Origin of the sequence: Streptomyces sp. NBC_00094, from assembly GCF_026343125.1 — a bacterium.
In the GTDB taxonomy this organism is placed as follows: domain Bacteria; phylum Actinomycetota; class Actinomycetes; order Streptomycetales; family Streptomycetaceae; genus Streptomyces.
On record NZ_JAPEMB010000001.1, the window covers coordinates 2178917 to 2403795 of the forward strand.

The 224879-nt window shown below is 72.5% G+C and carries 204 protein-coding genes, 1 tRNA gene, 1 other RNA gene, 4 pseudogenes and 1 riboswitch (2 of these 211 running past the window's edge); of the genes and pseudogenes, 112 read left to right on the forward strand and 98 right to left on the reverse strand.

The window, feature by feature from the left end:
- The 5 genes from OG580_RS09440 to OG580_RS09460 form a co-directional block, all read right to left on the reverse strand.
- On the reverse strand, nt 1–2684 hold the 5' portion of the coding sequence (locus OG580_RS09440) for an efflux RND transporter permease subunit (RefSeq protein WP_267043193.1). It extends 445 nt beyond the left edge of the window; only the first 2684 of its 3129 coding nucleotides appear in the window; its start codon is at nt 2682–2684; its stop codon lies off the left edge, out of view.
- A 178-nt stretch (nt 2685–2862) separates the two neighbouring features.
- Nucleotides 2863–3552 carry a response regulator transcription factor gene (locus OG580_RS09445; protein WP_267043194.1) on the reverse strand — a complete coding sequence of 230 codons (690 nt, stop codon included), beginning with the start codon at nt 3550–3552 and terminating at the stop codon, nt 2863–2865.
- A complete protein-coding gene (locus tag OG580_RS09450) occupies nt 3549–4793 on the reverse strand; it encodes a sensor histidine kinase (RefSeq protein ID WP_267043195.1) in 1245 nt (414 codons plus the stop codon). The genes OG580_RS09445 and OG580_RS09450 overlap by 4 nt, the downstream gene beginning before the upstream one ends.
- Before the next feature lie 223 nt (nt 4794–5016).
- The gene (locus OG580_RS09455; protein ID WP_267043196.1) at nt 5017–5295 is read right to left on the reverse strand and encodes a hypothetical protein; all 279 of its coding nucleotides are present in this window, start codon (nt 5293–5295) and stop codon (nt 5017–5019) included.
- A gap of 30 nt (nt 5296–5325) precedes the next feature.
- Entirely contained in the window at nt 5326–6120 is a 795-nt protein-coding gene (locus tag OG580_RS09460) for a PspA/IM30 family protein (RefSeq protein ID WP_267043197.1), read from the reverse strand.
- Nucleotides 6121–6393: 273 nt separating this feature from the next.
- On the opposite strand from OG580_RS09460, the gene OG580_RS09465 reads away from it, so the two are divergent.
- The 3 genes from OG580_RS09465 (at nt 6394) to OG580_RS09475 (ending at nt 9089) form a co-directional block, all read left to right on the forward strand.
- Nucleotides 6394–6999, forward strand: coding sequence for a DUF3043 domain-containing protein (locus OG580_RS09465; protein WP_267043198.1), 606 nt, complete (start codon nt 6394–6396; stop codon nt 6997–6999).
- Nucleotides 7000–7064: 65 nt separating this feature from the next.
- Nucleotides 7065–7841: a bifunctional 2-polyprenyl-6-hydroxyphenol methylase/3-demethylubiquinol 3-O-methyltransferase UbiG gene (locus tag OG580_RS09470; RefSeq protein WP_267047947.1), complete on the forward strand. Its 777-nt coding sequence runs from the start codon at nt 7065–7067 to the stop codon at nt 7839–7841.
- Nucleotides 7842–8021: 180 nt separating this feature from the next.
- Nucleotides 8022–9089 (forward strand): S1C family serine protease, encoded by a 1068-nt coding sequence (locus tag OG580_RS09475; RefSeq protein ID WP_267043199.1) that lies wholly within the window; start codon nt 8022–8024, stop codon nt 9087–9089.
- 77 nt (nt 9090–9166) lie between these two features.
- On the opposite strand, the gene OG580_RS09480 is transcribed toward OG580_RS09475, so the two are convergent.
- Nucleotides 9167–9373: a hypothetical protein gene (locus tag OG580_RS09480; protein ID WP_267043200.1), complete on the reverse strand. Its 207-nt coding sequence runs from the start codon at nt 9371–9373 to the stop codon at nt 9167–9169.
- A 91-nt stretch (nt 9374–9464) separates the two neighbouring features.
- Here OG580_RS09480 and OG580_RS09485 point away from each other — a divergent pair, with 91 nt between their 5' ends.
- The 4 genes from OG580_RS09485 to OG580_RS09500 all read left to right on the forward strand — a co-directional run bounded on the left by OG580_RS09485 (nt 9465) and on the right by OG580_RS09500 (nt 14452).
- Complete coding sequence (locus OG580_RS09485; RefSeq protein WP_267043201.1) at nt 9465–10667, forward strand: bifunctional adenosylcobinamide kinase/adenosylcobinamide-phosphate guanylyltransferase; 1203 nt, start codon at nt 9465–9467, stop codon at nt 10665–10667.
- Nucleotides 10668–10713: 46 nt separating this feature from the next.
- Nucleotides 10714–11844 carry a nicotinate-nucleotide--dimethylbenzimidazole phosphoribosyltransferase gene (gene cobT, locus OG580_RS09490; protein ID WP_267043202.1) on the forward strand — a complete coding sequence of 377 codons (1131 nt, stop codon included), beginning with the start codon at nt 10714–10716 and terminating at the stop codon, nt 11842–11844.
- 107 nt (nt 11845–11951) lie between these two features.
- Nucleotides 11952–13742: a phosphatidylglycerol lysyltransferase domain-containing protein gene (locus OG580_RS09495; RefSeq protein WP_267043203.1), complete on the forward strand. Its 1791-nt coding sequence runs from the start codon at nt 11952–11954 to the stop codon at nt 13740–13742.
- Nucleotides 13739–14452 (forward strand): hypothetical protein, encoded by a 714-nt coding sequence (locus OG580_RS09500; RefSeq protein WP_267043204.1) that lies wholly within the window; start codon nt 13739–13741, stop codon nt 14450–14452. Before OG580_RS09495 ends, OG580_RS09500 begins: the two co-directional genes overlap by 4 nt.
- Here the strand turns inward: OG580_RS09500 and OG580_RS09505 are convergent.
- Nucleotides 14389–15156, reverse strand: a complete 768-nt coding sequence (locus tag OG580_RS09505; RefSeq protein WP_267043205.1) for a hypothetical protein — start codon at nt 15154–15156, stop codon at nt 14389–14391. The genes OG580_RS09500 and OG580_RS09505 overlap by 64 nt on opposite strands.
- A 25-nt stretch (nt 15157–15181) precedes the next feature.
- Here OG580_RS09505 and OG580_RS09510 point away from each other — a divergent pair, with 25 nt between their 5' ends.
- Together OG580_RS09510 and OG580_RS09515 are read left to right on the forward strand one after the other, a co-directional pair.
- Nucleotides 15182–15988, forward strand: coding sequence for an adenosylcobinamide-GDP ribazoletransferase (locus OG580_RS09510; RefSeq protein WP_267043206.1), 807 nt, complete (start codon nt 15182–15184; stop codon nt 15986–15988).
- 56 nt (nt 15989–16044) lie between these two features.
- Complete coding sequence (locus tag OG580_RS09515) at nt 16045–17259, forward strand: hypothetical protein (RefSeq protein WP_267043207.1); 1215 nt, start codon at nt 16045–16047, stop codon at nt 17257–17259.
- A gap of 9 nt (nt 17260–17268) precedes the next feature.
- On the opposite strand, the gene OG580_RS09520 is transcribed toward OG580_RS09515, so the two are convergent.
- The 5 genes from OG580_RS09520 to OG580_RS09540 are packed head-to-tail and all read right to left on the reverse strand — an operon-like array spanning nt 17269 to nt 23965.
- On the reverse strand, nt 17269–18063 hold the full coding sequence (locus tag OG580_RS09520) for an endo alpha-1,4 polygalactosaminidase (protein ID WP_267043208.1): 795 nt from the start codon (nt 18061–18063) through the stop codon (nt 17269–17271).
- On the reverse strand, nt 18060–18677 hold the full coding sequence (locus OG580_RS09525) for a spherulation-specific family 4 protein (protein WP_267043209.1): 618 nt from the start codon (nt 18675–18677) through the stop codon (nt 18060–18062). The genes OG580_RS09520 and OG580_RS09525 overlap by 4 nt, the downstream gene beginning before the upstream one ends.
- 10 nt (nt 18678–18687) lie before the next feature.
- Nucleotides 18688–20232 carry a hypothetical protein gene (locus tag OG580_RS09530; RefSeq protein WP_267043210.1) on the reverse strand — a complete coding sequence of 515 codons (1545 nt, stop codon included), beginning with the start codon at nt 20230–20232 and terminating at the stop codon, nt 18688–18690.
- A complete protein-coding gene (pelF, locus tag OG580_RS09535) occupies nt 20229–21782 on the reverse strand; it encodes a GT4 family glycosyltransferase PelF (protein WP_267043211.1) in 1554 nt (517 codons plus the stop codon). The genes OG580_RS09530 and pelF overlap by 4 nt, the downstream gene beginning before the upstream one ends.
- A 26-nt stretch (nt 21783–21808) precedes the next feature.
- Nucleotides 21809–23965, reverse strand: a complete 2157-nt coding sequence (locus OG580_RS09540; RefSeq protein WP_267043212.1) for a hypothetical protein — start codon at nt 23963–23965, stop codon at nt 21809–21811.
- A 314-nt stretch (nt 23966–24279) separates the two neighbouring features.
- On the opposite strand from OG580_RS09540, the gene OG580_RS09545 reads away from it, so the two are divergent.
- The 6 genes from OG580_RS09545 to OG580_RS09570 all read left to right on the forward strand — a co-directional run bounded on the left by OG580_RS09545 (nt 24280) and on the right by OG580_RS09570 (nt 34131).
- The gene (locus OG580_RS09545) at nt 24280–25788 is read left to right on the forward strand and encodes a leucyl aminopeptidase (RefSeq protein ID WP_267043213.1); all 1509 of its coding nucleotides are present in this window, start codon (nt 24280–24282) and stop codon (nt 25786–25788) included.
- 312 nt (nt 25789–26100) lie between these two features.
- A complete protein-coding gene (gene lpdA, locus OG580_RS09550; protein ID WP_267043214.1) occupies nt 26101–27489 on the forward strand; it encodes a dihydrolipoyl dehydrogenase in 1389 nt (462 codons plus the stop codon).
- Nucleotides 27490–27551: 62 nt separating this feature from the next.
- Nucleotides 27552–29282, forward strand: a complete 1731-nt coding sequence (gene sucB / locus OG580_RS09555) for a 2-oxoglutarate dehydrogenase, E2 component, dihydrolipoamide succinyltransferase (protein ID WP_267043215.1) — start codon at nt 27552–27554, stop codon at nt 29280–29282.
- 129 nt (nt 29283–29411) lie between these two features.
- The gene (locus OG580_RS09560; RefSeq protein WP_150271015.1) at nt 29412–30035 is read left to right on the forward strand and encodes a GntR family transcriptional regulator; all 624 of its coding nucleotides are present in this window, start codon (nt 29412–29414) and stop codon (nt 30033–30035) included.
- 297 nt (nt 30036–30332) lie between these two features.
- Nucleotides 30333–33038, forward strand: a complete 2706-nt coding sequence (gene aceE / locus OG580_RS09565) for a pyruvate dehydrogenase (acetyl-transferring), homodimeric type (RefSeq protein WP_267043216.1) — start codon at nt 30333–30335, stop codon at nt 33036–33038.
- 124 nt (nt 33039–33162) lie between these two features.
- Nucleotides 33163–34131 (forward strand): YafY family protein, encoded by a 969-nt coding sequence (locus OG580_RS09570; protein WP_267043217.1) that lies wholly within the window; start codon nt 33163–33165, stop codon nt 34129–34131.
- Here OG580_RS09570 and OG580_RS09575 read toward each other — a convergent pair.
- Nucleotides 34122–35072, reverse strand: a complete 951-nt coding sequence (locus OG580_RS09575; RefSeq protein WP_267047948.1) for an SDR family oxidoreductase — start codon at nt 35070–35072, stop codon at nt 34122–34124. The two genes, OG580_RS09570 and OG580_RS09575, sit on opposite strands and share 10 nt — an antisense overlap.
- 104 nt (nt 35073–35176) lie before the next feature.
- Here OG580_RS09575 and OG580_RS09580 point away from each other — a divergent pair, with 104 nt between their 5' ends.
- A complete protein-coding gene (locus OG580_RS09580) occupies nt 35177–35698 on the forward strand; it encodes a DUF4240 domain-containing protein (protein WP_267047949.1) in 522 nt (173 codons plus the stop codon).
- Nucleotides 35699–35776: 78 nt separating this feature from the next.
- Here the strand turns inward: OG580_RS09580 and OG580_RS09585 are convergent, their stop codons facing one another.
- On the reverse strand, nt 35777–36616 hold the full coding sequence (locus OG580_RS09585) for an SDR family NAD(P)-dependent oxidoreductase (protein WP_267043218.1): 840 nt from the start codon (nt 36614–36616) through the stop codon (nt 35777–35779).
- The gene (locus OG580_RS09590) at nt 36616–37410 is read right to left on the reverse strand and encodes an SDR family NAD(P)-dependent oxidoreductase (RefSeq protein WP_267043219.1); all 795 of its coding nucleotides are present in this window, start codon (nt 37408–37410) and stop codon (nt 36616–36618) included. The genes OG580_RS09585 and OG580_RS09590 overlap by 1 nt, the downstream gene beginning before the upstream one ends.
- 119 nt (nt 37411–37529) lie before the next feature.
- On the opposite strand from OG580_RS09590, the gene OG580_RS09595 reads away from it, so the two are divergent.
- Nucleotides 37530–38171, forward strand: coding sequence for a TetR/AcrR family transcriptional regulator (locus tag OG580_RS09595; RefSeq protein ID WP_267043220.1), 642 nt, complete (start codon nt 37530–37532; stop codon nt 38169–38171).
- A 184-nt stretch (nt 38172–38355) separates the two neighbouring features.
- Here the strand turns inward: OG580_RS09595 and OG580_RS09600 are convergent, their stop codons facing one another.
- Nucleotides 38356–38856, reverse strand: a complete 501-nt coding sequence (locus OG580_RS09600; protein WP_267043221.1) for a GNAT family N-acetyltransferase — start codon at nt 38854–38856, stop codon at nt 38356–38358.
- Nucleotides 38857–38902: 46 nt separating this feature from the next.
- Between OG580_RS09600 and OG580_RS09605 the strand changes: the two genes are divergently transcribed.
- Together OG580_RS09605 and OG580_RS09610 are read left to right on the forward strand one after the other, a co-directional pair.
- Entirely contained in the window at nt 38903–39814 is a 912-nt protein-coding gene (locus OG580_RS09605; protein WP_267043222.1) for a TIGR01777 family oxidoreductase, read from the forward strand.
- 346 nt (nt 39815–40160) lie between these two features.
- Nucleotides 40161–41531: an NAD(P)/FAD-dependent oxidoreductase gene (locus OG580_RS09610; RefSeq protein ID WP_267043223.1), complete on the forward strand. Its 1371-nt coding sequence runs from the start codon at nt 40161–40163 to the stop codon at nt 41529–41531.
- 13 nt (nt 41532–41544) lie between these two features.
- Here OG580_RS09610 and OG580_RS09615 read toward each other — a convergent pair whose 3' ends face one another.
- A complete protein-coding gene (locus OG580_RS09615) occupies nt 41545–43095 on the reverse strand; it encodes a regulator (RefSeq protein WP_267043224.1) in 1551 nt (516 codons plus the stop codon).
- 358 nt (nt 43096–43453) lie between these two features.
- On the opposite strand from OG580_RS09615, the gene lipB reads away from it, so the two are divergent.
- The 4 genes from lipB to OG580_RS09635 all read left to right on the forward strand — a co-directional run bounded on the left by lipB (nt 43454) and on the right by OG580_RS09635 (nt 46530).
- Nucleotides 43454–44263: a lipoyl(octanoyl) transferase LipB gene (gene lipB, locus OG580_RS09620; protein WP_267043225.1), complete on the forward strand. Its 810-nt coding sequence runs from the start codon at nt 43454–43456 to the stop codon at nt 44261–44263.
- A gap of 112 nt (nt 44264–44375) precedes the next feature.
- Entirely contained in the window at nt 44376–45344 is a 969-nt protein-coding gene (lipA, locus tag OG580_RS09625) for a lipoyl synthase (RefSeq protein WP_267043226.1), read from the forward strand.
- Nucleotides 45345–45599: 255 nt separating this feature from the next.
- Nucleotides 45600–45815: a hypothetical protein gene (locus tag OG580_RS09630; RefSeq protein ID WP_267043227.1), complete on the forward strand. Its 216-nt coding sequence runs from the start codon at nt 45600–45602 to the stop codon at nt 45813–45815.
- Nucleotides 45816–45825: 10 nt separating this feature from the next.
- On the forward strand, nt 45826–46530 hold the full coding sequence (locus OG580_RS09635; protein ID WP_267043228.1) for a DUF4191 domain-containing protein: 705 nt from the start codon (nt 45826–45828) through the stop codon (nt 46528–46530).
- An 89-nt stretch (nt 46531–46619) separates the two neighbouring features.
- Here OG580_RS09635 and OG580_RS09640 read toward each other — a convergent pair whose 3' ends face one another.
- Entirely contained in the window at nt 46620–47087 is a 468-nt protein-coding gene (locus OG580_RS09640) for an RDD family protein (protein ID WP_267043229.1), read from the reverse strand.
- 221 nt (nt 47088–47308) lie between these two features.
- Between OG580_RS09640 and glnA the strand changes: the two genes are divergently transcribed.
- Nucleotides 47309–48733, forward strand: coding sequence for a type I glutamate--ammonia ligase (gene glnA, locus OG580_RS09645; protein ID WP_267043230.1), 1425 nt, complete (start codon nt 47309–47311; stop codon nt 48731–48733).
- A 103-nt stretch (nt 48734–48836) separates the two neighbouring features.
- On the opposite strand, the gene OG580_RS09650 is transcribed toward glnA, so the two are convergent.
- Nucleotides 48837–49112: a hypothetical protein gene (locus OG580_RS09650; RefSeq protein ID WP_267043231.1), complete on the reverse strand. Its 276-nt coding sequence runs from the start codon at nt 49110–49112 to the stop codon at nt 48837–48839.
- A 149-nt stretch (nt 49113–49261) separates the two neighbouring features.
- Between OG580_RS09650 and OG580_RS09655 the strand changes: the two genes are divergently transcribed.
- Together OG580_RS09655 and OG580_RS09660 are read left to right on the forward strand one after the other, a co-directional pair.
- Nucleotides 49262–49621 (forward strand): ArsC/Spx/MgsR family protein, encoded by a 360-nt coding sequence (locus OG580_RS09655; protein WP_267043232.1) that lies wholly within the window; start codon nt 49262–49264, stop codon nt 49619–49621.
- A 47-nt stretch (nt 49622–49668) separates the two neighbouring features.
- Entirely contained in the window at nt 49669–51123 is a 1455-nt protein-coding gene (locus OG580_RS09660; RefSeq protein WP_267043233.1) for a PLP-dependent aminotransferase family protein, read from the forward strand.
- Between the two features lie 214 nt (nt 51124–51337).
- On the opposite strand, the gene OG580_RS09665 is transcribed toward OG580_RS09660, so the two are convergent.
- Nucleotides 51338–52243: a Gfo/Idh/MocA family protein gene (locus tag OG580_RS09665; protein ID WP_267043234.1), complete on the reverse strand. Its 906-nt coding sequence runs from the start codon at nt 52241–52243 to the stop codon at nt 51338–51340.
- A 76-nt stretch (nt 52244–52319) separates the two neighbouring features.
- On the opposite strand from OG580_RS09665, the pseudogene OG580_RS09670 reads away from it, so the two are divergent.
- From OG580_RS09670 to OG580_RS09680, 3 genes and pseudogenes are all read left to right on the forward strand, one after another.
- Nucleotides 52320–52538: pseudogene (locus tag OG580_RS09670) on the forward strand (hypothetical protein); the annotation flags it as partial.
- A gap of 137 nt (nt 52539–52675) precedes the next feature.
- Entirely contained in the window at nt 52676–53707 is a 1032-nt protein-coding gene (gene glnII, locus OG580_RS09675) for a glutamine synthetase (protein ID WP_267043235.1), read from the forward strand.
- A 390-nt stretch (nt 53708–54097) separates the two neighbouring features.
- Nucleotides 54098–54697, forward strand: a complete 600-nt coding sequence (locus OG580_RS09680; protein ID WP_267043236.1) for a winged helix-turn-helix domain-containing protein — start codon at nt 54098–54100, stop codon at nt 54695–54697.
- Here OG580_RS09680 and OG580_RS09685 read toward each other — a convergent pair whose 3' ends face one another.
- Together OG580_RS09685 and OG580_RS09690 are read right to left on the reverse strand one after the other, a co-directional pair.
- Nucleotides 54698–56155 carry a PepSY domain-containing protein gene (locus OG580_RS09685; protein ID WP_267043237.1) on the reverse strand — a complete coding sequence of 486 codons (1458 nt, stop codon included), beginning with the start codon at nt 56153–56155 and terminating at the stop codon, nt 54698–54700.
- 51 nt (nt 56156–56206) lie between these two features.
- A complete protein-coding gene (locus OG580_RS09690; protein WP_267043238.1) occupies nt 56207–56818 on the reverse strand; it encodes a hypothetical protein in 612 nt (203 codons plus the stop codon).
- A gap of 393 nt (nt 56819–57211) precedes the next feature.
- Between OG580_RS09690 and OG580_RS09695 the strand changes: the two genes are divergently transcribed.
- From OG580_RS09695 to OG580_RS09715, 5 genes are all read left to right on the forward strand, one after another.
- Nucleotides 57212–58222, forward strand: a complete 1011-nt coding sequence (locus OG580_RS09695) for an NAD-dependent epimerase/dehydratase family protein (protein ID WP_267043239.1) — start codon at nt 57212–57214, stop codon at nt 58220–58222.
- A gap of 69 nt (nt 58223–58291) precedes the next feature.
- Nucleotides 58292–59092: a tyrosine-protein phosphatase gene (locus OG580_RS09700; RefSeq protein WP_267043240.1), complete on the forward strand. Its 801-nt coding sequence runs from the start codon at nt 58292–58294 to the stop codon at nt 59090–59092.
- A gap of 247 nt (nt 59093–59339) precedes the next feature.
- Entirely contained in the window at nt 59340–61607 is a 2268-nt protein-coding gene (locus tag OG580_RS09705) for a hypothetical protein (RefSeq protein ID WP_267043241.1), read from the forward strand.
- A 176-nt stretch (nt 61608–61783) separates the two neighbouring features.
- Entirely contained in the window at nt 61784–62668 is an 885-nt protein-coding gene (locus tag OG580_RS09710; protein WP_267043242.1) for a metal-dependent hydrolase, read from the forward strand.
- Nucleotides 62668–63765 carry a PDR/VanB family oxidoreductase gene (locus OG580_RS09715; RefSeq protein ID WP_267043243.1) on the forward strand — a complete coding sequence of 366 codons (1098 nt, stop codon included), beginning with the start codon at nt 62668–62670 and terminating at the stop codon, nt 63763–63765. Before OG580_RS09710 ends, OG580_RS09715 begins: the two co-directional genes overlap by 1 nt.
- Before the next feature lie 16 nt (nt 63766–63781).
- Here the strand turns inward: OG580_RS09715 and OG580_RS09720 are convergent, their stop codons facing one another.
- Nucleotides 63782–64075: a hypothetical protein gene (locus tag OG580_RS09720; RefSeq protein ID WP_267047950.1), complete on the reverse strand. Its 294-nt coding sequence runs from the start codon at nt 64073–64075 to the stop codon at nt 63782–63784.
- 193 nt (nt 64076–64268) lie between these two features.
- Between OG580_RS09720 and OG580_RS09725 the strand changes: the two genes are divergently transcribed.
- Nucleotides 64269–65030 (forward strand): TetR/AcrR family transcriptional regulator, encoded by a 762-nt coding sequence (locus OG580_RS09725; protein WP_267043244.1) that lies wholly within the window; start codon nt 64269–64271, stop codon nt 65028–65030.
- On the opposite strand, the gene OG580_RS09730 is transcribed toward OG580_RS09725, so the two are convergent.
- Nucleotides 65015–65347, reverse strand: coding sequence for a 5-carboxymethyl-2-hydroxymuconate Delta-isomerase (locus tag OG580_RS09730; RefSeq protein ID WP_267043245.1), 333 nt, complete (start codon nt 65345–65347; stop codon nt 65015–65017). The genes OG580_RS09725 and OG580_RS09730 overlap by 16 nt on opposite strands.
- 64 nt (nt 65348–65411) lie before the next feature.
- On the opposite strand from OG580_RS09730, the gene OG580_RS09735 reads away from it, so the two are divergent.
- Nucleotides 65412–65930, forward strand: a complete 519-nt coding sequence (locus OG580_RS09735) for a GNAT family N-acetyltransferase (RefSeq protein WP_267043246.1) — start codon at nt 65412–65414, stop codon at nt 65928–65930.
- Here OG580_RS09735 and pulA read toward each other — a convergent pair.
- From pulA to OG580_RS09770, 7 genes are all read right to left on the reverse strand, one after another.
- Nucleotides 65917–71208, reverse strand: coding sequence for a pullulanase-type alpha-1,6-glucosidase (gene pulA, locus OG580_RS09740; RefSeq protein ID WP_267043247.1), 5292 nt, complete (start codon nt 71206–71208; stop codon nt 65917–65919). The two genes, OG580_RS09735 and pulA, sit on opposite strands and share 14 nt — an antisense overlap.
- An 89-nt stretch (nt 71209–71297) precedes the next feature.
- Nucleotides 71298–73025 (reverse strand): carbohydrate-binding module family 20 domain-containing protein, encoded by a 1728-nt coding sequence (locus tag OG580_RS09745; protein WP_267043248.1) that lies wholly within the window; start codon nt 73023–73025, stop codon nt 71298–71300.
- 134 nt (nt 73026–73159) lie between these two features.
- On the reverse strand, nt 73160–74239 hold the full coding sequence (locus tag OG580_RS09750; RefSeq protein WP_267043249.1) for a LacI family DNA-binding transcriptional regulator: 1080 nt from the start codon (nt 74237–74239) through the stop codon (nt 73160–73162).
- Nucleotides 74227–75894, reverse strand: a complete 1668-nt coding sequence (locus tag OG580_RS09755) for a glycoside hydrolase family 13 protein (protein ID WP_267043250.1) — start codon at nt 75892–75894, stop codon at nt 74227–74229. Before OG580_RS09755 ends, OG580_RS09750 begins: the two co-directional genes overlap by 13 nt.
- Nucleotides 75895–75986: 92 nt before the next feature.
- Nucleotides 75987–76859: a sugar ABC transporter permease gene (locus tag OG580_RS09760; RefSeq protein WP_267043251.1), complete on the reverse strand. Its 873-nt coding sequence runs from the start codon at nt 76857–76859 to the stop codon at nt 75987–75989.
- Nucleotides 76856–77869 (reverse strand): carbohydrate ABC transporter permease, encoded by a 1014-nt coding sequence (locus OG580_RS09765; protein WP_267043252.1) that lies wholly within the window; start codon nt 77867–77869, stop codon nt 76856–76858. Before OG580_RS09765 ends, OG580_RS09760 begins: the two co-directional genes overlap by 4 nt.
- A gap of 49 nt (nt 77870–77918) precedes the next feature.
- Complete coding sequence (locus OG580_RS09770) at nt 77919–79196, reverse strand: extracellular solute-binding protein (RefSeq protein WP_267043253.1); 1278 nt, start codon at nt 79194–79196, stop codon at nt 77919–77921.
- 400 nt (nt 79197–79596) lie between these two features.
- On the opposite strand from OG580_RS09770, the gene OG580_RS09775 reads away from it, so the two are divergent.
- Nucleotides 79597–80640 carry a LacI family DNA-binding transcriptional regulator gene (locus OG580_RS09775; protein ID WP_267043254.1) on the forward strand — a complete coding sequence of 348 codons (1044 nt, stop codon included), beginning with the start codon at nt 79597–79599 and terminating at the stop codon, nt 80638–80640.
- Between the two features lie 75 nt (nt 80641–80715).
- Entirely contained in the window at nt 80716–81621 is a 906-nt protein-coding gene (locus OG580_RS09780; protein WP_267043255.1) for a phosphatase PAP2 family protein, read from the forward strand.
- A gap of 51 nt (nt 81622–81672) precedes the next feature.
- Here the strand turns inward: OG580_RS09780 and OG580_RS09785 are convergent, their stop codons facing one another.
- The gene (locus tag OG580_RS09785) at nt 81673–84660 is read right to left on the reverse strand and encodes a bifunctional [glutamine synthetase] adenylyltransferase/[glutamine synthetase]-adenylyl-L-tyrosine phosphorylase (RefSeq protein ID WP_267043256.1); all 2988 of its coding nucleotides are present in this window, start codon (nt 84658–84660) and stop codon (nt 81673–81675) included.
- A gap of 283 nt (nt 84661–84943) precedes the next feature.
- Between OG580_RS09785 and OG580_RS09790 the strand changes: the two genes are divergently transcribed.
- Together OG580_RS09790 and OG580_RS09795 are read left to right on the forward strand one after the other, a co-directional pair.
- Complete coding sequence (locus OG580_RS09790) at nt 84944–87136, forward strand: PIG-L family deacetylase (protein ID WP_267043257.1); 2193 nt, start codon at nt 84944–84946, stop codon at nt 87134–87136.
- A 163-nt stretch (nt 87137–87299) separates the two neighbouring features.
- Nucleotides 87300–87731: a VOC family protein gene (locus tag OG580_RS09795; protein ID WP_267043258.1), complete on the forward strand. Its 432-nt coding sequence runs from the start codon at nt 87300–87302 to the stop codon at nt 87729–87731.
- Here OG580_RS09795 and OG580_RS09800 read toward each other — a convergent pair.
- The 4 genes from OG580_RS09800 to OG580_RS09815 form a co-directional block, all read right to left on the reverse strand.
- Complete coding sequence (locus OG580_RS09800; protein ID WP_267043259.1) at nt 87658–88371, reverse strand: histone deacetylase; 714 nt, start codon at nt 88369–88371, stop codon at nt 87658–87660. The genes OG580_RS09795 and OG580_RS09800 overlap by 74 nt on opposite strands.
- A gap of 35 nt (nt 88372–88406) precedes the next feature.
- Complete coding sequence (locus OG580_RS09805; RefSeq protein ID WP_267043260.1) at nt 88407–88901, reverse strand: GNAT family N-acetyltransferase; 495 nt, start codon at nt 88899–88901, stop codon at nt 88407–88409.
- Nucleotides 88902–88982: 81 nt separating this feature from the next.
- On the reverse strand, nt 88983–89789 hold the full coding sequence (locus OG580_RS09810; RefSeq protein ID WP_267043261.1) for a hypothetical protein: 807 nt from the start codon (nt 89787–89789) through the stop codon (nt 88983–88985).
- A gap of 246 nt (nt 89790–90035) precedes the next feature.
- The gene (locus OG580_RS09815; protein ID WP_015033133.1) at nt 90036–91397 is read right to left on the reverse strand and encodes a glutamine synthetase family protein; all 1362 of its coding nucleotides are present in this window, start codon (nt 91395–91397) and stop codon (nt 90036–90038) included.
- A gap of 290 nt (nt 91398–91687) precedes the next feature.
- Between OG580_RS09815 and OG580_RS09820 the strand changes: the two genes are divergently transcribed.
- The 4 genes from OG580_RS09820 (at nt 91688) to OG580_RS09835 (ending at nt 94017) form a co-directional block, all read left to right on the forward strand.
- Nucleotides 91688–92029, forward strand: coding sequence for a hypothetical protein (locus OG580_RS09820; RefSeq protein WP_267043262.1), 342 nt, complete (start codon nt 91688–91690; stop codon nt 92027–92029).
- A gap of 75 nt (nt 92030–92104) precedes the next feature.
- Nucleotides 92105–92752 carry a DUF3105 domain-containing protein gene (locus OG580_RS09825; RefSeq protein WP_267043263.1) on the forward strand — a complete coding sequence of 216 codons (648 nt, stop codon included), beginning with the start codon at nt 92105–92107 and terminating at the stop codon, nt 92750–92752.
- A gap of 5 nt (nt 92753–92757) precedes the next feature.
- Complete coding sequence (locus OG580_RS09830; protein ID WP_267043264.1) at nt 92758–93429, forward strand: DUF305 domain-containing protein; 672 nt, start codon at nt 92758–92760, stop codon at nt 93427–93429.
- A 168-nt stretch (nt 93430–93597) separates the two neighbouring features.
- Entirely contained in the window at nt 93598–94017 is a 420-nt protein-coding gene (locus OG580_RS09835; protein WP_267043265.1) for a CBS domain-containing protein, read from the forward strand.
- On the opposite strand, the gene OG580_RS09840 is transcribed toward OG580_RS09835, so the two are convergent.
- Genes OG580_RS09840 through OG580_RS09850 form a run of 3 tightly spaced genes read right to left on the reverse strand, consistent with a single transcriptional unit; the run spans nt 94002 to nt 96990 of the window.
- Nucleotides 94002–94814 carry an alpha/beta fold hydrolase gene (locus OG580_RS09840; protein ID WP_267043266.1) on the reverse strand — a complete coding sequence of 271 codons (813 nt, stop codon included), beginning with the start codon at nt 94812–94814 and terminating at the stop codon, nt 94002–94004. The genes OG580_RS09835 and OG580_RS09840 overlap by 16 nt on opposite strands.
- Entirely contained in the window at nt 94811–95497 is a 687-nt protein-coding gene (locus OG580_RS09845) for a DUF998 domain-containing protein (RefSeq protein WP_267043267.1), read from the reverse strand. The genes OG580_RS09840 and OG580_RS09845 overlap by 4 nt, the downstream gene beginning before the upstream one ends.
- Nucleotides 95498–95511: 14 nt before the next feature.
- On the reverse strand, nt 95512–96990 hold the full coding sequence (locus tag OG580_RS09850) for an APC family permease (protein ID WP_267043268.1): 1479 nt from the start codon (nt 96988–96990) through the stop codon (nt 95512–95514).
- A gap of 140 nt (nt 96991–97130) precedes the next feature.
- On the opposite strand from OG580_RS09850, the gene OG580_RS09855 reads away from it, so the two are divergent.
- Nucleotides 97131–98894, forward strand: coding sequence for an NAD+ synthase (locus OG580_RS09855; RefSeq protein WP_267043269.1), 1764 nt, complete (start codon nt 97131–97133; stop codon nt 98892–98894).
- Here the strand turns inward: OG580_RS09855 and OG580_RS09860 are convergent.
- The 4 genes from OG580_RS09860 to OG580_RS09875 all read right to left on the reverse strand — a co-directional run bounded on the left by OG580_RS09860 (nt 98857) and on the right by OG580_RS09875 (nt 104166).
- The gene (locus OG580_RS09860) at nt 98857–100095 is read right to left on the reverse strand and encodes an MFS transporter (protein ID WP_267043270.1); all 1239 of its coding nucleotides are present in this window, start codon (nt 100093–100095) and stop codon (nt 98857–98859) included. The two genes, OG580_RS09855 and OG580_RS09860, sit on opposite strands and share 38 nt — an antisense overlap.
- A 197-nt stretch (nt 100096–100292) precedes the next feature.
- Nucleotides 100293–101321, reverse strand: a complete 1029-nt coding sequence (locus OG580_RS09865) for an endonuclease/exonuclease/phosphatase family protein (protein WP_267043271.1) — start codon at nt 101319–101321, stop codon at nt 100293–100295.
- Between the two features lie 183 nt (nt 101322–101504).
- Complete coding sequence (locus OG580_RS09870; protein WP_267047951.1) at nt 101505–102098, reverse strand: TetR/AcrR family transcriptional regulator; 594 nt, start codon at nt 102096–102098, stop codon at nt 101505–101507.
- A 235-nt stretch (nt 102099–102333) separates the two neighbouring features.
- The gene (locus OG580_RS09875) at nt 102334–104166 is read right to left on the reverse strand and encodes a DHA2 family efflux MFS transporter permease subunit (RefSeq protein ID WP_267043272.1); all 1833 of its coding nucleotides are present in this window, start codon (nt 104164–104166) and stop codon (nt 102334–102336) included.
- A gap of 189 nt (nt 104167–104355) precedes the next feature.
- Between OG580_RS09875 and panB the strand changes: the two genes are divergently transcribed.
- From panB to OG580_RS09890, 3 genes are all read left to right on the forward strand, one after another.
- Nucleotides 104356–105219 (forward strand): 3-methyl-2-oxobutanoate hydroxymethyltransferase, encoded by an 864-nt coding sequence (gene panB / locus OG580_RS09880; protein WP_267043273.1) that lies wholly within the window; start codon nt 104356–104358, stop codon nt 105217–105219.
- 153 nt (nt 105220–105372) lie between these two features.
- Entirely contained in the window at nt 105373–106365 is a 993-nt protein-coding gene (locus tag OG580_RS09885) for an ATP-binding cassette domain-containing protein (RefSeq protein ID WP_267043274.1), read from the forward strand.
- A complete protein-coding gene (locus OG580_RS09890) occupies nt 106362–107231 on the forward strand; it encodes an ABC transporter permease (RefSeq protein ID WP_267043275.1) in 870 nt (289 codons plus the stop codon). The genes OG580_RS09885 and OG580_RS09890 overlap by 4 nt, the downstream gene beginning before the upstream one ends.
- 21 nt (nt 107232–107252) lie before the next feature.
- Here the strand turns inward: OG580_RS09890 and OG580_RS09895 are convergent, their stop codons facing one another.
- Entirely contained in the window at nt 107253–110621 is a 3369-nt protein-coding gene (locus tag OG580_RS09895) for a BTAD domain-containing putative transcriptional regulator (RefSeq protein ID WP_267043276.1), read from the reverse strand.
- Nucleotides 110622–110735: 114 nt separating this feature from the next.
- Between OG580_RS09895 and OG580_RS09900 the strand changes: the two genes are divergently transcribed.
- Entirely contained in the window at nt 110736–111530 is a 795-nt protein-coding gene (locus OG580_RS09900; RefSeq protein ID WP_267043277.1) for a site-2 protease family protein, read from the forward strand.
- A 22-nt stretch (nt 111531–111552) separates the two neighbouring features.
- Here the strand turns inward: OG580_RS09900 and OG580_RS09905 are convergent, their stop codons facing one another.
- Both OG580_RS09905 and npdG read right to left on the reverse strand, forming a co-directional pair.
- On the reverse strand, nt 111553–111738 hold the full coding sequence (locus tag OG580_RS09905) for a hypothetical protein (protein WP_267043278.1): 186 nt from the start codon (nt 111736–111738) through the stop codon (nt 111553–111555).
- An 80-nt stretch (nt 111739–111818) separates the two neighbouring features.
- Entirely contained in the window at nt 111819–112559 is a 741-nt protein-coding gene (npdG, locus tag OG580_RS09910; protein ID WP_267043279.1) for an NADPH-dependent F420 reductase, read from the reverse strand.
- A gap of 106 nt (nt 112560–112665) precedes the next feature.
- Between npdG and OG580_RS09915 the strand changes: the two genes are divergently transcribed.
- Both OG580_RS09915 and OG580_RS09920 read left to right on the forward strand, forming a co-directional pair.
- The gene (locus OG580_RS09915) at nt 112666–113268 is read left to right on the forward strand and encodes a hypothetical protein (protein ID WP_267043280.1); all 603 of its coding nucleotides are present in this window, start codon (nt 112666–112668) and stop codon (nt 113266–113268) included.
- 88 nt (nt 113269–113356) lie between these two features.
- Nucleotides 113357–114670, forward strand: a complete 1314-nt coding sequence (locus tag OG580_RS09920; RefSeq protein WP_267043281.1) for an MFS transporter — start codon at nt 113357–113359, stop codon at nt 114668–114670.
- Between the two features lie 23 nt (nt 114671–114693).
- Here OG580_RS09920 and OG580_RS09925 read toward each other — a convergent pair whose 3' ends face one another.
- On the reverse strand, nt 114694–114927 hold the full coding sequence (locus tag OG580_RS09925; protein ID WP_267043282.1) for a hypothetical protein: 234 nt from the start codon (nt 114925–114927) through the stop codon (nt 114694–114696).
- A gap of 61 nt (nt 114928–114988) precedes the next feature.
- On the opposite strand from OG580_RS09925, the gene map reads away from it, so the two are divergent.
- Nucleotides 114989–115846, forward strand: a complete 858-nt coding sequence (gene map / locus OG580_RS09930; RefSeq protein ID WP_267043283.1) for a type I methionyl aminopeptidase — start codon at nt 114989–114991, stop codon at nt 115844–115846.
- 114 nt (nt 115847–115960) lie between these two features.
- Nucleotides 115961–116611, forward strand: coding sequence for a heme oxygenase (biliverdin-producing) (locus OG580_RS09935; RefSeq protein ID WP_267043284.1), 651 nt, complete (start codon nt 115961–115963; stop codon nt 116609–116611).
- A 21-nt stretch (nt 116612–116632) separates the two neighbouring features.
- On the opposite strand, the gene OG580_RS09940 is transcribed toward OG580_RS09935, so the two are convergent.
- The 3 genes from OG580_RS09940 to OG580_RS09950 form a co-directional block, all read right to left on the reverse strand.
- A complete protein-coding gene (locus tag OG580_RS09940) occupies nt 116633–117301 on the reverse strand; it encodes a PhzF family phenazine biosynthesis protein (protein WP_267043285.1) in 669 nt (222 codons plus the stop codon).
- 91 nt (nt 117302–117392) lie between these two features.
- Nucleotides 117393–119066, reverse strand: a complete 1674-nt coding sequence (locus OG580_RS09945) for an HtaA domain-containing protein (protein ID WP_267043286.1) — start codon at nt 119064–119066, stop codon at nt 117393–117395.
- Nucleotides 119067–119162: 96 nt separating this feature from the next.
- Nucleotides 119163–120629, reverse strand: coding sequence for an HtaA domain-containing protein (locus OG580_RS09950; protein WP_267043287.1), 1467 nt, complete (start codon nt 120627–120629; stop codon nt 119163–119165).
- Between the two features lie 115 nt (nt 120630–120744).
- Between OG580_RS09950 and OG580_RS09955 the strand changes: the two genes are divergently transcribed.
- The 7 genes from OG580_RS09955 to OG580_RS09985 all read left to right on the forward strand — a co-directional run bounded on the left by OG580_RS09955 (nt 120745) and on the right by OG580_RS09985 (nt 128396).
- Entirely contained in the window at nt 120745–121749 is a 1005-nt protein-coding gene (locus tag OG580_RS09955) for a hemin ABC transporter substrate-binding protein (protein WP_267043288.1), read from the forward strand.
- A gap of 113 nt (nt 121750–121862) precedes the next feature.
- Nucleotides 121863–122891, forward strand: a complete 1029-nt coding sequence (locus OG580_RS09960) for an iron ABC transporter permease (RefSeq protein WP_267047952.1) — start codon at nt 121863–121865, stop codon at nt 122889–122891.
- Nucleotides 122888–123808 carry a heme ABC transporter ATP-binding protein gene (locus OG580_RS09965; protein WP_267043289.1) on the forward strand — a complete coding sequence of 307 codons (921 nt, stop codon included), beginning with the start codon at nt 122888–122890 and terminating at the stop codon, nt 123806–123808. Before OG580_RS09960 ends, OG580_RS09965 begins: the two co-directional genes overlap by 4 nt.
- A gap of 194 nt (nt 123809–124002) precedes the next feature.
- A complete protein-coding gene (efeO, locus tag OG580_RS09970) occupies nt 124003–125160 on the forward strand; it encodes an iron uptake system protein EfeO (RefSeq protein WP_267043290.1) in 1158 nt (385 codons plus the stop codon).
- A 28-nt stretch (nt 125161–125188) separates the two neighbouring features.
- Nucleotides 125189–126457 (forward strand): iron uptake transporter deferrochelatase/peroxidase subunit, encoded by a 1269-nt coding sequence (gene efeB / locus OG580_RS09975; protein ID WP_267043291.1) that lies wholly within the window; start codon nt 125189–125191, stop codon nt 126455–126457.
- A 54-nt stretch (nt 126458–126511) separates the two neighbouring features.
- Complete coding sequence (gene efeU / locus OG580_RS09980) at nt 126512–127393, forward strand: iron uptake transporter permease EfeU (RefSeq protein WP_267043292.1); 882 nt, start codon at nt 126512–126514, stop codon at nt 127391–127393.
- Entirely contained in the window at nt 127350–128396 is a 1047-nt protein-coding gene (locus OG580_RS09985; RefSeq protein ID WP_267043293.1) for a hypothetical protein, read from the forward strand. The genes efeU and OG580_RS09985 overlap by 44 nt, the downstream gene beginning before the upstream one ends.
- 183 nt (nt 128397–128579) lie before the next feature.
- Here the strand turns inward: OG580_RS09985 and OG580_RS09990 are convergent, their stop codons facing one another.
- Both OG580_RS09990 and OG580_RS09995 read right to left on the reverse strand, forming a co-directional pair.
- Entirely contained in the window at nt 128580–129359 is a 780-nt protein-coding gene (locus tag OG580_RS09990) for a bifunctional DNA primase/polymerase (protein WP_267043294.1), read from the reverse strand.
- Between the two features lie 102 nt (nt 129360–129461).
- Nucleotides 129462–130082: a TetR/AcrR family transcriptional regulator gene (locus OG580_RS09995; RefSeq protein WP_267043295.1), complete on the reverse strand. Its 621-nt coding sequence runs from the start codon at nt 130080–130082 to the stop codon at nt 129462–129464.
- A 154-nt stretch (nt 130083–130236) separates the two neighbouring features.
- Between OG580_RS09995 and ddaH the strand changes: the two genes are divergently transcribed.
- Entirely contained in the window at nt 130237–131067 is an 831-nt protein-coding gene (ddaH, locus tag OG580_RS10000) for a dimethylargininase (RefSeq protein ID WP_354006206.1), read from the forward strand.
- On the opposite strand, the gene OG580_RS10005 is transcribed toward ddaH, so the two are convergent.
- A complete protein-coding gene (locus OG580_RS10005) occupies nt 131064–132053 on the reverse strand; it encodes a small ribosomal subunit Rsm22 family protein (RefSeq protein WP_267043296.1) in 990 nt (329 codons plus the stop codon). The two genes, ddaH and OG580_RS10005, sit on opposite strands and share 4 nt — an antisense overlap.
- A 183-nt stretch (nt 132054–132236) precedes the next feature.
- Here OG580_RS10005 and OG580_RS10010 point away from each other — a divergent pair, with 183 nt between their 5' ends.
- Nucleotides 132237–132887 carry a hypothetical protein gene (locus OG580_RS10010; protein ID WP_267043297.1) on the forward strand — a complete coding sequence of 217 codons (651 nt, stop codon included), beginning with the start codon at nt 132237–132239 and terminating at the stop codon, nt 132885–132887.
- Between the two features lie 47 nt (nt 132888–132934).
- Here the strand turns inward: OG580_RS10010 and OG580_RS10015 are convergent, their stop codons facing one another.
- Nucleotides 132935–134266 (reverse strand): multidrug effflux MFS transporter, encoded by a 1332-nt coding sequence (locus tag OG580_RS10015; RefSeq protein WP_267047954.1) that lies wholly within the window; start codon nt 134264–134266, stop codon nt 132935–132937.
- Between the two features lie 93 nt (nt 134267–134359).
- Between OG580_RS10015 and OG580_RS10020 the strand changes: the two genes are divergently transcribed.
- Both OG580_RS10020 and OG580_RS10025 read left to right on the forward strand, forming a co-directional pair.
- A complete protein-coding gene (locus tag OG580_RS10020; protein WP_267043298.1) occupies nt 134360–135370 on the forward strand; it encodes a Gfo/Idh/MocA family protein in 1011 nt (336 codons plus the stop codon).
- Nucleotides 135371–135573: 203 nt separating this feature from the next.
- Nucleotides 135574–136317, forward strand: a complete 744-nt coding sequence (locus OG580_RS10025) for an SDR family oxidoreductase (RefSeq protein ID WP_267043299.1) — start codon at nt 135574–135576, stop codon at nt 136315–136317.
- Between the two features lie 98 nt (nt 136318–136415).
- Here the strand turns inward: OG580_RS10025 and OG580_RS10030 are convergent, their stop codons facing one another.
- Entirely contained in the window at nt 136416–136739 is a 324-nt protein-coding gene (locus OG580_RS10030; RefSeq protein WP_267043300.1) for a nuclear transport factor 2 family protein, read from the reverse strand.
- A 161-nt stretch (nt 136740–136900) separates the two neighbouring features.
- Here OG580_RS10030 and OG580_RS10035 point away from each other — a divergent pair, with 161 nt between their 5' ends.
- Both OG580_RS10035 and OG580_RS10040 read left to right on the forward strand, forming a co-directional pair.
- Nucleotides 136901–137335 (forward strand): hypothetical protein, encoded by a 435-nt coding sequence (locus tag OG580_RS10035; protein WP_267043301.1) that lies wholly within the window; start codon nt 136901–136903, stop codon nt 137333–137335.
- A gap of 146 nt (nt 137336–137481) precedes the next feature.
- The gene (locus OG580_RS10040; RefSeq protein WP_267043302.1) at nt 137482–137823 is read left to right on the forward strand and encodes a YrdB family protein; all 342 of its coding nucleotides are present in this window, start codon (nt 137482–137484) and stop codon (nt 137821–137823) included.
- A gap of 67 nt (nt 137824–137890) precedes the next feature.
- On the opposite strand, the gene rnpB is transcribed toward OG580_RS10040, so the two are convergent.
- Nucleotides 137891–138289: RNase P RNA component class A (gene rnpB, locus OG580_RS10045), an RNA gene on the reverse strand.
- Between the two features lie 78 nt (nt 138290–138367).
- Here rnpB and OG580_RS10050 point away from each other — a divergent pair.
- Both OG580_RS10050 and OG580_RS10055 read left to right on the forward strand, forming a co-directional pair.
- Nucleotides 138368–139117, forward strand: a complete 750-nt coding sequence (locus OG580_RS10050; protein ID WP_267043303.1) for a MerR family transcriptional regulator — start codon at nt 138368–138370, stop codon at nt 139115–139117.
- Nucleotides 139114–140031 (forward strand): hypothetical protein, encoded by a 918-nt coding sequence (locus tag OG580_RS10055; RefSeq protein ID WP_267043304.1) that lies wholly within the window; start codon nt 139114–139116, stop codon nt 140029–140031. The genes OG580_RS10050 and OG580_RS10055 overlap by 4 nt, the downstream gene beginning before the upstream one ends.
- Here OG580_RS10055 and OG580_RS10060 read toward each other — a convergent pair.
- Complete coding sequence (locus OG580_RS10060; protein WP_267043305.1) at nt 139976–141418, reverse strand: RNB domain-containing ribonuclease; 1443 nt, start codon at nt 141416–141418, stop codon at nt 139976–139978. The genes OG580_RS10055 and OG580_RS10060 overlap by 56 nt on opposite strands.
- A 93-nt stretch (nt 141419–141511) precedes the next feature.
- Here OG580_RS10060 and yaaA point away from each other — a divergent pair, with 93 nt between their 5' ends.
- Nucleotides 141512–142279: a peroxide stress protein YaaA gene (gene yaaA, locus OG580_RS10065; RefSeq protein WP_267043306.1), complete on the forward strand. Its 768-nt coding sequence runs from the start codon at nt 141512–141514 to the stop codon at nt 142277–142279.
- 73 nt (nt 142280–142352) lie between these two features.
- Nucleotides 142353–143003 (forward strand): bifunctional 4-hydroxy-2-oxoglutarate aldolase/2-dehydro-3-deoxy-phosphogluconate aldolase, encoded by a 651-nt coding sequence (eda, locus tag OG580_RS10070; RefSeq protein ID WP_267043307.1) that lies wholly within the window; start codon nt 142353–142355, stop codon nt 143001–143003.
- On the opposite strand, the gene OG580_RS10075 is transcribed toward eda, so the two are convergent.
- The 5 genes from OG580_RS10075 to OG580_RS10095 all read right to left on the reverse strand — a co-directional run bounded on the left by OG580_RS10075 (nt 142993) and on the right by OG580_RS10095 (nt 148116).
- On the reverse strand, nt 142993–143814 hold the full coding sequence (locus OG580_RS10075) for a GNAT family N-acetyltransferase (protein WP_267043308.1): 822 nt from the start codon (nt 143812–143814) through the stop codon (nt 142993–142995). The two genes, eda and OG580_RS10075, sit on opposite strands and share 11 nt — an antisense overlap.
- A gap of 44 nt (nt 143815–143858) precedes the next feature.
- The gene (locus OG580_RS10080) at nt 143859–145364 is read right to left on the reverse strand and encodes a bifunctional RNase H/acid phosphatase (RefSeq protein ID WP_267043309.1); all 1506 of its coding nucleotides are present in this window, start codon (nt 145362–145364) and stop codon (nt 143859–143861) included.
- Complete coding sequence (locus OG580_RS10085; protein WP_267047955.1) at nt 145364–146104, reverse strand: zinc ribbon domain-containing protein; 741 nt, start codon at nt 146102–146104, stop codon at nt 145364–145366. Before OG580_RS10085 ends, OG580_RS10080 begins: the two co-directional genes overlap by 1 nt.
- The gene (locus OG580_RS10090; RefSeq protein ID WP_267043310.1) at nt 146101–146919 is read right to left on the reverse strand and encodes a Nif3-like dinuclear metal center hexameric protein; all 819 of its coding nucleotides are present in this window, start codon (nt 146917–146919) and stop codon (nt 146101–146103) included. The genes OG580_RS10085 and OG580_RS10090 overlap by 4 nt, the downstream gene beginning before the upstream one ends.
- A gap of 159 nt (nt 146920–147078) precedes the next feature.
- A complete protein-coding gene (locus OG580_RS10095; protein ID WP_267043311.1) occupies nt 147079–148116 on the reverse strand; it encodes an ABC transporter substrate-binding protein in 1038 nt (345 codons plus the stop codon).
- Between the two features lie 219 nt (nt 148117–148335).
- Between OG580_RS10095 and OG580_RS10100 the strand changes: the two genes are divergently transcribed.
- Entirely contained in the window at nt 148336–149523 is a 1188-nt protein-coding gene (locus OG580_RS10100) for a hypothetical protein (RefSeq protein WP_267043312.1), read from the forward strand.
- 311 nt (nt 149524–149834) lie between these two features.
- On the opposite strand, the gene OG580_RS10105 is transcribed toward OG580_RS10100, so the two are convergent.
- The 5 genes from OG580_RS10105 to OG580_RS10125 all read right to left on the reverse strand — a co-directional run bounded on the left by OG580_RS10105 (nt 149835) and on the right by OG580_RS10125 (nt 154483).
- The gene (locus tag OG580_RS10105) at nt 149835–150779 is read right to left on the reverse strand and encodes a 3-oxoacyl-ACP reductase (RefSeq protein ID WP_267043313.1); all 945 of its coding nucleotides are present in this window, start codon (nt 150777–150779) and stop codon (nt 149835–149837) included.
- Between the two features lie 29 nt (nt 150780–150808).
- Nucleotides 150809–151885 carry a Zn-dependent alcohol dehydrogenase gene (locus OG580_RS10110; RefSeq protein ID WP_267043314.1) on the reverse strand — a complete coding sequence of 359 codons (1077 nt, stop codon included), beginning with the start codon at nt 151883–151885 and terminating at the stop codon, nt 150809–150811.
- Nucleotides 151886–151926: 41 nt separating this feature from the next.
- Nucleotides 151927–152781 (reverse strand): MaoC/PaaZ C-terminal domain-containing protein, encoded by an 855-nt coding sequence (locus OG580_RS10115; protein ID WP_267043315.1) that lies wholly within the window; start codon nt 152779–152781, stop codon nt 151927–151929.
- 196 nt (nt 152782–152977) lie between these two features.
- Complete coding sequence (locus OG580_RS10120; protein WP_267043316.1) at nt 152978–153442, reverse strand: GNAT family N-acetyltransferase; 465 nt, start codon at nt 153440–153442, stop codon at nt 152978–152980.
- A 102-nt stretch (nt 153443–153544) separates the two neighbouring features.
- The gene (locus OG580_RS10125) at nt 153545–154483 is read right to left on the reverse strand and encodes an AraC family transcriptional regulator (RefSeq protein WP_267043317.1); all 939 of its coding nucleotides are present in this window, start codon (nt 154481–154483) and stop codon (nt 153545–153547) included.
- Nucleotides 154484–154572: 89 nt separating this feature from the next.
- On the opposite strand from OG580_RS10125, the gene OG580_RS10130 reads away from it, so the two are divergent.
- The 3 genes and pseudogenes from OG580_RS10130 (at nt 154573) to OG580_RS10140 (ending at nt 157395) form a co-directional block, all read left to right on the forward strand.
- Nucleotides 154573–155505, forward strand: coding sequence for an NADP-dependent oxidoreductase (locus OG580_RS10130; RefSeq protein WP_267043318.1), 933 nt, complete (start codon nt 154573–154575; stop codon nt 155503–155505).
- A 358-nt stretch (nt 155506–155863) separates the two neighbouring features.
- Nucleotides 155864–156496: a hypothetical protein gene (locus tag OG580_RS10135; protein WP_267043319.1), complete on the forward strand. Its 633-nt coding sequence runs from the start codon at nt 155864–155866 to the stop codon at nt 156494–156496.
- Nucleotides 156497–156631: 135 nt separating this feature from the next.
- A pseudogene (locus OG580_RS10140) lies at nt 156632–157395 on the forward strand (transposase family protein).
- Nucleotides 157396–157412: 17 nt separating this feature from the next.
- Here the strand turns inward: OG580_RS10140 and OG580_RS10145 are convergent.
- Complete coding sequence (locus tag OG580_RS10145; protein ID WP_267043320.1) at nt 157413–157994, reverse strand: hypothetical protein; 582 nt, start codon at nt 157992–157994, stop codon at nt 157413–157415.
- A gap of 126 nt (nt 157995–158120) precedes the next feature.
- Nucleotides 158121–158264: a hypothetical protein gene (locus tag OG580_RS10150; RefSeq protein ID WP_267043321.1), complete on the reverse strand. Its 144-nt coding sequence runs from the start codon at nt 158262–158264 to the stop codon at nt 158121–158123.
- Between the two features lie 360 nt (nt 158265–158624).
- On the opposite strand from OG580_RS10150, the pseudogene OG580_RS10155 reads away from it, so the two are divergent.
- Nucleotides 158625–159087: pseudogene (locus tag OG580_RS10155) on the forward strand (response regulator transcription factor); the annotation flags it as partial.
- A 15-nt stretch (nt 159088–159102) separates the two neighbouring features.
- Here OG580_RS10155 and OG580_RS10160 read toward each other — a convergent pair.
- Genes OG580_RS10160 through OG580_RS10170 form a run of 3 tightly spaced genes read right to left on the reverse strand, consistent with a single transcriptional unit; the run spans nt 159103 to nt 163999 of the window.
- Complete coding sequence (locus OG580_RS10160; protein ID WP_267043322.1) at nt 159103–160572, reverse strand: MFS transporter; 1470 nt, start codon at nt 160570–160572, stop codon at nt 159103–159105.
- Between the two features lie 40 nt (nt 160573–160612).
- Nucleotides 160613–161812 (reverse strand): lipid-transfer protein, encoded by a 1200-nt coding sequence (locus OG580_RS10165; RefSeq protein WP_267043323.1) that lies wholly within the window; start codon nt 161810–161812, stop codon nt 160613–160615.
- Between the two features lie 24 nt (nt 161813–161836).
- The gene (locus OG580_RS10170; protein ID WP_267043324.1) at nt 161837–163999 is read right to left on the reverse strand and encodes an acyl-CoA dehydrogenase; all 2163 of its coding nucleotides are present in this window, start codon (nt 163997–163999) and stop codon (nt 161837–161839) included.
- Nucleotides 164000–164161: 162 nt separating this feature from the next.
- Between OG580_RS10170 and OG580_RS10175 the strand changes: the two genes are divergently transcribed.
- The 3 genes from OG580_RS10175 to OG580_RS10185 all read left to right on the forward strand — a co-directional run bounded on the left by OG580_RS10175 (nt 164162) and on the right by OG580_RS10185 (nt 167587).
- Nucleotides 164162–164566 (forward strand): DUF4259 domain-containing protein, encoded by a 405-nt coding sequence (locus OG580_RS10175; protein ID WP_267043325.1) that lies wholly within the window; start codon nt 164162–164164, stop codon nt 164564–164566.
- Between the two features lie 175 nt (nt 164567–164741).
- Complete coding sequence (locus OG580_RS10180; protein WP_267043326.1) at nt 164742–166817, forward strand: hypothetical protein; 2076 nt, start codon at nt 164742–164744, stop codon at nt 166815–166817.
- Nucleotides 166818–167104: 287 nt separating this feature from the next.
- Complete coding sequence (locus OG580_RS10185; protein ID WP_267043327.1) at nt 167105–167587, forward strand: DedA family protein; 483 nt, start codon at nt 167105–167107, stop codon at nt 167585–167587.
- Nucleotides 167588–167738: 151 nt separating this feature from the next.
- Here the strand turns inward: OG580_RS10185 and OG580_RS10190 are convergent, their stop codons facing one another.
- Nucleotides 167739–167945, reverse strand: coding sequence for a DUF397 domain-containing protein (locus tag OG580_RS10190; protein WP_267043328.1), 207 nt, complete (start codon nt 167943–167945; stop codon nt 167739–167741).
- Complete coding sequence (locus OG580_RS10195) at nt 167905–168753, reverse strand: helix-turn-helix transcriptional regulator (RefSeq protein ID WP_267043329.1); 849 nt, start codon at nt 168751–168753, stop codon at nt 167905–167907. The genes OG580_RS10190 and OG580_RS10195 overlap by 41 nt, the downstream gene beginning before the upstream one ends.
- Nucleotides 168754–168837: 84 nt before the next feature.
- On the opposite strand from OG580_RS10195, the gene OG580_RS10200 reads away from it, so the two are divergent.
- Nucleotides 168838–169245, forward strand: coding sequence for an ATP-binding protein (locus OG580_RS10200; protein WP_267043330.1), 408 nt, complete (start codon nt 168838–168840; stop codon nt 169243–169245).
- A gap of 47 nt (nt 169246–169292) precedes the next feature.
- Nucleotides 169293–169925, forward strand: a complete 633-nt coding sequence (locus OG580_RS10205) for a class I SAM-dependent methyltransferase (protein WP_267043331.1) — start codon at nt 169293–169295, stop codon at nt 169923–169925.
- Between the two features lie 92 nt (nt 169926–170017).
- Here the strand turns inward: OG580_RS10205 and OG580_RS10210 are convergent, their stop codons facing one another.
- The gene (locus OG580_RS10210; RefSeq protein WP_267043332.1) at nt 170018–171382 is read right to left on the reverse strand and encodes a hypothetical protein; all 1365 of its coding nucleotides are present in this window, start codon (nt 171380–171382) and stop codon (nt 170018–170020) included.
- Between the two features lie 939 nt (nt 171383–172321).
- Here OG580_RS10210 and OG580_RS10215 point away from each other — a divergent pair.
- The 5 genes and pseudogenes from OG580_RS10215 to OG580_RS10235 all read left to right on the forward strand — a co-directional run bounded on the left by OG580_RS10215 (nt 172322) and on the right by OG580_RS10235 (nt 177028).
- A complete protein-coding gene (locus OG580_RS10215) occupies nt 172322–173275 on the forward strand; it encodes an N-acetylmuramoyl-L-alanine amidase (protein ID WP_267043333.1) in 954 nt (317 codons plus the stop codon).
- A gap of 101 nt (nt 173276–173376) precedes the next feature.
- The gene (locus OG580_RS10220) at nt 173377–174276 is read left to right on the forward strand and encodes a DUF5336 domain-containing protein (protein ID WP_267043334.1); all 900 of its coding nucleotides are present in this window, start codon (nt 173377–173379) and stop codon (nt 174274–174276) included.
- 112 nt (nt 174277–174388) lie between these two features.
- On the forward strand, nt 174389–175399 hold the full coding sequence (locus OG580_RS10225; RefSeq protein ID WP_267043335.1) for an LLM class F420-dependent oxidoreductase: 1011 nt from the start codon (nt 174389–174391) through the stop codon (nt 175397–175399).
- 200 nt (nt 175400–175599) lie between these two features.
- The gene (locus OG580_RS10230; RefSeq protein WP_267043336.1) at nt 175600–176088 is read left to right on the forward strand and encodes a peptidase inhibitor family I36 protein; all 489 of its coding nucleotides are present in this window, start codon (nt 175600–175602) and stop codon (nt 176086–176088) included.
- A 53-nt stretch (nt 176089–176141) separates the two neighbouring features.
- Nucleotides 176142–177028: pseudogene (locus OG580_RS10235) on the forward strand (IS5 family transposase).
- A gap of 106 nt (nt 177029–177134) precedes the next feature.
- Here the strand turns inward: OG580_RS10235 and OG580_RS10240 are convergent.
- From OG580_RS10240 to OG580_RS10260, 5 genes are all read right to left on the reverse strand, one after another.
- Complete coding sequence (locus OG580_RS10240; protein ID WP_030556548.1) at nt 177135–177584, reverse strand: hypothetical protein; 450 nt, start codon at nt 177582–177584, stop codon at nt 177135–177137.
- Nucleotides 177585–177819: 235 nt separating this feature from the next.
- Entirely contained in the window at nt 177820–178407 is a 588-nt protein-coding gene (locus tag OG580_RS10245; RefSeq protein ID WP_267047956.1) for a hypothetical protein, read from the reverse strand.
- Between the two features lie 131 nt (nt 178408–178538).
- Nucleotides 178539–179618: a prenyltransferase gene (locus OG580_RS10250; RefSeq protein WP_267043337.1), complete on the reverse strand. Its 1080-nt coding sequence runs from the start codon at nt 179616–179618 to the stop codon at nt 178539–178541.
- The gene (locus OG580_RS10255; RefSeq protein WP_267043338.1) at nt 179615–180427 is read right to left on the reverse strand and encodes a class I SAM-dependent methyltransferase; all 813 of its coding nucleotides are present in this window, start codon (nt 180425–180427) and stop codon (nt 179615–179617) included. The genes OG580_RS10250 and OG580_RS10255 overlap by 4 nt, the downstream gene beginning before the upstream one ends.
- A gap of 133 nt (nt 180428–180560) precedes the next feature.
- The gene (locus OG580_RS10260; protein ID WP_267043339.1) at nt 180561–181889 is read right to left on the reverse strand and encodes a glycosyltransferase family 4 protein; all 1329 of its coding nucleotides are present in this window, start codon (nt 181887–181889) and stop codon (nt 180561–180563) included.
- Nucleotides 181890–182163: 274 nt separating this feature from the next.
- Here OG580_RS10260 and OG580_RS10265 point away from each other — a divergent pair, with 274 nt between their 5' ends.
- Complete coding sequence (locus OG580_RS10265; RefSeq protein WP_267043340.1) at nt 182164–182829, forward strand: TetR family transcriptional regulator; 666 nt, start codon at nt 182164–182166, stop codon at nt 182827–182829.
- A gap of 52 nt (nt 182830–182881) precedes the next feature.
- On the opposite strand, the gene OG580_RS10270 is transcribed toward OG580_RS10265, so the two are convergent.
- The 5 genes from OG580_RS10270 to OG580_RS10290 form a co-directional block, all read right to left on the reverse strand.
- Nucleotides 182882–183331 carry a hypothetical protein gene (locus OG580_RS10270; protein WP_267043341.1) on the reverse strand — a complete coding sequence of 150 codons (450 nt, stop codon included), beginning with the start codon at nt 183329–183331 and terminating at the stop codon, nt 182882–182884.
- A gap of 120 nt (nt 183332–183451) precedes the next feature.
- Nucleotides 183452–184009 carry a hypothetical protein gene (locus tag OG580_RS10275; RefSeq protein WP_267043342.1) on the reverse strand — a complete coding sequence of 186 codons (558 nt, stop codon included), beginning with the start codon at nt 184007–184009 and terminating at the stop codon, nt 183452–183454.
- 2 nt (nt 184010–184011) lie between these two features.
- Nucleotides 184012–184533: a hypothetical protein gene (locus tag OG580_RS10280; protein WP_267043343.1), complete on the reverse strand. Its 522-nt coding sequence runs from the start codon at nt 184531–184533 to the stop codon at nt 184012–184014.
- A 99-nt stretch (nt 184534–184632) separates the two neighbouring features.
- On the reverse strand, nt 184633–184866 hold the full coding sequence (locus OG580_RS10285) for a ferredoxin (RefSeq protein ID WP_267043344.1): 234 nt from the start codon (nt 184864–184866) through the stop codon (nt 184633–184635).
- Complete coding sequence (locus OG580_RS10290; protein ID WP_267043345.1) at nt 184866–186335, reverse strand: aldehyde dehydrogenase; 1470 nt, start codon at nt 186333–186335, stop codon at nt 184866–184868. Before OG580_RS10290 ends, OG580_RS10285 begins: the two co-directional genes overlap by 1 nt.
- Before the next feature lie 887 nt (nt 186336–187222).
- Between OG580_RS10290 and OG580_RS10295 the strand changes: the two genes are divergently transcribed.
- The 9 genes from OG580_RS10295 to OG580_RS10335 all read left to right on the forward strand — a co-directional run bounded on the left by OG580_RS10295 (nt 187223) and on the right by OG580_RS10335 (nt 198183).
- Nucleotides 187223–188629, forward strand: a complete 1407-nt coding sequence (locus tag OG580_RS10295; protein WP_267043346.1) for a cytochrome P450 — start codon at nt 187223–187225, stop codon at nt 188627–188629.
- Between the two features lie 72 nt (nt 188630–188701).
- Complete coding sequence (locus tag OG580_RS10300; RefSeq protein ID WP_267043347.1) at nt 188702–189739, forward strand: MBL fold metallo-hydrolase; 1038 nt, start codon at nt 188702–188704, stop codon at nt 189737–189739.
- Between the two features lie 214 nt (nt 189740–189953).
- A riboswitch (cobalamin riboswitch) is annotated at nt 189954–190029 on the forward strand.
- A gap of 95 nt (nt 190030–190124) precedes the next feature.
- A complete protein-coding gene (locus OG580_RS10305; RefSeq protein WP_267043348.1) occupies nt 190125–191375 on the forward strand; it encodes a prenyltransferase/squalene oxidase repeat-containing protein in 1251 nt (416 codons plus the stop codon).
- A gap of 140 nt (nt 191376–191515) precedes the next feature.
- Nucleotides 191516–192181 carry an SCO2322 family protein gene (locus tag OG580_RS10310; protein ID WP_267047957.1) on the forward strand — a complete coding sequence of 222 codons (666 nt, stop codon included), beginning with the start codon at nt 191516–191518 and terminating at the stop codon, nt 192179–192181.
- Nucleotides 192178–193443, forward strand: a complete 1266-nt coding sequence (locus OG580_RS10315; protein ID WP_267043349.1) for an energy-coupling factor transporter transmembrane component T — start codon at nt 192178–192180, stop codon at nt 193441–193443. Before OG580_RS10310 ends, OG580_RS10315 begins: the two co-directional genes overlap by 4 nt.
- Nucleotides 193440–195344, forward strand: a complete 1905-nt coding sequence (locus OG580_RS10320; protein ID WP_267043350.1) for an ABC transporter ATP-binding protein — start codon at nt 193440–193442, stop codon at nt 195342–195344. The genes OG580_RS10315 and OG580_RS10320 overlap by 4 nt, the downstream gene beginning before the upstream one ends.
- Entirely contained in the window at nt 195341–196213 is an 873-nt protein-coding gene (locus OG580_RS10325) for an ECF transporter S component (protein WP_267043351.1), read from the forward strand. The genes OG580_RS10320 and OG580_RS10325 overlap by 4 nt, the downstream gene beginning before the upstream one ends.
- Nucleotides 196214–196499: 286 nt before the next feature.
- Nucleotides 196500–196901 (forward strand): transglycosylase SLT domain-containing protein, encoded by a 402-nt coding sequence (locus OG580_RS10330; RefSeq protein ID WP_267043352.1) that lies wholly within the window; start codon nt 196500–196502, stop codon nt 196899–196901.
- A gap of 160 nt (nt 196902–197061) precedes the next feature.
- Nucleotides 197062–198183: a nitronate monooxygenase family protein gene (locus OG580_RS10335; RefSeq protein WP_267043353.1), complete on the forward strand. Its 1122-nt coding sequence runs from the start codon at nt 197062–197064 to the stop codon at nt 198181–198183.
- Nucleotides 198184–198250: 67 nt separating this feature from the next.
- On the opposite strand, the gene OG580_RS10340 is transcribed toward OG580_RS10335, so the two are convergent.
- Nucleotides 198251–199420 (reverse strand): steroid 3-ketoacyl-CoA thiolase, encoded by a 1170-nt coding sequence (locus tag OG580_RS10340; RefSeq protein ID WP_267043354.1) that lies wholly within the window; start codon nt 199418–199420, stop codon nt 198251–198253.
- A gap of 241 nt (nt 199421–199661) precedes the next feature.
- Here OG580_RS10340 and OG580_RS10345 point away from each other — a divergent pair, with 241 nt between their 5' ends.
- From OG580_RS10345 to OG580_RS10355, 3 genes are all read left to right on the forward strand, one after another.
- Entirely contained in the window at nt 199662–200909 is a 1248-nt protein-coding gene (locus tag OG580_RS10345) for a cytochrome P450 (protein ID WP_267043355.1), read from the forward strand.
- Between the two features lie 90 nt (nt 200910–200999).
- Entirely contained in the window at nt 201000–202166 is a 1167-nt protein-coding gene (locus tag OG580_RS10350; protein WP_267043356.1) for a DUF2330 domain-containing protein, read from the forward strand.
- Nucleotides 202163–202837 carry an O-methyltransferase gene (locus OG580_RS10355; RefSeq protein WP_267043357.1) on the forward strand — a complete coding sequence of 225 codons (675 nt, stop codon included), beginning with the start codon at nt 202163–202165 and terminating at the stop codon, nt 202835–202837. The genes OG580_RS10350 and OG580_RS10355 overlap by 4 nt, the downstream gene beginning before the upstream one ends.
- Nucleotides 202838–202893: 56 nt before the next feature.
- Here the strand turns inward: OG580_RS10355 and OG580_RS10360 are convergent, their stop codons facing one another.
- Nucleotides 202894–204036 (reverse strand): serpin family protein, encoded by a 1143-nt coding sequence (locus OG580_RS10360; protein WP_267043358.1) that lies wholly within the window; start codon nt 204034–204036, stop codon nt 202894–202896.
- A gap of 337 nt (nt 204037–204373) precedes the next feature.
- Here OG580_RS10360 and OG580_RS10365 point away from each other — a divergent pair, with 337 nt between their 5' ends.
- On the forward strand, nt 204374–204700 hold the full coding sequence (locus OG580_RS10365; RefSeq protein ID WP_267043359.1) for an antibiotic biosynthesis monooxygenase: 327 nt from the start codon (nt 204374–204376) through the stop codon (nt 204698–204700).
- A gap of 29 nt (nt 204701–204729) precedes the next feature.
- On the forward strand, nt 204730–205215 hold the full coding sequence (locus OG580_RS10370) for a GNAT family N-acetyltransferase (RefSeq protein WP_267043360.1): 486 nt from the start codon (nt 204730–204732) through the stop codon (nt 205213–205215).
- Nucleotides 205216–205267: 52 nt separating this feature from the next.
- Here OG580_RS10370 and OG580_RS10375 read toward each other — a convergent pair whose 3' ends face one another.
- Together OG580_RS10375 and OG580_RS10380 are read right to left on the reverse strand one after the other, a co-directional pair.
- The gene (locus tag OG580_RS10375) at nt 205268–206065 is read right to left on the reverse strand and encodes a hypothetical protein (RefSeq protein ID WP_267043361.1); all 798 of its coding nucleotides are present in this window, start codon (nt 206063–206065) and stop codon (nt 205268–205270) included.
- Nucleotides 206066–206205: 140 nt separating this feature from the next.
- Nucleotides 206206–208275: an MFS transporter gene (locus OG580_RS10380; protein ID WP_267043362.1), complete on the reverse strand. Its 2070-nt coding sequence runs from the start codon at nt 208273–208275 to the stop codon at nt 206206–206208.
- A gap of 148 nt (nt 208276–208423) precedes the next feature.
- Here OG580_RS10380 and OG580_RS10385 point away from each other — a divergent pair, with 148 nt between their 5' ends.
- Nucleotides 208424–209686 (forward strand): peptidoglycan-binding protein, encoded by a 1263-nt coding sequence (locus tag OG580_RS10385; RefSeq protein WP_267043363.1) that lies wholly within the window; start codon nt 208424–208426, stop codon nt 209684–209686.
- A 154-nt stretch (nt 209687–209840) separates the two neighbouring features.
- A complete protein-coding gene (locus tag OG580_RS10390) occupies nt 209841–210509 on the forward strand; it encodes an HAD-IA family hydrolase (RefSeq protein WP_267043364.1) in 669 nt (222 codons plus the stop codon).
- A gap of 92 nt (nt 210510–210601) precedes the next feature.
- Here the strand turns inward: OG580_RS10390 and OG580_RS10395 are convergent, their stop codons facing one another.
- Nucleotides 210602–211378, reverse strand: a complete 777-nt coding sequence (locus OG580_RS10395) for an ABC transporter permease (protein ID WP_267043365.1) — start codon at nt 211376–211378, stop codon at nt 210602–210604.
- Nucleotides 211379–211597: 219 nt separating this feature from the next.
- Between OG580_RS10395 and OG580_RS10400 the strand changes: the two genes are divergently transcribed.
- The gene (locus tag OG580_RS10400; RefSeq protein WP_267043366.1) at nt 211598–212248 is read left to right on the forward strand and encodes an HNH endonuclease family protein; all 651 of its coding nucleotides are present in this window, start codon (nt 211598–211600) and stop codon (nt 212246–212248) included.
- 346 nt (nt 212249–212594) lie between these two features.
- Nucleotides 212595–213218, forward strand: a complete 624-nt coding sequence (locus OG580_RS10405) for a DedA family protein (protein ID WP_267047958.1) — start codon at nt 212595–212597, stop codon at nt 213216–213218.
- On the opposite strand, the gene OG580_RS10410 is transcribed toward OG580_RS10405, so the two are convergent.
- A complete protein-coding gene (locus OG580_RS10410; protein WP_267043367.1) occupies nt 213178–213438 on the reverse strand; it encodes a DUF2277 domain-containing protein in 261 nt (86 codons plus the stop codon). The two genes, OG580_RS10405 and OG580_RS10410, sit on opposite strands and share 41 nt — an antisense overlap.
- 71 nt (nt 213439–213509) lie before the next feature.
- Nucleotides 213510–213734, reverse strand: coding sequence for a hypothetical protein (locus tag OG580_RS10415; protein ID WP_267043368.1), 225 nt, complete (start codon nt 213732–213734; stop codon nt 213510–213512).
- Nucleotides 213735–213922: 188 nt separating this feature from the next.
- On the opposite strand from OG580_RS10415, the gene OG580_RS10420 reads away from it, so the two are divergent.
- The gene (locus OG580_RS10420; RefSeq protein ID WP_267043369.1) at nt 213923–214681 is read left to right on the forward strand and encodes a GntR family transcriptional regulator; all 759 of its coding nucleotides are present in this window, start codon (nt 213923–213925) and stop codon (nt 214679–214681) included.
- A 168-nt stretch (nt 214682–214849) separates the two neighbouring features.
- Nucleotides 214850–215299 (forward strand): lamin tail domain-containing protein, encoded by a 450-nt coding sequence (locus tag OG580_RS10425; protein WP_267043370.1) that lies wholly within the window; start codon nt 214850–214852, stop codon nt 215297–215299.
- Nucleotides 215300–215382: 83 nt separating this feature from the next.
- Here the strand turns inward: OG580_RS10425 and OG580_RS10430 are convergent, their stop codons facing one another.
- The 3 genes from OG580_RS10430 to OG580_RS10440 form a co-directional block, all read right to left on the reverse strand.
- The gene (locus tag OG580_RS10430) at nt 215383–215925 is read right to left on the reverse strand and encodes a DUF4231 domain-containing protein (protein ID WP_267043371.1); all 543 of its coding nucleotides are present in this window, start codon (nt 215923–215925) and stop codon (nt 215383–215385) included.
- A 118-nt stretch (nt 215926–216043) separates the two neighbouring features.
- Nucleotides 216044–216364 carry a 4a-hydroxytetrahydrobiopterin dehydratase gene (locus OG580_RS10435; RefSeq protein WP_267043372.1) on the reverse strand — a complete coding sequence of 107 codons (321 nt, stop codon included), beginning with the start codon at nt 216362–216364 and terminating at the stop codon, nt 216044–216046.
- A 1-nt stretch (nt 216365) separates the two neighbouring features.
- Nucleotides 216366–217607, reverse strand: a complete 1242-nt coding sequence (locus OG580_RS10440) for a Twin-arginine translocation pathway signal (RefSeq protein ID WP_267043373.1) — start codon at nt 217605–217607, stop codon at nt 216366–216368.
- Nucleotides 217608–217783: 176 nt separating this feature from the next.
- Here OG580_RS10440 and OG580_RS10445 point away from each other — a divergent pair, with 176 nt between their 5' ends.
- The 3 genes from OG580_RS10445 to OG580_RS10455 all read left to right on the forward strand — a co-directional run bounded on the left by OG580_RS10445 (nt 217784) and on the right by OG580_RS10455 (nt 219179).
- Nucleotides 217784–218248, forward strand: coding sequence for a hypothetical protein (locus tag OG580_RS10445; protein WP_267043374.1), 465 nt, complete (start codon nt 217784–217786; stop codon nt 218246–218248).
- Nucleotides 218249–218387: 139 nt separating this feature from the next.
- A complete protein-coding gene (locus OG580_RS10450) occupies nt 218388–218888 on the forward strand; it encodes a hypothetical protein (RefSeq protein WP_267043375.1) in 501 nt (166 codons plus the stop codon).
- 81 nt (nt 218889–218969) lie between these two features.
- Nucleotides 218970–219179: a hypothetical protein gene (locus tag OG580_RS10455; protein WP_267043376.1), complete on the forward strand. Its 210-nt coding sequence runs from the start codon at nt 218970–218972 to the stop codon at nt 219177–219179.
- A gap of 88 nt (nt 219180–219267) precedes the next feature.
- On the opposite strand, the gene OG580_RS10460 is transcribed toward OG580_RS10455, so the two are convergent.
- A tRNA-Val gene (locus OG580_RS10460) sits at nt 219268–219342 on the reverse strand.
- A gap of 179 nt (nt 219343–219521) precedes the next feature.
- Between OG580_RS10460 and OG580_RS10465 the strand changes: the two genes are divergently transcribed.
- The 3 genes from OG580_RS10465 (at nt 219522) to OG580_RS10475 (ending at nt 222038) form a co-directional block, all read left to right on the forward strand.
- Nucleotides 219522–220280 carry a DUF4097 family beta strand repeat-containing protein gene (locus OG580_RS10465; protein WP_267043377.1) on the forward strand — a complete coding sequence of 253 codons (759 nt, stop codon included), beginning with the start codon at nt 219522–219524 and terminating at the stop codon, nt 220278–220280.
- Nucleotides 220281–220353: 73 nt separating this feature from the next.
- Nucleotides 220354–221733: a hypothetical protein gene (locus OG580_RS10470; protein WP_267043378.1), complete on the forward strand. Its 1380-nt coding sequence runs from the start codon at nt 220354–220356 to the stop codon at nt 221731–221733.
- A gap of 80 nt (nt 221734–221813) precedes the next feature.
- A complete protein-coding gene (locus OG580_RS10475) occupies nt 221814–222038 on the forward strand; it encodes a zinc ribbon domain-containing protein (RefSeq protein WP_267043379.1) in 225 nt (74 codons plus the stop codon).
- A 69-nt stretch (nt 222039–222107) separates the two neighbouring features.
- On the opposite strand, the gene OG580_RS10480 is transcribed toward OG580_RS10475, so the two are convergent.
- Both OG580_RS10480 and OG580_RS10485 read right to left on the reverse strand, forming a co-directional pair.
- Nucleotides 222108–222917: an HAD family hydrolase gene (locus OG580_RS10480; protein WP_267043380.1), complete on the reverse strand. Its 810-nt coding sequence runs from the start codon at nt 222915–222917 to the stop codon at nt 222108–222110.
- A protein-coding gene (locus OG580_RS10485; RefSeq protein ID WP_267043381.1) for a phosphoribosyltransferase crosses the window boundary here: on the reverse strand, nt 222914–224879 show its 3' portion. The gene runs 542 nt beyond the window's last position; only the last 1966 of its 2508 coding nucleotides appear in the window; the start codon falls outside the window, past its right edge; its stop codon occupies nt 222914–222916. Before OG580_RS10485 ends, OG580_RS10480 begins: the two co-directional genes overlap by 4 nt.

A 224879-nucleotide genomic window follows, 5' to 3' on the forward strand; every position in this document is an offset into this window, starting at 1 on the left:
AGCAGACCGATCGCGCCGGTCGCCGCGAACGGGATCGAGACCAGCAGGATCAGCGGCTGGATCAGCGACCGGAAGGTCGCGACGAGCAGCATGAAGACGATCGCGACGGCCGCGAGCATCGCCAGGAACAGGTTGGTGAAGGCCTCGCTCTGGTCCTCGGAGACCCCGCCGATGGTGGCGGTGGCACCCGCGGGCAGGTCGAGCGCGTCGATCTTCGACTGGAGCGAGGCGCTCACCGCGCCGGTGTTGTCACCGGTCGGCTTGGCCGAGATCGTCGCCGCGCGCGCCCCGTCGATCCGGGTCATGGAGACCGGACCGGGGACCAGCTCGACGGTGGCGATGTCGCCCAGCCTCACCGGGCCGAGGGGCAGGGCCTTCAGCTCGGCGAGGGTGGTGGCCGGCTTCGCCGAGGTGATGAGGACGTCCCGCTCGCTGTCGTCGAGGATCGCCTTGGCGGCCGGGGTGCCCCGGACGGCCTGGGCGACGATCATGCCGAGCGAGCCGGAGTCGAAGCCCGCGTCGGCCGCCTTGGCGTCGGCCGTGACGGAGATGCGCGGGACGGACTGCGACAGGTCGCTCTGGACGTCGGTGACGTCCTTCATCCCGGCGATCGCCGTACGGACCTGCTCGGAGGCCTTCTTGAGGACCTCCGAGTCGGCGGCCTTCACGACGACGCTCAGGTCCTGGCTGCCGAAGCCGTCACCGGCCGCGATGGTGGTGTCGCCGATGCCGTCGAGGCCGGCAAGCGCCTTCTCGATGGACGCGCGGGTCTTCTCGTACGCGTCGGAGTCCTCCAGGCTGATCTTGTACGAGGCCTGGTTGGAGCCGGTGCCGCCGCCGAAGGCCGCCATGAAGCCGGAGGAGCCGACGGTGACCTGGTAGTCCTTGACGCCCTCGGTCTCCGCGAGGACCTTCTCGATCTTCTTCGCGGCCTCGTCGGAGGCGCTCAGGCTGGTGCCGGGCGCCAGCTCCTGCCGGATGCTGAGCACCTCCTGCTCGCCCTGGTCGAAGAAGTTCGTCTTCAGGAGCGGGGCCATGCCGAAGGTGACGACGAGGACGACGAGCGCGATGGCGAGGCTCATGATCCGGCGCCGGGTCGCGAACCGCAGGACGGGCACGTACAGGCGCTGGAGGCGGCTCTTCTCCTCCTTCTCCTCGGCGAGCCTGCGGGCCTCCTCCAGGTCCTCGGAGGTGCCCTTGGGGGCGCGGAGGAACCAGTACGAGAGGACGGGGACCACGGTCAGGGAGACGAGCAGCGAGGCGAGCAGGGCCGCCGTGACCGTCAGCGAGAACGAACCGAACAGCTCGCCGATCATGCCGCCGGTCAGACCGATCGGCAGGAAGACGGCGACGGTGGTGAGCGTCGAGGAGGTGACCGCGCCGGCCACCTCGCGGACCGCGGTGATGATCGCGGTCTGACGCTCCTCGCCGTAGCCCAGGTGACGCTTGATGTTCTCCAGGACCACGATCGAGTCGTCGACGACCCGGCCGATGGCGATGGTGAGCGCGCCCAGGGTGAGCATGTTGAGCGAGAGGTCGCGGGTCCACAGCACGATCAGGGCCAGGACGACCGAGAGCGGGATGGAGACCGCGGTCACCAGGGTCGAGCGGATCGAGGTCAGGAAGACCAGGATCACCAGGACGGCCATGACGAGACCGAGCGCACCCTCCGTGGTGAGGCCCGAGATGGCCTTGGCGACGGCCGGGCCCTGGTCCGACACGACGGTCAGCTCGGCGCCCGCGCCGAGGTCGCGGCGCAGGTCGGGCAGCTTCTCCTCGACGGCGTCGGAGATGGCGACGGCGCTGCCGTCCTTGTCCATCGTGGCCATGACGGCGAGGCTGGGCTTGCCGTTGGTGCGGGTGAGGGAGACGCTCGGCGACTCCTCCTGCCGGACGGTGGCGACGTCACCGAGGCGGACCGCCTTGCCCTTGCCGGGGATGGCCGAGGGGATGCGCAGGTCCTCGATCTGCTTCAGGGAGGTGTAGCCGCCGCCGACCTGGATCGTGCGGCTCTTGCCGGCCTCCGAGAAGGAGCCCGCCGGGATCGTGGCACCGCCGGAACGGAGGGCCTCGGCGAGCTTCATGGAGCCGATTCCGGCCGCGGCGAGCTTCCGCTCGTCCGGGACGACGGAGATCTGGAGGTCCTGGACGCCGCTGACGGAGACCTGGCCGACGCCCTCGATCCCTTCGAGGGCGGGCACGACGGTCCGCTCCAGGAGGTCGGCGAGGGCCTGCGGGTCCTTGTCCGAGGCGGCGGCGAGGACGACGGTCGGCATGTCGTCCGTCGAGCCGGCCACGACCTGCGGGTCGACGCCGTCGGGCAGCTGGGCGCGGGCCCGGTTCACGGCCTGCTGGACGTCGGCGACGAGCTGCTTCGTCGACTCGTCGCCGTAGTCGAAGGAGGCCATGACGACGGCCATGCCCTCGGAGGCGGTGGAGGTGACGCCCTTCAGACCGTCGACGGCCTTGAGGTTGTTCTCCAGCGGTTCGACGACCTGCTTCTCGACCACATCGGGAGAGGCGCCCTGGTACGGGGCGAGGATCGAGACCATCGGCAGCTCGATCGAGGGGAACAACTGCTGCTTCAGCTGCGGTATCGCGATCGCCCCGAACACGATCGCGACGATGGACATCAGCCCGATCAGGGCCCGTTGCGCGAGGCTGAATCTCGACAGCCAGGACATGGGGTCTCTCTTCTGTGGCGTACTCGTCGGCAGGCGGGAGCAGCCAAGACCCCGGCCGTGATCCGCCGGAGGTGCCCCCCGCCTATACGATCTGCCATCCGCGGCCGGAAATCCTCGCCCCCCGGGCTCACTTCCTTATCCCGCGCATACCGCGTCTGGAGTACGCCGGAGCCCCGGATCACTCCACCCTCGGACGTACCAGTCCCGATTCGTACGCCGTGACCACCAGCTGGGCCCTGTCGCGGGCGCCGAGCTTGGCCATGGCCCGGTTGACATGTGTCTTCACCGTGAGCGGGCTGACGTCGAGCCGCTCGGCGATCTCGTCGTTGGAGAGTCCGCCGCCGACGAGGACGAGGACCTCGCGCTCGCGTGCGGTGAGCGCGGCGAGCCGCTCGGAGTAGGCCCGGTCGCCGTCCCCCGCGGGGTCGAAACCGGCGCCCTGCGCGAGGAAGGTGGCGATCAGCCCCTTCGTGGCGGCCGGGGAGAGCAGCGCCTCGCCGGCGTGGGCGATCCGGATCGCGCCGAGCAGCTCCTCCGGTTCGGCGCCCTTGCCGAGGAAACCGGAGGCCCCGGCGCGCAGCGACTGCACGACGTACTCGTCGACCTCGAAGGTGGTCAGCATGACGATCCGTACGGCGGACAGCTCGGGGTCGGCGGTGATCGTCCGGGTCGCGGCGAGACCGTCCGTGCCCGGCATCCGGATGTCCATCAGGACGACGTCCGGGCGCTCGGAGCGGGCCAGGGCGACGGCCTGGGCGCCGTCGGCGGCCTCGCCGACGACCTCCATGTCGGGTTCGGAGTCGACCAGGACCTTGAAGGCGCTGCGGAGCAGGGCCTGGTCGTCGGCGAGCAGCACTCGGATCGTCATGCGTCCTCCCCCGTACGGGTCGTCACGGGAAGTATCGCCTGCACCCGGAAGCCGCCGCCGTAGCGGGGTGCGGTGGTCAGGGTGCCGCCGAGCGCACCGACCCGCTCGCGCATGCCGAGCAGGCCGTGGCCGCCGGAGTCGGCGGGGGCCCCGGTCTGCGGGGCGCCGTTGTCGAGGACGGTGATCTCGACCGTACGGCCCACCCTGACGACGCTCACCTCCGCCTCGGCGTCCGGTCCCGCGTGCTTGCGGACGTTGGTGAGGGCCTCCTGCACGATCCGGTACGCGGCGAGGTCGACGGTCGCGGGCAGGGGTCGGGGCTGGTCGCCGTCGCAGCGGGCCAGGGTGACGGGGAGGCCGGCCTTGCGGAAGCTGTCGAGGAGTCCGTCGAGGACGGCGAGGCCGGGGGCGGGCTCGGTGGGTGCCTCGGGATCGCCGGACTGGCGCAGCAGGCCGACGGTGGCACGGAGCTCGTCGAGCGCGGAGCGGCTGGCCTCACGGACGTGCGCGAGGGCCTCCTTGGCCTGGTCGGGGCGCTTGTCCATGACGTGGGCGGCGACGCCGGCCTGGACGTTCACCAGGGCGATGTGGTGGGCGACGACGTCGTGGAGGTCGCGGGCGATCCGCAGCCGCTCCTCGGCGACCCGGCGGCCCGCCTCCTCCTCACGGGTGCGTTCGGCCCGCTCGGCGCGCTCGCGTATGGCGTCGACGAAGGCCCGGCGGCTGCGGACGGCGTCCCCGGCGGCGGCGGCCATGCCGGTCCAGGCGAAGACGCCGAGGTTCTCCTGCGCGTACCAGTGCGTGGGGCCGAAGATCATGGCGGCGGCGGTGAGCATCGCCATCGTGACGAGTCCGACGCGCCAGGTGGTGGGGCGGTCGGTGCGGGAGGCGACCGTGTAGAGCGCGACGACCGCGCTCATCGCGATGGGGGCGGGCCGGTTGTCGTTGACGAGTTCGACGAGGCAGATCGTCACCGTGAAGCAGAGCACCGCGAAGGGTCTGCGGCGGCGCAGTACCAGCGCGGCGGCCCCGGCGACCATGATCAGCACGCTCCACAGGTCGGGCGCGTGGTCGCCGAAGGTCGGTCCCTCCCGGCTCCCGTGCGGGTCGGTGAAGGACCCGGCGATCATGCAGACCAGCGTGCCGCTCGCGATCACCGCGTCGAAGGCGAGCGGGTGCGCGCGGAACCAGTCGCGGAGACGGGCGGGGAAGGTGCCGGTGGCGGGGCCGGTGGAGGTCACGTCGAGCAACGGTACGGGGCGGGCGGCGATACGGGGCGGGGCGGGCGACCCTCGTACGGGGGCCGGGCTGCCGACGTCGCCGGGACCGATGGCGGGTCCGGCACGGGAAGACGGGAAGCACGAGGTCCCGCCACCCCCGGAGGGGCGGCGGGACCTTGCGTACGGAAGGACTGTCCGGAGCCGGCCCGGGATCGGGCCGAGGTCAGCCGGGATCAGGCCGAGGTCAGCCCGGGATCAGGCCGTCGTCGGAGAGCATCTGCCGGACCTCGTCCAGACTCGCGTCCGGGGCCGGAAGGATCAGCTCCGAGGGTTCCAGGGCGGCGTCCGGAAGCGGCTCGCCGAGCCTCCGGACGGCGTCGAGCAAGGCTCCCAGCGTCCTGCGGAAGCCCTCGGTGTCCCCCGACTCCATCTCTTCGAGCAGCTCGTCGTCGAGCCTGTTCAGCTCCACGAAGTGGCTGTCGGCCAGCTTCCACTGGCCCTCCCCCATGATCCGTACGATCATGACGCGTCCTGTCTGTCGCCTGGCTTTCGCCTACTTCTCGAAGCGCGGGTGGGACTGCTGGTTGCGGTCCTGCGGGGCGGCCTCGCCGCCGCCTTCGAGCGCCTGCTGCTGCGCCGACGGGCCTCCGGCCAGCTCGGCCTTCATCCGCTGGAGCTCCAGCTCGACGTCCGTACCGCCCGAGAGCCGGTCCAGTTCAGCCTGGATGTCGTCCTTCGCGAGCCCGGACTGGTCGTCGAGGGCTCCCGAGGCGAGCAGCTCGTCGATCGCGCCGGCGCGCGCCTGGAGCTGGGCGGTCTTGTCCTCGGCCCGCTGGATCGCCAGACCGACGTCGCTCATCTCCTCCGAGATACCGGAGAAGGACTCGGCGATCCGGGTCTGGGCCTGGGCCGCCGTGTAGGTCGCCTTGATGGTCTCCTTCTTCGTGCGGAAGGCGTCGACCTTGGCCTGGAGGCGCTGCGCGGCGAGCGTCAGCTTCTCCTCCTCGCCCTGCAGCGTCTGGTGCTGCACCTCCAGGTCGCTGACCTGCTGCTGGAGCGCGGCCCGCCGGGACAGCGCCTCGCGCGCCAGGTCCTCGCGGCCGAGGGCCAGCGCCTTGCGGCCCTGGTCCTCCAGCTTGGAGGACTGGCCCTGCAGCTGGTTCAGCTGGAGTTCGAGCCGCTTGCGGGAGGTGGCGACGTCGGCCACGCCGCGCCGCACCTTCTGCAGCAGTTCCAGCTGCTTCTGGTAGGAGTAATCGAGCGTCTCGCGCGGATCCTCGGCCCGGTCAAGGGCCTTGTTCGCCTTCGCGCGGAAGATCATCCCCATACGCTTCATGACACCGCTCATGGGCTTCGCGCGCCCCCTTCTGACGGACTTCGGCTCCAGCTCTCCAACAGGATCCACAGTACGGGCCCTGTCTCCATTACCGCACTGTTCGGAGCGGGATGCGCTCCTCCCCAAGGACGACTGCGGGTGATCTCTCCTCCCGCCCAGGGTGTAGATCGATCTCGGGGAGACCCCTGCCCGTCCTCCGTACGTACCGCCGTAGACGCAGTCCGTTAGCGGATCGTTCCCGCCCGGGCTGGGGTCCATGCCCACCACCCCGTACCCTTGGGTTTTGTGTTCCGTAGCCGTTCGAAGGACGAGAAGGCCCCCACCGACAAGGTGACGGCGGACCTCTCCACCAAGCAGCCCCGCGACCCCGAGGCCCCCAAGGGCCGCCCGACACCGAAGCGGAGTGAGGCGCAGACCCAGCGTCGGCGCGCCGTGACGGTGCCGACCGACCGCAAGGAGGCCGCCAAGCGCCAGCGCGAGGCGCGTCGCTCGGACCTGTCCCGGCAGCGCGAGGCGCTGGCGAGCGGTGACGAGCGTTATCTGCCGGCCCGCGACAAGGGTCCGGTGCGCAGGTTCGTGCGCGACTTCGTCGACTCGCGCTTCGCGATCGCCGAGTTCTTCCTGCCGATGGCCGTGGTGATCCTCGTGCTGTCGCTGTTCGGGAACGCCAACCGCGCCCTGCAGAACATCTCGCTGCTCCTCTGGCTCGGTGTGATCATCCTGATCGTCATCGACTCGATCGGCATCTGGATCCGGCTGCGCAAGCAGCTGAACGAGCGCTTCCCGAACGAGCCGAAGCGTGGCGCCATCGCCTACGGCCTGATGCGCACGCTCCAGATGCGCCGACTGCGGCTGCCGAAGCCGCAGGTCAAGCGCGGAGAGCGGCCCTGAGCGCCGAAAGCTCGGGCTTCGGCGGGCACGTCTTCGGCGTGGACGCCTCGGCGACGGGCGGCGCCGTGCTGCCCGCCGTCGCGCACTGGCCCGCCGGGCACGGCGGGCTGCGCGACACCATCCGGCAGGAGATCATCGCCCGCCAGGTGGACGAGCAGATATCCGCTCGCTACCCCGTGGGGCAGCGGCTGCGGATCCTCGACGCCGGCATGGGGCAGGGCACGCAGGCGCTGCGCCTGGCCCGCGCCGGGCACACGGTGACCGGTCTCGAGGCCGATCCCGACCTGCTGAAGGCGGCGCGTGAGTCGCTGGCGACCGAGCCCGCCGGGATCCGCGAGCGGGTCCGGCTGATCGAGGGCGACGGCCGCGAGACCGGCGTCCACTTCCTGCCGGGCAGCTTCGACGTGGTCCTCTGCCACGGCGTTCTCATGTACGCGGACGAGCCGGACGCGCTGCTCGCGGGTCTGGCCCGGATGCTGGCCCCCGGCGGCCTGCTCTCCCTCGTCGTACGGAACGCGGAGGCGCTCTCCATGCGTCCGGGGCTCGCCGGCGACTGGTCCGGGGCCCTCGCGGGCTTCGACAGCGATGTCTACACGGACGACAACGGCGTGAAGGTGCGGGCCGACCGGCTCGACGCGCTGACGTCGACGCTCGCGGGGATCGCCGCGCCGCTGCACGCCTGGTACGGGGTGCGGGTCTTCACGGACGGCGTCCCGGCCGAGACGGGCCTGCCGGCCGCCGAGGAGCTGGACCGGCTGCTCGCCGCCGAGGAGCGGGCCGGCCGCTCGGAGCCGTACCGTCGGATCGCCGCGCTGCTGCACCTGTGCGGTGTACGGGGCTGAGCGGCGGAAGCCGTACCCGTTTCCCTCCCCTTCCCCGCACCGTTCGCGCGACCTCGTTCTCCCCGCCGTCCACGCGACGCCCGAACCGTCGCACCCGCGCCTGATCAGGTTCCGTCGCCTCCCTACCTGATCGGGTGCGCTCACCGGGCCGGGTGCCGGGGCCGCGCCGATACTCCGGACATGGACGTATCCCGTGCCCGCGCCCGACGCCTCCTGCCGCCCCTGACCGCCGGGGCCTGTGCCGTCGCGCTCGTCTGCGGGTGTTCCGCCGCGGGCGACGCGGCCGCGCCCGAGCGCTCCACGCAGGCGGCGGCTCCCCGCGCCGCCAACGACCTCCAGGACGACTACCAGGCCGTCATCAAGGACGTCCTGCCGTCGGTCGTGCAGATCGACGCGGCGCGCAGCCTCGGCTCCGGGGTCGTCTACGACGACAAGGGGCACGTCGTCACGAACGCGCACGTCGTCGGCGAGGAGAAGACCTTCCGGGTCACGGCCGCGACGGGCGGGCAGCCGGTGACGGCCCGGCTCGTCGCCTCGTACCCGGAGCAGGACCTGGCGGTGATCAAGCTGGACACCGTGCCGCAGGGGCTGAAGGCGGCGAAGTTCGGCGACTCGGCCGCCGTCGACATGGGGCAGATCGTGCTCGCGATGGGCTCCCCGCTGGGGCTCTCCGGCAGCGTGACGCAGGGCATCGTCTCGGCGACCGGTCGCACGGTCAGCGAGGGGCAGACCGGCGGGGGCACGGGCGCGACCATCGGGAACATGGTCCAGACGTCGGCCGCGATCAACCCGGGCAACAGCGGGGGCGCGCTGGTCAACCTGGACAGCGAGGTCATCGGCATCCCGACGCTCGCGGCGGTGGACCCGGAGATGGGCGGCGGTTCGGCGCCCGGCATCGGCTTCGCGATCCCCGCGTCCATGGTGCGGACGGTCGCGGACCAGATCGTCAAGGACGGCAAGGTGACGGACTCGGGCCGGGCCGCGCTCGGCATCACCGGCCGTACGGTCCTGAACGACGACTCCGAGCCGGCGGGCGTCGCGGTGGTCGAGGCGCCCGCGGACGGGGCTGCCGGGAAGGCCGGGCTGAAGCCGGGTGACGTGATCACACGGCTCGACGACACGGACATCACGACGATCACCTCGCTGTCGGAGGCACTGGCCTCGCATCAGCCGGGCGACACGGTGACGATCACGTACGTCCGGGGCACCGAGACCCGCAAGACGGAGGTCACGCTCGGCGAGATGTGACCCGCCGGGCCGGTACTCCCCCACGGACCAGGGGATGCGGGGGCCGTGGCTCCCGCATCCCGTGGTCGCCGGGCGGTCTAGCCCTCCGCGTCCAGCGGCATCGGGCCGTAGATCTTGGTGCCGTCCTCCGAGAGCGTCACCTGGTCCGCGCCACCGCCCAGGAGGTCACGCCAGTGCTCGCCGATCCAGCTTTCGGCGTCGCCCTGGGTGGTGAACTCCTCGGGGGTCACCACCGGCTCGACCTCCGAGCCGTCGGACTTCTCGAACCGCCACGTCCATGCCATGTAAGCCTCCTGGCGCTCACCGGATGATCGGTTTCCTGCCCGCAGCGTAGCCGGGCGCGCACGCCTCGCGGTGGCGCGGGAGGATCTGAGGGTGGAACTGACTCTGCTCGGCACCGGCGCCCCCCTCGGGCTCCCCCGCCCCGACTGCCCCTGCGCCGTCTGCGCGCTCTCCCGCGGTACCCGGGCCCGGGCGGCCACCGCGCTGCTCGTGGACGGGGCCCTGCTGCTCGATCTGACCCCTGGGGCCGCGCTGGCGGCAGCCCGTTCGGGCCATTCGCTCGTGGGCGTGCGGCAGGTGCTGCTCACGCATCCGCACGACGGGCCCGCCGTGGAGGTGCCGGCCGGGCTGCCGACGGCGGGCCGGGTGCCGGACGGCCGGGAGTTGACGCTGATCAGCGGGCACCGGGTGCGGGCGGTACCGATGGACTCCCCCGGCACCGGGTACGAGGTGACCTCCCCGGAGGGTGAGCGGCTGCTCTACCTGCCGCCGGGCGGGGCTCCGGCGGGGCTGCCGGAGGACCCCGGGACGCCGTACGACATGGTCGTCGCCGATGTGACGGGCCGTCCGGACGGGCTCGCGCGGCTGCGGGCGACCGGGGCCGTCGGCCCGGCGACCGAGGTGATCGCCGTGCACCTGGACCACGACGTGCCGACGGGCCCGGCGCTGGACCGGCAGCTCGCGTCCGCGGGGGCGCGGGCGGTGCCGGACGGGACGACCCTGTACGTGGGCGAGTACCACGAGGTGCCGGACGTGCCGCGGCGGACGCTGGTGACCGGCGGGGCCCGGTCGGGGAAGTCGGTGGAGGCCGAGCGGCGCCTGGAGACCTTCCCCGAGGTGCTGTACGTGGCGACGGGCGGGACCCGGGAGGGCGACCCGGAGTGGGCGCAGCGGGTGGGGCTGCACCGGGAGCGGCGGCCGGGTGCGTGGCGTACCGCCGAGACCTGTGACCTCGTACCGCTGCTCGCGGAGGACGGGCCCGCGCTGCTCATCGACTGTCTTTCGCTGTGGCTGACGGACGCCATGGACCGGGTGGGCGCCTGGGACGACGAGCGGTGGGAGGACGGCGGGCGGACGGCGCTGCGGAAGCGGACGGCGGAGCTGGTCGCGGCGGTACGGGCCACGCGCCGCACGGTCGTCGCGGTGACCAACGAGGTCGGCTCGGGGGTCGTGCCGGGTACGGCGGCGGGGCGGCGTTTCCGGGACGAGCTGGGCCGGCTGAACGCCGCCGTGGCCGACCAGTGCGAGGAGGTGCTCCTCGTGGTCGCCGGTCAGGCGCTGGTACTGCGCGGGTAGGGTTCCCCCATCGATGGCCCTCGCTGATTGTCACAAGGCGGAACCCTTGAACCTGGACGACTTCTCCGATCTGATCGAGCGCGCCGACGGTGGTATCCGTCGCGACGCCGAGGAGCGCCGCGAGCGGCTCGTCGTGCCGCCGGGAGCGCTCGGGCGCCTCGACGAGCTGGGTGAATGGCTGTCGGCCGCGCAGGCGACGGTCAAGGTGCGGGCGATCGAGCAGCCGAAGGTCGTGCTCTTCGCGGGCGACCACGGGGTGGCCTCCCGCGACGTGTCGGGCCGCGCGCCCGGCACCACGCACGAGCTGGTCCGCGCGGTCCTGGACGGGGCGAGCCCGCTCGCCGTACTGGCCCGCTCGATGAACGTGCCAGTACGGGTCGTGGACGCCGGTCTGGACTGCGAGCCGGAGCTGCTGCCCGCCGAGGTGGTGCGCCACCGGGTGCGGCGCGGCAGCGGCCGGATCGACGTGGAGAACGCGCTGACGGTCGAGGAGACCGAGGCGGCGGTCCGGCTCGGCATCGCGATCGCCGACGAGGAGGCGGACTCGGGCACCGATCTGGTGGTGCTCGGCGATCTGAGCGTGGGCGGTACGACTCCGGCGTCGACGCTGATCGCGGCGCTGTGCGGGACGGACGCCTCCGTGGTGACGGGCCGGGGCGGTGCCGGGATCGACGACCTCGCGTGGATGCGCAAGTGCGCGGCGGTCCGGGACTCGCTGCGGCGGGCCCGGCCGGTCCTGGGCGACCAGCTGGAGCTGCTCGCGGCGGTCGGCGGCGCGGACCTGGCGGCGATGACCGGCTTCCTGCTGCAGGCCTCGGTCCGGCGGATGCCGGTGATCCTGGACGGGGTGGTCGGGGCGGCCTGCGCGCTGGTGGCGCAGCGGGCGGCGTTCCGCGCGCCGGACTGGTGGCTGGCGGGTCAGGTGAGCGGGGAGCCGGCGCAGGCGAAGGCGCTGGACCGGATGGCGCTCAACCCTCTGCTCGACCACGGCGTCCATGTGGGTGAGGGAACCGGGGCACTGCTCGCACTTCCCCTCGTCCAGGCCGCGGCGGCCTTCGCCGCGGAGCTGCCCGAACGTCCGGATCCGACCGCTCCGGACGCGCAGGGCACGCCGGACGCCGAGGTCACGCCGGACGCCGAGAGCGCCCCGGCGGCCGAGGGCGCTCCGGAGGCCTGACGGGGAGCGGTACGGATCGTCGACTTCGGAGACGGCCGGGCGCCACGCGCGCCCGGCCGTCTCCGGCGTCTCCGCACGGCAAGTGACGCCCCATATGATCGCTTTTCATGGGAGAAGTCCGCTTGTCTGCCGAAGCAACACCCCGAGGCTCCACCGTCCGTTCGCGGCGCGCTGCCGCGTTCGCCGTCTGGTACCTGCGCGTCGTCACGTTCATCAACTTCCTGAGCGCCGTCTGGGTCTCGTTCGGACAGGACCTGCGCCGGCACAACGAGGACGACTACTTCACCCCGTACATGCTCACCGCGGGCTTCGCCTCGGGCGTCTTCACGCTCTTCCTGGCGATCACCATGCGCCGCCGCAAGCGGGCCGCGTGGATCCTCAACATGGTGCTCGGCGGGCTGTTCCTGCTCCTCTTCGCCCTCGTCATGGTCTTCCCGGAGGTCCGGCAGCACGCCCAGAACTGGATCTCGCTCGCGCTGACCGCCGCCTTCGTCCTGGCGCTGCTCCTGGGCCGCAAGGAGTTCTACGCCAAGGGCGACCGCTCCAACCCGCTGCTCGCCGCGGCCGTGGCGGTCGGCGGACTGCTCGTCACCTCGCTGCTCGCCGCCGTCCTGGTCACCGTCACCAACACCTCCACCGCCCCCTCGACCTTCCTGGAGCGCTGGCGGTACGGCGTGATGCGGCTGGTGACCCTGGCGGCCGACGACTCGCGCTTCGCCGGGATCTCCACCCCCGGCTGGGTCGACGTCACCATCAACGTCCTCTCCACGCTGCTGCTCTTCGCGGTGCTCTTCGCCGCCTTCCGCGCCCGGCGGGCCGTCGACCCGCTGACCGAGGAGGACGAGGAGCGGCTGCGGATCCTGCTCGACAAGCACGGGGACCGGGACTCGCTCGGCTACTTCGCGCTGCGCCGCGAGAAGAGCGTCGTGTGGTCGCCGAGCGAGAAGGCCGCCATCGCCTACCGGGTGGTCGGCGGGGTCTCGCTCGCCTCCGGCGACCCGATCGGCGACCCCGAGGCCTGGCCCGGCGCGATCGAGCCCTGGCTGGCCGAGGCCCGCGAGCACGGCTGGATCCCGGCCGTGATGGGCGCGAGCGAGGAGGCCGGTGTCATCTACGCCCGGCACGGTCTCGACGCCCTGGAGCTGGGCGACGAGGCGATCGTGGAGACCGACGAGTTCACGCTGGACGGGCGGGCCATGCGAACGGTCCGGCAGGCCTTCAACCGGGTCAAGCGGGCCGGTTACGAGGTCCGCATCCGGCGCCACGAGGACATCCCGGCCGGGGAGATGGACGAGCTGCTCCGCAAGGCCGACGACTGGCGGGACGGGGCGACGGAGCGGGGCTTCTCGATGGCGCTCGGACGCCTCGGGGACCCGCGCGACGGGCGCTGCGTGATGCTGGAGTGCACCGACGGGCAGGGTGAGCTGCGGGCGGTGCTCTCCTTCGTGCCGTGGGGCCCGAAGGGGCTGTCGCTCGACCTGATGCGCCGTGACCGGGAATCCGAGAACGGCCTCATGGAGTTCATGGTGATCGAGCTCCTCCAGCGCGCGAAGGAGATCGGGATCACTCAGGTCTCGCTGAACTTCGCGATGTTCCGCTCCGTCTTCGAACGTGGCTCGAAGCTCGGCGCGGGACCCGTGCTGCGCATGTGGCGCTCACTGCTCAGCTTCTTCTCCCGCTGGTGGCAGATCGAGTCCCTGTACCGCGCCAACGCCAAGTACCGACCGATCTGGGAGCCCCGATTCATGCTCTTCGAGAAGAGCGCCGACCTGCTGCGCATCGGCCTCGCCGCCGGGCGGGCCGAGGGCTTCCTCGAAGCCCCGGGGCTGCTGGGGGCACCCCCTGGACGAAGTCCTTGGGGGAGGCTGCACCGCAAGCACCTGGAGAGCGGGCGTTGAGAGACTCCGTCGCCGGATTCGCCCGCCGCGAGTGGGGCCCGCTGTTCGGCACCGTACGGGCGGGGCTCGTCGAGAGGAAGTGGCGGGCGGCGCCGATGACGATGGCCGCCGTCTGCCTCACCGCCCTCTTCCAGGCCGTGCAGAACCAGGACTGGGGCTATCAGCCGGTCCAGGACATCGGCTCCGTACGGGCCGAGGACCCGCTGTGGCTCGCCCTGCTCCGGACCCCGCTCTCGCTCTTCGTCCCCGCGCTCGACCTGCCCGTCTGGGGCGCCCTGGCGCAGGTCCTGCTGGTCTTCGGGATCGCCGAGATCTGCCTCGGGCGGTGGCGGACCCTCGCCGTCGCCCTTCTCGCCACGCTCTGCGGGACGCTGTACGCGCGCCTCGGCATCGCCCTCGGGCCGGGCACCCCGTTCGGCCTGCCCGCCTCGGACGCGCAGGTCGTGGACACCGGCCCGTCGGCGGCCGTGGTCGGCCTCGCCGTCTACGTCTGCCGGCGCTACCGGGCCTGGTGGACCGGCGGCGCGGTGGTCGTGGCCATGGTCGTCGAGGTGATCGTCAAGCCGAACCTGGCGGGCAAGGAGCACCTCGCGGCCATCGCGGGCGTCCTCGTCCTGATCGGGTTCGAGGCCTGGCGGGAGCGGCGTCAGGACGGCGGGGTGGAGCCACGGCCGGGGACCCGCTCCTGGAAGCCGCCGATCAGGTCCTGAAAGCGGCGCCGGACCTTGGTCCAGCGCTTGTCGTGGCGGTACGCGCGCAGCCGGGAACGGGCCCGGGCCTTGTGCCGGCGGCCGTAGAAGCGGCGGGCCCACCAGGAGCCGGGGCGGGCCAGCCGCACGGCGCCGAAGATCGCGACGAACGGCACCAGGACCCCGAACACGGCCATCCGGAACTTCCCCTTCACCAGGGCGACCAGGACGAAGAGGAAGTTCACCGCCAGGGTCAGCAGGAAGGTGGTGCGGTCCTGGCGTTCGTCGGCGGTCATGTCGTCGACGCCGAGCGGGGAGAAGCCGCTCAGGACGAGCCCGACCATGGCCGCGGTGAGCACGACCACCTCGACGCTCTTGCGGCCGTCGTCCGTCCAGTACACGTCGTCGAGATGGAGGATCAGCGCGAACTCGTCGAGGACGAGCCCCGCGCCGATCCCGAAGACGACGGCGAAGACCGCCGCGCCGACGCCGTGCCTGCCGCTGCCCACCGCGCCGAAGCCGCCGATGACGGCGAGGACGACGCCCGGCACGACGTGGTGGATGTGGAGGCCCCCCGAGGAGACGTTCCCGAAGGGGCCCTTGCCCGCCCTGATGAGGCGGGTGACGGTCCGGGTGACCAGGAAAGTCAGGACGAACGAGGTCAGAGCGAGCAGCATCGGGAGCTTGCCCGGCTCGACGATGTTCCGGGTGAACCAGTGACCCATGCCACCCCGTTCCGATATGTGCGGAATGCGTAATCTACCGTCCGGAGGCGGCGATTACCCTGCCCGGATGGACGGCCTGCGTTTCGCCTTCGGCACCCTCACCGTGTTCCCCGCCCGCATCACCCGATGGGACCGGGACGCGGCGCGCGCCGGCATGCTCTGCGCCCCGCTCGCCGGCCTCGTCGTCGGCCTCGGCTCCGCGGCGCTCGGCGGGACGTTCCTGCTCCTCGGCTCGGGGCCGCTGCTCGCGGCCGTCATCACCACCGCCGTCCCCGCCGTGCTCACCCGGGGCCTCCACCTCGACGGCCTCGCCGACACGGCGGACGGCCTCGGCAGCGCCAAGCCCGCCGAGGACGCGCTGCGCATCATGAAGCAGTCGGACATCGGCCCCTTCGGCGTCATCACGATGCTCCTCGTCCTGCTCGCCCAGGTCGGCGCGCTCACCCGGCTGTACGAGGAGGGCTGGGCGCACGGCACCGTCGCCGCCGCGCTCGCCGCCACCGTCGCCCGCCTCGCCCTCACCCACGCCTCCCGCCACGGTGTCCCCGCGGCCCGCCCCGAGGGCCTCGGCGCGATCGTCGCGTCGACGGTCCCCGTCCGCTCGGCGACGATCTCGACCGCGCTCGTCCTGACGGCGTGCGCGGGGGCGGGCCTCCTCCTCTCCCCGTACGACGCGGTACGGAACGTGCTGGCGGCCGGCGCGGCCCTGGGCGCGGCGGCGCTGCTGCTGCGCCGGTGCGTACGGCGGTTCGGCGGGGTGACGGGGGACGTGTTCGGCGCGGTGGAGGAGGCGGCGGTGACGGTGGCGCTGGTCGCGCTGACGCTGGGGTGATCGTTCCGTGACCCGGCGGAGGGCAACCCTGGGGGTGGCCGGCGGGTCACCTGGTCATGATCAGAGGCATCACCCGTACCGCCGCCGCCCTCGCCGCCGCGTCCCTGCTCCTGACCGCCTGCGGCGGCGGCGATGACACCGCCGACGCGAAGCCCTCGTCCGCCGCGCCGACCGGGCATCCGGTCTTCGACCAGAAGCTGGACCGCCAGCTGTTCCTGGCCGCGCGTCAGACGCAGAAGGCGGGGAACGCGCGCTTCGTCCAGACCCTGACCTTCGGTTCGAAGAAGACGGGTGACCTGGTCCGGACGATGACCGGGCGCATGGACTTCGCCGGCGGACGCGGCCAGGCCGACGTGGTCTGGAAGGTGCCGAAGGGGGTGCCCGAGGAGACCCGGACCGTCGTGCTCGGGCAGACGCCCGGACGGGGGGACGGGCCCGCCTCCGTCGGCTATCTCGTCGACGGTCAGCAGATCCACTACCGGGCCGCCTCCTCGGACTACTGGATCCGCTACGCCTCCGGCGAGACCACGGTGATCTGGGACGACGCGATCGACCATCTACGGGGCACCGAAGGACCGATCGGCGGGACGCTCCTGGAGGGTCTGAGTGCGGCGGAGGCGGCCACGCGGAGCGACACCGCCGCGGGCCGTACGTACCGGGCGTCGATGCCCTTCGCCGTGCTGTTCACCATGTTCCCCCACGACCTGCGCCGGGAGCTTCGCATCGGGATAGGAAGCCCGGACCAGCAGGATCCGGTCCCGCTGACCGCCACCGTGGACCGGGAGGGCCGGATCACCCGCGCCGAGGCCGATCTCACCAAACTCCTCCGGAAGGACGGCGCCTTCGCCGGGTTCACGAGCCTGACGACGGCCCTCACGCTCACCGGGTACGGCACGTCGGCGCCGGTCATGACTCCCTCCGGGACCGTCCGCGCGGCGGCCGAGGACGTCCTGGCCATGCGGGACGTCAAGGACGGCGGCTGCGTCGACTTCGACTCCGGTCAGCGCCTCGCGCACATGGTCGTGAACGTGGACTGTGCCGGGCCACACGACGCCCGCGTCTTCACCCGGATCGCCCTGCGCGAGGGCACCTCTACGGCGGACACCCAGGAACGGTCGAACGTCGCCTGCGCCTACGCCCACGACGTGCAGAGGCCCGCGTGGCTGCCGAAGGCGACCGACATCTGGGCCTGGTGGACCCCCGTACCCAAGGGGCAGCCCGGCAAGGACGGGGTCACCTGCTACGTGCCCACGAAGCGCGGCGACTCCTAGCTGGGCGACCTAGCAGGCCCGGCGCCAGACCCCCAGTTCGTACCGCTTCTGCATCGAGCTGAGGCCCAGCGCGCGGGCCTGGGGGCAGAACTCGCGGGCCTCCAGCTCGTACTCGACGTGGAAGACCGCCTTGCCCGCGGCCACGAACGGGGTCAGGCGGCCGCACTCGTCGTACTCGGCGCACTGCTCGTTGACCGCGAAGTCGAAGTCCGGGAGCAGCTTCGGGATCTGGTCCAGGTCGTTCTTGAGGCCCACCGCGAGGCCCCGGTCGTGGGCCAGGCCGGCGATGAGGCGGTTGTAGCGGAGCTGGTCGGCGGCGGTGAGGGGAAAGCCGGTGCGGTTCCGGTAGCCGTCCATGTTGTCGGGTTCGACGGCGTCGAAGCCCTTGTCCCGGCACATGTCGAGCCGCTTCGCCATGAGGGGTTCGAGGACGTCGGTGCGGCGGATGTCGAGCCAGCGCTCGCCCTCCCAGCCGTTGCCCTTGCCGAGGACGGACTTCGGGAAGCGGGCGGCGTCCGGGCGGAACTCCTCCCAGGCGCCGGTGGAGAGGTAGCAGATGACCTTGCGGCCCCGGGCGTGCAGGTCCTTCACCGTGGACGCCGGGTGGTCGAAGCCGTCGATGTCGTACACCGGGACGTCGACCGTCGGGTCGAGACGACCGCTGAGCTGCCACTGCCAGGCCAGGCCGGGCTTCGGCAGCCAGCGGTCGCCCGTCGGCTTCGGGTCGGGGTCGGGGTCGGGGGCCGCCGTACAGGCCGTGGCGAGGAGCAACAGGCCCGCGAGCAGCGGCGGCAGACGTCTCATCGGGCGGGCTCCAGGAGGTGCGGAAGGGTGCCCCAGGGGTGCGCGCCCGTGCCGGGGACGGCGCAGTGCACCGGGGTGGCCGGGCGGACGCCGGGCGGGGCCGCGTAGACGAGGTGGCAGTAGTGCGGGGCGACCGGGAGGTCGAGGGTCCTGTACGTGTCCCAGGGGCCCTCGAAGGTGACGAGGAGGTCGGCGAACTCCTCGTACCCCGGATCGGGGTGGGCGCCGTGGTTGAGGACGAGGACCGCGGCCCCGGCGGCCCGGGCCGCGACCGCGATCCGCCGGAAGTGGGCGAGGGCGCCGGGCGCGGTCGGGACCTGGTCGAGGAAGGCACCGTCGGTGCCGTACCAGTCCCGGTGCCGGAGCAGCTCGGTGACGACCTCGGCGTGCGGGCGGCGGCCGTAGGCGGTGTCCACGTAGCCGAGGACGCGGACGCCGGAGGCCCGCAGCCGGGCGGACACCTCGGCGAACGCGGGGTCGGGGGCCTCCCCCACGCCGCTCGCCGGGTTGAGGACGACGCCGTGGAGGGAGGGCGCGGCGTCGACGAGCGCCGCCCACGCCTCGGGGCGCTCGGCGGGGTGCTCGTAGTACGGCACCAGCAGAGAGGACCTCACAGGACACCCCCTACGCGCGGTGGGCGGTCGGTCGTACCAGCAGAACACAGGTGAGGACGGCCAGCAGCACCGCCGCCCCACCGGTCGCCGCCGGGCCGGCCGCGGGTTCCACGGTCTGCGCGGCCGCCGCGAGCAGGCACACGGCGGCCGCGCTCCCCACCGCGCCGAAGGCCTGGAGCAGCAGCCCCAGCCAGAGCACGGTCCCGATCAGGAGCAGGGTGACCAGGCGCGGCGGCGTCGGCCAGAGCGCTCCCGGCCAGGCCAGGACCGTGGTGAGGGTGAGGCCGACGAGGACGGTGAGATAGCCGCCGAGGCAGAGGACGAGGGTGCCGGTGACCGCGCGGCGGAACTCGCGGGCCGTGCTCAGGGTCCGCAGCCGGACCAGGCTCTCGCCCCGGAAGCGGTGCAGGAGCCACTCGGCGGGGCCCATGGAGAGGGTGAGCGCGACGACCGCCCCTGCACCGCTCACGAGGGTGTCGCCGACGCCCGCCTGGAGGACGAGCAGTCCGCTGCCGAGGCCGAAGAGTCCGTACGGGAGGGAGGCCGTGCGCGGGGGCCCGCCGCGGCCCGCCGCCGTGCGCTTCAGGCCCGGCCGGAGCATGAGCGCCGCGAAGGTGACGGCGGCGGTGAGCGAGGCGAGGAGGAGGCCGGCGCGCAGGAGGTCGGGCAGGTCCCAGCGGAAGGCGGGGACGGCTCCGGCGAGCGGCAGCAGGGCGCAGAACAGGGCCCGTTCGCGGCCGAGGACCAGGAGGACGGTCGCGGCGGCGAGGTAGAGCGACTGGCCCGCGGCGAACAGGGCGGCCGGCGTCTCGCCGGGTGCGGCGGTCGCGAACGCGACGGCCGATCCGGCGAGGGCGCCCGCGGGGGCGCCGGTGAGCAGGGCGCGGGCGGCGGCGGGCCGGTCGCCGAGGCCGAGCCAGGTGTAGGCGCGGTGGGACAGGGCCTGGTTCCACACCCAGCCGGTGACGGCCCCGGCGAGGAGGGGGACGGTTCCGGCGGGGAGCCCGAAGCGGCCGTGCTCCCCTGCGAGGAGCGGCGCGGCGAGTACGTACGCGAGGCCGGGGAGCGCGAAGACGAGTCCGCGCAGGAGGCAGCCCGCGAGCCCGGTGTGCCAGGGCCCGGCGGGCGGCGCCTCGGGGGCGGGGTGGCACCGCTCGACGCGCGCGTAGAGGTCCTCGGCGAGGGCGAAGGAGTCGGCTCGGCCGTAGGTGAGACGGATGTGGTCGTCGGTCATGCCGTCGGATTCGAGGATCGCGGCGATCTCGTCCGGGTGCACGGCGACGGCGACGAACCCGCCGAGCCGTTCGGCGAGTTCGTCGAGGGGGTCGACGGCGAGGTCGCTTCCGTCCCCGCTTCCGGTGGAGGCGGGGACGGAGGCGAGGACAGAGGCGGAGGCGGAGGCGGGGAAGGAAGCGGAGGCGGGGAGGGAAGCGGAGGCGGGGAGGGAAGCGGGGGCCGGGTGCGAGGGTGCCGTGGCGCCCTCCCGCCGACGGCGGGGGATCGACGGGAGAGGGGTCACCGTGACCGGGGGTTTCAGCCAGAGGGAGCCGCTCATACCGGGGTGCCTCCTGCGACGAGGGTTGCGGGGGTGCGACGGGGCGCGGGGAGGCGGATCGTCCAGGTCTTCGGGGTGAGGCGGGGGCGGGGTGCCGGGCGGGCGCCCGCGAGTTCGCGGTAGATCTGACGGAAGCCGTCCACCGAGCGGTTCAGGGTGAAGCGGTCGATGACCCGCTGCCGCGCCTGACGGCCGAGTTCGGCGCGCCGGGCCCCGTCCCTGAGCAGTTCGGTGACGGCGGCGGCCATGACGGCCGGTTCGCGGGGCGGGACGACGATCCCGGTGTCGCCGACGGCCTCCCGTACCCCTCCGACATCCGTCGACACGGTCGCCCGGCCGCAGGACATGGCCTCGATGAGGGAGAAGGGGAAGCCCTCGCTGATGGAGGAGAGCATGACCACGCTGCCGGCCGCGTAGGCGCGCGGCACCTCGGAGACCCGGCCCTCGAAGGTGATGCCGTCGGTGACGCCCAGTTCGGCGGCGAGCTTCTCCAGGCGGGTCCGGTAGTCCTCGTTCCCCGCGGGGACCGGTCCGAACAACCGCAGCCGCAGCTCGGGGAGTTCGGCGCGGCAGATCGCGTACGCCCGGATCAGCGTCTCCAGGTCCTTGATGGGGTCGACGCGCCCGCACCAGCTGAGGGTGGGGGTCTCGGGTTCGGGGCCGGCCTCCGGGAAGAGGGCCGGGTCGACGCCGTTGTAGACGGTGCGGATGCGGTCGGCGGGGGCGCCGCCCCGCTCCTCCCAGCGGCGGTTGTACTGGTTGCAGGGGGTGATGAGGTCGGCCTTGCGGTAGCCGAGCGTGTTGAGCTCGCGGTAGAAGCCGAGCATGAGGGCCTTGACGGGCCAACGTTGCGCATCGGTGCGGTAGCCGAGGTAGCGCTCGCGGAGGTAGATGCCGTGTTCGGTGAGCAGGAAGGGCACCCCTTCGAAGTGCTGCGCGGCGAGGGCCGGCAGCGTGGCGAGGCCGCTGGAGACGGCGTGCGCCACGCCGCCGGTGGCTATCCGGGCGGCGAGCGGGCGCAGCGCGTGTTCCAGCAGGTCGGTGGCGGTGAGCGCGTCGTGGACGGTGGGCCGGGCCGCAAGCGTCGGCAGGTGCGGCATGGTCCAGATCCACATGAGGGAGCGGAGGGCCGGTTCGGAGCGCAGGGCGGCGGTGAGTCGTCCCTGGCGGGCGAGTTCGGCCAGCTCGTACAGGCTCGTACCGAAGTCGCAGCCCGCCTCCGGGTCGAGGAGGGCGAGCAGCAGGCGTTCGTACGTGTCGAGGAAGCGGCGGCGTTCACGCCCCCGCAGGGGCCGGCACGCTCCGGCGAACAAGCCGGGCGCGGCCGGCCCCTGCGGGTGGCCCCAGAGGGGGAACGCGGTGTGCCGGGTGATGTTGGGCGGCAGCTCCCAGGTGACGGGTTCGCGGCCGCTGCCGGTGAGGGCGAGGATCTCGAAGTCGACCTCCGGCATGCCGCGGACGAGCTGGTCGCACCAGGTGCTGACGCCGCCGTGGACGTGCGGATAGGTGCCTTCGGTGAGCATGGTGACATGACGGCCACTGCTCGGCATGTGCGTTTCCCCCCAGGACGTGCTGGTCAGGCGGTCGGGAGCGTGAGTGTGACGGCGGTCTGGAGCAGTTCGGGCGTGGTCCAGGCCGAGCGGGTGCCCGCGTAGGCGGAGCCGAAGACGGTCGAGCCGAGGAGCAGCTGCTTGCGGGTGCCCTCGGGTGCGGTGACGGGCACGGTGAGGCCGGACGGGGCCTTCACGACGACCGTGGTGCCGATGCGGTAGGCGGTGACCTTTCCTGCGGCGACCGCCTGGTCCCAGGCGGCGCGGCGGTTCAGCTCGGTGCCGACGTCCTTCTGACGCGGGTTCACCAGCGGCGCGGTGGGCGCGAACAGGGCCCGGTAGTCGGAGAGTACGCGGTCGAGTACGGGGTAGAGGAGCCGTTCCTCGGCCAGGTTGGACTGGTGCACGTAGTGCGGGCGGGGGTCGTTGCCCAGCACGTGGGAGAGCGCGGTGCGGGCCTCCTGCGGGACGATCCGCTCGGCGTATCCGGTGCCGGTGGGGAGCGGGGCGGGCAGGCAGGTGGAGGCCGGGTTGGACTCGCAGACGCCGCTGCCGCCGTCGGCGCGGGAGGTGTAGATCCAGTTGTACTCGTCGGCCATCTCGGCGGCGGTGCCCACGTTGTAGTACACGTTCATGGGGTGGCGGGGCACGGTCTTCGCGGCGCCGGTACCGGTGCCGATCGAACGCTGCTGCGGCTCACGGGAGTTGTCGCTCGCGGTCCACTTCACGCCGTTGTCGGCGAGGGCGCCGGCGAGGTTCGGATTGTCGACGGGCTGCTGGGGCAGGGTCTTCAGACCGGAGTGCTCGCCGGTGACGAGTTCGGAGCGGTCGACGGAGATGCCCTTGCCGACGGCCCAGTTGTGGTTGTTCCTGATCTGGCCGGAGAGCTCGGATCGGCTGACCCAGAGGGTGTTGCCCGAGATGTCCTTGGCGCACTGCCAGGGGACGGTGGTGTTGTCCTGGACGCAGCCGAGGAAGGGGTGGGTGTAGGTGTGGTTGATCCACCGGTACTGGGCGCGGTCCGCGACCAGCTGCGCGGTGAGGAGGTCGGTGCCGCCGTGCTCGGTCTTCCACTGCTCGCCCTGGCCGCCGTTGTAGACCATGTCGAGGGTGAAGCCGGAGGTCTTCTGCCAGGCGGCGGCGTACTGGGCGTCGGCGGCGGTCATCCGGATCGGGTTGACGCCCTCGCCGTCGTCCTCGACGCAGTCGAAGTCGCCGGGGGTGCAGTTGAGCGCGGAGTCCCAGCGGGCGTCGGGGGCGAAGACGTCGTCGACGTGGACGGAGAGGTAGTTGCGGCTCTGTCCGAGGTGGACGCCCTGGGTGAGCCATTCCACGATGCCGCGCGCGAGGGCCCGGAACTGCCGCTGGTACTGGTTGTAGGCGAAGGTGACGACGAGTTCGCGGCGCCCGTCGGCGGTGTACTCGCCGATAAGGCTGGCGCGGCCGCCACCAGCACCGTCGATGGGCACGTCGAGGTAGCTCGTGTAGCCGGCGCGGGGGCGGCCCGCGTAGCCGTAGCTCTCGGCGATCGCCGGGTCGTTGTCCTCGAAGGTGAGCGCCCCCGCCAGGTACCGGAAGGGGCCCGTCTTCCCCGCGGCGGTGACGCCGGCCGTGGCCCCGTCGAGGACGCCGGACCAGCCGCCCTGGTCGGTGTAGTCGAGCCCGACGCCGGGGTGCGACCAGGTGTAGGCGTCGACCTGCGGGATCCCGAAGGTCCGCTCGTACGACTGGAGGGCGGTGTGCTCGGCGGAGTCGGGGCCGAAGGCGCTCTCGTGGGGCAGGACGACGCCCTGGTACTTGGCGCGGGGGCGCCCGTCGAGCGTGTCGCTGAGGAAGGCCGTGTCGAGGACGGGCCGGTTCGGGTCGTTGAGGTCGATCCTGCGGTACGGGACACCCGAGCCCTTCAGCTCGGCGGTGATCGCCTCGACGGCGCTGCCGCCGTCGTCGACGACGAGGACCGTCAGGTCGACGCGGGGCACCGGGGCGGCCACGGCCTGCGCGGACGGGACGACGGTGGCGAGCAGCGCGGCGGCGGCGAGGGCCGCGGCCCTGGGGGCGCTCCCCCGGCCGAAGGCCCTGGGGGAGGTGCGGGATGCGGTGCGGGCGCTTCGCGGGGCGGCGGGAGCGGCGCCCGGTGCGGTGCGGAGCGCGGTTCTGGGCGTACGGATTCGGCCGGAGTCCATCAGTGGTGTCCCCCCTCGGCAGGCCCGTCCGGGCCGGAGCCGGACCGGTGGAACCTGTGGAGATGATGCAGATGGTGCAAAGGCGAGAGCGTCGCCCTTGCGGGATTGAGGTGAGTGTGGACGAGCTCTCCGACCCGGAACGGTAAACATGAAAGAGACACCACGGATGAGTGAATCACTGCCGCCGTGAGCGAACGGGGTGAGCGAGCGTAGGCTCGTTCTCGGCGCTCTCCGGGCCGAAATACGATGCGGCGGGCACGGTCGGCCCATCCCTCGACCGCCACAGAACTCAATGGAAGCGAGATTTCACCACCGTGACTGCTCTCACTCTCAGCACTGCCGGTGCGGCGACGCTGCGCGCCGACGCCCTCGTCGTCGGCGTCGCGAAGTCCGGGAAGACGCTCGTCGTCGCCCCGGGCGCCGAGGCCGTGGACAAGGCCTTCGACGGCCGGCTCGCCGCCGTCCTGGAGACCCTGGGCGCCTCGGGTTCCGAGGGTGAGGCGACCAAGCTGCCCGCGCCCGCCGGTCTCAAGGCCCCCGTCGTCCTGGCCGTCGGCCTCGGCACCGCCCCCGAGGACGGCGAGTCGTTCGGCGCGGAGACCCTGCGCCGCGCCGCCGGTACCGCAGCCCGCGTCCTGACCGGCGCGAAGAAGGCCGCCTTCGCCCTGCCGATCACCTCCGCCGAGGACGCCGCCGCCGTCGCGGAGGGCGCCCTGCTCGGTGCGTACGCCTACACGGCGTACCAGGAGAGCGCCAAGGACGCGAAGAAGCCGCTGGCCGAGGTCGCCCTGCTCGGCGCCAAGCCGCGCGACAAGGCGTACAAGGCCGCCGCCGAGCGCGCGCAGGCCGTCGCCGAGGAGATGAACCGCGCCCGCGACCTGATCAACATGCCGCCGAACGACCTCTACCCCGAGTCGTTCGCCGCGATCGTCACCGCGGCCGGCAAGGAGCACGGCCTCAAGGTCCAGGTGCTCGACGAGAAGGCGCTCGACAAGGGCGGCTACGGCGGCATCCTCGGCGTCGGCAAGGGCGCCGTCCGCGGCCCGCGCCTCGTCAAGGTCGCCTACACCCACCCGAAGGCGGAGAAGACCCTCGCCCTGGTCGGCAAGGGCATCACCTACGACTCGGGCGGCATCTCCCTGAAGCCGGCCGGCCACAACGAGACGATGAAGTGCGACATGAGCGGCGCCGCCGCCGTGTTCGCCGCCGTCGTCGCCGCGTCCCGCATCGGTCTCGCCGTCAACGTCACCGGCTGGCTCGCCCTCGCCGAGAACATGCCGTCCGGCAACGCCACCCGCCCGGGTGACGTGCTGCGCATGTACAGCGGCAAGACCGTCGAGGTCCTGAACACCGACGCCGAGGGCCGTCTCGTCCTGGCCGACGCGCTGACCAAGGCCTCCGAGGAGCACCCGGACGCGATCGTCGACGTGGCGACCCTGACCGGCGCCATGGTCCTGGCCCTGGGCAACCGCACCTTCGGCATCATGGCCAACGACGACGACTACCGCACCGCGATCCACGAGGCCGCGGAGGAGGTCGGCGAGGCGTCCTGGCCGATGCCGCTCCCGGCGGACCTGCGCAAGGGCATGGACTCCCCCACCGCCGACATCGCCAACATGGGCGAGCGGATGGGCGGCGGCCTGGTCGCCGGTCTCTTCCTGCAGGAGTTCGTGGGCGAGGGCATCACCTGGGCCCACCTGGACATCGCGGGCCCGGCCTTCCACGAGGGCGCCCCGTACGGGTACACCCCGAAGGGCGGCACCGGCTCCTCGGTGCGCACCCTGGTGAAGCTGGCCGAGCTCACGGCGGCCGGCGAGCTCTGAGCACACCCGTGACAGGGGCGACCCCGGGTCTCGTGCCCGGGGCCGCCCCTGTCCGTCGTCAGCGGTCCGGCACCCGCCGTACTGTTCGCTCGCGACGAAATCCGTAGGTTCGTACGCCGCGCCGAGCGCGGCGTACGGACGATCGGCCGTCTCAGAGCACGGCCCCGCGTCCCGCCATCCGTCAACAAGTGCGAAGATGGGTTCTCGGCAGGACAGGGCCCCCACCACAGGGCCGAAATAAAGCGGCCGAACACCAGCCGCCGCCCGGTCACTGAAGACCGGCGACGAGCGCACATGCATGGAGGACGTGACGTGGCGAACGACGCCAGCACCGTTTTCGACCTAGTGATCCTCGGCGGCGGTAGCGGCGGTTACGCCGCGGCGCTGCGCGGAGCGCAGCTGGGCCTGGACGTCGCACTGATCGAGAAGAACAAGCTCGGCGGCACCTGCCTGCACAACGGCTGCATCCCGACGAAGGCCCTGCTCCACGCCGGCGAGGTCGCCGACCAGGCGCGCGAGGCGGAGCAGTTCGGTGTCAAGGCCTCCTTCGAGGGCATCGACATCAAGGGCGTGCACAAGTACAAGGACGACGTGATCTCGGGCCTGTACAAGGGTCTGCAGGGTCTCGTCGCCTCCCGCAAGGTGACCTACATCGAGGGCGCCGGTCACCTGTCCTCCCCGACCTCCGTCGACGTGGACGGTCGTCGCGTCGAGGGTCGTCACGTGCTCCTCGCCACCGGCTCCGTGCCGAAGTCGCTCCCCGGTCTGGAGATCGACGGCAACCGGATCATCACCTCGGACCACGCGCTGAACCTGGACCGGGTCCCGGAGTCGGCGATCATCCTCGGCGGCGGCGTCATCGGCGTCGAGTTCGCCTCGGCGTGGAAGTCCTTCGGCACCGACGTGACGGTCATCGAGGGCATGAAGCACCTCGTCCCGGTCGAGGACGAGAACAGCTCGAAGCTTCTTGAGCGCGCGTTCCGCAAGCGCGGCATCAAGTTCAACCTCGGCACCTTCTTCCAGTCCGCCGAGTACACCGACGGCGGAGTCAAGGTCACCCTGGCCGACGGCAAGACCTTCGAGGCCGAGGTGCTGCTCGTCGCCATCGGCCGCGGCCCGGTCTCCGCCGGTCTCGGTTACGAGGAGCAGGGCGTCGCGATGGACCGCGGCTACGTCCTGGTCGACGAGTACATGCGTACCAACGTGCCGACGATCTCGGCCGTGGGCGACCTCGTCCCGACGCTCCAGCTCGCGCACGTCGGCTTCGCCGAGGGCATCCTCGTCGCGGAGCGCATCGCGGGCCTGAAGGCCGTTCCGATCGACTACGACGGCGTGCCGCGGGTGACGTACTGCCACCCCGAGGTCGCCTCCGTCGGCATCACCGAGGCCAAGGCCAAGGAGATCTACGGCGCGGACAAGGTCGTCGCCCTGAAGTACAACCTCGCGGGCAACGGCAAGAGCAAGATCCTCAAGACCGCGGGCGAGATCAAGCTCGTCCAGGTCAAGGACGGTGCCGTGGTCGGCGTCCACATGGTCGGTGACCGCATGGGCGAGCAGGTCGGCGAAGCACAGCTGATCTACAACTGGGAGGCGCTGCCGGCCGAGGTCGCGCAGCTCATCCACGCCCACCCGACGCAGAACGAGGCGCTCGGCGAGGCCCACCTGGCCCTGGCCGGCAAGCCGCTGCACTCCCACGACTGACGCTGACGTCATGACAGGGCGCGACGACCACTTTCCGCAATTCGTTAGGAGCAACTGAAACCATGTCGGTTTCCGTAACCCTGCCGGCGCTCGGCGAGAGCGTCACCGAGGGCACCGTCACCCGCTGGCTCAAGGCCGAGGGCGAGCGCGTCGAGGCCGACGAGCCGCTGCTCGAGGTCTCGACCGACAAGGTCGACACCGAGATCCCCGCCCCCGCCTCGGGCATCCTGGCCTCCATCAAGGTCGCCGAGGACGAGACGGTCGAGGTCGGCGCCGAGCTGGCCATCATCGACGACGGCACCGGCGCCCCGGCCGCGGCCCCGGCCGCCGAGCCCGTCGCCGCCCCGGCCCCCGTGGCCGAGGCCCCGGCCGCCCCGGCGCCGGTCGCCGAGGCCCCCGCCGCCGCCGCTCCGGCCGGTGGCGCCACCGGCACGGACGTCGTGCTGCCCGCGCTCGGTGAGTCCGTCACCGAGGGCACCGTGACCCGCTGGCTGAAGTCGGTCGGCGAGACCGTCGAGGCCGACGAGCCGCTGCTCGAGGTCTCCACGGACAAGGTCGACACCGAGATCCCGGCCCCGGTCTCGGGTGTCCTCCTGGAGATCGTCGTCGCCGAGGACGAGTCCGCCGAGGTCGGCGCCAAGCTGGCCGTCATCGGTGCCGCGGGTGCCGCTCCGGCCGCCCCCGCCGCCCCGGCTCCGGCCGCCCCGGTCGCCGCCCCGGCCCCGGTGGCTCCGGCTCCGGTGGCTCCGGCCGCTCCGGTCGCGGCTCCGGCTCCGGTGGCTCCGGCCGCTCCGGTCGCGGCTCCGGCCCCGGTCGCGCCCGCCGCCCCGTCCATCGCTCCGGCGCTGGTCACCCCGGCTCCGGCCGAGGACGGCGCGTACGTGACCCCGCTGGTCCGCAAGCTCGCCACCGAGAACGGTGTCGACCTCGCGGCCGTCAAGGGTTCCGGCGTCGGCGGTCGTATCCGCAAGCAGGACGTCCTCGCGGCCGCCGAGGCCAAGAAGGCCGCCGCCGCCCCCGTCGCCGCTCCGGCCGCCGCGTCGAAGGCCCCGGCCCTCGCGGTGTCCCCGCTGCGCGGTCAGACCGTCAAGATGACCCGCATGCGCAAGGTCATCGGCGACAACATGATGAAGGCGCTGCACGGCCAGGCCCAGCTGACCTCGGTCGTCGAGGTCGACATCACCAAGCTGATGAAGCTGCGCGCCCGCGCCAAGGACGCGTTCGCGGCTCGTGAGGGCGTCAAGCTCTCCCCGATGCCGTTCTTCGTCAAGGCCGCGGCCCAGGCGCTGAAGGCCTTCCCGGTCATCAACGCCCGGATCAACGAGGACGAGGGCACGATCACCTACTTCGACACCGAGAACATCGGTATCGCGGTGGACTCCGAGAAGGGTCTGATGACCCCGGTCATCAAGGGTGCGGGCGACCTCAACATCGCCGGTATCTCGAAGAAGACCGCGGAGCTGGCCGGCGCCGTGCGCGCCAGCAAGATCACGCCGGACGACCTGGCCGGTGCGACCTTCACCATCTCCAACACCGGTTCGCGCGGCGCGCTGTTCGACACGATCATCGTGCCCCCGAACCAGGTCGCCATCCTGGGCATCGGCGCCACCGTGCGCCGTCCGGTCGTCATCAACCACCCGGACCTGGGTGAGACGATCGCGATCCGCGACATGACGTACGTCGCGCTGTCCTACGACCACCGTCTGGTGGACGGCGCCGACGCCGCCCGCTACCTGACGGCCGTCAAGGCGATCCTGGAGGCCGGCGAGTTCGAGGTCGACCTCGGCCTGTAAGCAGGGCCCGGAAGGCTCGGGCCGTATCGCAACGTAACGAGCCTCACCTGCGGCGCCCCCGTCCGGAAGTGTTTCCGGACGGGGGCGCCGCCGTATTGTCTAAGGGTCAACACTCCCCGAGGAGCCTTCATGACCGTCCCCGTCGTCCACTCGCTGCGCGAACAGATCCGCGAGCACATCGTGGAGGGGATCGTCAGCGGCCGCTGGAAGCCGGGAGAGCGCATCGTGGAGCGCCGGATCGCGACCGAGCTGGAGGTCAGCCAGACCCCGGTCCGCGAGGCCCTGCGCGAGCTGGAGTCGCTGCGGCTGATCGAGTCGGCCCCCAACAAGGGCGTCCGGGTCCGCAACCTCACCGCGGCCGACCTGGAGGAGAGTTACCCCGTACGGGCCGGTCTGGAGCAGATCGCGGCCGAGCTGGCGGCCGGGAGGCTCGCGGCGGACTGCTCGGCCCTGGAGCCGCACGTGGCGGCACTGTACGAGGCGGACGCGACCGCCGACGGGACGGCGCAGGTGCGGCACACGGTGGCCTTCCACCGGGAGCTGGTGAAGGCCGCAGGGAACGGCGTGCTGCTGCACACCTGGGAGACGCTGGGCATCGAGGTCTTCACGGCCCTGTCGATCCGCTGGCTCGGCACGGTCCAGAAGTCGTACGCGGAGGAGCACCAGGAGCTGGTCGAGGCCTTCCGCCGCGGCGACCCGAACATCGGGGCGCTCGTGAAGGCCCATGTCCTGGGCTGCGCCCCCCGAGCCTGACCCCTGCCTTGACGCACAGTGAGCGGGTCCACCCCCCGGGTGGGCCCGCTCATTCGTGCGGGCACCCCCTCATACAGCGGCTCCCACCTGCGAAAACGGGGCGAAAACGCGGCACCGGGTGCCCTTTTGCGCGGCACCCTGTGCCGACTTTCTCGATCTGAAGAGGTTTTCCCCTTCAACCCTTTGATCGATCATCGATCGCTGGCTTACAGTCTTCGGCGGGCCACACCCGGCCCTTCGCCCTGTCCTGCCAGACATGGCCCCATCTCCACCCCACCTGTCCGGAAGGCGGCGATCATGACCGATCCCGTAGGCAAGATTCCGAGCGAGCTCGACCAGCTCCCGGACCGTGACACCGAGGAGACCGCCGAATGGGCGGCCTCCCTGGACGCCGTCACCAAGGCCGCCGGCCCTCACCGGGCCGCCTACCTGATGCGCCGCACGCTCCAGCACGCCGAGGGCGCGGGCCTCGCCCTGCCCAAGCTGCTGGAGACGGACTACGTCAACACCATCCCCACCTCCGCGGAGCCGTCGATCGGCGAGTTCGGCGGCGACGAGGAGATGGAGCGGAAGATCACCGCCTGGAACCGCTGGAACGCGGCCGCGATGGTCACCCGCGGCTCCAAGTACGGCGTCGGCGGCCACATCGCCACCTTCGCCTCGGCGGCCTGGCTCTACGAGACCGGCTTCAACCACTTCTTCCAGGGCAAGGAAGCCGACGGTTCCGGCGACCAGCTCTACATCCAGGGCCACGCCTCCCCCGGCATCTACGCCCGCGCCTTCCTCGACGGGCGCCTGGGCGAGGCCCAGCTCGACAACTTCCGGCAGGAGTCCGGCGGCAACGGTCTGCCCTCCTACCCGCACCCGCGCCGACTTCCCTGGCTGTGGGAGTTCCCCACCGTCTCCATGGGTCTCGGCCCGCTCTCCGCGATCTACCAGGCGCGCTTCAACCGCTACCTGACGAACCGTTCCATCAAGGACGTCTCGGCCTCCCACGTGTGGGCCTTCCTCGGTGACGGCGAGATGGACGAGCCCGAGTCGACGGCAGCCCTCGCGCTCGCCGCCCGCGAGGGTCTGGACAACCTGACCTTCGTCATCAACTGCAACCTGCAGCGCCTCGACGGCCCGGTCCGCGCCAACTTCAAGATCGTTCAGGAGCTGGAGGCCCAGTTCCGCGGCGCCGGCTGGAACGTCGTGAAGTCGCTGTGGGGCAACGCCTGGGACGAGCTGTTCGCGCTCGACACCACCGGCGCCCTCGTCCGCCGCCTCCGCGAGGTGCCGGACGCGCAGGTCCAGACGTACCAGACCCGCGACGCCGCCTACATCCGCCAGGACTTCTTCGGCAAGGACCCGGCGCTCGTCGCGATGGCGCAGCTGCTGAGCGACGACAAGATCCTGGAGTGTTTCCACCTCTCCCGCGGTGGCCACGAGCCGCGCAAGGTGTACGCCGCGTACAAGGCCGCCCTGGAGTTCAAGGGCGCGCCGACGGTCATCCTCGCGCAGACCGTCAAGGGCTTCACCCTCGGTGAGGGCTTCGCGTCGAAGAACGCGAACCACCAGATGAAGAAGCTGACGACCGACGAGTTCAAGAACATGCGTGACCTTCTCGAACTGCCGATCGCCGACTCCGCGTTCGTCGACGGCCAGGTGCCCTACGGCCACCCCGGCGCCGACGCCCCCGAGGTCCGCTACCTCCAGGAGCGCCGCGCGGCGCTCGGCGGTCCCGCCCCGGCCCGCCGCACCCACGCGCTCGCGCCGCTGCCGGCCCCGGCCGACAAGGCCTTCGCCGCCTTCGACAAGGGCTCCGGCACGCAGTCGATGGCGACGACGATGGCCTTCGTGCGCCTCATCAAGGACCTGATCCGCGACAAGGAGACCGGCAAGCGCTGGGTCCCGATCGTCCCGGACGAGGCCCGTACCTTCGGTATGGAGTCGCTGTTCCCGTCGCTCGGCATCTACTCGCCGAAGGGCCAGACGTACGAGCCGGTCGACCGCGACCAGCTGATGTACTACAAGGAGGCCGTCAACGGCCAGATCCTCAACGAGGGGATCACCGAGGCCGGTTCGATGGCCGACTTCATCGCCGCGTCCACCGCGTACTCCACGCACGGTGAGGCGATGATCCCGTTCTACATCTTCTACTCGATGTTCGGCTGGCAGCGGACCGCCGACCAGATGTGGCAGCTCGGCGACCAGCTCGGCCGCGGCTTCCTCGTCGGCGCGACCGCCGGCCGTACGACCCTGACGGGTGAGGGCCTCCAGCACGCCGACGGCCACTCGCCGGTGATCGCGGCCACCAACCCGGCGGCGCTGTCGTACGACCCGGCCTTCGCCTACGAGGTCGCGACCATCGTCAAGGAGGGTCTGCGCCGGATGTACGGCGAGGCCGCCGAGGGCGAGGACCAGGATGTCTTCTACTACCTGACGGTCTACAACGAGCCGATGCCGCAGCCGGCCAAGCCGTCCGGCATCGACGAGGGCATCGTCAAGGGCCTCTACCGCTTCAACACCGCCGAGTCGGCCGGTCTCGACCTGCCGGCGAACGCCTCGCGCATCCAGCTCCTCTCCTCCGGCACGGCGATCCACTGGGCCCTGGAGGCGCAGAAGACGCTGGCCGCCGAGTGGGGCGTGGCCGCCGACGTGTGGTCCGCGACCTCCTGGACGGAGCTGCGGCGCGACGCGCTGGAGGCCGACGCGGCGCTGCTGCGCGGCGAGGAGCAGGTCCCGTACATCCGCAAGGCCCTGGACGGCATCACCTCGCCGGTCCTCGCGGTCTCCGACTACATGCGCCAGGTCCCCGACCAGATCGCGCAGTGGGTCGAGCAGGACTGGTCCTCGCTGGGCGCCGACGGCTTCGGCCTCTCGGACACCCGCGAGGCGGCCCGCCGCCACTTCGGCGTCGACGCCCAGTCGATCGTCGTCGCGGCGCTCGCGCAGCTGGCGCGGCGCGGCGAGGTCCAGGCGACGGCCGTGAAGGAGGCGCGCGAGCGCTACGGCCTGTAGTCCGGCCGCTTGATCGGTCCGAGGGGCCGCGCCCGTACTTCTCGTACGGGGGCGGCCTCTCGGCGTACCCGTACTTCTCGTACGGGGGGGGCTCCTCGGCGTGTCCGCGAAATAGGCTCCTTCCATGCGTGCCGCCCGTCTCATCAAGTTGGTCCTGCTGCTCCAGTCCCGCCCTTCCATGACGGCGGCCGAGCTGGCCGCCGAGCTGGAGGTGTCGGAGCGGACCATCACCCGGGACGCGCTCGCCCTCTCCGAGGCGGGGGTCCCGGTCTACGCGGACCGGGGGCGGTCGGGCGGCTACCGGCTGATCGGCGGCTACCGGACGCGGCTAACGGGGCTCGCGCGCGGCGAGGCGGAGGCGCTGTTCCTCTCCGGTCTGCCGGGCGCGCTGCGCGACCTGGGGCTGGCGGACGCGGCGTCGGCGGCCCGGCTCAAGGTGTCGGCGGCACTGCTGCCCTCGCTGCGGGACGCCCCCGACGCGGTGGGCCGGCGCTTCCACCTGGACGCGCCCGGCTGGTATCAGGAGCCGGAGACCCCGGAGCTGCTCGTCCCGATCGCGGAGGCGGTCTGGGACGACCGCCGGCTCTCCGCCCGCTATCTGCGCGGGGACGGCGAGGAGGTGGAGCGGGAGCTGTGTCCGTACGGCCTCGTCCTGAAGGCCGGCGTCTGGTACGTGTGCGCCCGGGCCGACTCCTCCTTCCGCACGTACCGCGTGGACCGGTTCACGGCGGTCGCGGTGGGCGAGGAGCGCTTCGTCCGGGACGAGGACTTCGACCTGTCGGCGTTCTGGGCGGAGCGGGCGGCGGAGTTCGCCCGCTCCCTGCTGCGCGCGGAGGTCGTCCTGCGACTCTCGGAGGCGGGCGCGCGGCGGCTGCCGCACGTGACGGACCGCGCGGCGGCCGAGGAGGCGCTCGCGGACGGGGAGCGGGACGAGGAGACCGGCCGGACGACCGTGACGCTCCGCGTGGAGAGCGAGGAGGTCGCCTTCTCCCAGCTGCTGAGCCTGGGCCCGGAGGCCGAGGTCCTGGCCCCGGACTCGCTGCGCGCCCGTTTCCGTGAAGCGGCCCGCGCGCTCGCCGGGCTCTACCGGTAGTCGTTCGCGTCCGGCGTGCCCGTCTCGCCCGCGACGATGAAGCCCCAGGCGTCCGGCTGCGAGCCGTCGGTGTCCGTGAAGCCGTACTCCTTCGCCAGCTGGGCACTGGAGAGCGACCCGCCGTTCCAGCGGTGCCGGTCGGGGTCGGCGGCGAGCGCGGCGACGGCCCTGCCGATGTATGCCGGGGACTCGGCGACGGCGAAGTCGGGGACCTTCGCGACGGCGTCGCGCCAGTTCTCCTCGGTGACGCCGAAGCCGGCGAGCATCTGCTCGGACCTGAGCCAGCCGGGGGTGAGGGCGACCGCCGTGGCGCCGTACTCCTCCAGCTCCCTGCCGAGGCCGAAGGCCATCCGGAGGGGGGCGTTCTTGGCGAGGTCGTAGAAGAGGTTCTCGCGGTACCGGGTGCCGTTGTACGCGGTGGTGCCGTCGGTGACCTCGACGACGAGCCCGCCGGGGTTCCGGATGAGGAGCGGCAGCGCCGTGTGGGAGGTGATGGCGTGCGTCCGTACCCCGAGTTCGAGCATCCGGAGGCCGTCGGTGAGGTCGTTCTCCCAGGTCTTCTTCCCGAAGACGAGGAGGTGCTCGCCGCCCCACACGTCGTTGACGAGGACGTCGAGGCGGCCGCGCTCGCGGTCGATCCGGTCGATCAGCGCCCGGACCTGGTCCTGCTCCAGATGGTCGGTCGGCACGGCGATGCCCTCGCCGCCGGCGGCCGTCACCAGTTCGGCGGTCTCCTCGATGGTCTCGGTGGCCCGGCCGACCTCGCTGAGCCGCTCGCGGGTGGTGCGCCCGGTGACGTACACCGTGGCTCCCGCCGCCCCCAGCTGGACGGCGATGCCCCGTCCGGCGCCCCGGGTGGCTCCCGCGACCAGACAGACGCGTCCGCGCAGCGGCTTCGTCTCCTGTGGCTTCGTTTCCTGTGTCTCCGTCGTCATGACCATCAGACTGACAGGAAAGTACGACATCTTCTGTCCGGATTCGTTTCGGGCATTCTTCGGGCATTCCGGGTGCGTCGCGGTCCCCGACGCACGATGCTGGTGCCGTGATGGACGAGACCGAGTTCTGGGAGATCATCGACGCCACCCGAGAGGCCGCCGAGGGCGACCCCGAGGAACAGGCCGATCTGCTCGTGGAACGGCTGACCCGGCTGGATCCCGACTCGGTGCTCGACTACGCGCGCCATTTCGAGGCCCGCTACAACCGCGCGTACCTCTGGGACCTGTGGGGTGCGGCCGCCGTGCTGTTCGACGGGGCGGGCGACGAGACCTTCGACTCCTTCCGCTGCTGGCTCATCGGCCAGGGGCGGGAGGTCTACGAGGGTGCGGTGCACGATCCGGACGCGCTGGCGGAGCTGATCGGCGACTTCGACGTGGAGATCGACGGGGACGGCGAGGAGATCGGCTTCGCGGCGGACGAGGCGTACGAGCAGCTGACCGGCGCCGAGACCCCGGACCTGGGCATTCCGATGCCGGGCGGGGAGCCGCTGGGCGCCCCCTTCGACCTGGCGGACGACGACGTGCTCGCGGCCCGCTTTCCCCGGCTGTGGGAGCGGTTCGCGGTGACGTGAGGCGGGGTGAGGCGGGGTGAGGAAGCCGGTACGGCTCCGGGGGCGTCCCTCCCGGAGCCGTACCGGCTTCTCCGTCCGTCAGCCCTGCTGGAGCCGCGGGTTCTCCTGGCCGAGGATCATGTCCGTGCGCGGCTGCAGCGCCGGGAAGAGCTGCTCGGGCTGCGGGATCGCCCAGTACTTCCCCTCGGCGACCCTCTCGAAGACGCGCTCGGCGTGCTCCTCGGGCGTCAGCCCGTGTTCGTCGGCGAGGTTCTGCAGGTGCGCGTTGAAGGCCGCGATCTCGGGCGGGGTGTCCTCGCCGGGCCTGGCCGCCCTGAAGATCTCGCTCTTCACCGAGCCGGGCGTCACGACGGACACCTGGATCGGGGCGCCCTTCATCAGCATCTCGTGGTGCAGCGACTCGGTGAGCGCGAGCGTGCCGAACTTGGTGACGCTGTACGGGGCCATCAGCGGGCTCGGCAGCATGCCGCCGATGGACGACACGTTCACCACCCAGGCCTTCTCGCCACGCTCCAGCATGCGCGGGACGAAGGCGCGGATGCCGTTGACGTACCCGCCGATGTTGACGCGGAGCATGGCGTCCCAGCGTTCAGCGGGGATCTCCCAGGAGTACCCCATGGCCATGATCCCGGCGTTGTTGACCAGCAGGTCGACCGTGCCGAAGCGGGTGTACGCGTGGTCGGCCAGGGCGTCGACGGAGGCGGGCTCGGCGACGTCGGTCACCACCGCCTCCACCTCGGCGCCGGTGGCCCGGAGCTCCTCGGCGAAGGCGGCGAGCCGCTCGGCGGCGATGTCGGCGAGGACCAGCTTCATGCCGAGCCCCGCTGCGTGCCGGGCGAGCCCGGCGCCGATGCCGGAGGAGGCGCCGGTGATGACGGCCGTACGGCCGCCGAAGACGCGCGCGGCGAGGGAGCTCATCAGAAGTGCGTCCCGCCGTCGATGCGGACCTCGGTGCCGGTGATGAAGCGGCCGTCCTCGCTCGCGAGCATCGCGACGACGCCGGCGACGGTCTCGGGGCCGGCGAAGCCCTCGCCGAGGGCGGGCATGAGCTTCATGAAGAGGTTGAAGTCGGCGTCCTCGGGGAGGCCGGGGCCGACGCTCTGGCGGCTGGCGCCGGTGCCGTCGGTCATGCCGGAGGAGATGGAGCCGGGCTGGACGGCGGTGAAGCGGATGCCCTGCTTGGCGTACTCGGCGGCGAGGGCGTGCGTCATGGACTGGATGCCGCCCTTGCTGGCCGCGTAGGCCGCCATGTAGGGGTGGGCGAACATCGCGGAGGTGGAGGAGAAGTTCACGACGGCGGAGCCGTTGCCCTCCAGGAGGGCCGGTATCGCCTCGCGGATCACGAGGAAGGTGCCCGTGAGGTTGACCCGGAGGACCTGCTCGAAGGAGTCGAGGCTCGTCTCGTGGGTGTGCGAGGAGCGCAGGATGCCGGCCGCGTTGACCAGGACGTCCAGGCCGCCGAGCGCCTCGACGGCGGCGGCGACGCCGGCCCGCACGGAGGCCTCGTCGGCGACGTTCACGACGACGGTGGTGAGGCGGTCGGCGGCGTCGCCGGCCTTGGCGACGGTGTCCTTGAGGCCGTCCTCGCTGATGTCGGCGGCGACGACCCGGCCGCCCTCGGCGAGCACGCGGAGGACGGTGGCCTGGCCGATGCCGGAGCCGCCGCCGGTGATGAGGGCGCGGCGTCCTTCGTAACGGGTCAGCTGGTTCATGGCGGCAACCTCTCGATGTCAAGCTTCCGGGGGAAGCTGCCACCGTACGCCTGGATGGCACGTTTTGCCATACCTGCATGACGTGCACGTTCGGCAGTCACGGGCGTACGCTTCGTAGGGTGAGCACCAAGCCCCCCTCCCTGACGGAGCGCCGCAAGGCCGCGACCCAGCTCGACATCGCCCGCGCCGCCGCCGAGCTCTTCACCGAGCACGGTCCCGACGGCACCACGGCCGAGGACATCGCCCGGCGGGCCGGGGTCGCCCTGCGCACCTTCTACCGGTACTTCCGGTCCAAGCAGGACGCCGTGGCCCCGCTCCTCGCGGTCGGCGCCGAACGCTGGCGCGAGCAGCTCGCGGCCGCCGGGCCGGGCGCCGGTCTCCCCGAGGCGCTGGAGCGCTCGATCGCCGAGTCGCTGGCCGCGGAGGACGAGGAGGCGGCCGAGGGGGTGCGCTGGACGCGCGGGCTCCTGCGGGCGGCCGCCGAGGACCCCGCGCTCCGCGCCGTCTGGTACCGGGTCAACCAGGAGTCCGAGGAGCGACTGCGCGAGGTCCTGGCCGGCCTCGCCGGCCCGGGGGCCGACCCGCTGGAGCTGCGCCTCGCGGCGGCGGCGGCCACCGACGCCATCCGGATCGCCCTGGAGACCTGGGCGGAGTCGGACGCACCGGTCCACGGCGAGGGCTCCCCCGCGGCCCTCGCGGTCCGCTGCCTGCGCGAGCTGATGGGCGGGATGAGGCTCCTCGGGGACGGGTCGGCCGAGTAGGGCCGGGGCGCGCGGGCCGCCGGGAGGGGCGGGTCGGTCGAGAGGGCCGAAGCGCGCGGGACGCGGCCGCCGGGAGGGGCGGTCGGCCGAGGAGAGACGGCCCGCCCCGGGGGCCGCGGCTTCACGGGCCCGCCGCCGACGAGCGACCGACCCGCGGGGGACCGCGGCCGCCGGGAGGGACGGGTCAGTCGAGGAGGGACTTCCCCATGAGGACGTCGTCCACGTACTCCCCCGCGATCAGGAGCTCGCCCGGCAGGACGCCCTCGATCACGAAGCCCTCGGAGGCGTAGAGCGCGCGGGCCGGGGCGTTGTGCGCGAGGACCCGCAGGGTGATCCGGCGGGCTCCCTCCGCGCGGGCCCGGTCCGTCGCGGCGCGCAGCAGCGCCCGCGCCACGCCCCGGCCGCGGACGGACTCGGCGACGACCAGGCCCTGGATCTGGCGCACATGGGCGGTGGCGGCCAGCGGGGTCGGCAGCCCGAGCCGTACGTAGCCGACGACTTCACCGCCCACCACGGCCACGAGGTAGTCCTCGGGCGGGTGACGGGTGTCGAAGAAGGGCTCGTACGGCTCCGTCGGTGCGGGCAGCACCGCGTGCAGGGGCGACCAGGTGGCCCGGTCGAGCTCGGCCAGGACGGTGTCGTCTCCGGCTTCGGCGGTACGTATCTGTGTCTCCGGCACGATCATGGCAGCCACTGTGCCACGCACGGGTCCGGGAGGGCAGGATGGGCCCATGCAGCGTTCAGTCACCCGCAAGCGCGTCGCCGTCACCGGTGCCTCCGGGCTCATCGGCCGGGCCCTCGTCCGCTCCCTGCGCGCCGACGGCCACGACGTCCTCCGGCTGGTCCGGCGCCCCGCCGCGACCGCCGACGAGGTCGAGTGGGACCCCAGGCGGCTGTACGTGGACGCCGCCGGACTCGTCGGGGTGGACGCCGTCGTGCACCTGGCGGGCGCCGGCGTCGGCGAGCGCCGCTGGACCGAGGCGTACAAGCGGGAGATCCGCGACAGCCGGGTCCTCGGCACGACGGCGATCGCCCAGGCGCTCGCCTCGCTCGCGGCGCCGCCGGAGGTCCTCGTCTGCGGTACGGCGGTCGGCTGGTACGGGGACACCGGCAGCCGCGCCGTCGACGAGAGCGCGCCCGCCGGGGCGGGCTTCCTGCCCTCGGTGTGCGTGGAGTGGGAGGCCGCGGCGGCCCCCGCCGAGGAGGCCGGCATCCGCGTCGCCCACGCCCGCACGGGCCTGGTGGTGGCCCGCGAGGGCGGGGCCTGGGGACGGCTCTTCCCGGTCTTCCGCGCCGGGGTCGGCGGGCGGATGGGCGACGGCCGCCAGTACTGGTCCCACATCTCCCTGCACGACGAGGTGGCCGCCCTGCGCCATCTCGTCGACACCCCGTCCCTCACGGGCCCGGTGAACCTGACGGCCCCGGAACCGGTCACCAACCGCGAGGTGACGGCCGCGATGGGCCGGGTCCTGCGGCGGCCGACGCTGTGCACGGTGCCCGCGCCCGCCCTGAGGCTGGTGCTCGGCGACTTCGCCCAGGACGTGCTGGGCAGTCAGCGGGTGCTGCCGGGGCGCCTGTTGGAGTCCGGTTTCGACTTCGCGTTCCCGACGATCGACGACGCGATCCGGGCCGCCGCCCACTGAGCCGCGCCCGCACCCCGCTCCCCGCGCTGGGGCTCGCCCGCGCGGGGGCTTCCCTGCGCGGGGAGCGCCCCTCTCCCCGTGCGGGAGCGCCCTCACCCCGCGCGGAAGCGCCCTCTCCTCGTGCGGGAGCGCCCCCTGTTCCTCCCCCGCCCCTTCCCGCCCCTCCCGTCCTCCCCCTGCGCTCCCCCGTGCTGCGCGCGCACCGGTACGCGCGGGCCGACTTCCGTGGGAGCGCTGCCTAGGATCGTGGCGAACTCGGGCATTCCGGGGGCCTGTTGGGGGCATGAGCCTCCCACTGTGGAGGGCATGAGCCTTCCACCGGCCACGCCGACCTGGGGAGGGGCACATGCTCAGCAGCTCAAGTACCGCACAGCGAACGGACGTCGTGGAGACCGTCGACGTCGTCATCGTGGGGGCCGGGATCGCGGGGCTCGCCGCCGCCCACCGGCTGACCGGGGCCGGGCTCTCCGTCGCCGTCCTGGAGGCGGAGCCGCGGGTCGGCGGCCGGATGGCCACCGATTCCGTCGACGGCTTCCTGCTCGACCGGGTGGGCCCCCTGCTCACCCTGTCGCCCGAGGAGCTGCGGGCCACCCCCGGGCTCGGTGGCCTCGTCCTGCGCCCCTTCGGGCCCGGGGTTCTCGTGCACAGCGACGGACGGCACGCGCGGTGGGGCGCCCCGCACCCGCGCCGGACGGCCGGCGCGCACCGGGGCACCGGCCACCGGAGCGTGGGGGGAGCGTTCAGCGTGGCACGCGCCCTCGCGAGCGCCCCCCGGCGCCCGGCCGCCTCGCTCGACCAGGCACGGCTCGGCGCCTCCCTGGTCCGGCTCGCGGCGACCCCGTCCCAGCGGCTGCTCTCCCGCCCGGAGCGGACCGCGCGCGAGGCCCTGGCCGCGCGGCTGCCCGCCCGGACCGTCCAGGGCGTCCTGCGGCCGCTGCTCGCGGCGCTCCTCGCCGACCCGGACCTCGGCACGTCGAGCCGCCGGGCGGATCTGGCGCTGCACGCCTTCGCCCGGGGCCGGCTCGCCGTGCCGGAGGGCGGTTCGTCGGCGCTCCCGGAGCGGCTCGCCGCCGCGCTGCCGCCGGGGACGGTCCGTACCGGCGTACGGGTCACGGAGGCGTCCGTCTCCCGGGTGACGACCGCCGAGCACGGGGTGTTCGGCTGCCGCTCGGTGCTGCTCGCGACGGGGGCGCGGACGGCGGCCGAGCTGCTGCCCGGTCTGCGGACGCCCGGCTTCCACGCGGTGACGGTCCTCCACCACACGGCGCCGGTGGCGCCCACGAGCGACCCGTCGCTGCTCCTGGAGTCCGACCCGGGCGGGCCGGTCGCCCACACGGCCGTGATGAGCGCGGTCGACCCGAGCCGCGCCCCGGCCGGCCGGACCCTGATCACCTCGACGGTGCTCGGGGCGCCGCCGGACGACACGGAGCGCCGGGTCCGCAAGCACCTCGCCACGCTGTACGGGACGTCGACCGACGAGTGGGAACTGCTGGCCCTGCACCACACCCCGGAGGCCGTACCGGCGATGCCGCCGCCGCACGACGCCCGCCGCCCGGTCCGGCTGCTCGCGGGCCTGTACGTCTGCGGCGACCACCGGGACACGGGCACCCCGCACGGCGCCCTCGTCTCGGGGGCCCGCGCGGCCCGCGCCCTCCTCGGCGACCTCGGCGTCCGGCTCCCCGAGGCGGAGGCGCCGGAGTCGGAGGAGGCCGCCTGACCCCTCCGGCGGATCAGCCGATGGCGGCGACGCGGTCGCGGTAGGTGCGGGCGGCCGCCGCGTCGCGGTACGGCTCCAGGCGGCGCTCGAAGTCGCGTACGTACTCCACGGCCCGCGCCGAGCGCATCTCGGAGGCCTGCTGGGCGGCCTCGGCGCCCAGCGCGCAGGCCTGGTCGAGCTCGCCGAGGGCGAGGCGGGAGGTGGCGAGGACGACCCGGCAGAAGAGCCGGCTGCGCGCGAAGCCGGGGGCGCGCAGCTGGAGGGCGCGCTCGGCATGCTGGGCCGCGGGCCGGTACTGCTGGAGGTCGCGGTGGCAGTGCCCGAGCTCGTCGGCGAGCTGGGCCTCGTCGAACATCCGGGCCCAGTACGGCACCTCGTCGCCGGGCCGGGCGGCTTCCAGGGCCCGCTCGGCCCGGACCAGGGAGGCGCTGCACGCGCGCGCCTCGCCGAGGACCGCGTGCCCGCGGGCCTCGACGGCCTGGAGCATCGCCTGGACGACGGGCGGCGCCGCGGGCCCGACGCCCTGCTGGGCGACCCGGGCGAGCTGTACGGCCTCCCGCCCGTGGCCGAGGTAGACGGCCTGGCAGCTCATGGTGAGGAGCACGTACGAGCCGTAGGCCCGGTCCCCGGCCGCCTGCGCGAGGCGCAGCGCCTGGACGAAGTAGCGCTGGGCGAGGCCGTGGGCGGCGATGTCGTACGAGGTCCAGCCGGCGAGCCGGGTGAGGTCGGCGGCCGCGGCGAAGAGGCGGCGGCCGACGGACTCGCCGTAGGTGCCGCGCAGCATCGGCTCGGTCTCGTGCTCCAGGTAGCGGACGAGCGCCTGGCGGGCGTGACCACCGCCGTAGGCGTGGTCGAGGGTGCGGAAGAGCTCGCCGACCGAGCGGAGGGCGGCGATGTCGCCACTGGAGACCCGCTGGCCGGGCCCCCGGTCCGTACCGCGCTGCCGGGGCACGGAGAAGCGGCCCTGGGGCGGGACGCGCGGGTCGCCCGGGTCGCTCGGGATGCGCGGGTCGTGCGGGGTACGGGGTTCGTGCGGGGCACGGGAGTCTCCGGTGGGCGCGCCGGTGTTCCGGAGGCCGGGGCCGCCGGGCCGGCCGGGGGCTAGCTCGCCGCGCGCCACCCGGTCGTCGGCGCGGCCGATGAGCCAGTCGCGGCTGGGGACGACGAGCCCCGCCGGGGTGAAGGCGATCTTGCGGAGCTCGGCGTGGCTGCCGGAGTCCTTGCGCCACAGGCCGCTGACGATGTCGACGGCCTCCTCGGGGGTCGCCGCGAACTCCAGGCCCGCGTAGACCGGCGCGCAGGCGTCGAGACCGAGGTCCTGCGCGGAGAGGCGGCGGCCGAGGCGCCGGGTGAAGACCTCCGCGATGAGGGCGGGGGTGGTGCCGCGCGGCTGCTGGCCGCGGAGCCAGCGGGTCACGGAGGTCTTGTCGTACCGCAGGTCGAGGCCGTGCTCCAGACCGAGCTGGTCCACCCGTCTGGCGAGGCCCGCATTGGAGAACCCGGCTTCGGCGATGAGCGCGGCGAGCTGGCGGTTCGGGATGCGCTGCGGTGGTCGTTCCGTCATCAGCTGTGCGGTCTCCTGCCTTCCGGGCCCAGGTGCAGCCCGTTCGGACCCTCATGGATCGGCGTGAATTTAGCGGTCTCCACGGCCCGTACCGCCACCTTCGCCCCACATTCATCCGATCGTGTGAGGATTGACGGCACCGCTGACGTAGCCGCCGCGGTCCTCCTGAGGGAGGGAGCGCCCCGACAGCGCCCGTAGGCGCACCACCAGGGGCGCATCTACACGCGTCCGCGGCCACCCCCGTACTGGTGTCCACGGCATCGCCGTACAGTGGCATGGGCGCGAATGACGCATGGTGCCTCGCCGGCCCGGGATGATCCCCGGAACCCGGCCGCGGCACCCAGGAGGAGGCATGGCCGTGAGTGAGCTGCGATTCGTCCGCCTTGGATTCGGCGCTGATGCCGTCGACTACCAGGCGGCCTGGGACAAGCAGCGCGAGGTGCACGCGGCCCGGTTCGCCGACGAGACCGCCGACACCTGCCTGCTCCTGGAGCATCCGCCGGTCTACACGGCCGGCCGGCGCACGGCGGAGAGCGAGCGCCCGCTCGACGGGACGCCCGTCGTGGACGTGGACCGCGGCGGCAAGATCACCTGGCACGGCCCCGGCCAGCTGGTGGGCTACCCGATCATGAAGCTGCCCCGCCCGGTGGACGTCGTCGCGCACGTCCGCCGCCTGGAGGACGCCCTGATCCGTACGGCCGCGGAGTTCGGCGTGGAGACGAGCCGGGTCGAGGGCCGCAGCGGTGTCTGGGTCCTCGGGGACCCGGTGGAGGACCGGCCGTCGATCGGCGGGCTCTCCCTCGACTTCGACCCCCGGCTGACCGACGAGGAGTTCGACCCGCGGCTGAACGGCCCGGAGTACGCCCCGTCCAACGCCGGCCAGCGCCGCGAGGACCGCAAGCTCGCCGCCATCGGCATCCGGGTCGCCAAGGGCGTCACCATGCACGGCTTCGCCCTCAACGTGAACCCCGACAACGCCTGGTTCGACCGCATCATCCCGTGCGGCATCCGCGACGCGGGCGTGACCTCGCTCGCCAACGAGCTGGGCCGGGACCTCACGATCGAGGAGGTGCTCCCGGTCGTGGAGCGCCACCTGCGGGAGGTCCTGGAGCAGGCGGAGCTCAAGCCGCGTGAGGTCGAGCGTCCGACGGAGCCCGCCCCCGTCTGAGGGGCGGTCTGAGGAATGCGGGGCTCTGGCCAGAGGTTGGCCAGAGGTAAGGCATGGGAAGCAACGGGCGTACTCTGGTGTGCGCCGAAGAATCGAAGCTACAGGAGCCGATGTGTCCGCAGTCGCACCCGACGGACGCAAGATGCTGCGCCTGGAGGTCCGGAACGCCCAGACCCCCATCGAGCGCAAGCCCGAGTGGATCAAGACCCGCGCGAAAATGGGTCCCGAGTACACGAAGATGCAGAGCCTCGTGAAGAGCGAGGGTCTGCACACGGTCTGCCAGGAGGCGGGCTGTCCCAACATCTTCGAGTGCTGGGAGGACCGCGAGGCGACCTTCCTCATCGGCGGCGACCAGTGCACCCGGCGCTGCGACTTCTGCCAGATCGACACGGGCAAGCCCGAGGCGCTGGACCGTGACGAGCCGCGCCGCGTGGGCGAGTCGGTCGTCACGATGGACCTGAACTACGCCACCATCACGGGCGTCGCGCGCGACGACCTGGAGGACGGCGGTGCCTGGCTGTACGCGGAGACCGTGCGCCAGATCCACCAGCAGACGGCGGAGCGCGCCGAGGGCCGTACGAAGGTCGAGCTGCTCGCCCCCGACTTCAACGCGGTGCCGGAGCTCCTGGCGGAGGTCTTCGCCTCCCGCCCCGAGGTCTTCGCGCACAACGTGGAGACCGTGCCGCGGATCTTCAAGCGGATCCGTCCGGGCTTCCGTTACGAGCGCTCGCTCGACGTCATCACGCAGGCGCGGGACTACGGTCTGGTCACGAAGTCCAACCTGATCCTCGGCATGGGCGAGACCCGCGAAGAGGTCAGCGAGGCACTGCGGCAGCTGCACGACGCGGGCTGCGAGCTCATCACGATCACGCAGTACCTGCGCCCCTCCGTCCGGCACCACCCCGTCGAGCGCTGGGTGAAGCCGCAGGAGTTCGTGGAGCTGAAGGAGGAGGCCGACGAGATCGGCTTCTCCGGTGTGATGTCGGGCCCGCTGGTCCGTTCCTCGTACCGCGCGGGCCGTCTGTTCCAGCAGGCGATCGAGAAGCGCGGCGCGGTGGACAACGCCACTCAGGCCGTGTGAATCGGCGCACAAGTGGTTACCGGCCGGTAGTGGCCGGATTCGACGCGGCCCGTACGACCCCGCAGCTCAGCGGGGACGTACGGGCCGCGTCGTCGTTCCGCCGGCCGCGCGGTTGGCCGCACCAACGTTTCATCAGTGTTTGACCACCGGGTCACGCCCTGGTAACACCGATCTGTGAGCCTGGTTTCACTCACCGCCACCACCCGCTCACATCCCCCCGCCTCGTCTCATCCGCAATCGAGGGAGGACCCCGACATGCCGGCCGCATCGACGCACGTCCGCGTCACCGCGATCCCGTCCGTCACCGACGCCCTGAAGGCCGTGGAGGCCCTGCTGCTCGGCGCCGGGCAGCGCACCGCCCGCCGCAACGCCTGGACCTCCGTGCTGGAGGACCGCCGCCACGCCAAGGACCGGGTCGAGGCCCAGCATGTGATGGAGGCCGCGTCGGGCCGCGCTTCCCGGGCCACGTAAACTTCAGGACATGGCGAGGAAGGCAAACACTGGCAGCGCTGACGCTGCGAACCAGGGGCGACTCAAGCAGATCGCCCTCACGTACAAGATGACCCGAAAGGCGGACCCGAAGGTCGGTCTGATCGTCGCGGGCGTGGGCATCGGCGTACTCGGTGTCCTCCTCGCGATCGGCTTCCTCATCGGGCATCCGGTCTATCTGGGCATCCTGGGCTTCGTCCTGGCGCTCCTGGCGGCGGCCATCGTGTTCGGGCGGCGCGCCGAGCGCGCGGCCTTCGGGCAGATGGAGGGTCAGCCCGGCGCGGCGGCGGCGGTGCTGCAGAACGTCGGACGCGGTTGGACGACGACCCCCGCGGTCGCGATGAACCGCAGCCAGGACGTCGTGCACCGCGCGGTCGGGCGGGCCGGCATCGTGCTCGTGGCGGAGGGCAACCCGAACCGGGTGAAGACTCTGCTCGCGGCCGAGAAGAAGCGGATGAACCGCGTCGTGGTGGACGTGCCGGTGCACGACGTCATCGTCGGCGACGGCGAGGGCCTGGTGCCGCTCAAGAAGCTCCGTACGACCATGCTCAAGATGCCCCGGGTCCTCACCGGCCCGCAGGTCACCGCGGCCAACGACCGGCTGCGGGCGATGGGCGACCTCATGAGCAACATGCCGCTGCCGAAGGGTCCGATGCCGAAGGGCATGCGGATGCCGCGCGGCGGAAAGATGCGCTGACGCGCCCGACCGAACGACCGCCTCGACGGAGAAGGGCCCCGGACCACACGGTCCGGGGCCCTTCTCTCGTACCGCTCGTCCCCACGGGATCAGATACGGACCTGGACGGCGCCTGAGAGGCGGTCGTGGAGGCCGCGGCCGTCACGGTCCCAGATGAGGGCCGGGATGGCCAGGCAGACGAGTACGGAGCGGATCACCACGCGCGGGAAGCCGAGCCGGCCGCCCCGTGCGGAGACGACCCGCAGGCCGAAGAGGCGCTTGCCCGGCGTCGAGCCGACGGTGCCGACCGTCAGGACGCTCAGGACGAGCAGGATGACGAGGGCCCAGTTGCCGGTGGCCTGGTTGTAGCCGTCGGTGATCAGGCCGTATGCGATCAGGAGGCAGAGCGCCCAGTCGACGGCGAGGGCGCCGAGACGGCGCCCGGGGCGGGCGATCGAACCGGGTCCCTCCTCGGGCAGTCCCAGCTGCCGACCCCGGTAACCGAAGTCCACGCCTGCTTGCTCCGCCGCGGCACGGGGGCCGGAGAGCCACGATCCGAGTGCTTGCCTGTTGTCCACCCGACCACGGTACTGCGCCCGTTTTCGATCACTTCCGTCCGGGTCGGTCCAGGCACGCCGGAGAGCGGCACACACCCACTCCGGTTAACTTCGACGAAACAAATGGGTCATGCTGGAGAAATCCCGTCTGCCTATGGTCGGGTCCAGCGTGTGCCACTGCACTGGCCGCACAACCGAGCTGCAACCCCGCCCCTCCCCGGGCCGGGAGTAGGAGGAGTGGGATGTCCGAGAAGCACGGGTTCCAGAACGCCGACGAGGTCAACAAGTTCATCAAGGACAACGACGTCAAGATGGTCGACGTCCGGTTCTGCGACCTTCCGGGCGTGATGCAGCACTTCACGATCCCGGCGACGGCCTTCGACCCGTCCGAGGAGCTCGCCTTCGACGGCTCCTCGATCCGCGGCTTCCAGGCCATCCACGAGTCCGACATGGCGCTCCGCGCCGACCTGTCGACGGCCCGCGTGGACCCCTTCCGCCGCGACAAGACGCTCAACATCAACTTCTTCATCCACGACCCGATCACGGGCGAGCAGTACAGCCGTGACCCGCGCAACATCGCGAAGAAGGCCGAGGCGTACCTCGCCTCCACCGGCATCGCCGACACCGCCTACTTCGGCCCCGAGGCGGAGTTCTACGTCTTCGACTCGGTGCGCTTCGAGACCTCGGCGAACCAGGGCTTCTACCACATCGACTCCGAGGCCGGCGCCTGGAACACCGGTGCGGAGGAGAACAACCGCGGCTACAAGGTCCGCTACAAGGGCGGCTACTTCCCGGCCCCGCCGGTCGACCACTTCGCCGACCTGCGCTCCGAGATCTCCCTGGAGCTGGAGAACGTCGGCCTCCAGGTCGAGCGCCAGCACCACGAGGTCGGCACCGCCGGCCAGGCCGAGATCAACTACAAGTTCAACACGCTGCTCGCCGCGGCCGACGACCTGATGCTCTTCAAGTACATCGTGAAGAACGTCGCCTGGCGCAACGGCAAGACCGCGACCTTCATGCCGAAGCCGATCTTCGGCGACAACGGCTCGGGCATGCACGTCCACCAGTCGCTGTGGGCGAACGGCGACCCGCTGTTCTACGACGAGACGGGCTACGCGGGCCTCTCGGACACCGCCCGCTACTACATCGGCGGCATCCTCAAGCACGCCCCGTCGCTGCTCGCCTTCACCAACCCGACGGTGAACTCGTACCACCGCCTGGTCCCGGGCTTCGAGGCCCCGGTCAACATGGTGTACTCGCAGCGCAACCGCTCCGCCGCCATGCGCATCCCGATCACGGGCTCGAACCCGAAGGCCAAGCGCGTCGAGTTCCGCGCGCCGGACCCGTCCTCGAACCCGTACCTCGCCTTCTCGGCGCTGCTCCTCGCGGGCCTCGACGGCGTGAAGAACAAGATCGAGCCGGCGGAGCCGATCGACAAGGACCTGTACGAGCTGGCTCCCGAGGAGCACGCGAACGTCCAGCAGGTCCCGACCAACCTGGAGGCCGTCCTCCACGCCCTCGAGGACGACAACGAGTACCTGCAGGCCGGTGGCGTCTTCACGTCCGACCTGATCGAGACGTGGATCGACTACAAGCGCACCCACGAGATCGCCCCGATCCAGCTGCGCCCGCACCCGCACGAGTTCGAGCTCTACTTCGACCTCTAAGCCGGACGTTCGGCCGCCAAGCCGGACGCGCCTCACGAACGAAGGCCGCCGCACCCGGAGCTCCGGGTGCGGCGGCCTTCGCCGTCTCCTGGTCCCTTCCGGGTCAGCGCCCGTAGCGGATCAGGGCGCGGACCATGCGGCAGGTGGTGTCGGAGGGCGGGTGGATGCCGATGCCGGCCGCTGTCGTGCGTATCGTCGCGTTCGTGGCCTTCGACGGGATGTAGACCCCGGCGTCGAGCAGGGCGATCGCAAGACGCATGGCCTTCAGGCGGCGGTTGTGCGTCACGTACCACTCGCGGGGGCGGCCCGCGGGGAGCGGCTTCCTCTGGAGCGGCTTCCAGGGTTCGAGGGACGGTGTCCGGATCACGGCGAGAGCCATGGGCTACCTCCTGGCGAACGGCGGGGTGCGGGCCCTCCCCGGGACCCTCACCTTCACCCCTTATTTTAGTGGCCCCCACTGACAATCGCCCCTGGCCAGACAGGGTTTAGGGGGTGGTGGAGAGCGGCCTGGGGGGTACCGTGGGCGGCATGGAGATCTGGATCAATCCCGCCTGTTCCAAGTGCCGCAGCGCCCTCACCCTGCTCGACGCGGAGGGCGCCGAGTACACCGTGCGCCGCTACCTGGAGGACGTGCCCACACCCGACGAGATCCGGCAGGTCCTCGACCGGCTCGGACTCGAACCGTGGGACATCACGCGGACGCAGGAGGCGGTCGCCACGGAGCTCGGGGTGAAGGAGTGGCCCCGGGACGCGGCCCACCGCGACCGGTGGATCGAGGCGCTCGCCGGGCACCCCAAGCTGATCCAGCGGCCGATCATCACGGCGGAGGACGGCACGGCCGTCGTGGCCCGGTCGGAGGAGGCCGTGCGGGACGCCCTGTCCCGTTGAGTCCGTCGGTGGTACGGGGAGGGCCTCAGGGCCCGGGAGGGAGCGCGGTGAGCGGGACGACGGGTGGAGGGCCCGACGGGCTCGGGGTCGATCTGCATCTGGAGCTCGGTGCGGGCGGCAGCCGGCGGGCCCTGCTCATCGGGGCCCTGCGCGAGGCCGTACGCGGTGGGCGACTGGCGCCCGGGACGCGACTGCCGCCCTACCGGTCGCTCGCCGCCGACCTCGGGATCGCCCGGAACACCGTCGCCGACGCCTACGCAGAGCTGGTCGCCGAGGGCTGGCTGACCTCCCGCCAGGGCTCCGGGACCCGGGTGGCCGAGCAGGTCTCCGCCCCCGCCCCGGGGCCGGTGCGACCCGCCGCGCCGCCACCGCTCCCGTACGACCTCGTCCAGGGCAAGCCCGACCCCGGCGCCTTCCCGCGCGCGGCCTGGCTGGCGGCGGCCCGGCGGGCGCTGACGGCCGCGCCGCACGAGGCCTTCGGGACCGGGGACCCGCGCGGCCGGATCGAACTGCGCCGGGCTCTCGCCGCGTACCTCGCCCGCGTCCGGGGCGTACGGACCACCCCGGACCGGATCGTGGTCTGCTCCGGCACCGCGCACGCCCTGCGGCTGCTCGCGCGCGTGACCCGGGGAACCCCGCCCCCGCCCTGGGCCGTCGAGGCGTACGGGCTCCCCTTCCACCGGGGGCTGTTCGGCGAGGCGGGCGTCGGCACGGTGCCGGTCACCGTCGACGGGGACGGGGCGCGGATCGCGGAGATCCCCCCGGAGGCGGGCGCCGTCCTGCTCACCCCCGCCCATCAGTTCCCCACCGGCGGACCGCTGCACCCCGAGCGCCGGGCCGGCGTCCTGGAGTGGGCCCGCCGGACCGGCGGGCTGGTCGTGGAGGACGACTACGACGGGGAGTTCCGCTACGACCGGCGCCCCGTGGGGGCCGTCCAGGGCCTCGACCCCGAGCGGACGGTCTTCCTCGGCTCCCTCAGCAAGAGCCTCTCCCCCGCGCTGCGGATCGGCTGGATGTGCCTGCCGACGACGCTCGTCGACGGGGTCGTCGCGGCGAAGGGCGTGCGCGAACCGTACGCCTCGGCGACGGAGCAGCTCACGTTCGCGGACTTCCTCGACTCCGGCGCCTACGACCGGCACGTCCGGCGGATGCGGCAGCGCCACCGCGTGCGGCGCGACCGACTGGTGTCGGTGCTCGCGGAGCGGGTTCCGGGGGTACGGGTGACGGGGCTCGCCGCCGGGCTGCACGCCGTCGTGGAACTGCCCCCGGGCACCGAACGGTCCGCCGTCACCGCCGCGGCCCGGCACGGGGTCGCCGTGGAGGGCCTGTCGGACTACCGGCACCCGGAGGCACGGGGCCCCGCCCTCCCCGACGGCCTCGTCGTCGGCTACGCCACGCCACCGGAACGGCTGTACGGAGCGGCCCTGGACGCCCTGTGCGACGCCCTGTGCGACACCTTGGGGCCGACGGTGCTCGGCGCGCCGGCAGGGCCTTCGTCCTGACGCGTTCGGCCTGGAGTACGGCGAGACCGAGCGCTGGGGGGTGTCGTGTCGATCAAGTCGGATCAGGGAGCGGTGTCTGGTGCCGTGGATCGCAAGGCGGAGGAGGGAGTCATGGCGGAGTCATGGCGGAGTCATGGCGAGTGACGACAACGCGGCGAGGCACGGTGCCAGGCCCCGCGAGCCCGGCCTGATCGACACGACACCCCCCAGGCCCTCAGGCGTCGGCGGCGAGCCGCTCCGCCTCCGTCAGGATCTCGGTCAGGCGGAGGCCGAAGCGGGCGTCGCACGGGTGCGGCTCGCCCGTGCGGGCGGCCGCGAGCAGGGCGTCGACGGCCGCGCCGAAGGCTTCCAGAGCCCCCTCCCAGCGGGGCATTCCGGCGCGCCCCCGGGTGCCGTACAGCGTGAGCGCCGCCTCCGCCGCCTCCGGTGGGGCGCCGAGGGTCAGGGTGGCCGTGCTGCTCGCGCCCGAGGTGTGGCGCAGGACCAGGTGGTGGGTGTCCTCCGGGCCGCGCGCGGCCGTGATCGCCGTGACGTCGCCCAGGACCGGCAGGAAGACGGAGAGGACGTGCGGGCCGACGTCCCACAGCCCGCCCTTCTCCCGCCGCCACGGGGAGTCCGCGTACGGGGAGGCGGAGCCCGGTCCGTACAGCGAGCCGAGCCAGTGCGCCTCGCCCAGGAACCAGCCGCCCGCCGCCGCCTGCTCCTCGGTCCAGCGGGCCGTCGGCTCCGCGAACCGCAGGGTGCAGAACACCACCGAGGCGACCCCGGCCGTCTCGACCGCCGCGGCCACCTCGCGGGCCGCGGCGACCGTCGTGGCGACCGGCTTGTCGAGCAGGACGTGACAGCCGGCCTCCGCCGCCCGCACCGCGAGCGGGGCCTGGACGTCCGGCGGGAGCGCGAACGCGACGGCGTCGCTCGCCGCGAAGAGGGCGTCCACGTCCTCGTACGCGCGCGTCCCTGACGCGTCGGCGAGCCCGGCCGCCGCCTCCGGGCGTCTGCCCCACACCCCGCTGAACTCGACGCCCGGATGCCCGGCGAGCGCGGGCGCGTGCGTACGGGCGGCCCAGGGGCCGGTGCCGAGGAGTCCGATACGGGGCTTCGCGCCCAGCTGCTTCGCCATGCCCCCAGTCTGCCGGGTGGCACCGACAGGAAGGGGAAAGGGGACCCGCCCGGGCCCGAGATCCGCCGGCCGGCCGGGGAACTCCGGCGAGGTCCAGCGGGTGTGGCGCTCCCGGCTCGGTCCGGAGCGGCGGACGCGTGTCGTCCGCCTCGACCCCGTATACGACGCCGAGGGCTTCGACGTGCACCGGCCGGCGTACGAGGAGGTCGTGCGGCGGATCGAGGCGGCGGGGTCCGGCGGGCTGCTCGACGCGTACGTCGCCGCACAGCGGTCGTGGGAAAAACAGGAAGGCTGAGTAACACGGGGTTCACAAACGGGCAACCGACGGGAAATCCCGTGTTGCGAAGCTGCGACCGGACACAGACACCGCAGCTTCTCGCAGCGCCGCGAGCCGCAGCGTACCCGCAGCAGCACGCCCAAAGGATGAGGCCCGTGACCTTCAAGGCTGAGTACATCTGGATCGACGGCACCGAGCCGACCGCGAAGCTTCGCTCGAAGACGAAGATAATCGTGGGCGGCGGCGCCGCGCTCGACGAGCTGCCGATCTGGGGCTTCGACGGTTCCAGCACGAACCAGGCCAAGGGCCACGCCTCGGACCGTGTCCTCAAGCCGGTCTTCGTCTGCCCGGACCCGATCCGCGGCGGCGCCGACATCCTGGTGCTCTGCGAGGTCCTCAACACGGACATGACGCCGCACGAGTCCAACACGCGTGCCGCGCTCGCCGAGGTGTCCGCGAAGTACGCCGCTCAGGAGCCGATCTTCGGCATCGAGCAGGAGTACACCTTCTTCGACGGCGAGCGTCCGCTCGGCTTCCCGGTCGGCGGCTTCCCGGCCCCGCAGGGCGGCTACTACTGCGGTGTCGGCGCCGACGAGATCTTCGGCCGTGACATCGTCGAGGCGCACCTGGAGAACTGCCTCACCGCGGGTCTGGGCATCTCCGGCATCAACGCCGAGGTCATGCCGGGCCAGTGGGAGTTCCAGGTCGGCCCGCTGGCGCCCCTGGAGGTCTCGGACCAGCTGTGGGTCGCCCGCTGGCTGCTGTACCGCACGGCCGAGGACTTCAAGGTCTCCGCGACCCTGGACCCGAAGCCGGTGAAGGGCGACTGGAACGGCGCGGGCGCGCACACCAACTTCTCCACCAAGGCGATGCGCGAGGGCTACGACGCGATCATCACCGCCGCCGAGTCCCTCGGCGAGGGCTCGAAGCCGCTCGACCACGTCAAGAACTACGGCGCCGGCATCGACGACCGCCTGACGGGTCTGCACGAGACCGCCCCGTGGGACAAGTACTCCTACGGCGTCTCGGACCGCGGCGCCTCGGTCCGCATCCCGTGGCAGGTCGAGCAGGACCAGAAGGGCTACATCGAGGACCGTCGCCCGAACGCGAACGTGGACCCGTACGTGGTGACCCGCCTGATGGTGGACACCTGCTGCGAGGCCCTGGAGAAGGTCGGCCAGGTCTGATCCACGGGTCGAACGGGTCGACCGGGTCGATCCGCGCGCACTCCTGAAGAGGCGCCCACCGTTTCGTACGGTGGGCGCCTCTTCCGTCATGTGGGATGGATGACACGGGGTTTGGCCGACGAAAGGCTCGTCGGAGGCATTCCCTTCTGGTTCAATAGGGATATGGCCACCATGAAGAACGACACCGCGACGGGTCGTCACGACCTCGAGCCGTTCTGGCCTTCCCGGCAGCATCACGACTTCGACCGGGTGTGTTGCCGCGCGAGGAACGCGTCGGCCCTCTAAAGCCCCGATCGGTACGGTCCGATCCACGGCCTTCGGCCGACGCGCACGACGAATGACGTACGACGCCTGTCCGTTCGTTCCTCCGCGCGAAAGAGCTGACCTTCCATGGCCCACACCCAGACCGCCTCCCTCGCCGCCGCCCGTCCCGGCCGGCACCGACTGCGTGCCGTCGATCCGAACGAGGTCGCCGGCCCCTCGCCGCTTCCCGCGGCTCCCCCGCTGTCCCAGCTCTCCCAGCTCGCCCGGCTCTCCCAGGTGGCGGACTTCCTGCCGCCCGGCGCCACGCTGCTCCCGGCGCCGCAGCACGCGCTGCCGACGCTGCCGGGGCGCCCGCCGATGGTCGGGTACCTCGTGCTCGTACCGGCCGACCAGCAGGTGCCCGTGGGCGCCCCCGTCCCCGCGTCGCCCGTGGCGACGGAGGAGCAGGGGCCGGTGGCCATCGACGGGGTCCGGCGGATCGCCGTCGTGGACGGGGAGGCGCTCGACCTGACGTATCTGGAGTTCGAGCTGCTCGCGCATCTGGTGGCGCACCCCCACCGGGTGCACACCCGCGACCAGTTGGTCACGACGGTGTGGGGGTACGGGCACGTCGGCGACGGCCGTACGGTCGACGTCCACGTGGCCCGGCTGCGCCGGAAGCTGGGCGCCGAGCACCGCCACACGATCCAGACCGTGCGGCGGGTCGGCTACAAGTACACGCCCTGATCAGTTCGTTCGGGTGGTCCTCGCCCTTACCTTCGCCACGGCGGCGAGGGTGAGGTCCACCGCAAGGAACAGCAGCAGGCTGAGGCCGAGCAGCGGGATGAACCAGCCGACCAGCGCCGTCACCGCCGCGAGCGGCAGCAGCATCGTCACCGGGACCTTCCGCCAGGCCCCGCGCGCCACCGGGCGGCCGGGACGGCGCAGCCACCACATGCGGTAGCCCCAGAGGATCAGCAGGATCAGGGAGAGCGCGAGGGCCGCGAGCGCCAGCTGGTTGAACAGGCCCAGGAACACGCCCGTGTGGGTGTCGATGCCTATCCGGGTCAGCTTCGCGAGGAGCGGGTAGTCGGCGAACGCGAGGCGGTCGAGGACCGTGCCGTCCGCCGGGTTCACCGCCACCGAGTCCAGCTGCAGCGGGAACTGCGTGTCGGTCTCCTTGACCACGTACCCCTTGCCCTCGGCGGGCAGGACGACCGAGACGCTCGGGCTGTCGATGCCGGCCGCGCGGGCCGCCTCGACCGCCTCGTCGACGCCGATGTCCGGGCCCTGCGCGGTGGTGCCGCCCTGCGGGTGACCGGCGCCGTGGCCCTCGTGTTCCGAGCCGGAGCCGGCCGCGCCGTCGAGCGTCGCGGAGATCTTGGGGGTGGCGCCGCCGAGACCGTCCTGCACGGTGCCGATGTTCTCGCCCGCGTACCGCGACCAGGTCAGGCCCGTCGCGGAGAGCAGGACGAGTCCGGTGACCGCCCAGAGACCGACCGAGCCGTGCCAGGAGAGGGTGCGGCGGCGGGACTTCGGGCCCCGCTCGGGGACGAGCAGGGCACGGCGGTTCTTCCTGCGGCGGCCGAACCAGAGCAGTACGCCGCCGAGGGCGATCACCCACAGCCAGCTCGCGGCCAGTTCGCTGTAGTTGCGGCCGAGTTCGCCGAGGTGCAGATCGGCGTGGAGGCCGTCGATCCAGGTGCGCAGCGGGAGGGCGCCGGAGCTGCCGAAGCTGGGCAGCTGTCCGCGCACCTCTCCGGTGTACGGGTCGACGAAGACCGCGAGCGAGGTGCCCTCGGGGACGTCCGGGTCGGCCATCAGGACCCGGGTGGTCGCGCCCGGTTCGGCGCCGGGCCAGACGGCGGTGACGGTGCCGTTGGGGTTGACCTTGCGGGCGATGTTCACCTGCTGCGAGAGCGGCACGGTGGTGTCGCCGACGGGGACCTCCAGCTCGTGCGCGTAGATCACCTTCTCGGCCTGGAAGGAGAGCGCGTAGAGCAGGCCGCTCGCGGCGGCCACCAGGAGGAACGGGGCGACGAGCACGCCCGCGTAGAAGTGGAGGCGCAGGACCAGGGGGCGCAGGGCGCTCCAGGTGCCGGCTCTGCCCGTGCCGGTCTTCCCCGGGGTGGGGGTCGTCGCGTCGGTGGGTTCCGACGGTGGCGCCTCGGTCGTTTCGGGGCGTGCGGGATCGTCGATGGTCATGGCTGACCCGTCCTTGGAGTCGGTGTGGACAACGGGAGGAGACCCCCGGTGTCAGACGTGTGCTCCGAGGGTCGTGGCGCGGGGGACGGGCAGCCGGGGCGGGCCGCGCCGGGAGAGGGTGTGCGCGAGGACGACGGTGTGCGGGCGGTGGGCGTTCCCGTGCGCCCGGCGGACCGGGCCCCGGCGCGGGGCGTCGGGCACGTGGACGCGTGCGAGCAGCAGGCGCAGCGGGGTGAAGGCGTACGCGAGGGCCGCCCGGGCCAGCGTGAAGAACGCGGCCTCGCCGTGGGCCAGCCAGAGGCCGCAGAGGAGCGCGGCGAGGAGGTGGACGGTGAGCATGCCGGTGCCCATGGAGGCCATGGATTCCATGGCGCCCGTGGCGCCCGTGGAAGTCGTGGCCTCCGTGGAGGTCATGGCTGCGGGGTCCATGGCGGTGTGTCCGGTCACGCTCGTCATGCCGGTCATCGGGTGCGGGTGCGGCGCGTGCGCCGTCGGGTGCGCCCCCGTCGTCGAGAAGAACAGGTGCAGCGCGCCCTGGAGGACGACCATGGCACCCGTGATGGCCGGCGTACCCCGGCGTCGTCCCGCCACGGCCCAGGCCGCGACCGCCGTCGCGCCGAAGGCGCCGAGCAGCGCGAGCGCCGGGAGCCGGTGCGCAGACATGGACGAATGCCCCACGGCGGCCAAGGTCACGCACACCACCGCGAAAAGTGCGGCTCGCAGGGCGCGCAGGGGCGACCGGGCATCCGTCATCGTCCGCCATGGTGCCATCCCGCCATCTGGCCGAACAGACCGCCGTCCGCTTCCCGTCCACTTCCCCGTCCGCGCCCTGACCTCTTCCCGTTCCCGGCCCTGCCCTGGGCCCCGCCCCGGCCCTGTCGCGGCCATGTCCCGGGCCCTGTCGCGGCCGTGTCCCGGGCCCTGTCGCGACCCTGCACCTCCCCCCTCGCGCCCCGCTTTCCGCCCGCCGACCCGACCCCCGTTCCTCCCCCGGCGGAATCCTCCCGGAGCGGAATCCCCTGGCCCCCGCCCGCCGCCGCCGGGCAGTCTTCGATCATGAAATTGCTGATTCTCGGTGGTACGGAGTTCGTGGGTCGCGCGGTCGTCGAGGCCGCGCTCGGCCGGGGCTGGGAGGTGACGGTCTTCCACCGTGGCCGCCACGCCGCCCCGGCGGGGGTCCTCTCCCTGCACGGCGACCGCACCGCGGGCCCCGAGGGGCTCGCCGCCCTCGCCGACGGTTCCTGGGACGCCGTCGTGGACACCTGGTCGGCCGCGCCCTCGGCGGTGCGGGACGCGGCCCGGCTGCTCGCCGGCCGGGTCGGGCGGTACGCGTACGTGTCGAGCCGCTCCGTCTACACCTGGCCGCCGGCCGCCGGGCTCGCGGAGGACGGCCCGCTGGTGGACGGTTCGCCGGACGACGGGGACGTGCCGTACGCGGAGGCCAAGCGGGGCGGTGAGCTCGCCGCCACGGCCGCCTTCGGCGCGGACCGGACGCTGCTCGTCCGCGCGGGCCTGATCCTCGGCCCGTACGAGAACATCGGCCGGCTCCCCTGGTGGCTGGGCCGGATCGCGCGCGGCGGCACGGTCCTCGCGCCCGGGCCGAGCGCCCTCCCCCTCCAGTACGTCGACGCCCGCGACCTCGCCGAGTGGACGCTGGACGCGGTGGCGGCCGGGCTCTCCGGGCCGTACAACCTCGTCTCGCCGCCCGGGCACACGACCATGGGCGAGCTGCTCGACGCCTGCGTGCGGGCGACCGGCGCGGACGTCGAGCTCCGCTGGGCCGAGCCGGAGGCGCTCCTCGCGGCCGGGGTGGCTCCCTGGTCGGAGCTGCCGGTGTGGCTGCCGCCGGGCGAGATGTACGACGCGATGCACACCGCCGACGTCTCCCGGGCCGTCGAGGCCGGGCTGCGCTGCCGACCGGTGGCGGAGACCGTCGCGGACACCTGGGCGTGGCTGGAAACGCTCGGCGGGGTCGCGCCGAGGCGCCCCGACCGGCCGGAGGTCGGCCTCTCCCCCGAGCGGGAGGCGGAGTTCCTGGCGAAGCACGCCCCCGACGCCATGGGGTGACGAACTGCCCTCCTTCGGACCATCCACTACGGTCGACAGAAAAGTGGACGAACCGGAGGAGTCGACATCATGCCCGCCATTCCCGCCACCTCCGTCGCCAACCTCCGTGACCTCGGCGGCCTGCCCCTCGGCGCCGGGCGCGCGGTCCGTCCCGGCCTCGCCCTGCGCTCGGCGCAGCTCGACCGGCTCGATCCGGCCGAGCCGGTGGTGGCCGGTCTGGGCGTCCGTACGGTCGTCGACCTCCGGACGGAGAGCGAGCGCGGCGACCGGCCGGACCGGCTTCCGGCCGGCGCGCGGCTGCTGGTCGCGGACGTGCTCGCCGACCATCTGGCCGTCAGCGGGCTGCCGCCGGCCGCCCGTCTGAAGATGCTGCTCACCGACCCGGCGCTCGCTGAGGAGCACCTCGGCGAGGGCCGGGTGCGGGCGGCCTTCGCCCGCACCTACCGGACCTTCGTGTCCGGCGACTCCGCCCGCGCCGCGTACCGTGCGCTGCTGATCGAGCTGGGCACTCCGGGCGCCGGTCCCGTGCTCTTCCACTGCTCGGCCGGCAAGGACCGGACGGGCTGGGCGGCGACGGTCGTCCTGTCGCTGCTCGGTGCGGACGAGGAGACGGTGCTGGCCGAGTACCTGGCGGTCAACCCGGCGGTACGGCAGGCCTTCGCGCCGATGATCGAAGGGTTCACGGCCCAGGGCGGCGACCCCGAGCTGGCGCTCGACCTGATCGGCGTCCTGCCGGAGTACCTGGCCGCGGGGCTCGACGAGGTGGCGGTCCGGCACGGCTCGATGGAGAAGTACGTACGGGAGGGACTCGGCGTTCCGGACGAGGTGACGGCGCTGATCCGTGAACGGCTGACGGTGCACGCGGCCTGAGGGGTGTCTCGGGGTGATGTGTCGTGGCCGGGGGCCCGGGGGCCCGGGGGCGTGGGGGCCCGGGGGCCCGGGGGCGTGGGGGCCCGGGGGCCCGGGGGCGTGGGGGCCCGGGGGCGTGGCTGGGGCCGGGGGCCGGGGGCGTGGCTGAGGCCGGGGGCCGGGGGCGTGGCTGAGGCCGGGGGCCGGGGGCGTGGCTGGGGCCGGGGGCCCGGGGTGACCATCGGAAGAATCGCTCGTTCTGCTGAACGTGAGCACCCAGGATCTCGTCCCCTCGCCCGTGGGTCCCGTCGACGTCGAGCAGGCCGAGGCCGCGCTCGTCGAGCGCTATCCGCGTCTCGTCCGCATCGCCTATCTCGTGCTGCCGCCGACGCTCGGCCGCAACCGCCGGGTGCTGACCGCGCACGCGCTCGTCCAGCGCTCGCTGCCGCACCGCCGGGTCCCGGGTCCGGCGGTCCCGGCGGCCCGGCTCGCCGAGGACGCGGTCGATCCCGGCTACGCGTACGTACGGGGTGAGGTGCTGCGGCAGGCGCTGATCGCCGGGCTCCCGCTGCGGTGGCGCGCGCTGCCGCGCCGGGCCCAGTTCCCGCCGCTGCTGCCGCAGGTGTGGGGCCTGCGGGTCTTCCCCCGGGTGGGCGGCGCGGACGAACTCGCCCTGGACCAGCGCCTGTCCACCCTCTCGGGCCCCGGCCGGGCGGCCTACGTGCTCCGCGGCCTTGAACGCCAGGGCGACCCGGAGGTGCTGCGGGTCCTGGCCGCGGCGGGCGTCACCGACCCGGCCTCGGCCCTGGCGGAGGCGGACGCCCTCGATGCGACGGAGGCCGACGCGGTCACGGCCGGGGGCGGCGGCGAGGGGCGGGGCGGAGACGCGGGGGGCCTCGGCGGAGCCGGTGGCGCCAGGGGGATGGGCGCCCCTGGCGGAGCCGGTGGCTCCCTCGCCGGTGGGCCGGACAGCCGGGCCGCGCGGGTCGGCGAGCAGGGTGGGCCCGGCCGGGCCGGGAGTCCCGGCAGGGCGGACGAGCTCGGGCGGCTCGCGGACGCCTGGACGAGCGGTGAAGGCCCCGGCCCCGCAGGGGAGTCCGGAGGCTCCGGCGGCGCGGCCGGCGCAGGGCAGCCCGTCGGTGTCGACGGGGGTGACCGGGGCGGTCGGGTCCGGCGGTCCGCAAGGTTCAGCGGGGCCGCCCTGCTGGAGTCTCCGGAGTTCGACCCCTGTTCGCTGCAGGCACGGCCCACCGATCTGCTGCGGCGGCGGCAGCACGCCCGGGCCGCGCTCGTCGCCGTCGCCGCGCTCGTGGTGTGCGGGACGCTGCTCGGACTGCCCGGTGACGGGTGGGGCAGAAACGGTGCTGCGCCCTCGTACGCCCGTAACCCCGCCGCGGAGGCCGCCCTCGATCCGGGTGCCGTCAAGCGGGTGTCCGCCGCCGCCTGGCCGGGGTCGACCCGGCAGGACTTCTCCGTGTGGCCCGCGCGCGGCGGTCTCACCGGGGACCGCCCGCTGCTGCGGCGGGCGCTCGCGGTGTGGGCGCGGCCCGGCCTGTCCGTGCGGTCCTCGGCGACGCCCGGGACGCCCGTCGGGCCGCCGATGGGGCCGCCGCAGCTGCTGTTCGCGGGCGTGGTGGACGGGGCCCGGGTGGTGCTGTTCCACGACGGGCTGCGGGCCGTGCGGTACGCGGAGCCGACGGCCGGTACGGCGGGCGCCGCGCTGGACTTCGCGCGGACGGACGCGGCCGACTCCGTCGGTTCGGCGGCCCTCGTCCTCTCCCGGGCCTCGGGCAACGTCCGCTATCTGACGGCCCCTTGGGTACGGGATACGGCCGTACGGGACCTGCTCGCGCCCGAGAAGGAGCCGTGGCCGCTGGCCCGGGACGCGTACGGGGTGACCGAGCCCGTACCGAGCCCCGCGCAGGCGAAGGACTGCGTCCGCTGGAACTCCCTCCAGGTACGGGACGGTTCGGGGACGCGGCTCCTCACCGACCTGGGCGAGCTGGCCCCCGCCCGGCTCCTGTGGGGGCCGCCCGCCGCGCCGGCGGACGCGACGGGGAAGGAGGCGCGGGAGGCGTGGGCGCGGACGGCGTGCCAGCTGACGGCCGTACGGGCGCACGGGGTGCGGTCGGTGAACGCCTGGCGGTTCGCGCACCAGCCGCTGCCGGAGGGCGCCGGGCGCGGCACCTGGGTGTGCACGCGCGCGGAGACCTGGCGCGGCACCGGCAGCAGGGTCCTCGCCCAGTTCCTGGTCCCGTCCCCGAAGGCACCGGCGGCGCTCGCGGCCCGCTCCGAGGGTTCGCCCGCCTGCGGGGTGCGGGAGCCCCGGGTGCTCGCGGGCGTGCTGTGGCAGGCTCCGGGCGGCGGGTGGTACGTCCTGGCCGCGGGCGGCCCGGACTTCGCCTCGCTGGAGGTCTCGGGCGGGGTCGAGGGCCGCTCGGAGGGCCCCGTCCTGGCGGTGAAGGCGAAGGCGGGAGCGCGGGCCGACCTGGACGGCGTCCTGCGGGACGGGACACGGGTGGCCGCGCTGCGGTGACCGTGGACGCGGGCCCCTACCGCGGCTCGGTGAGCGCGGACACGAACCCCACCGCGCCGCGGTGGGCGTGCGCGCGGGCCCCCACTCCGCCCGCGCGGCCACCATGCGCCCCGTACCGCCGAAAATGCGGCGCACAGGCCTGTTGCCATCCCCCTACCCCTCAGTACATTGACGTCATGTCTAATACGCAGCCTGCACCGGTGGCGTCGGAGCACGTCGAACTCAAGGCCCGCAAGGTCTCCTTCGACTGGGAGGAGACCCCGCTCCACTGGGTTCCCGGCGACCCCTTCACCACGCACACGATCAACGTGCTGCACCTGCTGCTCCCGGCGGGCGAGCGCTGGTTCGTGCACGTCTACAAGCAGGCGCTGCCGTACATCACCGACGACCGGCTGCGCGAGGACGTCATCGGCTTCATCGGCCAGGAGGCCATCCACTCCCAGGCCCACGACGACGTCCTCCCCCACCTGCGGAAGCTGGGCCTCGACCCCACCCCGTACACCGCGCAGGTCGACTGGTTCTTCGAGAAGCTCCTCGGGGACCGGACCCTGCCGCCCGGCCGGCCGCGCCGCTGGTGGCTGATGGAGCGGGTCGCGATGATCGCCGCCATCGAGCACTACACCGCCTTCCTCGGCGACTGGGTCCTCAACGCCGACGAGCTCGACCGGCGCGGCGCCGACCCCGTCATGCTCGACCTGCTGCGCTGGCACGGGGCCGAGGAGGTCGAGCACCGCTCGGTCGCCTTCGAGCTCTTCATGCACCTCGACGGCGGCTACCGGCGCCGCGCCCGCACCTGGGCGCTCGCCTTCTCCGCGCTCGTCTTCCTCTGGCAGCGGGGCGTCCGCTTCTTCATGGAGAACGACCCGAGCCTCCTCGACCCGAAGGCGTCCTTCGCCGACTTCGTCCGCAGGGGCCGGCAGGGCGTGCTCCCCTCCACCCCGGCGATGCTGCGTTCCATACCCCGCTACCTCAGCCGCGCCTACCACCCCTCCCAGGAGGGCGACACCGCACAGGCGATGGCCTACCTCGCCTCCTCCCCCGGCGCCAACGGAGGCCGCTGATGCCCCGGTTGACCACCGTCGCCCTCGCCGCCGGGGCGGCCGCGCTGCTCGTCCGTCGCGCCGTGCGCGGCCGGATGTCCTCGGCCCCGCTGTGGCCGATGCCCGCCCTCGACGTCCCCGTGTCGGGATACGGCCGCGGCAGCACCGTCCCCCGCAAGGTCCTCGTGACGGGCCGCTCCACGCCCGCCGACGGCGTCGTCGAACTGCGCCTGGAGGGCGCCGGTCTGCCCGCGTGGCAGCCGGGCGCGCATGTCGACCTCGTCCTGCCGTCCGGACTCGTGCGGCAGTACTCGCTCTGCGGCGACCCGGCGGACACCGGTACGTACACCGTCGCGACGCGCCTGATCGAGGACGGACGGGGCGGCTCGCGCGAGGTGCACGAACAGCTCCACGAGGGCACGGAGATCGAGATCCGGGGCCCGCGCAACCGCTTCCCGCTGGTCGAGGCCCCTTCGTACGTCTTCGTCGCCGGCGGCATCGGCATCACCCCGGTCCTGCCGATGGTGCGCGCCGCCGAGGCGGCCGGGGCGGACTGGCGGCTCGTGTACTGCGGGCGGAGCCGGGCGACGATGCCGTATCTGGAGGAGGTCGAGGGGCTGGGCGGCGGCGAGCGAAGCGAGATGGGGGTCCCCCCGACCGAAGGCCGGGGGGATGTCACGGTCGTCGCCGAGGACGAATCCGGCTTTCCCGAGCTGGGGTTCCTCGCGCACCTGCCCGTCGAGACGGCCGTCTACTGCTGCGGCCCCGACGGCCTGATGGACGCGGTCGGTACGGCGCTGCCGGAGGGCCGGGCGCCGCGCCTCGAGCGCTTCTCGGCGGCCGCGCCGACCGGCGGCACCGCCTTCGAGGTCGAACTGCGCCGCTCCGGACGTACGGTGACGGTGGCGGCCGACCAGACGGTGCTGGCGGCGGTCCGCGAGGAGCTGCCGGGCATCACGTACTCCTGCCGGCAGGGTTTCTGCGGGACCTGCCAACAGCGGGTCCTGGAGGGGGAGGTCGACCACCGGGACGAGCTGCTCACCGACGCGGAGCGGGACGGTTCGATGCTGATCTGCGTCTCGCGCTGCACGGGGAAGCGGCTCGTCCTGGACCTCTGACCGGGCGACCGGGGCGCTACGGCAGGATCAGCCAGTCGAAGGCGAGCGCGGCGGCCAGGCCTCCCACCAGGAGCCAGGTGGCCAGCCGCGTACGGCCGTTGCGGGAGAGCTCGATCACGACGCCGCAGAGGATCATCGCGAGGCCGTACACACCGACGACGAGGACGGACGTACGGCTCGCGAGGCGGATCGCCAGGACGACGGCGAGCGCGACGAGCAGGACGGAGGCGGCGGCGACGCGGAGCCGCCGCGCCTGCTGGGGGGTGAGACCCGAGGCGGGGACCTCGGGTATCTCGTCGATCTCGTCGATCTCGCCGGCCTCTTCGATCTCGTCGGCCTCAGCTGCATCCTGGTCGGAAGCGCTCGTGACTCCTCCCCTCGCGAACGGGGGGCTTCTCCCTCGCGACCGAAGTCCCGTGGGACGGCCAAGCCCTGACCGCTGCCGAAGCAGACAGTCAGCGTACTACGCCACAGGAGCGCGAAGACCCCCTTAGGCTGTTCGTATGACGACCGGGGTGCGCCGCAGGATGGGCGTCGAGGAGCGCAAGCAGCAGTTGATCGGGGTGGCCCTCGAACTCTTCGGCCACCGCTCTCCCGACGAGGTGTCCATCGACGAGATCGCCGCGGCCGCGGGGATCTCCCGGCCGCTGGTCTACCACTACTTCCCCGGCAAGCAGAGCCTCTACGAGGCCGCGCTGCGGCGGGCGGCCGACGAGTTGGCGGCCCGGTTCGTGGAGCCGCCGCAGGGCCCGCTGGGGGCGCGGCTGCTGCGGGTGATGGGCCGGTTCTTCGATTTCGTGGACGAGCACGGGCCGGGCTTCGCGGCGCTCATGCGCGGCGGTCCCGCGGTCGGTTCCTCCACGACGAACGCGATGATCGACGAGGTGCGGCAGGCCGCGTACGAGCAGATCCTGGCCCATCTGAAGGTCGAGAGCCCGTCGGCCCGGCTCGAACTGGTCGTCCGGTCCTGGGTGTCGCTCGCCGAGTCGACGGCCCTGCTGTGGCTGGACGGCCGCCGGGTCCCGCGCGCGGAGCTGGAGTTGCAGCTCGTGCACGACTTCGCGGCGCTGGCGGCGGTGAGTGCCGCGTACGACGCGGAGATGGCGGAGATCCTGGTCGGCATCCTCGCCGACGAGCCGGCCGACGGCCCCTTCGGGGAGCTGGTGGCCCGGCTCGTCTCCCTCGTCCCCCCGGCCGTGGCCGGGGCCGTCGCCGAGGCCGTCGCCGAGCCCGGGGCCGTCGTCCCCGATCAGCGCTTGCGGTAGGACGATTCGAGGTCGCGGATCTCCACGGAGAGCCGGACGTTCTCGGTCGCCTTGACGTACTTCGGCAGCAGGGCGAGGACGGCCTTCGAGAGCCGCGCCTTGGCGTCGTCCGTGCGGCCGAACAGCAGGGCGATCTCGACATGGACGATGACGTCCTCGGTCGAGCCGTCGCCGACGACCGTCTCCTCGACCTCGCGGAAGCGGGTCTTGCAGGCGTCGAGCGTGGCGTTCACGGACTCGACGACGAGCGGGTGCAGGGCGAGCGCGAAGCCGCGCCGGTCGAGGGGCGCGGAGTAGTCGACGGTGATCTGCGGCATGGGGTCACTCCCGGGCGGGGGGTACGGCTGTCGGATGTCTGGCCACACCTTTACGGTGACCGTCATGACGACACAAGTGACCTTCCGGCAGGCGGACGAACAGGATCTGGACCTTCTGGTGGGGCTGTTCGACGGGCTGGCCCACTGGATGGTGCGGAACGGGATCGACCAGTGGAAGCCGGGCGCGAAGAGTGCGGAGCACTTCCGGGGGCGTATCGCCGACGGTGAGGTGTGGCTGGCTCTCGACGGGGGCCGGGCCTTCGGCGCGTACGAGCTGTGGTGGGAGGACGAGCAGGCCTGGGGCCCGCAGCCGCCGGTCGCCGGGTACGTGCACCGGCTGATGACCGACCGGGAGGCGGCGCCCGCCGGGGCCGGGCGGGTCCTGCTCGCCCACGCGGAGGAGCGGATCGCGGCCCGGGGGCGGGCGGTCGCGCGTCTCGACTCCATGACGAACAACCCGCGGCTCCGTACCTACTACGAAGCCGCGGGCTATCTGGCCGTCGGCGAGGAGCCGGGAAAGCTCGCCGCCGACGGCACGCGCTACGGGGTCACGCTGTGGGAGAAGGCGCTCACCCGGCCCTGAAGACCGCCACCGTCCGCGCCGGGACCGTGAAGGTGCCCGAGGCGGCCTCGTAGGAGGCGGACTTCACGACGGTGTCCGAGCCGTTCGCCTGGACCGGGTGGAGGGCGTAGCCGGTGCCCGCCAGGCCGGCGACCTGCTGCGTCCGCTCCTGCGGGGTCGCGTTGAGGACGACGACGAGCTCGCCGAGGCGCATGGTGATCACGCCCGGGGTCTCCTCAGGGCCGGAGAGCGGGAAGGACAGGGCGTCCTGCACCTGCCCGGCCGTGGCCAGCGAGAACGCCGGCTCGGTGGTACGGATCCTCTGCAGGTCGCGGTAGGCGGCGGAGGCGCCGTCGATCTGCTCGCAGCCGACCGTCAGGGCCGGGTTCACGAGCAGCGGCTTCCCGTAGGACCACTTGGCCTTGTTGTCGGGGGCCGGCGGGAGGCCGCGGCCGAAGCCGTTGCCGTCGCGGCAGTCCCAGTGGATCGCGTTGAACCAGTCGCCGCTGTCGAAGGAGTTGCGGTCCAGGGACTTGGAGCGCAGCAGGTCCGAGCCCGCCTGGGCGAGCGCCGGGCCCTGCGAGAGGGTGGCCGTCGCCATGGCGAGGACCTGCATACGGGCGCGGTCCGTGGCCGACGTGCCGGCCGGGAGCTTGAAGGCGAGCGCGTCGTACAGGGTCTCGTTGTCGTGGGCGTCGGCGTAGGCGAGGGCGTCGCCGGGGGCCGCGGCGTAGCCGGCCGGGGCTCCGTTGTAGTCGACCTCGGAGCCCTTGACCGTACGCCCGGAGGTGTCGGTGAAGGTGTACGCGGCGAGGTTGCCGGAGAGGCCGACCTTGATCAGGTCCTGGTAGTGGAGGAGCCGGGCCTTCTGCTGCGCCGGGGTGCCGTTGGCGGTGGAGGAGTTGGGGTCGGTGAAGAGTCCGGAGGCGAAGCCCTGGACGCCCGGGTCCTCGTCGAAGGGGCCGCCGCCGCGGACGGCGTCGCGGGCCCGGTCGGAGAAGGTCGCGATGCCGGTGCCGGCCATGTTCTTCTGGGTGGCCTGGACGAAGCGGGCGTCGTCGGCGATCTCGCCGAAGTTCCAGCCCTCGCCGTAGAGGACGATCGCCTTTCCGTCGACGCCGTCGCGGGCGACGGTCAGCTCGTCCAGGGCCTTCCGTACGGCCAGGATGTTGGCCTTCGGGTGGTGGCCCATGAGGTCGAAGCGGAAGCCGTCGACCTTGTAGTCGCGGGCCCAGGTGACGACCGAGTCGACGACGAGCTTGCCCATCATGGCGTTCTCGGGCGCGGTGTTGGCGCAGCAGGTCGAGGTGGCGACGGTGCCGTCGGCCTGGAGGCGCTGGTAGTAGCCGGGCACGATCCTGTCGAGGACGGACTTGTCGGACTGTCCGGCGGCGACGGTGTGGTTGTAGACGACGTCCATGACGGTGCGCAGGCCGTTGCCGTTGAGGGCCTGGACCATCTGCCGGAACTCGACCGTGCGGCGGGTGCCTTCGGGGTCGGTGGCGTAGGAGCCCTCGGGGACGGTGTAGTGCAGCGGGTCGTAGCCCCAGTTGTAGGCGTCCTTGGCCGCGGCGGCGGAGACGCAGGCCTGCTGCTCCTCGGAGTCGGGGGCGTAGACCTTGAGGTCGCAGGCGGGCGTCGTCTGGTCCGACTTCTTCTCGGGGACGGTGCCGATGTCGAAGGCCGGGAGGAGGTGGACGTAGGAGGTGCCGGAGGCGGCGAGGTCGCGGAGGTGCTGCGAGCCCTTGCTGCCCTGGTCCGTGAAGGCGAGGTAGGTGCCCCGGTGGTCGGCCTTCGCCGTCGGGTCCGCGATCGAGAAGTCGCGGATGTGGAGCTCCTGGATCTGGGCGTCCCGCAGCGGTACGGCGGCGGGCTTCTTCAGCGACGTCCAGCCCTTGGGCGCGAGCCGGGTGTCGGTGAGGTCGACGGCGAGGCTGCGGGCGGAGTCGGTGGTGAGGGCGGTGGAGTAGGGGTCGGTGACCTTGTTGGTGACGACCTTCTGGACGCTGGGGGCCCAGACCTTCACCACGTAGCGGTACGGCTTGCCGGTCCAGGACTTCGGGCCGGTGACGGACCAGACGCCGGAGCTGTCGTCGCGCCGCATGGGCACGGTCCGGCCGTCGAGTTCGAGGGCGACCGACTGGGCGGTGGGGGCCCAGAGCGAGAGGGTGGGGCGGCCGTGGCGGAAGACCGGGCCGAGGGCGGCGCCGGTGGCCTTCTTCGCGTACAGGTCGTCCAGGACGCCCGCGGTCTGGACGCCGGTGGCGGCGAGCAGGGCGCCGTTGGCGGCGCGCTGGGTGGCGATGAGCTGGCCGCGCAGGGACGCGCGGACGCGGTCGGCGTCGCGGGGGTCGAGGGTGAAGGCCGGGTAGTCCTTGAGGTGCGGGTGCTCGGCCTTCTGGGCGTCGGTGAGGGCTGCCGGGTTGAGCCGGAGCCACTGGCCCTCGCTGTCGAGGGCCCCGTCGGTGACGGTGATCCCGCCGTCCTTCGCGTACACCAGCTGCTGGCTGGTGGCGTCGGTGGTCTTCACCTTCCAGACGACGGTGTTCCGGTCGATCCACTGGGCCTCGGCCTTGGTGAGGTCGAGGTTCGGGCTGCCGCCGACGGTCGGGAGCAGGTACTTCTGCTGTCCGGAGAGCGTCCAGATCTCGTGGCCGTAGGTGGCGAGGTCGAGGGACTGGTCGGTGGGGAGGTCCTTCTCGTCGCCCTTGTGGAGGATGTACGAGAGGGAGGTCGCGCCCTCGGTGAGCGGCACCTCGTAGACGGCGCCGTACGCGTCGACGCGGACCGGCAGGACGGGCTTGGACCAGTCGGTGGGCTGGGCGGCGCCGGTCCAGGTGTGGAGGCCCCAGCCGTCGTAGTTCCCGTCGGGCCGCTGGTAGTGGATGACGGCCTTGGTCTTGTCCTGCGGGCCGGCGGCGGGGGCGGTGTCGGACTGGCCGTCCTGGCCCTGGGTGATCCAGACCTCGCCGGTGCGGCCGAGGGCGATGGACCGCTGCGGGCCGTCGGCGGTGCCGTTCTTCTCGACGGTGTACGCGACGGTGGACGCGCCTTCGGGGACCTTGACCCAGGCGAAGGCGCCGTGGGCGTCGCGGCCGGTGAACGCGGCCTCCTGGCCGGCGCCCTTCAGGGTCCAGCCGTCGTAGTCGCCGTCCTCGCGCTTGTAGTGGACGACGGCGTACGTCCGCTCGACGGCCACCGGCTTCTGGGGGGCGGGGACCTGTCCGGCGGTGGTGGCGGCGGTGGCGCTCGCGGTGCGGCCGGAGCTGTCGACGGCGACGGCCTTGTAGCGCAGGGCGGTGCCGGCGTCCGCGGTCACGTGCTGGGTGACCTTGTAGGGGGCGTGGTCGGCGGTGCCGAGGACCTGCCAGGGTCCGTTTCCGGCCTGGGCGGCGAAGACGACCCGGTTGAGGCCTCCGCCGGTGACGTCGGCGGAGAGCTCGACGGTGCCGGTGGCGCCGGCGGCCGGGGCGTCCAGCGACAGGGCGGGCTTGGCGGCGGGGGCCGGGAGGGGCCCGTCGGCCTTGAGGACCAGCGAGGAGAGGGCCGGGACGGTGACGGTGACCTTCCCGTCCTGCGCGGCGACGGCGCCCTGACCCCCGTACAGGGCACGGAAGTCGGCGGAGTCGACGGGGACGGTGACGGTCTTCTCGGTGGTGGCGCTGTTGGTGGCGACGAGGTACTCGGTCCGCGTCTTCGCGTCCGTACGGGAGAAGGCGTAGACGGAGCCCTCGGCGTACCGCTCCTGCTGGACGCCGTCGCGGAGGGCCGGGTTGTCGCGGGTCAGCTTCGACAGGGCGGCGACGGACCGGTACACCGGGTGCGTGGTGTCGTAGGCGTCGGTGGCGTGGGTGCGGTCGGTGCCGAGCTGGTCGTCGTCGAGGTAGTCGGCGGCCTGGGCGGCGAAGAGGGGCTGGCGGGCGTCCTTGTCGCCGCCGGCGCCGGTGAAGCCCTGCTCGTCACCGGAGTAGATCACCGGGTTGCCGCGGGACAGGAACATCAGCTCGTTGGCGAGGGTGGCCCTGCGGACGAGTTCGGCGTCGGAGGCGTTCGGGTTGTCCTGCTTGAGGAAGGTGCCGAAGCGGCCCATGTCGTGGTTGCCGAGGAAGGTCACCTGCTCGTAGGCGTTGGCCTTGTCGGTGGTGTACCGGTAGTCGTCGGCGAAGACCCTGGCGAGGCGGTCGGCGCCGGCGCCCTGGGAGGCGAAGGCGCGGGCCGCGTCCTGGAAGGGGAAGTCGAGGGTGGCGTCGAGCCGGCCCCGGGTGACGTAGGGGGCGGTGACGGTGGTGTCGGCGGAGTAGACCTCGCCGAACATGAAGAAGTCCTCGCGGCCCTGCTTCTTGGCGTACGCGTCGAGGGCGGTGGCCCACTGGGTCCAGAAGTCGAGGTCGACGTGCTTGACGGTGTCGATGCGGAAGCCGTCGATGTCGAAGTCGCGGACCCACTTCTCGTAGATCTTCCTCATGCCGTCGACGACCTCGGGACGCTCGGTCCACAGGTCGTCGAGGCCGACGAAGTCGCCGTACTCGGAGGACTCGCCGGCCCAGGTCGAGTCGCCCCGGTTGTGGTACATCGTCGGGTCGTTGAGCCAGGCCGGGACCTTGGTGTTCGCCTTCTCGACGGGGGTGTACGGGAAGGAGTCCGCGTCGACCGCGCCGATGGCGTTCCGGTCGTCGAAGGGGCGGCCGTCCGCGTCGATGTACGGGTAGGCGCCCTTGGGGCGGTAGCCGTACTTCTGCTCGGCGTAGTCGACGGTGTCGGCGGTGTGGTTGGTGATGACGTCGAAGAAGACCTTCATGCCCTTGGCGTGGGCGGCGGCGATGAGCTTCTTCAGGTCGTCGTTGGTGCCGAAGTGCGGGTCGACCTGGGTGAAGTCGGTGATCCAGTAGCCGTGGTAGCCGGCCGAGGCGTCCTTGCCGACGCCCTGCACGGGCCGGTTCTTGAAGATCGGCGCCATCCAGATGGCGGTGGTGCCGAGGCCCTTGATGTAGTCGAGCCGCTGGGTCAGGCCCTTGAGGTCGCCGCCCTGGTAGAAGCCCTTGTCCGTGGGGTCGAAGCCGGTCTGCGTACGGCTGCCGGTGAGGCCGCCGCGGTCGTTGGAGGTGTCGCCGTTGGCGAAACGGTCCGGCAGGACGAAGTAGAACTGCTCGCGGGTCAGGTCCTGGCGGGTGGGCTGGGCCGCGAGCACCTGGTCGGAGGGCGGGGCGGGGGGCCTGGGCGCGGCGGCCGCGGGGACGGCGGGCACGAGGGCGGCGCACAGGGCAGCGGCCAGTGCGACCGCCGTTCTCTTGCGTGTCACGGGGGTGCTCCCTGGAGGAGGGACGGGGGTGCGGGGGTACGGGTGGGAGGGCCGCCCCGGGTGGGGGCGGCCCTGGCAGGAAGGGAGGCTCAGCTGCGGAAGGTGTCGTTCAGGACGATCTGGCCCGAGGCGGGGACGGTCGCGGTGCGGTTGGCGCCGGACTCCCAGGTGACGTTTCCGGCGGCGTCCTTGCGGACGTACTTGTACTCGAAGGCCGTTCCGGCGGGCAGCGAGACCGTCAGCTTCCAGACCGGGTAGGCGGCCGGGTCGAGCTTGAGGGCGGACGCCGGGGCCCAGTTGCCGAGTTCGGCGCGGTTGCCGGTGACGTAGATGTTCTGGCCGACGACGGTGGTGGCGTTCACGTTGAAGGAGGCGCCGGCGGTGGCCGGCGGCGTCGTCGGCGGGGTGGTGGTGGGCGGCGTGGTCGGGGTGGTGCCGCCGCAGTTCGTCGCGTTCACGTGCAGGGCCACGGCCGTGTTGGCGGCGAGGGTGGCGGTGAACTGGCCGGACGAGTTCACCGTCACGGCGGTGTTCGACTGGACGTCGCAGTAGGCGCCCGGGGCGAGCTGGGTCTGGAAGGTGCGGGTGAGCGCCGAGGACTCGTGGTTGATGGCCACGTAGGCCTTGGTGCCGCGGCCGAACGCGATCGCGTTGTTGCCGTTGTCCCACCAGTCGGTGACGGACTGGCCGCGCGCCGCGTTGCGGAAGCCGACCATGGAGGAGATCTCGCGCCAGGCGTGCTGGCACTTCCAGCCGTCGCTGTAGCAGGCGTTGACCTGGCCGCCGTTGGGCGGTCCGGCGTCCTTGTCGGTCCACTCGTAGCCGGAGTGGACGTCCGGGGCGCCGTAGGGCCAGGCGAGCATGAAGACGGAGGCGAGGGTGTAGTTCGCGCCGTCCTTGTAGCTGAGGGTGTCGCCACCGCGCTCGGTGTCGTGGTTGTCGACGAAGACGCCGGACTGGCCGGAGGGCATGTAGCCCCAGGCCTCGCCGAAGTTCTTCAGGTAGGAGAGCTTCTCGCCCTGGACGATGCGCTTGAGGTCGCGGGCGTAGCGGAACTCCTGGACGTCGCCGTTGCCGAGGTACTCGCTCGGGGAGACGGCCTCGCCGGCGCCGTGGATGGCTTCCAGCTTCCAGAAGGCGTTGGGGTTGGAGAGCCGGGACTTGATGTTGGTCAGGTCGGCGGCCGGCATGTGCTTGGCGGCGTCGATGCGGAGTCCGTCGACGCCGAGCGAGAGCAGGTCGTTCAGGTAGCCCGCTATCTTGCCGCGGACGTACTCCTCGCCCGTGTCGAGGTCGGGGAGCTGGACCAGTTCGCAGTTCTGGACGTTGCCGCGGTCCTGGTAGTTGGAGATCGAGGAGCGGCAGTCGTCCATGTCGGAGCCGGAGTACAGGCCCGGGTAGTCGTACTTGGAGAACGGGGTCCCGCCCGTTCCCGTGCCGGAGCCGTTCGCCATGTGGTTGATGACGGAGTCGGCCACGACCTTGACCCCGGCCGCGTGGCAGGTGTCGATCATGCTCTTGAAGGCGGTGCGGTCGCCGAGACGTCCGGCGATCTTGTAGCTGACCGGCTGGTACGAGGTCCACCACTGGCCGCCCTGGAGGTGTTCCTGGGGCGGGGAGACCTGGACGTATCCGTATCCGGCAGGGCCGAGGCGGTCGGTGCACTCGCGGGCCACCGAGGCGAAGTTCCACTCGAACATCACCGCGGTGACGTCCTTCTCGCCGGGCGGACCGGCCTGCGCCGGGGCGTTGCCCGTGACGGCCACAGCGGCTCCCGCCACGAGGGCGAGTGCAGCTGCCACGGTCTTTCTGGCCATGATTCCTCCTGCTGACTTCACTGTCGCAAGAAGTTGCCGAAATTATCAGCAACTGTTTTCAGCCGTGACCGTACGAGTGCCCCGACGCCCGGTCAACCCTCCGGACGTCCCTCCCGACCCCTCAATGCAAGTTGTTACGAAAGGGCTTGCGGGACCCTGTTGGGCGGCTGCGCCGTGGAGCCCCGGACCACCAGCTCCGGCTGGAAGACGAACTCCGTGCGCTGCACGGGGTTCCCCTCGATCTCCTCCAGGAGCGCGCCGACAGCCGCCGTCGCCATCGCCTGTACCGGCTGGCGCACGGTGGACAGCGGCGGGCTGGTGAAGGCGATGAGCGGCGAGTCGTCGAAGCCGACGACGGAGACGTCCCCCGGCACGTCGAGGCCCTTGGCGCGGACCGCCCGGATCACGCCGAGGGCCATCAGGTCGGAGGCGCAGACGATGCCCGTGCACCCCTCGCGCAGCAGGATGTCGGCCGCCGCGTGCCCGCCCTCGACGCCGAAGAGCGTGGGCCTGATGAACCGTTCGGCCTCGGCCCGCTCGATGCCGAGGAGCTCGTACAGCTCGGCGGTGAACCCCTCGGCCTTGCGGCGCGACGGGACGTACCGGGTGGGGCCGATGGCGAGCCCGATCCGTTCGTGACCCAGCTCGACCAGGTGCCGTACGGCCATGCGGGCCGCGGCCCGGTCGTCCGGGGAGACGAAGTTGGCGTCGATGTTCTCGTTGTAGCCGTTGATGAGGACGTACGGCACGCCCCGGGCGGTCAGCCGGGCGTAGCGCGCCGGGTCGGCGGAGGCGTCCGCGTGCAGCCCGGAGAGGAAGACGATGCCGGCCACCCCGCGCTCCACGAGCTGATCGACGAGCTCGTCCTCGGTGGCGCCGCCGGGCATCTGCGTACAGAGCACCGGGGTGTAGCCGTAGCCGGCGAGGACCTGTTCGACGACCTGCGCGAAGGCCGGGAAGATCGGGTTGGTCAGCTCGGGCACGACGAGCCCGACGAGGCCCGCGCTGCGGCGTTTGAGCCGTACGGGACGCTCGTAGCCGAGCACGTCGAGCGCGGCGAGCACCTTGTGCCGGGTCGCGCCGGCCACCCCCGCCTTGCCGTTGAGGACGCGACTGACGGTGGCCTCGCTGACGCCTGACTGGGCCGCGATGTCCGCGAGCCGCGGAGCGCCGTTCCCGGCGCTCCGCGGCAGGGGGATCGTCACACCGCCCACCAGACGGTGGTGTCCGCGGGGAGTTCGATCTCGTCGTCGACGATCCGGACCTCCCCGCTGGAGAGGAGGAACCGGCCGGGCAGCGGGACGGAGATGGCCCGGCCGGTGGTGTTGGCGGTGCAGACGAAACCGTCGCGCCGGAAGGCGAGGACGCCCTCGGGCGCCTCCAGCCACGCGATCTCTTCGCCCGCACCGAGTTCGGGACGCTCGCGGCGCACGGCGAGCGCGCTGCGGTACAGCTCCAGGGTGGAACCGGGGTCGCCGGTCTGCGCCTCGACGCTCAGCGCACCCCACTCGGCGGGCTGCGGCAGCCAGGAGCCGCCGTCGCCGAAGCCGTACGAGGAGCCCTCGGCGGCCCACGGGATCGGCACCCGGCAGCCGTCGCGGAAGCCGTCCTGGCCGCTGGCCCGCCAGAAGGACGGGTCCTGACGGACCTCGTCGGGCAGGTCGGTGACGTCCGGCAGGCCGAGCTCCTCGCCCTGGTAGACGTAGGCCGAGCCGGGCAGGGCCAGCATCAGGAGGGTCGCGGCCCGGGCCCGGCGCAGGCCGAGCTCGCGGTCGCCGGCCTCGCGCAGCTGCGTGCCGAGGCCCGCCGGGTTGGCGAAGCGGGTGGAGTGCCGGGTGACGTCGTGGTTGGAGAGCACCCAGGTGGCGGGGGCGCCGACCGGGCGCATCGCGGCGAGCGATTCGTCGATGACGCGGCGCAGCTCGGTGGCGTCCCAGTGGGTGCCCAGGTACTGGAAGTTGAAGGCCTGGTGCATCTCGTCGGGGCGCACGTAGTTCGCGGTGCGGTCGACGGTCGGGGTCCACGCCTCGGCGACGAGGACGCGCTCGCCGTCGTACTCGGAGAGCACCTGCCGCCAGGAGCGGTAGATCTCGTGGACGCCGTCCTGGTCGAAGAAGGGCATGACGTCGTTGCCGAGCAGCTTCAGCTGGTCGTGGGCGCCGATGTCGGGCAGGCCCTCGGCCTTGACGAGGCCGTGGGCGACGTCGACACGGAAGCCGTCGACGCCCATGTCGAGCCAGAAGCGCAGGATGGAGCGGAACTCGTCGCGTACGGCCGGGTGTTCCCAGTTGAAGTCGGGCTGCTCCGGGGCGAAGAGGTGGAGGTACCACTCGCCGGGGGTTCCGTCGGCGTCCTCGGTACGGGTCCACGCGGGGCCGCCGAAGATGGACTCCCAGTCGTTGGGCGGCAGTTCACCGTTCTCGCCCTTGCCGGGGCGGAAGTGGTAGCGCTCGCGCAGCGGCGACCCGGGGCCCTCGCGCAGCGCCCGCTGGAACCACTCGTGCTGGTCGGAGGAGTGGTTGGGGACGAGGTCGACGATGATCCGGAGCCCCAGTTCGTGGGCCTCCCGGATCAGGGCGTCGGCGTCGAGGAGGGAGCCGAACATCGGGTCGATGGCCCGGTAGTCGGCGACGTCGTATCCGGCGTCGGCCTGCGGCGAGGCGTAGAACGGGGAGAGCCAGACGGCGTCGACACCGAGTTCCTTGAGGTACGGCAGCCGGCTGCGGACACCCTCCAGGTCACCCATGCCGTCGCCGTTGCCGTCGGCGAAGCTGCGCGGGTAGACCTGGTAGATCACGGCGTCTCTCCACCAGCCCGTGTGCGTGCCGGTGGTGGGGACGTCGGCCGGGGTGGCGAGATGCTGGGTCATGTCTTCCCTGTGAGGTAAGGAGGGGTGTACGGAGACGGTGATCGGGCCGGGCGTGTCCGGCGGGTCGGGGCCGGACAGGCCGCGGGACACACCTAGCCCTTGACGGCACCGGCGGACATGCCGGTGACCAGGTGTCGCTGGGCGAGGAGGAACACCAGGGCGGCGGGGACGGCGATGAGCACGGAGGCCGCGGCCATCGGGCCCCACTGGGCGCCGTACTGGTTGACGAACTTCTGGAGTCCGCCGGCGAGCGTGAGGTTCTCGTCGCCGACCATGAAGGCGGAGGCGTAGGCGACCTCGCCCCAGGCGGTGATGAAGGAGTAGAAGGCGGTGACCGCGATGCCCGGCTTGGCGAGCGGCAGGATGAGCCGCCAGAAGGTGCCGAACGGGGTGAGGCCGTCGACGTGGCCGGACTCGTCGATCTCGCGCGGGATGGTGTCGAAGAAGCCCTTCATCATCCAGGCGCAGAACGGGACGGCGATGGTCAGGTAGGTGATGACCAGGCCGGCCGGCTCGTTGAGGAGGCCCATCGACGACATGATGTTGTAGATCGGCACGATGAGGACGGCGACCGGGAACATCTGCGTGATGAGCAGGGTCCACATCAGTCCGCGCTTGCCGGGGAAGCGGAAGCGGCTGACGGCGTAGCCCGTGGTGGCGGCGATGAAGACGCCGACGACGGTGGTGAGGGCGGCGACGAGCAGCGAGTTGCCGAACCAGGTGAGGAACGGGGTGTCCCGCAGCAGGTTCGTGTAGTTCTCGAGCGTCGTCTCCTTGAAGAAGTCCGTGGTGATCGCGTACTTGGCGGGCTTGAGGGAGGTCAGGAGTACCCACAGCACCGGGAAGACGGCGATCACGGCGGCCACGATCAGCGTGACGTGCAGGGCGACCGAGGCGAGCGGCGAGCGGCGGCCGCGCAGCGGGGGGTTGGTCACGGCCTGGGGGTTGGGGGTCGTGGTGGTCACCAGACTTCTCCCTGCTTGCGGAGGACTCGCCGGTAGACCGCGGCGAAGAGCATCAGGAGGACCAGGATGAGGACGCCCCAGGTGGACGACTGGGCGAAGTCGCGCGGACTGACCTCGAAGGAGAACTTGTAGGCCTGGGTGACGAGGATCTGGGTGGCCTCGCCGGGCCCGCCCCGGGTGAGCAGGAAGATCACCGGGAACATGTTGAAGGTCCAGATGGTGGAGAGCAGGATCACCGTCGTCGAGACCGAGCGGAGCCCGGGCATGGTGATGTGCCGGAAGCGCTGCCAGGCGTTGGCGCCGTCCATCTCGGCGGCCTCGTACATCTCGCCGGGGATGGACTGGAGCCCGCCGAGGAGGGCGACCATCATGAACGGGACGCCGAGCCAGACGTTGGTCGCGATGACGGAGACCTTGGCCCACATCGGGTCGTTGAGCCACGGCACGGCGTCTATGCCGCCGCCGGCGAGGACCTTGTTGAGCAGGCCGTTGTCCTGGTTGTAGAGGAAGCGCCAGGCGAAGACGGAGACGAAGCCGGGCACGGCCCAGGGCAGGATCAGCAGCAGCCGGTAGAAGGAGCGGCCGGCGATCTTGCGGTTGAGGATGTTGGCGAGGCCGAGACCGAGGGCGAAGGTCAGCGCGACGCAGGACACCGTCCACACCAGGGTCCAGCCCAGGGTGGAGAGGAACTGGCCGCCGGTGAGGGCGTCGGCGTAGTTGTCCAGGCCGACGAACTCGTAGGTGGCCGGGATCTCGTTGACGCCGATGGACCGCGCGACGTTCCGCTCGTTGGCGTCGGTCAGCGACAGGTAGATGCCGCGGATCAGCGGGTAGCCGATGATCACGGCGATCACGACGGTCACCGGGGCGACCATCGCCCAGGCGTACCAGTGGGTGGAGAGTGAGCGCTTCGCAGCGCGCCGGGACTTACCAGTTCCGCGGCTCCGGCCGCGGGCGACACTGTCGCCCGCGGCCTTCGCCACCGACTGGCTGGGGGTGTCCACAGCCATCAGCCGGCCTGCCTTCCTTCTTCTTCCTGCGTCTTCCTGCGTTTTCCTGCTACTTCCAGTCCTTCAGGAGCTTGCGGTAGGCGTCACCCGTCGTCTTGGCACCCTTTTCCGGGGTGGTCTGACCGGTGAGGACCTTGGTGTACTCGGTGACGAGCGGCGCGAAGAGGCTGCCGGTCTCCGGAATCCAGGGGCGCTCGACGGCCTTGTCGACGACCGGCTTGAAGAACGTGATCATCTCGTTGGTCGCGACGTCCGGCTTGATGTAGACGGACTCACGGGTCGGGAGGAGGCTGAGCTCCTTCGCGACGGTCGCCTGGGTCTCGGCCGAGGTCATGTACTCGGCGAAGGCGTAGGAGGCGTCGAGGTTCTTGGAGCCCGCGTAGACGGCGAGGTTGTGACCGCCCTGCGGGGCGCCCTGGCCGGCGGAACCGGCCGGGACCGGGGCGATGCCCAGGTTGGCCTTGTCCGCGAACTCCTTGCCGGCGTAGGTGTCGGCGACGGCCCACGGGCCGTTGATCATCATGGCGACCTTGCCTTCCTTGAAGGCGGTCTGCATGTTGTTCCAGCCGTCGGTCGCGTCGGTCTTGGCCGCGCCGGAGTCGACGAGGTCCTTGACGACCTTGAAGCCCTTCACGCCGGCCTCGTTGTCGACGGTGACCGTCTTGTTCTCGGCGTCGACGAGGTTGCCGCCCTCGCCGTACAGGAAGGAGAGGAACCAGTACGCGTCGTCGCCGCGCAGGTACAGGCCGGTCTTGCCGGTCTTCTGCTTGATCTTGGCGGAGACGCTCTTGAGCTCGTCGATGGTCTTGGGGACCTCGACGCCGGCCTCCTTGAAGATCTTCTTGTTGTAGAAGATGCCCATGGAGTCGATGACCTGCGGGACGCCGTAGGTCTTGCCCTTGTACTGGGTGGAGGCCGAGGCCTGCTTCAGGAAGTCGTCCGCGTCCTTGAGGGCCGGGGTGCCGTCGAGGGGGGCGAGGTAGCCGAGGTCCGCGAACTCGGGGGTCCAGGCGACCTCGGAGCGGATGACGTCGGGGGCGCCGGAGCCGGACTGCGCCGCGTTCTTGAACTTGTTCTGCGCCTCACCGAAGGGCACGTTCACGTACTTGACCGTGACCTTGGGGTGCTTCTTCTTGAAGTCCTCGGCGACCTTCTTGAAGACCTTGTCCTCGGAGCCGACCGTGGAGGTGTCCCACCAGGTCACGGTGCCGGAGAGCTCGCCGGAGCCCTTCGAGCCACCACCGTTGGAACCGCTGTCGCTACCGCACGCCGCCAGGGTCACGCCCAGGGCCGCGACCAGCGCGGTGGTCGCTATGCCACGCCGCATGTGAACTCCTTCAGTGATCCCGGGGAGACGAGGGGCTGGAACCTTCCTCATTGCGACCGCTCCCTCGCGGCGCTCCGGGTTGGCAGGAACGTAACAGGGATGAAAACGAGCCGAAAGAGCTTGCGTGAAATTTCTGCAAGACCGGGGGATCGTTACATCCGCGTGTCCCGAAGGTTGCCGAAGGGTCGGTTGACAGGGGCCGGAGCAGGCCTCTTCGGGACAGAACGGCCCCAGAGGGACTCGGGAGTCCCACGTAAACCCCCTCGCAAGCCCTGCAAGACCTTGCGACGTGCCTCAAAATCTTGCGCGGCACCTTGCGGCGCCCTTGCGGAACCACCTGGAGGGGCTCCGAAGTGCGTTCGGTGGGCAATACGCGCTGTGACCGGTACAGTCCATCCTCATGACCGCGCGGCTTGCCGACATCGCAGCCCAGGCGGGGGTCAGTGAAGCCACAGTCAGCCGCGTGCTCAACGGCAAGCCCGGTGTGGCCACCGCCACCCGTGAATCCGTGCTTGCCGCACTCGACGTGCTCGGCTACGAGCGCCCCGTACGACTGCGTCAACGCAGCGCGGGACTCGTCGGCCTCATCACCCCCGAACTGGACAACCCGATCTTCCCCGCGCTCGCGCAGGTCATCGGGCAGGCCCTGACCCGGCAGGGGTACACGCCGGTCCTCGCCACCCAGACCCCCGGCGGGTCCACCGAGGACGAGCTCACCGACATGCTGGTGGAGCGGGGGGTGGCCGGCATCATCTTCGTCTCCGGACTGCACGCCGACACCACCGCCGACATGACGCGCTACGACCAGCTGCGCGGCAAGGGCGTCCCGTACGTCCTCCTCAACGGCTTCTCCCCCAAGGTCCAGGCGCCCTTCGTGTCGCCCGACGACCGGGCGGCGATGCGGCTCGCGGTGACGCACCTCACGGCGCTCGGCCACACCCGGATCGGGCTCGCCGTCGGCCCCAAGCGCTTCGTCCCGGTGCTCCGCAAGATCGAGGGCTTCCAGAAGGGCATGGAGGAGCGGCTCGGCCTCGGCCCCGAGGAGTCCGAGGCCCTGATCCAGCACTCCCTCTACACCCTGGAGGGCGGTCAGGCGGCTGCCGGGGCGCTGATCTCCCGCGGCTGCACGGCCGTCGTGTGCGCGAGCGACATGATGGCGCTCGGCGCGATCCGCGCGGCCCGTCAGCAGGGGCTCGACGTGCCCCGTGACGTCTCCGTCGTCGGCTTCGACGACTCTCCGCTCATAGCGTTCACGGATCCGCCGCTGACCACCATCCGCCAGCCCGTGCAGGCGATGGGGCAGGCCGCGGTCCGTGCGCTGCTCGAAGAGGTCGGGGGCACCCCGGCCCCGCATTCCGAGTTCGTCTTCATGCCTGAGCTGGTCGTTCGCGGTTCCACCGCGTCGGCTCCCGTCCCCCTCCCGAGGGAGACGCCTCCTTCTTGAGGGGGAGCGGGTGCGCGCGGTACCCGACCGAGGGATGATCGGTCGGGGGGACGGGATCTGGCAAACTCTCTGCCTATGGGTGAAACGACCGTGAAGAGTTTGGACGACCGGACGACCCCGTCGTCACCCATCGTGGCCGACGGCAGGTGGTCGCGCCTCCGTGCGCGCGCGCCGCGGCGGCCCACGATCTGGTTCGAGATCCTGCTCATCGCGGTGAGCTACTGGACGTACTCGCTCATCCGCAACGCGGTGCCGGAGCAGAAGGCCCAGGCGTTCAAGAACGCGGACTGGATCTGGCAGACCGAGCAGTCCCTCGGCCTCGCCTTCGAGCACGCCGTCAACCACGCCGTGAACTCGGTGACCTGGTTGATCGTCTCGATGAACTACTACTACGCCACGCTGCACTTCATCGTGACCATCGGTGTGCTCGTGTGGCTGTACCGATGGCACCCGGGCCGTTACGCGGCGTTCCGTACGGTCCTGTTCGCCACCACCGCGGTGGCCCTGGTCGGTTACTACCTGTACCCGCTCGCGCCGCCGCGGCTCATGACCAGCCAGAACTTCATCGACACGGTCCTCGTCCACGAGACCTGGGGCTCGATGGCCTCGGGCAACCTCAAGCACGTGTCGAACCAGTACGCGGCGATGCCGTCGATGCACATCGGCTGGTCCCTCTGGTGCGGCGTGACGATCTTCCTGCTGGCCAAGGCGCCCTGGGCGAAGATCCTGGGCCTGCTCTACCCGACGGTCACCCTCGTCGTGATCGTCGCGACCGCCAACCACTTCTGGCTGGACGCGGTCGGCGGCATGATCTGCCTGGCCTTCGGCTTCCTCGTCTCGTACTTCTGGTACGGCTCCCGGCCGCACCGGCTGCCCAAGCTGGTGGACCCGGCCGTGACCGTGGCCCGGGGCGGTCCGCGCCCCTCGCCTGAGGACGCGGACAAGGCGGACGCCGAGCGCCCGGTCGGCTCCACCAGGTAGACCAGCCGGTCGGGGGCGGGGCCCGCCCGGCCTCGCCCGCCGGGGCGAGGCCTACGCCCCGTAGAACAGCTCCTCGACGACGGCCCTGGCCCGGCGGGTGATGCGGCGGTAGTCGTCGACCAGCTCCCCGGCGTGACCGGGGCCGTACCCCAGGTACCGTCCCACCGCCGCGAGCTCGCGCGGATCCGAGGGGAAGGTGTCACCGGCCCGGCCACGGACCAGCATCACCGCGTTGCGGACGCGGGTGGCGAGCACCCAGGCCTCGTCCAGGATCTGCGCCTCGTCCGCCGGGATGAGGTCCGCCGCGTGCGCGGCGGCGAGCGCCTCGCGGGTACGGGTCGTCCGCAGCCCCGGTTCCACCCAGCCGTGCCGCATCTGGAGGAGCTGGATCGTCCACTCGACGTCGCTCAGGCCGCCGCGCCCCAGCTTGGCGTGGAGCGTCGGGTCGGCGCCGCGCGGCAGCCGTTCCGACTCCATGCGGGCCTTGAGCCGGCGGATCTCGCGGACCGCGTCCTCGCCCAGACCCTCGGCGGGATAGCGCAGCGGGTCGACGAGTTCGATGAACCGGTCCGCCAGCTCCCGATCGCCCGCCATGGGCTCGGCGCGGAGCAGGGCCTGGCTCTCCCAGACGAGCGACCAGCGGCGGTAGTAGGCCTCGTACGACTTCAGGGTGCGGACCAGGGGGCCGCTCTTGCCCTCCGGCCTGAGGTCCGCGTCGATCAGCAGCGGCGGGTCGGCCGTCGGCAGCTGGAGGAGTCGACGCATCTCGGCGACGACCTGGTTCGCGGCCCTCGACGCCTCCTGGTCGTCGACGCCCTCGCGCGGCTCGTGGACGAACAGCACGTCGGCGTCGGAGCCGTACCCCAGCTCGTGTCCGCCGAAGCGGCCCACGCCGATGACCGCGAAGCGGGTCGGGAGCGTGTCGCCCCACCCGGCGCGCACGACGGCCCGCAGGGCGCCGGCGATCGTCGCCGCGTTGAGGTCGGTGACGGCCTCCCCCACCCGGTCGACCAGCGCGCCGGGGTCGGGCTCGCGGGGGTTGTCCTCGGTGCCGTACGAGCCGATGAGATCGGCCGCGGCGGTACGGAACAGCTCCCTGCGGCGCACCCCGCGGGCCGCCGCGACGGCCTGCTCGGCGTCGTCCGCGCGGCCCACCGCCGCCAGGACCTCCTGCTCCAGGTGGTCCCGGCCGCGCGGCTTCAGCCCCTCCGGGTCGCCGAGGATCGCGACCGCCTCGGGGGCGCGGAGCAGCAGGTCGGGGGCGAGGCGTCCGGCGGAGAGCACCCGGGCGAGGTTCTCGGCGGCGGCGCCCTCGTCGCGGAGGAGGCGGAGGTACCAGGGGGTCTTGCCGAGCGCGTCCGAGACCTTGCGGAAGCCGAGGAGGCCGGCGTCCGGGTCGGCCGAGTCGGCGAACCAGCCGAGCAGCACCGGGAGCAGCGTCCGCTGGATCGCGGCCTTGCGGCTCACCCCGGCGGAGAGCGCCTCCAGGTGGCGCAGGGCGGCGACGGGGTCCTGGTAGCCGAGGGCTTCGAGGCGCTGGCCGGCCGCCTTCGGGCTGAGCCGGATCTCACCGGGCGCGAGCTGGGCGACCGCGTCGAGCAGCGGCCGGTAGAAGAGCTTCTCGTGCAGCCGGCGGACGACGGCGGCGTGCCGCTTCCACTCCTTGTTGAGCGCGGTGACCGGGTCGGTGCGCAGGCCGAGGGAACGGCCGAGGCGGCGCAGGTCGGCCTCGTCCTCGGGGACGAGGTGGGTGCGGCGCAGCCGGTACAGCTGGATGCGGTGCTCCATGGCGCGCAGGAAGCGGTACGCGTCGTCGAGCTGGGCCGCGTCGGCCCGGCCGACGTAGCCGCCGGCGGCGAGGGCGGCGAGCGCGTCCAGCGTCGTACCGCTGTGCAGGCCGGCGTCGCTGCGCCCGTGCACGAGCTGGAGGAGCTGGACGGCGAACTCGACGTCCCGCAGTCCGCCGGGGCCGAGCTTGAGCTCGCGCTCGACCTGGGCGGCGGGGATGTTGTCGACGACCCGGCGGCGCATCTTCTGCACGTCGGGGACGAAGTTCTCGCGCTCCGCGGCCTGCCAGACGAGCGGCGAGACGGCGTCGATGTACTGCGCGCCGAGTTCCGGGTCGCCCGCGACCGCGCGCGCCTTCAGGAGGGCCTGGAACTCCCAGGTCTTCGCCCAGCGCTGGTAGTAGGCGAGGTGGGAGGAGAGGGTGCGGACGAGGGGGCCGTTGCGGCCCTCGGGGCGGAGGTTGGCGTCGACCGGCCAGATCGTGCCCTCGATGTTGGTCTCGGAGCAGATCCGCATGAGGTGCGAGGCGAGCCGGGTCGCCGCCTGGAGCGCCTTCCCCTCGTCGGCGCCCTCGACGGGTTCGCCGACGAAGATCACGTCCACGTCGGAGACGTAGTTGAGCTCGTGGCCGCCGCACTTGCCCATCGCGATCACGGCGAGCCGGCACTGGGCGGCGTCGGCGGGCTCGGAGGTACGGGCGATGGCGAGGGCGGCGCGCAGGGTCGCCGTCGCCAGGTCGGCGAGCTCGGCGGCGGTCTGGGCCACGTCGGTGGTGCCGCACACGTCACGGGCCGCTATGGCGAGCAGGCAGCGGCGGTAGGCGACCCGCAGCGAGACGGCGTCGGTGGCCTCGGCGAGCCCCCGCTCGAACTCGGCGACCCCGGGGTGCAGGTCCGCCGCCTCGTACGTGACGAGGGTCTCCCAGTCGCGATGGTGCCGGGCCAGGTGGTCGGCGAGCGCCTCGGAGGCGCCGAGCACCCCGAGGAGCCGGTCCCGGAAGGGCTTGGCGGAGAGGAGGGTGGCGGTGAGGGTCTGCCGCTCGGTCTCCGGCTGGGCCTCGACCAGGCGGACCAGGCCGCGGAGGGCGAGGTCCGGGTCGGCGGTGGCGCCGAGGGCGTCGAGGAGGACGGCGTCGTCGCGGAGGGTGGCGAGCTCGGGCACGTCGAGCAGCCGCTCGGCTCCCGAGGGATCGGTGAACCCGTGCCGCAGCAGTCGTGAGAACGTACTGCTCCTGCGTCCCGGCACCGTCATCCGACCGCTCCCTCCAGGCTGGTCCACCCCGGGCCTCCCAGAGCCGGACCAGGGAGATCGAGCCTATCCGGAGTGCGGGGCGCGGGTGTTCAGGCCTTCGGATCGAAGCGGATCACACGTGATGTCTCGCACATTGATCCCTTTTCGGGGCCGATAAACCGTATTTCTTGAAAGTCCGTCTTGTTGTCCGTGCCCTCGCACGCCCGTCCGTCCGCCCGCACGGCCCGTCCGTCCTTCTCCTGACCTCCGTCCGTCGTCCCTCCGTGAAAGCGCGCCCTCACCGATGCCCGTCCGTCTTCCCCGCCGCCCCGCCGCCCCCTCCCGCCGCAGGGTCGTCTCGACGGCGGTGACGGCCGTCCTGGTCGGCGGCACCTTCGCCGGGCTGCTGTCGGTGACGACGGCGCCACAGGCCCCGGCGGCGACTCCGGTGCGGAAGCCGGCGCCCTCGGGGACGCCGTCGAAGGCGCCCGCGGTCGAGCCGCCGAGCGCCGACGCCCCCGGGGCGTCCGTGGTGCAGATCGTGGCGCACCCGGACGACGACCTGTTCTTCATGAACCCGGACATCTCCCAGTCCATACGCTCCGGCGACCCCCTGACCTCCGTCTACCTCACCTCCGGCGAGTCGGACGGCGTCAACGCCCGCCCGCGCGACGCCGCGGGCGCCGAGCCCGACAAGGCGGGGTACGCCGAGGCCCGGCAGAACGGCATCCGCGCCGCGTACGCCGAGATGGCCACCGGCAGCCGCACCAGCCCCTGGGACCGGGTCGCGATCCCCACGGCGGGCGGCGCGACCGCCGAGATGGACACCTTGCGGGCGAAGCCCCAGGTGAAGCTGGTGTGGCTGCAGATACGCGAGGCCGGGTCGACCACCGGCGACCGCCCCGAGAGCCTGAACGGCCTGTGGCACGGCCGGATCTCCGCGCTCGCCTCCCAGCGCGCCGCCGGCACCCCGGTCGCGGCGGACTTCACGTACACCAAGGACCAGGTCGTCGCGACGGTCGCCGGGCTCCTGGAGCGCTTCCGGCCGACCTTCGTACGGATGCAGGACCCGACCCCCGGCACGTACCCGGACACGGGACACGTCCGGGACCATCAGGACCACCTGTACGGGGCGCGGTTCACCCAGGCCGCGCTCGCCCGGTACGCGGCCGTCCCCGGACACCCGCACGTCGGCGTGCAGAACTACCTCGGGTACCCGACCAGCGTCCTGCCGCACACGCTCGACCCCGAGACGGCGGACGCGAAGCTGAAGACCCTCAAGACGTACGCGTGGCTGGACGGGGTCAACGACTGCGGGACCGCCGCGGGCTGCGGCGACCTGAAGGTGGCCGCACGGCCCGCCGGCCGGGGCTGGACGCAGACCGTCCGGTACGCCCGGGGCACCTCCACCTCCTGGGTACAGCGCGACCGCGACGGCGGGCTGCACGCCTTCTCCGTCCTCGACGGGCGCCTCGCGACCTGGCGGCAGGCGCCGGGCTCGACGGCCTGGCGGGGGCCGGTGCTGCTGCCCGGCGGCGGCCTGGACAGCGGCGTCACCTCCGCCCTCCTCCCGGACGGCCGGATCGCGGTCTTCGGCACCCGGACGACGCTCGACGGCGGCCCCTCGGCCTACCGGCGCGAGGTGGTGAGCACCGAGCAGTCGGCGACGGACGGCTCCTTCGGTCCGTGGCGCTCGCTCGGCACGCCCGAGCGGGACGACGCCGGGGGCACCTCCGACATCAGCGCGCCCGCCGTGACCGTCGGCCTCGACGGGCGCGCGACGCTGGTCCTGCGGGACAGCGCGCACCGGCTCGCGGCGCGCGAGCAGCGGGCGGACGGCGACTGGGGGCCGTGGCGGACGCTGGGCGGCGCGGACGTGTACGGCGACCCGGTGGCGGCGACGGACGCGACGGGCCGCGGGTACGTCTTCGCGAGCACCCCGGACACCGTTCTGGCGTGGGCGGCGCAGCGTCCCGGCGGCCCGCTGACGGGTCCGGAGCGGACGGGGCTGCCGCCGACGACGCTGGCGCTGAGCGCGAGCCCGGCGCCGGGCGGCGAGGGCGTACGGCTCTGGTTCCGCAAGCCGGCCTCGGGCGACCTGCGGAACGTCGACTTCTCGGGCTCGGGTCTGGTCTCGCCGATGCGGGAGCTGGCCGGCGGTGTGGCGGGCTTCGGCCCGGTGAGCGGACCGGCCGGCGGGTCCGGCGGCGGTTCGGCGGGCGGGTCCACGGGCGCGTCCACGGGCAGGTCTGCGGACAGGTCCACGGGCAGGTCCGCGGGCAGGTCCGCGGACAGTGCCTCGGCCGGCGGCGAGGGCCTGCTCGCGGTCCGCTCCCGTACCGGCGTCCTGGCGACGGCCCCACTGGGGCGGGGCGGGACGCGACCGGTGTGGACCCTGGAGAGCTTCCTCTTCTCCGGAGCGCCGGACGCGGGCACGGACGGGGTCGCGGCGATCGGGCTGGACGGCCGACTGCACTGGACGCCCGCGCACCGATGAGTTCGGCCCGGAATGGCGGTTCGAGGTGCGGGACGGGGTGTTCGTAGGCGACGGTGGTACGGCCCTGGTGTTCGCGGTCGCGCCCCGTACGGTCTTCGGCTTCGCCACGGGCGAGCCGTCCGGCCGGACCCACCGGCGTTCCCGAGGACCCTGAGGAGTACGTGTGAACTGGACACTGGAAGTCGTCCCCGTCCCCGTCACCGACATGGACCGGGCCAAGAAGTTCTACGGCGAGAAGTGCGGCTTCACGATCGACCTGGACAGCGAGGTGGCGCCGGGCGTGCGGATCATCCAGGCGACCCCGCCCGGCTCACGCTGTTCGGTCGCCCTGCTGAGCGGCATGCCGCCGATGCCTGGCACGAAGGAGATGGCCCCCGGCACCCTGCACGGCCTCCAGGTCTGCGTCACGGACATCGAGGCGGCCAGGACGGAGCTGGTCGACCGGGGGGTCGACGTCTCGCCCGTGATGCACGTCGGCGCGACGGGCTGGGAGGACGGGAAGGGCGACACCTGGAACTCGTTCATGACCTTCGAGGATCCGGACGGCAACGGCTGGGTGGTCCAGGAGGCCCCGTCGGAGCTGTCGGAACGCTGAGGGCGGCCACGGCCTCCGGCGTCCAGTGCCCGGCCGCGCCGGGGCAGCCGGCGAGATAGGCGGCGACCTCGGCGGGCCGCCAGGCCCCGGCCCCGTACAGCCCGGCGGCCACCTGCCGGAGGTACGCGGCGGACGGCGGCCGCAGCCCACCGGCACCGCCCTCCTCCGGCATCGGCCACGGCGCGGTGAACGTGAGCACCGGCAGACCGTCGATGTCGCCGTCGTCGAGGACACCGGGGCAGACGAGGGTCTCGTACCGCCCCGGCCCGAACGAGCAGCGCCCGGTGGCGAGCGCCTCGGCCGGATCGAGGTCATCGCCCGGCTCGCGGTACATCTCCTGCGCGGCGATGTCGGAGAACTGCCCGACGGTCAGCAGATGCGCGACGCCCCAGGCGGTGCCGTCCGCGGCCGGGTCGTAGAAGGCCCGGCCGCCGCCCCACACGGGCGACTCGGTCGCGAAGTACACCCGCCCGGGCAGCACGAGCGCCACCGACCGCTCGGGCGCACGCGGGTCCCGGCACCCGGGGAACTCCCGCGCGGCCCCGGGCGGCCGGCCGCCGGCGAGGTAGTACCCGAGGCGCTCGGCACGGGTGTTGGTCCCGTAGGCGGCGTACCAGACACGAGGGGATTCTCCCGACATACCGTCAGACGGTAGCGGTCAGAACCCCAGGAAGTTCAGAACCCGAGGAAGAAGTGGACGAGCTGCTCGTCCTCCGCGACGCGCCGCATCCCCGCGGCCTCCATCACGCGGTGGGAGGCCGGGTTGTCGAGGTTGGCGTCCCCCTTCAGGCCCTCGGCGCCGGCCTGCCGGGCCAGCTCGACGAGGGCGCGCAGGGCCTCGGAGGCGTACCCCTTCCCGCGTGCCACGGGCACGAGCCCGTACCCGACCGTCGCGACGCCCAGCTCGTCCGGCGGCCCGTGGAACCCGATCCCGCCGACGGCGGCGCCACTGTCCAGGAGCCGTATCTGGTAGGCACCGAACACGCCGGGATCGCCCCGCTCCGCCCACCCCCGCAGGAACCCGGTCACCGCGATGACGTCCCCACGCTCGGGGTACCCCTCGCCCCACCGGTCCCCCGGCTCGGCCTCCCCGGCGGCGATGCGCTCGGCCTCGCCCACGCTCAACGGATGCAACAGGAGCCGCTCGGTGGCGACGGAGGGGATCTTCACGGAGGCAGTGTGAGTGGCCCTTTGCCCCCCGGGCAACACATTTCCGACGGGTCGTTCCTCGACCCACGCGTCGCACGCCCTCTAGAGACGGAGGAGCCACCAGACGCCTCCTGCGATGAGGAGCACGGATACCGACACGGCCGCCGGCCAGAGGAATCCGGTGCGTCGCCGTCCCGTCGTCCCGGCGGAGGCCGAGCCTCCGGGGGACTGCGGCCAGGGCGCGTCCGCCCCCGGGCTCCCACCGACGCTCTCGCCCACGGGCCCACCCACGAGCGGTCCCGAGGGCGGGCCCAGGGGCTGCTCGGCCCTTTCGACGTCGGGGGGCTCCCCGGCCTCCCATTCGCCCGAGGTCTCCGGGTCGCCGACGCCCTGCCGGGCGCGTCGCAGGACACCGTAGCCTTCGCGGCGCCAACGGATCCCGGTGACGTCCGTGAACTCTACGGCGAGATCGCGCAGCCGGTCGGAGTGCTCGTCCCGGATCTGCGTGGGTGGCAGAGGGGCGGTGCCCTCGCCGGTGCCGAGAAGGGTCCATGCGCCGATCACCTCACCGCGGAAGGACACACGCACGTCCCGGACCGGCTGGTTGGACCCGTTCCGAATCACGGCCTTCGGGACGACCCAGCTGTCGTGCAGAGATGACGGCAGGAGCGCGATATGCGCGCTGATCAGGGAGGCCTGATGCCGCTCTCGTTGTCGCTGGGCGCTCTGTTCCCGCTCGTGCAGCAGCCGCTCCTGCTCCCGATCGCGCTGGAACCTCCGCAGTTCCTCCGCGCGGAGAGCGGACTCCTGTCTCCCCTCCCGGACCTTCTGCCGGTGAGCCGCGTAGCTCAGGGTCAATCCCACCAGGCCGGTCAGGAGGCTGAAGACGGCGACAAGGTTCTGCACCATGCCCCGACTCTGGTCGACCGGACCGCGTCATGTCAGCGCGCAACACCGGACCGGAGGCAGGCCGCCTCGGAAGTCACCCCTGCCACCGCGTGGACGACATGTACGCGGGCCCCGGTTCGACGTCGGACGGCCCGCAGACGGCCCAGGGCGTGTCCGACAGATCGCGGGTGAGACGACTCAGGGCCGGCGGCTGAGTGCCGTCGGCCCTGATCGTGGTTTCCGGGCCTTGACCGCTCCGAGCTGGGGTTACAGCACCGGGAGGTTCTTGCGGAGCTCGAAGGCGGTGACCTCGCTCCGGTACTCCTCCCACTCCTGCTTCTTGTTGCGGAGGAAGAAGTCGAAGACGTGCTCGCCGAGGGTCTCCGCGACCAGTTCGCTCTTCTCCATCAGGGCGATCGCCTCGCCCAGGTTCTGCGGGAGCGGCTCGATGCCCATCGCGCGGCGTTCCGCGTCGGAGAGGGCCCAGACGTCGTCGTCGGCGCCCGCCGGGAGTTCGTAGCCTTCCTCGATGCCCTTGAGGCCGGCCGCGAGGAGGACCGCGTACGTCAGGTAGGGGTTGGCGCCCGAGTCGATGGAGCGGACCTCGACGCGGGACGAGCCCGTCTTGCCCGGCTTGTACATGGGGACGCGGATGAGGGCCGAGCGGTTGTTGTGGCCCCAGCAGATGTACGAGGGGGCCTCGCCGCCCGAGCCGGCCGTGCGGGAGGAGCCGCCCCAGATGCGCTTGTAGGAGTTGACCCACTGGTTGGTGACGGCGGAGATCTCGCCCGCGTGCTTCAGGAGGCCCGCGATGAAGGAGCGGCCCACCTTGGAGAGCTGGTACTCGGCGCCCGACTCGTAGAAGGCGTTCCGGTCGCCCTCGAACAGGGACAGATGGGTGTGCATGCCCGAGCCGGGGTAGTCGGAGAACGGCTTCGGCATGAAGGTGGCCTGGACGCCCTGTTCGAGCGCGACCTGCTTCATGACCAGGCGGAAGGTCATGATGTTGTCCGCCGTGGAGAGGGCGTCCGCGTAGCGGAGGTCGATCTCCTGCTGGCCCGGCGCGCCCTCGTGGTGGGAGAACTCCACCGAGATGCCCATCGATTCGAGCATCGTGATCGCCTGGCGGCGGAAGTCCATGCCGACGTTCTGCGGGGTGTGGTCGAAGTAGCCCGAGTTGTCGGCCGGGGTGGGCCGCGTGCCGTCGAGCGGCTTGTCCTTGAGGAGGAAGAACTCGATCTCGGGGTGGGTGTAGAAGGTGAAGCCGAGATCGGAGGTCTTGGCCAGCGCCCGCTTGAGGACGTAGCGCGGGTCCGCGAAGGACGGCGAGCCGTCCGGCATCAGGATGTCGCAGAACATCCGGGCCGTGCCCGGGGCCTCGGCGCGCCACGGCAGGATCTGGAAGGTTCCCGGGTCCGGCTTGGCGATCATGTCCGATTCGTATACGCGGGCGAAACCCTCGATCGCCGAGCCGTCGAAGCCGATGCCCTCGTCGAAGGCCTGCTCAAGCTCGGCGGGCGCCACGGCCACCGACTTGAGGAAGCCCAGTACGTCGGTGAACCACAGGCGCACGAAGCGGATGTCGCGCTCCTCAAGCGTACGGAGCACAAATTCCTGCTGCTTGTCCATTTCCACACCCATCCTCGCTGGTCAGGCCGCCTGCTCCCACCGCCTCCGATGCATCGGGGGGCACCTGAGCATCCCACCACATGGTTTCGCGCACGTTGCACACCCATAGTGCCTGCTCGGGTGTGACGCAGGTAACGCGAGGAGGGCGATTCGGAGGGCGGGGGGACGGCTAGGGCCTGTCCGGCGGTACCAAGTGGTACCCCGTTCGGCCCACGGACGGCCCGCGCCCACTACGATCTGCGCCCATGGGGGCCACGCGGCTCGTACGCCTGTTCCGACACGCGCGTCCCATGGCACTGGTGAGTGCCGTGGCGACGCTCCTCGCCGCGCTCTTCGTCTGTCTGGGTGCCGGGCCCGGGCCCGACGCCCATCACGAGGCCGGTCCGGAGCCGCACACCGTGCGGGCTACGGCCGTCGTGGGCGAGTACATCTGTCCGTACGACCGTGGCGGCTGCTCCCTCGTCCCCTCCCTCTCCCCCGCGGTGCTCAGCGCGCCCCCGCTCGATCCGCCGCTGCAGGCGGAGGGCCGGCTCCCGCGCCTCGACCCGCCCTCCGGCGACGGTCCCGCGTACCGCTCGGGTGTCCGGCCGCGCGCGCCCGACCTGCACGTCCTTCAAGTTCTCCGGACATAGCGGCGGCGGGCCCTCCCGCCCTCGCGTGTCCCGCTCCGAACTCCACCCCCATCCCTGAAGAAGGACGACATCACCATGGCCGCCAACCGCTCCGCCACCGCCGACCGCCGCGCCCGAATAGAGGAGATGCGCCGCGCCGAGCAGGCCCGTGAGCGCCGCAACCGTCTGATCACCATCGGCATCTCCGGGGTCGTCGTCCTGGGTCTCGTCGGCTTCGGCACCTTCGTGCTGATGAAGAAGTCCGACGAGCAGGACGCGAAGAACGCCGCCGCCAAGGCCCCCATCAAGGCCGAGCAGTCCTGGGACGCGAAGAAGCTCGGCCGCAACCACGTCGAGACCGCCGTGAAGTACGACATGAAGCCGCCGGTCGGCGGTGACCACCACCCGGTCTGGATGAACTGCGACGGCGTCGTCTACGCCAACGCCATCAACGACGTGAACGCCGTGCACTCGCTGGAGCACGGCGCCGTCTGGGTGACGTACAGCAAGAAGGCCGCCGAGGCCGACGTGAAGAAGCTGTCCGAGAAGGTCGGCAAGACGCCGTACTCGCTGATGAGCCCCGTGGAGGACCAGACCGGGGCGATCATGCTGTCCGCCTGGGGCAAGCAGGTGACCGTGGACAACGCCTCCGACCCGCGGATCGACGCCTTCTTCACGAAGTACGTCCAGGGCCCGCAGACCCCTGAGCCGGGCGCCGCCTGCACCGGCGGGCTCGACAAGTGAGCCCGGTGGGAGGGGACGAGGACGAGTTCGCGCCGGTCGTCCGGCGCGGGCCGAACCGGACCCGGTGGGCCGCCGTCACCGCCGTCGCTCTCGCGCTGCTCTTCGCCGGGGGTGCCGTGACGGTCGCCTCCGCGGAGCGCGACGAGGCGCCGCGTACGCCGGTATCCGACTCCGCGGACGCCGGCTTCGCCCGGGACATGTCCGTCCATCACCAGCAGGCCGTCGAGATGTCGTTCATCGTCCGGGACCGCACCCGGGACGAGGCCGTCCGCCGGCTCGCGTACGACATCGCCAACACCCAGGCCAACCAGCGGGGCATGATGCTCGGCTGGCTGGACATGTGGGGGCTGCCCAAGTTCGAGTCGGGTGTCGAGCCGATGACCTGGATGGGCATGGGCGGTACGGGCGACAGCGGGCCGCTCGACGGCGCGCTGATGCCCGGCATGGCGACCAACGCGCAGCTGGACGCCCTGCGCGCGGCCAGTGGCCGGGAGGCCGAGGTCCTGTACCTGAAGCTCATGACCGAGCACCACAAGGGCGGGGTCCACATGGCCGAGGGGTGTGTGCGGAAGTGCGCCCCGGGCGTCGAGCGTGATCTCGCGCAGGGCATGGTCGACGCCCAGCGGTCCGAGATCCTGCTGATGGCCGACATGCTGAAGCAGCGCGGCGGTGCCTGAGCCGGCGCGGGACCGGAGGAGCGCGGTGCCCGAGGCGGCGCGCTCCTGATCCCGCAAGGCCGTCCGGCCCCCGTGACCCGCTGCGGTCGCGGGGGCCGTGCCGTGCGCCGAGAATGAATGGGCTCGGGGACGTTCGTGCGACGACGTTCGACGAAAGGTACGTAGCCCATGACCACGGCGAAGGACATCATGCACCCCGGGGCCCAGTGGATCCCGGCACACGAGACGCTCGACCGCGCCGCGCAGCTGATGCGCAATCTGAACGTGGGCGCGCTGCCCATCGCCGACGAGAACGAACGGCTCTGCGGCATCATCACGGACCGCGACATCGTGGTCGGCTGTGTGGCCATGGGCCATGATCCGGCGAAGATCACCTGCGGCGAGATGGCGAAGGGCACGCCGCGCTGGGTCGAGGCCGGCGCGGACGTGGGCGCGGTCCTGGAGGAGATGCAGAGCCACCAGATCCGTCGTCTCCCCGTCATCGAGGGCAAGCGGCTCGTCGGCATGATCAGCGAGGCCGATCTGGCCCAGCATCTGTCGGACGAGCAGATCAAGGCGTTCTGCGCGAGCGTCTACGCCGCCACCTGACCGGACCGCAGCACCGCCCGGGCCACCGCGTCCGGGCGGTCCAGCATGACCAGATGGCCCGACGGCACGGCCGCCTCGTAGTGGGCGCCGAGCCGCCGGGCCAGCGCGCGTTGGCGCCGTTCCCAGCGGGCGGAGCCGTCGGGGGCGGCGAGGACGGTGACGGGCAGTCCTGGCGGGAGCGGGTACCGGTCACGGAGGGCGAGGAGTTCGGCGGCGACGGCGCCGTAGCGGGCGTTCTCCAGGAGGGTGCCGCGCAGGACGCGTGAGGTGCGGTAGACGCGGCGGATCAGCGCGGAGGGCGCCGGGTCGCTCCGTACGGCCGCCCGGCGGAGGGTCGGGCCGAGCGCGGCCGGGACCCCGGCGGCGGCGAGCGTCCCGCCGAGGAACCGTGAGGCGGCGACGGCGGTCCGGGAGGGGCGGGGGTGCTCCTCCACCGAGGAGTCGACGAGGACCAGTGCGGCGGTACGGGCCGGGTGGAGCCGCGCGAAGGCCTCCGCGTGGAATCCGGCGATGGAGTGGCCGACGACGGTGACGGGGGCCCGGTGGCCGCCGACCGCGTCGAGGAGCGACGCGATCCGGTCCGCCTCGCCCGCCGCCGTCGGCGGGGCCGTGGCGGGGGCGGACAGGCCGTGGCCGGGGCGGTCGAAGCGGACGACCGTGCGGTACGGGGCGAGCAGCGGCACGACCGGGTCCCAGTCGAACCAGCTCAGGCCGAGACCGGCGCTCAGGACGCAGACGGGCCCCGAGCCCTCGACGACCACGTGGTGGGCGACTCCCCCGATCCGTACGAAGGTCATCGCGACCGCCCCCGGACGAGGGACCCGGCGAGTACCGCGAGCCAGACGGCCACCAGGAGGACCTGGAGCCGCTGGCCGGCGCCGAGCGCCCACGTGCCCCTGCCGGCCTCGAAGGCGGCCATGGCGGCGAGGGTCCAGGTGGTGGCGGCGAGCTCCAGGACGACGAGGGCGGGGCCCGTACGGGCGAGGGGGCGCCAGTGGCCGTACCGGCGGGCGGCCACCGTCAGGGCCACCATGGCGGCGAGGGCGCCGGTCATGGCGAGGGTCGAACTGACGGCGTGGGCCGTATGGGTGGCGGGCACGAGTCCGGCGGTCTCGCGGGCCGCGCACGCGGGGTCGGCGGTGGGGGCGCAGCTGAGCGGGAGCCGCGAGTCGGCGACGGTGGCGGCGCCGAAGACGGCGAGGGCGATCCAGCCGCCGCGCGCCCAGGGCCCGTGGCTCCGGGTCGCGGCGAGTCCGGTCAGCGCGCCCGCGAGGACGAGGAGGCCGGCGGCGAGGTCGGTGGCGCGGAAGAGGCCGCCGAGGGGCTGGTCGGCGGCGGCGAGTTCGGAGACGTACGTCCGGACCGGATCGAGCCCGGTCCGGACGAGGACTTCGAGGAGCCAGGCGGTGTACGCGAGCGCGCCGAGGCCCAGCAGGGCCGCGGCCGCTCTCGTCGCCCTTTCGGGCACCTTTCCGGGCATGGTGGTTCGAACGTTCAGGACGAACCGGAAGGTTCCCTGTGGTCGGGGTGGACCCAGCTCGGCTTGCGGTACTTGAGCAGCGCGGCCGGGATGACGACGCCGAGGAGCAGCAGGCCGCCGCCGACGATGAGCAGGTAGCGCCAGAGCGACTGGTCGCCGAACTGGTCGGGCGGGACGAAGCCGATGACGAGCGCGGCGACCGAGGCGACGAAGCCGACGCCGGCGACCCATTCGACGGCGGGGACGCGGAAGCCGCGTTCGACGTCCGGCCGGCTCCTGCGGAGCTTGACGACGGAGACGAACATCAGCAGGTACGCGATCAGGTAGATCTGCACGGTGATGACGGAGAACATCCAGTACGCGCTGGAGACGTCGTCGCTGAAGGCGTAGAGGATGCCGATCAGGGTGGTGACGACGCCCTGCGCGATCATGATGTTCTGCGGGACGCCGTTCCTGTTGAACTTCTGCAGCGCGGGCGGCAGGTAGCCCTCCTGTCGGGAGAGCAGGACGAGGCCCTTCGCGGGTCCGGCGAGCCAGGTGAGCATGCCGCCGAGGGCGGCGCAGACCAGCATGACGCCGACGACCTTGGTCATCCAGCCGATGGAGAAGTGGTCGAAGAAGGCCTGGAAGGCCTGCATCAGACCGGCGGTGAGGCTGAGCTGCGCCGAGGGGATGACCCAGGCGATGGCGAGGGCCGGAAGGATGAAGATCAGCAGGACGAGGCCGGTCGCCAGGAACATCGACTTCGGGTACTCGCGCTTGGGCTCGCGCAGCGAGGAGACGTGGACGCCGTTCATCTCCATGCCCGCGTAGGACAGGAAGTTGTTGACGATCAGGACCAGGCTCGCGAGGCCGGTCCACGGCGGGAGCCAGTGGTCGGCGGTCATGGGCTGCGCGGAGGGGTTGCCCTGGCCGAGGAAGATCATGCCGAGGAGGACGAGCAGCACGCCGGGGATGAGGGTGCCGATGATCAGGCCGAAGGAGGAGAGACCGGCGATCGCCTTCGTCCCGCGCGAGGAGATCCAGACCCCGCTCCAGTAGACGACGACGATGACGATCGCGACGTAGACGCCGTTCTCGGCGAGGGAGGGGTCGATGACGTACGCGAAGGTCGAGGCGACGTACGCGAGCAGGCTCGGGTAGTACGCGATGGTCATGGCGAACTGGCACCAGACCGCGAGGAAGCCCAGCGGCTTGCCGAGCGCCTCGCTGACCCACCGGTAGATGCCGCCCGACCAGCCGGACGCGAGCTCGGCGCCGACGAGGGCGGTGGGGAGCAGGAAGACGATGGCCGGGAGCAGGTAGAGGAAGATCGCGGCGAGGCCGTAGATGGCCATCGACGGCGAGGGCCGCAGGCTCGCGACGGACGCGGTGGTCATGAAGGCGAGCGTCAGCCAGGAGATGAACTGCCGCTTGGTGCCGTCGTCCTGGACCGTCGTCATGTCATCGGCGGCGGGCCGTGCCGACTCTGCCGGGTCGTCAGTGGTCGTCATGGGCCCATGATCAGCGGGGCGGGGCCGTGTCGCATGTCGAGCGCGACCCGGCCACGGTGGCGGGGCGTCCGGGGTTCTCCCCGGCCCGTCCTGGAGCGTTTTCCGGGACATCGCGTCGGTGTGACGATTACACTGGCCGGGTGCCTCAACTACGCCTCGCCCTGAATCAGATCGACTCGACCGTCGGAGACATCGCCGGGAACGCCGAGGCGATCGTCCACTGGACCCGGCACGCCGCCGGACAGGGCGCGCATCTCGTCGCGTTCCCCGAGATGGCGCTGACCGGCTACCCCGTCGAGGACCTGGCCCTGCGGCCCTCCTTCGTCGAGGCCTCACGGGACGCCCTGCGCGGGCTCGCCCGGCGCCTCGCGGACGAGGGCTTCGGCGAGCTGCCGGTCGTCGTCGGCTACCTCGACCGCTCCGAGCGGGCCGAGCCGAAGCTCGGGCGGCCCGCGGGCTCGCCGGAGAACGCCGCCGCGGTGCTGCACCGCGGCGAGGTGGTGCTGCGCTTCGCCAAGCACCACCTTCCCAACTACGGCGTCTTCGACGAGTACCGCTACTTCGTCCAGGGCGACACCCTGCCGGTGCTCCGCGTGCACGGCGTCGACGTGGCCCTGGCGATCTGCGAGGACCTCTGGCAGGAAGGCGGCCGCGTCCCGGCGGCACGCAGCGCGCGGGCCGGGCTCCTCCTGTCGGTCAACGCCTCCCCGTACGAGCGGAACAAGGACGACACCCGGCTCGAACTGGTCCGCAGGCGGGCCCGGGAGGCCGGCTGCGTCACCGCGTACATGGCGTCCACCGGCGGCCAGGACGAGCTGGTCTTCGACGGCGACTCGATCGTCGTGGACGCGACGGGCGAGGTGATCGCACGTGCTCCGCAGTTCGTCGAGGGCAGCGTGATCGTCGATCTGGAGCTGCCGGCCGCCGACCCCGGGGCCCCCGAGGGCAGCGTCGACGACGGGCTGCGGATCGACCGGGTGGTGCTCTCCGAGAAGCCGCTTCCCTCGTACGAGCCGGAGCTCGCGGGCGGCTACGCGCACCGGCTCGACGACGACGAGGAGGTCTACTCGGCCCTGGTCGTGGGGCTGCGCGCGTACATCGCGAAGAACGGGTTCCGCTCGGTGCTCATCGGTCTCTCCGGCGGCATCGACTCGGCGCTCGTCGCGGCGATCGCCTGCGACGCGGTCGGCGCGGGGAACGTGTACGGGGTGTCGATGCCCTCGAAGTACTCCTCCGACCACTCGCGCGGCGACGCCGCCGAACTGGCCCGCCGCACCGGCCTCGACTACCGCACGGTGTCGATCGAGCCGATGTTCGACGCGTACATGGCCGCGCTCGGTCTCACCGGCCTCGCCGAGGAGAACCTGCAGTCCCGGCTGCGCGGTACGACGCTGATGGCGATCTCCAACCAGGAGGGTCACCTCGTCCTCGCACCGGGCAACAAGTCCGAGCTGGCGGTGGGCTACTCGACGCTGTACGGCGACTCCGTCGGCGCGTTCGGGCCCATCAAGGACGTCTACAAGTCGACCGTCTTCCGGCTCGCGCGCTGGCGGAACCGGGCGGCCGAGGAGCGCGGCATGACCCCGCCGATCCCGGAGAGCTCGATCACCAAGCCGCCCAGCGCCGAGCTGCGCCCGGGCCAGGTGGACACGGACTCGCTGCCGGACTACGACGTCCTGGACGGGATCCTCGCCCTGTACGTGGACGCGGACCGGGGCCTGGACGAGATCGTGGCGGCCGGGTTCGACGAGGAGGTCGTCGCGCGGACGCTGCGGATGGTGGACGCGGCGGAGTACAAGCGGCGCCAGTACCCGCCGGGCACCAAGATCTCGGCGAAGGGCTTCGGCAAGGACCGGCGTCTGCCGATCACGAACCGCTGGCGGGAGACGACGCCGTCCCGCTGACCACCCTGTCGGTGTCGAGGGGGCTTCCCGCCACGACGCGGGAGGCCTCCTCCCTCGTCTCCGCGCGGTCGAGCAGGCCCGCGACCGCCGCGATCGCCAGGCCGACCGCCGTGAGACCCGCGCCGACGAGGGCCGGCGAGGTCCAGCCCCAGCCGGCGGCGACGGCGGCCCCGCCCGCCCACGCGCCGCCCGCGTTGGCGAGGTTGAAGGCGGAGTGGTTGGAGGCGGAGGCGAGCGTCGGGGCGTCCTTGGCCTTCCGCATGACCAGCATCTGGAGCGGGGTGGTCGTCATGAAGCCGACCGCGCCGAGCACGACGACCGTGACGAGGGCCAGCCAGGGCACGTGGACGGTGAAGCGGAAGGCGACCAGGGCGAGGACGAGGGCCGCGAGCGAGCCGTACAGCGTCGGGCGGAGCGCCCGGTCGGTCAGCGGGCCCGCGGCGAGCGCCCCGCCCGTCATGCCGAGGCCGAAGAGGGCGAGGACGACGGTGACGGTGGACTCGCCGAAGCCCATCACCTCGGTGGTCATCGACGCGAGGTAGGAGTAGACGGCGAAGACGCCCGCGAAGCCGAAGACCGCGGTGAGCAGGCCGAGCAGCACCTGCGGGCGGCCGAGGGCGCGCACCTCGCGGCCCAGGCCCTGCCGGTCGTCCACGGGGACGTACGGGACGAGGCGGGCGAGCGCGGCCATGGCCAGGAGGCCGATGACGGTGACGACGAGGAAGGTCGCCCGCCAGCCGAGGTGCTGGCCGAGCAGGGTCGCGGCCGGTACGCCGAGGATGTTGGCGACGGTGAGGCCCAGGAACATCGTGGCCACCGCCCGCGCCTGCCGGTCCTCGGGCACGAGCCGGGCGGCGACGACGGCGCCGACGCCGAAGAAGGCCCCGTGCGGGAGCCCGGCGAGGACCCGGCCCGCGACCAGCCAGCCGAAGCCGGGGGCGAGCGCGGAGGCGAGGTTGCCGACGACGAACAGCGCCATGAGCAGGAGCAGCATCCGCCTGCGCGGGATCCGCGAGCCGAGGGCGGTGAGCAGGGGCGCTCCGACGACCACGCCGATCGCGTACGCGGAGACGAGGTATCCGGCGGTGGGGACGGAGGTGCCGAGATCGTCGGCGACGTTGGGCAGGAGGCCCATCATCACGAACTCGGTCGTGCCTATGCCGAAGGCGGAGACGGCGAGTGCGAGCAGCGCCAGGGGCATGGGGAGAGCCTTTCCGGAATGTCCCGAAGATAGTTCTTCGTCGGAACAAAGACTCTCAGGTGCATTCTTCCCGGCGGTCTCCGGGGGATGAAGGGGAGGTTTCACCCCGGAGTCCCGGGGGCCGGAGGCCAAGAGCCCGGAGTCCCGGACGTCGGAGCCCCGGAGTCCCGGACGTCGGAGCCCCGGAGTCCCGGACGTCAGAGCTTCACGCGGGCGGCGATCGGCAGGTGGTCGCTCATCGTCGCCGGCAGCGCCCAGGACGACATGGGCTCGACGCCCTTCACCATGATCTGGTCGATCCGGGCCATCGGGAACGAGGACGGCCAGCTGAAGCCGAAGCCGTCTCCCGCCGCGCCCTGGGTGGAGCGCAGCTGCGAGGTGACGGCGTTGAGCGCGCGGTCGTTCATGGTGCCGTTGAGGTCGCCGAGGAGGACGATCCGCTCGTGCGGGTCGTGGGCGATGGCCTCGCCCAGGGCGTTGGCGCTGTCGTCGCGCTGGTTGGCGGTGAAGCCCGCGTTCAGCTTGACCCGGACGGACGGCAGGTGGGCGACGTACACGGCGACGTCGCCCTTCGGGGTCACGACGGTGGCGCGCATCGCGCGGGTCCAGCCCATCCGGATGTCGACGGGCTGCGCGGCGCGCAGGGGCAGCTTGCTCCAGAGGCCGACCGTGCCCTCGACGGAGTGGTACGGGTAGGCCTCCGCGAGGCCCCGCTCGTACGTCGGGACCATCTCGCCCTTGAGCTCCTCCAGGGCCAGCACGTCGGCGCCGGACGCGGCGAGCTCGCGGGCGGTGCCCTCGGGGTCCGGGTTGTCGGCGTTCACGTTGTGGGTGGCGACGGTCAGATCGCCGCCGGCGACGGACTTGTCGGCGACGAGGCCGCCGAAGAGGTTGAGCCAGACCACGGAGGGCAGCAGCAGGGCGATCAGGGCGGTGGCGGAGCGCCGGACCAGCGCGAGGACCAGCAGGAGGGGGATGAAGAGGCCCAGCCAGGGCAGGAAGGTCTCGGTCAGGCTGCCCAGGTTGCCGACCGTGTTGGGGATCTCGGCGTGGAACACCATCAGGAGCGTGAGCGCCACCGCGGTGGCGGCGATCAGGACGCCCCGGCGCCAGATGCCGCGGTCGCGCCGGAGGCCGTCGAGCGCGTCCCTGAACCGGGATCCGGAACCCTGACGCTCGTGTCCCGCGTCGCCGTGCTCGGTCTCCGTCATGTCCACCCGCGCCATCGCACTGTCCTCACTGCTGCCTTGCCGTCTTGCGTGACCCGGTGTCGACACTAGGCGATCCCGGGGCCGTCGTACTCCCCCAGGGACGACACTGATGCGTGGCGGGTTCCTGCAGGTGGCGAGGGCGGCGACCCTGTGACAGAACGCGCACATTCGTACGGGTCGGGTCGGCTTCGCGGCGGATCAGCCGCGCGGGCGCAGGCCCTCCAGGACGGTGTCGACGATCCGCTCGGCGAGGCCGGGCTCCAGGGCGCCGCCGGGGCGGATGACGGTACGGAGGAGCAGGGGGCCCGTGAACAGGTCGTTGACCAGCTCGACGTCGAGGTCGTCGCGGATCTCCCCCCGCTCCATGCCGCGCCGCACCGCGTCCAGGCCGAGGCGGCGGCGCGGTTCGATCACGGTGTGGTGGTACGTGTCCCACAGCTTCGGATAGAGCTGCATCTGCGAGAACACGTTGTGGAGGAGGGCGGAGGAGCGTTTGGCGAGCCCGCGCCGGCGGATCGACTCCAGGAGCGTGACGAGGTCGTCCCGGGCCGAGGTGCCGGGCAGCACCGGGTCCGGGAGCTCCACGGAGCGGAGCAGGTCGACGAAGAGCTCCTCCTTGCCGGGCCAGCGCCGGTAGATGGTCGCCTTGCCGACGCCGGCGGTACGGGCGAGCTTCTCGATGGACACCTCGGCGAGCGGCGTACCGCCCTCCAGGAGCCTGATGGCCGCGTCGAAGATCGCCTGCTCGACGGCCTCGCTCCGCGGCCGCCCACGCCGGGCGGCACCGGGCACCGCCCCGCCGGGCGCGTCCCCGTCCTCCGGCGCGGGGCCTCCGCAGCCCACGGGGCGCGACCCGCCGCCGTGGGGCTCGGCCTCGCCGCCGCGGGGCTCCGGGGCTTCGCCGCCGTGAGGTTCCGGTACCCCGCCGTCGTGGGGTTCCGGGGCCTCGCCGTCGTGGGGTTCCGGGCTCCCGCCGTCCTGCAGCGACACGTGCGCTCCGCCTCTCCTCCGGTGACCGGCCGTCGGCCTATCGACGGGCCGATTCTCCCGCCTCGGCCCCGGGCACGGGCACGGCGGCCCGCCGGACGTCACCGTCCGGGGCCGCGGGGGCCGGAACGGCGCCCCGGACCGTACCGGCGCCGTCCACGGTCTCGGCTCCGTCCACGGTCCCGGCATCGCGCACGGCCCCGGAGGCGTCCGCCCCGTCGGAGCCGTCCGCCACGGCAGGCCCGTCCGCCACGGCAGGCCCGTCGGCCGCCGGGCCGTCGGTCGGCGCGGGCGCCGCGCCCCGCTGCGTACGGCCCGGCAGGAACGCGGCCACGACGGCCGCGCCGACCAGGGCGATCACGGCGGAGGCGATCGCCGTGACGTGCATGGCGTCGAGGAAGGCGTCGTACGCCGGGGCCACCAGGCTCCGGCCGGCCGGGCCGAGCTTCTCCGCGACCGCGAGCGTCGCCTCGATGGACTCGCCCGCCGTGTCGCGCAGCGCCGCCGGCACCCCGCCGAGGTGCCGCTCGATCTCCCCGCGGTACGTGGAGGAGAGCACCGAGCCGAGGACGGCCACACCCATCGCGCCGCCGACCTGCCGGAACGTGTTGTTGATCGCCGAGCCGGAGCCCGCCTTCTCCCGCGGCAGGGCCTGCATCACGGCGACCGTCACCGGCGGCATGATGTGCGCCATGCCCGCGCCCTGGAGGAAGAAGACGACCTCCATCACCCACACCGGCGTCGAGGCGTCGAAGAGGGCGAAGGCGGCGAGGCCCGCGGCGACGAGCAGCATGCCGACGGTGCAGACGGCCTTCGCGCCGAAGCGCTCGACGACCAGCCGCGCCCGGGGCGCGAACACCATCTGCGCGACGGCGAGCGGCAGGATGAGCAGCCCGGACTGCAGCGCGCTGTAGCCGCGGACGCTCTGCAGGTAGAAGGCGGAGAAGAAGGTCACGCCCATGAGCGCGAAGAAGACCAGCGCGATCGCGGCGACGGCCGCGGCGAACGCGGGCTTCCGGAAGTACGCCATGTCGATGGCCGGGTGGTCGCTGCGCCGCTCGTGCAGGACGAAGACGACGAGGACCGCGAGGCCGCCGAGGACCGGGGCGAGGACGGTGACGTCGGTGAAGCTCGCCAGCTCGCCGCCGCGGATGATCCCGTACACGAGGAGGACGAGCCCGAGGACGGAGAGCAGCACGCCGGGGAGGTCGATCCGGCCCGGCTTCGGGTCCCGGGAGTCGGGGACCAGCCAGACCATGAGGGCGAGGGCGAGGAGGACGACGGGCACGTTGACGAGGAAGATCGATCCCCACCAGAAGTGTTCGAGCAGGATGCCGCCGGTGATCGGTCCGATCGCGATGGCGAGGCCGACGCTGCCGGCCCAGATGCCGATGGCCTTGGGCTGCTCGTCCCGCTCGAAGACGTTCATGAGGACGGCGAGGGTCGCGGGCATGACGAAGGCGGCGCCGAGGCCCATGACGGCCCGGTAGGCGATCAGCTCACCCGGGGAGCCGGAGAAGGCGGCGAGGGCGGAGCCGATGCCGAAGACGGTGATGCCGAAGAGCAGCACCTTCTTGCGGCCGAGGCGGTCGCCGAGCAGGCCGGAGGTGAAGAGGAGTCCGGCGAAGACGAGCGTGTAGGAGTTGATCGACCACTCCAGCTCGCTCTGGGTGGCGCCGATGCCGGTGGGCGCGGGGGCGGCGATCGTCTTGACCGCCACGTTCAGGATCGAGTTGTCGAGGACGACGATCAGCAGGCTGAGCATGAGAACGCCGAGGACGGCCCAGCGGCGGCGGTGGACGGCCTCGGGGACACGGGGCGGAGCGCCCGGAGTGCCCGAAGGAGCGGGAGCGGGGGACGGCTGCGAGGACATGCCGATCACCCTAGACCCATTTCGATACGAGACCGTCTCGTATCGAAAAACCTTGCGGAGGCTTTACGTTGCGCCGGTGTGAACAGCGCCACTCCGGCCCACTTCCCCGCCCGCCCGGCGAAGTGCCACCATGGATGTGGTCCGGGGACGCCGTCAGGGCGCCTCGAGATGACGAAGGAGCCGTTTCCCATGACGCTTCAGGCTGCCCAGAAGTCACCCGCCGACAGCAGCAAGGCGCTGTACGGCGGCCAGGGCACGCGCCGCATCACCGTCCACGACATCGCCGCCGCCAAGGTCCGCGGCGAGAAGTGGCCCATGCTCACCGCCTACGACGCGATGACCGCCTCCGTCTTCGACGAGGCCGGCATCCCGGTGATCCTCGTCGGCGACTCGATGGGCAACTGTCACCTCGGCTACGAGACCACCGTGCCGGTCACGATGGACGAGATGACGATCCTCTCCGCCGCGGTCGTACGGGGCACCAAGCGCGCCCTCGTCGTCGGCGACCTCCCCTTCGGCTCGTACCAGGAAGGGCCCGTCCAGGCCCTGCGCAACGCGACCCGGCTGATCAAGGACGCGGGCGTCAACGCGGTCAAGCTGGAGGGCGGCGAGCGTTCCCTGCCGCAGACCGAGCTGCTCGTCCAGGCCGGCATCCCCGTCATGTCCCACCTCGGCCTCACCCCGCAGTCCGTCAACACCATGGGCTACCGGGTGCAGGGCCGTAGCGACGAGGCCGCCCACCGGCTGCTCAGCGACGCCAAGGCGGCGCAGGACGCGGGCGCCTTCGCGGTCGTGCTCGAACTCGTACCGGCCGAGCTGGCCGCCGAGGTCACCCGCTCGCTGCACATCCCGACCATCGGCATCGGCGCGGGCGCCGGCACCGACGCCCAGGTCCTCGTCTGGACCGACATGGCCGGCCTGACCGGCGGCAAGGTCCCGCGCTTCACCAAGCAGTACGCCGACCTCCGCAGCACGCTCGGCGACGCCGCGCGCGCCTTCGCGGAGGACGTCTCCGGCGGGGCGTTCCCCGCCGAGGAGCACACCTTCCACTAGAAGGTGTCCGCCCCTGACCGGGCCTGATCGACACCAGGCCCGCAAGGGCTCCCACGCCACTGCGGCACCTCCGACAGCCCGCCGACACCCCCCGTCGGCGGGCTGTCGGTCGTCTGTCGGGGGATTGTCGGTGGCGGCTGATGTAGTGCTCCCATGACGCGATCACACACCAACGCCGTCGAGGTCCGGGGCCTCGTGAAGCACTTCGGCGCGACGAAGGCCCTCGACGGGGTCGACCTGGACGTCCGGGAGGGCACCGTCCTCGGGGTCCTCGGGCCGAACGGCGCCGGCAAGACCACCCTCGTCCGCTGCCTGTCCACCCTCCTCGTCCCGGACGCCGGGACCGCCACCGTCGCCGGGTACGACGTGGTGAAGCACCCCCGCCAGCTGCGCCGCACCATAGGCCTCACCGGCCAGTACGCCTCGGTCGACGAGAAGCTCTCCGGCTGGGAGAACCTCTACATGATCGGGCGGCTGCTCGACCTGTCCCGGCAGGACGCCCGCCGCCGGTCCGACGAGATGCTGGAGCGCTTCTCCCTGACCGACGCCGCCAAGCGGCCCGCGATGACCTACTCCGGCGGTATGCGCCGCCGGCTCGACCTCGCCGCCTCGATGATCGGGCAGCCCTCCGTCCTCTACCTGGACGAGCCGACGACCGGACTCGACCCGCGCACCCGCAACGAGGTGTGGGACGAGGTCCATCGGATGGTCTCCGAGGGCGTCACCGTCCTCCTCACCACCCAGTACATGGAGGAGGCGGAGCAGCTCGCGAGCGAGCTGACCGTCGTCGACAAGGGCAAGGTCATCGCCAAGGGCGGGGTCGACGAGCTCAAGGCGAAGGTCGGCGGCCGGACCCTGAAGGTCCGCCCGGTCGACCCGGGCCAGCTGTCCGCGATGGCCGCCGCGCTCCGCGAGACCGGTCTCGACGGCGTCGCCGGCTCGACCGTCGTGCCCGACGAGGGCGCGCTGTACGTGCCGATCCTCACCGACCAGCAGCTGACCGCCGTCGTGGCGCTGCTCGGGGCGCGCGGCTTCGGCATCGCCCACATCGGGACCCATCTGCCCAGCCTGGACGAGGTGTTCCTCGCGATCACCGGCCAGAAGACCGACGTGTCCGACGCGATCAGCGAGGAGGTCGCCGCGTGAGCACGACCACGACCACCACGACCACTGTCACCAAGTCCCCCGGCGACGCTCCGAGGACGGCTCCGGCGCGCCCCGCGCCGTCCGCCGAGGGCCGGATCGGGCTGCGGGCCAACCTCCGCCACATCGGCGCCCTGGCCCGCCGCAACGCCCTGCAGATCAAGCAGGACCCGGAGTCGATGTTCGACGCCGTCCTGATGCCGATCATCTTCATCCTGCTGTTCGTGTACGTCTTCGGCGGCGCGATCTCCGGCAAGGGCAACAACGACGTCTACGTCAACTACGTGACGCCCGGCCTGATGGCGATGATGGGCATGAACATCGCCATGGCCGTCGGCGTGGGCATCAACGACGACTTCAAGAAGGGGGTCATGGACAGGTTCCGGACGATGCCGATCGCCCGGTCCTCCGTCCTGATCGCGAAGATCGTCGTCGAGGTCGGCCGGATGCTGATCGCCACCGCGATCCTGCTCGGCATGGGCTTCCTGCTCGGCCTGGAGATCCACACCTCGGTCCTCCACCTCTTCGCCGCCATCGGTCTGTCGATGGTCTTCGGAGCCTCGCTGATGTGGATCTTCATCCTGCTCGGGCTCACCCTCAAGACGGCCCAGGCCGTCCAGGGCATGGCGATGCTCGTCCTGATGCCGCTCCAGTTCGGTTCCTCGATCTTCGCCCCGACGACGTCGATGCCGGGCTGGCTGGAGACCTTCACCGACTACAACCCGCTGTCGAACCTCGCCGACGCCGCCCGGAACCTGATCAACGGCGGTCCGGTCGCCCACTCGGTGTGGATGACCCTCGGCTGGGCACTGGTGATCACGGTCGTCACGGCGCCGCTCGCGGTCACCAAGTTCCGCAAGAAGGTCTGAGCGGCGCCCCTGGTACGGGGGTCAGGACTCGGCGCGCTCACTGATCGCGTCGGCGGCGCGGCCGAGCAGGGCGGCGGTCTCTTCGAGAGAGAGACCGCCGCCTTCGGCGTATGCCGCGGCGAACGCGGCCTCGCCGAGGACGGATCGGGTCAGTTCGGTGGCCGTGGCCAGGTTCTCGCGCTCCAGCGGCGGCGGCAGGTGCCCGTCCGGGAGGAGGCCGTCCCGGGTCCCGAGCAGCGTCGCCGCGAACCGTGCGGCGGGACCGCCGATACCGGCGAGCGCCCAGGCCGCGACGACCACGTGGACGGCCGGCATCTGCGGGGCGATCATCATCGACAGGGTGCCGAGGGAGCGCTCGTACGCCTCCGCGGCGAGGTCGAAGGCGGAGCGGTACTCCCCGTCCACGTCATCCAGCCAGGCCAGACTGCCGAGCGTGAAGCCCTCGAAGATGGAGAGGGTCTCGGAGCCGAACTCCCCCCGCAGCGCGTGCAGGTGCTCGCGGGCCTCGGCGGTGCGACCGCTGCGGCCGAGCGCCAGGGCGAGGAAGATACGGGCGCCGAGCAGGGGTTCGTGGCCCCGGCCGTGCTCCCCTTCCACGATCTCGCGCAGGATCGCCTCGCCCTCGTCGAGCCGACCGGTCTCGACGAGCGTCCCGGCGTACCGGGCCCGCAGCAGGGCCGTCTGCGACTGTGCGCCGATCCGTTCCGCGTAGTCGATGGCGGCGGCGAAGTCCTCGGCCGCGCCCTCGAATTCGAGCTGCCGCTCGCGGGCCTCGGCCCGGGAGGAGAGCGCCTCCGCGGCGCCCCACGCGTCGCCGAGGCGGACGAAGATCTCCAGGCTCTCGTCGGCGTCGCCGGTCGCCTCGGAGGCCCAGTCGGCCCGGTTGGCGAACATGTTGGCCCGCATCTGGAGGGCGTTGGCGAGCTCCCAGTCGTAGCCGTGGCGGCGGCAGGCCTCGACGGTCGTGTCGAGGAGTTCGCGGAGCCGGCCGGCCTCGCCGATGAGGAGGACCGCGAAGACGGCGAAGGAGCCGGGCAGCCGGCAGGTCTGCGGCAGCCCCGGCTCGTACACGGCGGTCATCTCACGGAGCCGGTGCACCCCCTCGGGGCTGGTCCAGCGCCCGGTCTCGTGGTCCATGTTGAGGAGTTCGACGAGCCGCACCCCGCGCCGGGCCTCCCAGCGCTGCTCCTCGGAGAGCGGCGGCGGCGCGGCCGTGCACGGCTCGTGCAGGGGGGCCACGGGGGCGGCGGGCGGGGTGAACGGGTCGGGTCCGAGGTCGGCGGCGGCGCCGGCCCAGTGCAGGGCGTCGGTGCGCAGGTCGCGCATCTGCCAGTACCAGAGCAGGGAGTGGACGAGGACGAGCGCCTCGTCCTCGTCGCGGGCGGCGACGGCCCGGCGCAGGGCGGTGCGGAGATTGCCGTACTCGGTCCCGAAGCGGGCGATGGCGGCGACCTGTCCGGGGCCGCGGAGTTCGGGGTCGGTACGGCGGGCCAGTTCGCGGTAGTACGCGAGGTGACGCCGCTCGGCCGCCACCCGCTCCCCCGCCTCGTCCAGCCGCTCCCCCGCGTACTCCGCCACCGTCTCAAGCAGACGGAACCGCATCCCCTCACCCTCGGACCCCGGCCCCGCGACCACGAGCGACTTGTCGACAAGAGCACCCAGCACATCCAGCACGTCGCGCACGGAACCGTCCGCGCACACCGCCTCCGCCGCCGACAGATCACACCCGCCCGTGAACACCGCCAGCCGCCGCAACACCGCCCGCTCCGACCCGTCGAGCAACTCCCACGACCAGTCCACCACCGCCCGCAACGTCTGCTGCCGCGGCAACACCGTCCGCGCCCCCGACGTCAACAACCGGAAACGATCATCCAACCGGTCCGCGATCTGCCGCACCGACAACATCCGCAACCGCGCCGCCGCCAACTCGATCGCCAACGGCAACCCGTCCAGCCGACGACACACCTCCTCCGCCGCCCCCGCATCATCCGCCACCCGAAAACCCGGCCGCGCCGCCGCACCCCGCTCACCCAACAACCGCAACGCCATCCCCACCGGCAACGGCCCCAACGGACGCACCACCTCCCCCGGCACCCCCAACGGCTCCCGGCTCGTCGCCAGGACCCGCAGTCCGGGGCAGCGCCCGAGGAGGGCCTCGGCCAGTTCGGCGGCGGCCGCGACGAGGTGCTCGCAGTTGTCGAGGAGCAGCAGCATCCGCCGCCCGGCGCAGTGCTCGACCAGCCGGTCGAGCAGGTCGCCGCCGCCGCGCAGCTCCTCGGCTCCCGCGCCGCGCAGCACGGTCTCCCGGGCGCCGACGGCCGCGAGCACGGCCTCGGGGACGGCCTCCGGGTCGGTGACGGCGGCGAGTTCGGCCACCCACACCCCGTCGGGCCAGGCCTCGGCCCCGCGCTCGGCCGCCTCCTGCGAGAGGCGGGTCTTCCCGGCGCCGCCGGGCCCGAGCAGGGTGACGAGCCGGGCCGTCCGCAGGTCCTCCTGGAGGGTGGCGATGTCCTCGTCCCGCCCGACGAAGCTGGTGAGCCGGGCCCGGAGGTTCCCGCGCACGGGCGGCTTCGGCGGCTCGGCGCTCGCGGGTGCCTCCGCCTTCGCGGGTGCCTCTGCCTTCGCGGGTGCCTCCGCCTTCGTGTACGCCTCCGTCCTCGCGGCTGCCGGCGGGGCCAGGAGCTCCGCGTGGAGGGCGCGCAGGGCCGGGGAGGGGTCCGTGCCGAGCCGGTTGGCGAAGGCGCGGCGGACCGACTCGTACGCGGCGAGCGCCTCGGCCGCGCGGCCGGTGTCCCGCAGGGCCCGGATCCGGAGGGCCTGGAGAGGCTCGTCGAGCGGGTGGGCGGCGCTGAGGGCGGTCAGTTCGGGGAGGGCCTGGGCGGCCTCGCCGAGGGCCAGGGCGGCGCCGAGCCGGGCGCGGCGGGCGTCGAGGCGGCGGGCGTCCCAGCGGGCGGCCTCCGCCTCCCGGTCCGGCAGGTCGGCGAAGGCGGGTCCGCGCCAGAGCGCGAGGGCCTCGTCGAGGAGGGCGGCGGCCCGTACGGCGTCGTCGGCGCCGAGCGCGGCCACGCCTTCGACGGCGAGCCGCTCGAAACGCTGGGCGTCGACGTCCTCGGGCCGGGCGTCGAGCCGGTAGCCGCCGTCCGCCGAGATCACCGCGGTACGGCCGAGGGCCCTGCGGAGCCGTCCGACGAGGGCCTGGAGCGCGGCGACCGCGTCGGCGGGCGGCTCGTCGCCGTGCCAGACCTCGTCGACGAGGACCGGTACGGGCACGGTCCGGCCTGCCCGCAGGGCGAGGACGGTCAGCAGCGCGCGCACCCGCGGACCGCCGACGGTCACGTCGGTGCCGTCGGGCGCGCGGGCGAGGGTCGGGCCGAGCACGAAGTAACGCACAGCCCCCATTCTCCGCGAGCCGCCGCCCGCCTCCGGACCTCGGGTGTCGGAACTCGTACCCGCACCCGGTACGTTTCCCGCACACCAGCCCTCCGCCCCTTGGGAGTTCCCGCGATGACCACGGCCACCAACCGGAGCCACGAACGACGGATCAGCCCCGTCTTCCTGGCGATCCTCGCCGTCATGGCCGTCACCGGCTGGGCGGTGTGGTCGGACTTCGCCGCCTCGCCCGGCCTGGCGGTGTTCCTCTTCGTGACCTCGGCGTGGGTGGTGTCGCTCTGCCTCCACGAGTACGCGCACGCCCGTACGGCGCTGCACGGCGGGGACATCACGGTCGGGGCGAAGGGTTATCTGACCCTGAACCCGCTCGCGTACACGCACGCGTGGCTGAGCATCATCCTGCCGGTACTGTTCGTGATCATGGGCGGGATCGGTCTGCCGGGCGGTGCGGTCTTCATCGATCAGGGCCGGATCAAGGGGCGCTGGAAGCACAGCCTGATCTCGGCGGCGGGCCCGCTGGCGAACGTCGCGTTCGCCGTGGTCTGCACGGCCCCGTTCTGGCTCGACGCGCTCGACGGCGTGCCCGCGGCCTTCCGGTACGCGCTGGCCTTCCTGGCGTTCCTCCAGGTGACCGCCGCGCTCCTGAACTTCCTGCCGGTGCCGGGGCTCGACGGGTACGGAGTCGTGGAGCCCTGGCTCTCGTACAAGGTGAAGCGGCAGATCGCGCCGTACGCGCCGTACGGCTTCTTCATCGTGATCGCGCTGCTGTTCGTACCGGCGGTCAACGTCTGGTTCTTCGACGTGACCTACATGCTGACGGACGCCCTCGGGGTGTCGCCCGCGGACAGGTACTGCGGCGCGCACCTGTTCCGGTTCTGGGAGGAGATCCCGGAGCCGTGCGAGGTCTGATGCCGAACCGGTCGGACAGGACCTAACCCTGCGCGGCAGCCGCCTTCTCGACCTTCGCACGGCGGATGTAGTACCAGGCCATGTTGGACGAGAGGCCCGCGAGGAGGACCCAGATCACGCCGAGGAAGCTGCCCTGGACGAAGGAGACGACGGCCGCGGTGACGGCCAGGGCGCAGACCACGAGGGCGTAGAGGGCGAGGCGGGGCATGGGGGACGGCTCCTGTCCGGGTACGGCGCTGCTGGTGCCCGTCCAGTGTCCCCCATGCCCGCCGCCGGGCAGGGACCGGCTCAGATGTCGGTGACCCGGAGCCCGGCGTGCGCCTTGTAGCGGCGGTTGACCGAGATCAGGTTCGCGACGAGCGACTCGACCTGGTGGGCGTTGCGCAGGCGGCCGGCGAAGACGCCGCGCATGCCGGGGATGCGGCCGGCGAGGGCCTGGACGAGCTCGACGTCGGCGCGCTCCTCGCCGAGGACCATCACGTCCGTGTCGATCTCCTCCAGGGAGGCGTCCTGGAGGAGGACGGCGGAGAGGTGGTGGAAGGCGGCCGCGACCCGGGAGTCCGGGAGGAGCGCGGCGGCCTGCTCGGCGGCGGAGCCCTCCTCGGGCTTGAGGGCGTAGGCGCCCTTCTTGTCGAAGCCGAGCGGGTTGACGCAGTCCACGACGAGCTTGCCGACGAGCTCCTCGCGCAGGGACTCCAGGGTCTTGGCGTGGCCGTCCCACGGCACGGCGACGATCACGATGTCGCTGCGGCGGGCGCACTCGGCGTTGTCGGCGCCCTCGACGCCGTGGCCCAGCTCCTCGGCGACGGCCTGCGCGCGGTCGGCGGCGCGGGAGCCGAGGATCACCTTCTGGCCGGCCTTGGCGAGCCGGTAGGCGAGGCCGCGGCCCTGCTCGCCGGTGCCGCCGAGGACGCCGACGACGAGCCCGGAGACGTCGGGGAGGTCCCACGGGTCCTTGGGGGCCGCCTTGGGGGTGGCGGCGGTGGCGGGGGAGCCGGTGGAGTCGGTGGAGTCGGTGGAGGAAGTCATGGGCCCGACATTACCGACCGGTCGGGCCGCGGGACCCCGTCCCGTACGGGTGGCCCCTGCCACAACCGGCCACGTGCGCGGCGCGGCTGAGGCAGGATGTGGACCCGTGGATGCCGTACGGGTCGCGTTGCTTCGGGAAGTGCTCGCCGGGACCGAGTGGCCGCGGGAGGCGCGCCGGTTCGCGGGGGCGCTCCGGTCCTCGGTCGTCCCCCACCGGGGCGGGTTGCTGCTGGTCGGCACGGAGGAGTACGAGCCCTGGCACCTGGCGGCGCACCTCGTCGACGAGTCGGCCTGGTCGGGGCTTCCGGAGCTGGCGCCGACGCTCGTACGTCACCGGGTGCGGCCGGGTGATCCGGCGCATCTGGCGGTCGGTCTCGGGCGTCTGGAGGTCGCGGGGCGCGGGGCGACGCTGCTGATGGTGGCGCCGGAGCGGCCGGACGCGGGGCTGCTGCAGCGGGTGCACGACGCGCGGCGGGCCGGGGCGACGGTGCTCTCGCTCGACGGCGGCGACGCGGAGGTGCGGGGGCTCGCCCACGAGACGCTCACGGTGGCGGAGGGGGCGGAGGTGGACCTGGACACGGTGCAGCACCTGGTGAGCGCGGCGGCCGGGGAGAACAGCCTCCCGTCGCCCCGGGGCAGCCGCCGCTTCCGCGACCGCCTCTCGGACCTCGCCGACCGTCTGACGGCCCCGCCACCGCCGCGCTGGTGACCGCCACCGGCCCGTCGGTCGGGGACGGCCGCCGCTGACCTGCAAATTCGGTTGCCCCCGGCGCCGGCCGGCCGGAACATGGCCCCTCGTGTCCTCCGCCTTCTCGAAGTTCTCCGCCCTCCTGCCCGATCTGGCGCCGTGGCGCGCGTCCCGTGACTTCCGGCTCCTGTGGAGTCAGGGGCTCGTGACCTACTTCGCCAGTGCCATGGCGATGATCGCGCTGCCGCTCCAGATCAAGGACCTGACGGATTCGCCGCTCGCGGTCGGGGCGATGGGCGCGGTCGAGCTGGTGCCGCTGGTCGTCTTCGGGCTCTACGGCGGCGCGCTCGCCGACGCCGTCGACCGGCGGAAGGTGATCGTGGCGACGGAGGCGGGGCTCGGGCTGCTCGCCCTGCTCCTGCTGCTGAACGCGCTGCTGCCGGAGCCGATGCTGTGGCCGCTGTACGTGGTGGCGGCCGGGGTCTCGGCGCTCGCGGGGCTCCAGCGTCCCGCGCTCGACTCGCTGCTCGCCCGGATCGTGCCGCACGAGCACCAGACGGCGGCGGCCGCCCTCAACTCGCTGCGCTGGCAGATCGGCTCCATCGCGGGCCCGTCGATCGCGGGGCTCGTCGTCGCGTACTCCGGTCACGCCCCGGCGTACGCGGTGACGATCGTCGGCTTCGCCGCCTCCGTGCTGATGTGCCGCCGTCTCTCCCCCGCGCCGCCCGCGCACGACGCGGAGAAGCCCTCGCTGCGGGGCATCGCGGAGGGCGCGCGGTACGCCTGGTCGCGGCCGGTGCTGCTGGGCACGTACGCGATCGACCTCGCGGCGATGTTCTTCGCCTTCCCGAACGCGATCTTCCCGTTCCTCGCGGACGAGCTGGACGCGGAGTGGTCCCTCGGCCTGATGTACGCGGCGGGCTCGGTCGGCTCGCTGGTGCTCGGTCTGACCAGCGGCTGGACGTCCAGGGTGCGGCGCCACGGGCTGCTCGTGGTCGGGGGCGCGGCCGGCTGGGGTCTGGCCATCGCGGCGGCCGGCTGGTTCGGGAACGTCTGGCTCGTGCTGCTCTGTCTGGCCTTCGCGGGCGCCGGCGACATGCTGAGCGGCCTCGGCCGGGCCACGATCTGGAACCAGACGATCCCGGAGGAGCTGCGCGGGCGGCTCGCCGGCATCGAGGTGCTGTCCTACAGCGTCGGCCCGCAGCTGGGCCAGGTCCGGGCGGGCGTGATGGCCGGCTGGACCGGCACCCGGGCGGCGATCTGGTCGGGCGGTGTCGCCTGTGTCGCCTCGGTGGGGCTGCTCTGCCTCGCGCTGCCGAAGCTGCTCACGTACGACTCGGACACGGACGAGGACTCACTGCGCCGAAAGGCCCAGCAGGAAGCCGTACGAGCGGAGGACCGGGAAGCGGCCGGGACCGCCTGAGCGGGCCCGGCCACCCCCCGGGGTCACGCGTCGGGGGTCTCGTCCGTCCGGCCGCTCTCGTGCCAGCGCGGATCGGTCTCCCATTCCAGGTTCCGCTCCCGGGCGGTCTCCATGGCGTGGGAGGCCTCCTCACGGCTGGCGTACGGGCCGAAGCGGTTCTTCGCCGGGCACTCCGGGCCCTCCTCGACCTTCTTGTGCTCCAGGCAGTAGTACCACTCGCCGGGCTTGCCCACGGTCTTCTTCTTGAACAGGGCCATCGTCGTCGGCTCCTTCCTCCGAGACCATGCTGCCCCAGACGTGGTCGTTAGACTCGCTGACATGTCTGGCCAGTCGCTTCTCGTTCCGGGGGAGCTCTCCCCCCACCGCTCCGTTCCGGGCTCCATCCGCCGTCCCGAGTACGTCGGGAAGCCCGCACCGACCCCGTACAGCGGGTCCGAGGTGCAGGATTCCGACACCATCGAGCGGATGCGGATCGCCGGCCGCATCGCCGCGCGGGCGATGGAGGAGGCCGCCAAGCACATCGCCCCGGGGGTGACCACCGACGAGCTCGACCGGGTCGCCCACGATTACATGTGCGACCACGGCGCCTATCCGTCGACCCTCGGCTACCGCGGCTTCCCGAAGTCGCTCTGCGCCTCGGTCAACGAGGTCATCTGCCACGGCATCCCGGACTCCACGGTGCTGCGCGACGGCGACATCGTGAACCTGGACGTCACGGCGTACATCAACGGCGTCCACGGCGACAACAACGCCACCTACCTCTGCGGCGACGTCGACGAGGAGTCGCGGCTGCTCGTCGAGCGGACCCGGGAGTCGCTGAACCGGGCCATCAAGGCCGTGCGGCCGGGCCGTCAGATCAACATCATCGGGCGGGTCATCGAGTCGTACGCCAAGCGCTTCGGCTACGGCGTCGTCCGGGACTTCACCGGGCACGGCATCAACTCGTCGTTCCACTCCGGTCTGATCGTCCCGCACTACGACTCCCCCCACCACACCACCGAGATCAAGACCGGCATGACCTTCACGATCGAGCCGATGCTCACGCTGGGCACCCACGACTACGACATGTGGGACGACGGCTGGACCGTGGTGACCAAGGACCGCAAGCGGACGGCCCAGTTCGAGCACACGCTCGTCGTGACCGAGAACGGGGCCGAAATCCTTACGTTGCCCTGACCGCTCCACGGGGTACGTTTTTACCGACAGGTCGTCGGGAACCAGTTGACTTAGGCAAGCCTAACTTGGCAAGATCAGCACTGGTTCCCGTCCCATCGGCCCCGGAGGCACGCCTTGGACACGCCCTTCTCCACGCTCATCCGTACGGCTTCGCACGAGCAGCACACGGAGGCGGAGACGTCGTCCTTCATGGGCGACCTCCTGGGCGGACGCCTGGCCGTCGACGCCTACGCCCGCTACACGGAGCAGCTCTGGTTCGTCTACCGCGCCCTCGAGGAGGGTGCGGAGGCGCTGCGCGAGGACCCGGTCGCCGGGCCCTTCATACAGACCGAGCTGTTCCGCACGGCCGCCCTGGAGCAGGACCTCGCCCATCTGCGGGGCCCCGACTGGCGCGCCGGGGTCTCCCCGCTGCCCGCCACCGTCGCGTACGCCGAGCGGGTCGCGGAGTGCGCCCGTGAGTGGCCCGCCGGTTACGTGGCCCACCACTACACGCGCTACCTGGGCGACCTGTCGGGCGGACAGATCATCCGCGACAAGGCGGAGCGGACCTGGGGCTTCGCGCGCAAGGGCGACGGCGTGCGGTTCTACGTCTTCGAGGAGATCGGCAACCCGGCCGCGTTCAAGCGGGACTACCGGGAGCTGCTCGACGGGGTGAACGCCGACGACCTGGAGAAGCAGCGGATCGTCGACGAGTGCAAGCGCGCCTTCGACTTCAACAGCGCGGTCTTCCACCAGCTGGGGAGCGAGTTCCCGCTCAGCGCGTGAGCGGGCGGGACGCCCACGCGTTCAGCGCGTGAGCGTTCCCTCCAGGCGGACACGTCCGCCCAACTCCACGATTCCGTCAGGGCCGGGGGCAGTGAGCAGCTGCGAACCCCGGCCCTGTGTGATGTTCAGGGCCCGTCCCAGCTCCGCCGTCAGGAGCAGCGCCGCCGCGCCGGTCGCCTCGTCCTCGTCGATGCCGTCACCGCGCCCCGGGAAGCCCCGCGCCCTGATACGGCCGGCGGCCTCCTCCTCCCAGGCCCAGGCGTAGATCCACTCGCCCGGCTCGGGCACCTCCAGGGCCTCGACCTCGGCTGCGGATCCGTACCGGCGCAGGGTCCGGGGCGGCGCCCACTCGGCGCGCGCCTCGATCCAGGTGAACTCCCCGTCCCCGCGCACCCAGACCTCACCGGCCTGCGGTCGGACGACCTCCAGGTCGAGCAGCCAGGCGGCGCCGATGAGCGGGTGTCCGGCGAACGGCAGCCGCACGCCGGGGGTGTAGATGTCGACGTGTCCGCGCTCCGGGTCGTCCACGAACACCGTCTCGCTGAAGCCGAGCTCCTTGGCGAGCGCCTGCCGGGAGGCCTCGTCGGGGTGGTCGCGGGGGTCCCGTACGACTCCGAGGGCGTTGCCGTGGCGGCCGTCGCCCGCACAGAAGACCCGGAGGACGTCGATGTCAGTGGCGGTCGTGTTCATGGCGGAATTGAACCACTCCGCCCGGTGCGGCAGGGCCGCACCCGGGGATCGGGTGCGGCCCTGCCTGTCGGGGGGTGGCGGTTTCGGGGGGTCAGGACTCCGTGGCGCGGCGGCGTACGGCGATGACGACGGCCGCGCCCGCGCCGGCGATCAGACCGGAGGCGGTGAGGAGGAGGCCGGTCGGGGTGCCCGAGCCGGTGGCGGCGAGGGCGCCGGAGCCGCCGGTCGTGCCCGCGCCGCCGACGGTGCCGGCCGTGCCGCCGCCGACGGTCCCGCCACCGCCCGTGGTGGACGAGCCGCCGGCCGTACCGGAGCCGCCGCCGGTCGTGGCGGAGCCGGAGCCGCCGGTCGTGGCGGAGCCGCCGGAGGCCGGGGGCAGCGAGGCGTCCCCGTCGGCCGCGAGGGTCACGGTCACCGGGTCCATGGCGGTGCCCGCCGGGTAGCCGCCCTGGCCGCCCGGGGCGGCGAACGCGGCCGAGCCGGCCGCCGTCAGCCTGGCCGGAACGTCCGCGAGGGTGACGAGACCGTCCTTCACCGTCCAGTCGGCCCGGGAGAGGTCCAGGTCGGCGAAGGCCACGTCGTTCCTGGTGCCGGTCGCGGTGGTCACGTCGACGGTGAGGGTGCCGGTGGAGCCCGTCGCCTTCACCTTCACGTCGCCGACGGTCATGTCGATGCCGTGCGCGGCACAGACGAAGGCCAGCTTGCCGGAGAAGGCGGCCTCGGCCTTGCGGGCGTCGGCGTCGAGGTCGGCCTTGACGAAGCCGAAGTCGTAGGCGGTGCCCCGCTTCACGGCGCCGCCGGAGGCGGTCACGGAGCCGCCGCACAGGTCACCGACGTACCGCTGCCAGCTCTGCTTCACGCCCCAGGTGAGCCTGCCGTTCACGACACCGGAGGGGTCGGCCGGCGGCTGCGTCGTGGGTGCGGTCGTCGGGGGCGCGGTCGTCGTGGGTGCGGTGGTGGTCCGCGTCGGGGCAGGGGACGTCGGGGACGTGGTGGTGGGCGCGGGGGACGTCGGGGTGGTGGTCGTCGGCGCCGGGGAGGTCGGCGTGACGGGCGGGGTGGTGGGCGGCGGGGTGGTCGGGGGCCGGGTCGTCGGGGGCTGGGTGGTCGGGGGCTGGGAGCCCGCCTTCACGGTGAGCGTGGCCGCGTCGAGCGCGTCGCCCTCCTTGTAGAAGCCCGCGAACGCCGCCGCGCCGTCCTGCGTCAGCTTCGCCGGTATGTCCTTGAAGACCATGGCGCCGCCCGCGCCCTGGGACGGCCGGACGCCGGTCATGTCGAGCGCGGCGAAGGAGACGTCGTCGCGGGTGGTGAAGGTGCCGTTCTTCTCCTTGGTGACGACGTCGGCGGTGATCTCACCGGTGGGCGCGGCCGTGCCCTTCGTCGTCAGTTTCACGTCCGAGATCCGGATGTCGAGGACGCCCGCGTGGGCCTCGAAGTGGACCCCGCCCTTGAAGGAGTTGGCGGTGGCGTGGGTGCCCGTGTCGTAGGTGCCGGTGCCCTCGACGAAGGTGAAGACGCCGTTGCCCGGGGCCTGCTTCGCGCCGCCTTCGAGCGTGGTCTTCCCCTGGGCGAAGGGCTGGGCCAGGTACGAGCGGAAGGACTGCTTGATGCCCCAGTCCAGGGTGCCGTCGCTCAGCGCCGTCGAAGGCGCGGCGGCGTCGGCCGCGGCGGCGGGCAGGGCGAGGGCGACGGCGCCCGTGCCGAGTGCGGCGGCGGTGGCGACGGCGGCCGCCAGGGTGACGGGTCGGCGCAGGGGGGTGGCCATGTCGGGGGTTCTCCTCGGTGGTGCGGGGGGGGGCGGCGCAGGGGGGTGCGCGGGGCGGGGCGTGAGAGGGGTGTGGCCGCGTTATCCGGCGGGGGCTCAGTCCGTGGACGTGGCGGTACGGCGGCGGCGTACCGCCACGAGGACCGCGAGCGCGCCGGCGAGGAGCACGCCCGCGCCGATCGCGACGTACGTGCCGGTGGAGGCCGCGGAGGCCGCGGCGGGGGCGGGGGCGGGGGCGGGGGCGGGGGCAGCCGACGCCGAGGGGGCGGTGGTCGTCGCGTCGGCGGAGGGCGCGGGCTTCGCATCGCTGCCGAGGTCCGGGAGCGCGGGCAGTTTCGCGGTGGCGTCGACGGTGACGGCGAGCGACACGGGGTCCATCGCGGTGCCCGCCCTGTACATCCCTCCGAAGGCCTTGGCGCCGCCCTCGGTGAGGGTGGCGGGCGCCTCGGTGACGGCGGCGAGGCCGTTCTTCGGGGCGAAGTCCCCTGCGCTGAAGGTGACGAGGGGGACGGCCTTCGTGGTGGTCCCGGCGCTGGTGACGTCGGCACTGAGGGTGCCCATGCCGCCGGTCACCTTCGCGGTGAACCTGCCGAGCGTGAGGTCGAGGTGGACGCCGGTGAAGCGGACACTGCCGGCGAAGGCCGCGTCGAGCGTCCGCCTCTTCGCGTCGTACGTGCCCTTGCCCGCGGGGAAGCGGAAGAGCGCGCCGCCGTCCTGGGCGCCGTCGGCGAGGGTCCACTCTCCCTGGGCGATGGCCCCGGTGACGTACTCGCGGAAGGTGCGGCGGACGCCCCAGTCGACAGCCGCGGTCCTGATCGTGCCGGTGCTCGCGGGCGCGTTGGGGGAACTCGCCGTGGGCGACTGACCCGTGGGGGGCTTCGCCGTCGACTCGGTGGCCGGCGGGGTGGTCGGCGGGGTGGTCGGCGCGGGCTGCTTCCGGGCCTGGACGTCGACGCTGAGGCTGACCGGGTCGAGCTGTGTGCCGGCCGGGTAGTAGCCGGCGAAGGCGGTGGCGCCCTGGGCGGTGAGCGTGGCGGGCACCCCGGCGAGGGCGACGGGGCTGCCGCCGCCGCGCATGTCGATGCCGCCGAGGTTCAGGGTGGCCAACGGCACCTGGGAGCTGACGCCGACGCGTCCGCTGCCCTTGGCCTTGCTCGCCATGTCGGCGTAGAGGGTGCCGCGGCCGCCCTGGACGACGACCCGGGGGCGGCTGATGGTGAGGTCCAGTTCGTTCGTGCCGTCCGCCTTGCGGTGGCCGGTGAAGTGGACGCCGCCGGTGAAGGCCGCTTCGAACGCGCCGGTCTCCGGGTCGTACGAGCCCTGTGCGGAGTGGAAGCGGAACTGGCTGCCGCCGACCGTTGCGGCGCCGCCGGTGAGGCCCCAACCGCCCTGCGCGATGGGCCCGGTGACGTAGCTCTGGAAGGAGGACTTGATGCCCCAGTCGAGCCGCCCGCCCTGCACCGTACGGCTCTCCGCGTGGGCGGCCGAGGCGGGGATCAGGGCGGCGAGCAGGGCCGCGAAGAGGCTCACGGCGAGCGCGCGGGCGGGTCTGGACAGCGGCATGGAACCCCTCCGAGGGCTAGCTAGTAAGGCAAGGCTAACCTAAGCTGCATCGAGCCCCGGCTGGAACCCCTCCGGCCCGTACGCGACAGAACGAACGACGACAGGACGGTGTCCGGTGCGCAGAACTCGCCTCGCGGGAGCGCTGACAGCAGTGCTCGCCCTCGCCCTCGCGGCGACCGGCTGCGGTGACGGAAGCGGTACGACCCCGGCCGCCGCCCCCGCCGGAACGGCCACCGCCCCCGACCGGGTCGAGCCGCTCGCCGCCCCGGCCGCGCCCCGACTGCCCGTCACCGTCCCCTCGGCGGACGGGCGCACGGTCACCGTCGCCTCCGCCGAGCGGATCGTCCCGCTCAGCGGCTCCCTCAACGAGATCGTCTTCACCCTCGGTCTCGGCGGGAAGGTCGTCGCCCGTGACATCACCGCCACCTTCGAACAGGCCGCCGAGCTCCCGGTGGTGACCCGCGCCCATGACGTCTCCGCCGAGAGCGTGCTCTCGCTGCGGCCCACCCTCGTCCTCGCCGAGTCCACCACCGGACCGGCCGAGGCCGTCGCCCAGATCCGGGACGCGGGCATCCCGCTCGTCGTCGTGAAGCCCGCCAAGGAGCTCGCGGACGTCGGCACCCGCATCGACGCGGTCGCCGCCGCACTCGGCGTACCGGACTCCGGCACCGCGCTCAAGGAGCGCACCCAGGGGCGGATCGACACCGTACGGAAGGGGATCCCGGCCCGCGAGGAGAAGCCCCGGGTGGCCTTCCTCTACGTCCGCGGCTCGGCCGCCGTCTACCTGCTCGGCGGCGCCGAGTCCGGCGCGAGCTCCCTCCTCGAAGCGGCCGGCGCGGTCGACGCGGGCAAGGAGTCCGGTCTGACGAAGGACTTCACCCCCCTCACCAGCGAGGCCCTGGCGCAGGCCGCGCCCGACGCGATCCTCGTGATGAGCAAGGGACTCGCCTCGGTCGACGGGATCGACGGCCTGGTGAAGATCCCGGGCGTCGCCCAGACCCCGGCCGGAGCCGACCGGCGGGTCGTCACCGTCGACGACGGCGTGCTCCTCACCTACGGCCCGCGCACCGACCAGGTCCTGACGTCCCTGGTCGGCCAGTTGTACGGGGAGACGAAGTGACGGCACTCCCCGAGACCCCGCCCCGCACGGAGCAGGACCCGGACCCGGACCCGGCACCGGCACCGGCACCGGAGAAGCCGGCCCTGCCCGCCGACCCGGCCGCTTCCCGCCCCCTGCGCGGCCGGGCCACCGTCCTCACGGTCTCCCTCCTCGCCGCCCTGCTCCTCCTCTCCCTCCTCTCCACCGGGATCGGGGCGTACGAGATCCCGCTCGGCGACGTCCTCGCCTCCGTACAGCACCGGATCGGGCTCGGCGGGCACGCGCTCGACCGCACGGCGGAGAGCGTCCTGTGGAACATCCGGCTCCCCCGGGTCGTCCTCGCCGTCCTCGTCGGCGCCTCGCTCGGCTGCGCGGGCGCCCTCATGCAGGGCGTGTTCGGCAACCCGCTCGCCGAGCCCGGCGTCATCGGCATCTCGGCGGGCGCGGCCGTCGGCGCGGTCGGCGCGATCGCGCTGGGGCTCACCTTCCTCGGCAACTGGACGGTGACCGTCTGCGCCTTCGTCGCCGGTCTGGCGACCGTCCTCCTCGTGTACGCGATGTCCCGCTCGGGCGGCCGTACGGAGGTGGTGACCCTGATCCTCACCGGCATCGCGGTGAACGCCTTCGCGGGCGCGCTGATCGGCCTCTTCATCTTCTTCGCCGACAACGCGCAGATCACCCAGATCACCTTCTGGCAGCTCGGTTCGCTCGCCCAGGCCACCTGGCCCAAGGTCCTCGCCGTCCTGCCCTGCGCCCTCCTCGGGCTGGCCGTCGCCCCCTTCCACTCCCGCCGGCTCGACCTGCTCGCGCTCGGCGAACGGCCCGCCCGGCACCTGGGCGTGGACGTGGAGCGGCTGCGGATCGCCCTGATCCTGGTCGTGGCACTGCTCACCGCCGCGGCGGTCGCGGTCGCGGGGATCATCACCTTCGTCGGCCTCCTCGTCCCGCACCTGCTGCGGATGGCGAACGGCCCGGGCCACCGCTTCCTGGTGCCGGGCAGCGCGCTGGGCGGCGCGGTCGTCCTCGCGGCCGGCGACCTGGCGGCCCGTACGGTCGCGGCCCCGGCCGAACTCCCCCTGGGCGTCCTCACCGCCCTCCTGGGCAGCCCGTTCTTCTTCTGGCTGCTGCGCAGGACCCGTCGTCGGCAAGGTGGTTGGGCATGACATCCGTACGCTTCCGAGGACTGCTCCCGCGCCGGCGCGCGCGGACGCTCCCCTCCCCCGTCGCCCGCGGCGAACTCGTCGCCGAGGCGCGGGGCCTGCGCGTCACGCTCGGCGGCCGTGCGGTGCTCGACGGCGTCGGGATCGGGGTGCGGGCCGGGGAGGTCCTGGCTCTGGTCGGGCCCAACGGGGCCGGGAAGTCCACGCTCCTCGCCGCGCTCGCCGCCGATCTCGCCCCGAGCGCCGGGGAGGTGCGGATCGGGGGGCGGCCCGCCGGCGACTGGCCGGCCGGTGAACTCGCCCTGCGCCGGGCCGTGCTGCCGCAGGCCGCCGCGCTGTCCTTCCCGTTCCCCGTCGCCGAGGTCGTACGGATGGGCCGGGCACCCTGGGCCGGGACCGCGCGGGAGGACGAGGACGAGGCGGCCGTCGCCCGGGCGTTGGCGGCCACCGAGGTCGAGGCCTTCGCCGGGCGTCCGTTCTCCGCGCTGTCGGGCGGCGAGCGGGCCCGGGTCGCGCTGGCCCGCGTCCTGGCCCAGCGGACCGGGCTCCTGCTGCTCGACGAGCCGACCGCCGCGCTCGACCTGCGCCACCAGGAACTGGTGCTCCGGGTCTGCCGGGAGCGTGCGGCGGACGGTGACGCGGTCGTGGTCGTCCTGCACGACCTGGGGCTCGCCGCCGCCCACGCGGACCGGGTCGCGGTGCTGCACGGCGGGCGGATCGCGGCGGACGGCCCGCCCTCCGAGGTGCTCGACGCGGAGGTGCTGAGCCGGGTCTACCGGCAGCCGGTGGAGGTGTTCCCGCACCCGCGGACGGGGGTGCCCCTCGTCGTCCCGGTCCGGACCGCGACGATCCCGACCGCGACGATCCCGACCCCTCCGGTCCGGGCCGGGACGGTCGCGTCGATCCGTACCGCCACGTGATCACGAAACGGACAATTCACCCCGCTTGACCCGTCCTTGACCGGGCGTTGGGGACTCCATGAGCGCCCTGTGACCCAGCTGTGTCCGGCCCTCCGGAGCTGAGAGCTGAATCACCGGACGGGCGGGTATGACCGAGGTAAGCCTCGGTTAAGTTAGGTCCGCCTCACCACCGTCCCCGCGTTCCTGGAGTCCCCATGCGAGCCGTCCGCCTCTCCGTCGTCACCGCCGCCGCGACCGCGGCCGCTCTGACCGCCGTCACGGGCTGCACCGAGAAGAGCGACGCCAAGGCGGAGGACGGTGCGATCACCGTCGTCGCCAAGGACGACTCCTGCGAGGTGTCGAAGACGCAGTTCCCGGCCGGCCACGTGACGCTGGCCGTCGAGAACCGCGGCTCCAAGGTCACCGAGGTCTACGTCCTCTACCCGGACGACCGGATCGTCACCGAGCGCGAGAACATCGGCCCCGGCACCAAGGCCACGATCACCGCCGAGATCAAGGCCGGCGCCTACGCGATCGTCTGCAAGCCCGGCATGACCGGCACCGGCATCCGGCAGCAGGTCGAGCTCACCGGCGCGGGCGCCGCGGCCACGAAGCGCTCCCCGGAGATGGACACCGCCGTCGCCGCCTACCGCCAGTACGTGCAGGCGCAGGCCGACGCGACCCTCCCCAAGGTGAAGGTCTTCACCGACGCCGTCCGCGCCGGTGACATCGAGGCCGCCAAGAAGGCGTACGCCGAGTCCCGCATCGGCTGGGAGCGCACCGAGCCGGTCGCCGAGTCCTTCGGCGACATCGACCCCAAGGTCGACGTCCGCGAGGACGGCCTCGAGGAGGGCCAGGACCCGGCGAAGGACTGGACCGGCTGGCACCGCCTGGAGAAGGCGCTCTGGAAGGACAAGAAGCTCGGCGCCGCCGAGAAGCAGCTCGCGGACACCCTGGACAAGGACCTCGCGGACTGGGTGAAGCGGGTCGGCAAGGCCGAGATCACCCCGACCTCGATGGCCAACGGCGCCAAGGAACTCCTGGACGAGGTCGCCTCCGGCAAGGTCACCGGCGAGGAGGAGCGCTACTCCCACACCGACCTCGTCGACTTCAAGGCGAACGTCGAGGGCGCGCAGAAGTCCTTCGAGCTGCTCAAGCCGGTCGCCACGAAGAACGACCCGAAGCTCGTCGCCGAACTCGACAAGCAGTTCGCCGCGCTGAACACGCTGCTCGACACGTACCGCACGGACAAGAGCAGCTACGTCTTCACCTCGTACGAGAAGGTCGGCAAGGCCGAGCGCAAGGAGCTCTCGGACGGCGTCAACGCGCTGGCCGAGCCGCTCTCCAAGCTCGCCGCCGCGGTCGTCAAGTAGCCGTCGAACGACCGGGGAGGGGACGGACATGTCCGAGGAGACCCAGGAACAGCAGTCGGCGGAGGCCGCGCCCTCCCGCCGTACCGTCATCGGCTGGGGCGGTGCCGGGCTCGCGCTCGGTGCCGCCGCGGCCGGCGGCGGCGCCCTGCTCGCCCGCGACGGGGACACCGCGGTGCCCGTCGCCGAAAGCGGCTCGGCCGTGCCCTTCCACGGCGCGCACCAGGCCGGCATCGCCACCGCCGTCCAGGACCGGCTGCACTTCGCCGCCTTCGACGTGAGGACGAAGGACCGCGCGGAGCTGATCCAGCTCCTCAAGGACTGGACGCGGGCCGCCGAGCGGATGACGGCGGGCGCCGAGGTCGGCGACGGCGCGTACGGCGGACTGCCGGAGGCGCCCCCGGACGACACGGGCGAGGCCCTCGGCCTCAAGCCCTCCCGTCTGACCCTCACGATCGGCTTCGGCCCCACGCTCTTCGACGGGCGTTTCGGGCTGAAGGACAAGCGGCCCGGGGCCTTGGTGGAGCTGCCCAAGTTCCCGGGCGACAACCTGGATCCGGCGCGCAGCGGCGGCGACCTCTGCGTCCAGGCGTGCGCGGACGACCCGCAGGTCGCCGTGCACGCCATCCGGAACCTCGCACGGATCGGCTTCGGCAAGGTCGCGGTGCGCTGGTCGCAGCTGGGCTTCGGCAAGACGTCCTCGACGACCCCGGACGCCCAGACCCCGCGCAACCTCTTCGGCTTCAAGGACGGCACCCGGAACATCGGGGGCACCGAGACCGAGCGGCTGGCGAAGCACGTGTGGGTCTCCGGCAAGGACGCCGAGGGCCCGGCGGCGTGGATGGACGGCGGTTCGTACCTCGTCGCCCGCCGCATCCGGATGAACGTCGAGACCTGGGACCGCACCCCGCTCGGCGAGCAGGAGGACATCTTCGGCCGCGACAAGCGCGAGGGAGCGCCCGTCGGCAAGGCCAAGGAGCACGACGCGCCGTTCCTGAAGGCGATGAAGCCGGACTCGCACGTCCGGCTCGCCCACCCGGACACCAACGGCGGGGCGACGATCCTGCGCCGCGGCTACTCGTTCACGGACGGCACGGACGGACTCGGCCGGCTTGAGGCGGGCCTGTTCTTCCTGGCGTACCAGAAGGACGTCCGTACCGGCTTCATCCCCGTCCAGACCTCGCTCGGCCGCGCCGACGCCCTCAACGAGTACATCCAGCACGTGGGTTCGGCGCTGTTCGCCGTCCCGCCGGGCGTCCGGGACAAGGACGACTGGTGGGGCCGGGCACTGTTCGCGTGACTCCTCACGTGAGTCCGCTGGTGACTCCTCACGTATCCCAGGGAGGGAACCGACGTGTTCGGTAACTATCTGATCGGCCTGCGCGAGGGCCTGGAGGCCAGTCTGGTCGTCTGCATCCTCATCGCGTACCTGGTGAAGACCGGGCGCAGGGACGCGCTGAAGCCGATCTGGATCGGCATCGGCGTGGCCGTGGGAGTGGCGCTGGCCTTCGGCGCGGGTCTCGAATTCGGCTCCCAGGAGCTGACCTTCGAGGCTCAGGAGCTGCTCGGCGGGACGCTGTCGATCGTCGCCGTGGTCCTGGTGACCTGGATGGTCTTCTGGATGCGGCGTACGGCCCGGCACCTGAGGTCCGAGCTGCACGGCAAGCTGGACGCGGCACTCCGGATGGGGACGGGCGCGCTGGTCGCGACCGCCTTCCTGGCGGTGGGGCGCGAGGGCCTGGAGACGGCGCTCTTCGTGTGGGCGTCGGTGCGGGCGTCCTCGGACGGCTCGTACGCGCCGCTGACCGGGGTGGTCCTCGGGCTCCTCACGGCCGTCCTGCTGGGCTGGCTGTTCTACCGGGGCGCGCTGAAGATCAACCTGGCGAAGTTCTTCACCTGGACCGGCGGAATGCTGGTCGTGGTGGCGGCGGGCGTCCTCGCGTACGGCGTGCACGACCTCCAGGAGGCGCGCTTCCTCGGCGGTCTCGCGAACAAGGCCTTCGACGTCTCGGCGACGATCCCGCCGGACAGCTGGTACGGCACGCTCCTCAAGGGCGTCTTCAACTTCCAGCCGGACCCGACGGTCCTTCAGGTCACGGTGTGGGCGCTGTATCTGGTCCCGACGCTCGCGCTGTTCCTGGCCCCGATAGGGTCGGGTCCGTCCGTGCGGGTGGAGAAGCAGAAGGCGACCGATGAGAAGGCTGAGGCTGAGGCGAGCGCCGAGACGACCGCTTGAGCGGTCGTCCGCAGGGTCGGCACGACCGGCGAGGGTGCTCGCGGCGACGGCGGCGGCGACCGTCCTGGCGCTGACGGCGAGCGGCTGCGTGACGGTCCACGGCGAGCTGGCGCTGGTACCCGCGGTGACGACGACCGAGGCCGCGCAGGCTCTCGCCGACTTCACCGCCGCTTACAACCGGGCCGACAAGGCCCACGACCCGGCCCTCGACGCGGGCCGGGTCACCGGTCCGCTCGGGGAGATCAACCAGGCGGGCCTGCGCTCGCGGGCGGTCACCGCCCCGGGCGGCAATCCGGCCCATCGCCCCCTCGAACTGACCGACGCGCGCTTCGTCGTGCCCCGCAAGGCGGGCTGGCCGCGCTGGTTCGTCGCGGACACCGACGCGAACCGGGACGTCGGCAGGGCCGACGCCGACCAGCGCTGGGTCCTCGTCTTCGTACGCAACGGGCCGCGGCAGCTGTGGGAGGTCGCCCATCTGCTCGTCCTCGACCCGTCCGCCGTGCCCGCGTTCGCGGAGGAGGACGGGTACGCGGTGCCGGTCGCCGCGGACACCGACACGCTTGCCGTGGCGCCCGAGGACCTGGGTGCGGAGTACGTGGCGTACCTGAAGGACGGGAAGCCGGGGCCGTACGCGGCGGGGGCGCACACCTCGGGGTGGCGCGAGGGGCGGCAGCGGACGGCCAAGCGGCCGGGGCTCGCCACCCAGTACATCGACCGCGTCACGGACCAGGGGGACTTCGCCCCGCTCGCGCTGCGGACGAAGGACGGCGGCGCGCTCGTCTTCTTCGCGACCCGGCACTTCGAGCGGCAGACGGCGGCCAAGGGCTACCGGCCGAAGGTCCCCGCGGACGTCAAGGCGCTGCTGACGGGCGAGGTGAAGAACACCGTCACCAAGGAGTGGGTGTCGAACCAGGTGGTCCAGGTGAAGCCGAAGGGCACGGACCGGGACGCGGTCACGGTCGTGTCCCGGCTCCAGGGCGTGGTGGGCGCGGCGGGGTCGTAGCCGGACGCGCCTGGTCGCGCCCGGCCGTCCTGCCGGCCCTCGGCGGACCGTGACGGGCCTCAGCGGGGCCGGCGGTCGTGACGGATCTCGGCGGGCCCGGACGGTCCCAGCGGATCGACGGGGCCCGGACGGTTCTCGGCGGGCCCGGACGGTCCCAGCGGATCGACGGGGCCCGGACGGTTCTCAGCGGGTCAGCGGCCAGGCGATCTCGTGGGCGGTGTGCTCCCCGTCCCCCTCGGCCTCCCGCGCGGCCGCGTGGCGCGCGCAGGCTTCCGTGAGGGTCTCCAGGAGGTTCAGCGGGTCCGGCAGCGGGTGTTCGGGTCCGCGGACCCAGGCGACGACCGGCGGGGCGGACTCGTCTCCGGGCAGCCGGGCCGGCGGTACGAGGACGTAGCTGCCGCGGCAGTGCCAGCGCAGCCCCGGGTGCTCGTCCATCGTCTCCGGGTGGCAGTCGAGCTCACACGGCCACCACTCGTCCTCGTCCTCGGGGGTGCCGCGGGTGGCGGTGAAGAAGAGCATGCGCCCGCCGACGGTGTCGACCTCGGCGGACTCGGCGACGGGACCGACCTCGACGCCCTCCGCGAGGAGCCGCTCCAGGGCGGCGCGGCCGGCGGCCAGCGGTACGTCGAGGACGTCGTGGACCATGCCGGTGGCGGTGATGAAGTTCGCCTCGGGCTGGTTCCGCGCCCAGCGCTCGATCTGGGCACGGTCGGTGGTCGACTGGGTCTGCCAGGCGAAGGAGACGGGGTGCCGGGCGGGAGTGGGACAGCCGATGCGCTCACAGGAGCAGCTGTAGCCGACGGGGTACGCGGCGGGGGCCAGGGGCAGCCCGGCGGCGGCGGCGGCCAGGAGCAGCTTCTCGCGGTCGTCCTCGACCTCGGCCGCGGTGCGTTTGGGGCGCCTGCGCAGCCACTGTGCGAGTTTGCTCTCCGTGCCGCGGTAGCGGCCGATGCCGTCGCCCATCTATCCCCTCACAGCTCATGCTCGCCCGTTCGGCTCTGCCCATGGTCCCACCATCCTGCGCCTCGGGTGACCGGAGTGCGGAACCGGGGTGCGCGGGCGGGTTCAGGCCCTGGGGGCGAGGCCGCGGAGGACCTGGTCGACGAGGGCGTCGGCGTAGGCGTGGGTGAGGGGCAGCGTGCGGTGGATCCAGCGGTGGTGGAGCGGTCCGACGAGGAGTTCGAGGGCGATGCGGGGGTCGGCGTCCGGGTCGATGTCACCGGCCGCCTGGGCGGCCTCGATGCGGCGGGCGTAGTACTGGAGCTGGGGTTCGAGCAGCGCTTCGGTGAAGCGGGCGCCCAGTTCGGCGTCGACGATGCCCTCGGCGGCGAGGGCGCGGCTGGGGCCGTCGAAGGTGGGGTCGTTCATTTCGTCGACGGTGGCGCGGAGGACGTACTTGAGGTCGGCGGCGAGGTCGCCGGTGTCGGGGATCTCACTCTCGGCGTCGCCCCCCAGGGCCTCGTTGGCCCGGGCCGCGAGGTCCAGGAAGGCGTCGAGGAGGACGGCGGCCTTGGAGGGCCACCAGCGGTAGATGGTCTGCTTGCCGACCCCGGCGCGGGCGGCGATGCCCTCGATGGTGGTCTTCGCGTAGCCGTTCTCGGAGACGAGGGCGAGGGCGGCGTCGAAGATGGCGCGGCGGGAGCGCTCGCTGCGGCGGGAGGCGTCGGGGGCCTTGGCGTCGGACATGGCCCCAATCTAGCAGCACGCGAGACGCTGCGTCTCGCCAAGGCGTACGACCCCGAACCACCCGAACGGTCCACAGCGCGGAAGCCCACCGAGGGCGGACCATGGGTCCACCGATCTTCGGTTCTTCCGTCAGCCCGTTCGTGAGGAGCCCTCATTGCGCCCCACTCCGCGCACGCCCTCGCCCCGCCGTTATCTGATGTGCCCACCCGCGCACTTCACGGTGACGTACTCCATCAACCCCTGGATGGACCCCACGAAACCGGTCGACCTGCCGCTCGCCCTCGCCCAGTGGGAGGACCTGCGCGACCGCTACCGCTCGCTCGGCCACACCGTGGAGCTCCTGGCGCCCGACCCTGCGCTGCCGGACATGGTCTTCGCCGCGAACGGCGCCACCGTCGTCGACGGCCGGGTCCTCGGCGCGAGGTTCGCCCACCCGGAGCGGACCGACGAGGCCGCCGCGCACCTGTCCTGGTTCCGCAGGAACGGTTGGCCTGAGGACGCCGTCCGGCTTCCGGAGCACGTGAACGAGGGCGAGGGCGACTTCGCCGTCACCGCCTCCTGGATCCTCGCCGGACGCGGCTTCCGCTCCAGCCCGCTCTCCCACGGCGAGGCGCAGGAGTTCTTCGGCCGGCCGGTGATCGGCCTGGAGCTCGTGGACCCGCGCTACTACCACCTGGACACGGCGCTGTGCGTCCTGGACGACGCCCGCGACGAGGTCATGTACTACCCGGACGCCTTCTCCCCCGGCAGCCGCGCGGTGCTCGCCCGGCTGTTCCCGGACGCCCTGATCGCCACGGACACGGACGCGGCGGCGCTCGGCCTCAACGCGGTGAGCGACGGCCTGCACGTGCTGCTGCCGCAGGCGGCGGTGGGCCTCTTCGAGCCGCTGCGGCGCCGGGGCTTCGAACCGGTCGGGATGGATCTGGGCGAGCTCCTCAAGGGCGGCGGCAGCGTGAAGTGCTGCACCCAGGAGCTGCGCCCCTAGCCGTCCTGCTCCGGCGGCCAGGAGTCGCCCCACTCGGCGTCGCGGGCCTGCTTGTACAGGGGCCCGTGGCGCTTGGTGACCGTCTCGCGGGCGAGGCCGTCGGGGCCGCACAGGTCGAGCTGGACCAGGCCCTTGCGGATCTGCGGCCTGCGGGTGACGCGGGCGACCGTCGGGGTCACCGGGAACCTGGTGGCCGCCACGTAGCTGTACTTCTCGTCCTCGTACGGCAGGGAGCCGCCCTTCACCTGGCGGTGCAGCGAGGAACGGCTCACCCGCGCCGAGAAGTGGCACCAGTCCGTGCCCGGCACGATCGGGCAGGCCCCGCTGTGCGGGCAGGGCGCGGCGACGGTGAAGCCGGCGTCGATCAGCAGGGTGCGGGCGGCGATGATCCGCTCGTAGCCGTCGGGGGTGCCGGGCTCGACGATCACGACCGCCCGCGCCGCGCGGGCCGTCTCGGTCACGAGCGCCGTACGGTCGGCCTCGGTGAGCTCCTTGAGGACGTACGAGACGGTGACGAGGTCCGCGTCCGCGAGCTTCAGCGCGGTACCGATGCGCTCGCGCCGCCACTCCGCGTCGAAGGCGCCGTCCGCCAGCTCGCGGCCGAGCGCGAGGGCGGGCTCGGCCCAGTCGAGGACGGTGGTCCTGGGCGGCTCCTCCGCCCAGGCCTCGGCGACGGCCCAGCTCGCCGCGCCCGTGCCGCCGCCGACGTCGGTGTGCGTGCCCGGCACCCACTCGGGCGCGGCGTCCCGCAGGGCGTCGAGTGCGCCCCGTACCGCCTCGAAGGTCGCCGGCATCCGGTACGCGGCGTACGCGGCGACGTCGGAGCGGTCGCGGAGCACGGGGGCGTCCGTCGGGGTGGTGCCCCGGTAGTTGGCGATCAGCCGCTCGACGGCCTTGGCCGCCCGACTGGGCGGCAGCCCGTCGAGAAGCCCGGCGAGGGCGGCGCGCAGGGACTCGGCGGAGGGAGGGGTGGCGGGGGCGTTCACCGCGACATTCTAAGTGGCCGGGCCCCGGCCACCGGCCGCGCGGAGGTGCTGGTCACGACCGTCCCGGCGGGGTACCGGAGTTGGTCGATGCGATGCCGATGATGTTGAGTGTCCATGCCAAGTTTTGGCTGACATTCGATCGACCGGGGAGTGCATGTGAAGGCTGTCGTACGGGGGACTGCCGTGGCAGCGGCGCTGGTGCTGGCGCTGACGGGATGCGAGGAGAGCCTCCCGGCCGCGGGGAGCGACAAGGGACCTGCCGTTCCCGGGGAGGCGCAGCCGGGGGCGGAGGAGCAGCCGGGCGCGGAGGAGCCGAAGGTCGTCTGGCTGGACCCGACCGGTCTGATGAACGCGCTACCGGTCGAGTCCGGCGTGGGCGATTGGTTCGTCGGCGGCGATCCCTTCATGGCCCAGGGGGCCGAGGCCGTCGAGCACTGCGCCAAGGAGACGGGGGTGGCGTGCACCGGTCTCGTCGCCGTCGGGGGGAAGGACATGGAGACCGCGGGGAGCTCGGACGGGACGCGCGTGGAGTTCAGGCTCTACTCGTTCGGGACGGAGGAGCAGGCGCGCGCCGCCATGAAGGGTCTGGCCGCCGAGGCACGGAAGTCCTCCGCCGAGTACGGAGAACCGTCGAAGCCGGTGACCCTGGCCACCGTGGCCGACGAGACCGACGCGTCCGCGGACGACGCCACCGCCGACGTGGTCATGCGCATCGGCACGGTCGTCTCGCACATCGACGTGAACGACACCGAGACCGCCGGCCTGGAGCACGTCTCGAACGTCCAGGTCGAGCGGGTCAGGATCGTCGCGGCGGGCAAGAACCCGGGGTACTGACCCGGCACTGACCCGACCCTGTCCCGGCGCCGGCCCACTCGGCCCCGTCAGACGTCCGTGGCCTCCTTGCCGGTCCGCCACGGGCGGCACAGGCCCAGGAAGCAGGCGAGGGACAGGGCGGCGCAGGTGAGCTGGACGACCGCCATCGGTACGGCCGTGTGCTCGCCCGCGATGCCGACCAGCGGGGAGGCGACGGCGCCGACGAGGAACGACGAGGTGCCGAGGAGCGCGGAGGCGGAGCCGGCCGCGTGCCGGGTGCGCATCAGGGCCTGGGCGTTGGTGTTCGGCAGGGCCAGGCCCATCGCGGACATGAGGACGAAGAGCCCGGCGGCGACCGGGGCGAGCCCGACCTCGCCGAAGACCCCGCTGGTCATGAGGAGCAGCGCGAGGGAGGAGAGCAGGATGATCCCGATGCCCCAGCCGAGGACCTTGTCGAGGCTGACGCGGCCGACGAGGAGCTTGCCGTTGATCTGGCCGACGATGACGAGACCGACCGAGTTGAGGCCGAAGAGCAGGCTGAAGGTCTGCGGCGAGGCCCCGTAAAGCTCCTGGACGACGAACGGCGAGGCCGCGATGTATGCGAAGAGGGCCGCGAAGGCGAGCCCGCCGGCCAGCATGTAGCCGGTGAAGACCCGGTCGGCGAGGAGGCCGCGCATGGTGCGCAGGGCGTCGCCGACACCGCCCTCGTGGCGCCGCTCGGGCGGCAGCGTCTCGCCGAGGAAGCGCCAGACGACGAGGGTGAGCAGCAGGCCGATGACGGTGAGGACGTGGAAGACGCCCCGCCAGTCGGTGACCCGCAGGATCTGGCCGCCGATGACGGGCGCGATGACGGGGGCGACGCCGGAGATCAGCATCAGGGTGGAGAAGAAGCGGGCCATCTCGACGCCGTCGTAGAGGTCGCGGACGACGGCCCGGGCGATGACGATGCCGGCGGCACCCGCGAGGCCCTGGAGCAGCCGGAAGCCGATGAGCAGCTCGGCGGTGGGCGCGAGGGCGCAGACGGCGGTGGCGAGGACGTACACGACCATGCCGACGAGCAGCGGGCGGCGGCGCCCCCACTTGTCGCTCATGGGGCCGACGACGAGCTGACCGAGGGCCATGCCGGCGAGGCAGGCGGTGAGGGTGAGCTGGACGGTGGCGGCGGGCGCGTGCAGCGCTCCGGTGACCTCCGGCAGGGCCGGCAGGTACATGTCCATGGACAGCGGGGGCAGCGCGCTGAGCCCGCCCAGGACGAGGGTGACGAGCAGCCCCACGCGCCGGGCGGCGGCGACCGGGGGGAGCGCAGTGGCTGGGGGTATCGGAGCGACCGGGGTGACCGGAGCGGCCGGAGCGCTATCGGATATGTGCCCTCGTGTTGTTTTCTGGCCGCTATCCGGCATCGACTGCTCCATTTCGTTGAATCCTTGCCTATGCTCTCAGCTCGATCGGCATGGTCGAGACCTCTGTGGGACGGGTGGGGACGAGTGGGGAACATGAGAGAAACGGTTCGCTGGGGAATCCTGGCGACGGGCGGCATCGCGGAGCGGTTCACGACGGACCTGCTGACGCTCGACGGCGCCGAGGTCGTCGCCGTGGCGTCCCGTACGGAAGCGTCCGCGAAGGCCTTCGCGGACCGGTTCGGGATCCCCCGGGCGTACGGGGAGTGGGCCGGGCTCTTCGCCGACGACTCCGTCGACGTCGTCTACGTGGCGACTCCGCACCACGCGCACCGGGAGGCGGCCGGCCTCGCCCTGGAGGCGGGAAAGGCGGTGCTCTGCGAGAAGGCTCTCACACTGAACGCCCGGGAGGCAGAGGAGCTGGTCGGCCTCGCCCGGGACCGTGGCCTCTTCCTGATGGAAGCCATGTGGATGTACTGCAATCCGCTGATCCGGCGGCTCGTGGAGCTGGTGAGGGACGGGGCCGTCGGCGAAGTCCGGACCGTACAGGCGGACTTCGGGCTCCAGGGCCCCTTCGCCGCCGACCACCGGCTGCGCGACCCGGCCGTGGGCGGCGGGGCGCTGCTCGACCTGGGCGTGTACCCGGTGTCGTTCGCGCAGCTGCTGCTCGGCGAGCCGGACACGGTCCAGGCGCACGCGCTGATCTCGCCCGAGGGCGTCGATCTGAACACGGGCATGCTGCTCGGCTGGGACTCGGGCGCCTCGGCGCTGCTGTCCTGCTCGCTCGTCGCGGACACCCCGCTGACGGCGTCCGTGACGGGCACGCTCGGCCGGATCGACGTGCCGCGCGGCTTCTTCTTCCCCGAGCGCTTCACGCTGCACAGGGACGGCCGGGAGCCGGAGGAGTTCCTGGCGGGCGACGACCCGCACTCCTTCCGGCACGAGGCCACCGAGGTGATGCGCTGCCTGCGGTCGGGCGCGACGGAGTCCCCGCTCGTACCGCTGGACGGCTCGCTCGCGGTGATGCGGACGCTCGACGCCGTACGGGAGCGCGTCGGCGTCCGCTACCCGCAGGAGGCCCCGGCGCCGGCGGTCACGCGGGGGTGAGGCCCCGGGCCGGTGCGCCCCGCCGCCGTGACGTGACGTCCGCTCCCCCGGCCGAAGCCGGGGGACTCCCGCCCGGCTTCGGCCGGCCGTCACGGCGGTCCCCACCTCCTCGCGCCGCGGGAAGTCACCGCACGACACGGAGAACATCCACGTGTCGGACGGATGCGTTCACGGGGCACGCGTCTCGCGTACGCTGCGCGGCCATGAGCATCGCAGTGGTGACGGGAGCGGGGTCGGGCATCGGCCGGAGCGTGGCGCTGGCCCTCGCGGAGGCCGGCTGGTCGGTGGCCCTGGCGGGCCGCAGGGCCGACGCCCTGGAGGAGACGGCCGCGGCCCTCCCGGCCGGCGACTTCCTGACGGTCCCGACCGACGTGACCTCGGCGGAGGAGGTCGCGGCCCTCTTCGCGGCGGTACGCGACCGCTACGGCCGCGTCGACCTGCTCTTCAACAACGCCGGTACGTTCGCGGGCGGCGGCGTCCCCGTCGAGGACCTGGACCCGGAGACCTGGCGCGCGGTCGTCGACGTCAACCTGACGGGCGCCTTCCTCTGCGCCCAGGCGGCCTTCCGGACCATGAAGGAGCAGGCCCCGCAGGGCGGCCGGATCATCAACAACGGCTCGATCTCCGCGCACGTGCCGCGCCCGCACTCGATCGCGTACACGGCGACGAAGCACGCCATGACGGGCCTGACGAAGTCACTGTCCCTCGACGGGCGCCCGTACCGGATCGCCTGCGGTCAGCTCGACATCGGCAACGCGGCGACCGAGATGACGGCCCGCATGCAGACCGGCATCCTCCAGGCCAACGGCCTGCTGGCGGCGGAGCCGGTGATGGACGCGGCGGACGTGGCCGCGACGGTGGTGCACATGGCGGCCCTGCCGCTGGAGGCGAACGTCCAGTTCGCGACGGTCATGGCGACGGCGATGCCGTACATCGGCCGGGGCTAGGGCGGACACTCAGCAGGGCGTCCGGGCATCCCCGGAGCGCCAGGGCCCGTCCAGGGATCCCCAGGGCGCCAGGGCCCGTCCGGACACCCCCAGGGCGCTCACGCCTGGCCGGTCTCGAAGCGGGCGATCTTCCCGCCGTCGACGGTGAAGTGCCACCGCGTCAGCATCTCGCCCCAGGTGTCGTTGCGGTAGCGCACGACGAGGTCGCGGCCGTCGTCGCTCTCGGACTCGACGTCCATGTGCCCGTGCGAGGAGAAGACCTCCCTGTCGGTCCACTGGCCCAGGTCGCGCTCCGAACCGTCGTCGGACATGCCCGCGCCGGACGTGAGGGCGGCGGCGAAGGCCACCTCGTCGTTGGCGTTGAGGGCCGTGACGAAGGCACGCACGGCGGGGTCGGAGAGCTGGCTCACGGGGATCGTCATGCCCTAGCCGTACACCGCGGCACCCGCTCCCCCGGGGACCACGGCCGGGCGCGGGCCGAGTGTCGCCCGGACGCACCTGCGTGTTCCCTGGCCCGCGGCGACTCCGTACCGGCAGGATCGGGGCAATCACCGCAACCACCGCACTCAGTGCAGGAGGCTCGATGTCGGACATGGTCAAGGTCGTCAGGCTGTACGCGAAGGGGACCCCGGTCGGAGTCCTGGACGGACGGCCGGTCGGCCTCCTCGTCCAGCAGGAGCAGGCCGCGGAGTGGGCGGTCGGTCCGGCGGGCGAGGGGTTCCGGTTCACCGTGAAGGGAACGGAGGACACCCTCGTGTCGGAGGGCACCGACCGGGCCCCGGCCGCCGTCCTGCCCGACGACTCCCCCGCCTCCGTCTGGCGCCTCCAGCGGGTCGACGGGGACGACGTCACCACGATCACCTCGCTCGCCGACCTCCACGACGGGTTCTACGTCATCGACCAGAACGGTCTCGCCCTCGGCCGCGACCTCTTCGAGGACCGCTCACTGCTCCCCAAGCCCGTCTTCGTCCGGACGGACGACCGCGACCCGCAGTGGAGGATCGAGATCCTCGCCTGAGGCCCCGGGGACACGCAACTCGCGTGTCCCGCAAGGCGGTTCCGGCACGCTTCCGGCGGAGAATTCCGCGCTGCGCGACCGGCCGGCTGGATAGCGTGGCGTACCGGGTCCGACCGCACGACCTGCCCACGCCCCAGGAGTCCGTCATGCTCGCGTCCCTCAAGTCCTTCAACATGCTGGTGATGTTCCTGCTGGAGCTCTCGGTGTACGCCGCGGCCTCCCTGTGGGGGTTCACCGCGTCCGACAAGTGGCCGCTGAAGCTGCTCCTCGGCATCGGCGCACCCGTCGCGCTCATAGCCGTGTGGGCGCTGTTCGGGTCGCCGAAGGCGTCCTATCCGGTGCACGGCGCCGGCCGGGTGGTCCTCGAGGTGCTGTGGTTCGGCAGCGGCGCGGCCGCGCTGGCCGCCTCGGGGAGAACGGGCTGGGCGGTGGCGTTCGCGGGGATCTTCGTGGTCAACGCGGGACTGCGGCTCCTCTGGAACCAGTGACTCCGGGCACGAGAAGGGCCCCCGACCAGGCGACAGCCTGATCAGGGGCCCTTCCCACGTTGACCGACAGACGAGTCGGGCTGTACGCCGGGTTCTGTGCCCCGGGACCTCGCGGTCGTCGGGGCGACGGCCATCCATCTAGGACCGGCGTTGCCACCGGCCTCCTGCGGTCTACCCGCGGACTCGGGCGAGCAGCCCTCGAACATCCGCGCAGGGACACCGGGGTGTCCCCTCTTGACCTTGCTCCGAGTGGGGTTTACCTAGCCGCCTGAGTCACCTCAGGCGCTGGTGGTCTCTTACACCACCGTTTCACCCTTACCGAGGACCGAGGTCCCCGGCGGTCTGTTTTCTGTGGCACTGTCCCGCGGGTCACCCCGGGTGGCCGTTAGCCACCACCCTGCTCTGTGGAGCCCGGACGTTCCTCGGGAGGATCCGAGGATCCTCACGCGGCCGCCCGCCCGGCTCGTCTGCCGTGCCGACCATGCTACCCGCCGCACCGGAGCACGCTTGACCTTGTCGCGACGTCAGGGTTTCTACTGGGGCCATGCGTATCGGCGAGATCGCCGCGCTCGTCGGGGTCACCCCTCGGGCCGTGCGGCACTACCACCAGTCGGGGCTGCTGCCCGAGCCCGCGCGGCGGGCCAACGGATACCGGGAGTACGGGGTCCGGGACGCCGTGCTGCTCGCGCGGATCCGGCGGCTGACCGAGCTGGGGCTGGGGCTTGACGAGGTACGCGGGGTGCTCGCGGACGACGAGGGGCGGGGGCTCGTGGAGGTGCTCCGGGAGCTGGAGGAGGACCTCGCGCGGCAGGAGGCGGTGATCCGGGAGCGGCGGGAGCGGCTCGCCGCGCTGCTCGACCGGGCGCGGGACGGGCTGCTGCCCGCCGAGGGGCCGGTGTCGGCGGAGCTCGGCGAGCTCCTGGCGGGGCTCGGCCCGGTGTCCGGCTCGCCCATGGCGGCGAAGGACCGCGAGATCCTGGCCCTGCTCGACACGATCGTCCCGGAGGAGGAGCGGGCCCGGCTGATCGGCCTGCTGCACGGGACGGCGGAGTACGCGCACGAGGTGTACGCGCGCCTCGACGCCCTCGCCGGGGCGGAGCCGGACGACCCGCGGGTGGCGGAGGCCGCCCGGGTGCTCGCCGCCTGCCTGCCGGACGAGATGGGCGTGGAACTGCCGGCCGAGGGGGCGGGCGGCCTGGCGGACGTCTTCTTCGGCGACCTCGCCCCGGCCCAGTCCGCCGCCGTCCGCCTCGCGGTACGGCTCGTCAGGGATCGACAGGAGGGTGACCGATGACCGGCTCCGGTGTCCGACGCGTGGGCGAGGCGTACGAGGGCGGGGGCGAGGCGCCGCGAGCCCGGGGTGTCGAAGCCGGGCTTCTCCGGGGCCTGCGGCTCGTCGCGTACACCGCGCTGCCCGCCGAGCTCGTCCTCGCCGTCTGTCTGGTCGGCGGGGTGCGGATACCCGGGGCCGTCCTCGCCGTCGCCGAGGTGCTGGTCGTGGCGCTCATGGCGGGCGAGGGGCTCCTCTACCTCCGGCTGCGGCGGCGCGGGCTCTCCGCCCGGGAGGCCGTGGCGGAGCTCGTACCCGAGCCGGTGCTCCGGCTCGTCGGGCACGAGCTGCGGCTCATGACGAGCCTCGCGCGGTGGGTCGCGCGGCGGCCGCACGGAGTGGCCGGCGCGGACGGGGTCTTCCCGCACGCCCGCGACCAGGCCGCCCTGATGTACGGCTTCGCGTTCGTCTGCCTCGTCGAGACGGTCGGCATGTCGTACCTGCTCGCCGACTGGCCCGCCGTCCACGCGGTCGTCCTCGTCCTGGACGTCTACACCGTCCTCTTCGTCCTCGGCCTGCACGCGGCCTCCGTGACCCGCCCGCACGTCCTGACCGGTGACGTCCTGCGGCTGCGCCAGGCCGCGCACGTCGACGTCCCCGTACCGCTCGGCCTCATCGCCGCCGTCCGGCACGAGTCGCTCTTCACCCACGAGAAGACCGAGGGCGAGCTGAACCTCGACGTCGGCTCGCAGACCTCCGTCACCATCGAGCTGACGGAGCCGGTCGACGCGCCCCGGCTGCTCGGCGCGCCCCGGCCCGTACGGACCCTCCGGGTGCACGCGGACGACCCGCGGGCGCTCGTACGGGAGCTCGGGGCGGCCCTCACACGGGTGCGAACAGCACCTTCGCCGATCCCGGGTCCGCCTCCGCCAGCCTGACCCGCAGCCACTCCCCCAGCGGCAGCCCGGCGTCGCCGCCCGCGATCCGGGCGACGACCGCCGGGTCCTCCAGGTGGACGGTGCCGACGGCCGGTTCGCGCTCCTTCACGTCGATCACGTACGCGTCGAAGACCTCGCCGACCCGCTCCTTCATGAGGGCCGCCTCGACGATGTCGACGCTCTCGCGTTCGACGGTGTTGGCCCGGCGCGAGCCCGTCGCCATCTCGTCGGGGAGCGCGGGCAGCGCGGCCCGTACCCATTCGGGCGGCTCGTTCCCCGCCACCGCGGCCACGCACAGCTCGCCCGCGTACCGGTCGACGAGCCGGCGCAGCGGCGCGGTGCAGTGCGTGTACTCGTCGGCGACGGCCGCGTGCACGGCCGGCGTGGGGATGTGACCGTCGGTGAAGACGGTGTACCCGGCGCCCCGCAGGAGGGTGGTGCACTCCTGGAGGAACGCGGAGTGGCGCGGGTTCGTCGGGTCGGCGGAGCGCACGACGTCCGCGTACGAGACGTGGTGCGGCCAGTCGACGCCGAGGGCCCGCGCGGAGCGGCGCAGCCGGGCGACCGCGCCGTCCGGGGCCGTGGGCAGGGTGCGGAGGATGCCCATGCCGGCGGCGGTCATGAGGTCGGCGGCGGCCATCCCGGTGAGCAGGGAGATCTGGGCGTTCCAGCCGTCGGCGGGCAGCGGCGCCCGGTAGGCGAGGGAGTACGTGCGGCCGGTCTCGACGATCTCCTGCTCGGGGACGTTGAGGGAGATCCCGCCGCGCTCGGCTTCGAGGGCCTCGCGGAGCCGCCCGATCTCGCGGAGGAGCGCGAGCGGTTCCTCGGCCGTACCGGAGTCGATCTGCCGCTGTACGCCCTCGTAGTCGAGCTTGGCGCGGCTGCGGACGAGGGCGCGGCGGACGTCGGTGGCGACCCTGCGCCCCTCGGCGTCGAGGTCGATCCGCCACAGCAGGGCGGGGCGGGGTTCGCCGGGGAGGAGGCTGGCGGCTCCCTCGGAGAGGACGGCGGGGTGGAGGGGGACCTTGCCGTCGGGGAAGTAGAGGGTGAGGACCCGCCGGTGGGCCTCGGCGTCGAGCGCGGAGCCGGGCGCGACGAAGGCGGCGACGTCGGCGATGGCGTAGTGGACGCGGTAGCCGCCGTCGGCCCGCCGGGCCAGGTGCATGGCCTGGTCGAGGTCGGTGGAGGTGGGCGGGTCGATCGTGAGGAACGGCAGGTCGGTGGCGTCGTACGCGGGGATCCGGGGGGCCTTCGCGGCGGCCTCGGCCTCGGCGAGGACGGCGGGCGGGAAGGCGTCGGGGATCGCGAGCTCGGTACGGAGTGCGCGCAGGGCGGCCCGGAGCGGAGCCTCGGCTGCGCCGGTCACGTGGATGTGGCGGCGTGGCATGGACCGAGCGTATGGGGAGGGACGGGGTGCGGCACCTCGTAGGCTGGACGGCCGGGGCCGCACCCCCACCCGTCCGTACGAAGGAGAACCACCGTGCTCGTGCTGTTGCCGCCCTCCGAAGGCAAGGCCTCCTCGGGGCGCGGGGCGCCGCTCAAGCCGGAGTCGCTGTCCCTGCCGGGGCTCGCGGAGGCGCGGGCGGCGGTCCTGGACGAGCTGGTCGAGCTGTGCGCGGCCGACGAGGAGAAGGCGCGGGAGGTCCTCGGCCTGAGTGAGGGGCTGCGCGGCGAGGTCGCGAAGAACGTGGAGCTGCGGACGGCGGGCGCGCGCCCGGCCGGCGAGGTCTACACGGGCGTCCTGTACGACGCGCTGGGTCTGGCGACCCTGGACGCGACGGCGCGGAAGCGTGCGGGGCGGTCCCTGCTGGTGTTCTCGGGGCTGTGGGGCGCGGTCCGGGTGACCGACCGGATTCCGTCGTACCGCTGCTCGATGGGGGTGAAGCTGCCGGGGCTCGGCGCGCTGGGCGCGCACTGGCGGGGCGCGATGGCGTCGGTGCTGCCGGAGGCGGCCGGGGACGGGCTCGTCCTGGACCTGCGCTCGTCGGCGTACGCCTCGGCGTGGAAGCCGAAGGGCGAGGTGGCGGCGCGGACGGCGACGGTGCGGGTGCTGCACGCGCCGACCCGGAAGGTGGTCAGCCACTTCAACAAGGCGACGAAGGGCCGGATCGTGCGGAGCCTCCTGGAGGCGGGCGCGGAGCCGGGTTCGCCGGAGGAGCTGGCCGAGGTGCTGCGGGATCTGAAGTACGTGGTCGAGGACGGTGGCAAGGCGGGGGCGCTGGACGTGCTGGTGGACGAGATCCACTAGGGCCCGCCTAGAGTCATTGCATCCTGCGCAACGGTCGTTGCGCGTCACGTTCGTCGTGGGCACGATGAGGCCCATGACGAGCGTGTTCGGCCTTGCCCCGGAATCCCCTGTCGTCCCCGTGGTCGTGATCGAGGACGCCGCCGACGCCGTACCCCTGGCCCGCGCCCTGGTGGCCGGCGGGCTGCCGCTGATCGAGGTCACCCTCCGTACCCCCGCCGCGCTCGACGCCGTGCGGGCGATCGCCGCCGAGGTGCCGGGGGCCGTCGTCGGCGCGGGGACCGTCGTCTCGGCGGCCGGGGTCGCGGACGCGGTCGGCGCCGGGGCCCGGTTCCTGGTCAGCCCGGGGTGGACCGAGCGGCTCCTCGACGCGCTGCTGGGGTCGGGCGTGCCCTTCCTGCCGGGCGTCTCGACGGCCTCGGAGGTCGTCGCGCTGCTCGAACGCGGGGTGGAGGACATGAAGTTCTTCCCCGCCGAGGCTGCGGGCGGCGTCCCGTACCTGAAGTCCCTCGCGGGCCCGCTCCCGCAGGCCCGCTTCTGCCCGACGGGCGGCATCTCCCTCGCCTCCGCCCCCGCCTACCTGTCCCTCCCGAACGTCGGCTGCGTCGGCGGTACGTGGATGCTGCCGCCCGACGCCCTCGCGGCCCGCGACTGGGCCCGGGTCGAGTCCCTCGCCCGCGGGGCGGCGGCGCTGCGCGGGCCCGTGCCCGCGCCCGTCAGCCGCTGACGGGTGCGGGTTCGCCCCGGAACTCCACCGTCAGGTGATCCGTCACCGGGCGGTAGCCGAGCCGCTGGTAGAGGGCGTTGCTGGTGGGGTTGGCGAGGTCCGTGAAGAGGAGGACCCGGGTGGCGCCGGAGTCGAGGGCGGCGCGGCTGGCCGCCTCGGTGGCGCCGGCCGCGTAGCCGCGTCCGCGCTCGGCGGGCGGGGTGTAGACGAGGTGGACCCGGGCCTGGTCCTCGATCGTGCGCGAGACGGACGCCATCGACACGGGCCGGCCATCGGGCGTCTCCCAGAGGACGAGGCGGCCGTCGGTGACCCGTTCCGTGACGTGTCCGGTGAAGTCCCTGCCCGTGACGTTCTCCCCGATGTCCCGGGCGAACTCCCGCGCCCAGACGGCGGCGAAGGGGATGTCCGCCTCGACGGCGACGCGGGCGCGGCCGGCCGGGGCCGGTTGCGGCGGGGTGAGCTCACCGAGCCGGAAGAGCCTCATGCGGACGGTGACCGTCCAGGGGCGGCCGGTGGCCTCCGCGAACGCCTCGACGGCCGCCGTCTCGCCCCGTACGGCCGTCGGCGCCTCGCCCTCCGGGAGGACGAGGGCGCGGGCCGCCTCCACCGTCACCGCCCCGAAGGCCGGCTCGCGGGGCGGGGAGACCGCGACCACTCCGGTGACCCTGCCGTCCGGCTCGGCCCACCAGCCGAGCCGGTCCGCCCGGTCCATGAGCGTCAGCACGGCGGTGTTACGGGCCGCCTCGGCGGCCAGCAGGTCGGCGGCGGCGGCACGGAAGGCGGCGGCGTCCTCGGTGAAGAACCACGTCATGGACGCTGATGCTGGTACGCCCCGGGCGGGGCGTCCAGCCCTTTTCAGCGCAGGTGCGAGGTGTCGTTGAGGAGCCGTACGGACGCGTTGCCGTCCGCGTAGTACGCCACCGCCGAGATCGAGGCCGCCGACAGTTCCATCCGGAACAGCGACTCCGGCGGGGCGCCGAGCGCGAGCCGGACCAGGGTCTTGATCGGGGTGACGTGGGTGACGAGGAGGACGGTACGGCCGGCGTGGGCGGCGGTCAGCCGGTCCCGGGCCGCCGCGACGCGTCGGGCGACGGCCGCGAAGCTCTCGCCGCCGCCGGTCGGCGCGGCCTTCGGGGAGGCCAGCCAGGCGTCGAGGTCGTCCGGGTACCGCTCGCGGACCTCGCCGAAGGTCAGCCCTTCCCAGGCCCCGAAGTCGGTCTCGCGCAGCCCCCGCTCGACCCGCACGTCGAGCCCGAGGCGGGCGGCGACGGCGGCGGCGGTCTGGCGGCAGCGGGTGAGGGGCGAGCTGACGATCTCCTGGATCGTGCCGCGCGCGGCGAGCGCCTCGGCGACGGCCTCGGCCTGGCGCAGCCCGGCCGCCGACAGCTCGGGGTCGGTGCCGCCGCTCCCCGAGAACCGCTTCTCGGGGGTGAGTGCGGTCTCCCCGTGGCGCAGCAGCACGAACGTCGCCGGGGCGCCCATGTCGGGCCCGGCCCATCCCTGCCGGGGCGCGGCGGAGGACGCCGTCGACGGCTGGGCCTCCGGGGTCCCGCCCTGCGCGGGTGCGGCCGGCTCCGTGTGGAGTACGGCGGCCGCCTCGGCCTCGAAGTCGCCGGTCGCCTCCGCGTGCGCGGCGGCCGGCGCGTGCGCGGCCGAGGCGAGGGAGGCGCGGGCCTGGGCCGCGAGGGCCTCGTCGTGGGCGAACAAGCCGTCGTCGGGCTGTCCGGCGGAAGAACCGGAAGCCCCGGTCTCGGCGGGCCCGGAGGTCGCGCCTCCGGTGGGCGGCTGCGTCCCGCCCGGCCGCGTCGCCAGGGCCGCGCGGGCACGGGCCGCGCCCGCGGTCGCGTCACCAGGGGGGCCCGACGGGGGCGGGGCGGCGGCGTTGCGGGCGGCCGAGGCGTCCAGGCCGGCCGTGGAGGCCGACGGCTCCCACTGACGGCCCTGCTTGCCCGCGTCCATCGCCTCGTTCGCGAGCCGGTCCGCGTGCTTGTTCAGTTCGCGCGGGATCCACTCGTAGCGGACCCGGCCCGCCGGGAAGACCCGCCCCGCCTCGGCCGCCAGCGGCTTCATGTCCGGGTGCTTGATCTTCCAGCGGCCGGACATCTGCTCGACGACCAGCTTGGAGTCCATGCGGACGTGGACGGTGACGTCCGGGAAGAGCGCCCGGGCCGCCTTGAGCCCCGCCACCAGGCCCTTGTACTCGGCGACGTTGTTCGTCGCCACGCCGATGTACTCGGCCGCCTCCGCGAGCGTCTCGCCCGTCACCGGGTCCAGGACCACGGCCCCGTAACCGGCGGGCCCCGGGTTGCCCCGGGAGCCTCCGTCGGCCTCGACGATCACCTCACGCGAAGACGTGGTCATTACAGACCGGACTCCGCGGTGCGGACCAGGATCCGGCGGCAGTTCTCGCACCGGACGACGGCGTCGCGGGCGGCGGCCCGGACATCGTTCAGCTCGGTGATGTTGAGCTCGATGTGGCAGCCCTCGCACTTGCGCTGGTACAGCCGCGCCGCGCCGACACCGCCCTGCTGCTCGCGCAGCTTCTCGTACAGCTTGAGGAGGTCCGCCGGGACGGAGCCCGCGACGAGCTCGCGCTCCTTGGTGACGGAGGCGGCCTCGGCGTCCAGCTCGCTCTGGGCGGCGTCGCGCCGGGTGGTGGCGTCGTCGGTCTTGGCCTGGACGGCGGAGACCCGCTCGGTCAGCTCGGCGACGTGGGCCTGGACGGACTCGCGGCGCTCCATGACCTCGAGGACGATCTCCTCCAGGTCGCCCTGGCGCTTGGCGAGGGAGACGAGCTCGCGCTGGAGGTTCTCCAGGTCACGCGGGGAGGCGGCCCCGGAGTCGAGCCGCTGCTGGTCGCGCGTGGCGCGCTGGCGGACCAGGTCGACGTCCTGCTCGGCCTTGGTCTGCTCGCGGCCGCAGTCGCTCTCCTCGGTCTGCGCGGCGACGAGCAGGTCGCGCAGCTGGGTGAGGTCCTTGTTCAGCGACTCGATCTCGGCGTGCTCGGGCAGCGACTTGCGCTTGTGGGCGAGCTGCTGGAGTCGGACGTCCAGGGACTGGACGTCGAGGAGGCGGATCTGGTCGGCGGGCGCGGCGTTCAGTTGGGGGCTCCAGGGGAGGTGTGGTGGGCGGACCAGGGGTCGGTGACCGTCTTCGAGACGTGGACGCGGAGGTCCCAGCCGTGGCGGTCGGAAATCTCGTCGAGCTGGGCGGCGGCCTGCTCGCACCAGGGCCATTCGGTGGCCCAGTGGGCGGCGTCGACCAGTCCCAGCGGGGACTGTTGGGTGGCCTCGGAGACCGGGTGGTGGCGCAGGTCGGCGGTGAGGAAGGCGTCCACGCCCGCGGCCCGTACGGCGTCGAAGAGGCTGTCGCCGGAGCCGCCGCTGACGGCGACGCGGCGCACGGTCATGCCGGGGTCGCCGGCGATCCGGATGCCCTGCGCGGTGGCGGGCAGCCGCTTCGCGGCGCGGGCTGCGAACTCGGCGAGGGTCTCGGGGTGGTCGAGCTCGCAGATCCGGCCGAGGTTGTTCTCGGGCACGAGCGGGCCGGTGATCCTGAGGTCGAGCGCGCCGGCGAGGGCGTCGGAGACGCCGGGGTCGGCGGTGTCGGCGTTGGTGTGCGCGACGTGGAGGGCGATGTCGTGCTTGATGAGGCCGTGCACGACGCGGCCCTTGAAGTGGCCGGCCGAGACCGTCGTCGTACCGCGCAGATAGAGCGGGTGGTGGGTGACGAGCAGGTCGGCGCCGAGGGCGATCGCCTCGTCGGCGATCTCCTGGACGGGGTCGACGGCGAACAGGACGCGGGTGACCTCGGCGTCGGGGTCGCCGCAGACGGTGCCGACGGCGTCCCACTGCTCGGCCCGCTGGGGCGGCCAGAGGGCGTCGAGCGCGGCGATGACTTCAGACAGACGGGGCACGAGAGAAGGCTACCTGGCTCCCGTGCCCCACAGTCCGGGCGTACCGGCGGGTCCGGTCGGCACACGGCCGACCGCGTACCGGCGGGTCCGGTCGGCACACGGTCGACGGCGTAGGCGTACCGGCCCGTCCGCCCGTACGCGGTCCCCGGGGGCTACCGGCTACTTCTTCACGAGGTCCTCGCGCAGGTCGTCGAGGACGCTGTTCGCCGCGGTCACGCCGAGGCCGAGGTACCAGGTCTCGTCCGGGACGTCCTTGGCCTGGCCGGCCTTGACGGCCGTGAGGTTCTTCCAGAGCGGGTTGGCCTGGGCCGTGTCCTTCTTGGTGGCCTTGGCGTCGCCGTAGACGCCGGTGAAGATCCAGTCGGCGTCGGCCTCGTCGATCTTCTCCGGGCTGATCTCGGCCGCGAGCTCGTCGATCTGCTGGTTCTTCGGCCGGGGCAGGCCGGCGTCCTCCAGGATCGTGCCGATGAAGGAGGCCTTCGCGTAGAGGCGGATCTTGCCGGGGAGGTAGCGGACCATGGAGACGGTCGGCTTGTCCGCGCCGATGTCGGCGCCGAGCTGCTTCGCCTTGGTCTCGTACGCGGCGAGCTTCGTCTTCGCCTCGGCCGTCCGGTCGAGCGCGGCGGCGTTGAGGAGGTAGTTCTCCTTCCAGGTGAAGCCCGGGCGGATGGAGAAGACGGTCGGTGCGATCTTCGACAGCTCGTCGTACTTGTCGGCGGCGCGGAGCTGGCTGCCGAGGATGAGGTCGGGCTGGAGGTTGGCGATGGCCTCCAGGTTGAGGTTGTTGATGGTGCCGACGGACTTCGGGGTGCCGGCGTCCTTCTTCAGGTAGCCGGGGATGCCGTCGTCACCCTCGGAGGGGGCGTAGCCGACGGGCTGGATGCCGAGGGAGACGACGTTGTCGAGCTCGCCGACGTCGAGGACGACGACCCGCTTGGGGGCGGCCTTGAGCTCGGTCGTGCCGAGGGCGTGGGTGAGCGTGCGCGGGAACTGGCCGGGCTTCGCGTCGGTGCCCATGGCCGCGGTCTTGGCGGCGGCGTCGCCGAAGTCCTTGCCGCCGGTGGCGACGTCCTTCTTCTTGGTCGCGTCCTCCTTCGCGGAGGCGTCGGACCCGGAGTCCCCTCCTCCGCAGGCCGCGAGCGAGAGCGCGGCGGCGAGGGCGACGACGGCGGCGGTGCCGCGGCGGCGGAAGGACATGAGAAGGCTCCTGGTACGGGGAGGGAGGGCGCGACCGACCGGAGCCATGGGCTCCGCTTAGGTTCGCCTTACCTTACTCATCACGGGTCACTCCAGCACAGCCGCCCCCTCCCCCTCAGCCGAACCGCCGGACGACCACCCTTATGTGTGAAGTGCCCGTGCTCGTGTTGTTCGGCTGGAAGTGCGAAAACTAGCTTCGTGGCCGGAGGTGACGAGTCGATGACAGCGTGTGCCATCGAGACCGCGGCCGAGGACGACGACCGCGACCAGGTCCCGGCCGGACCCACCGGGCCCCCGGGGCCCCCGGGGACCGCCGGATCGGCCGGGTCCCCCGGCTTCGCCATCACGGCCAACGGCGCGTACGCGGCCAGGCTCGCGGGCGCCGGAGACGCCCTGTACGTGGAGCGGTGGACGCTCGACGGCCCGGAGCCGTACGCCGTACCGCTCCCCCTCGGCCAGCCGGAGGAGCCGCACACCCGGGTGCTGCCCCTCGCCGACGGCCGGGTCCTCGTCGCCCGCCGCGTGGACGGGCGGCGGAACACGTTCTCGCTGCTCTACCCCACCGGCCCCGCCACCGGCGAGCTCCAGCTCGGCGCCGTCGAGGCACCCGGCTCCGAGCGGCTCGTCCTGCTGCCGCCCTCGCCGGACGGCATCTGCGCGTACGCGATGTGCGTCGGCCCCGACACGACGACGCTGTGGCTGGTGGCGGGCGGCGCCTTCGGCCCCGAACAGGTCGCGGAGGTGCAGGGCCGCTGCACGGGCGGGGTGTGGCTCGACCGTACGGGCCGGATGCTCGCGCTCGACCGGCGGCTCGGCGACGGGCCGGTGAAGGCCGTCGCCGTCGACCTGGAGCGGGGCGGCGAGGTGACGCCGCTGCTCCAGATCACCGAGGAGAGCGACGACCGGCTGCTCCTCGCCGACCCGGACAGCGGGCTGCTCCTCATCCGCTCCGACGCGCCGTCGCCGGGGCACGACCGGCTCGGCTGGGGCGTGCTCGGGAGCCTGCTGCCGGTGCGGTTCCCGGAGTGCCTGCGGCTCGACGACGCGGCGGTGACGCCGTTCGCGGTGCAGCCGGGGCAGGTCCTGATGCCGGAGAGCTGCTCGGTGGCGCTGCGGATCGACGCGGCGGGCGGAAGCTGGGTGGGGACCTGGGAGCCCTCGTCCCGCCGGATGGCCCAGTCGGCCGCCCCCGTGGGCTGGCTGGCCGGTGCGGGGCTGTGGACGGCCGAGGGCGTGCTGCGGCTGCCGTACGCGACGGCCGGGGCGCCGTGCGGGCTCGCGGACCTGGAGACCCCGCCCGAGCCGGAGCCGGTGGCGGTGCCGATCGTGATCGTCGACGAGCCCCGGGTGTGCCGTCCGGTGCCTTTGCAGCAGGCGCCTCTGACCGACCGTAAACCCGCTGGCTAGACTCCGGGCCGCACAGCAAGACAGGTACGACAGCAAGACAGCACGACCGCACGACCGATTTCTACGGGGTGAGTTCCAGCATGTCGGAAGCAAGCACGGAGGGTAAGGAGCCCCACAGCTCCGGAAGGCATCGTGGTCAGGCCTCGCCGGCGGAGGACTCCACGTCCTCACCGCGCGGGCGCCACCGCCGCGAACCCGACGCGCAGTAACCGAGCAGTCCAGCAAGCGGTTCAGCGAGTACGACGATGGGCCCCGGGTCTCCCCGGGGCCCATCGTCGTTCCCCACCTTCCCCCTGCCCCCTGTCCCCGTGTCAGCCCTTCTTCAGGGACAGCACCTCCGCCGCCGCGAACGTCTCGCCCGCCGGGCGGGACGCGTAGTGCGGAGTCAGCAGGGAGTCCAGTTCCTCGTACGTGAACGCCTCCTTGGCCGTGTCGAACTTGGCCGACACCCTGGGCCGGTCCACGACCGCCACCATCCCGCCGTGGACGACGAGCAGTTGGCCGTTGACCCCGGCCGCCGCGGGGGACGCGAGGTAGCCGACGAGCGGCGCCACGTGCTCCGGGGACAGCGGGTCGAGGTCGCCCTCGGCCGTCGGCTCGGCGAAGCCGGCGAAGACGTCCTCCGTCATCCGGGTCCTGGCCCGCGGGCAGATGGCGTTGGCCGTCACCCCGTACCGGGCCAGCGCGAGCGCCGACGAGGTCGTCAGGCCCACGATGCCGCCCTTGGCCGCCGCGTAGTTGGGCTGGCCGGCCGAGCCGGCGAGGAAGGCCTCGGAGGAGGTGTTGACGATCCGGCCGTAGACGCCGGCCTCCCCCGCCTTCGACCGGCCCCGCCAGTGCACCGCCGCGAAGTGGGTGGTGTTGAAGTGGCCCTTGAGGTGGACCCGTACGACGGAGTCCCACTCGTCCTCGCTCATCGAGAAGACCATCCGGTCGCGCAGGATGCCCGCGTTGTTGACCAGGATGTCCAGCTTCCCGAACTCGGCCACCGCCAGGTCGATCAGGCCCCGGGCCGTCTCGAAGTCGGAGACGTCGCCGAGGTGCGCGACCGCCCGGCCGCCCGCCGCGCGGATCTCCGCCGCGACCTCCTCGGCGGGTGCCGCGGAGGCCTCTCCGGAGCCGTCGCGGCCGGCCTGCCCGTAGTCGTTGACGACGACGGCCGCGCCGAGCCGGGCCAGTTCGAGCGCCTCGGCGCGGCCGAGACCCCGCCCGGCGCCGGTGACGATCGCGCTCAAACCCTCAAGAGGGAGTGACATCTCGCAGAAGTCCTCTCAGGTGTCGGATCTCAGATCTCGATGCAGGTGCGGAGTGCAGCGCCCGTACGCATCTGCTCCAGTGCCTCGTTGATCCCGGCCAGCGGCACCCGGTGGGTGATGAGCGACTCCAGGTCGACGCGGCCGGCCCGCCAGAGCGCGATGGTCCGCTCGTACGACGTGAGCACGTCCCCGCCGCCGTACATGGAGGGCAGGATCCGCTTCTCGTCGAAGAACAGCTCGAACATGTTGAGCTGCAGGAAGTCGTCGAGGGCGCCCGCGCCGACGATGCAGAGGGTGCCGCCGCGCCGGGTCGTCTCGTAGGCGGTGCGGGCGGTGGCGGACTTGCCGACGACCTCGAAGACGTAGTCGAAGCCCTCGCCCGCGGTGATCCGCTGCTTGGCGTCGGCGAGCGCGTCCGGGGCGATCGCCTCCGTGGCGCCGAAGCGCAGCGCGGCCTCGCGCCGGGACGCGACCGGGTCGACGGCGATGATCTGGGCGGCGCCCTGGAGCTTGGCGCCCTGGATCGCGGAGATGCCGACGCCGCCGCAGCCGATGACGGCGACCGAGGAACCGGCCTCCACCTTCGCGGTGTTGATGGCCGCGCCGAGGCCGGTGGTGACGCCGCAGCCGATGAGGGCGGCGATGTCGTAGGGCACGTCGTCGGGGATCGGGACGGCGCAGCCCGCGTCGACGACGACCTCCTCGGTGAAGGTGCCGGTGCCGGCGAAGCCGAAGACATCCCCGCCGGGGCGCTTGAAGTTGGGCGTGCCGGCGTTCATGAAGCCGGCCAGGCAGAGCTGCGTCTGGCCGCGCTTGCAGGCGGGACAGCTGCCGCAGGCGGGCAGCCAGCAGAGCAGGACGCGCTGCCCCGGGGTCAGGTGGGTGACGCCGTCGCCGACGTCGAGGATCTCGCCCGCGCCCTCGTGCCCCGGGATGAAGGGGGCGGGCTGCGGGAGGACGCCGCTCATCGCGGAGACGTCGGAGTGGCAGAGGCCGGTGGCCCGGACGCGGATCCGTACCTTGCCGGGGCCGAAGCCCACCGCCTCGACGTCGTCGAGGACTTCGAGTTTGTCCTGGCCGATCTCGTGCAGTACGGCTGCGCGCATGGTGCGGCTCCCCTCAGGAGTACGGATCTGGGTCGGAGGTCTCAGGAGTGTTCGACGACGGTGTCGGCGAGTACGGGGGCGTCGTCGCGCTCCACGGCGGTGACCGTCGCCTGGACGCCGCCCTCGCCGGCCCACATCCGGATGCGCAGGGTCTCGCCGGGGAAGACGATCCCCGCGAAGCGCGTGCGGTACGAGCGGACCCGGGTGACGTCCCCGTCGAGCAGGGTGTCGACGACGGCCTTGAGGGTCATGCCGTACGAGCAGAGCCCGTGCAGGATCGGCCGGTCGAAGCCGGCGAGCTTGGCGAACTCGGGGTCGGCGTGCAGCGGGTTCCAGTCGCCGGAGAGCCGGTAGAGCAGGGCCTGCTCCTCGCGGATCGGGCGCTCGACGGTGGCGTCGGGCTGCCGGTCCGGAAGCGCGAGGCGCTCGGAGGGCCCGCGGTCGCCGCCCCAGCCGCCCTCACCGCGTACGAAGATCTGGGCGTCGTTGGTCCAGAGCGGGCCGTCGGCGTCGGAGGCCTCGGAGCGCAGGACGAGGACGGCGGCCTTGCCCTTGTCGTAGACGGCGGCGACGCGGGAGGTGGAGACGGCCCGGCCGCTGACGGGGACGGGGCGGTGGAGCGTGACCGACTGGCCGCCGTGCAGGACGGCGGCGAGGTCGATGTCGATGCCGGGGGCGGAGAGCCCGCCGACGACACCCATCCCGGCGCCCGCGACGGTGGCGAAGCTGGGGAGGACGTGGAGCCTGGACTCCAGCGTGTAGCGGAGCTCGTCGGGGTCGGTCGCGGGCACGCCCGCGCCCACGCCCAGGTGGTAGAGCTGGACGTCCTTGTGGTCCCAGGAGATCTCGGCGCTGCGGGGTTCGGCGGCGACGGCCTTGGCGGGGTCGATCGGCATCGGGCTGCTGCTCCTCGTGGGCGAGGTGGCGGGAAAGACCTCGGTGCGACCGTCCGCACCGTCGGTCGCACCGAGGCCGTGCGGGACCGTCCCGGAACGCGGCCGTTCTAGAACGCGTTCTAGGTCGGTGGACCCCATGTATAGCCGAGCCGCAGGGAGTTGGGAACCCTCCTCGCACCCACCATCTGACGAAGCGTCAGGAGGTGACGGATCGAGCCGAGGACCACACGCCGAACCACTGCTCGGCCCCGTACTCCTCGAACCGCTCCACCTCGATGAACCCCGGCTTCTCCGCGAGGCGCATCGCGCGGTGGTTGGTGGTCCGGGTGGAGAGCACCACCGGCTCGCCGGGAAGCGCGTCGGCGAGCCGGCCGAGTGCCGCCGCGCACGCCTCGGCGGCGTACCCGCTCCCCCATGCCTCCGGCAGGAACATGGAGCCGAGCCCGGTCTCTCCGGCCTCGGGACGGACGTGCCCCGGACGTTCCGCGTCGCGCCGGTCGAGCGTGACCATGCCGATCATCGCTCCGTCGAGATCGACCACGAAGAGTCCGGGGCGCCGCCCGGACACCTCGGGCATCGCGCGTTCGAGCTCGTCGCGCGGCCGGGAGCCACCGATATAGGCGCCCACCTCCGGCGACGCGAGACCGAAGGGACCTACCACCGTGGCAGTGATTCCTTGCCCACCCGCACACCGGCTGTCGGCGTACAAGGGAACGTACCCAGCCGCGTACGACTGAACGTGCTCAGGTGTGGCCGCTCCGGGTCAGCCCTTCCGGCGGTAGGTTCCGGGCGGAGTGCCGTGCGCGCGCTTGAACGTGTGGGCGAAGGCGAACTCGGACGTGTAGCCCACTTGGGCGGCGACCGATCTCAGCGGTGCGTCCGATGTCCGTAGCAGTCGTGCTGCCGTGGTCATCCGCCACCAGGTCAGGTAGGCCAGGGGTGGCTGGCCGACCAGCCGAGCGAAGCGCTTGGCGAAGGGTGCTCTGGAGAGCCCGGCTTCCGCGGCGAGCTTCGCCACTGTCCACGGGGCTGCCAGGTCGCGGTGGATGGCGTGGAGGGCGGCGGTGACCGGCGGGTCGTTCAGAGCGGCGGCCCATCCGGTGGTGTGGTCCCCTCGGAGTGACCGTTCGTCGAACCAGATGCGCAGGATGTAGAGCAACAGTGTGTCCAGGAGTGCGGGGACGGCCGCATCCGTGCCCAGGCGCGGGGTCTCCAGTTCGGCGGCAAGCAGCTTCACCGCTGAGCCCAACTCGGCACGACGGCCCGGGTGCGCAGGCAGGTGGATCAGATCGGGGAGGGACAGCAACAGCGGGTGAGCGCGGGACGGATCGAGCTGGTAGGCGCCGCACAGCAACACGGTGACCGGGCCGCCGTCTCCGCTCCTGTCGACGCTGTCCGATGCGTAGGCGTCGTACTGCTCCGCGTCACCGGGGCCGCAGGCAGGGGCCGCCACCGGGGTCTGGGGGCTGTCGGCCAGGGTGTGCCCTTTGCCGTGCGGCAGGAACACCACGTCCCCCGTGTCCAGCCGGACGGGTTCCGCATCTGTGGGCAGGAGCCAGCAGGAGCCCTGTAGGACCACCTGGAAGCCCGCCGACCCCGGTACGGAGGAGAACTCCTGTCCCCACGGGGCATGCCATCGCACATACGCCGACCGGGGTCGACCGGTCCGCATCACTGCGACCACATCGCTCAGTACGTCCATGTCCCGAGCGTAGAGTGCGAGACGATCGCGTATGAATGAGGGGACTCTGACGCATGGATCGTGCTCATCAGCGGTCTTAGATTCGCGGTATGACGATGATGAAGACCGCCCGCATCCACGAGTTCGGCGATGCCTCCGTGATCCGCTACGACGATGTTCCGCGCCCACGCCCCGACTTCGGTGAAGTGCTCATTCGCGTCGCCGCCAACTCGTTCAATCCCACCGAGACCGCGTTGCGTGCCGGGCTGCTGCAGGCGTTCCTCCCCGTGGACTTGCCCTACGCGCTCGGCTGGGACGTCGCCGGCACCGTAGCCGAGATCGGCGCGGGGGCGGAGGGGTTCGCCGTGGGCGACCGTGTCATCGGACGGCTCGACGGCGGCGGTGCGGCTGCCGAATACGTCCGGGCGCCCGCCGCCGTATTGACCGCCGCACCGGAGTCCATCCCGCTCGCTCACGCCGCAGCGCTTCCTGTCGCCGGCCTGACGGCGTGGCAGGCGGTTTTCGAGCACGGGAAGGTGGCCGCGGGCCGGCGGGTGCTGGTCAACGGTGCGGGTGGCGGCGTCGGAGGCTTCGTTACGCAGCTTGCCAAGTACGCGGGGGCCGAGGTGATCGCCACGGCCGGTCCCCGGAGTACCGAGGCGGTCCTGCGGCAGGGGGCGAACCTCGTCATCGACTACACCGCTCGACCGGTGAGCACCGCGCTCGACGGCCCGGTGGACATCCTGTTCAACTTGGTCCCGTTGAGCCCCCAGGACGCCGCGGCCCTGGTGCCCCTGGTGCGGCAGGGTGGGCGGATCGTGTCGATCGCGACCCCGATCGAGCCGCCTCTCGACGCCGGGGTGAGCGCGATGCACATGGTCGCCCGAAACGATGTCGCGGATCTGAGGGCGCTTGTGGACCTCGTCGACACGGGCACGGTCAGCGTCGACATCAGCTCATCGCGCCCCCTGGCCGACCTCGCCGACGTCCACCGTCTCAGCCAAGCCGACCGGACCCGGGGCAAGGTCCTCATCATCCCGTGAGCCCAGGTGGCCGGATCCGGAATCCGGCCTCCGCGTCTCGCGGCCGCTGGGCACGTTTCCCCGTACCCGGCTGAGCACGTTCGCGTGTACGCCGACACCGGCCTCCACGAGCCTGCACTCGGATGGCCCGACGAGACCTGTACCCCCACCACCACGGCGCCGGTTCACACGTCACTCGAAGGTGTCCAGATAAGGAGATCCTCGGCCGTGACCTGTTCAACATCGCCGCAAGCGGGCCCGCCCAGGGCCCGCGGCCCCTGCGAGACCCGGACGAGGCCGACCCCGCAGACGAGGACCAGGACAAGCCCCCGGGCCTGTCACAGGCGGCCAGTAGCCTCTCGCCATGCAGACAACGCTGATGATCTACGACGGCTCCGCACCGGCCGATTCCGACGTCCCACGTACCGGGGGCGTGCCGCTGGCTCCTGCCGGATTCGCCTGGCCTCTGTGCGGCTGCGGGGGACCGCTTCAGTTCTTCGCCCATCTCCCCGTCGAGGACGGTGTCCTGTCGGTGTTCCTGTGCCAGAACGACCCCGGGGCGTGTGAGTTCTGGGACGCGAGTTCCAGCGCGAACAGGGTCTATCTGTTTCCCCGGGAGGAACTGCGGCCGGTAGCCGTACCCGAGGCGGGACTGACGCTGCTGCCCGCCACCTCGGCCATCCGCACCCACGTCGTGACGATCGACCCCGAAGATGCCTGTGACGAGGAAGGGATCGAGCCTGACGCCTACGACCTTGCCCGCTCGGGATGGAAGTGGGAACCCGAAGAACGATTCGGGAAGCAGCGCGAAGTGCTTGGGTCACTCGGAGGCAGCCCCTCCTACCTTGAGGACGACCGCCTGCCCGTGTGTCCCTCCTGCACCGGCACCATGGAGTTCGTGGCACACCTGGAGGAGGGGATGACCTGGGAGACCGCGATGAACCTCGGCGGTCAGCTGGGCTACGTCTTCGTCTGCCGCCCTTGTCGCGAGGGAGCCTTCCTCACGGGCTGAGGGCCACCTGTGAGGGGTACTGAGCCTTTTCCAACCTGACGGTGCTGGCCGCGTGTTGGACGGATCTGCGGAATGATGAAGCTCCTGGTAGACGGGTTCTCGACCAAGATCGCCCGTAGCCACCAGGAGCTTCGTGTGCTTGTCGACCCGTCGGGCGTCGACGTGTCCAGTTCCGCCCTCCGCTTCCTCACACAGCAGCTGCGGCGTCACCGCCGCACGATCGGCTCCCGGTGGCGGCGTCTGACCGCCGGCCGCCAGGCTCTCCTCGCCCTGGCCCATCTGCGGATGGGACACACCTATGCCAAGCCCGCCGCCGGGTTCGGCGTCGGCACCACGACGGCCTACCGCTACGTCACCGAAGCGGTCGAGCTCCTGGCCGCTCTCGCCCCCGGCCCGACCGACGCGGTGCGGACCGCGTCGGCGAAGGCGTACCTGATCCTGGATGGCACCCTCCTGCCCATCGACCGCATCGCCGCGGACCGGCCGTTCTACTCCGGCAAGCACAAGAGGCACGGCATGAACGTGCAGGTCATCGCCGATCCCTTCGGCCGGCTGCTGTGGGATCACCGGCCCTGCCCGGCGCCGTCCACGACGTCCGCGCGGCCCGCGAACACGGCATCGTCGACGCCCTCACCGAGGCCGGTATCCCGTGCTGGGCCGACAAGGGATACCGAGGTGCCGGCGGCACGGTCCGCATCCCGTGCTGGGGACGGTGGGAGACCCTCTCCGCAGGCCAGAAGGCGGTGGACCGGTCCCACGCGAAGATCCGGGCCCTCGTCGAGAAGGCCGTCGCCACCCTCAAGTCCTGGCGGCTCCTCCGCAAACTACGGTGCTCGACCACCCGAATCACCAGCCTCGTCCAAGCCGTCCTCACCCTGCATCTGACCAGCTCAAAGTGAAGATGGAAAAGGCTCAGTCACGGGACGATTATCTCGCCCTCGTCTTCCGGACCACCGACCTGAACCTTGCATTCCTTCAGGTCCAGGACCTCTATCTGATGAGTGAGAGCGGTGAGTGCGGCCTGTTCCTGCTCTCCGTACACCTCGTCCATATATTCGTCGGAATAAATTGCCGACGAAAAGCTCGCGTACGCGTCACTGAAAGCGGCACCGGACGCGTGAAGTTCATCGATCTCGCTTCGCTGTTCGTCCGGCTGCTCCAGTGCGCGCCAGCTCCCCACCAAGTGCCGCATGGACACGGAGACTTCCTGCGATGCGTCCGACGCGGTGTTTCGATCAGCCTGCACGGGGTTCGTCTTCCGTATGAGCTCAAGGAAAGCTTCGTCCGAAGCGCGCATTTTCTGAAGAACGCCCGGAAACTCCTGCTCGCAGATCGCATCCGCCTTGGCTCGCCACTCGCCGAGACTCGGGGCCCCGCTCTCGCATCGCGTCAAGAAGAAGGCCAAGATGCCGATGGCTGCCGAGCAGATGCCTACCCACCAGCCGATGTGGGTCCGCAGCCTACTTCCTCGTGATTCTGCCGCAGGCTCACCACCCATGACTGCCTCCTAGAGGCGGAGCACGGTTTTAGTGTCCCCCTGCAGCGATGCATACGCACGCCGGCAGGCGGGTTCACGCCCCGGAGTGGTCCTGTACGGCTGCCCCGGGGGCGAGGACTTGGGGTCCTAGCGTTGTGCCCACCATGTCCCCGCTGCCCCGCCGGCTGTGGTGACCAGGGCGACGAGCCATCCGGGTATGCGCTGGATGATCAAGTGCAGCCCTCCGGCGCGGAGTTCGAACGCGGGGTGGCTCGTGGTCTTTGAGTCCATGTTGCGAGTCGTAGTCATCGTTCGCAGTCCTTTCGCTGGGCTTCAGCCATGCGGCTTGCATGTCCTCTGGCTCCTGTCGCGCGCCGTTGCGTGACCTGGAGGGAAGAAAGGACCCCACGCCACGACGTGACGTGGGGGTGTCCGGCTTGTTCGACGCTATGCCGGAATGAGAGATGTCCGGGCCGGTACCAGCCACAACGCATCGTGTGCGGCGAGTTCATGACACCGCGACCAGGAAGTACACGGCGGATGGCGACCTGGGGGTGGATGACGACGTGGATGCCGTGGCCCCCTTGTGTTCGGGGCCCGCTGGACAGGCCCCGACAGGCCGTCCGCCCTACGCTGTCCTTTGTGACCGAGATGCCGCAGGATCACCGCCCGGCGAAGGCCGTACGCGTTCTTCTCGCCGAGGACCAGGGCATGGCGCGCGGGGCGCTGGCCCTGTTGCTCGGGATGGAGGCGGACATCGAGGTCGTCGCCCAGGTCGGGCGGGGTGACGAGATCGTGGATGCCGCGCTGCTCTCCCGGCCCGACGTGGCCCTCCTCGACATCGAGCTGCCCGGGCGCAGCGGGATCGACGCCGCCGCCGACCTCCGGGACGAGGCGCCGGACTGCCGGGTCCTGATCCTCACGACCTTCGGCCGCCCGGGGTACCTCCGGCGGGCGATGGAGGCGGGGGCCGTGGGGTTCCTGGTGAAGGACGGGCCCGTGGAGGAGCTGGCCGAGGCGATCCGGCAGGCCCTGCGAGGGGAGACGGTCATCGACCCGGCCCTCGCCGCCGCGGCCCTCGGGGCCGAACCCACTGACGGCCCGTGAGCGGGAGGCGGCAAGACACCCCCTAGACCTTCGCGGAGCGCGTCGCGGTCTTCGGGAGCCAGAGGAGCATCAGGGCCGCCGCCGCCGTGAGGACTCCGGCCGCGACGCGGAAGGCCATCGCGTAGCCGGGGACGAGGTGGTACGGGTCCGGGGTGCCGGCCACGGAGATGTACGGGCCCGTGGGGGCGGCCGCCGCGGCGATCGTGGAGAGGACCGCGAGGCCCAGGGCGCCGCCCATCGTGCGGGAGGTGTTGACGAGGCCGGAGACGAGGCCCGCGTCGCCCGGTTCCGCGCTGGACGTCGCGAGGGTGGCCAGCGGCGTGGTGGCGAGGCCGAGGCCCGCCATCATGAGGATGCCCGGGCCCAGGATCGTCCCCAGGAAGGTGCCGTCGACGGTCAGTGTCGACTGCCAGGCGAAGCCCGCCGCCCCGATGAGCGCGCCGGTCACGGCGACGTTCCGGGCGCCGAGGACCGGCATGAGGCGCGGGGCCAGCTTGGAGCCGAGGATCACGCTGAGGGAGCTGGGCACGAGGGCGAGGCCGGCCTGGAGCGGGGTGTAGCCGAGGACGTTCTGCGCGTACGTCGTCATGAAGAACCACATGCCGAAGGAGGTCGAACCGCACAGCAGGATCGCCACGTTGGCCGCCGACACCGCCCGGTTGCGGAAGAGCTTGAGCGGCATCAGCGGGGCCGCCGTGCGGGCCTCCACCGCGACGAAGACGGCGAGGAGGGCGAGGCCGCCGAGGAGCGTGAGGAGGGTCGCCGGGTCGGTCCAGGCCGTCTCCTCGGTCCGGGCGATGCCGTACGCGAGGGTGGCGAGCCCGGCCGTGACGAGGACGGCGCCCGGCAGGTCGAGGCGGCGGCCGGTGCCGGTGGGGCCCTCGCGGAGCCAGAGCAGCGCGGCGGCGAGGACGAGGATGCCGACGGGGACGTTGATGAGCAGGACCCAGCGCCAGGAGAGCAGGTCGACGAGGAGACCGCCGACGAAGCCGCCCGCCGCGCCGCCGGCCGCGCCGACCGCCGTCCAGGTGCCGATGGCCCGGGTCCTGGCCGCTCCCGCCGGGACGGCGCCGGCGACCAGGGTGAGCGTGGCGGGCGAGAGGAAGGCGGCGCCGAGGCCCTGCACGGCCCGGGCGCCGATCAGGTACGGGCCCTCCGGCGCGATGCCGCCGACGACCGAGGCGGCGGTGAAGAGCCCGAGTCCGAGCAGGAACATCGCCTTGCGCCCGTAGAGGTCGGCGGCCCGTCCGCCGAGCAGCATGAAGCCGGCGAAGGCGACGGCGTAGGCGTTGAGCACCCACTGCAGGCCGATCGCCGAGAGCCCGAGGTCGGTGCGCATGGACGGCAGGGCGACGTTCACGACGGAGACGTCGAGGACGACGAGGAACTGGGCGGCGGAGGCGGTCAGGACGACCTGCCACGAGCGGGGCGTGCGGAGGGACGGGGTGCGTGAGGTGCCCGTGGCGGAGTCGGTCTGCGGCATGAGCGTCATGGTCGCAGACCGCCTCAGCCCCGTACATGGGCATTCCGTCCTACGACCTCCGCAGCAGCGTCACCACCGCCGCCCCGCCGAGCCCGATGTTGTGCGCGAGCCCGACCCGCGCCCCGTTGACCTGCCGCGCGCCCGCTTCGCCCCGCAGCTGCCACACCAGCTCCGCCGTCTGCGCGATGCCGGTCGCGCCCAGCGGGTGGCCCTTGGAGATGAGCCCGCCGGAGGGGTTCACGACCCAGCGCCCGCCGTACGTGGTGGCGCCGGACTCGACGAGCTTGCCGGAGGCGCCCTCCTCGCACATGCCGAGCGCCTCGTAGGTGAGCAGCTCGTTGATGGAGAAGCAGTCGTGGAGCTCGATGACGTCGACGTCCTCGATGCCGAGCCCGGAGCGCTCGTACACCTGGCGGGCCGCGGCCCGGGACATGGGGCGGCCGACGGCGTCGATGCAGGAGCCGGAGGCGAAGGACTCCTCGGTGTCGGTGGTCATCGCCTGGGCGGCGATCTCCACCGCCCGCCCCCGCAGCCCGTGTTCCTCGACGAACCGCTCGGAGACGACGAGGGCCGCCGCCGCGCCGTCGGAGGTGGGCGAGCACTGGAGCTTGGTGAGGGGCCGGTGGACGGTCTTGGCGGCGAGGATCTCGTCGACCGTGTAGACGTCCTGGAACTGGGCGTTCGGGTTGTTCGCCGAGTGCTGGTGGTTCTTGGCGCCGACGGCCGCGAGCTGGACCTCGGTCGTCCCGTACCGCTCCATGTGCTCCCGGGCCGCGTTGCCGAAGATCTGCGCGGTGGGCGGGGACATCTCGAAGCCGTGGGCGGCGGCCATGATCCCGTAGTGCCGGGCGACCGGGGAGGTCTTGAAGTCTCCCGCGCCGCCCGCACCGCCGCCGAGGGAGCCCCGCGCCATCTTCTCGAAGCCGAGGGCGAGGACGCAGTCGGCGATGCCGCCCTCGACGAACTGCCGGGCGGTCATGAGGGCGGTGGAGCCGGTCGCGCAGTTGTTGTTGAGGTTGTAGACGGGGATGCCGGTGAGCCCGAGCTCGTACACGGCCCGCTGTCCGGCGGTGGAGGCCTGGAAGCAGTAGCCGACGGCGGCCTGCTCCACGCTCCCGTACGGGATGCCCGCGTCGGCCAGCGCGGCCGTGCCGGCCTCCTTCGCCATGTCCCAGTACTGCCAGTCCCGGGTCTCCGGCTTCTCGAACTTCGTCATCCCGACGCCGACGACATACGCCTTGGTGCTCATCGCGGGTCCCTCCCCGTCTCTCGGTCAGTCTCTCGGCAGGCCGAGCAGGCGCTCGGCGACGACATTCAGCTGTACTTGGGTGGTGCCGCCCGCGATGGTGAGGCAGCGGGACATGAGCGTTCCGTGCACGGCCCGTTCGCCGGGGCCCTCGCGCACCGCGCCCTCGGGGCCGAGGAGTTCCAGGGTGAGCTCGGCGAGCTTCTGCTGGTGGAGGGTCTGGACGAGCTTGCGGACGCTGGCACCCGCGCCGGGTTCGAGGCCGGACACCTGGAGCAGGGTGGTGCGGAGTCCGATGCAGGCGAGCGCGTGCGCCTCGGCGAGCAGGTCCCCGATCCGTACGCGGACGGAGCTGTCGTGCCGGGCGGCCCGGTCGATGAGGGCTTCGAGGCCGCTGTCGAAGGCGACCTGGTCGGCCATGTGGACGCGTTCGTTGCCGAGGGTGTTGCGGGCGACCCGCCAGCCGTCGTTCACCTCGCCGACGACCGCGTCGGCGGGGAGGATCGCGTCGTCGAACCAGACCTCGTTGAAGAGGGAGTCCCCGGTGATCTCCTTGAGCGGCCGGATGTCGATGCCGGGGGTGTTCCGCATGTCGACGAGGAAGTAGGTCAGTCCCTTGTGCTTGGGGGCGTCCGGGTCGGTGCGGGCGAGCAGGATGCCGTGGTGGGCGGTCTGCGCGACGCTCGTCCACACCTTCTGCCCGTTGATCCGCCAGCGGCCGTCCTCCAGGCGCTCGGCGCGGGTACGGAGGGAGGCGAGGTCGGAGCCGGCGCCGGGTTCGGAGAAGAGCTGGCACCAGATCAGGTCGCCGCGCAGGGTCGGTCCGAGGTGGCGTTCCTGCTGCTCCGGGGTGCCGTGGGCGAGGAGGGAGGGCGCGACCCAGGCGCCGATCCCGAGCCCGGGGAGGGTGATCCCGGCCTCGTCCAGCTCGCGCTGGACGGCGAGCTGCTGGACGGGTCCGGCGCCCAGTCCGTACGGCTCCGGGAGGTACGGGGCCGCGTAGCCGGTGGGGGCGAGGGCGCGCCGGGCGGCGGCCGGGTCGAGCCCGGCGGCGGGGGCGACGGCCTCGCGGGCGGCGGTGCGGTACGGGGCGGCCTCGGGCGGCAGGTCGAGCCGGAGGCCCCGCCGGACGCCGTCGGCGGCGTGCCTCAGGGCGGCGAGGCGGTGCCGGTCGCCGGTGCCGAGGAGCTGGCGGGCGACGAGGGCGCGACGGAGCAGCAGGTGGGCGTCGTGCTCCCAGGTGAAGCCGATGCCACCGAGGATCTGGATGCAGTCCTTGGCGCAGGTCCAGGCGGCGTCGAGGGCGGTGGCGGCGGCGAGCGCGGCGGTGAGGGAGCGGGCGGTGTCGTGGCCGGCACGGGCGGCGTCCCAGGTGAGGGCGCGGGCCTGTTCGAGCCGGACGAGCATGTCGGCGCAGAGGTGCTTGACGCCCTGGAACTGGCCGATCGGCCGTCCGAACTGCTCGCGGGTGCGGGCGTGTTCGGCGGCGGTCTCGACGGCGCGGGCGGCGGTGCCGCAGGCGTCGGCGGCGAGGAGGACGGCGGCGATGTCCCGTACGAGTGCGGTGTCGAGGGCGAGTTCGCGGGCGCCCGGGACGTGGGCGGCACGGGCGGTGATCTCGCCGGTCGGCCGGGTCGGGTCGGCGCTCTCGTGGGTCCTGACGGCGAGCCCTTCGGTGTCCACGGCGAGCCAGACGGAGCCGTCGGCGGTGGTGGCCCGGAGGAGGACGAGGTCGGCCTGGCCACCGCCGAGGACGGGGGGCGCGGCTCCGTCGAGGAGCCAGCCGCTCGCGGTCCGGACGGCGGTGAGGCTCCCCGTACCGTCGAGGGCGACGGCGGCGAGGCACTCCCCGCGCGCGATCGCGGCGGCCAGTTCCCCCTGGTCGGCGCGGTGCAGGAGCTCGGCGGCGAGTACGGAGGACAGGTACGGCCCCGGGAGCAGTGCCCGCGCCGCCTCCTCGACGACGACGGCGAGGTCCCCGAGGTCGCCGCCCCCGCCGTCGTACTCCTCGGGGAGGTGGAGCCCGAGGAGCCCCTGCTCGACGGCGGCGTCCCAGTAGGCGGGCCGTCCGGCGGCGGCGCCCGGGACGTCCAGGTACTTACGGACCTCCTCGGGCGGTACGGCGCGGGTGAGCCAGCCCCGGACGGACCGGGCGAGTTCCCGCTGTTCGTGCGTGATGGCGATGCCCATGCGCCGCAGACTAGAACACGTTCCATTCTGACGGAAGGTCAGAAACCCTTTCGGGTAAGAGAATCGGGACCGAAGCGGCGGGGGCGCTCCCGCACCCGGGGGCGTTGTCAGTGGGGCCTGTCACGATGCCCACAGATCACGAACAGAGGGAGACGACACGCCATGGGTACCTGGGACATCGGCCCGTTCGACAGCGACACCGCCGCCGACTTCTCCTACCGGGTGGACGAGGCCCCGGCCGAGAAGCGGGCGGAGGTGCTGCGCGCGGCCTTCCGCGAGGTGACCACGGCCGGTGACGACTACCTGGACTTGGACCTTGCGGTGGAGGCGATCGCGTCGGCGGCGCTGGTCGCGGCGCAGTGCCCGGGCGGGGAGCCGGTCACGACCGCGTACGGCCCGAAGCAGCCCCTGCCCGAACTCCCGGCGGAGTTGCGCCCGATGGCCGTCGAGGCGCTCGACCGGGTGCTCGTCCCGGACTCGGAGCTCCTGGAGCTGTGGGAGGAGTCGGACGGCGAGGAGTGGAAGGCGGGGATACGGAAGCTCCGCGCGGTCCTGGCGGGGGCGTAGCGCCGAGGCGCCCCGGCGGCCGATGACGCTCGGTATTCAGTTTTGTTTCAACTACCCGTGAAAGCCTGGCGGTTAAGGCGCCACGAGTAGCGATGTCGGCGGCCCGTGTCCATACTGGAAAGAGGGGTTTGACCGCGCCGAGAGGCGCGCGCAGTCAGCTACAGGAGGCTGCATCATGTCAGACCGCATCTTGTACTACAGCGCCTCCGCCGGGCGCGGAGTCGTCGGTGCCATAGACGTCAACAACGTCACCAAGGACCTCACCGTGATCCCTTCGGGCTTCGCGACGGACTGGACACAGATCGTCGGCCTGAGTGGGGACCGCATTCTCTTCTACGGTCGCTCGGCCGGTCGCGGAGTCGTCTGCACCATCGATCAGAACAATGCCATCGGTGACGTCACCGTCATCCCTCCGGGAAGTTTCGCGACGGACTGGACGCAGATCACCACGCTCAGCGGTGACCGCATTCTCTTCTACAGCGCCTCGACCGGTCGCGGAGTCGTCTGCACCATCTCGGCATCCAATGTGATCAAAGACGTCACCGTGATGCCTGCGGGCAGGTTCGCGAAGGACTGGACGCAGATCGCCGCCCTGAGTGGCAGCCGCCTTCTCTTCTACAGCGCCTCGACCGGGCGGGGTTCCGTCTGTTCCATCACGGCCAACAACGTGATCACAGAGGTCACCCCCATCCCCGCGGGTGGTTTCGCGAAGGGCTGGTCCCAGATCGCCGCGCTGAGCGGCGACCGCCTCATGTACTACAACGCCGCCGCAGGGAGCGGACTCATCGGCGCCGTCACGCCCCAGAACACCTTCACCCCGCTCAAGACCATCCCCGCGGGCGGATTCGCCACGGACTGGACGGAGATCTCGTTCCTGCGTCCCCCGGTGAACCCCTCGTCGCCCTGGGCGATCCTGCTCTGCAAGTTCAAGGACGCCACCACGCCGCCTTCGCTGCCGCTGACACGCTTCCAGGAGATGTTCACCAGCACCGGCTCGAACAAGCACAACATGGTCGACTTCTTCCGGGACATGTCCCACGGAAACATCGACGTCAGCGCCTCCAAAGTCCTGGGCTGGTACACGCTCCCACAGAAGACATCGGACTACACCGGGTCCGGATCGAACCCCCAGGGTCGCCCCGCCCTCATCGCCTGGGGTCGTCAGGCCGCGGCCGCCGCGGGCGTGAACCTCGCGCCCTACGCGGATCGCATCGTGGTCGTCACCCATCCCCCCACGGACCTCTTCGGCGGCGTGGGCCTGGGTGCCGTCTCCGGTGACGGCAGGGACGACTGGGGAATGTCCTCACTGTCTCCCAGTCTCATGGGCCAGGAGATGGGTCACGTATACGCTCTCGACCACTCTTCGGGCGCCGGCTTCGACTACGGCGACCGGTGGGACATCATGAGCACCCGTGGGAGCGCCCACGGGCGGTGCTTCATGGCGCCCCACCCGGTCTTCACCGAGAAGAACAGCACCGGGCAGAGCATCTGGCGGATCGGCCCGGGGCTCAACGCCGCCAACATGTGGGGCAGGGGCTGGCTCGAACGCGTCTGGCAGTCGGCCGAGACGGAGCCCGACACGATCGTCGAACTGCGGCCGCTCCACCGACGGGACCTCCCCGGGCACCTCTGCGCCCGCGTCGGACGGTATTTCTTCGAGTTCCGGGCCCGCGAGCTCTGGGATGCCGATATTCCCGAGCCATGCGTGCTGGTGCACGAGTTCTCCAACAACAGGTCCTACCTCCTCACGGCGACCAACGGCAACGAGAGTCTGCGTAAGGGCGACGAATTCCTCCGCAAGGACCCGTTCGATCCGACCGGTTACCGGCTGAACGTGAAGGTTCTCGACATCGACCCCGTGGGGCGGAAGGCCAGGCTCAGTGTCTATCTGCGGAAGGCAGCCCCCTTCCCCTTCGATCTCGAGTCCTTCACGGATCACCCCCACCAGGGCGTGGACGACGACAGCGGACTGATCGTCATCGGCGGAAAGGTCGTGAACGTGCCGTCCGGCTCGCCCCTGTACGCGAAGGTCGAAGAGGTCGCGCAGCAGCTCCAGCAAGCCGCGATCACCTTCAACGGCCAGGACCACGAGCTCCTGCACCGGGGCAGCGTGCGCGCCATGTCGTCCCTGGCCGATCTCCTGTCCCGGACGGAGTCCCCGCAGGAGCCCCACGAGGTGGTCGAGGCCGCCCAGATCCCCGCGGCCCTGGCCCGGAGCGCGGCGCCCGGCCCGGCGCCGGACCAGGACTGATGCGAGGGCGCTGACCGCGTCGTTCCTCGGGTAGCCCGCACGCCCGGATCCGCCGCGCAGGCGTTAGGTTAGGGTGACCTTGCCTGGCGTGCGGACCCAGGCGTACGGGTTCGGGTTCCGGTGCCGCAGGTGGGAACCCGGAGGACGGAACGGGCAGAGGTGGGGTGCGGTGAGAAACGGTGACCGGGCTCGTGCGCGTCGTACGCGTCGTACGCCCAGTAAGACGGGACGCCCATGCCGGGTGACAGGCGACGCGGACCTGGACCCGACGCCCGGGACGAGGCGTCGTGGATAAGATCGCGCTCACGGCCGGAGCCCTGTACGTCATCGTCCTGCTCCGCGCCGGAGGGACGTTCGCCGTCGGGTGGCTCGCCGGCGCCGGTGCTCGGCGCAGCAGGTTCGCCGGGCGGATCTCCTCGGCGAAGTTCCAGCGCGCCGAGCGGGCGATCCAGCGATGGGGCGCGCCGGTGGTGGCCGTCTCCTTCCTGACCATCGGCTTCCAGACCGCCGCCAACTTCCTCGCGGGCAGCATGCGCATGCCGTTGCCGCGGTACCTCCCCGCCCTCTTCGTGGGCGGAGCGGCCTGGGCGCTGATCTACGCGACCGCGGGGCTGGGCGCGCTCGAAGTGCTGGGACGGCTCTTCGCCGAGCAGACGGCCCTCGGGGTGTCCGCCGTGGCCGTCCTTCTCCTCGCGGTGTGCGGGGTGGTGGTGTACCGCAGGAGAAGGGCGGTCCCGTCCTCCGGTGACACCGTGGCCGAGGAAGCGTGAGCCGCTCCCGCTAGGGGCCCCAGGCCCTCAGTCCCGGCCGAACACCCGCCGCAGCCCGCTCTTGGGCGGGGGCTCGGCGGCCGGGGTCTCGTGGGCGTACTCCGGCTCTGCGTCTCCACCAGGACCCACCATCCCCCCGCCGCCGCTCATGTCAGCGGAGCCGCCCCCCGGCGGCGGCGCTCACGAACGCCGCGAAGGCGGCGGGGGTGGCGCGGAAGGCGGGGCCTTCGGGGTTCTTGGAGTCGCGGACGGCGATGTGGGCGGTGAGGTCGGCGACCTCGATGCAGTCGCCGCCGTTGTCACCGCTGTACGAGGACTTACGCCAGCGCGCTCCCGCCAGGTTCTGGTTGGTCTCCATAGTGTCCCTCCATGACGCGGGTGATCAGCGCGGACGAGTCCTCCACCGAGAGAGCGGCCGCTCGCAGGTGATCGTAACGGAGCGACCCCTCCCTGAACGCGGCCGAATCCACGGTCATATGCCCCTGGACGAAGTCCTCGGTGTAGACGAGATCGGGGTCGCTTTCGAAGCGGAGAAGGTTGAAGGAACCGTGCGATCCCGCGTGCGCTCCCGCCTCGAACGGGAGGATCTGGATCTTCACCCACTCGCGCTCCTGCACCGCCAACAGGTGGGCCAGTTGCTCCCGCATCACCCTCCACCCGCCGACCTCCTGACGCAGTGCCGCCTCGCTCATGACGACCCAGAACAGCGGCGGATGCTCGCGGCCAAGGATCCGCTGGCGCTCGATGCGGGCGGCGACCAAGGCATCGAGGTCGCTCTCGAACCGGGCTCCCATGAGGGCACGGGCGTAGCCCTCCGTCTGGAGCAGTCCGTGCACCAGCTGCACCTGGAAGGAGCAGAGGTACGTCGCCTTCGCCTCCATGTCCGCGTACGGCCTGAACCACGACGGCAGTTGGCTCTTCAGTACGAGCCCCACCAGTCGCGTGAAGAACCCGCCCGTCATCAGCGCCGCGTCGAGCCGCTCCGAGAACTCCCTGGTCGGGACCTTTCTCGCTGTCTCGATCTGACCGACGAGCGAGCCGGTACAGAAGAGGATGTCGCCGAGCTGCGACTGGCTGAGCCCGGCGCCTTCTCTCAGGTGGCGGAGTTCGTATCCGTAGTAGTCCAGCGGCGAGGCGCTCGGATCCAGGCTGCGGATGTTGACCACGACGAGGTCACCCCCAAGCTCACGCGGTGAGGCGTTGCGTTCAGTCCGTAGCCGAGCGTAACGAAACGAGCCCACCCTGGTGGCATGAATCAGGCAACAGACCTCTATCCTGCGGCACTTGCGACGAGCTACCGGATGGGGTTCACCGTCGGTGAGCACTCGGCCGGTCACATGCGCCGCATCCTCCGCATCTTCCTCACCCGGTGGGAACTCGACCACCTCGCCGACTCCGGCACGCTCGCGCTCACCGAGCTCGTCGCCAACGTCGTCCGGCACGTGCCGGGCCGGCGGTGCTCCGTGCTGATGCTGCGGGAGCCGTACGGGCTGCGGGTCGAGGTCACGGACGCCGTGCCCGGGACGGTGATCGCGAAGCTCGCCGGTCCGCTGGAGCAGAGCGGGCGGGGGCTCGCGCTCGTGGAGGCGGTGACGGACCGGTGGGGGGTCGACGAGGCGGCCGACGGGAAGACGGTGTGGTTCGAGTGCGACGCGTAGGGCACGATGGGCGGCCGTAGCCGCGTACTCGCCAGTAGGAGACCACCATGTCCGTGCCCGCGCCCGAGATCCTTGCCGCCTTCGAGGCCGCGAAGGGCTTCATGCCCGTCGGGGAGGGCCTCGCGCTGTACGAGGTGGCCACGGAGGCCGCCAAGCTCGGGCTGCCGCTCCTGGAGGTCGGGACGTACTGCGGGCGGTCCACGATCCTGCTCGCCGACGTGGCCCGGCAGGCGGGGACGGTCGCGGTGACCGTGGACCACCACCGGGGCAGCGAGGAGCAGCAGCCGGGCTGGGAGTACCACGACCCGACCGTCGTCGACCCGGAGGTGGGGCTGATGGACACCCTCCCCACCTTCCGCAGGACGCTGCACAAGGCCGGCCTCGAGGAGCACGTCGTGGCGGTCGTCGGCCGTTCGCCGCTGGTCGCGAAGGCGTGGGGCGGGCAGCTCGGCCTCGTGTTCATCGACGGCGGACACACCGACGAGCACGCCACGAACGACTACGAAGGCTGGGCCCCCAAGGTCGCCCCCGGGGGCCTGCTCGTCATCCACGACGTCTTCCCGAACCCGGAGGACGGCGGCCAGGCGCCGTACCGGATCTACCTCCGCGCCCTGGAGTCGGGCGACTTCGAGGAGATCTCGGTCACCGACTCGCTGCGGGTCCTGCGCCGCCGGGGCTGACGGAGTCGCCCGGACACTCCGACGGCCGCCCCCTCGAAGGGGGACGACCGTCGGGATGGACTGCGTTCACCTCACCCGCATACCGGAGTGGGTCAGAACGCCGATGTCACGTAGAGGCAGTTGGTGTAGCTGTAGCCCGGTTCGATCTTCACCTTGCTCGTCTTGGTGTCGCTGATCGACGTCCCGCTCGCGCCCCGCTTCTGGAGGAAGTGGTAGTCGCCGGCGGGCAGCAGCAGCGTCGCCTTCGGGTACTTCGAGGCCGGCCCGGTGCAGGCCTTGATCTTCTTGCCGTTCGAGAGGACCGGGCCCGGGTACTTGGTGCAGGTCGTGCAGGTCTTGAGGGTGACCTTGCCGGTCGTCGGGCCGGTGTAGAGGACTTCGACCTCGCCCGGGCCGTCGTTGCTCACCACCAGGACCATCCGGGCGCCGCCGGGGTCCTTCGACGGCGGCAGGCTCTTGCCGGCCGCCGGCTCCTCCTCGGCGATCTCGGCGGCGATGGCGATGGAGCGGGCGTGCGCGGCCTGCGGGCTGTCCGGGTAGTCCTTGGCGTACGCGGTCATGGTCTTGATCGCGTTCTCGAAGTCCTTCTCCTTGAACTGGCCGGTCCCGCAGGCGAAGTCGCCGCGCTGGGCCGCCTTGACGGCCTCCCGCGTGGCACCTTCGAGGGACGAGTCCGTCATGTTCTTCAGGGAGGTGCGGAGCGTGCGCAGCTCGGTGGCGGTGTCGCAGGGCTCGGTGCCGCTGTCGAGCGCGGTCGTCCGGGTCTTGATCGCCGCCCGCACCGCCGGCTCGACGCGGGTCGCGTGGGACGACTTCGGGAACGTACCGAGGAGCTCGTTGAGGCTCTCCTCGGCGGACGGGGTGGCGGTGTCCACGCCGAGCGCCGACGTCCCGCACTCGTAGAGGGAGTGGGCCAGCGGCTCGTCGGCCTTGGCGGGCCGCGCGCCCAGGAGGTCCTTGTCGAAGGAGTCGGACAGCCCCCGCAGGTGCTTGAGCGGGGCGATCGCCTCGCAGTACGTCTCGTTCTCGTACGGGGCGGAGACCGTCTTGTAGTACGCGTCGAGCCGCTCGGGGACCAGCTTCCCGGCCCGCGACCCCGGGTGCTTCGTCCCGAGGTCCTGGTACTCGTCGAGCGCCTTGCGGTAGATCGGCTCGGCCTTGGCGAAGGCGAGGCCGTCGGCGGACTTCACCTGCGTGTCCGCCGCCGTGAGCCGGTCGAGCAGGGCCTGTTCCTTCGCCTCGTCGCGGGCCGCGCCGTACGCGAGCGAGCCGCCCGCCGGGACGGCGAGCAGGACGACGGCGAGCGGGAGCGCGAGGCGGCGGAAGGAGGCGCTGATGCCGAGGGTCGCGCGCAGTCCGCGCCGGGCGCCGTCGGCTGCGGCGAGGAGCAGGAAGGCGCCGTAGCCGATGAGGAGGCCGGCGGGCACGCCGTCGACGTCGGCGGGGAGCGCGAGCACCAGCAGGGCGACGGTGGCGACCCAGCAGATCGCGGCGCCTATCCAGTTGCGCAGGACGACGTAACCGAGGCCCAGGCAGGAGAGGTTGAGCAGGCCGACCAGGGCCGCCTGGGCCGGGTTCGCGTCGCCGCGCGGCGCGGAGCCGGGCGGCGGGCCGTACCCGGGCGGTGCGGCGGGCGGGGGCGGCAGCGTCCCTGCACCCGCCCAGCCGGGCGCGGTCGCGGGTCCGGTGCCGGGCGCGGGGGCGGGACCGTATCCGGCTCCGGCGCCTTGGCCGGGAGGTCCGTATCCGGGTGCGGCGCCCTGCTCGGCACCGTATCCGGGTCCCTGCCCGGGTCCCTGTCCGGCAGCCTGCCCGTATCCGGGCGCCTGTCCGGTGCCCTGCCCGGATCCGTAGCCGGGTCCCTGCCCGGATCCGTATCCGGATCCCTGTCCGGCGTCGGGCTGCGGGCCGTAGCCGGGAGCCGGGGCTCCGGGGGCTCCGGGGGCTCCGGGGGCTCCGGGGGCTCCTGCCGCCGGGCCGCTCGACGCGCCCGCGCCCGGGCCCTGAGCCGGGCCGCCGGGCGTCGGGGCCTCCCAGGGCGCCGGGGCGCCGAAGCCCCCGCTCGTACCCCCGCTTCCTCCCGTACCCCCGCTGTCTCCGCTTCCCCCGCTGCCTGCGTCCGAGCCGCTCCGGGCGCCGGGCGCGCCCTGCTGCGGCGGTCCGTTTAACGATCCGTCCCCCGGGATCCGGTCGGACGGCTCGGGACGTGCGTCGTTCGGTTCTTCCCCCACCACGGTTCCCCTCGTGGGTCCATGCGCGGTGACACCCCACCGTCGCCTCTTTGCACCTACCCTTCACCGTCCGCCCACACGCGTCCACGGTTCCGCGAAGCCGGTGACCAACCTGCGACCTACCCGCTACGGGATTTCGCCCCGTACAGGGCCTAAAGTCGCGGAGTGCCGTACGACCACCGGAAGACCGCCCCCCGCCCCCTCGCCCTCGCGCTGGCCCTCGCGGGCTGCTGCGCCGCACTCGCCGGCTGCGGAGCCTCCCAGGCCTCCGAGTCCTCCGAGGCGTCCGGAAAGAGCGGGACGCAGTCCCGGCCGCCCGCCGCCTCCGTCTCCTCCGCCACGGGGGACGCCGCCGCCACCGAGCAGCCGAGCCGCTCCCCCCTCCCGGACTCCTCGGCCTCCCCGGGCACCTCGGCCCCGTCGGGGGTCCGTTCGCTCGCCGGGCGGACCGTCGTCGTCGACCCCGGACACAACCCCGGGAACTTCCGGCACTCCCGGGAGATCAACGAGAAGGTGAACATCGGCACGGGCCGCAAGGAGTGCGACACCACCGGCACCTCCACGAACGGCACCTCCACGCAGGCCGCCTACACGGAGGCCGCGTTCACCCTCGACGTCTCCCACCGGCTGCGGGACCTCCTCACGGCGCGCGGCGCGAAGGTGGTCCTCACCCACGACGCCGACCGCCCCTGGGGCCCCTGCATCGACGAGCGGGCCCGGATCGGCAACGAGGCCCGCCCCGACGCCGTCGTCTCCGTCCACGCGGACGGTTCGGCCGTCGGCAACCGCGGCTTCCACGTGATCCTGCCCGCCCGGGTGAGCTCCGGCGCGGCCGACACGGCCCCGATCGTCGGGCCCTCCCGTGAACTCGGGGAGAGCATCGCCGACCGGTTCGCGCGCGCGACGGGCACGGCTCCCGCCAACTACCTTGGTTCCGGTACCGGGTTGGACGTCCGGGAGGATCTCGGCGGGCTCAATCTCTCGACCGTCCCCAAGGTCTTCGTCGAATGCGGCAATATGCGTGATCCGAAGGACGCCGCCCTGCTGACGTCCGCCGCCTGGCGACAGAAGGCCGCGCAGGGCATCGCGGACGGCATCGAGACCTACCTCCACGGGTAGAACCGGCGAGCGATAGATTCGCTCCGTAACATGGGGCCGCCCCCGTGCCACGACCTTGAGCGCCACCCCGACGCGACGACGACCCGACGAAGGACTCTTACGTGAATATCCGCTCCCTCACCCGAGGCGATGGCGTGCTGATCGGTGCAGCGGTGGTGCTGTTCATCGCCTCGTTCCTCGGCATCTCCAGCTGTGACGCCAGCGACGCGATCTGCGACCAGATCGACATCCCGAACTCGTGGGAGATGTCGCCGCTCGGCTGGGGCTCGTTCTTCCTCGGCATCGCCGGTGCGGCGCTGGTCGTCACCTCGCGCGCCCTTCCGCAGCAGCGCAAGGTGGCCGGCCTGGAGCTCGGCCAGATCGGTGCGGGCTTCGCCATCGCCTCCGCATGGACCCTGCTCATGTGGGTCTTCGAGTCGGAGAGCGCCGGCGCCGGCCTCATCCTCGGCCTGATCGCCTCGCTCGTGCTCGCCGGTGCGGCCGTCGCCGGTCCGCTGGTCCCGGCCCTCAAGGCCCCGCTCGTGGGCGCGCCGCGTCCGCAGACCCCGCAGCCGTACGGCATGCAGCCGGGTCAGCCCGGGCAGCAGGGCGTCCCCGGCGGCTACGGCTACCCGGGTGCGCAGCAGCAGCCGTACGGTGGTCCGCAGGACCCGTCGCAGGGTGCGGGCCAGCCGTTCGGCGCGCAGGGCGCCCCTCAGCAGCACGCCCCGCAGCAGCACGCTCCGCAGCCGCACGCCCCGCAGCAGCCGGAGCCGCAGGCCGCCCAGGCCCCGCAGCCCCAGGCGCAGGCGCAGCCGTCCGGGGACTTCGCGCCGTTCTGGTTCGCGGTCCCGGTCGCCCGTCAGCTGTACGCGGAGGACGGTTCGCAGGCGCCGATCGCCGAACTGGCCCCCGGTACCTGGTACCTGGCGGTCGAGCAGCGCGGTGCGGCCCTGGTCGCGCAGACCCAGGACGGCCGTCGTGGCGTCCTGCAGGACACGACGGGCATCCAGCGCGGCTGACCCGCCTCCCGCCTTCGACGGCCCCTCGTCCGGAATCACTTCCGGGCGGGGGGCCGTTGGCGTACAGTCCCCCGGGAAGCGAGCTGACGGACCGTCAGAAAGGTGTCGCGTCATGCGTCTCGGACTCGCCCTCGGCTACTGGGGCCGTGGCCCCTCCCCCGACCGCCTCGACCTCGCCCGCGAGGCCGAACGGCTCGGCTACGACTCCGTGTGGACCGCCGAGGCCTGGGGCTCCGACGCGTTCACCGCGCTGACCTGGATCGCCGCGCACACCTCGCGTATCAAGCTCGGGACGGCCGTCGCGCAGATGGCCGCCCGCACCCCGACGGCCACCGCCATGCACGCGCTCACGCTCGACCACCTCTCCGGCGGGCGCATGATGCTCGGGCTCGGCCTCTCCGGGCCGCAGGTCGTCGAGGGCTGGTACGGGCGCCCCTTCCCCCGCTCCCCCCTGACGGCGACCCGCGAGTACGTGGACGTGATCCGCCAGGCACTGCGCCGGGAGGGCCCCGTCACGCTCGACGGGCGCTACCACTCCCATCCGTACGCCGGCGAGGACGGCACCGGCCTCGGCAAGGCGCTCAAGCCGATCACCCACCCGCTCCGGGCCGACCTCCCGATCCTCCTGGGCGCCGAAGGCCCCAAGAACATCGCGCAGACCCTCACCATCGCCGACGGCTGGCTGCCCCTCTACTGGTCCCCCGAGCGCTGGGCCGACGTCTACGCCCTCCCGGACCGGCTGCCCGAGGGCTTCCTCGTCGCACCCATGGTCCGGGCGCAGGTCTGCGAGGACGTGCCGGCGGGGCTGCTGCCCGTCAAGGCGATGCTCGGCTTCTACATCGGCGGCATGGGGCACGCCGCCCGCAACTTCCACGCCGACCTGATGGGGCGCATGGGGTACGAGAAGGAGGCCCGCCGCATCCAGGAGCTGTTCGCGGCGGGACGGCGGGAGGAGGCCGTGCTCGCCGTGCCGGACGCCTTCGCGGACGAGATCTCCCTGGTCGGCCCCCGGGAGCGGATCGCCGAACGCCTGGAGGCATGGCGGCGGGGCCCGGTGACGGACCTGCTGGTCACCTCACCGGACCCCGCCACACTCCGCGTACTCGCGGAGCTCAACGCCTAGGGGTCGTCTTGTCGATCATGTGCCGCGCCGGACGAGGGTGCCGACGATGGTGACGGCGGCGAGGTAGACGACACGTCTGGTGCTGTCCATGCCATGGGAACGATCAAGGCCGAGCCCGGTAGCGGCGGGGGATTCCCAGGGGCCCCTACTTCTCGCCGTCCGCGTCCTCCCACCCTCTCCGGTGGACCATGCTCGTCGGCATGGACGGAGACGACGAGGTGAACCAGATGTTCGGGACGACCAGGACGACCGGGACGACCGGGAACGGGAACGGGAACCGTGGCCGGGTCAGGCTCGGGCTCGCGGCTGCGTTCAGCGCGCTCGCCATGACGGTGAGCCTCGGGGCGGGGACGGCCCGCGCGGCCGATCCCTGGGCCGGGTGCTACTCGGGCGATGTCTGCGTCTACACCGGTCTGAACGGCACCGGCTCCGTCTGCGCGTGGTCGGGTGGCGACAACAACTGGAGCGCCGGGCCCATCACATGCAGCTGGACCCTGACGAAGAACGTGAAGTCGATCTGGAACCGAGGCACCGGCGGTGTGGGCACCTACCGGCACGTCGACTTCTTCCTCGCCGCCGACTACACGTCCTTCTACGCGTGCGCGGCACAGGGCTTCAAGGGCAACACCGGCCCCGACGCCGGAGCCCCGATCCGCTCCCACTACTGGACGGACCGCTGCGACGCCTAGGTCGTGTCCGATGGGTCGCGTGACGCTCCCGCTGAGCACTCGTTCCGTGGGACATGGGGCGGGGAGATCTTTCGGATGAAGAGTGGGCTCGACTGGAGCCGCACTTGCCGACGAATCGCGGGCGGGGTGGACGCTGGCAATCCCACCGCCGTGTGATCAACGGGATTCTGTTCCGGCAGCGGACCGGCCTCCCCTGGCGGGACCTGCCTCCCTGCTTCGGTAGCTGGAAGACGGTTCACGATCGTCATCGCAGGTGGTCGGTGGACGGCATGTGGGAGAGGATCCTGCGGGCCGTCCAGGCCGACGCCGATGCCGAGGGCCGGATCCACTGGAGCATGGTCAGCATCGATTCCACGACCTGCCGCGCTCATCAGCACGCGGCTGGTGCCTCCACCCGTGCCCCGAAAATCCCGGGTCGGCGCAGGAGCCCGGCGCGGCACCGTCCCGATGAGGCCCTGGGACGCTCGCGAGGCGGGCTCACGAGCAAGATCCACCTTGCTGGGGAAGGTGGGTGTCGCCCGCTCGGGTTTGTCATCACGCCCGGCCAGTGGGGGGGACGCGCCGCAGATGACTCCCGTCCTGGAAGAGATCCGTGTGACCCGGCAGGCTGGTGGACGACCGCGCACTCGGCCCGACCATGTCGGGGGATATAAGGCGTACTCATCACGCCGTAATCGGCGTCACCTGCGCAGACGCCAGATCAAGCACACGATCCCCCGAGCCGAGAGACCAGCGGGCCAACCGCCGGCGCCGCGGCAGCCAAGGAGGCCGGCCCACAGGCTTCGACAAGACGATCTACCGCCGCCGCAACGAGGTCGAGCGGACCATCAACCGGCTCAAGAACTTCCGAGCCGTCGCCACGCGCTTCGACAGACGGGCGTACGTCTTCCACGGGACGGTCACCGTGGCCGCGATCCGCCTATGGCTCCGTCCGCAGTGAAACGCCTCGTTCAGAGCTTATCTGCACCTGGGTAGTGGTGGCGCAGTTCGCTGAGTAGGCGCGCGTCGACAGCCCTGACGTCCCAAGATGAGCTGTCGAACTCGGTCTACCAGGGTGAGCGGGTGTCGCGGCGTGCTTCTGGGGTCTGCTCGGGCAGAGCCGTGTTTTGGTCGGTGCGCAGCAGCATGCCCGGGTCGGGTTCGAAGTCCTCATTGGGCGGTGCCGGCTGGTGGAAACGCTCGGTGCGCGGAATGGTGACTTCCACCAGCCGGCCCTCCTGGAACATCCATAGCCCGAAGCAGTCGTCGTCCTGGTCGCGAAGCAGAACTTGCACCGTATGCGGATGCGGCCACGGCAGCGACTCCAGGTGCCTGAGCAGGCCCTTGCGGGCACGCATTTTCTCGAACTCCAGGGCCCACCCGAACTCGTAGCCCCAGTGCCCCGCTATCGGGACGAAGCGACCTCGCCACGTGCGTTCCGGGTCGTCCTGAGTCAGCGGTTCCATCACCTCGTCCGACCAGCGGGCGAGCACGATGACCTCGGCGTCTCTACTCATGCCGGAGTATGACCGCATCCGCCTGATCCACCGCAACCAAATTCCTCAACCGGCCGACGCAGGCAAGGGTGGGCGGATTGGCGACGAGCTCTCAGTCCCAGCGAGCCCGACGACGGCGCCTTCGGAGAAGCTCATCTGCGCCTATGCCACGGCCTTGATCAGCTCACACGACCCATCGGACAACCCCTAGGGGATGCCCGGCGGATCAAGGTCGGACAGGCCCTGGGTTCAACCGTCAACCGGCGAGTTGCGCGGCGCTGGGGACCTTGTCGACGACCTCGGCGCCGGCGCTCTTCCCGGCGTCCTTGACGCTGTTGATGACGGACTCGAAGGCGCCGACGTCCGCCGCGCCCACCTCGCCCTTGCGGAGCTTCGTCCCGAGGTCCTTGAGCGACTCGATCCCGGCGGTGAGCGGCACGACCGCCTTGGAGAGCAGCGGGTCGCCCTTGGCGTTGTTCACCGCCGCCTTGAGCCGGTTGTAGGTGAACGCGCCCGCGAGGCCCGCCTTCACGAGGGCGAAGGTCCGCCCGTCCGCGCCCTTCGTGAACTTGCCCGCGCGGTACGGCTTCACGATCCACTGGTACGCGGCGCCCGCGGCCAGCCCGGCGTTGGCCACGAACCGGGTCTTGGCCAGCTTCTGCTGCTCGAAGGTGCCCGTACTCGTCGGGGTCACCGCGGCGGCGCTCACGCTCTGCGTGTCGTCGCCGCCACCGCAGGCGGCCGTCGTCAGGAGCAGCACGCAGGACAGCAGCAGGGCTGCGACACCCCGGGCGGCGGGGCGGGGCGCTGATCCGGAGACGGGCACGGCTCTGGGCGCGGGCATGGGTCTGGGCACGACGGGACCTCCCTGGGGTGATGGCGTCAGCCTCACCCCGCCCCGGGACGTCCGCCACCCGGGCGACTCCGTACGGGTCCCGGCCCGGCCCTCGGCGGGGCCCCGGCCGGGAGGGCGTCTCAGCCCGCGCAGCAGTCCGGTTCGAGGCCCGTGGGAAGGCGTTCGCCGCCGAAGACGGCGACGGTCGCCTCCTCGCCGCCGAGCGCCGCCACCGCGAGCAGCAGGGAGCCCGCGGTCCAGGCCGTCTGCTCCTCCGGCCACATCGCGCGCTCGCCCTCGAAGACGTACCCCGTCCAGTACATGCCGTTCCCCGCGCGCAGGTGGCCGATGTCCTGGAGGATCGTGAGGGCCCGGTCCGACTCGCCCATCGCCCAGAGGGTGAGGGCGAGTTCGCAGGACTCGCCGCCCGTGACCCACGGGTTCGGAACCACGCACCGCACACCGAGGCCGGGCACGACGAACTCGTCCCAGGCTGCCTCGATCCGGGCCTTCGCCTCGGGGCCGGTGACCGCGCCGCCGAGGACCGGGTAGTACCAGTCCATCGAGTAGCGGGACTTGTCGAGGAAGCGCTCGGGGTGCCGGCGGATCGCGTGACCGAGCGCGCCGGTCGCCAACTCCCAGTCGGGCTGCGGCTCTTCGCGCACCTCGGCGATGGCGAGCGCGCAGCGCAGCGCCTGGTGGATGGAGGAGGAGCCGGTGAGGAGGGCGTCGTTCACGGCCTCGCCGGAGGGCTCCCGCTTCCAGCCGATCTGGCCGCCGGGCTGCTGGAGCCCGAGGACGAACTCGACGGCCGCGTAGACGGCGGGCCACATGCGGTCGAGGAAGGCGTCGTCGCCGGTGGACAGGTAGTGGTGCCAGACGCCGACGGCGATGTACGCGACGAAGTTGGACTCCCGGCTCCGGTCGGTGACGTCGGTCGGGTCGCCGTCGTGGTAGGCCGCGTACCAGGAGCCGTCCGCGTTCTGGTGGCGGGCGAGCCACGCGTAGGCGCGGTCCGCGGCGGCGTGCTCGCCGGCCGCGTCGAGCGCCATGGCGGCCTCGGTGTGGTCCCACGGGTCGAGGTGGTGGCCACGGAACCACGGGATGGCCCCGTCCTCGCGCTGGACCGCAAGTATCCCGGTGACGGTCTCGGCGGCCTGCTCGGCGGTGAGCACCCCGGACAGGACGAGGTGCTCGGCGATCCGCTCGGGGCTCGTCACTTGGCCGCGTCCACGGCGTCGGCGCCGGCTTCGGCTTCGGCTTCGGCTTCGGCTTCGGCTTCGGCTTCGGCGCCGGCTTCCGCTTCGGTCTTCGGGAGGTGGGGCTTGGTCGCGTACGCCACGAAGCTCTTGCCGACGACCGGGTTGAGCAGCTGCTCGGTGACCCGGGTCAGAGCGGGCTTCTTCATGATGTCCCAGACGAGGAGCTTGTGGTACGCGCGGACCGGCAGCGCCTTGTCGTTGTCGACGCCGAAGGCGCACTTCAGCCACCAGTACGGCGCGTGCAGGGCGTGCGCGTGGTGGGTGCCGTACGGCTTGAGGCCGGCCTGCCGGATCTTGCCCAGGAGCTCGTCGGCCTTGTAGATGCGGATGTGGCCGCCCTCGACCTCGTGGTACGCGTCGGAGAGCGCCCAGCAGATCTTCTCGGGGCCGTAGCGGGGCACGGTGATCGCGATCCGGCCGCCCGGCTTGAGGACGCGGACCATCTCGGCGAGCACGCCCTTGTCGTCCGGGATGTGCTCCATGACCTCGGAGATGATGACGACGTCGAAGGACTCGTCGGGGAACGGCAGGTTGAGGGCGTCGCCCTCCATCGCGGTGGCGGTCGCCCCGGCGGGGGCCTCCCCGGCCTCCTTCATCGCCGCGAACCACTTGGCGACCTCGCGGATCTCCTCGCCGTTCTGGTCGAGGGCCACGACCTGGGCGCCGCGCCGGTAGCACTCGAAGGCGTGCCGGCCCGCACCGCAGCCCAGATCGAGCACGCGGTCGCCGGGGGCGAGCGGGAAGCGGGTGAAGTCGACGGTCAGCACGAGATCCTGCTTTCGCGATGGGAGGGTGATGGTGGGCAGGCACCGCCGCTGGGTTGTGGGCAGTCGTTCCGCAGGGCGGAACGGGTGGGCACAACCCACCCACCGGGCCGCACCCCGCGACGACAGCGAGGCGTCATCGGCGGGCCCCGGCGCGTTGGCGGGCAACCGCCTCGCGGTACAGCTCGGCCGTCCCCTGCGCGGCGCGCGCCCAGGTGAAGCGCTCCAGGACCCGCACGCGCCCCGCGGCACCGAGGCGGGCCCGCAGCTCCGCGTCGCCCAGGACCCGCCCGAGCGCCGCCGCCAGCGCGCCCGCGTCGCCCGGCGGCACCGCGAGGCAGGTCTCGCCGTCGGCGCCCGCGACCTCGGGGATCGCGCCGCCGGTGGTGGCGACGAGCGGCGTCCCGGTGGCCATGGCCTCGGCGGCGGGCAGTGAGAAGCCCTCGTACAGCGAGGGCACGCAGGAGACCTGGGCGGAGCGCACGAGGTCGACGAGCTCGGCGTCGCTGATGCCCTTGACGAATTCGACGGCGCCATCGAGCCCGTACCGCTCGATGGCCTGGGCGACGGGGCCGTCCTCGGCGCGCTTGCCGACGACGACGAGGTGGGCGTCGGGGCGCTCGGTGCGGAGCTTCGCGAGCGCCTCGATCAGGTGGATCAGACCCTTGAGGGGGACGTCGGCGCTGGAGGTGGTGACGATCCGGCCGGGGATCTCGGCGACGGCCGGGTCCGGGGACCAGAGCGTGGTGTCGGCGCCGATGTGGACGACCCGGATGCGGTCCTCGCGTACGCCGAGGTGCTCGACGATCTCCTGGCGGGAGGTGCCGGAGACGGTGAGCACGGACGGCATCCGGCGGGCGACGCGCTTCTGCATGCGGGTGAAGGCGTACCAGCGGCGGACGGAGGCGCGGCGCTTCCAGTCGGCGGCGGCGTCGAGTTCGAGCTGCCGGTCGACGGTGATGGGGTGGTGGATCGTGGTGACGAGCGGGGCGCCCAGGGCCCGGGGGCCGCCGAGGAGGCCGTAGCCGAGGGTCTGGTTGTCGTGGACGACGTCGAAGTCGCCGCGGCGGGCGGCGAGCATGCGCCGGGCCCGCAGGGAGAAGGTGAGCGGCTCGGGGAAGCCGCCGGTCCACATGGTGGCGACTTCGAGGCCGTCGATCCAGTCCCGGTACTCGTCGCGCTTCGGGGTCCGGAAGGGGTCCGGCGAGCGGTAGAGGTCGAGGCTGGCGATCTCGGTGAGCGGCACGCCCTCGTCGAGCGTGGGGTACGGCTGCGAGCCGATGACCTCGACGGTGTGGCCGAGGCGGGCGAGCTCACGGGAGAGGTGGCGGACGTAGACGCCCTGGCCGCCGCAGAACGGGTTCCCCTTGTACGTGAGGAGGGCGATCCGCAACGGGAGGCCACCGTCCGCGGTGACGCCCTGTCGGGGGCTTGCCGGGCTTGCCTCTATGGCTTCCGCGGTCATGCGCGACCCCCTTCGAGCGTGCGTTTCGCCGGAGCGTAACCGCTCGCGCTAATCTAGAACAAGTTACAGACTTGATCGTTCTCGATCTTCTCGACCGATCCACCCGGTCGCTTCTTGATCGCTCCTTGAACGATCAAGGATCGATCAAGGAGGACAGAATCTACCGGCAGGTAGCTCCGTGGTGAGAGCCGGAACAGGTGATTCGCGCCACGACGGCCGGAACGCCATACTGTCGCTCCCCACCGCCGCTCCCCACCGCACGGAACGGGACCTCATGACCGCAGACAACAGAGCGGACCTCAGCCCCTCGTCGGCGCCCCTCACGGAGCGCCAGGAGGCGCGACGCCGCCGCATCCTGGAAGCCAGCGCCCAGCTCGCGGCGCGCGGCGGCTTCGACGCGGTGCAGATGCGGGAGGTCGCCGAGGCCGCCGGGGTGGCCCTGGGCACGCTGTACCGCTACTTCCCGTCGAAGGTCCACCTGCTGGTCGCGACGATGCAGGACCAGCTCCAGCACATGCACACCACCCTGCGGAAGCGGCCGCCCTCGGGCGCCGACCCGGCGGAGCGGGTCGCGGAGACCCTGATGCGGGCCTTCCGGGCGCTCCAGCGGGAACCGCAGCTCGCCGACGCGATGGTCCGGGCGCTGACCTTCGCGGACCGCGGGGTGAGCGCCGAGGTCGACACCGTCTCGCGGCTGACGACCGCGATCATCCTGGACGCGATGGGGGCGGAGCACCCGACCCCGCGCCAGCTCTCGGCGGTGCGGGTGATCGAGCACACCTGGCACTCGGCGCTGATCACGTGGCTGTCCGGGCGCGCGTCGATCGCCCAGGTGAAGATCGACATCGAGACGGTCTGCCGCCTGATCGACCTCGTGGAGCCGGAACCCCGCCGAGGAGGACCGCCCGCGCCCGCCGGGAGGGCGGGCGCGGGCGGGTGACAGGCGAGTGACGGTCGAGGGGGCGTCTCGCCGCCCTCGACCGCCGGGACTCCTACTTCCCCAGCTCGGTCACGTAGAGGTCGGTGCACTTCGGGGTCTCCAGGACGCCGGCGAACGCCACCATCTTGATCCCTTCGCCCAGGTCGGACCCGGCCCTGACCGTCCAGTCGCCCTTCGTCAGGATCTGCACGTCCGCGGTGCCCTTCCGCGAGGTCTCCCCCTTGGCCCAACCGGCCTTGACCAGGCCCGCGAGGGTGTCCGCGTAGGCCTTCTTGGGATCGGCCTCCCTGCCGGGCTCGTCCGCCGCCCAGTTGATCATGCACTCCTTGAGCTTCGGCTTGACCGTGTCGAACGAGGCCTTGGTGAACCCGGCCGCACCCGCGGCCGCCCCGATCTCCTTGTCGACCTGGGCGGCGGTCAGCGACACGCCCGATCCACCCTTGCCCGCGCCGTCGCCCTCGCCGCCACAGCCCCCGACGAGCAGCACCACTCCGGTGGCCACGGCCACCATCCCCACCTTGCGCACAGCATTCCCCCCACACGCACGAAGGCCCTTCGCCCCCGTTTTCAAGGGCACAGTTTTGCACGCGGGAATGACGGTGCGTCACGAACCGGGCGCGCGTCAGCCCCCGGTGCCCTCTTCCTCCCCGGTGAGGAGGTCCATCTCCCGCTCGCTGAACCGACTCATGCACGCGTCCTCCGTCGCCTGGAAGGAGACCATGTCCATCGCCATCGTCTTCGGGGCGTGATGGCGGGCGAACAGCGTCCAGCCGCTCTTCTCGAGCGTGACGCCGACCGAGGTCCCCCCCTTGTCGTCAAGCTTCTCCACCTGCCGGTTCCCGGCTGTCCAGCCCTCCTTGACGAGGGCGGCGACCGTCCGGTCGTACTTCCCCCGCGCCCCCTCCACCACGGGCCCGACGTACTGCCAGGCGGCCGTGCAGGCGACGGCGCGCTGGGCGATCCGGTCCCGCTCCGCAGTGGGCGTGGCCGTCGGGGTCACGGCGCCCGGCTCGGGCAGCTCGGACTTCGGCAGTCCCGCCCCGGCCACGGCCGCACGGATCTCCTCCTGCGCCGCCTCACGCCCGAAGCCCCCGGACCCGGCCCCCTCCGCACCGCACCCGGCGCCGAACAGCACCGCCGCCAGCACGCCCGCGACCGCCGCCATGTCTCTCGTACGCATGGTCAGCCCACCGGGTTCTCGTCGAGGCCGGCCTTCTTCGCGCAGGCGACGTCGAAGGCCATCGCCTTGACCTCACCCTGCCCGGTTCCGGCGCGGTACTCCGTCGTCACGCTCCAGCCGCGCTGCTCCAGGACGGTCTGGACGTCGATGACCGTACGGGCCTCGTCCTCGGCCCTGCGCTCCTTCCGCCGCCCGGACTGCTCCCAGCCGCGCTCCTCCAACTCGCGCACCAGCGCCTCGTACTGCGGGACGCCCGCGGGGGCGCCCTCCGCGCCGTAGCCCATGTACGCGATCACGCAGCCCTTGCCGCGGCCGCGGTCCGCCATGGCGGCCCAGTCCGGGTCGGCGGGCGGCGTGCCCGCGTCCACCACCGAGCTGTCGATGTCCGCCTGCACCACGGCCTTGGTGAGCGGTCCCGTCCCTGTCGGCCGGGGGGCGACGGACGTCGGGCCCGCCGCTCCCGTACCGTTCGCGTTCCCACCGCACCCCGTGACGCCGACGGCCTTGGCCATGGTCAAGGCCACGACGGCGGCCCCCCTCTTCCCGTGCACAGTCGTCCCCTCCCAGATCACCGGGCTGGACGCCCCGTGATCGAGGAAGCAGTGTGCCACGGGGCGGAGCGGCTACTCCTCCGGCGGATAGACCGGTTCGCCGCCGTCCGCGAGGGTGATCAGGATGGCTTCCACCGGGCAGCCCTCGGCCGCCGCGAGCAACGCCTCTCCCGCGTCCAGCTCCGGTTCCGCCGGATGGGACTGCCGGGCCGTGTCGAGACGGAAGGAGGCCGGGGCGTGGTTGACGCACATACCGGAGCCGATGCAGACGCTCCGGTCGACCTCGACGTTCCAGCGGTCCCCCATCACTCCCCCGCCGGGCCCTCGTAGCCACCCGGGAGGTGGATCATCTTGTGCTCCAGGTACTCGCCGAAGCCCTCGGGCCCGAACTCCCGGCCCAGGCCGGAGTTCTTGTAGCCGCCGAAGGGGCCGAGCATGTCCAGGCTGAAGGTGTTGACGTTGAAGGTGCCGGTGCGCACGCTCCGGGCGAAGTCGATGCCGTGCTCCACGTCGCCGGTCCAGACGCTGCCGCTGAGCCCGAAGTCGGAGTCGTTGGCGATCCGGAGGGCCTCGGCCTCGTCCCCGTACGGCAGGAGGCAGATGACCGGGCCGAAGATCTCCTCGCGGGCGATCCGCATGGAGTTGTCGACACCGCCGAAGAGGGTCGGCTCGACGTACCAGCCGCGGTCCAGGCCGGCCGGACGCCCGCCGCCCGCGAGGACCTTGGCGCCCTCGGCCTGGCCGATGCCGATGTAGTCGAGGGAGCGCTGCTGCTGGCGCCGGGCGACGAGCGGACCGACCTGGGTGGCGGGGTCGAGCGGGTCGCCGACGACGAGCGCGCCGGCCGCCGCCGCGAAGGCCTCGGCGATCTCCTCGTAACGGGAGCGCGGGGCGAGGATGCGGGTCTGGGCCACACACGCCTGGCCGTTGTTCATCCAGGCGGCGGGAACGACCCCGGCGACGGTGGCGTCCAGGTCCGCGTCGGGCAGGATCACCGCGGCCGACTTGCCGCCGAGTTCGAGGGTGACCCGGGTGAGGTTGCGGGAGGCGACCTCCATGACCCGCTTGCCGGCCCCGACGGAACCGGTGAAGGAGACCTTGTCGACGCCGGGGTGACCGACGAGGTACTCGCTGACCTCGCGGTCGGCGGGCAGGATGCTGAGCACGCCCTCGGGCAGCCCGGCCTCGGTGGCGATCTCGGCGAGGATGTACGAGTCGAGGGGCGACTCCGGCGAGGGCTTGAGGACCACCGTGCAGCCGGCGAGCAGCGCCGGCCCCAGCTTGGCGGCGGCGGTGAACTGCGGCACGTTCCACGGGATGACGGCCGCGACCACGCCCACCGGCTCGCGCCGGACGAGCAGCGGCCCGAGCACGCCGCCGCGCCGCTCCTCGAAGGGGTAGTCCCGGGCGACGGTGATCGCCGCGTCCCAGACCATCATCGCGCCGAGCGCCTGGGCGAGGACGGACCAGGAGTACGGGGAGCCGTTCTGCGAGCTGATGGAGCGGGCGATCTCCTCGTAGCGGGCGGCGATCGCGTCCTTGATACGGGTGACGACCGCGATCCGCTCCTCCACCGACATCCGGGGCCAGGGCCCCTCGTCGAAGGCCCGGCGGGCGGCGGCGACGGCCCGGTCGACATCGGCCTCCGAGGCGTGCGGGACGCGCCCGATGACCTCCTCGGTGTGCGGCGAGATCACCTCGATGACCCCGTCGCCGAGCGGATCGGTCAACGCCCCGCCGATGAACAGCTTTCCGTGCTCCACAAGCTCGGTCATGACCGCGGCCTCCCGAGGAGATGAACTTATCTGACGATGCCTCAGAACTGATACCAGTTCTAGTTATCGCGGGCAATGCCCCGGACAGCGGGACGCTCCACCTGGGCCCCTGGCGACTGACCTGCCACCACGGCGTGCGGGACGACGGCAGACGGGGTGGCAGCCGGGGCGAGCTGCGACGGAGGCAGTCGATACCGTGCAGCTCTCGGACGGACAACGACAAGGAGCGGCATGGGCAAGAACGCACCGGTGACGATCGAGCTGGTGCCTCGGAGCTGACCTGACGTGCCCTTCACGTGCCCGATCAGGCGGGAGATCCCGTGGGCTTCCAGCACTTCGACGTAGCGCTGGACCTTCGCCCCCAGGACAGACTCGGGCAGTGTGCGCGCGGCCGGCGCTGGCAGGTCACTCTTGGCCATCGGCGGTGCCTGAACGTCGGTTAGGTCCCGGGCTTGCCCCGGGCCGCCCCCGGACAGAGTCAGGGATGCAGCCGCACTGCAGAGCTGGACACCTCGGAAGCCGACCGCGCGCAAGCGGACTCTAACCAGCGGTACCGACAACGGCCGTCGCGCGGCCAGGCGCCGCCGGTCCGGGCCGTCCGTGGGCCGTGCGAGGGGGCTCGGCAACGGCCGACGACGACCCACCACGACAGCGCGATCGCAGGTCGGCGTCGCCCCGTAGGCCGGTCGGCGTCGCCCCGTAGGCCGGTCGGCATCGCCGTCGTCGGCGCCTCCGGCGGAGCCGCGAGGAGTCAACCTGGCGGCGATCCGGGTGACGGCCTCCGACCTGCCGCTTCCGGGCCGGACGCGGGCGACGCCACCAGGATGGACCCCCAAGCAGGAGGGTCGCCCGACGGTGGGACCCGTCAAGAGGAGCCGTACCGCGTCATGAAGGACTTCCCCTCGATCCCCACCGCTCCCCGCGCGCTCCCCCTGATCGGGCACGTCGTGCCGCTGCTGCGGGACCCGCTGGCGTTCCTGAACTCGCTGCCCGCCCACGGCGAGCTGGTCCGCATCCGGCTCGGCCCCCTCGCCGTCGTCGTGGTCTGCGATCCGGAACTGACCCGGCAAGTCCTGCTGGACGACCGCGTCTTCGACAAGGGCGGCCCGCTGTACGACCGCCTGCGCGAAGTGATCGGCGACGGCGTGGTCTCCTGCCGGCATCAGGCCCATCGCCGACTGCGGCGGCTGTCCCAGCCCGCCTTCCACCAGGCCCGGCTCCCGGACTACGCACGGGCCATGACCACCTGCGTCCAGGAGACGACCGACTCCTGGAGTCCCGGCCAAGTCCTCGACGTACCCGCCGAGATGATGACGACCAGCTCCAGGATCATCACCGCCACGCTGTTCTCCGACACCCTGCCCTCGACCGCGCACGGCCGGCTCGTCAGCGACGTCACCACCGTGGTCAAGAGCCTCTACCAGCGGATGTTCCTGATCCCGCCGCTGGACCGTCTGCCCACCCCCGGCAATCGCGCCCACCTCGCCGCCCGCGCCCGCCTCCACGACACCGTGGAGCGCATCATCGCCCAGCGCCGCGCCGACGGCGCCGACCACGGCGACCTGCTCTCGGCCCTGGTGGCGGCCCACGACCCCGAGGACGACCGCCCCGGCATGACCGGCGCCGAGATCAGCGACACGATCGTCTCCTTCATCCTGGCCGGCATCGAGAGCACCGCCGCCACGCTGTCCTCGGCACTCGATCTGCTGGCCCGCCACCCCGAAGTCGAGCGGCGGGTGCACGCCGAGGTCGACACCGCCCTGCGCGGCGCGCCGGCCACCCACGCCGACCTGCCGCGCCTGCCACTGACCGAGCGCGTCATCACCGAGACCCTCCGGCTGCGCCCGCCCGGCTGGTTCTTCACCCGCGCGGTCACCGCCGACACGCACCTCGGCGGGCACCTCCTGCAGGCCGGGACCAGCGTCGCCTACAGCCCGTACCTCATCCACCACCGGCCCGACCTCTACCCCGATCCCGAAGCCTTCGCCCCCGACCGCTGGGCCTCCCCGCACCCCCGACCGCCACGCCACGCCTTCCTGCCCTTCGCCGCGGGCGCCCGCAAATGCATCGGCGACTCCTTCAGCATGGTCGAGGCCACCCTCGCCCTCGCGACCATCGCCTCCCGATGGCACCTGGAACACGTGCCGGGCCACCGGGGCCGCCTCGCCGCCGCCGTGACGCTCGAACTCCGCGACCTGCGCATGCGGGTACGGCCACGCACCGCGATGCCCGCGTCGACCGTCCGATCGCAGGTCGGAGACGGAAGGAAGTCCTTTCCCCCAGACCGAAGCTGACGTACCGTCAGTTCTCGTTAGGATGAGAGATGGCCGAGCAAGCTCCGTACGGTCTTGGAGAGATGAGGGCACATGACCCAGGTGACCGAGCACGGCGGAGGCGTCTGGTCCCTACGGGTCCCCATCCCGGACAATCCGCTCGGCCACACCCTGGTCCACGTCCTCGACACCGACCGCGGACCGGTCCTCGTCGACACCGGCTGGGACGACCCGGCTTCCTGGAGCGAACTCACCGACGGACTGAACGCGTTGGGGCTCTCCGTGAAGGACGTCCACGGGGTCGTCATCACCCATCACCACCCCGACCACCACGGCCTCTCCGGCCGGGTCCGTGACGAGTCCGGGGCCTGGATCGCCATGCACGCGGCCGACACCGCCGTCGTCCGCCGCACCCGTGACGCCGAACCCGGCACCTGGCTCGACTACATGGTCCACAAGCTGACCGCCGTCGGCGCGCCCGAGGAGCACGTCGCCCCCCTGCGGGCCGCCCGCGCCTCCGGCCGGATGCGGACCCTGCCCGGTCTCGGCTCCGCCCTCCCCGACCGCGAGATCGTCCCCGGCGAGCTCCTCGACCTGGCCGGCCGGCGGCTGCGCGCGATCTGGACCCCCGGCCACACCCCCGGCCACGTCTGCCTCCACCTGGAGGAGGAGCACCCCTCCCGGCTGCCGGGCCACGGCCGGCTCTTCTCCGGTGACCACCTGCTTCCCGGGATCTCCCCGCACATCGGGCTGTACGAGAACCCGGGCGAGCTCCACGAGACCGACCCCCTCGGCGACTACCTCGACTCGCTCGAACGCATCGGCCGACTCGGCGTCGCCGAGGTCCTCCCCGCCCATCAGTACGCCTTCGCCGACGCCAAGGGCCGCATCGACGAGCTCCTCGTCCACCACGAGGAACGGCTCACCGGACTCCTCGCCCTGATCGCCACCCCGCTCACCCCCTGGCAGCTGGCCGAGCGGATGGAGTGGAACCGGCCCTGGGCGGAGATCCCCCACGGCTCCCGCAACATCGCCGTCAGCGAGGCCGAGGCCCACGTCCGCCGTCTGGTGAAGCTCGGCCGCGCGGAGGCGGTGACGGGTACGGACCCGGTGACGTACGTCGCGGTGTGAGCCTCCGCTGCCCTACGGGTGCGAGCCTCCCCCGCCCTGCCGGTGCGAGGCGCCCCCTCCCTGCGGATGTGAGCCTCCCCCGTCCTGCGGATGTGAGGCGCCCGGACCTGCGGGTGTGAGCCTCCCCGGCCCGCGGATGTGAGGCGCCTCGCACCCCCGGGGCGGCGCGCGTACGGGCCGGTAGAGTGGGCGGGTCGTCATCATGCCCGTACGGGGGGAAGCCGGTGCGAGTCCGGCACTGACCCCGCAACCGTGAGCCGCTCCCCCGGGAGCGGCGAGTCGGAATGCCCCGTCCGGGACGTGACCGCCGGCACCGTCGAGGAATACGGAGCCGGAGCCTGGTGCCCCTGAGGCGTGCCGGTGCCCGGCCGCAGGAGAGGGCCCCATGAACACCGTCCGCCGCGGCGCCGCCGCGCTCGCCGCCGCCGCAGTCGTACTCGGCACCGGAGCAGCTCTTCCGGCCGCCGCCACGCCCTCCCCTTCCGCCTCGGCCGGCACGGCCCCGGTCGGTCCGTACGGCACGTCGGACCCGACCTACGACGGCGTCTGGCGCCAGTCGCTCGCCTTCCTCGCCCAGCGCGGAACCGGCTTCCAGCCCGCCGACCAGTCCGTGGACTGGCTCCTCGGCCAGCAGTGCGCCGACGGCTCCTTCAGCTCGTACCGCGCGGACGCCACGAAGCCCTGTGACGCGAAGACGATGCGGGACACCAACGCCACCGCCCTCGCCGTCCAGGCACTCGCCGCCGTCCGCCGCCAGTACGCCGACCCCGAGAAGGTCACCACGGCCGTCGACGCCGGCACCGACTGGCTGCGGAGCGCGCAGAACAAGGACGGCGGCTGGGGCTACACCCCCGGCGGCGGCCCCAGCGACGCCAACTCCACCTCGGTGATCATCGGCGCCCTCGCCGCGGCCGGCGTCAAGCCCGTCGAGTTCACCTCCGCCGAGGGCCGCACCCCCTACGACGCGCTCCTCACCTTCGCGCTGCCCTGCTCGGACAAGGACGGCGCCGGAGCCTTCGCGTACCAGCCGGACAAGAACGGCACGCTGCTCGCCAACGCGGACGCCACCGCCGCCGCCACCCTCGCCGGGCTCGGCAAGAGCATCGTCTCCAGCAAGGCCCGCCCCGCCCAGCCGCCGACCTGCGAGGACCCGGCCAAGCCGACCGCCGACCGGGCCGCCCTCAACGGCGCCTCCTACCTGGCGAAGGCCCTCGCGACGACCGGCCACCTCATGGCCCCGCCGATGCCCGGCGCCACCGACACGACGGCGAAGCCGGACATCGGCAACACCGCCGACGCGGTCGTGGCGCTCGCCGCGGCCGGCGCCTCCAAGGAGGCCGAGCCGGCGCTGGAGTGGCTGGAGACGAACTCCGCCTCCTGGGCGAAGGAGAGCGGCCCCGCCGCCTACGCGCAGCTGATCCTGGCCGCCCGCGCGATGGACACCGACCCGCGCGAGTTCGGCACCGCCGACCTCGTCGAGCAGCTCAACGCCCTGGGCCCGGCGCCCAAGACCCCGGACACCTCCACCGCCTCCACGAGTGAGGACGAGGGGGGCTTCGACGTCTGGTGGATCATCGGCATCGGCATGGTCGTCGGCGTCGGCATCGGCTTCCTCGTGAGCGGCCGCAAGAAGTGACGACGGTCGGGACGACGGCGGTCGAGACGACGGCGGTACGGACGACAGCAGTACGGACGACAGCAGTCGAGACGACAGCGGTACGGACGACGGCGCTCAGGGCTGTGGTCGGCCGGGGCGCCGCGCGGGCCTTCGCCGCCATGGCCGGGGCGCTGCTGATGCTCACCGCCGTCGCGGCGGCCCCGGCGCAGGCCGCGGGCTACCGCTACTGGTCGTTCTGGGAGAGCGCCGAGGGGAAGCCCTGGGCGTACGCCACCCAGGGGCCGGCGACCGCCCGCCCCGCCGACGGCGACGCGATCGGCTTCCGCTTCGCGATCAGCCAGGGCACGAGCGACACCTCCCTGCCCTCCGTGGCCCCCGACTTCCCGGGGATCTGCGCGGGCGTGGAGAAGAAGGACGGCACCAAGCGGATCGCGGTCGTCGTCGACTTCGGCGGACCGCAGGACGCCCCGCCCGGCGAGCGGCTCCCGGCGAAGACCGTCCGGGTCGGCTGCGCGCAGGTCCGCGAGGACGCGACGGGCGCGGAGGCGCTGGCCGAGGTGGCGAAGCCGCTGCGGTACGACGGCGCGGCGATGCTGTGCGGGATCGCGGGCTATCCGGCGCGGGGCTGCGGCGAGCAGGTCGCGGAGGGCGGGGAGAAGACGGGGGCTTCGGTCGCCCCCACCACCGCGCCCGGTCCCGGCACCCCTGAGGCTTCCGCTTCCGGGGAAGGGGCCGGCAGCCCGTCGTTCGGCGTGCTCGCCGGCGGAGCCGCCGTCCTGGCGCTCGGCGGTGCCGCGATCTGGAAGGCTCGCCGGCGCGGATGAGCCCCGCACGTAGCCGCGGTGCGTTCACGGCCCCCGTGGCGAACCGGTCGAACGCCCTGCACGCCGGAGCCTGGTGGCTGTGGGCGCTCGGCCTGGCCGTCGCCGCCTCCCGTACCACCAACCCGCTGCTGCTCGGCCTGCTCGTCGGCGTCGCCGGGTACGTCGTGGCGGCCCGTCGTACGGACGCGCCCTGGGCGCGCTCGTACGGCGCGTTCGTGAAGCTCGGTCTGTTCGTCGTCTTCCTGCGGGTGGTCTTCTCGCTGCTGCTCGGTTCCCCCATCCCGGGGACGCACGTCCTGTTCACGCTGCCCGAGGTGCCGCTGCCCGACTGGGCGCAAGGGGTACGGATCGGTGGCCGGGTCACCGCCGAGCAACTGGTCTTCGCGCTCTACGACGGCGCCAAGCTGGCGACCCTGCTGATCTGCGTGGGCGCGGCGAACGCGCTGGCCAACCCGGCGCGGCTGCTGAAATCGCTGCCGGGGGCGCTGTACGAGGCCGGGGTCGCCGTCGTCGTGGCGATGACCTTCGCGCCGAACATGGTCGCGGACGTGGTCCGGCTGCGGACCGCCCGCCGCCTGCGGGGCCGCCCCACGGGCGGGGTGCGCGCGGTGCTCCAGATCGGCCTGCCGGTGCTCGAAGGGGCGCTTGAGCGGTCGGTCGCGGTGGCGGCGTCGATGGACGCGCGGGGCTACGGCCGGACGGCCCAGGTCCCCGCCTCCGTACGCCGTACGACGAACGTCCTGACGCTGGGCGGACTGCTCGGCGTCTGCGCCGGTTCGTACGGGCTGCTCGCGGCGGAGGGCGCCGGATACGGGCTCCCGCTGCTGGCCGCCGGGCTCCTCGCGGCGATGGCGGGGCTCCGGCTCGGCGGGCGGCGGACCGTACGGACCCGGTACCGGCCCGACCACTGGGGCGCGCGGGCCTGGCTGGTCGCGGGCTCGGGAGTGACGGTCGCGGTCCTGATGATCTGGGCGAACGCGTACGCGCCGGAGGCGCTGCATCCGGGGGTCGTCCCGCTGGAGGCGCCCGAGCTTCCGCTGTGGCCGGCGATGTCGATCCTGGTGGGTCTGGTGCCGGCGTTCGTGGCGCCCGTACCCGAGGAATCCGTACGCCAGGAATCCGCACGCCAGGAATCCGCACGTCAGGAGTCCGTACGCCGGGAATCCGCACGCCGAGAGTCCGCACGTCGGGAGTCCGCACGTCGAGAATCCGTACTCCCGGAGTCCGTACGCCCTGAGTCCGTTCCCAAGGAGAGCACGTGATCCGCTTCGAGAACGTCTCGGTGAGGTACGAGGAGGACGGCGAGCCCACCCTGCGGGGCCTGGACCTCACCGTCCCCGAGGGCGAGCTCGTGCTGCTCGTCGGCCCCTCCGGCGTCGGCAAGTCGACCCTCCTCGGCGCGGTCTCCGGCCTCGTCCCCCACTTCACGGGCGGCACCCTGACCGGCCGGGTCACCGTCGACGGCCGGGACACCCGCACGCATCCGCCGCGCGAGCTCGCGGACGTGGTCGGCACGGTCGGACAGGACCCCTCGGCGCACTTCGTCACCGACACGGTCGAGGACGAGCTCGCGTACGGGATGGAGTCCCTGGGTCTCGCGCCGGCGGTCATGCGGCGGCGGGTGGAGGAGACGCTCGACCTCCTCGGCCTGGCCGAACTCCGCGACCGCCCGATCGCCACGCTCTCCGGCGGGCAGCGCCAGCGCGTCGCGATCGGCTCGGTCCTGACCCCCCACCCCAAGGTCCTCGTGCTCGACGAGCCGACGTCCGCGCTGGACCCGTCGGCGGCGGAGGACGTCCTCGCGGTGCTGCAGCGGCTGGTGCACGACCTGGGCACGACGGTGCTCCTCGCCGAGCACCGCCTCGAACGGGTCGTCCAGTACGCGGATCAGGTCATCCTCCTGCCGGACGGTGTCATGGGCCCGCCGGCCGAGATCATGGCGGTCTCGCCGGTGCATCCGCCGGTGGTGGCGCTGGGCCGCCTGGCGGGCTGGGACCCGCTGCCGCTGACGGTGCGGGACGCGCGGCGGCGGTCGGGTGCGCTGAAGGAGCGGCTGGCGGGGCTGGACCCTGCGGGGCGTCTCCCCCACCCCGCCCCTTCCCGGAACCGGGGCTCCGCCCCGGACCCCGGTCCTCAAACGCCGGACGGGCTGGATCATTCAGCCCGCTCGACGGCGGGCGAAGCCCTGCCCGCCGACCCCGGCGGAAGCGCGGCTTCACCGCCGAGCGACATCTCAGTCCGCACAGCGCCTTCGCTGCGGGGAGCTATTTCAGCCCCGCCGGCGTGTGAGGCGCGGGGGTACGGGGGCAGCATCCCCGGTTTCGGGAAGGGGCGGGGTGGGGGAATCCTCCCGTTCCTGCGGCGCCGCACCCGCACGACCGGCCCGGCCACCGCCGCGACCACCGACCCCACCACCCCCCTTGTCCTCACCGAAGGCCTCGGCGTGCGGCGCGGTCGCGTCGAGGCCCTCCGCACGGTGGACCTCCAGGTCCGGGCCGGTGAGACCGTCGCGCTCATGGGGCGGAACGGGGCCGGGAAGTCCACGTTCCTCTCCACCCTCGTCGGCATGATCCCGCCGACCTCCGGAACGGTCCACGTCGCCGGGCGCACCCCTCACACCACCGCCCCCGGCGAGCTGATCCGCCAGGTCGGCCTGGTCCCTCAGGAGCCGAGGGACCTGCTGTACGCGGACACCGTCGCCGCCGAGTGCGCGGCGGCCGACGCGGACGCGGGCGCGGCGCCCGGGACCTGTCGGGCCCTGGTCTCCGAGCTGCTGCCGGGGGTCGCGGACGACACCCACCCCCGCGACCTGTCCGAGGGGCAGCGGCTCGCGCTCGCGCTGGCCGTCGTCCTGACCGGCCGCCCGCCCCTCCTCCTCCTCGACGAGCCGACCCGTGGTCTGGACTACGCGGCCAAGGCCCGGCTCGTCACGCACCTGCGCGCCCTCGCGGCGAAGGGGCACGCGATCGTGCTGGCCACCCACGACGTGGAGCTGGCGGCCGAACTGGCGCACCGGGTGGTGATCATCGCGGACGGCGAGGTGGTCGCTGACGGCCCGACGGCCGAGGTCGTCGTCTCCTCCCCCGCCTTCTCCCCACAGGTCGCCAAGATCCTCGCGCCGCAGCCGTGGCTCACGGTGGAACAGGTGGAGGGGGCGCTGTGAAGCATGTGAGCGGCCGCCCCGTCCGGCTCGGCCCGCGCTCCGTCGCCGCGCTCGTCCTGGTGTCCTTCATCGGGATCATCGCCTTCTGCTGGCCGCTCTTCGCGGATGCCGACTCGGCCGTCACCTCCCACGCCGGAGACGCGCCCTGGCTCTTCGCGGCCCTCCTCCCGCTCCTCGTCGCGGTCGTGATCGCGACGATCGCCGACTGCGGGATGGACGCGAAGGCCGTGGCGATGCTGGGTGTGCTCGCCGCCGTGGGGGCCGCGCTCCGCCCGCTCGGGGCGGGGACGGCCGGGCTTGAGCCGATGTTCTTCCTGATGGTGCTGAGCGGCCGGGTCCTCGGACCGGGCTTCGGCTTCGTGCTCGGCGCGGTCACGATGTTCGCGTCCGCCCTGCTCACGGGCGGGGTGGGCCCCTGGATGCCGTTCCAGATGCTCTCGATGGGCTGGTTCACGATGGGCGCGGGGCTGCTCCCTGGGCCTCGGCGGCTGCGCGGGCGGGGGGAGCTGCTGATGCTCTCCGCGTACGGGTTCGTGGCGGCGTTCGCGTACGGAACCGTCATGAACCTGCAGGGCTGGGTCCTGCTCCAGGGCCTGAGCAGCGGGATCTCCTTCGAGCCGGGCGCCCCGCTCCACGAGAACCTCGTCCGTTTCCTCGCCTACGTCGTCGCCACCTCCCTCGGCTGGGACCTCGGCCGCGCCGCCCTCACCGTCGTCCTCACCCTCACCATCGGATCCACGCTCCTGAAGGCGCTGCGCCGTGCCACACGACGGGCGAACTTCGAGGCCCAGGTCACATTCGAAGGCGCGGAAAGGGCCGCTCCGGGTGAGCCGCCCCACAGGACCTACGTCACGTACGAGCGGAAATAGTAGCCAGACACACCCTCCCAAATCACCCCACTACAGGGCATGACCTGCGGAAACGCCCCACACCCACCCCCCGGGACCTTCCGCCCGGGTCCGAACCTTCCTCGTACAGGGGGTCGTTGCGTCGGCGTTCCGACCCTGGTTTCGTAGTGGACGTCGCCAGGCAGCCGGTGCTCACCGCAGCGCCTCGGACGGCCGGTTCCCCCCAGTACCCGGGTCTCCCGGGCCCTGGTTCCGGCTTGCCGAAATCGCCCGGCGCGGCCCTTGTTCCCGACGTTAGGTAGATACGTTGTTCCGCTCGCTCACCACTCGTGCCACTGCCCGCAACAAGAAGATCGCCGCCACCGCAGCCGTGCTGCTGGGTGCGTCGGGTGCGGTGCTCGGTACGACCGGCTCGGCTTCGGCCGCCAGCCCGCAGGAGCTCGCTCGCGACATCGTCCCCGCCTCGCAGTACGCCGCCTTCAGCAAGATCGTCTCGCACGAGTCCGGCTGGAACCCCAGCGCCACCAACTCGTCCAGCGGCGCGTACGGCCTGGTCCAGGCCCTCCCGGCCTCGAAGATGTCCTCGGCCGGTTCCGACTGGAAGACCAACCCCGCCACGCAGATCAAGTGGGGCCTGAACTACATGAACGAGCGCTACGGCTCCCCGAACGCCGCCTGGGCGTTCTGGCAGGCCAACGGCTGGTACTAAGAAACACCCAGCCGCACAGCGCATCCGCAAGGCCCCGCCCTCCTTCACGGAGGGGCGGGGCCTGCGGCGTTTTCCGCCCTGGAAATTTAGTAGACCGGTCGTCTAGTGTCTCTGGTGTCGGCGGACCCGTTCCCGCCGCGACGATGCCGGAGGCTGCCCCATGTCCGCAGAACCCACCCCCGCCGAGCGGGGCATCCTCGGCCCCGGCCGGTTCGGCGAGCTCGTCGGAACCGCGCTCCCCGTCGTCCAGGGACCCTTCGGCGGCGGCCTGTCCTCCGTCGCCCTCGCGGCGGCGGTCTCCGAGGGCGGCGGCCTCGGCTCGTACGGGGCGCACATCCTCGGCCCCGAGGAGATCACCGCGCTCGTGACCCGGCTCCGCGCGGCCACCGATCGCCCGTTCGCCGTGAACCTCTGGGTCCCGCAGGAGGGCGAGGCCGAGGCGCTCGCCGCCGTCGCGGACCCGATGGCGGCGCACGTCGAGCGCCTGCGGCCGTACTACGAGGAACTGGGCGTCGAACCGCCGAGCGCCGAGGACGTACGGGCGTGGCCGGACTTCGACGAGCAGCTGGACGCCCTCCTCGCGGCCGCCCCGCCGGTGATCAGCCTGGTCATGGGCCTGCCCCCGCGCCGGCTCGTCACGGAGGCCCGCCGGCGCGGGATCGTCGTCGTGGGCACGGCGACGACCGTCGACGAGGCCGTGGCCCTGGAGCGGGCCGGGGCGGACGCGGTCGTCGCCTCCGGCAGCGACGCGGGCGGCCACCGGGGCGCCTTCCTCCGGCCGGTACGGGAGTCCCTGGTCGGCACCTTCTCCCTGGTCCCGCAGGTGGCGGACGCGGTGACCGTCCCCGTGGTCGCGGCGGGCGGGATCGCCGACGGGCGCGGGATCGCCGCCGCGCTCGCCCTGGGAGCGGACGCCGTCCAGATCGGCACCGGCTTCCTCGCCGCCCGCGAGTCGGGGGCGAGCGAGGTCCACCGGCGGATTCTCGGCACCCCCGAGTCCCGCACCACCGTGCTCACCCGGCTCTTCTCTGGGCGCACGGCCCGGGGTGTCCCGAACGACTTCGTCCGGGACATGGCGGCCCACGAGGAGCACGTGCCCCCGTATCCCGTACAGAACGCCCTGATGCAGCCGATCCGACGGGCCGCCGCCGCACAGGACCGGCCCGCGTACGTGAACCTGTGGGCCGGACAGGCGGCGGCACTGGCGCGGGGGTCCCTGTCGGCGGAGGCGTACCTCTCGGCTCTCGTGAAGGAGGCGGGCGCCGCGCCGGGCGCACCGTAGGCGGCGGACTCCCGCGCCGGGCGCCCGTAGGGGGTGCGCTCCCGCGCCGGGCGCCCCGTAGCAGGCGTCAGAGGCGCTGGATGATGGTGCCGGTCGCCAGCGCTCCGCCCGCGCACATGGTGATGAGCGCGAACTCCTTGTCCGTACGCTCCAGTTCGTGCAGGGCGGTGGCGATCAGCCGCGCTCCGGTGGCACCGACGGGGTGGCCGAGCGCGATGGCGCCGCCGTTGACGTTGACCTTCTCCAGGTCCTGGTCGAAGACCTGCGCCCAGCTCAACACCACTGACGCGAAGGCCTCGTTGATCTCGACGAGGTCGATGTCCTTGAGCGACATGCCGGCCTTGCCGAGCACCGCGCGGGTCGCGTCGACCGGCCCGTCGAGGTGGTAGTGCGGGTCGGCTCCGACGAGGGCCTGAGCGACGATCCGGGCGCGCGGGCGGAGCTTGAGGGCGCGGGCCATGCGCTTGGAGGCCCACATGATCGCGGAGGCGCCGTCGGAGATCTGGGAGGAGTTCCCGGCGGTGTGGACGGCGGTCGGCATGACGGGCTTGAGCCGGCCGAGGCCCTCCATGGTGGTGTCACGCAGACCCTCGTCCCGGTCGACGAGCCGCCACATGCCCTGCCCCGCGGCCTGTTCGGCCTCCGTGGTGGGGACCTGGACGGCGAAGGTCTCGCGCTTGAACCGCTCCTCGGACCAGGCGATCGCGGCCCGTTCCTGGGAGAGCAGGCCGAGGGAGTCGACGCGCTCGCGGGTGAGGCCGCGACGGCGGGCGATGCGCTCGGCGGCCTCGAACTGGTTGGGCAGGTCGACGTTCCACTCGTCAGGGAAGGGCTTGCCGGGTCCGTGCTTGGAGCCGGAGCCGAGCGGGACGCGCGACATGGCCTCGACGCCGCAGCTGATCCCGATGTCGATGACACCGGCCGCGATCATGTTGGCGACCATGTGGCTGGCCTGCTGCGAGGAGCCGCACTGACAGTCGACGGTGGTGGCGGCCGTCTCGTACGGCAGGCCCATGGTGAGCCAGGCGGTGCGCGCCGGGTTCATGGACTGCTCGCCGGCGTGGGTGACCGTACCGCCGACGATCTGCTCGACGCAGTCGGCGTTGATGCCGGTGCGACCGAGGAGTTCGCGGTAGGTCTCGCCCAGGAGGTAGGCGGGGTGAAGGTTGGCGAGCGCGCCTCCGCGCTTGCCGATGGGGGTGCGTACGGCTTCGACGATGACGGGTTCCGCGGCCATGAGCTCGTCCTCTCCTCGACCGTGCGGGGTGTCCCGGCACCTCGTCCGGTCGGCGTCCCGGGGGAACTAGTACGCGTTCTAGTTCTGAGTGCAGTCTTATGACTGCTACCCCGGGTACGCAAGGGTCCGGGACGCAACAGTTCTCGCCCCGCCTCTTGCTACTTGGCGGACTCGTTACTAACTTTCCCGGCAGTTTCTGATGGGCCATCAGATATTCATCGGATAATGGAGCGTGCTGCCGATGCCCTGCCCTCATCTCCCCGAAGGCTTCGACGCCACGGACCCCGACCTCCTCCGTACCCGCGTACCCCTGCCGGAGTTCGCCGAGCTGCGGAAGACCGCCCCCGTGTGGTGGTGCCCCCAGCCGCCCGGCATCACGGGCTTCCGGGACGAGGGGTACTGGGCCGTCACGCGCCACGCGGACGTCAAGTACGTCTCCACGCACCCCGAGTTGTTCTCCTCGAACCTCAACACCGCCGTGATCCGCTTCAACGAGAGCATCGCCCAGGAGCAGATCGACGTCCAGAAGCTGATCATGCTCAACATGGACCCGCCCGAGCACACCCGGGTCCGCCAGATCGTCCAGCGCGGCTTCACCCCCCGGGCGATCCGGACCCTGGAGACGGCCCTGCGCGACCGCGCCCGCTCCATCGCCGAGGAGGCCCGGCAGAACGCCGGCCCCGACGGCACCTTCGACTTCGTCACCCAGGTCGCCGTCGAACTGCCGCTCCAGGCGATCGCCGAACTCATCGGCGTCCCCCAGGAGGACCGCTCCCGGATCTTCGACTGGTCGAACAAGATGATCGCGTACGACGATCCCGAGTACGCCATCACCGAGGAGATCGGCGCCGAGGCCGCCATGGAACTCATCGGCTACGCGATGACCATGGCCGCCGCCCGCAAGGAGTGCCCGGCCGCCGACATCGTCAGCCAACTCGTCGCCGCCGAGGGCCAGGGCAACCTCTCCTCCGACGAGTTCGGCCTCTTCGTCCTGCTCCTCGCCGTCGCCGGCAACGAGACCACCCGCAACGCCATCAGCCACGGCATGCACGCCTTCCTCACCCACCCCGACCAGTGGGAGCTCTTCAAGCGGGAGCGGCCGGCGACCACCGCCGAGGAGATCGTGCGCTGGGCGACCCCGGTGGTCTCCTTCCAGCGGACCGCGACCCAGGACACCGAGATCGGCGGCCAGAAGATCCGAGCGGGCGACCGGGTCGGCATCTTCTACTCCTCCGCCAACAACGACCCGGAGGTCTTCACCGACCCCGAGCGCTTCGACATCACCCGCGACCCCAACCCGCACCTCGGCTTCGGCGGCGGCGGACCGCACTTCTGCCTGGGCAAGTCCCTGGCCGTGAAGGAGATCGACCTGATCTTCAACGCGGTGGCGGACGTGCTCCCCGACCTCACGCTGGTGGGCGAACCCCGCCGGCTGCGGGCGGCCTGGCTGAACGGGGTCAAGGAGCTCAGGGTCCGCGCGTCGGCCTGATCCGGAGCGGCCGGAACCGGATCGGGCCGCACCTCGGCCTGATCCCGGAGCGGCCGGAACCGGATCGCCGCCGGCCGCGTCCGACCCCACATGCGGGGGACACACGGAAGAAGCCTGACCAGCAGGGTTCCGCACGCCAGAATCCTGCCCAGCAGGGTTCCGCACGCCAGAATCCTGACCACCGTCATCGCGCTGCTCGCGCTCCAGCTCGGCCAGCTCGTCGCACCGGCGTACGCCTGCGGCTGCGGCGCGATGATCCCGGACAAGGCCGAACGCATCGGCGTCGACCGCGAGGAGTCGGCCGTCCACTGGGACGGGAGCACCGAGACCGTCGTCATGCGCTTCCGCGTCCACGGGAACGCCCGGCGGGCCGCCTGGATCATGCCGGTGCCCGGCCGGGCCGACGTGTCCCTCGGCGACCCGGCGCTCTTCGACGAACTCGACCGGCTCACCGAGCCCGAGCAGCGCGACCGCTTCCACTTCTGGCCGCGCGGGGACGACTGGCCGTTCTCCGACGGATACGGGGACGGCGCCGGCGCCGCCCCGCCCGGCAGCGGCGCCGGCGTCGGGGTCGTCGGCCGCGAGCGGCTCGGCCCCTTCGACGTGGCCAGGCTGACCGCCACCGACCCCGACGCCCTCGGCGACTGGCTGCGCGCCAACGGCTTCGAGCTGCCCGAACGGCTCACCGGCGCGCTCCGGCCGTACGTGGAACGGAAGTGGGAGTACGTCGCGGTCCGCCTCGCGCCCGAGGAGAAGGACACCACCCTCTCCGGCGAACTCACCCCGCTGCGCATCACCTTCGCGTCCCCCGAACTCGTCTACCCCATGCGGCTGTCGCGGCTCGCGAAGAACGCCCAGACCCTGGGGCTGTCCATCCTCGCCGACCACCGGATGGAGCCGCGCTCCCCCATCGGCGGCGACAGCCCGGAGGTCACCTTCGCGGGCCGGATCGACCAGCCGGAAGGCGCGGTCGCGGAACTCACGGGCACGGCACGGCCGATCCACCTGACGGTCCTGGAGCAGAGGTTCCCCCACCCCGACCGCATCGACGACGACCACCACCTCCGCACGGTCGCCGACACCCCGTACCGCGAAGTCGTCTACACCGACCGGCTGTTGACGATCGGCGGCGACATCCCCGCGTGGCTCGCGACGGTCGGCGGCGGCGCGCTGCTCGCGGCGGCGGCGACGCTGTTCGCCGTACGCGCGTCGAGGCGCCGCTCGGACGCCACCCCCGGTGTACGTTCGCCCGCATGACGAACCCTCAGTGGAACGAAGTCGACCGTTACGTCACCGAGCTGCTCGCCCCGGCGGACGAGGCGCTGACCGGCGCGCTCGCCGCGTCCACGGCGGCCGGCCTGCCCGAGATCGCGGTCGCCCCGAACCAGGGCAAGCTGCTGCACCTGCTGGCCGCGATGCAGGGCGCCCGGAACATCCTGGAGATCGGCACCCTCGGCGGCTACAGCACGATCTGGCTGGCGCGCGCCCTGCCCGCCGACGGCCGGCTGATCACCCTGGAGTACAACCCCGCCCACGCGGACGTCGCCCGCGCCAACATCGCCCGCGCCGGCCTCGACAAGCTCGTCGAGGTCCGGACGGGCGCGGCCCTGGACAGCCTGCCGCTGCTGGAGGAGGAGGGCGCGGGCCCCTTCGACCTCGTCTTCATCGACGCGGACAAGGTCAACAACCCGCGGTACGTGGAGTGGGCGCTGAAGCTGTCCCGCCCGGGCACGGTGATCATCGTCGACAACGTGGTGCGCGGCGGGAAGATCACCACCGCGCACCCGGACGACCCGGCGATCACGGGCACCCGCGAGATGTTCGAGCTGGTGGCACGCGAACCCCGCCTGGACGCGACCGCGTTCCAGACGGTCGGCACGAAGGGCCACGACGGCCTGCTGATCGCCCGCGTGGTGGCTCAGCCCTGAGCAGGACGCCTCCCAGGGGTCCCGCGTAGTGGCTCAGCCCTGAGCAGGACATCTCCCTAGGGGGTGTCCTGCCGCCATCCCACGAACAACGGCACCTCGCCCGCCTCGTCGAGGACGACGACCCCGAAGGGGCGGTCGAAGGCGATCCGCTCCACCACGGTGGGGCGGGGCGCGGCCGCGCTCCGGGTCATCGTCACCGTGGTGACGGCCGCCGCCTCGACACCCTCCTCGGCGACCTCGACCACGGCCTCCTGCAGGACCTTGTCGATGTACAGGTCCGCCTCCGAGATCCCCGAGAAGTCGGCCTCGGGGCGCAGGGCGAGCCGGACGCCGAGGGCGTCGAGAGCGGGACGGACGTCGCTCCTGGTCCGGAGCGTGAAGCGCGGCAGCGCGAGATCGACCGAGTCGGCCACGAGCGGCGTCCGCTCATCGCCCCCGGCCCAGGCGGCGGGCACCACGTCGCCGGCCCCGGCCCCCTCCGCCCCCAGCGCGAACCGCACCCGAGCGCCCCCCTCACACGGCAGCTCGACCACGACGACCCCGCCCACGTACCAGACCCACCCGGCGGGAATCCGCTGCCGCATGGTCGGTACGGGCCGGGTGACGCCGCTTCCGTCGGTGAAGGGCTCGTCGCGGGTGAGATGCCCGGGGAAGGCCGTCCGCCAGGAGGCCTTCAGCGCAAGGGCGTTGAGCAGGACGAGGTCCTCGGACCCGTCGAGATCGAGCGGCAGCCGCTGGATCCGCCCACCGGTGGCGCCCCTCACCCAGTCGTCGAGCTCCTCCTGGGCGTCCGGCGGCTCCTCCCACGACACGTCGTCCGTCGCCCCGAAGACCGTGTCGGGCAGGGCGAGGTAGGCGGCACCGGGCAGCACCCCGAACCGGACATCGGGCAGCCCACGCCGAAACCCGTCCCGCACGGGCACCGTGCTCCACACGCCGGTCGCCATCGCGACCCCGCCCGTCCCCCCGAGCCACCGGCCGACGTCGGTCACGCCCGCGGCCGCCGCCTCGCCCTCGACCCCGAGCAGCCCCGCCAGTTCCTCGCCGGTCCGCCCCCGCGCCCCGGAGGCGACGGCCCCGAGGGCCGACCACAGCCCGACCGGCGACACGACGAAGTCGCCGCCCCCGAGATGGGGCAGCCAGCGCAGGGCCAGGGTCCGTACCGCGTCCGCTCGGAGGACGGTGGGGCTGTGGGTCATATCGCGCCTTCCACTAGGGGGTGTCTTGTCGATCAGGCCGGATCAGGGAGCGGGGTCTGGTGCCGTGGATCGCAAGGCGGAGGAGGGAGTCGACACGGAGTGTCGGCGAGTGACGACAACGCGGCGAGGCGCGGCACCAGGCCCCGCGAGCCCGGCCTGATCGGCAAGACACCCCCTAGCGCCTCGCACGACGGGCAGTCGAGACGTTCAGCGTAGCGAGTGGGGTGGGACGGCCCCGTACTGACGCCGTCCCGACGGGTCCGTGTAGCAGACTGCAGGCACATGGCCAGGGCCCGGCGCAGCGCCCGGCCCGCAGGTACGTAGTGAGAGGTGTCGTGTGCCCAGTGTGGTGAAGATCAACGTCCTGACCGTTCCGGCCGAGCAGCGCGAGGTGCTCGAGCAGCGGTTCGCGTCCCGGGCCGGGGCCGTGGAGGGGTCCGACGGTTTCGAGTGGTTCGAGCTGCTGCGTCCGCTGGAGGGCACCGACCAGTACCTCGTCTACACCCGGTGGCGCAGCGAGGAGGACTTCCAGAACTGGATGAACGGTTCCATGAAGGCCGCGCACGGCGGTGGCGGTGAGGCCGGCGAGCGGCCGAAGCCGGCGGCTTCCGGGTCCACCCTCTGGTCGTTCGAGGTCGTGCAGCAGGCGTCCCCGAAGAACTGAGCTGCGTCCCAGGTCGTGCGCGCCGCACAATGGCCCGCATGACCTGGACTTTCTCTCCCGAGCGCGTCGACACCCCGGACGCCTCCGCCCTCCGCCGTGACTACTACGACGACGTCGCCAGCCGCTACTGGAAGCGCCCGGCGACCGAGGCGGAGATCGACGAGGGCCTGGAGAACGACGGGGTCGAGCTGCTGACCCCGCCGACCGGGCAGTTCCTCGTCGCGCGGTACGAGGGCAAGGCGGCCGGCTGCGGCGGGTTCCTGATGCTCGACGGTGAACGCGCCGAGCTGACCCGGGTCTTCCTGCGTCACGCCTTCCGCGGCCTGGGCGGGGCCGGGGCCCTGCTCGCCGAGGTGGAGCAGGCGGCCCGCGGCCTCGGCGCCCGCCGGATGGTCCTCAACACCCGCCTGGACCTGGTCGAGGCCCGCGCCCTGTACGCGCGGCACGGGTACGGGGAGATCCCCGCGTACTGCACGGGCCCGTACATGGACGTCTGGTACGGCAAGGACCTCTGACCCGTCCCCGTCCCCGGCGCCGGCGCCGGCGCCGGCGCCGGCGCCTGGACGGTCAGCGGCTCCAGACGACGACGTCGAAGACGCCGCTCGTGTCGGAGCCCTGACCGGTCAGTTCCTTGACGGTCAGCCGGGCGAGCCGGCCGTCGTTCGTGCGGGCGCAGGCGACCAGGCCCGTCTTCAGCTTCATGTCCGTCGAGGTCCCCAGGGTGTCGACGACACCGGCGCAGTCCTCGTAGGTGGGCGTCCGCGTCGACTCCTTCCACACCAGCGCCTTGGTCGCGCCCTCGGGCCGCAGCATGTGGGTGGTGCCGAACGGATAGACGGAGAAGTCGTTCTCCTCGGCGATCTCGGACTCCACGGGAGGCGCGGAGTCCAGATCCTTGTCCTCCGTGTACGTGATCGCCAGGGCGCCCTGCCACACGACGGTGTCGGCCGGCTTCGCGGGCGCGGTGGCGGTGGCGCTCTCGGTCGCCTGCGATTCCGGGGACTGGGAGGAATCCTGGCCCGGCGTGGACTCCTGGTCCGGCGTCGACTCCCGGCCCGGCGCGGACTCCTGGCCCGGCGACGCGTCCTTGGGCGCGTCGTCGCTGCCCTGGGACGAGGGCGCCGGGCCCTGTGCGGTGGGCGGCACGGTGTTCGCGTTCTTGCCGCTGCTCACCAGATACGTACCGACGACGCCGATGACCGCCGCCACCAGAGTGGCTCCCGCGCCGATCCAGGCCCCTCGATGCGAGGCCCCGCGCGCCGGAGCGGGCGGCGCCGGCGTGCCGTAACCACCGCCGTACGCCGGTCCGCTCGGCGGGTACGCCGGAGCCGTCGGCCAACCCTGACGTGGCTCTTCGCTGCTCATCCTGCCCATCCCCCTATGAAGCGATCTTGAAGGGGACAGCGTACTGAGGGGTCCTGAACAGCCGTCATACAGGGTTTGCGGCCCTCGAGTTGCGCCCTCGAAGAACGCCAGGACGTCCGGCCCGATCGACAAGACACCCTCTAGGCGTGGTGGTCGCGGGGCGGCTCGGGCGTGTCGGGCCGTTCCCTGTCCGAGCCGTTCAGTTCGGCCGTGAGTTCCTCCACCAGTTTCACGAGGTCGGTGGGGCGGTCGGGCCCCCACCAGTCGCCGAGGAGTTCGGCGAGCGACTCCTCCCGCGCCTTGGCGAGCTTCGTCGCCGTCATGACGCCCTCCTCCGTGAGGATCAGCTGGACCCCCTCCCGGGTGGCCAGCCGCCGCTCCTCCACCTGACGGGACGCCTCCGTGATCACCCGCAGCGGTACGGGGGTGGTCTCGGCGAGCCGGGCCGGTTCGACGGTGCCGTGGCGGCGGATCCGGAGCAGCAGCCAGCTCGCGGCGGGCAGCAGGTCGAGACCGGCGCGGGCGGTGATCTTCTCGTACACCGCCTTGCGGCCCTCGCGGGAGCCGAGGACGGACAGGGCGCGGGCGCACTCGTCGTGGGAGGAGCGTTCGACGGGGTTCGAGGCGAGGGTCTGGCTCGTGTCGGGGGCCGTGACCGCGCCGCGCAGCTTGTCCTCCTTGAGGAACCAGGCGACGACGAAGGCGACGAGGACGACCGGCGCCGCGTACAGGAAGACGTCGGTGATGGACGTGGCGTACGCGTGGAGGACGGAGGGGCGCAGGTCGGGCGGGAGTTCGGCGATGGTGCGCGGGTCGGCGGCCACCTGGTCGGGGCCGATGCCGGGCGGGACGGTCTGCCCGGCGCTCGCCGCGCTCGCGAAGACGTCGTCGAGTTTCTGGGTGAGCCGGTTGGTGAAGATGGTGCCGAAGACGGCGACGCCGAAGGACGCGCCGATGGAGCGGAAGAAGGTGGCTCCGGAGGTGGCGACGCCCAGGTCCTGGTAGGAGACCGCGTTCTGCACGACCAGGACGAGGACCTGCATGACGAGGCCGAGCCCGGCGCCGAAGACGAAGAAGTAGACGCTCATCTCCCAGGTGGAGGTGGTCTCCGTCAGCTCGTTGAGGAGGAGCAGTCCGAGCGCCGTGAGGGCGGTGCCGGCGATCGGGAAGACCTTCCAGCGGCCGGTGCGGGAGACGATCTGGCCGGAGACGGTCGAGGTGATCAGCATGCCGAGGACCATCGGCAGCATGTGGACGCCGGACATGGTCGGGGTGACGCCCTGCACCACCTGGAGGAAGGTGGGGAGGTAGGTCATCGCGCCGAACATCGCGAAGCCGACGACGAAGCTGATGACGGACACGAGGCTGAACGTCCGGATCCGGAACAGCTTGAGGGGCAGGACCGGTTCGGCGGCCCGCCGCTCCACGTACACGAAGCAGACGAGGAGTACGGCTCCGAGGACGGCCAGGCCGATGATCTGCGGCGAGCCCCAGGCCCAGGTGGTGCCGCCGAGCGAGGCCACCAGGACCAGACAGGTGGCGACCGAGGCGATGAGGAACGTGCCGAGGTAGTCGATGGCGTGCGGGGTCGAACGCACCGGGATGTGGAGCACGGCGGCGATCACGAAGAGGGCGACGATCCCGATCGGCAGGTTGATGTAGAAGACCCAGCGCCAGGAGAGGTGCTCGGTGAACAGGCCGCCGAGCAGCGGGCCGAGGACGCTGGTGGCACCGAAGACGGCACCGAAGAGGCCCTGGTACTTGCCGCGCTCCCGGGGGGAGACGAGGTCGCCGACGATCGCCATCGACAGGACCATGAGCCCGCCGCCGCCGAGGCCCTGGACCGCGCGGAAGCCGATGAGCTGCGGCATGTTCTGGGCGATGCCGCAGAGGGCCGAGCCGATGAGGAAGATGACGATGGCGGCCTGGAACAGCTTCTTGCGGCCGTACTGGTCGCCGAGCTTGCCCCAGAGCGGGGTGGCCGCCGTGGACGCCAGCATGTAGGCGGTGACCACCCAGGAGAGGTGTTCCATGCCGCCGAGCTCGCTGACGATGGTCGGCAGGGCCGTGGAGACGATGGTCTGGTCGAGGGCGGCGAGCAGCATGCCGAGCAGCAGCGCGCCGATCGCGACGATCACTGTGCGGGGACTCTGCCCTTCCCCCGGCACGGGATCGCCGCCGAGCTGGGGCGGGCTCGTTTCCTGGGCCATGGGCGCCTCCTCGGGCCTCTTCCTCGGGCAGCGTCTCCATCCTGGTCCGAATGTCCGGATATGGCCTGCGGAAGAGGGCGGCTGTTCACCCACCGAACAGGGGCGGGCTGCATAATCGCTCGCAGTTGTATCGGGGAGGGGACCCATCATGACCGGACACGTCTGTCCTGAATGCGGTGTACACAGACCTGGCTGCGCCTGCGCCCAGGCGGAGATAGCGGCGGCCGAGGACTTCGACCCGCTGCGGATCAGGCCGTACGTGACGCTGGACGCGGGGGAGCGCGCGGGCTACGCGGAGACGGGGGAGGACCTGGCGCCGCGCACGGCGGGGCAGGGGGGCGCTCCGGCGCCCACGCCTGCGCCTGCGCCTGCGCCCGCTCCTTCTCCCGCGCCCTCTGCCGGGCCGCCTGCCGGGCCGTCTGCCGGACCGCCTGCCGGGCGGTCGGGGTACGCCCCCGCGGGCGCGGCCGAGGACCCGCCGACGGCGCAGCTGGCCGCGATCCGACCGGAGGATCCGGGGCCGGGGGCGTACGGGGCGGAGCGGACCGGACCGGGCGCGTACGGGGCGGAGCAGGCCGGACCGGGCGCGTACGGAGCAGAGCAGGCCGGACCGGGCGCGTACGGGCTGGAGGAGTACCCGACGGAGCCGTACCGCGCGGAGCAGCACCCGGACTCGTACCCCGGCGCCCACCCCGACAGCGACCCCTCCGAGACCATGCCGCTGCTCCTGCACGGCATCGGCCGCATCGTCGACCCGACGGCCGAGCGGGAGCCGACGCGGGGACGCCGCCGCGGCATGGTGGTCGCGGCGATGGCGGCCGTCGCCGTGGCGGGTACCGCCGCCCTCGCGGCGGCCGTCCTCGGCGGCGGGGACGAGACCGACGACCGGGCGCTCGGACCAGAGATCACCACCAGCGCGTCCCTGAACGTCGCCGTCTCGGAGGCCCCTTCCCCCTCCCCCACCTCCGAGACGCCGGAGCCGAGCTCGTCCTCGCCGTCCACGCGCCCGACCACCGCCTCCGCATCGCCGTCCCCCACGCCCACGCCCACCGCGTCCCGGACCACCCCGCGGCCCAGCGCGTCGACCGGCGCGGCGGCGCCCCCGCCGGCCACCACGGCGGCTCCGACGACCGCCGCGCCGACGACGGCCACCCCTTCCCCGCAGGCCCCGGAGGAGACCGAGGAGACCACGGCCACCCTGAGCTACGGCTCCAGCGGGGCCGAGGTGACGGAGCTCCAGATGCGCCTGATCCTCGCGGGGGCGTACCACGGCGACGTGGACGGGGAGTACGACCAGGACGTGTGGCGCGCGGTGAAGAGCTACCAGTCCTGGATGTTCATCGAGGACGACCCGAAGGGTGTGTACGGCCCAGCCACGCGCGAGGCGCTGGAGAGGAGCACCCGGATCTGAGCCGCCTCGGAACGTCGTGGGATCCCGCTCCGCGGACCGGGTTGGCCAAGACGGCCCCCGGTTTTGTATCGTGGAAAAACAAAGTGGCCCCGCCCGTATTCCCTGACCGGCGGGCGGGACCGCTTCGTTCTCCGCACCCCTCCCTGGAGACCCGATGCCTGCCACCACCCCGGCACAGCTCACCGCCCGCGCCCTCCTCCTCGACATGGACGGCACCCTCGTCAACTCGGACGCCGTCGTCGAGCGCTGCTGGCGACGCTGGGCGGAGCGGCAGGGGCTCGACGCGGCCGCCGTCCTGAAGGTCGTCCACGGCCGCCAGGGGTACGCGACGATGGCCGTCCTCCTCCCGGAGCGCCCGATGGAGGAGAACCACGCCGACAACCGGGTGATGCTCGCCGAGGAGACCGCCGACCTCGACGGCGTCGTACCGGTTCCCGGCGCCCCCGCCTTCCTGGCCACCATCGCCGACCTGCCGCACGCCCTGGTGACCTCGGCCGACGAGGCGCTCGCCCGGGCGCGGATGGGCGCGGCGGACCTGCCGATGCCGGAGACCCGGGTCACCGCCGAGTCCGTGGGCGCGAGCAAGCCGGACCCCGAGGGCTTCCTCAAGGGCGCGGCGGAGCTGGGCTTCGCCCCGGCGGAGTGCGTGGTCTTCGAGGACTCCGAGGCCGGCATCCAGGCGGGCCGCGCGGCCGGCATGCGGATCGTGGGCGTGGGCCCGCGCGCGGCGGCCTTCGCACCCGACATCCACGTCGCCGACCTCACCCGACTGCGGGTCGAGGCCGCCGCCGACGGCACGATCACCCTCACCGCGCTTCCGTAGCGCCCCGGGCAGCCCGGGGGGCACTCATCTCCCGTAGCGCCCCGGGCAGCCCGGGGGGCCACTCATCCCCGGGCAGCACCGAAGCCTGCGACTCACCGCCCCACCACGTACCCCTCCCCCGCGCCGACCCGCGGCCGGGCGATCCGTCCGCGCGCGACCAGTTCGAGGGTGGTCGCGGCGGCCACCGCCTGTACCGCGAGCAGGGCGATGAGGACGAAGAGCTGAACGGCGCCCGCGTGCAGCGGTGAGGCGCCGCCGAGCAGCATCCCCACGAAGGCCCCCGGCAGCGTGACGAGCCCCACCGTGCGGGTCTGGTCCATGCCGGGGAGCAGGGCGTCGGCCGCGGCCTTCCGCGCCACTTCGAGCCGCGCCTCCCGGTCGACGAGCCCGATCGCGAGCCCCGCCTCCACCTCGCCCCGCCGCGTCTCCAGCTCGTCGAGCGCGCGCCGCCCCGCGAGGACGGTGGCCGTGAGCGCGCCGCCGACGAGGATGCCGGTCACGGGTACGAGCGTGATCCCCCGCACCGGTACGAGTCCGGTGACGACGAGCGCGAGGACGACCGGGCCCACAGCGGCGGCGATCGGCACACCGGCCCACCACCAGCCGCGCCCAGGCGCCGGCACGACCCGCCGCCCTGCCGTCCGTACCGCCACGGCGTACATCAGGAGCAGGAAGCAGAGCAGCAGGGGTACGGAGCGGACGACCCACCCGATCACGAGCGAGACGGCGACCAGCTGGACGGCGGCCCGTGCGCCGGCGAACAGGGTGTCGCGGGCCCGGCCGAGGTGCGCGAGGGCGACGACGCCGGCGGCGAGGGCGAGCAGGACGGCAAGTACCGCCCCAAAGGTGACGTTCACGTCCAGAAGCACACGGTCACAGTAGAGGTCTCCCGCAACGGAGGGGCGCCGGGCGGAATCTGGCGCTCCATCAGCCGTGTCACACCCCTTGATGTGACGTGCCCATGTCGCCACCCTGTTACCTGGCGCACCCCACACGGAAACCTTGCGCCGCCACGATGACCGGGCCAGCGCCCGGCACCCCCGCGGGGACGGCAACAGCCAAGGTCCCCCCACCTCAAGGGAGTTCACATGCCCGTCGGCATGATCTACGCGCGTCGACTCGCTGTACTCGCCACCTCCGCCGCCCTCACGGTCACCGGCCTCCTCGCCACGGCACCGGCCGCCCAGGCCGCCATGCCGACCCCCGTCAGCGCGGCCACCGCCCGTACCTACCTGGCCGCCCTCACGGTCAAGGCGGAAGGTTCCTCCACCGGCTACAGCCGGGATCTGTTCCCGCACTGGATCACCCAGTCCGGTGCCTGCAACACCCGCGAGACCGTCCTCAAGCGCGACGGCGTCAACGTCGTCACCGACTCCAGCTGTGCCTCCGTCAGCGGCAGCTGGTACTCCGAGTACGACGGGGCCACCTGGACCGTCGCCTCCGACCTCGACATCGACCACGTCGTCGCCCTGTCCGAGGCCTGGCGCTCGGGCGCGAACGCGTGGACCACCGCACAGCGCCAGGCCTTCGCGAACGACCTGACCCGGCCCCAGCTCATAGCCGTGACCGACAACGTCAACCAGGCCAAGGGCGACCTGGACCCGGCGGAGTGGATGCCCTCGCGCACGGCGTACCGCTGCACGTACGCCCGGGCGTGGGTGCACGTGAAGTACCACTGGAACCTCAGCATCGACTCGGCGGAGAAGAGCGCCCTGCAGTCCGTCCTCAACGGCTGCTGACCGCACTCCCCCACTCCGCACGGAACCGCACCGCCGCCGGACCACCCGGGCCACGCCCCGGAACCGGCTCCCGGAGGAACGGGCCGGAGACCGCAGGACGGTTTCCGGCCTTTCCCGACCGAGCACACCCCCGCACCTAACGCCTCACCCCTCCCTCACCCCGCCTCCCCCGCCTCACCCCCGCCTCACCCCTCACCCCGCCTCCCCCCCACACCACCCCTCACACCGCCTCCCGCACTCGGCACGCGGCACGCCCCTCAGCACCCGCCCCCGGCACCTCCGCCGTGGTGCGGCACCCGGCCAACGGTGGCTCCCCCACCCCCGCGTAGGCTCTGGCCCTGTGAATCTGCTCGACAGCCTCGGCTCGCTGCGGTCGCTGACCGCCGGCCCGTGGATCTACCCGGTGGTGGCGGCGTCGATCCTGCTCGACGTCTTCCTGCCCGTGCTGCCGAGCGGCTTCCTGGTGATCACCGCCGCGACGGCGGCGGCGACGGCGACCGCGGCCTCCCCCGACGTACCGTCCCTCCTCCCCCTGCTCCTCTGCGCGGCCGGCGCCTCGGTGCTCGGCGACTTCCTGGCGTACCGCCTGGCCCGGCGCGGTGGCGCCAGGCTGGACAGGGCGATCGCCCGCTCGCGGCGCCTGTCCCTGGCGCAGGAACGTCTCGGCACCGCGCTGGCCCGGGGCGGCGGGCTGCTCGTGGTGCTCGCGCGCTTCGCCCCGGCGGGCCGCTCCGTGGTCTCCCTGGGCGCGGGCGCGGCCAAGCGGCGGATCAAGGACTTCCTGCCGTGGTCGGCGCTCGCCGGCGTGACCTGGGCGTCCTACAGCGTGGGGCTCGGCTGGCTGGGCGGACAGTGGCTGGGCGCGACCTGGTTCAGCGCGGGGGTGTCGACCCTCGCGCTCTTCCTGGCGGGCGGCCTCGCCGCGTACCTCATACGGCGTCCGGCAGCGGCTCCCGCTCCGGTCTCCTGACGGCGGGGTGCGCCCCGCGCACCTCCAGGTCGGCGAGGAGCCTCGCGGTCGCCTCGGCCACCTCGTCCACGGCACGGTCGAAGACCTCGCGGTTGTGGGCGGCGGGCGCGCGGAATCCGGAGACCTTGCGGACGTACTGCAGGGCGGCGGCGCGGATGTCCTCCTCGGTCGCCTCCTCGGGCAGCGCGGGCGGTCGGAGCGTCTTGATGCTGCGGCACATGCCTCCAGTGTGGCGCGCGCCACTGACAATCACCCCGAGCCCGCCGCTCACCGCAAGACGCCCCTAGGGGGTCACGCTCCGAGACCACGTCTGCTGCGCGCGTTGATCTCGGCGGCGCGGGCGCGCAGCTCACGCAAGGGGGTGGCGAGCTGTACGTCGACGGGCTCGGCCTCCCATTCGGCGCCACCGTGGACGGCGCGGATCAGAAAGCGCCCGGAGACGCTCTCCACGTAGAAACCGACCCGCCCGGTGGCGGTGTCGCGGACGAGGTCACCGACCTCGGGCAGTGGCTGCACGCATCCCCTCCGTCCCGAATCCTGAAGCCTGGGGACCACCTAGAGAAGCGGGGAGACCCCGCCCTGTCAACGTATCTCTAGAGATGTCCCCCGATGGATGGATCGACCCGGCGGGACGGCGCACACGTGTGCACCCTGGCCCAGGGGTGCGCCGTAGGGTGTCCCGCAGATGAAGGGAGTGTCCACCCGTGACTGACCAGGACAGCGCTCGTCGGCCCAAGTACCAGCGCATCGCCGACGAGTTGAGAACCGCGATCCAGTCAGGCGCCTTCGCGCCGGGCGACCGGCTCCCCGGCGAGAACGACCTCATGACGACGTACGACGTGGCCCGGATGACGGCCCGCCAGGCCCTCTCCGTCCTGCGCAACGAAGGTCTCGCCGAGGCCCGCAAGGGCGCCGGGGTCTTCGTCCGGGTCTTCCGCCCGCTGCGCCGCCGGGGCATCCCGCGCCTGGCGGGGGACCACTGGGGCAACGGCCGCTCGGTCTGGTCGGCGGACGTGGAGGACCGGGCCCTGGTGGTCGACCAGATCGAGGTGGCGGAGACGGCGGCCGAGGCGAGGATCGCCGGGGCGCTGAACCTGCCGCCGGGCGCGCCGGTCTGCGTCCGCAGCCGCCGGTTCGTCCTGGACGCCAAGCCGGTGCTGCTCTCCGTCTCGTACCTCTCCGCCGAGCTGGTACGCGGGACGCCGATCACCGAACCGGACACGGGCCCGGGCGGCACCTACGCCCGGCTGACCGAGCTGGGGCACCGGCCGGCGCGGTTCCGCGAGGAGATCCGGTGCCGGATGCCGACGGCGACGGAGTCGGACCGGCTGGCCCTGCAGTTCGGCACGCCGGTGGTCCTCATCGGGCGCACGGCGTTCACGGCGGCCGGGGTCGCGGTGGAGCTGAACGAGATGACGCTGGACTCGTCGTCGTACGTCCTGGAGTACGACTTCGACGCATGACCGGGACAGTACGACACCGCAACCCTCCGCCAACCCCCACTCCCACCCTCCCCCATCCCTCCCTCCTCCCTGTGGCCGAACTTGTGCGGAACACGTGAACGTCATGCGTATTCTGTGTGCTCGCCGGGCCCCATCGGACGTGTGCCCGGCAGAAACTGAGGGACACTCATGCTTCGTGCACGCACGCTCGCGGCCGTGACCGCGGCCGCCGCCTCCGGCGTCCTGCTGCTGCCTACGCAGGCCCAGGCCGCCGGCTCGGTCCACCTGTACAAGATCTACTACGACAGCCCGGGCTCGGACCTCCGCTCCAACGCGAGCCTCAACGCCGAGTACGTGCAGATACGCAACACGACCGGTGCCGCGGTGAACCTGCGGGGCTGGACGGTCACGGACGCCGCGAACCACAAGTACACGTTCGGCTCGTTCACCCTGGGCAGCGGCAAGATCGTGACGGTCCGCACGGGCCGTGGCACGAACACCGCCGCGAACGTCTACCAGAACCGCGCCGCGTACGTCTGGAACAACGACAAGGACACGGCGACGCTGCGCAAGTCGAGCGGCGCGTGGGTCGACAACTGCGCGTACAACTCGACGCGCGTCGACTACAAGTGGTGCTGACCCCGCACCACGCCTGACGGACCGTGGGCCCCGGCGACCGGGGTCCCACGGCTCACTCCGGGACAGCGCGAAGACGGCCCGCCTCAGCCCTCCCGGGAAGCCTCCGGCTCCTGCCGAGCGGCCGGAATCCCGTGCTGCTGCACATCGGCGTTGACCTGCCCGCCGAGCGTCATCACGTTCAACGTCGCCGAGTTCTCACTGGCGATGGCCTTCTCGACCCGGGCGACGAGCGTCGAAAAGGCGTCCCGCTTCGGCAGGTTGTGGTACGGCCCGACCTTGGCCTCGAAGTAGACCCGCTCGTGCCCGAGGAGCTGCTCGGTCGACCGGTAGTTCTTCCACTGCTCCCGGTACCGGTACACGCTCTCCAGCGACACGGCGGCGACGACCACGACGCTCAGCACCGTGGCCGTGACCCGCGCGAACGCGAGATCCACGTTCACGAACACCGGCACGAGCGCCCCACCGACGACGGACACGGTCCGCATCCGCAGATGCATCGCCTTCATCCGGGTCGCCTTGACGTCGTACCACTCCTGGTACTGCGCGAGCCTGGTCTCGATGTACCGCTGCGGCGTCATCTCGCCGCTCTGCACCACGGATTCGGGCGCGTCCCCCACCTCAGCCATGCCCCGGAGTACACCCGCCCCGCCAGGCTCACGTCAACCCAACCCCACACACGACGAAGCCCCCCGACCGCAAACAACCGGAGGAAGCCTACGCAGCAGAGTTGCGGGCCAACGCCGGTCAGCCGTCGATCGGCTCGGCCTGGTGCGCCGCGGCAATGACATCGATCCGTTGGGCAAGGTCGAAGTCGGCGGCGGTCAGGAGGTAACCAGCGTCGTGGGTGGTGATCCCAAACCGCACCTTCCCCCACCGCAGGTCGATGTCGGCGTGGTGGCCGATGAGCCGCTCGACATCAGCAACGTGCACGATCATCGCGACGCCGCCGTGGTAGCGGATCCCGTACGAGCGGGTGATCTCGTCACCGTCGCGACGCCAGCCCGGAACCTCGACCAGAGCAGCCGCGATCTGCTCCTCCGTCAGCGGCGTCTTCTCGTCCGACACGTCAGCTCCCCTCGGTCACGGGCGCCAGGATCTCGGCGAGGTCCCGCCCGACCGGGGCATCCTGCCACGGCCGCATGACCCGCTCCAGAGTTGCCAACTCCCGCCGCATCCGCGCGGACCCCGTCTCGGCTTCGATCACTGCGACGTCGCGGGCGATCTCCACTGCCTGCTCCGGCTCCCGTGCGGCCGCGGCCGCCGTCGCATGCCGCGCCATGTACACACCGCGGTCTCGCCGCGCGGTGGCCGGAACGACGTCGAGTACCTGCGACCACAGGTCACTCGCCTCGGCGCCGAGCCCGAGCCGGCCGTAGCAGGTGGCGCGCTGCACCTCCAGGTAGCCGGGCGTCCTCCTGCACGCGTTACCCCAGGGCAGGTCGTCGTCGACGCGCGGCAGAATCCGCCCGGCTTCGTCGATGAGCCGGTCCACCGCGTTGCGGTCGCGCAGGAGGCTGGCGCCGTGCGCCTGCTGCTGCATCGCCATGACCCGGATCTTCGGCACGATCTGGTCGTCGCCGAGCACGGCCACGCACAGGTCGACGACGCCGGCCCCGTCGCCGAGGTCGGTGCGGACCTGCGCCGAGTTGACCATGGCGTAGCCAATGAGGTGCGGGTCGCGGGCCCGAAGCGCTATCTCCTGCGTGATGCCCCGCCAGAACGTGGCCGCGCCCAGGTCGCCGGCGTCCTGGTAGAGCCAGCCGACGAGCGCGGCATACGCGGCGCCGACCCGGAGGAGACCGCGGCGGGTCTCTCCGGTGGCGGAGCGGGTGAGCTTGTCGATGAGCTGGTACTGCGGCCCGAGGGTGCCGATGAGGTCGTGCGGGCCGAGGAGCATGTCCGCCCGGTAGTGCCCTTCGAGCTGGGACTGGAAGTAGTCGACGAGGCCGGGGTCGACGTGCTGCGTCGCGTTGGGTCCGGGGACGAGCGCGGCCGCGGTGACGGCGAGGAAGCCGGCGGTCTGCATACGGGTCTCTTCGTGGTGCTCGGGCCGGATCCAGCCCGGCGGGGCGGTGAAGCCCAGGTCCTCCGGCCACTTCCCCAGTGCGTCGTGGAGTACGAGGGCGGTCTCCTCCAACGGCCAGCCCGGCTCGGGCCCTTCCCACCGGCGCCATGTCCGCGAGCTGACGTTGAAGTGGGCATCGTCGAGGAGCTGCCGTCCATGTCGGGTGAGCGCCGCTGCGGCAGCCTCCATCGTTCTCCACCCGACCCGGAGGCGGGCGGCACGAAGGGCGTCGTTGCGTCTCATGCCGCCAGTGTGAGGTGTCATCACGATGCCTCTGGGCCGTGGCCGCGACGTGGCCATGCGTGGCCACTCGGTGGCCTATCTGCTCGGTGCCGTGCTCACACATCATCGACCCACAGCCGAAGGGGCATGCGGCGAACTGCGGAGATGCCCCTCCAACTGATGGACGGGAGCAGCCGATGCCGGAGCAGATCAAGCACGAGAGGCCGCCCGAGCAGACGGTCGAGGTGCACCTCGGGGCCCTCCTCGTTCAGGTCGCGGATGCCGTGGAGGGCCACGTCGAGGACGCGGTCGGAACGGACATCGCGGGAGCCCTCGCCCTGAGGCATCACCCTGGAGACATCGCACTCGCGCAGCTCACCAACCGGCTCCTCACCCACTGCGCCACCCTCGCCAACGGCGTCACGGAGATCCCCGAGAGCGACCGCTCCCCGCGTGGACATGCCGTCCTGGAGACCTGGGCCAAGCTCCAGGAGGACGGGCCGGCCGACGGGCCCCTCGGCTCCTGGTCGTACCCCCGGCACTTGGCCCTGACCGCCCGCGACATGCTCCAGGCGATCCACGACCACCGCCATCAGACGCAGGTCCACGGGTTGTTCGTGGGCCACCGCAACATGCCTCCGCTGGCGCCCAGCGACCGATGAGCGAGTGGCAGCGTCAGGCCCTCTTCTGCCTGATCGTCCTCAGCATCCTCGCCGCCCTCGTCGTCAGCGTCACCCACTGACTCCCGCCCCACACGAGGCGGGTCCACGCACCATCGGCAATCCACCAGAAGGAGACCCCGTGGCCTGCAAGAACCAGCCGTCGGACGGCAACCCGCCGCCCTGCTCGTCCCATCCCGGTGTCAGTAGCTCGCCCAGCGCCCGAACCCTGCTGAGTGACACGGCGTTCAACGGCGTGATGCACACGGTCCTCGACAACAACCCCGGCATGGACACCTCGATGGCCTCCCGGATCGTGATCGAGGCCCTCAAGTTCGTGCACGCGGCATCGCTCTTCCCGACGGTGCGCATCGCGCCCACCCGCGAGGTGGACGAGGGCTGGCACGCCCTGATCCTCCACACGCACCTGTACGCGACCCTGTGCAGCCGCCTCGGTCGCACCGTCCACCACTACCCCGAGCGACCCGATGCGTCCCGCCACGACCCGGACGTCCTCACCCGCACCATGGCCCTCATCGAGCAGGCCGGCTACAGCATCGACGCCGAACTCTGGACGAGCCCGGAGAGGTCCCTGATCACGGTGGCCGCATCGTGCTCGCACACCCAGAAGCCCGGCGGGTGAGGTCCGATCAACCCCGGCGGATGCGCGACCAGCGGCGGCGGCGACGAATAGGCTCGACAGCCCGTCGACGTAAGGAGAGCCATGGACGCGCACGAGGTCTCGTCACTGCACGACTCGATGCGCCGGTACGGGATCCCGGGGGTCCTCGAACCGGTGGACCCGCAGAACCCCGCGGGCGCCTGGCGGGTGGTTGACCCCGTCGACCGACACGACATCACTGACGCCGTCCTAGCCCGCGTGGCAGCCGTCGACCGTCACCGGCCCACCCGCGGGTTCATCATCGCGGGCTAGCGGTTCGAGGTAGCCCCAGGCATGAAGCGACCCCCCGCCCACGGTGGGGCGAGGGGTCAAGAACAGGCTCTCACCTGCTACTACCTACTGGTGGGCGCGGACGGTTTCGAACCGCCGACATCTGCTTTGTAAGAGCAGCGCTCTACCCCTGAGCTACGCACCCGTGGAAGAGGCAACAGCCTACATGGCCGACGGGGCCGGATCGAAACCGATATCTCCGGCGGGGTGGCGGGGCGGGGGGGTAGCCCCACCCTTCGGACGGTGGGTCGCCGGATCGTGACGGGGGGTGGTCGGGTCGTAGCGTCGGGGGACCGTTCGTTTTCTTCTGGGGGTTCGATCGCCATGGGCGCACGTCATCCGTTTCTCGCTGCCGGCGGGGCGCTCGTCGCCCTGCTCACGCTCAGTGGCTGCGGGTCGGCCGACGTCGGGGACGCTCCGGTCGAGAGGAAGACGTTCGCGTTCGACGGGAGCACGCTCACCGTGGACTCCGACGACTCCGCGCTCGTCATCACGCCCGCGGACGTCGACGACGTGGTCGTCGAGCGGCAGGTCGACGGGTGGGTGTTCATCGGGTCCGGGCCCGACGCGACCTGGAAGCTCGCCGACGGGCGGCTCACTCTGCGGGTCGACTGCGACGCCGTCGCCTCCAACTGCGACGCCGTGCACCGGATCCAGGTGCCCCGCGGCGTCGCCGTCGCCGTCGAGGACGACAACGGGGACGTCCGCGCCGAGGGGTTCGCCACGCCGCTCACCGTGCGGTCCGACAACGGGGACGTCCGGGTGATCGGGAGCACGGGGGCCCTCGACCTCGGCACCGATAACGGCGACCTGACCGTCGAGGGCGACACCACCGCGCCCGGCGTCCTCGCCAGGACCGACAACGGCGACGTGCGGATCACCCTCGGAGCCGTACCCCGGCGGGTCGACGTGGCCACCGAGAACGGCGACGTCCACGTCACGCTGCCCACGGCCGAGTACGACGCCACCGGGGCCAGCGACAGCGGCGACGTCCGCCTCGACGTGCCCCGGCGCGACGGCAGCGAGCACTCCGTGAGCGTCCGCAGTGACAACGGCGACATCGACGTCCGAACGGCGAACTGATCGGCCCGTGTGTTCGTCCTTACCGGGTGGGAGAATGAACCTGGCACGGCGGACACAGCACGGGGAGAGGTACGTGGCGGCGAGCGACGGCAGGACACCCCTCAGGGGCAGCGCGACGCCCAGGATTCCGTCCACCTTCCGGCTGGCCCTCGCGTTGCCGCTGCTGGTCGGGGCGCTGCTGCCACAGGCCTTCGCCGGCGGCGGTACGCGCCGCTGGTTCGGCGGACGCGGTGAGGGCCAGCGGGCCGAGGCCCAGGCCGCCAAGGACGCCGCCGCCGCCGCCTTCTACGAGCTCGACACCGCCCAGCGCGGGCTGCGGATCTCCATCGAGACCATCACCGCCGTGGACAGCTCCCCCGACGCCCAACGCGCGGTGGAGGGGTTCGAGGCCCTCGGGCGCCGGATCGACGAGGTCAGCCACGTCTACATCAACGCCGTCGACGCCCACGACCTCGACCACGACGAACTCGACACGGCCACCGCCGCCCGCGCCCGCACCGAACTGACCGGCGCCAAGGAGCAACTCGACCGGGTCAAGGACGAGCTCGACCGCTTCGAGCAGGGCCTCGGGCCGCTCCTCGACCGCGCCGAGACGCAGCTCGCCCGGCTCGCCCCCGCCGTCGAGCGCGCCCGCCAGGCGCTGCGCGGCGCCGGCACCGCCCTCGACGCCGTACGGGTGGGAGGGCTGCGCGCCGACGACCTCGCGCTGCGGCTCGCCCGGCTCGGGCCCGAGCTGACCCGCCTCAACGAGGGCGCGGGGCGGCACGGCGTCCCCGAGACCCTCCAGCGCGCCGACCGCGTCCTGCGGGACGCCGAGGCCGTACGGGCCGAGGCCGAGCGGCTGCCGGAGCGCGCCACCGAGATCGACCGGCGGCTCGTCTCCCTCCGTACCCGCACCGAGGCGCTGACCACCCGCGCCGGGGGCGTCGAGCCGGTCCTGTCCGAGCTGCGGCGGCGGTTCTCGCTGGCCTGCTGGCAGGACCTCCAGCACGTACCCGAGCAGGCCGCCGGCACCCTCCATCAGGCCGAGGAGCGGCTCGCCGAGGCCACGAAGGCCCGCGAGGAGCAGCGCTGGCCCGACGCGACCTCCCTGCTCTCGACCGTCCGCGCGCTCCTCGACTCGACCGACGAGGCCGTGTCGGCGGCCGGGGACCGGCTGCGTCGCCTGGACGCCGTCGCGAAGGACCCCAAGACGGAGATCGACCGCGCCCGGTTCGCGGTACGGGACGCCCAGCGGCTCGCCATGGCGGGCCGCCACACCCCCGACCCCCGCCACGCCCGCCCCCTCGACGAGGCCGTGGCCCGGCTCGACCGGGCGGTCGCGACGCTGGAGGAGGGCCGGCACCCCGACTACTGGCACTTCCTGACCGAGCTGGAGGGCGTCCGCGGGTCCGCCGCGCGCGTCGTCGAGCAGATCAGGGAGGACCGGGGCACGGCCGCCGCCGGTCACTGAGGCCCGCGGCGAACGCGGCTGCCGAGCGACGCGGTGGAGGGCCACTCCCCCCGGCCCCCGCCCGCCGTTAGCCTGTCCTCATGCCTCGTTACGAATTCCGCTGCCGCACCTGCGGCGACACCTTCGAGCTCAGCCGTCCCATGGCCGAGTCCTCCGCTCCGGCCTCCTGCCCCGCCGGGCACGACGACACCGTGAAGCTGCTCTCGGCCGTGGCCGTCGGCGGCAGCAGCACCGCCGCCCCCGCGCAGGGCGCGAGCGGCGGCGGTGGCGGCGGCGGTTGTTGCGGTGGGGGCTGCTGCGGCTGAGGCCCCCTGAGGGCGCGCCTGGGCTCCCGTACGGACAGGCCTGTCAGGCCCCGGTCCGCCGGACGGGCCCTACCTGGCCGCCGCCGCCCGGAAGCGGCGGAGGATCTCCTCCCCCGCCGCGACTCCGCGTTCCGCGAGGACGTCGAGGTGGGGGGCGGTCCAGTCGCTGTCGGCCAGCTCGCCGTGGCCCGGGCGCCACGCCCGGTCCGCGGCCATCAGCAGGTCGGCGTCGAGGAGAGAGTCCCCCGCCGCCAGGGTGAGCGTGGCGCCGATGCGCCGCGCGACCTCGCGGACGGCCGCGCTCTTGGTGAGCGGCTTCGGCACCGCGTACACCTTGCGGCCCTGCAGCGAGACGGTCCAGCCGCGCTCCCCCGCCCACTCCCCGAAGCGTCGCAGCCATTCCTCCGGCAGCCGCTCGCGCTCGACGACGAGGTAGGCGAAGAGGTCCTCGGCCACCCGGTGCTTGCGGACCCACGACAGGTCCGTCGTGGCGGTGAGGTACGCGCGGATCTCGGAGAGCGGCGCGCACTCGTCGGCGAGCCGGCTCGCCACCGTCGCCTGCCAGTCGCGGTCGGAGACACCGTCGACGAGGATGTGCCCGCCGTTGGCGCAGATCGCGTACTTCGGTGTGGTTCCCGGGAGTTGGATGCGCTGGTACTGCTTGCGCGTTCGCGTCGTGGTGGGGACGAAGACCGCCTCGTCGGTCAGCAGCGCCAGGAGGTCGGCCGCGTCCTCGGTCATGTAGGACAGCGGCTTCGACTCGTGGACCTCGACGCACAGCAGCCGGGGCGCCTGCGCGTCGGGCATCCCGAGGGCGAGGGCCGCGCTCGAGTAGATCAGGGTGCGGTCGAGGTCGCTCGCGACCAGGGTCGTACTCACTGGGACACCACCGCCTTGCCGTCGGCGCCTGTCGCACCCCTCGTGTACTGAGGGTGGATCAGGCCGACGCAGCTGTACGGGAGGTCGTCGACCACCTCGACCGGCACGCCGCGCTGCTCGGCGAGCAGCCGGACGTGCGCGAGGTCGGCGTCGGCTCCCCGCTTGGCGAGGATCTTCCAGGGGACGCGGCGCAGCAGGACCCGGGTCGTCTCGCCGACGCCGGGCTTGACCAGGTTGACGTCGTGGATGCCGTACTCCTCGCTGATCCGCTCGACGGCCGCCCAGCCCTCCCAGGTGGGGGTGCGGTCGGCGGCGAGAAGCTCCTTGACGTCCATCTCGACCGTCTCGGCGACCTCGTCGAAGCGAGCGGCGACGGCGTCGAGGAAGGCTCCGGAGACGTCGGCGCCGGCCAGTTCGCGGTAGAACTTGGCGCCGTGGAAGTCGTTCGGTCCGACGAGGTCGGAGCGGAGCACGGTGCGGGATATCAGGCCGGAGACCGTGGAGTTGAGGCAGGCGGAGGGGATGAGGAAGTCCTCGCGGGTGCCGTAGGTGCGGACGCAGGAGCCGGGGTCGGCGAGGACCGCGATCTCCGGGTCGAAGCCCGTGGGGCCGTCCGACGTCGCCTCGAACTCCTTGATCGCCTCGGCGAGTTCGCGGGTGATCGCGCCCTTGCCGGTCCAGCCGTCGACGAACACGACGTCGGCGGGGTCGTGGTGGGCGGCGAGCCAGCGCAGCGCGTTGGCGTCGATGCCGCGGCCGCGCACGATGGAGACGGCGTAGTGCGGAAGGTCGAGGCCGTGGCGGGCCTGCGCCCAGCGGCGCATGAGGACGCCGACGGGGGTGCCGGCCCGGGCCAGCGAGACGAGTACGGGGTTGCGGCCGGGGCGCTCGGCGAGCACGGTCTCGGTGACGGTGCCGACCGCGCGGGCTATTCGTTCGGCGGAGCTCTCCAGGGCCGAGTGGAAGAGCTCCTGGTAGCGGGCGCTGGGCTGGTACTCGACGGGGAGCGACTCGGCGTAGTGCGCGCCGCCGCTCTGGATGGCTTCCTCGCGTTCCTCGGTGGGCGCCTCCAGCTCGACGCCCGAGAGGTCCTGGAGAAGCCAGCCGACCTCTTCGGGGGCGTACGAGGAGAAGGAGGGGCCGCGGAGGGGCTCGGGCAGCATGGAGCTCCTTTCGGGAGCTTCGGAGACCGTGGGCGTGTACGAGGGGACATCCGGCGTGTACGAGGGGACGACCGCGAGCACGACGCGCGGGACGTGCGCGGCGAGCTGGGCGAGCAGGCCGTCCGGGGCGTGCAGTTCCGGGGTGTCGGCGGCGGAGTCGACGACGAGGGCCACGGCGTCGAAGCCCGCGCCGGCCACGTTGTAGGCGTAGCGCTCGCCGGGGCCGTCGGCCGGGTCGTCGTGGGCGGGGAAGACGAGCCGGGTGCGTATCGCGTAGCCGGGGTCGTCGACGGCGAGGACGGGCGAGCGGGTGGTGGTGGAGTAGCGGACGTCGTGCCCGGCGTCCTCCAGCGCGGCGGCGAGGCGCAGCGGCGCGTACATCAGCTCCTCGAAGCCGAGGACGAGTACGCGGGGCGGCGCGGCGGCCGTCGGCGCGCGCAGCGCCTCTCCGATCCTGTCCGCCATCGCGGACAGGGCCGCCTCCAGCCGCTCCCGGTGCTCGGGCGCGAAGCCGTGCCGCCCGCCGTCGGGCACCCCCGCGGGCCAGCCGATCTCCACCCGCACGGCGACCTCGCCCGGCGCGGGCGCGGGCGTGGGCGTTAGCGCGGGCGCGGGCCCGGCCGACCCTGTGGAGCCGTACGCCCGCTCGTGTTCCGCCACCAGTGCCTGGCCCCTCTCCAGGACCCCTTCCGGGAGGCGTACCGTCCCGGCCGCGGCGGAGAGCAGGTCGACGCGGGCGCCGATCTCCTCCGCGAAGGCGTCCAGGCGGCCGAGGTCGGCGGCGGAGCGCATGTCGACG

What these genes read in the sequence shown, in the direction of transcription:
- OG580_RS09445 (WP_267043194.1), bottom strand. Translation starts at nt 3,552, where the DNA reads ATGACGATCCGAGTGCTGCTCGCCGACGACCAGGCCCTGCTCCGCAGC.
- OG580_RS09455 (WP_267043196.1), bottom strand. Translation starts at nt 5,295, where the DNA reads ATGATCGTACGGATCATGGGGGAGGGCCAGTGGAAGCTGGCCGACAGC.
- OG580_RS09460 (WP_267043197.1), bottom strand. Translation starts at nt 6,120, where the DNA reads ATGAGCGGTGTCATGAAGCGTATGGGGATGATCTTCCGCGCGAAGGCG.
- OG580_RS09475 (WP_267043199.1), top strand. Translation starts at nt 8,022, where the DNA reads ATGGACGTATCCCGTGCCCGCGCCCGACGCCTCCTGCCGCCCCTGACC.
- OG580_RS09480 (WP_267043200.1), bottom strand. Translation starts at nt 9,373, where the DNA reads ATGGCATGGACGTGGCGGTTCGAGAAGTCCGACGGCTCGGAGGTCGAG.
- OG580_RS09495 (WP_267043203.1), top strand. Translation starts at nt 11,952, where the DNA reads ATGGGAGAAGTCCGCTTGTCTGCCGAAGCAACACCCCGAGGCTCCACC.
- OG580_RS09505 (WP_267043205.1), bottom strand. Translation starts at nt 15,156, where the DNA reads ATGGGTCACTGGTTCACCCGGAACATCGTCGAGCCGGGCAAGCTCCCG.
- OG580_RS09510 (WP_267043206.1), top strand. Translation starts at nt 15,182, where the DNA reads ATGCGTAATCTACCGTCCGGAGGCGGCGATTACCCTGCCCGGATGGAC.
- OG580_RS09515 (WP_267043207.1), top strand. Translation starts at nt 16,045, where the DNA reads ATGATCAGAGGCATCACCCGTACCGCCGCCGCCCTCGCCGCCGCGTCC.
- OG580_RS09520 (WP_267043208.1), bottom strand. Translation starts at nt 18,063, where the DNA reads ATGAGACGTCTGCCGCCGCTGCTCGCGGGCCTGTTGCTCCTCGCCACG.
- OG580_RS09530 (WP_267043210.1), bottom strand. Translation starts at nt 20,232, where the DNA reads ATGAGCGGCTCCCTCTGGCTGAAACCCCCGGTCACGGTGACCCCTCTC.
- pelF (WP_267043211.1), bottom strand. Translation starts at nt 21,782, where the DNA reads ATGCCGAGCAGTGGCCGTCATGTCACCATGCTCACCGAAGGCACCTAT.
- OG580_RS09540 (WP_267043212.1), bottom strand. Translation starts at nt 23,965, where the DNA reads ATGGACTCCGGCCGAATCCGTACGCCCAGAACCGCGCTCCGCACCGCA.
- sucB (WP_267043215.1), top strand. Translation starts at nt 27,552, where the DNA reads ATGTCGGTTTCCGTAACCCTGCCGGCGCTCGGCGAGAGCGTCACCGAG.
- OG580_RS09560 (WP_150271015.1), top strand. Translation starts at nt 29,412, where the DNA reads ATGACCGTCCCCGTCGTCCACTCGCTGCGCGAACAGATCCGCGAGCAC.
- aceE (WP_267043216.1), top strand. Translation starts at nt 30,333, where the DNA reads ATGACCGATCCCGTAGGCAAGATTCCGAGCGAGCTCGACCAGCTCCCG.
- OG580_RS09570 (WP_267043217.1), top strand. Translation starts at nt 33,163, where the DNA reads ATGCGTGCCGCCCGTCTCATCAAGTTGGTCCTGCTGCTCCAGTCCCGC.
- OG580_RS09575 (WP_267047948.1), bottom strand. Translation starts at nt 35,072, where the DNA reads ATGGTCATGACGACGGAGACACAGGAAACGAAGCCACAGGAGACGAAG.
- OG580_RS09580 (WP_267047949.1), top strand. Translation starts at nt 35,177, where the DNA reads ATGGACGAGACCGAGTTCTGGGAGATCATCGACGCCACCCGAGAGGCC.
- OG580_RS09585 (WP_267043218.1), bottom strand. Translation starts at nt 36,616, where the DNA reads ATGAGCTCCCTCGCCGCGCGCGTCTTCGGCGGCCGTACGGCCGTCATC.
- OG580_RS09590 (WP_267043219.1), bottom strand. Translation starts at nt 37,410, where the DNA reads ATGAACCAGCTGACCCGTTACGAAGGACGCCGCGCCCTCATCACCGGC.
- OG580_RS09600 (WP_267043221.1), bottom strand. Translation starts at nt 38,856, where the DNA reads ATGATCGTGCCGGAGACACAGATACGTACCGCCGAAGCCGGAGACGAC.
- OG580_RS09605 (WP_267043222.1), top strand. Translation starts at nt 38,903, where the DNA reads ATGCAGCGTTCAGTCACCCGCAAGCGCGTCGCCGTCACCGGTGCCTCC.
- OG580_RS09610 (WP_267043223.1), top strand. Translation starts at nt 40,161, where the DNA reads ATGCTCAGCAGCTCAAGTACCGCACAGCGAACGGACGTCGTGGAGACC.
- OG580_RS09615 (WP_267043224.1), bottom strand. Translation starts at nt 43,095, where the DNA reads ATGACGGAACGACCACCGCAGCGCATCCCGAACCGCCAGCTCGCCGCG.
- OG580_RS09630 (WP_267043227.1), top strand. Translation starts at nt 45,600, where the DNA reads ATGCCGGCCGCATCGACGCACGTCCGCGTCACCGCGATCCCGTCCGTC.
- OG580_RS09635 (WP_267043228.1), top strand. Translation starts at nt 45,826, where the DNA reads ATGGCGAGGAAGGCAAACACTGGCAGCGCTGACGCTGCGAACCAGGGG.
- glnA (WP_267043230.1), top strand. Translation starts at nt 47,309, where the DNA reads ATGTCCGAGAAGCACGGGTTCCAGAACGCCGACGAGGTCAACAAGTTC.
- OG580_RS09650 (WP_267043231.1), bottom strand. Translation starts at nt 49,112, where the DNA reads ATGGCTCTCGCCGTGATCCGGACACCGTCCCTCGAACCCTGGAAGCCG.
- OG580_RS09655 (WP_267043232.1), top strand. Translation starts at nt 49,262, where the DNA reads ATGGAGATCTGGATCAATCCCGCCTGTTCCAAGTGCCGCAGCGCCCTC.
- OG580_RS09665 (WP_267043234.1), bottom strand. Translation starts at nt 52,243, where the DNA reads ATGGCGAAGCAGCTGGGCGCGAAGCCCCGTATCGGACTCCTCGGCACC.
- OG580_RS09680 (WP_267043236.1), top strand. Translation starts at nt 54,098, where the DNA reads ATGGCCCACACCCAGACCGCCTCCCTCGCCGCCGCCCGTCCCGGCCGG.
- OG580_RS09685 (WP_267043237.1), bottom strand. Translation starts at nt 56,155, where the DNA reads ATGACCATCGACGATCCCGCACGCCCCGAAACGACCGAGGCGCCACCG.
- OG580_RS09690 (WP_267043238.1), bottom strand. Translation starts at nt 56,818, where the DNA reads ATGTCTGCGCACCGGCTCCCGGCGCTCGCGCTGCTCGGCGCCTTCGGC.
- OG580_RS09695 (WP_267043239.1), top strand. Translation starts at nt 57,212, where the DNA reads ATGAAATTGCTGATTCTCGGTGGTACGGAGTTCGTGGGTCGCGCGGTC.
- OG580_RS09700 (WP_267043240.1), top strand. Translation starts at nt 58,292, where the DNA reads ATGCCCGCCATTCCCGCCACCTCCGTCGCCAACCTCCGTGACCTCGGC.
- OG580_RS09710 (WP_267043242.1), top strand. Translation starts at nt 61,784, where the DNA reads ATGTCTAATACGCAGCCTGCACCGGTGGCGTCGGAGCACGTCGAACTC.
- OG580_RS09715 (WP_267043243.1), top strand. Translation starts at nt 62,668, where the DNA reads ATGCCCCGGTTGACCACCGTCGCCCTCGCCGCCGGGGCGGCCGCGCTG.
- OG580_RS09725 (WP_267043244.1), top strand. Translation starts at nt 64,269, where the DNA reads ATGACGACCGGGGTGCGCCGCAGGATGGGCGTCGAGGAGCGCAAGCAG.
- OG580_RS09730 (WP_267043245.1), bottom strand. Translation starts at nt 65,347, where the DNA reads ATGCCGCAGATCACCGTCGACTACTCCGCGCCCCTCGACCGGCGCGGC.
- OG580_RS09735 (WP_267043246.1), top strand. Translation starts at nt 65,412, where the DNA reads ATGACGACACAAGTGACCTTCCGGCAGGCGGACGAACAGGATCTGGAC.
- OG580_RS09745 (WP_267043248.1), bottom strand. Translation starts at nt 73,025, where the DNA reads ATGGCCAGAAAGACCGTGGCAGCTGCACTCGCCCTCGTGGCGGGAGCC.
- OG580_RS09755 (WP_267043250.1), bottom strand. Translation starts at nt 75,894, where the DNA reads ATGACCCAGCATCTCGCCACCCCGGCCGACGTCCCCACCACCGGCACG.
- OG580_RS09765 (WP_267043252.1), bottom strand. Translation starts at nt 77,869, where the DNA reads ATGGCTGTGGACACCCCCAGCCAGTCGGTGGCGAAGGCCGCGGGCGAC.
- OG580_RS09770 (WP_267043253.1), bottom strand. Translation starts at nt 79,196, where the DNA reads ATGCGGCGTGGCATAGCGACCACCGCGCTGGTCGCGGCCCTGGGCGTG.
- OG580_RS09775 (WP_267043254.1), top strand. Translation starts at nt 79,597, where the DNA reads ATGACCGCGCGGCTTGCCGACATCGCAGCCCAGGCGGGGGTCAGTGAA.
- OG580_RS09780 (WP_267043255.1), top strand. Translation starts at nt 80,716, where the DNA reads ATGGGTGAAACGACCGTGAAGAGTTTGGACGACCGGACGACCCCGTCG.
- OG580_RS09785 (WP_267043256.1), bottom strand. Translation starts at nt 84,660, where the DNA reads ATGACGGTGCCGGGACGCAGGAGCAGTACGTTCTCACGACTGCTGCGG.
- OG580_RS09790 (WP_267043257.1), top strand. Translation starts at nt 84,944, where the DNA reads ATGCCCGTCCGTCTTCCCCGCCGCCCCGCCGCCCCCTCCCGCCGCAGG.
- OG580_RS09800 (WP_267043259.1), bottom strand. Translation starts at nt 88,371, where the DNA reads ATGTCGGGAGAATCCCCTCGTGTCTGGTACGCCGCCTACGGGACCAAC.
- OG580_RS09810 (WP_267043261.1), bottom strand. Translation starts at nt 89,789, where the DNA reads ATGGTGCAGAACCTTGTCGCCGTCTTCAGCCTCCTGACCGGCCTGGTG.
- OG580_RS09815 (WP_015033133.1), bottom strand. Translation starts at nt 91,397, where the DNA reads ATGGACAAGCAGCAGGAATTTGTGCTCCGTACGCTTGAGGAGCGCGAC.
- OG580_RS09820 (WP_267043262.1), top strand. Translation starts at nt 91,688, where the DNA reads ATGGCACTGGTGAGTGCCGTGGCGACGCTCCTCGCCGCGCTCTTCGTC.
- OG580_RS09825 (WP_267043263.1), top strand. Translation starts at nt 92,105, where the DNA reads ATGGCCGCCAACCGCTCCGCCACCGCCGACCGCCGCGCCCGAATAGAG.
- OG580_RS09835 (WP_267043265.1), top strand. Translation starts at nt 93,598, where the DNA reads ATGACCACGGCGAAGGACATCATGCACCCCGGGGCCCAGTGGATCCCG.
- OG580_RS09840 (WP_267043266.1), bottom strand. Translation starts at nt 94,814, where the DNA reads ATGACCTTCGTACGGATCGGGGGAGTCGCCCACCACGTGGTCGTCGAG.
- OG580_RS09845 (WP_267043267.1), bottom strand. Translation starts at nt 95,497, where the DNA reads ATGCCCGGAAAGGTGCCCGAAAGGGCGACGAGAGCGGCCGCGGCCCTG.
- OG580_RS09850 (WP_267043268.1), bottom strand. Translation starts at nt 96,990, where the DNA reads ATGACGACCACTGACGACCCGGCAGAGTCGGCACGGCCCGCCGCCGAT.
- OG580_RS09860 (WP_267043270.1), bottom strand. Translation starts at nt 100,095, where the DNA reads ATGCCCCTGGCGCTGCTCGCACTCGCCGTCTCCGCCTTCGGCATAGGC.
- OG580_RS09865 (WP_267043271.1), bottom strand. Translation starts at nt 101,321, where the DNA reads ATGGCGCGGGTGGACATGACGGAGACCGAGCACGGCGACGCGGGACAC.
- OG580_RS09875 (WP_267043272.1), bottom strand. Translation starts at nt 104,166, where the DNA reads ATGTCCTCGCAGCCGTCCCCCGCTCCCGCTCCTTCGGGCACTCCGGGC.
- panB (WP_267043273.1), top strand. Translation starts at nt 104,356, where the DNA reads ATGACGCTTCAGGCTGCCCAGAAGTCACCCGCCGACAGCAGCAAGGCG.
- OG580_RS09885 (WP_267043274.1), top strand. Translation starts at nt 105,373, where the DNA reads ATGACGCGATCACACACCAACGCCGTCGAGGTCCGGGGCCTCGTGAAG.
- OG580_RS09900 (WP_267043277.1), top strand. Translation starts at nt 110,736, where the DNA reads ATGACCACGGCCACCAACCGGAGCCACGAACGACGGATCAGCCCCGTC.
- OG580_RS09905 (WP_267043278.1), bottom strand. Translation starts at nt 111,738, where the DNA reads ATGCCCCGCCTCGCCCTCTACGCCCTCGTGGTCTGCGCCCTGGCCGTC.
- npdG (WP_267043279.1), bottom strand. Translation starts at nt 112,559, where the DNA reads ATGACTTCCTCCACCGACTCCACCGACTCCACCGGCTCCCCCGCCACC.
- OG580_RS09925 (WP_267043282.1), bottom strand. Translation starts at nt 114,927, where the DNA reads ATGGCCCTGTTCAAGAAGAAGACCGTGGGCAAGCCCGGCGAGTGGTAC.
- map (WP_267043283.1), top strand. Translation starts at nt 114,989, where the DNA reads ATGTCTGGCCAGTCGCTTCTCGTTCCGGGGGAGCTCTCCCCCCACCGC.
- OG580_RS09940 (WP_267043285.1), bottom strand. Translation starts at nt 117,301, where the DNA reads ATGAACACGACCGCCACTGACATCGACGTCCTCCGGGTCTTCTGTGCG.
- OG580_RS09945 (WP_267043286.1), bottom strand. Translation starts at nt 119,066, where the DNA reads ATGGCCACCCCCCTGCGCCGACCCGTCACCCTGGCGGCCGCCGTCGCC.
- OG580_RS09950 (WP_267043287.1), bottom strand. Translation starts at nt 120,629, where the DNA reads ATGCCGCTGTCCAGACCCGCCCGCGCGCTCGCCGTGAGCCTCTTCGCG.
- OG580_RS09965 (WP_267043289.1), top strand. Translation starts at nt 122,888, where the DNA reads ATGACATCCGTACGCTTCCGAGGACTGCTCCCGCGCCGGCGCGCGCGG.
- efeO (WP_267043290.1), top strand. Translation starts at nt 124,003, where the DNA reads ATGCGAGCCGTCCGCCTCTCCGTCGTCACCGCCGCCGCGACCGCGGCC.
- efeB (WP_267043291.1), top strand. Translation starts at nt 125,189, where the DNA reads ATGTCCGAGGAGACCCAGGAACAGCAGTCGGCGGAGGCCGCGCCCTCC.
- OG580_RS09985 (WP_267043293.1), top strand. Translation starts at nt 127,350, where the DNA reads ATGAGAAGGCTGAGGCTGAGGCGAGCGCCGAGACGACCGCTTGAGCGG.
- OG580_RS09990 (WP_267043294.1), bottom strand. Translation starts at nt 129,359, where the DNA reads ATGGGCGACGGCATCGGCCGCTACCGCGGCACGGAGAGCAAACTCGCA.
- OG580_RS09995 (WP_267043295.1), bottom strand. Translation starts at nt 130,082, where the DNA reads ATGTCCGACGCCAAGGCCCCCGACGCCTCCCGCCGCAGCGAGCGCTCC.
- OG580_RS10015 (WP_267047954.1), bottom strand. Translation starts at nt 134,266, where the DNA reads ATGCCGGATAGCGGCCAGAAAACAACACGAGGGCACATATCCGATAGC.
- OG580_RS10020 (WP_267043298.1), top strand. Translation starts at nt 134,360, where the DNA reads ATGAGAGAAACGGTTCGCTGGGGAATCCTGGCGACGGGCGGCATCGCG.
- OG580_RS10025 (WP_267043299.1), top strand. Translation starts at nt 135,574, where the DNA reads ATGAGCATCGCAGTGGTGACGGGAGCGGGGTCGGGCATCGGCCGGAGC.
- OG580_RS10030 (WP_267043300.1), bottom strand. Translation starts at nt 136,739, where the DNA reads ATGACGATCCCCGTGAGCCAGCTCTCCGACCCCGCCGTGCGTGCCTTC.
- OG580_RS10035 (WP_267043301.1), top strand. Translation starts at nt 136,901, where the DNA reads ATGTCGGACATGGTCAAGGTCGTCAGGCTGTACGCGAAGGGGACCCCG.
- OG580_RS10040 (WP_267043302.1), top strand. Translation starts at nt 137,482, where the DNA reads ATGCTCGCGTCCCTCAAGTCCTTCAACATGCTGGTGATGTTCCTGCTG.
- OG580_RS10050 (WP_267043303.1), top strand. Translation starts at nt 138,368, where the DNA reads ATGCGTATCGGCGAGATCGCCGCGCTCGTCGGGGTCACCCCTCGGGCC.
- OG580_RS10055 (WP_267043304.1), top strand. Translation starts at nt 139,114, where the DNA reads ATGACCGGCTCCGGTGTCCGACGCGTGGGCGAGGCGTACGAGGGCGGG.
- OG580_RS10060 (WP_267043305.1), bottom strand. Translation starts at nt 141,418, where the DNA reads ATGCCACGCCGCCACATCCACGTGACCGGCGCAGCCGAGGCTCCGCTC.
- eda (WP_267043307.1), top strand. Translation starts at nt 142,353, where the DNA reads ATGACGAGCGTGTTCGGCCTTGCCCCGGAATCCCCTGTCGTCCCCGTG.
- OG580_RS10075 (WP_267043308.1), bottom strand. Translation starts at nt 143,814, where the DNA reads ATGACGTGGTTCTTCACCGAGGACGCCGCCGCCTTCCGTGCCGCCGCC.
- OG580_RS10080 (WP_267043309.1), bottom strand. Translation starts at nt 145,364, where the DNA reads ATGACCACGTCTTCGCGTGAGGTGATCGTCGAGGCCGACGGAGGCTCC.
- OG580_RS10095 (WP_267043311.1), bottom strand. Translation starts at nt 148,116, where the DNA reads ATGTCCTTCCGCCGCCGCGGCACCGCCGCCGTCGTCGCCCTCGCCGCC.
- OG580_RS10100 (WP_267043312.1), top strand. Translation starts at nt 148,336, where the DNA reads ATGACAGCGTGTGCCATCGAGACCGCGGCCGAGGACGACGACCGCGAC.
- OG580_RS10105 (WP_267043313.1), bottom strand. Translation starts at nt 150,779, where the DNA reads ATGTCACTCCCTCTTGAGGGTTTGAGCGCGATCGTCACCGGCGCCGGG.
- OG580_RS10110 (WP_267043314.1), bottom strand. Translation starts at nt 151,885, where the DNA reads ATGCGCGCAGCCGTACTGCACGAGATCGGCCAGGACAAACTCGAAGTC.
- OG580_RS10115 (WP_267043315.1), bottom strand. Translation starts at nt 152,781, where the DNA reads ATGCCGATCGACCCCGCCAAGGCCGTCGCCGCCGAACCCCGCAGCGCC.
- OG580_RS10125 (WP_267043317.1), bottom strand. Translation starts at nt 154,483, where the DNA reads ATGGACGTACTGAGCGATGTGGTCGCAGTGATGCGGACCGGTCGACCC.
- OG580_RS10130 (WP_267043318.1), top strand. Translation starts at nt 154,573, where the DNA reads ATGACGATGATGAAGACCGCCCGCATCCACGAGTTCGGCGATGCCTCC.
- OG580_RS10135 (WP_267043319.1), top strand. Translation starts at nt 155,864, where the DNA reads ATGATCTACGACGGCTCCGCACCGGCCGATTCCGACGTCCCACGTACC.
- OG580_RS10145 (WP_267043320.1), bottom strand. Translation starts at nt 157,994, where the DNA reads ATGGGTGGTGAGCCTGCGGCAGAATCACGAGGAAGTAGGCTGCGGACC.
- OG580_RS10150 (WP_267043321.1), bottom strand. Translation starts at nt 158,264, where the DNA reads ATGGACTCAAAGACCACGAGCCACCCCGCGTTCGAACTCCGCGCCGGA.
- OG580_RS10160 (WP_267043322.1), bottom strand. Translation starts at nt 160,572, where the DNA reads ATGACGCTCATGCCGCAGACCGACTCCGCCACGGGCACCTCACGCACC.
- OG580_RS10165 (WP_267043323.1), bottom strand. Translation starts at nt 161,812, where the DNA reads ATGAGCACCAAGGCGTATGTCGTCGGCGTCGGGATGACGAAGTTCGAG.
- OG580_RS10170 (WP_267043324.1), bottom strand. Translation starts at nt 163,999, where the DNA reads ATGGGCATCGCCATCACGCACGAACAGCGGGAACTCGCCCGGTCCGTC.
- OG580_RS10175 (WP_267043325.1), top strand. Translation starts at nt 164,162, where the DNA reads ATGGGTACCTGGGACATCGGCCCGTTCGACAGCGACACCGCCGCCGAC.
- OG580_RS10180 (WP_267043326.1), top strand. Translation starts at nt 164,742, where the DNA reads ATGTCAGACCGCATCTTGTACTACAGCGCCTCCGCCGGGCGCGGAGTC.
- OG580_RS10190 (WP_267043328.1), bottom strand. Translation starts at nt 167,945, where the DNA reads ATGGAGACCAACCAGAACCTGGCGGGAGCGCGCTGGCGTAAGTCCTCG.
- OG580_RS10200 (WP_267043330.1), top strand. Translation starts at nt 168,838, where the DNA reads ATGAATCAGGCAACAGACCTCTATCCTGCGGCACTTGCGACGAGCTAC.
- OG580_RS10205 (WP_267043331.1), top strand. Translation starts at nt 169,293, where the DNA reads ATGTCCGTGCCCGCGCCCGAGATCCTTGCCGCCTTCGAGGCCGCGAAG.
- OG580_RS10225 (WP_267043335.1), top strand. Translation starts at nt 174,389, where the DNA reads ATGCGTCTCGGACTCGCCCTCGGCTACTGGGGCCGTGGCCCCTCCCCC.
- OG580_RS10230 (WP_267043336.1), top strand. Translation starts at nt 175,600, where the DNA reads ATGGACGGAGACGACGAGGTGAACCAGATGTTCGGGACGACCAGGACG.
- OG580_RS10240 (WP_030556548.1), bottom strand. Translation starts at nt 177,584, where the DNA reads ATGAGTAGAGACGCCGAGGTCATCGTGCTCGCCCGCTGGTCGGACGAG.
- OG580_RS10245 (WP_267047956.1), bottom strand. Translation starts at nt 178,407, where the DNA reads ATGCCCGCGCCCAGAGCCGTGCCCGTCTCCGGATCAGCGCCCCGCCCC.
- OG580_RS10260 (WP_267043339.1), bottom strand. Translation starts at nt 181,889, where the DNA reads ATGACCGCGGAAGCCATAGAGGCAAGCCCGGCAAGCCCCCGACAGGGC.
- OG580_RS10265 (WP_267043340.1), top strand. Translation starts at nt 182,164, where the DNA reads ATGACCGCAGACAACAGAGCGGACCTCAGCCCCTCGTCGGCGCCCCTC.
- OG580_RS10275 (WP_267043342.1), bottom strand. Translation starts at nt 184,009, where the DNA reads ATGCGTACGAGAGACATGGCGGCGGTCGCGGGCGTGCTGGCGGCGGTG.
- OG580_RS10285 (WP_267043344.1), bottom strand. Translation starts at nt 184,866, where the DNA reads ATGGGGGACCGCTGGAACGTCGAGGTCGACCGGAGCGTCTGCATCGGC.
- OG580_RS10290 (WP_267043345.1), bottom strand. Translation starts at nt 186,335, where the DNA reads ATGACCGAGCTTGTGGAGCACGGAAAGCTGTTCATCGGCGGGGCGTTG.
- OG580_RS10295 (WP_267043346.1), top strand. Translation starts at nt 187,223, where the DNA reads ATGAAGGACTTCCCCTCGATCCCCACCGCTCCCCGCGCGCTCCCCCTG.
- OG580_RS10300 (WP_267043347.1), top strand. Translation starts at nt 188,702, where the DNA reads ATGACCCAGGTGACCGAGCACGGCGGAGGCGTCTGGTCCCTACGGGTC.
- OG580_RS10305 (WP_267043348.1), top strand. Translation starts at nt 190,125, where the DNA reads ATGAACACCGTCCGCCGCGGCGCCGCCGCGCTCGCCGCCGCCGCAGTC.
- OG580_RS10310 (WP_267047957.1), top strand. Translation starts at nt 191,516, where the DNA reads ATGGCCGGGGCGCTGCTGATGCTCACCGCCGTCGCGGCGGCCCCGGCG.
- OG580_RS10315 (WP_267043349.1), top strand. Translation starts at nt 192,178, where the DNA reads ATGAGCCCCGCACGTAGCCGCGGTGCGTTCACGGCCCCCGTGGCGAAC.
- OG580_RS10335 (WP_267043353.1), top strand. Translation starts at nt 197,062, where the DNA reads ATGTCCGCAGAACCCACCCCCGCCGAGCGGGGCATCCTCGGCCCCGGC.
- OG580_RS10340 (WP_267043354.1), bottom strand. Translation starts at nt 199,420, where the DNA reads ATGGCCGCGGAACCCGTCATCGTCGAAGCCGTACGCACCCCCATCGGC.
- OG580_RS10345 (WP_267043355.1), top strand. Translation starts at nt 199,662, where the DNA reads ATGCCCTGCCCTCATCTCCCCGAAGGCTTCGACGCCACGGACCCCGAC.
- OG580_RS10350 (WP_267043356.1), top strand. Translation starts at nt 201,000, where the DNA reads ATGCGGGGGACACACGGAAGAAGCCTGACCAGCAGGGTTCCGCACGCC.
- OG580_RS10355 (WP_267043357.1), top strand. Translation starts at nt 202,163, where the DNA reads ATGACGAACCCTCAGTGGAACGAAGTCGACCGTTACGTCACCGAGCTG.
- OG580_RS10360 (WP_267043358.1), bottom strand. Translation starts at nt 204,036, where the DNA reads ATGACCCACAGCCCCACCGTCCTCCGAGCGGACGCGGTACGGACCCTG.
- OG580_RS10370 (WP_267043360.1), top strand. Translation starts at nt 204,730, where the DNA reads ATGGCCCGCATGACCTGGACTTTCTCTCCCGAGCGCGTCGACACCCCG.
- OG580_RS10375 (WP_267043361.1), bottom strand. Translation starts at nt 206,065, where the DNA reads ATGAGCAGCGAAGAGCCACGTCAGGGTTGGCCGACGGCTCCGGCGTAC.
- OG580_RS10380 (WP_267043362.1), bottom strand. Translation starts at nt 208,275, where the DNA reads ATGGCCCAGGAAACGAGCCCGCCCCAGCTCGGCGGCGATCCCGTGCCG.
- OG580_RS10385 (WP_267043363.1), top strand. Translation starts at nt 208,424, where the DNA reads ATGACCGGACACGTCTGTCCTGAATGCGGTGTACACAGACCTGGCTGC.
- OG580_RS10390 (WP_267043364.1), top strand. Translation starts at nt 209,841, where the DNA reads ATGCCTGCCACCACCCCGGCACAGCTCACCGCCCGCGCCCTCCTCCTC.
- OG580_RS10400 (WP_267043366.1), top strand. Translation starts at nt 211,598, where the DNA reads ATGCCCGTCGGCATGATCTACGCGCGTCGACTCGCTGTACTCGCCACC.
- OG580_RS10410 (WP_267043367.1), bottom strand. Translation starts at nt 213,438, where the DNA reads ATGTGCCGCAGCATCAAGACGCTCCGACCGCCCGCGCTGCCCGAGGAG.
- OG580_RS10425 (WP_267043370.1), top strand. Translation starts at nt 214,850, where the DNA reads ATGCTTCGTGCACGCACGCTCGCGGCCGTGACCGCGGCCGCCGCCTCC.
- OG580_RS10430 (WP_267043371.1), bottom strand. Translation starts at nt 215,925, where the DNA reads ATGGCTGAGGTGGGGGACGCGCCCGAATCCGTGGTGCAGAGCGGCGAG.
- OG580_RS10440 (WP_267043373.1), bottom strand. Translation starts at nt 217,607, where the DNA reads ATGAGACGCAACGACGCCCTTCGTGCCGCCCGCCTCCGGGTCGGGTGG.
- OG580_RS10445 (WP_267043374.1), top strand. Translation starts at nt 217,784, where the DNA reads ATGCCGGAGCAGATCAAGCACGAGAGGCCGCCCGAGCAGACGGTCGAG.
- OG580_RS10455 (WP_267043376.1), top strand. Translation starts at nt 218,970, where the DNA reads ATGGACGCGCACGAGGTCTCGTCACTGCACGACTCGATGCGCCGGTAC.
- OG580_RS10465 (WP_267043377.1), top strand. Translation starts at nt 219,522, where the DNA reads ATGGGCGCACGTCATCCGTTTCTCGCTGCCGGCGGGGCGCTCGTCGCC.
- OG580_RS10475 (WP_267043379.1), top strand. Translation starts at nt 221,814, where the DNA reads ATGCCTCGTTACGAATTCCGCTGCCGCACCTGCGGCGACACCTTCGAG.